Below are 230686 nucleotides of genomic sequence, written 5' to 3'. Positions count from 1 at the left end.
AATTTTTAGGCGTGACTGCTTCATCGCAATCTCTTGCGCACGACGGGTTTTCTCGGGTGTGCTCAGGCTGAATATGCCACCTATTTTCCCTTCGGCAATCTTTTGTTCCACTCCCGTGGATACGACCGAGCCCGTCACCGCCTCACCAGCAGTCACTAAGTTGAGTTGGCCAATCTTTTCCTGCAAGGTCATCTTAGACATCAATTCGTCTAAGAATCGGTTCATCTTGGCATCATTTTGCTGTGCTTGCGACAAAAAAGGCATAGCTAAAGCACAGATTATTAATCCAATTTTACTCTTGTTCATGTTGTACGTTTTTGCTTAACGGATTCTAGGAGAACTGAATCCTAGCTTTTTCAGTCCAGCTTTGATTTCAGGCGCTTCCATAAATAAATTCCACAATAAACCAGAGCGATAATTTTCGATCATCACCACGATTGGACCTTGGTCTATCGCGAGATAATGCTGCGGAAACCAATCTTCTGTCTCCGAATACGCATCGTAAAAACCATATTTGCCCCATACTTTAGTACCTAAAGAGTCCATTAGATAATGGGCGAATGAAATACTTTCTTCCGGTGTGTATGGCATAGACGAAAGCGCTGCTGTCGGACTGATCACACCGTGATCTTTATCCGGATGATGGGCATCATATCCTTTCAGCGAATAGCTAGCCGTCAATCCCCATCCTTTATCCGCGCCATAACCTTTGTAGCCTTTTGGATTTTCTTCCGCGTAGGCAATATTGATTTTGGCGTGGTTGCTCGTCACGTCCCAGTAATTGGCGTAGCGATCTTGCAAACCTTTTGGATCCAATCCCAAGTACGAGTAATGTGCCCAAAAAAGTGGGCCGATCTCACCCGAACGCGCATTGTGCTTGATGCTCAACGGAATATTTAGTTTTTCAGCGGAGGAACGAATCTCGCCCGAACGCGCCCAACCTTCATGATACACCGCCGTATCAATAGCGTGTGTAGGAGAGGAGGCTGCTAAAATGTAGGTAATCAAGCCTTCGTCGTAGCCACGCACAGGATGATTCATACCAAAGTCTACCGTCGGGCTCCAATGCCAAAAAATCACATTTTGTCCATTCGTGTAATGATTCCAGTTAATGCCTTTCCACAATTCATCGGCACTGCTGGCTACCGCTTGTTCTTCTTCCGTACCATTTTTCAAGTATTCGCGAATCGTGATTAGAGATTGTGCGAGGAAAGCCGTTTCGACGATATCACCGCCATTATCTTTCTCACTAAACGCTTGTACTTTCTTGGTGTCACCATGGTACCAATGTGCCCAAGCACCTTGGAAGCGCTCTATTTCCGACAGGTAATTCATCACATGGCCTAACCTTTTGACGCCTTCTTCACGGGTAATAAATCCTCTTTCTATACCAGTGATGATCGCCATCAGGCCAAAACCGCTGCCACCAATCGTGACTACATTTTGATCGTTTTTCGGATAAATTCCATCCAAATGGATGCGTTCACGCGCCATGCCAGAAGTAGGTTCCGCGCCCTCCCAGAAATACTGGAAGGTGTTGCGCTGAATCTCGGTGAGCAAAGAATCGTCTTTGCTGTGATGCTCTGTCTCTATCGTATCGGAATTTGCTTGACTACCATTGTTATTCTGGCAAGAGAATAATAGCGTTGCCGCAAATAACGAAAGGGTAGCTGTTGTCAGTTTCTTCATATATGTATGTTACGTCTTCATGCTTATCATTCGGCTGCTTTATTCTTGTGTAGCACCCTGTAGTTGTGGTAATAGATTTACTTGTTCTAACGGATATGGATAGAAGCGGTGGGTAGCTGGATTGTAACGACGACCGCCATAAGAAAGTTCTTCGGTTTGTCCGTGGCGAACTACATCATAGAAGCGCACACCCCATTCGGCTCCAAACTCGGCCATTTTCTCATCTAAAACGTTAGCCAATGTCACACCAGAAATAGCCGTCAAGTTTGCGCGACCGCGCACCACGTTTACGGCTTCATCAGCACTCATAGCGCTGTTTGCTGCACCGCTTACTAATGCTTCTGCATGCATCAATAAGATCTCTGCGTAGCGGATCACAATCATATTTTTGTTTTCGCCATAAGCGGTACGACCTTGTGTCAATTGCGTAGACGGTAAATAATGTTTACCGCTTAAGAATAGATAACGTGGGTGATTATTAAACACATCGCCTTCGCGCGTGGTATTGCTCACAAATTCTGGTAATTGGGCATAAGCAGGATCACTTTGCAAGGCTTCGATACCACGTGGCGTAAATAATACGGTCGTTTCTAAGCGATTGGTTTCGCCACGATCTAGCATGAACTTGATAAATTTCTGACTTGGCTCATAGAATCCCCAACCTTGACCAGCACCGACGCGTGCCGGTGTCCAGCTACCCGGGCCATAAAAATCCCAAGGAAAACGGTTGGATGTACCAGTCGCTGTTCCGAAATCTGAATATTGATACTCCAATAGGTTTTCATTATTCAGTTTACCCGGAATTTTGAACAATTGGTAAAAATCATCCGACAAGCTAAACATACCACTGCTGATAATCTGACCAGTGGCATCGGCTACTGCTTGGTAGTTGCCCGCTTCCAGATTTGCCATCGCTTTTACAGCCAAAGCGGTATGTCGTGTAACGCCACCGCGAATATCGGTACGCTGATTTGGACGTGAATCGGGAAGTGCGGGTGCGGCTTCATCCATCAGGTTAGAAATGTGTTCCATGACGCCATTGAAATTGGTCAGCTCTACGTTGAATAGATCCGAAGGCGCAGACGATGTTGGAATCAAAATCGAGCCCCACATCCGAGCCAGTTGCAACATTTCAAATCCCTGCAATACTTTCACTTCGGCGATGTACTGCTGTGCTGTTTCTGCGTTGGCACCTGCTTCTTGGTACTTCTGAATTTCTTCGATTGCCCCTTGAAAATGGATTAAATCGGTGTACAAGTTTAGCCAAGTCGAATTAAGTAACCACGCGTTTCTGTCGTAGCGAAAGCTGTCGATATTAGCCAATAAAGGCTGATCTCCTAATCCACCGACATCGATATCGTCACCACGAATACCGATAAGCGGTACTGTTTCCCACTGCATATTGTACAACTCATTGTACGCTCCGCGTACTAATAAAACCATATCCGCAGATTGGCTATAATCAGTGTCGCCAGCGATGATTTCGTTTTCTAATGGATCATCCAATAGTTTATCGCAAGACGTAGTAAATACTACTGCAAACAGCAGTAGCACACTATATGGTAATAATCTAATATTTTTCATTCTAATATTTTTATGGGCGATTATAATTTAATCATAACTCCGAAAGTGTATACAGCAGGAATCGGATATACTTCACGATCGATACCATTGGCCACTTCGGGATTGAATCCATTGTAGTTGAAGATAGTTAATGGGCGCTCTGCTGTGAATGTTAGGCGTGTTTCGGGCCATTTGCTTTCGCTGCCAAAGAACGTGTACGATACACGTACGTTCTGCAAGCGGAAATAAGAACCACTCTCGATGAAGTAGCTGCTCATGTTTTGATTCCAAGAACGACGTAAGCCAGAAGCCGATGGATATTCATTCGACGTACCTTCACCTCGCCACATATTCTCTGCCAGATTAGCGTCGATATTCGTATCGTTGGTGAAGATCATCTCACCGCGTTTACGGTTCAAGATGCTGAAACCCGATTGTCCTTGGAATAATGCCGAGAAATCTAACTTTTTATAGCTGAAACCAATATTACCACCCCAAGTGAAGGACGGCAAGTACGAGCCTAAGACCATACGATCTTGATCATCGATCACACCATCACCATTGACGTCACGGAAGATTAAATCACCCGGACGGATTCCGCTCGATTGAATAAATTCTTCCGAATAACCACTGGTGCGGATCTGTTCCTGATTTTGGAACACACCAACCACATCATAACCAAAGAAAGCTTGATAAGGTTGACCAACGATGGAACGCTGTCTAAACTCAGCCGAACCGGCATCTAAGAATGGAGCCGCACCCACGCTGCGTACAGTGTTATTCAGTGTTGCGATATTACCACCGATGCTGTACGAGAAATCTTCGTTGATATTATCTTGCCAATTGAGGTTCATCTCAAAACCGCGATTCCGGAATTCACCTTCACTGCGGCGTTCATTACCGCGGAATACTGGCGCAATGATTGGGATAGCTAGGTTGCGCGTATCTCTGATGAAATAATCAGCATTTAATGATAAACGGTTGTTCAAAAACTGTGCATCTACACCAAAGTTGGTCTCGACCGTGGTTTCCCAGCTTGTGATTAAGTCAAATAGGGGATACAATCTTCTTCCAACCACACGACCATCACCGATCGCGCCGTTGTTTTCTTGGAAAGTCGGACGACCGACAGCAGGAGCGATAGCATCGTTACCCAGTTGACCCCAAGATCCTCTGAACTTCAAGAAATCAATGCCAGGGACATTGAAAAACTCTTCCTGAGATACAATCCAGCCCGCACCGATCGTAGCAAAGTTACCCCAACGTTGTTGGAATTTATTGTTGCCATCTCTTCTCAATGTACCATATAACAGGTATTTGCCATCGTAGTTATACGCTACCCGACCGAAGAAAGAAAGGAATTTTAAGTTTGCATTGAGTGTATTATCATCCGCATCGCCAATTTGGTTTAAGTCAAAGTCGGTCGCGTTAGATAGGTACCAGAATTGTTCTGCCGCTCTAGTTGGCGCAGGACTAATCGCCGTACCACGCGCAAATAGCAATTCGCTGTACTCATTTCTGTAGGATTGACCTAATACGGCATTCAAATTATGTTTGCCAAATTGGTCATCATAGGTCAAGAAATTGTCCCATACCTGATCGTAGCTCGATGTATTTTGACGGCGTATGGCCGATGGATTAAATGTCACACCGTCATTGAACTCCTGATCTACCCGGCGCGTATTGTTGAATGCCAGACTGTAATTGTACTGCGTACGGAATTTCAATTTGTTTTCAATGATGTTGGCCTCTAAGTGGAAGTTACCCAACACCTTCGCAATATGGTTTCTAGTATCTACAAAATTCAAAGGGAAAAAAGGATTTTGTACACTTCTGTATCCCAAAGATTGTGCATTGGCTAGACCAAGTGGTGTAGCTGCTGTATTTTGTGGATCAAAAACCGGAAGTGTAGGCACCGAGAAGTAAGAACGGAACCAAGCGGTGTTTTCACCTTCGTACTGACGCGCTGTACTCACGTTGAAATTACCACCAACCGTCAACCAGTCGCGTACACGACTATCTACTTTGGTTCTAAAATTCAAACGCGTAAAATCGTTACGTTGCTCATTCAATAAACCATCTTGCTTGAAATAACTACCGCCGATAGAAAAGCGTGTTTTTTCGCTACCACCGCTAAAGGACAGATTGTGATTCTGAATCGGGGCAGGCGACATCACCTCATCGTACCAGTTGGTATTTACATTAGGTAGGTTAGGATTGTTAGGATTTGCACCAAAGCGCGTAATGGCATTCTGAATAAAGGTCATATCTGCTGTACCTCCAGTTTCGGTAATGTACTGCACGAATTGCTCTGTGTTGGCCATTTTCAAGACATTCTGCGGATTCTGAATACCGTAATAACCATCGTATACAATCTGTGTTTCTTGATTGTAAGCACCCGATTTTGTTTCGATCAATACCACACCATTACCTGCACGTACACCGTAAATAGCAGCGGCTGATGCATCTTTCAGTACGTTGATGGTTTCAATATCGTTGGGATTTAAGAAATCGATATTGTCAAAAAACATCCCATCCACCACATATAATGGCGCAGAATTACCTTCGGCCGAACCAATACCACGCAAGCGCACGGTTGGTGCTGCTCCAGGAGCACCGCTACTCACAATTTGTAATCCCGGTACGCGTCCTTGCAAAGCTTGCATGGGTTGTGCGGCTGGAGTTTTTACAATATCGTCGGCACGTACGGTCGCGACTGCTGTGGTTAGGTTACGTTGGCGTTGCGTACCGTAGCCAACCACGACAATTTCTTCCAAAGTTTGGTTGCCATCTTCTAGCAACACATTTAAGACAGTATCGCCCGCAGTGACGGTAACGGTTTTAGTTTCGTAGCCTAAAAATGAAAATGATAGGGCATCGCCCACGGCAGCTTCGATCGTAAAACGACCGGCATCATCCGTTTGCGAAATAGTTGATTTTCCAGAAATGCGAATGGTGGCACCAGGAATGCTCATTTGCGATTGGCTGTCTTTTACTGTTCCCCGTATGGTGGTTTGGCCATACACAATTAAGCTGCTGTATAAAAACAGCAAGGCGAGTAAGAGTGACTTCCTCATAGATAGTGTGTAATTAGAATAAGTGATTTAATTTATAATGGCTTTGATTTTAATGTCCCAATCATCATATGTAGCCGGGGACATAACAAAGATCAACATATAAGGTTTTTTTAGGGTATTTCCGACTAGCACATCATTACTACGCACGTGAGATAGTTGTGCGTTGGGTGATTTTAATATTTCAATATGCTGTTTATCAATCGATTGAATTTTATTATTGCGCGCTGTTTATCCGCTACAACGAGGGTTTTGTAGCTGGTTTTTGAGGTGGATGTGTGGTAATGATGTAGTGTGATAGTTAGATTTCCAACAAGAATTCCGTTAAATTCTTTTGGGTTTCTAGCTGAAGTTTCTTGCGTAAGCGGTATCTACGGATCTCCACACCACGCAGACTGATGTTGAGTAAAGAGGCTATTTCTTTGCTAGACATGTTGAGTCTGAGGTAGGCACATAGCTTCAAATCGTTGGGTACTAACTCGGGATAATCCGCTTTCAACTTCTTGAAAAAGTTGTTGTGCGACTCATTGAAACTCGATTCAAAAAGTTGCCACTCGCGCTCATCATTTTTCGCTTCGTCGATGAGTTTGTTTACTTTTTTGAGCTGATCTGAGCTAAGCACTTTGCCATCCGCATCTTTGATATTGCCGACTTCTTCATGTAAGGTTTTGAGCAAATCATTTTTGTATACTACGTTAGTAGCCATATTGGCCAATTCACGCTTTTTACTGATCAATTCCTGCTCCAGTTGCTGATTTTTGAGTTGCATACGCTGCTGTGCACTCAGTTCATTTTCGCGCTCCACTGCACGCTGCTTTTCCTGCTGTAGTTTCAGGTGGAGTTCGTTTTTTGCGCGATTGATTTTTTTCTTGTACCACTTCCGGATCAAGACTCCGGAAACGAGAAACAGCACTGCATAGCAGAAGATAGCCAACCAACTCCAATACCACGGTCTAGCAATCTCAAAGGTGAAGGAGTTGATATCGGAGATATTTCCAGTAGCATCCATGCTCCGCACTTCAAAGACATATTTTCCATGCGGAAGATTGGTAAAGTCCTTGTATGCATCCACACCCCACTCAGAAAAAGTCTCAGTAAATCCGAGTAAGCGATGTTGGTATTTCACTGCGCTGGCATCATACCACGGTACACTGTATGCAATACGGATATTGTTTTGCCGATACGAAATAGATTGATCTGTATTCAATGGGATAAGTTCGGCCGTACTATTCCAAAATCCTGTCAAGAGCGGAGCTCCAATGCGTACCTCGTCATTTTTAATATCGCGCATATATAGCGCAAAACCATCATTAAGTCCGATGAGATCCGTATTCTCGCTGATGCGGAGCAAATTCTCGTAACCACTCATCATTCGGCCAGATAATGGACGCCACGTGGTGGAGTCAATCTGTGCTGAACCATCGCTCTGGAAACTCAATTTCGCCAAATGCGAATCCTTAAAAAACCAGTAACTATTTTTCTGATCTGCTTGAATCCGATTCGTCGTAGCGAATGGCCCTAGAATTTTATTCAACTCATCATAACGCGCGAACTCATTCAATACATGATCAAAGCGAAAAAGGCCCGTATCGGTCGCAAATACATGCTGACGCCCCATATCGTAAATACCATAAATCTTGGTATTCGTTGGTATTCCCTTGGTTGTTGAGTTATGCGCCTTTATGCTCGTAAAATCAGCTGCAAACTGCACGAACTGCAAATTATCCTCATTGCCAACCCAATATCCTGTTTTGCTTTCCCGAACCATGTATTTGATGGGTTGCTTGATCGGTTGGTATTGCTGAATATGCTGAAATGGCTTTTGAGCACGGTTAAATAATGATAGTCCGGTGTAGTTACCCTCCAAGATCAAATCGCTGTCGGGAATGAGATTCAACACCAGGCTGCCAGTGTAATCGGATAATCGATTCAGACTATTTCCCTGTACCGCAAAAATGCCGGCATTATGTCCACAATACAAAATGCCGTCGATCTCGCGGAGGTACCAAACTTGTCCATTAGAATTTTGCACAAATTGAAATTGCAAAGGTTTCTCGGAAAATACGCCGTTCCAGACACTTTTGAAAAGACCTTGATTGGTGCCAAGATATAGTTCGCCCTGAAAAATAGCCGACGAATACACCGTGCCAAGCATACCTGTCTGATCTGTGTAGTAATAAAACGGTCTATGAAGATCCAAACGGTCAATCCCGTTATCCAATCCGATCCAGAGGTTTGATTGCCGATCCAACGTCAAACTCAAGACGGTATTATTTTGCAATCCACTGTTTTTATTGATTTGTTGTACGATCTCGCCACGAGAATTGATAATAATCAATCCATTCTTGATCGTACCAAAAGCATACAAATCTTGGCCTGCCTGTAGCCCGTTATTGATTTGATGTTGTTCAAATAAAGCTTGCGCATTGGTGCGCCAAGGGCGAATGCGTTCTTGCTGATCCATTAGATAAAGACCATCTCGCTCTGTCGCGATTAACGTTTGATTATCTGGAAAAGGCAGCATACTCAGTATGCGCTTTCCGCGCAAGATATCTTTGTCCCGAACGGGAATGAGTTTTCCTTGCCTGTAATGGTGCAAACCGGATGGAATCTGCTCAAAATATAATTCCTGACCAACCGAAAACGAAAATAAAAAAGGTTCTCCGCTGGCGCTAATGATCGATATTTTGTCGCCTTCTAATACGTAAGCTTTAGAAAAAGACTGAAATAGGATTCGCTTTCCATGCGCAATGATGCGCCAAATCTCGTCGTTTTTCAAGCCTGCTTCTGCCGGTACTTGCGCAGCCAAACTCGTATAGGATAATCTGCCAAATCCCTTATCGATCCAATAACCAAACTCTCCTTTACCACCGGTGTAAATGCGTCCGTCGGCCGTGGTGGTAATACTGCGCATCGGCATACCTTTGGTAGATCGATGCAAATGCCATTCTTGACCATCATACCGTAGTAGTCCTGCATTGTTGGCCGCATAGATCACCCCTTGCTTATCGACCGAAAGTCCCCAGTTTTGATTGTCCGCCTGATAATCCGCTTTGCTATAATGCGCCACATGCGGCTTCGCAATGCGAGGCAGTTCTTGCGCAGTCAGATATCCCGGAAAACAAATAGCACTTAAAATGGCTATTCGGTAGAAGAGGTTCAGCATCAGGTGCACGGTTTTGCGGCTATAAGTTATGATGTTTGCGATAACGCTCAAAGGTTTGCCAGTATTTGTCTTTGTAGATATCGTAGCTGTAGACCAATTCGCCCGTATATTCAGATAGAAGTTTGTAAATAATCTTGGAGCAGATTCTAAATTCCTTGCTTACAAAATAGATTTCGCGCACGCCATCGCCAGTCTGCTGACCAACATACAGGTAGGTCGATTCATCGTGCAAACTATCGGCCAAATCTTCTTCCAAACTATTTAGTGCGAGCATCGTGTAATCGTCTGGAATTCCGTCGGTGTTGGTGGTTTGGTATTCTAACGATACCCGAATGATGTACGGACGGGAAGGTTTATTTTCCCATTCTAATAATTGCGTATTCATATAAGCAACCAATGGATATCCACCTTTTATTTCTCCCTTATATACCGAAAAACTATTGTTATCCTCAACGGCATAATTACTCTCGTATTCTTCGACAAATTCTGTTTTGCGCCAAGTTATAAAACCCTGTAAGCTGGTGATAGGAATCAATTCTTGGTGGGCATTGTCTCTGCCAATCACGTTCACGCTATCAATTAAGGTAATGGATTGCAATTCGCCTAGATAATTATCTAGGAAGATGTAAATGCCGCTGGTAATGATCTCATCTGCACTTTCTACATACTCGTCATATACGATCGAGATATCAATCTCGTCGGGGTATATACGATGCTCGTTGGCGTAGAAATGCAAATTGTCTTTGGTGAACACAAAATCGCCTACCTGAATAGATGCATTTTCAATCGATGTAGGCGGCTTGAGCGCCGTAAAAATCCAGTTGGATAGGTCCGGTGCTTTAGCTACAAATTCTTCGGCAAAAATGATATTTTTAATATTTCCATCGGGTGTAAGTACGAGCTCGGCTTTGCTGCCGTACAGGCCAGTCAAGAAATAAATGCCCGGATGCAGATTGGATAGGCGTGGGGCTAATAGCTTGAAAAAACCATCTTCCACATTTCCAGCTTGCACCGCTTGAAAGAAACGCGCTTCATGCTTTACAAACCATTCCCAAAATTCGTTGACCGCTTCAGGACTTTTAACTACATCTTTTCGAACATCCTGCTTCATGACCAAATTTTAAGTAGCTTCATCCTAAGTAAGGTGCTACTAAGCTAAATTACTAAAATCAGCGCAATAATGAGCGTTACAACAGAGTTTTTATCCAGATAGCAATGAGCGACCACTGGTCTTCAATCTCCAATGATTTCGTATCTTTGCGCGAAGTTCAGAAAGTATAGTACACGACCGAATGGTAAACAAGAAGACAAATCCTAAAGCAAGGCAATCCAAATTTGACAGACCGATAGATCGCTATTTCTACGAAATGGATCAAGGATTGCAACGTTCTAAAGCAACCTATACAGTGGGTGTTTTCCTAGCTTTTTTTAGTGTTATGGGCTTGATCTGGATGATTCCTTTTCCGCAATTGGCATTTTTAGAACGCATGGAAGCACAGACTTTTCTAAATTGGGGATCTTTCTTTATTGCTGTGGTAATTTACATCTATTTGAAACTTGCTGCCACTTTATCGTATGCGATGCTATTCACCATCGGTGGAATGAGCTATCTCATCGTACAATTAGAATACGTGGAGCGAGATCATGGTTTGCCAGCATGGATGGTATTTGCGGCTTTGGCGCTGATTAGTATCGTTGTGCTTTTTCTACATTATACGAAAGAAGAGCCGAGCAAGAAACCCGTGTCGTTTGTTCTTCTGCTGACCGTTGGTCCAGTATGGCTTTGGTCAAAAGTATTCCTAAAACTAGGTTGGCGCTATTAAATCAGTGCTAATTCTCCTCGAAATAACTGCGTACACTTTCTTCGTCGCGCTGAATCTGAGCTTGTAATTCTTCCAAGCTTTCAAACCATTGATCGTGTCGGATAAAGTGCACAAAACGTACGCGAAGCGTTTTCTTGTATAAGTCATCTTTGAAATCCAATAGGTTTACCTCGATTTTGCGACTCATATCATCGATGGTTGGTCGCGTACCGATGTAGCACATGCCTTTAGCCACGCGCTCTGGTTGTGGCGAGATATATGGTCCAGATTCAATAGAAGGCACGCGCGGATAGATTTCCACTTCTACCGCATAGATTCCATAAGCCGGAATCAACTTATGACTTTCGTGTACATTGAGGTTTGCGGTTGGAAACCCGATTGTACGACCAATCTGATCTCCTTTCACGACAGTACCTGTCAATTCAAATGGGTAATCCAAATATTTATTGGCTGTCGCAATATCGCCCTTAATCAGTGATTCGCGAATGCGAGTAGACGAAACGCCTACATCATCGATATCTTGTTTTGGGATTTCGCTTACTTGAAAATCGAATATACCGCTGTATTTGTTGAGCTCTTGAATATTTCCGGCGCGGTCTTTTCCAAAATGATGATCGTATCCAATAATGATCGATTTGCAACCGATCTTATTCACCAGCACGTTGGAAATGTATTCTTCGGGTGTTTGTATAGAAAAATCTCTCGTAAATGGTGTGATAATCAGATGATCGATACCTGCCAATGCCAAGCGATGTGTTTTTTCTTCGATATCATTAATCAGCCGAAGGCTATCATCATCTGGATTGATGATGAGTCGAGGATGCGGAAAGAAAGTCAGCAAAACGGTTTCTCCGCCCGTAGTACGCGCAGTTTCAACTAGTTTACTCAAGATGCGTTGGTGTCCGACGTGTACACCATCAAACGTACCAATGGTAACTACAGCATTGGGCAATCGCTCTAATTCGTCTAGACTTCTATAGATTTTCACTGTGGAGCATTTTTAATTAACACGTTGCATCTGTCAACAGACGTGCTTTCATTATACTTGTTGTTGCGCTCTAATCGCTTCAATTAATTCTTGCAGATTCCAAGCATCTTCTACGCGGAAGTCGCCACTTTTCGTCCGACATAGTGCCGATAGGTGACTTCCATTTTGCAATCGCTGACCAAAGTCACTTGCGATAGAACGTATGTACGTGCCTTTGGTGCATTTAATTCTAAAATAAATCTTTGGCAGATCAATTTTTTCCACTTCAAAACTATGCACCGTAATTTGTCTTGGTTTCAATACCACCGTCTCGCCACGTCGGGCTTTTTCATACAAGCGTTCGCCATCAATCTTGATCGCCGAGTGCGCAGGTGGGTATTGATCCTGCTCGCCCACAAACGATGCAGCAGTGCGATAAATATCTTCTTCCGAGATAGTGCTGATGTCAAATATTTGGTCGATATCACTCTCTAAATCAAAAGTTGGTGTTGTAGCGCCTAAAGTAATTGTACCGGTATATTCTTTGTCTTCTGCCTGAAAACTATCGATCTGCTTGGTCATTTTGCCCGTACAGATAATCAGCAATCCGGTGGCCAAAGGATCAAGTGTGCCTGCGTGGCCCACCTTTATTTTTAACGGCTTCATGGTATTACGCAACTTACCGACTACATCAAAACTAGTCCATTCGTAAGGTTTATCCACCAACAAAAGTTGCCCTTCAGCGAAATGAAACTGCTTTTTTTCCTCCGTACTCAACTCCAACATATTCCTTATAAAATTTGAAGGCTATAACCACCAGCCATCAAGATGATGATAATCGTACCTATCGCAATTCGATACCAACCAAAGGCTTTGAAACCGTATTTGGTAAGGATACCGATAAAACTTTTAATAGCAATAATCGCCACAATAAAACCGACGACATTACCAATAATCAATAGATTAATTTCATCCGAGGTGAATACATGTCCATCTTTCAAAAACTTGTATAACTTCACGATCGAAGCGCCCAACATCATTGGCATCGCCAGGAAGAATGAAAATTCTGCAGCCGCTTTACGCGTCAGCTTCTGCGTCATACCACCCACAATAGTACTCGCCGATCTGGATGTTCCCGGAATCAACGCTAGACATTGATAACAACCAATGATAAAAGCTTGTTTGTAAGAAATCTCATCCGAATCATCGGTGGTCGGTTTATTAAACCATTTGTCTACAAATAGTAAGATAACACCACCAATTACCAACATCACAGCAACCATAAAAGGGCTTTCCAACAAATCGTCGATCAAATCACTGAGCAATAAGCCTAGAATAGAAGCTGGAATACCCGCTACGACTAACTTGAAATAGAAATCAAAGGATTTGAAAAAACGTTTCCAATACAGCACCAATACAGATAGGATCGTACCCAGCTGAATAATGATGGTGAAAAGTTTGACGAAAGGAGTTGGTTCAATGCCCATGAACGCGGTTGCGATAATCATGTGGCCAGTAGACGAAACGGGTAAAAATTCAGTAAGGCCTTCAATGATGGCCAAGATAATTACTTCTAAATAGGTCATTATCCTTCGTTGGATTTAGCGGATTTTGGTTTATATAAAATAGCGACAAAACCTAAGGCAAAGCCAAGTACTACTACGAATGGCGCTATCGTTATCTTTGTAAAACTATATAAGTCTTCGTTACCAATCATTAAGATAAATCCAATGGCCACGACCACAATGCTCAGGATGAACAATTGATAGTTTTCTTTCTTGAAAACGAAAGTAGCTTTGCTCGCAGTGCTAACCTTGCCGGTCGATTGCTTTTTTACTTGAGCCATATTTTAGATGTTTTTTGGTGTTACAAATTGTATTTAACGATACAGACTAGCTGATTTTGCTTTCAGATATTTCGTGACCGCAAAATAGGTGCTGGCACCAGATATAAGGATACCTAAGATCACCACTGCGACGAAGATAAAGATGAATTCTAGCCAATCGCGTAAGAAAACCAACTCAGGGACCTGTTGTTGTGCAAAATGCAAAGTCAATAGCAATAACAAGATGGCAATCAACGAACCGATCAGACCATGCACGATACCGTATAAGATGTACGGTTGGCGGATAAAGCCTTTGGTCGCGCCAATGAGCTGCATACTTTTAATCAGAAAGCGTTGTGAGTAGATTGCTAAGCGAATCGTATTATTTATTAACGCTACCGCAATGATTAACAGGATAACGGCAAATGCTAGCACGACAATACCGATCACCCGAATGTTTTGGTTGACCATGTCGATCAGGTTTTCCTGATACACGATTTCGTTGATACGGTTGTTGCGTGATACTTGCGCTATGAAAGCCTGAATGCTATCATTATTCGCGTAATCTTCATTCATGTATACATCGATAGACGGCAATAGGGGATTATGACCTAGGTATTCTACGAAGTCTTCGCCCAAATCCTCTTTCAAGTTTTTAGCTGCTAGCTCTTTGCTGATGTATTCGGTCCGCAATACATGCTTATTGCGATCCAAATCTTTTTGCAACGCTAGTACATCGCCTTCATTGACGTTGTCATTAACGATTACATTGAGTACAATATTCTCTTTAACGTATTTCGATAGGTTCTTAGCGTGAACTAGGATCAGTCCGAGCAAACCTGTCATCAATAGTACTAATGCAATACTGATAACAGTGGATACATATACCGATTTCGTCTTCTTTCTGGATGAGCCTTCTTCAATTATTGACATATGTTCTTGCAATCTTATATATACTCTGCGAAAGTAAACATTCTTGACGACTATAGAAATAGCCGTTAACATAAACTAACACTTTTCAAACGCCATTTTGGGTTTGTAGTCGCATTAATCTTAGGAAATCGTTATTTTCGCACTTGTTATAAGTTCATTGCATTTATTATATGGAGTACAATCATAAAGTCATTGAAAAGGGATGGCAAACTTTTTGGGCAGAAAACGGCACATTTCGCACGAGCGAATCTACCGATAAGCCAAAGTATTATGTGCTAGACATGTTTCCTTATCCATCAGGAGCAGGCTTGCATGTGGGCCATCCACTTGGATATATAGCCTCAGATATCTTTGCACGTTTCAAAAGATTGAAAGGTTTTAATGTGCTTCATCCGATGGGCTATGATTCTTTTGGTTTGCCAGCAGAACAATATGCCATCCAGACGGGGCAACATCCTGCGATTACGACGGAGGTTAATATTGATCGCTATCGCGAGCAACTGGATAACATCGGTTTCTCCTTTGATTGGTCTAGAGAGGTGCGTACTTCAGATCCTGCTTATTATAAATGGACACAATGGATCTTCATGCAGCTTTTCCACGCTTGGTACAACAAGGATGCAGATAAAGCAGAGTCAATCGATACATTAGTTGAACGATTTCAAAAAACAGGTAGTGAGGGTATTAATGCTGCTTGCGACGAGGATGTGAAGACATTCACGGCGCAAGAGTGGGCATCCTTTATGCCAGAAGAACAACTGCAAGAATTGCTCAAATATCGCTTAGCCTACCTTCGCGAAAGTACCGTAAACTGGTGCGCTGCCTTAGGTACTGTATTGGCTAATGATGAAGTCATCAATGGCTTTTCTGAGCGCGGTGGTTATCCAGTCGAACAGAAAAAAATGATGCAATGGTCTATGCGGATCACGGCTTACGCCGAACGATTGTTGACCGGATTGGATACCGTAGATTGGCCAGAACCATTAGTGGAAATGCAACGCAACTGGATCGGAAAATCCGTTGGCGCGACGGTGCGTTTTCCGCTGCCGCAATTAGATACACAAATTGAAGTTTTTACCACGCGGGTAGATACCGTTTACGGTGTTAGCTTTGTGGTTTTAGCACCTGAACATGATTTAGTAAACGCTTTAACTACCGAGGAACAACGTACTGCTGTAGAAGAATATATCGCGACCACTTCCAAGAAATCCGAATTGGATCGTATGTCGGATGTGAAAGCCGTATCGGGCGTTTTCACAGGCGCGTATGCCAAACATCCGTTGACAGGTCAGGATGTGCAAATTTGGATTGCCGATTACGTGCTTGCTGGATATGGTACAGGTGCTGTCATGGCCGTGCCATCGGGTGATCAGCGCGATTATTTGTTTGCCAGGCATTTTGATTTACCGATAATCCCGATTTCTGATTCGCAGGATATTAGCGAAGCAGCCGATCCGAATAAAGAAGGACGCTATATTAACTCCGAAATCATCAACGGTTTAACGTATGAGCAAGCCGTCCCTGCGGTGATTGATCAGTTGCAAGCATTAGGATTGGGTAAAGGGAAAATCAATTACCGCATGCGCGACGCGATATTTGGTCGTCAGCGCTATTGGGGCGAGCCAGTTCCGATTTATTTCAAAGATGGTTTGCCTTATTTGATCGATAAAGAGGAGTTGCCTTTACTATTGCCAGAAGTTGACAAATACTTGCCAACCGAAACGGGTGAACCACCTCTAGGTCGCGCGCAAGATTGGAAATATCAGGATACCAATATGTATGAGTTAAGTACGATGCCCGGTTGGGCAGGTTCTTCATGGTATTGGTTTCGTTATATGGATCCAAAGAATCCCACATCATTTGCTTCGAGAGAAGCGGTGGATTATTGGAAATCGGTCGATTTGTACATCGGTGGTTCTGAGCACGCTACGGGCCATTTACTATACTCTCGGTTCTGGAACAAATTTCTAAAAGACTGGGGTTGTCAAGGTGAGGAAGAGCCTTTCAAAAAACTGATTAATCAGGGAATGATTCAGGGGCGTTCTAATTTTGTGTACCGTGTATTAGATGGAGAAGGCAAAGGCACAAACCAGTTTGTTTCGTACGGATTGAAAGGGGATTACCAAACGATGACCTTGCACGTAGATGTGAACATCGTGTCTAATGATGTGTTGGATCTGGAAAAATTCAAAGCGTTCCGTCCGTATTTCGCTAATGCAGAATTTATTCTGGAGGATGGCAAATACCATTGCGGACACGAAGTGGAGAAAATGTCTAAGTCGAAGTTCAATGTGGTCAACCCAGATGATATCATCGAGCAGTATGGTGCAGATACATTGCGCTTGTACGAAATGTTCTTAGGGCCATTAGAGCAATCTAAACCTTGGAATACCAATGGTATAGAAGGTGTTTATAAGTTCCTTAAAAAGTTATGGCGTCTATTTCATGATGCGGAAGGCAACTTCCACATTTCTAACGACGAGCCAACGAAGGCAGAATACAAAGCGTTGCACAAGATTATTAAAAAGGTAGAAGATGATATCGAACGTTTCTCTTTCAATACTTCGGTATCTGCCTTTATGATTTGTGTGAATGAATTAACCGATCTGAAATGTAACAAAATTAAAATCTTGCAGGATTTGGTGATTGTGCTACAGCCATATGCACCGCATATCGCAGAAGAATTATGGTGCTTGATGGGACAGCAGAAAGGAACGATTTCTTATGCAACCTATCCGGTGTTCAATCCAGAATATCTAGTGGAGTCGGAATTCGCTTATCCGGTTTCCGTGAATGGGAAAACAAGATTGAACTTGCCATTAGCTTTGGATTTGGACGCTCAGGAAGTGGAAGAGATCGTGCTGGCGAATGAGGAAGTGAAACGCTATATTGATGGTAAAGCGATTCGTAAGATTATCTTTGTTAAAGGGAAGATAATCAATATCGTAGTATAGATTATTTTTATAGATAGAAGTGGCGCTGGAATAAATTTAGCGCCACTTTTTTTTGACCTTATGGAAGGGAATTACGAAAAAGTGATTTAGATTACTTCAGTTTCTGATCTCCGCTGTACAAAGACTTTTCTCGATAGTTTACCATTTTAGGAACTGGCATTTCATGATTGATCTGCAAGCGGCAATGTGGTTAAATCTCTGCAAAATAGTCTGGTTGGATAAGAGTATAATTAATAATCCCCGTGGCAGAGAGAAATTTCCCATTGAAAACCGCAAAATCAGTATCATATAGTACAATGTATGTCCTCAAATACTGAACAACTCATGTCATTTTAATAATACTATTGGCATATAAGCTTACGAGACCCCCAAAGAAAATATTCTTTTATTAACTTTATCGAAAAATATACAGTATGAAGCGAATTTTATCGATCGATGGCGGAGGGATTCGGGGCATAATTCCAGGAATGGTTTTATTATCTATGGAACAGCGGCTGCAAGAGAAGACGGGCAATGGTGAAGCACATCTCTCCGAATATTTCGATTTCTTTGCAGGCACTAGTACTGGCGGCATTCTCACCGCTATTATGTTATGTCCACATCCTGACGATGCAAGTAAACCACGTTTTTACGCAAAAGAAGCTTTAGACATATATCTAAAATACGGACCTTCCATATTTTCAACCACCCGCTGGCGTCGATTTCTTAGTAAATTTGGATTTTTAACGGAAATATATGACGCCAAAATATTAGAATCTGTTTTGGATAAGTACTTTGGCGATGTGAAACTAAGCGAACTTCTCAAGCCTGCTATTATGACTGCGTACAATATTGAATTACGTAAGAATCATATTTTCCGACAACAGAAAGCTATTTCCCACGGAGATACGCGTGATTTCTATATAAAAGACGTATGCCGAGCAACAGCCGCAGCGCCTACCTTTTTTTCAGTAGCCGAGATATTTTCCCTTGCCGGCACTCGGTTCCCTTTATTAGATGGCGGTGTGTTTGCCCACAATCCAGCATTAAGCGGCCTTTTGGAGATGCTCAAAACCTATGATACTTTTAAGATCGATGATGTGCATATCCTTTCACTGGGTACAGGCGCAGCCAAAAATGTATATAATTACGAGGATTTTAAGAAAAAATGGGCTATTTCTATTGGACCAGCTTTGGTAGATATCATGACCAGCAGCTCATCCGAGAGCAACGATTACTTTCTAAGACAGTTGTTTCGTTCTGTGCATAAATCCCAGCAATATACGCGGGTTGAGCCTGCCAATGTATCCTCCATATCACCATCTATGGACGATGCAAGTCCAGGGAATATTCAAAAATTGGTCTCCCTAGCCGACAATGTAATCAGCGATTACGATGAGATACTCAATAAGGTTTTAGATGATTTGATCATTGATCGTAAGCAGCATAAAGATAGCTCTATGTGGAATTTTCTCCGTAGAGATTAACCTGTTGCTATTCGTATTTTTTCATTTTGAATTCATCAAGTGTGTAAAAATCACACAAAGTACTTATATTAGCAATTGAGATACTCATTTGAGTAATACAGTGAATCAAGAAATTAAATAGAAATGTCTGTAGTGCAATCGGCTGAACGCGTAGTTCTTGGGATAGATATTGGAGGAACCAATACAAAATTTGGATTAGTAAATGACACGGGTGTCGTATTGGAGAGAGGATCAATCCGTACCAATATCTATAAAGAGGTAAATGATTTTATTGATGCGTTGCATTTGGCGGTAACACCTTTGCTAGTAAAGCACTTATCTGGGAAAACTTTGACTGGAATAGGTGTAGGAGTGCCAAATGGGAATTTTTATACGGGTACGGTAGAATATGCACCAAATCTTCCTTGGAAGGGTGTGATACCGTTTGGCGAATTGATCACCAACAAATTTGGAGTGCCTTGCAAAATCACTAACGACGCTAATGCTGCTGCACAAGGCGAGATGTTGTTCGGAGCTGCTCAGGGTATGAAAGATTTCATCATGATTACGCTTGGAACGGGTGTTGGAAGTGGAATTGTTGCGAATGGCAGTTTGATTTACGGGCATGATGGTTTTGCAGGCGAATTAGGCCACACGATTGTGAAGCCAGGCGGTCGTAAACATTGGAGTACCGGCTCGGAAGGTAGTTTAGAATCGTATGCTTCAGCTACAGGTATCGCCATTACTGCTAAAAAGATGCGTGCGGAATTTCCAGAATCCATGCTCAACAACTATCCAGAAGATGCCATTAACTCTAAGACCGTATTTGAATGCGCGTCCGAAGGAGATGCTATTGCCATCGAAGTCTTTCGCTACACCGGACAGAAATTGGGCGAAGCATTGGCCAACTTTGTGATGTTTTCTTCACCGGAAGCCATTCTTTTATTTGGCGGTGTAATCCGCGCGGGCGATTTCATTTTGAATCCAGCGAAACTACACATGGAGAGAAATTTATTACCCATCTTCCGCAATAAAGTTAAGATTATTTTCAGTGGTTTGGATGAGTCGGATGCAGCTATTCTAGGCGCCAGTGCACTTATACTAAGCTAAAATATTTTTCCTTTCTAAAATTTGTATTTCACAAGCAAACATATTTTTAGACTGCTTGTTGTATTACTAAACAAACTTAAGGAGGATATCATGAGTGAATTAACATGGAAAGGCCGTTGGAACGAGCTTAAAGGAAAAGTAAAACAACAATATGGTAAATTAACTGATGACGATTTGACTTACGCAGAAGGTAAGGAAGATGAGTTAATCGGTCGTTTACAAAAGGAAACCGGTAAAACCAAAGAAGAGGTGGAAACTTGGTTGAACAAACTATAGGCTTATCCTAGACCTATTAGGTTTAAGTAACAGTAAAAAGTGCGGATTATTTGTATAATCCGCACTTTTTTTGTGCAAAAAACCGTACAAATACAACTTCTCCCTACACAAACCTATGTCGCATAAATTTGTTATCTATTCTAGAAGGCTGATCTCGCAAAAAACAAAAAAAACCGATACAGCCTTTTGTACGTTCGTTACCTAGCAGCGACATGGTGATCATACAGAATGGAAAATAGATAATTTAGCAAGGGAGGTCACGATGCATTTAGCAGAAATCAAAGAACCAAAAAACGATATTTTATCGTGTATTGGCCATACGCCACTGGTCAGATTCAATAATCTATTTTTAGAAATGAATTCGGCAGTATACGGTAAATTAGAAATGATGAACCCTGGAGGGAGCATCAAAGATCGTACGGCGCACAATATCATTCGCCATGCGATGAATCTCGGAAAGATAAATGCCAATAGTGTAATCATAGAATCTACCTCTGGCAATATGGGAATTGGATTGGCTCGAATCTGTCATTTTTATGGGTTAAAACTATTCCTAGTAACCGATCCGCATATCAATCCATTAGCAGAGAAAATTTTGCGTACGTTCCAAGCAGAGATCGTAAAAGTAGATGCCGACGATGGCACGGGTGGTTATCTCAATTCCAGATTGAAAAAGGTAGCGGAATTATTGCAGGCTATACCAAATAGCTTCTGGCCCGATCAATACCATAATATGGACAATCCGGCCGCGCACGAGCAAACATTTAAAGAGATTGTAGAAGATCTAGGCACTGCACCTGATTATTTATTTATCCCGACCAGTACGTGCGGTACCTTGCGCGGATTTGCAGATGCGATCCAGCAATTGGGTGTGCATACACGTATTGTGGCAGTTGATGCGGAGGGAAGTTTGATTTTTAAAGATAAACCAAGTCCGCGTTTAATTCCTGGAATGGGCGCGAGTCGCAAATCGCATTTCCTATTGCAAGATCAGGTGCACGATGTGGTGCATGTGAGCGATGCGGATTGTGTGGCGGGTTGTCATCAACTTTTGGCTCAGGAAAGTATTTTGGCTGGCGGATCATCTGGTGCTGTAGTGAAAGCGATCGCTTGGTATCAACAAAAGTTCTTGCCGGGACAGCGAATTGTCGCTATCATTCCAGACAATGGTGAGCGCTATCTGGATACTATTTATTCAACGGAGTGGTTAGAAAAAAATGGTTTAAAAGCGGATTAAAGGATAGCGTATGATTTGGAAAAAAGAGCATTTGTATGCAGAAGCGAAGCAAGCACCAGACCTCATTAGCCACCTCATCACCACCGTCAACGAGCTCAATAGCAATGCGCATCCTAATGGAACAAAACACATTGGTATTGTCGGTGGTGGCCCGAAGGGAATGTATGCTTTAGAGCGCTTGTTACATAAGATACAACAAGTGCAGCAGGAAGATCCCATACAGATTGTATGGTTTAATGAAAGCCCACACTTTGGTAGTGGGAATAATTATTCCGTACATCAACCCGATAATTTGCTCATCAATTACTGCATTGGCAATATAGATGGTTGGCTTCGTGACGAGGTAAATACGGCCGTTAATGAACAGCTTTCTTTGACGGACTGGGTTGTTAAACATCAGAATACTGATGTGGAGGTAGCTCCCACGGATTTTGCATCGCGCGCATTAGTCGGTTATTATTTACAGGATATTTTGACGCAGCTTCATTTATCCTTACCAGTTCAGGTAACATTATCGCTTATTGTGGGCGCTGTACAAGATATTTCGTATACCAATCAATTCAAGATTTCCTTAGCAAATGCAGATGATACTCTGATGGTAGATTATCTCTTATTGGCCACAGGACATTGCTACGAAAATGTTCCGCCCTTCAAGCTCACAGCAGATCAGTCACCCTACGAATACATTGCAAGCGCGTATCCTGTTAATCGTTTAGACGTTTTACCAAAAGAACAGCCAGTAGCTGTCATGGGACTCGGACTTACCTTTATTGATATCTGTCTGCAATTGACAGAAGCTAGAGGTGGTATTTTTGATGATATTGGACGATACATTCCATCTGGAGAAGAACCTATCATCTATCCCTTTAGCCGAAGTAATTTACCCATTCAGCCACGCGGCCCAATATATGGTGATGCGCGGTATGCTGTTCGTGCACACACGAAGCAAGCACTACAAATCTTGGTAGATGAGCGAACCGACCGGAAAATCGACTTCCAACAAGAAGTACTACCCGTTATCAATGCGGAAATACAATTTGCATACTACAGCACACTGTTGCAATCTTCTCAAGAAGAAGCCGTGGAACAATACATCAATGGCCTATCGGCCGATGAAATTTTCTCGATTGAGCAATTGTTGTTTCCAGAAATAGCATCTTCTAGAAACCGGCATCAGGCTACGAAAAAATATCTGGATGAAAGCATCCAAAGGGCACAAGAAGGGGAGTTAAGCAATCCTTTTATGGCGGCGGCGGCGGTATGGCGCGAACTAACGCCGTTAATTGGTGATTTGTACAATTTCGGAGGTCTTACTCCCGAAAGTCAGGAATATCTGGACAAGCGATTGTGGAGTGCGTGCTGCCGTACGAGTTTTGGGCCGCCGATCGCCAATATGCAAAAGATCAGCGCACTGGCCGATGCGGGAATTATCCAGTTTAACATTCCATCGCAATCACAGATCAGCTACAATCCCGACAAACATAATTTTGAGATCGGCACCGAAGAAGAGCAGTACACCGTATCATATCTAATCGATGGTCGCATTGCGCGCAGCGAGCTGGTGCGCGAAAATTCTGCTTTATACAATCGTTTGGCTGAGCGTGGGTTGATCCAAATTTTCCAGAATGGTAGTTATCAGCCCGGTTGTATCGCTATCGAGCAGGATGGCAGAACAAAATCTACCCTCGATAATCAGCAGATTCCACTTTACTTCTATGGTACGCCGACAGAAGGCATATTATTTGACAATGATTCCCTTTCGAGGGTTCGAAACAATTTGGCTAGTCCTTGGGCAGACCGTATTCTACAATTAATCAATACACATGACACTTACACATACCACGAAAGATAAGAATTACTTACCGCTTACGCCGATTATGCATTCTTGGATGAAGGATTTGGTGACCAACTCATCGTTACTACATGAGTCTGTAGCGAAATTCAGTTCGCCACTTAACATACAATCTTTAGCACCTTTCGAAGAGAACATACGTGCTTTCAAATCGGTTTTTGACAAATACCAACTCCAACATCGCGTTTATTTTGCGCGCAAAGCAAACAAATGCGTTACCTATACCAAATACGCAGCAGAACTCGGAGAGGGCGTCGATACCGCTAGTTTTGAGGAGCTAGCGCAATGTCTGGAAGCGGGGATCAATCCCGCTCAACTTATATCGACCGCTGCTGTAAAAACGCGACGATTAATGGAATTGTCGGTAGATAATCATGTGACGATCATCATCGATAATCTGGATGAACTGGACTTATTAGAAGATGTTACTGCACGCACAGGGAAGCAAGGTAATATCAGTCTGCGTGTGGGCGGATTTACGATGGATGACCGTACATTGCACACGCGATTTGGTTTCTCCATTTCGGATGCGCAGAAGTTGATATTGGAGAATTTAGCGCATCACCCGATGCTTAACTACGTCGGTTTGCATTTTCATCTCAACGGCTATTCCATCCCAGAGCGTGTTGCCGCTATCGGGCAGTGTATTCACCTAATCGATGCGCTTAAAGAGCAGAACGTGAACACTTTACACTTGGATATTGGTGGCGGTTATCTCGTCAACTATCTGAAGGATCAATCAGAATGGGAAAATTTTCATAGCGAACTCAAACGCGCATTGTTAAACGAACGTCCAGAACTGACTTATCTGAATGACCCGTTAGGAATCGTGAAGATTGAAAATACACTACACGGAGAGGCAAAGGTTTATCCGTATTACAATGAAGTATACAAAGAGGGTTTTCTAGAGAGCGTATTGACCAGCTATGTTACCGGTTATGATGCACCAATTCACCAGTTGCTGCAAGATCGGCAGATTGAGGTTCGTATAGAACCGGGGCGATCACTTTTGGACCAGACTGGTATCACGGTAGCGCGCGTCGCATTTCGCAAGTATGATTCTGCCGGAAATTTGTTGGTTGGTTTGGAAATGAACCGGACGCAAATGAAAAGCTCCAGTGCCGATTTTCTTTTAGATCCTATTCATTTGCCACAGAACTCATCTGCTGCAACAGATTCGTCAAGTGAAGAGCAACCAGCGTTCGGTTATTTGGTTGGCGCGTATTGTCTGGAACAAGAGTTCATTCTACTTCGTAAAATCAAATTTAAAGAAATGCCAACCGTTGGCGATCTTGTGGTTTTTGTAAATACCGCAGGCTATATGATGCATTTCTTCGAATCTCAAGCCCATCAATTTGCACTCGCAGAGAATGTGTTTTATGGTGAGGATAAAGAATTTAGTGTAGATAGTTGATAGGGTTCAAACAGCAACTTCGTCATTACTAACAGGCACGACGAAGTAATATATTATGATTCTAAGCTACTTTCTTTCGATTAATTTTTCCAACCTATCAATCATTTCCGGCTGCTGATTTTTCATCAATCCACTAAACTTTGTGATTATGGGAGAGTCGAAATTACAAATCGATTATTATGAAAAAACTCGCGCTACTACTATTTCTGACTGGTATTAACTGGGGACTACTTGCACAAAGACAATTAGTAGATGTCGACTAGTAGATGTCGACATATTCGGAGATCTAACCTATCGCAGCAATGCGGGTGATTACCGAGCGACTTTAAAGAAAAACATCTTTGACGATCTGGTTTTTAGCGACAATAAGCGCAATGAGATCACCTTTGAGAAGAAATACTTACTGGAGCAATATCCGGGCATTTTGACAAATAATAACCAGAAGCGGACGATATTCCTAGACTTGATTCGCGAGAATCGTAGGAGTGAAGATTACAAAGCGAAATACAAGATTGATATACTCGACAGACTCATTATCGAAGATAATAGAGGTTACAAAGTAGAAGAGAAAAAAGATATTTTCGATTTCGTACAGCGAAACGAAACGATCAATGGCCAAAATATACGTGTTCGCAGGACTTTCGGTGATGCATACGAATATACTAGGGGATTAGATAGAGCTACACTACAAAACGGTATTGCCAACAAACGCATTTATGAAGATAGCTTTGGCAATAAACTTGAATTTACGGTAGAAACGTGGAAACGATTAGTAAACCGATACAAGACAGAGGAAGATGCGTTTATATTTTTGATAGATCAATATTTTGTTCATTAAATCTTTTTGGACTAGGCCATACTTGAATACACTGCTGTGATATTCTTGTTAAACCATTCTAGTATATTTGTGATACTACGCAAATAACAGATACACATGAAAAGATTAGAAGACAAAGTAGCGATCGTGACCGGGTCTTCACGCGGTATAGGTGCTGCAATCGCGCGACAATTGGCAACGGATGGTGCTAAATTAGTCGTTAATTACGCAGGGAGTCAGTCCGATGCTGAATCGGTTGTGGCTGATATCAAATCTGCTGGTGGCGAAGCGATTGCCGTACGTGCCGATGTGAGCAAAGCAGATCAAGTTACTGCTTTGTTTGATGCGGCCCTTGCGCGCTTCGGCAAAGTCGATATCCTAGTGAACAACGCAGGGATTATGATTACCAAGCTCTTAAAAGATACAACAGAAGAAGACTTTGATCAGCAATTTAACATTAACGTCAAGGGCACGTTTCTCACGATGCGAGAAGCTGCTACCAAGTTAGAAGATCATGGTACAATTATCAATTTCTCCACCTCGGTAAATCGAGGTATTATGCCGACATATAGCACATACGTAGCTACCAAATCTGCTGTAGAGCAGTTAACTCGGGTATTTGCAAAGGAAATTGGCAGTCGTGGTATCACCGTCAATTCGGTATCTCCAGGGCCAACTAATACTGAACTCTTTTTGAATGAAAAACCTCAGCAAGCTATTGATGGCGCAAAATCATTGTCGCCATTCAATCGTTTGGGTGAGCCAGAAGACATCGCCAGCGTAGTATCTTTCTTAGCTAGCGCAGAAGCGAAATGGATTAGTGCACAGAATATTGGTGTCAACGGAGCGATGAGCTAGTGGCCGGAGCGATCAGTTAAGCGAAATACAAAAGGCAGATTGTACCTTAAGCACAATCTGCCTTTTATAGTAAAAAAACCTTTTCCTATTACTGGATTAAACAGCGCCCTGATCCATCATCGCACCGGCAACTTTGATAAATCCGCCGATATTTGCTCCTTTGAGGTAGTTGGGAATGCTCGTTTTGCTATCCCCGTACTTAATACACGTTTCGTGGATATTCTGCATAATCTGTTTAAGTCGTTCATCGACCTCCTCGCGTGACCACGACTGACCGATCGCATTTTGCGACATTTCTAAACCCGATACTGCGACGCCACCAGCATTAGCTGCCTTCGCAGGGCCAAATAAAACCTCATTTTCCCTAAACAACTGAATCGCTTTGGCTGTAGATGGCATGTTGGCACCTTCTGCGACCAATATGCACCCAGATTTGATTAAGCGCTCGGCATCCTCGGCATCCAATTCGTTTTGCGTAGCACAAGGAAGTGCGATGTCGCAGGCGAATTGCCAAGGCTTCTCGTCCGCATGGAAGGTAGCTTTTGGATATTTCGATGTGTATTTTTCCAATTCGCGCCCAAGCGCGGCAATGTGGGCTAGTTTTTCCGAATCAAAGCCCTCTTTATCATGCAGCGTTCCCGAACTATTCGAAAGCGTAATTACTTTTGCGCCAAGTTCGATGGACTTTTCGGCAGCGTATTGCGCTACGTTTCCAGCTCCCGAGATACACACAACCAGTCTACTAATATCTTTTTTCTGATGGGAAAGCATTTCTTGCACAAAGTACAGCAATCCGTAACCGGTTGCTTCTGGACGAATATAGGAACCACCCCAAGCCGTATCTTTTCCCGTGAGTACACCCGTAAAATGATTGCGCAAACGCTTGTACTGGCCGAATAGAAAACCGATTTCTCTTCCACCAACGCCAATATCGCCGGCAGGTACATCCGTATCCGACCCGATATGACGATGCAGCTCCGTCATAAAACTTTGGCAAAACCGCATAATCTCATTATCGGATTTCCCCTTCGGATTAAAGTCCGAACCTCCTTTGCCACCGCCTAAAGGTAGTCCGGTAAGGCTGTTTTTAAAAACCTGTTCAAACGCCAGAAACTTCAATATACTGAGATTGACCGTCGGGGAGAAACGCAAACCGCCTTTAAAAGGACCGATTGCACTATTCATCTGTACACGATATCCACGGTTTACTTGTACTTCCTGATTGTCATCTAACCAAACCACACGGAAACTAACGACGCGTTCTGGTTCTGTAATACGTTCTACGATTTTTGCCTGCAGCCAATCTTGATGATTTTCTTGCATGTAAGGTATGACGTCTTCCATGACTTCATCCACTGCTTGTAAAAATTCTGGCTGGTGTTGATTTCGTTCCGCAATGCTATGGAGCATGCTTTCGTAAGTTTCTATCATCTATAACTTTATTTCTATTTTTGATTGGTACGGGAGTGTACATACAGCATCATAACGATATGCTATATGCAAATTAAGATTTATTCGATAAACAGCACAAAAATTGCGCGGATTAATTTCATTTTTTTTGGAAACGCTTCTCCGTGTATCCAGATTGATATATTTTGGATATATCTAACGAGTATGACATGGAAAAACATCCGTAAAAGGTACCATACACTCAGACTTTTTTAATAATTTGATAACATAACGAGCTGATGATCGCCCAGCGTTTTTAGATATTTTTGTCCCAAATTCTCCACCCACAGGGGATTTTGCACATCGGTATGAAAAGCGATTACCTAGAACAACAAGACGTACAGCAACTGGCTGCAGGCGATATTAGCGCCTTCAACCGCCTGTATGCACACTATCATAAGCAAGTGCACGCCAATATTTTGAAACTGGTACACTCGCCCGAGCGAGCTAGCGAGTTGCTTCAAGATGTATTTGTGTCGCTATGGCAAAATCGTTTCAAATTCGGATCTAGGGAATCTGTTGGCGGTTGGCTCTTTGTGGTGAGCTATAATAAATCCTTGAATAGCATTCGCCAGAAACTCAGAGAGACCGTAGAGTACGTAGCCGAGTATCCACATCTTTCAATCATGACCGATCGCTCCGAAGATGATGAGGAACTCAACCGGCAATTGGCGCTGATTGATGACGCTATTGAAATACTTCCTGCGCGCAAAAAAGAAGTATTTAAGCTGTGCCGCTACGAAGGTCGCTCCAAAGCAGATGTCGCAGCGAGGCTCGGCATCAGCCAACAATCGGTTTCCGATTACCTCAAACAATCCAACAAAGCCATCAAAATGCATGTCATGCAACACTATACTTCGTACGTGCCGGAAGTGGTTTTGCTGTCTTTTTTATTGCAATTCTAAACTTTCCATTTACAATTTGTTCATCATTACTTAACCTAAAAAGGCATCCCCAAACGGGCTACATCGGTGTATTTACTCATGATGAAACACCTGATTGGAAAACGTATTGCTGCTTTATGGAAAGGACTGTTGAGTCCAAAAGAAAAAGAAAATCTTTTGGCAGACCTGGAGATACACGAGAGTGATCTCAGAAGTGAGCTGGAGAAATCTTTTGCCGATAATAAGCAACCAGAGCAGACCAATCTGCTATCCGATCCGGAATACGCAGCTATATTGCGCCATGTACATGCTAAGATCGATGTTCAAAAGCAAAAACCGCGTCGCATCTTCCAACCTTGGGCAGCTGCAGCAGCTATTGTGTTATTGCTTGGTGTTGCGGGATTAACTTTCACCTACCAAACTCCCCAAGAACAAAGTGCTTCATTCGCACACGCGAATGCCCAACCAAACGATACCATTACCTTACGCAATAGCACAGCACAAGATAGCATCGCTCATTTAAAAGATGGTTCTATCGTAACGTTATCAGCCGGTGCGCAGCTCGCTTATTCACGTCAGTACGGTGAGTATGATCGCGTGCTGCATTTACAAGGTAAGGCCAAATTTGAAGTGGCTCATGATACGTCAAGACCTTTTGTGGTGTGGACGGATCAATACAGTACGACCGCACTGGGTACGATCTTTTTGATTGATGCAAACTTCAAGCAGCAGATCGATATTGCGCTCTTGTCCGGCAAAATCGTCGTGAAGAAGGCAGCTCCAGTTGGTCGCGCTATGGAAGATCAGTACCTAGCAGCAGGGGATAAGTTATCCATTGATCGCCAAAATGAAAGGTTCGTATTTATCCCAGCAAAACAGATCAAACCTATTGATGCTCCGCCAACAGTGTTACCAGAAAACATTCCTGTGGAGCCAACTTTGGAATTCGCGGATGCCCTATTACAATCAGTTTTTGAAACCATTGCCATACGGAAACAAATCCAAATTAGCACGACAGATCTAGATCTTGATGGATTGACATTTACCGGTGAGTTTTTAGAATCAGAATCTGCTGCTACCATGATTCGTGTGATCTGTCAGATGAATAATTTGCACTGCGAAGAATCACCAAATGGCTTAATCATTAGTCATAAAACGTCCTTAAATCAAACAGTTCCTACCGAAATAAAAAACCAAACAACAAATTAATAGATGAAAAAGAGAAGCATTTTTAGAAATGTTCGGCTAGCTATGAGTGGAGTTGCATTCTTCCTCGCGGCCAATGCTTGGGCACAATCTACCGGTCAATTGCGCGGTACGATTATGGACAATACCGGCACGTACATTCCAGGTGCCAATGTGCAATTGTTAGACGCAAACGGAAAATCCGTAGCTCAGGTATCTACCGATGCCAAAGGTATGTTCGTCTTGGAAGGCGTGAACGCTACGACGCCATACCGCATTCGCGTGAGCATGGTGGGCTATCAGTCTTATGAGATGGCCAACAAAGCACTGAATGCAGGCGAGAGCAGCTCCATGTTAATCCGGCTAGAGCAACAACAATCCGAATTGGATGAGATTGTTGTCGTGGGGTACGGCCAACAACGTCGTGGCGATTTGACAACAGCGGTAAGTTCGTTACCTGATGTCGCCGATCAAGTCAATCGGCCGCTCAGCAATATTGCGGATATGATGCAAGGTAATGTGGCCGGTCTTACGGTGATGGCGCCAAGTGGCGACCCAAGTGCCAATCCAAAAGTAATGGTGCGTGGTATGGGTACGCTAAATCCTGAAGAACCATTATATGTGGTAGATGGCATGCCGTACTACGGCGGGCCAATCAACCCAAACGATATTGAGAAAGTAGATATCTTGAAAGATGCGGCTGCCGCCGCTATTTATGGTGCGCAAGCATCTTCTGGTGTGATTGTGATTACTACCAAAAGTGGTAAATCTGGTGAGCCAAGACTCAATGTAGACCTTTACCGCGGTTGGCAAACGGCCACCAACTTGCCAAGTGCGCTAAACGCAGCACAATATGCTAACGCATATAATCAGGCGTACATCACCAGTGGCTTGAGTCCGCAAGCTGGCCACGACGCGCAGCAAAATCCATGGAGCCAGATTACGCGCACCAATTGGATGGACGAAGTTTTCCAGACGGGCGATATCTTGAATGCTAACGTCCAATTGTCTGGTGGCGGAGTGCAGTCGCGCTACAGTAGTTCTTTTGGATACCATGACCGAGAGGGATTACTCTTGAATACAGGTTACAAGCGTTTAACTTATCGTCTCAAGTCTGAGTTTGACCTGATGGATCGAGTAACTATTGGGCAAAATTTTTATGTCGATCACACCACAACACGTGGTACAAATACAACGAGTAGCTATAGTGGTGCTATCATTAATGCAATTTACATGAATCCCGCAGCACCCGTATACGACGAGTTGGGTAATTTTCATGGAACAGTTCCAAGCGATTTGTCCGGATTTTCTAGTATCTATGGCGATACGTACAATCCGGTAGCGCTTTTGTTGAGACCTACGGTCAATAACCCAACCTTGAACCTCAACGGAAATGCTTTTGCGAAAGTGGATATTATGGATGGATTGACATTCAAATCTAACTTTGCACTGAATCTACGCAAGTATTCGCTAAAACGATTTGATCCCAAAATACCAGAAATTGGTCGTGCCAATCTAAATAATTACCTCACACACGAAGAGTCTACAGAAAATCGCTGGATTTGGGATCAGCAGTTGAATTATACCAAAAGCTTTGGTAATCATAATTTAGATGTGGTAGCGGTATATTCAGCGCAGAAAACCCGTTATGAGCAGTATTATGTGCAAGGAATGGGCTTCGAGCGGGAAGATGATTGGTATCAATACATTGGTAACGCCGCATCGTTGCCAACATTGCCTACGAGCAGCGTTTGGGAAGATGCCTTGACTTCGGCCATCGGACGGGTAAACTATAACTACGCCAGCCGTTACTTCATTGGTGCTAGTATTCGTAAAGATCGCACGTCCCGTTTGCCAATGGCTAATCGTTCAGATGTATTTCCTTCGGTATCCGGTGCTTGGAAAATTTCTTCAGAGCCTTTCTTCAACAGTTCGATTATTAATGATTTAAAAGTGAGAGCATCTTGGGGACAAATCGGTAATATTCAATCCGTAGATCGCTATGCGTTCAATATTCCTTTGTCTACCGGAACCGCTACTCCGATTGGTGCAGACGGACAGTTAATTCGACATTTTGCGGTCAATAAGCAGTACAATCCCAATCTTTTATGGGAGATTTCTCAATCTTTCGATGTTGGTTTAGATATGACCTTGATGGACAAGATCACGATTGCGGCCGATTACTACGAGAAGAAAACCTTGGGTATGGTGTATACGAATGATGCAAATCCGCATGCTGGTTTCGCGCAGGGTCCCACATCTAATATCGGCGATGTATTGAACAGAGGTTTTGAAGGAACCGTACGTTACAACGATAGTTTTAAAGATTGGCGTTGGAGTATGCAAGCCAATATTGCCGTCAACAACAATAGGGTACTGCACTTAGATGGGTTTTTCAATGATTTTATCCAACACCCAGACAATGTGCGTAATGTCTTGCTTCCTTATCGTTCTACTCCTGGTCAGCGTCTGTACTCGTATTATTTAATTCCACAAGAAGGCATATTTAATTCGCAAGCCGAAGTAGATGCGCATGCGGTCAATGGTCAGCTTATTCAGCCGCAAGCACGCCCTGGAGATTTTCGTTTCGTGGATACCAATGGTGATGGTCGTATCAATGACGATGACCGCATATATATGGGCAGTGCTATTCCTAAATTTACTTACGGTTTCTCTTTCAACGTCGATTACAAGCGATTTGACCTGAACGTATTGACTTATGGTGTATCAGGATCGAAGATCTTCAATGGTTATAAATACACGGCGTACAATGCGGCATCAAACGGGTATAACTTGGATAGCCGCGTGCTTGGTGCTTGGACACCACAGAATACCAATACAGATATCCCAATTCTTTCCCGTCAGGATCCAAACAACAACTTCGGTACAGCGTCTGACTGGTATTTAGAAAACGGCGATTATTTCCGTATCAAAAATATCACGCTAGGATATACGGTAGCTCTTGGGAAATTGCAAACAAGAATTTACGTAGCTGCCGAAAATCCATTCACCTTTACTGCCTATTCGGGAATAGATCCAGAGGTGGGTAGTGTAGGACTCGACGTAGCGAATTATCCTTTAGCTAAAACGTATACGGTAGGACTAAATGTCAATTTTTAAACTGAAATATTTTAGAAGATGTCTTTAAAAATAAATAAATATATCGCGTTGGCCTTATTGGGTATAGGGATATTCGCGCAGTCATGTTCGACTGATTTTACCGATCTTACTCCTGAGGGTTCGATTACTGATGCCAATTATTGGAAGACCGAGGCCGACGCTGTCGCTGCTGCAAATGGTTTGTATGAGCACTTTAATGATGGAGATATGTTTGGTCGTGCGATGTTTTGGTTAGTCAATGCATCCGACGATGTAGTCACTGGCCGTACCGATGCGGGATCTGCTGCCGTGCGCAATTTTACGGCTAACGGTGGCGAGAGCCGAATTAATCCCGTCTATAAGCGTCTATATCAAATCGTACAGCGTGCTAATACCATCATTAGCAAAGTACCTGCCATGGAGATTCAAGAATCGACCAAGCAGCGCGTTTTAGGCGAGGCACATTTTATGCGTGCATATGCCTATTTCTATATAGCGCAGCATTACGGAGATCATCGTGCAGGTGTGCCTATTGTGACTGAAGCAAATATGTTGGAGACAAGCTTTGAGCGTCCACAAAGTGTTGTTGAAAACTGGAGTATGATTCAAGACGACTTATTAAAGGCAGCTGACCTGTTGCCATTAGTTACCGCTTATGGTTCCGCTGATTTGGGTCGTGCTAATAAAGATGCAGCCTATGCCTATTTGGCCAAAGCCAACTTACAATGGGCACGTTACGATGCGACGAAGTGGGCCGAGGTGGTGAAGTACTGCGATCTAGTCACTAATTCTGGCTCGGGCCGTAAACTCATCGATACGAATACGCCAACCGAAGATTTTGCGAGTGTATTTTATATTCGCAATAACTATTCTTCGGAATATATTTTTTCTATCGTATCCAATAAAGTTCGCGGATCTATCTTGCCAGCAGTCATGTTTGAAAACACGGGCTACGGATTGTATAATGGCTGGGGATACTTTCATCCTACTTTGGAATTGTATAATTCCTTCGAGGTGGGCGATGCACGCAAGAAAGCAACGATCTTAGAATTTAACGATACCTACACACTCTTCGGTGCAGAGCGTAAATATTACTCTTCTAACTCACAAACTGGTTTCCAATTTAATAAGTATATGGAGCCATTTCGCTATCCAATCTCGCAGCATTTGAATCCCGACGGGAACTATCCGACTTCGGACCTTAATGTACCTTTGGTGCGTTACGCGGATATTTTGCTTATGAAATCTGAGGCGCAACTGATGCAAAACCAAAATGGTGACGCGGGCATCAATCTGGTACGTGATCGGGCTGGTTTAGCGACAATCACAGGAGCAACAATGGCAGATTTGAAGCGCGAACGCCGCTCTGAGTTTGCTGGAGAATATACCGATAGACACTCCGATTTAGTGCGCTGGGGCGATGCACAAGCCGCGTATGCCAAGCCAGCAACAGGACGTCAGCATATCGACAAAAGTAATCCAGCGTCTAGTTTTACCGTTATTTCGGTTTGGCCTGCTCGCAGATTCGATCCTGCCATACACCACGTTTGGCCTATTCCGCCACAGGATTTAAGTAATGCAGGAATTGCGCAGAACGAAGGCTGGTAAACAAGATTATAATCAATAAATTTAGCTATGCAAACCCAGAGGTATTACGACGAACTGGGTTCGCATAGCTTTTGAACAATAATAGAGATGATGAGGAATTTTTTGTGGATTGCATTAACTTGGGTTTGTGTAGGTAGTCAGCAACAGCTTATGGCGCAAGAAGCGCCCGATATGCAGCAGCGATTCGAGCAATTGATGTTTGCGGATAAAGCCGCTGGACATTTAGCGGTTTACGGGCACAGTCATAATGATTACGAGCAGGCCATCCCATTTTTAACGGCGTACCATGCCGGGATGGAGTCCATCGAGGTAGATCTGTTTTTACGGAATGACAGCCTGTATGCAGCGCATGACAAAGAAGATATTCAGGTTGGTCGTACTTTAGAGCGATTGTACTTGCAGCCTTTGGCAGCATTATATCGTGCCAATAACAATCGCCCATTCGCCGATGCGAACAAAAATCTACAGCTCTTACTAGATTTCAAAGAAGATTACGAGCGATTGATGCCTGCGCTTATCTCGTTGTTTAAAAAGTATGATTTCCTATTTGATGATCAGCAGTCTGCGCATCCGGTACGTATCTTGATTAGCGGCAATATGCCACCAGCAAAGCTATTTCACCAGTTTCCATCTTGGGTATTGTTTGATGGCCGCCCGAATGTAGAATACACCGAAGAGCAGCGTAAGCATTTGGGGATGATTAGTCAAGATTTGAAGGCTTACAGCCAATGGAATGGCAAAGCTGTTCCTCCAAAAGCTGAAATGCAAAAGATCATGCAGGATAGTCAGCGCGCCAAAGAATGGGGAATTTCTTTTCGCTTGTGGGGCACGGCAGATAATGTGAATACGTGGCTAGTACTAGAGAAAATGGGCGTAAGTTGGCTCAATACCGATCATCCAGCGAAACTAAAAGTCTATCTGGATGAGTTGAATGCTTCCCGTTTTCAGCTCGCCAAGCCTTACGAGGTATATACACCAAACTACAAAACAGACGGAACCGACAAAGAAATTCGCAATGTGATTTTGCTTATTGGTGATGGTATGGGTTTGGGTCATCTGCAAACGGCAATGATTGCCAATCGCGGCGAATCTAATATGCGCAACATGCGGCATATCGGTTTTTCATCGACTACGTCGTATAGCCCAAGCAATACCGATTCTGGTGCCGGTGGAACGGCCATTGCCACGGGGTCAAAAACTTATAATGGATACCTGAGCGTAGATACAAATGTAACCGCCTTGCCCGCTATTCCAGATCGCATCAGAAGTTTGGGAATGCGTACCGGAATTATTTCCACAGGCGACGTTTCGGATGCTACACCAGCATCTTTTTATGCCAAGAATCCAAATCGAAATGCTTCGGAAGCCATTACGCGGTCGCTCTTGACGAATGCGACGGTAGATGTATTGATCGGCGGAACGCCAGCACCTTACCGTACGAAACAATCCTACGAGCAATTGAAAAACGAGTTGACCACGAATGGATTTAACTTGTTGAATAGTGTTTCAGCTTATGAGCAATCTACCGAAGAAAAGATCGTGACCTTTTTGCCAGATTCGCTTACTCGGCCAGTCAAAGAGGGCAGAGGTGCTGTGTTATCGCAATTGTTGAACCTCACGATCGCGAAGCTAGACAAACGCGATAAAGGTTTCTTCATCATGGCCGAAAGTGCGCAAATTGATTACGGCGGTCATGCGCGTGATTTGACTTTTGTAGCGACTGAAACATTGGATTTCGATCAAGCTGTAGGTGAGGCATTGCGCTTTGCGGATGCCGACGGCCATACCTTGGTTTTGGTCACTGCCGACCACGAAACCGGTGCGCTTAGTTTACTGGATGCGGATACCGCAACGGGTAGCATTCAAGGAAATTTCGCCTCAAACGATCATAGCAGCATGCTTGTGCCCGTGATGGCTTACGGTCCCGGCGCGCAGTCTTTTATTGGTTTTTATGAGAATACAGAGATATTTCATCGCTTAATAAAGCTGCTGGAGAAACCGTAATTGTATGTTATCTGTCTTGTATAAAGGGTTGCCCGTTTTTCAGAGGCGACCTTTTTTGTATTATGACAGTATCAATATAAATTATAGTAAAAAGGCGTACGCTAAAATGCGGCAATTCGGTTTTAAGATTGCTTCGTCGTACCTCCGCGCGATGACGTTTGTTCACTATTGATCCGGTCCACAATTAGCACCACAGACGCTAAAATTATTGTACTCATCATACGCAGCACCTAACTTTCCCATGATGGTAATAATACGGTCGATTCGAACCGCGCTTCCATTATCCATTGTTACAAAAAGGCCAGATCCTGTCTCACCCGTTAATTCCATTACTTGACCCACGGTTTCATCGATTATATTCTCCGCGTTAAAATAAAACACTTTGCCCACTGCTTTTTTTTTAATTAAATTTTCAATAATCTCTTGGTATTCCCAAGCGACGGGAAGGTACGAAAGGGTATAGGCTTGTTGCTGCTTCTCCATGTGTTGAATTGTGTCTATTGATTGCGTAGTGACCAGACAAAGTTCGGCTTTTTAAGTTTTCGGTGCGACTGCGTCCTTCTCATGTCAGCGTCATATTGTCTCTATAAAGTGTAAGAATACCAAAAATTATGTCGTAAATTTAAATCATGAGCAATGGGAAGAGAAATAATGGATTTGTGTTCAAGCAGTACGAGGCTCCCTTTCAGACCCCTTTCGACAAGCTTTTCGAAATCTTCAAAGAGCTCATCACACACACATCTGGAGATTTTGATGAAGCTGTGGATTGGCTGCGGCAGTTGGATAAAGAATTTAAACTGACTACACCGGACTATACCGTCGATGATTTTATAGAAGAGCTCAAGAACAAAGGTTACATTCAGGAGCGATCAGATATCGGTGGTAGTGGCGTCGGACTTACGTCCAAGATGGAGAAAGCGTTGCGGCAGAATGCATTGGAACAAATCTTTGGCAAGATGCGAAAAGGCGTTTCTGGAAATCATAAAACAAAATACAGCGGACAAAGCGATGAAAGCACGGGCGATCTGAGAAGTTACCAATACGGCGACAATCTGGATAAAATTTCGCTGACTGAAAGTCTGAAAAATGCACAGGTCAATCATGGCATTGGCGAGTTTAGTCTTTCGGAGAATGATTTAGTCGTAGAAGATACGCAGTTTAAGTCGCAGATGAGTACCGTGCTGATGATCGACATTAGCCATAGTATGATTTTGTACGGTGAAGACCGTATTACGCCAGCTAAGAAGGTAGCTATGGCCTTGTCCGAATTGATTCTGACGCGTTATCCAAAAGATTCCTTGGATGTCATCGTTTTTGGTAATGATGCGTGGCCGATTGCCATCAAGGATTTACCTTACCTACAAGTCGGTCCATATCACACGAATACCGTGGCTGGCGTGCAATTAGCTTTGGATATTTTGCGGCGGAAACGCCATGCCAACAAGCAGATCTTTATGATTACGGATGGCAAACCAAGCTGCTTAAATATGCCCGATGGTACGTATTATAAAAATCCAATGGGCTTGGATCCGCTGATTACCAATAAATGTTACAGCATCGCGGCACAAGCACGTAAGTTGGGTATTCCGATCACTACTTTTATGATTACTTCGGATCCTTATTTACAGGAATTTGTGGATGAATTCACGGCTTCCAATCACGGTAAAGCCTATTACACCGGTTTAGGAGATCTCGGGGAGATGATATTCTCCGATTACGAAGACAACCGCAAGAAACGTATCCGATAAAAACAGGGACTTGGTTTTCGTAGCTAAAATTTGCAGAAAAGCGAAACCATCAAGTCGAGTATAAACACAAGGATTAAGAGATTACAGATTTATGAACTATACAGAAATCACTACGTTTGGCGCGTTGAAAAACGCCAACTATACATCAAGACACATTAAGGAGGAGCTACGCCAAAATCTGATGGAGAAAATTCGCCAAGGCGAAACCGTTTTTGAAGGCGTGCATGGCTATGAAGATACCGTGATCCCCGAATTAGAACGTGCGATTCTTTCTAAACACAACATCAATTTGCTCGGCTTACGCGGACAGGCGAAAACACGTTTAGCCCGTCTGATGATTAATTTGTTGGACGAATATATCCCCGTAGTTGCCGGTTCGGAGATCAATGATGATCCTTTTGAGCCCATTTCTCGGTATGCGGTCGAACAATTGCAGCAGCATGGTGATGATACGCCGATTACTTGGCTGCATCGAAGCGAACGCTTCGCAGAGAAATTAGCGACACCCGATGTGACAGTGGCCGATCTGATTGGCGATGTGGATCCGATCAAAGCCGCGAATCTTAAGTTGAACTACGCCGACGATCGTGTGATTCACTTTGGGATGATTCCGCGCGCCAATCGCTGCATCTTTGTGATCAATGAACTGCCCGATCTGCAAGCGCGTATCCAAGTGGCCTTATTCAACATCTTGCAAGAGGGCGATATACAAATTCGCGGTTTCAAGCTGCGTTTGCCGCTCGATATCCAATTTATATTCACAGCCAATCCAGAAGATTACACCAATCGTGGAAGCATCGTGACGCCATTGAAAGATCGGATAGGATCTCAAATCCTGACGCATTATCCAACCTCGGTCGCGATTGCCAAACGTATCACTGAGCAGGAAGCCGGATTAGAAACGGCACAGAAAGAACAGATTTACGTGCCAGAATTGGCCCGCGATTTACTGGAGCAAATCAGCTTTGAAGCGCGTGAAAGTGATTTTATCGATGCGAAAAGTGGCGTCAGTACCCGAATGGGAATCACGGCATTTCAAAATTTATTGAGCGCTGCCGAGTTGCGCTTGCTCCGTAATGGTGATACGTCTACAGCGATACGTCTGAGCGATTTTATGGGAATCGTGCCGGCCATTACGGGTAAGGTAGAGTTAGTATATGAGGGAGAGCAAGAAGGAGCGGCAACGGTCGCCATTCAGCTGATCGAAAGCGCTGTGAAAACCTTGTTCAGCACGCTGTTTCCAAAAGTAGAAAAATTGGAGCGGGAAAATCAGCGGTATCCGTACGATGATATCGTGCGTTGGTTCTCTGAATCGGATGGCATCCATTTATCAGACGAGGCGAACGATGCGGATTATAGGGAACAATTGGATCAGGTAAAGCCATTGCAGCAGTTGCTGACGCAGTACCAACCCGATACGAAGCCCGAAGATATCTATTTTGTGAGTGAATTCTTGCTGTGGGGACTTACGCTCAATAGTAAATTGAGCAAGTACCGTTCTGGCAAAGGTTCACAGTTTGAGGACAATTTTCATGGATACCTTCGGGATAAGATTTAAACCAGTTGCGGTTTTTTGATGCGTTTGGAGGTTTTCGGTTTTTTCTTCCGTTTATACCACCAGACGTAGAAACCGGTGATCGGCAAGGTAGCGCAGATCAAGCTGGCTAAGAAATAAATGATTTTGGTGGTTAGCCCACCAACATAACCTGTATGCAAGCCAAAGTTGGCGCGTGAAACCCACTCGCCGCCTTTGGCTTCGCTCATGGGTTTTGCCGTGTTGGGCATCAGCTCCAATGTATATCGGTTGAAGCGTAAATCGCGCCAGCTACCATTAATCATATCCGTACAAGCATAGATCACTTCTTCGTCTTCCTCCGGCACGTGTACGATTACGGCATCTTTGTTGACGCTGGCAATCTCGGTGCGCACCTTGTAGAAGATCGAATCGGCAATAGCAAAAGCATCTAACGTATTTGCATCTGTTTCGGGTTTTACCACTTCTTCTGTGTTGCGTGGAGATCGCGGATAACCGCCTGCTAGATCTACCACCGTTTTGCGCAACCAAGGAAAGGACATCATCATGGCGGTAAATGCCATCACTAATGCTACGATTAGAGAATAAAACCCCAACACATTGTGCAAATCATAATTAATTCGTTTCCATTTGGTTTTCCAGTTAATGGTGAAGCTTTGCCTCACCATGCGTTTGTTCCAGCGCTTCGGCCACCAAAGGATAATTCCGGATAAGGTGATCAGGAAGAACAGCAGTGTTCCCCAGCCGGTTATTGGCCGACCAATTTCTGTTGGCATCCAAAGATGACGGTGCCCCTCGTCCATAAAATGGAAAAAGTCTTCATGATCTACCTCCGCGATGATCTGCGCATTGTATGGATTTACATACATCAGCGTATCTCCGTGGTTCACCGCAATTTTGATTGGCTTACCATGCCCATAATACCAGAAACTTTCTAGTTCTTTCTCCGGATGCTGGGCTTTAATTTTTTGATAGACCACGCTCGGTGGTAATAATTCCGTTTGTTCCGAGTTATCAGGCGAGGCACTGTAGAGCCAAGCATATTTAATCTCTTCTTCGAATACCAACGCACAGCCCGTGATGGACAAGATCACCACGACAATGCCTGATGCTAAGCCCAGCCAAAGGTGTAACCAAGCGTTGATCTTTAATAGATTTTTTTTCATGTTTACTATATCTCTTCAGGAATATCTGGTCAAAAAAATATCTTCCTGCCATTTGGTACGGCAAGAAGATATAGGTGTAGATATAGGGTGTTATTTTAGACGGTACAACATCGGAGTGTCTCCGTCGGCACCATCAATACGTGCACCACGAGTCAACTTATCCGAGTTAGAATCGTACTCCCAGATGTAGACGCCGTCCGCTTTAGGATCGTTCACCGCGATATACGCTTTACCATTATGGACCACGCCAGAGCGAGAGTTGCCTACTAATGGGAAATCTAGTTTTTTTACCACTTGTTGTGTGTTTACATCGATGATCAAGTATTCCCACATCGCAGCGTACCACCAGTCGTTGAATTCCTTGATGTTGGTTTGCGTATCATGCGCACTGATCAACATCGCTTTACCATTACCGATATAGGATACACCCAATTGGTTGTCGCCACCGCGCTGCGCGCTGATATTGAAGAAATAGTTGGGATCAATTTTGTCATCGCCATCTTTCACACGATACACGCCCGTAGGCAAGGCCGCTTTACCACCGCCTAATACCGGCATTGGAATCGTCAAGATGTAGGTGTAGCCATTGTCTTTGAAGTTGCTGAAGTACGAGTTACGTACGGTGCCAAGTGGTGCCGAGCGCGCATCTTCACCCGTTTGCTGGAAGTTGCTTAAAGTTGGGTAATCTACCGTACCGGTGTACGATTTATCATAATGTACTTGTGTTTCTTCGTTGTACAATCCGTATCCGATAAACAATTTATTTCCTTGAGGGATCACCGAGAATACACGTCTAGCATGTTTAGCCGGAATGCCTGTTTTATCAAATTCACCACTTTTGGTGACTTCCATTTTCTCCACATCCACTACGGCGTAGAAGTTGTTAGAGCGCGCACCAAACATCAACTCGGTATCGCTCAACCAAGCATGCCATCCCAAGTATAAAGAAGGCAACTGCGAGAAAGGAATTTCGCGGATGGTTTTCAAGACACCATTTTCGAAACGGTATTTTCCGAATTTATTGGCATCAGGATTGACGTGGTAGATATCACGTCCTTTTTGCATTAAATTTTCTTCCCAAGTCAAGATCTCAGATACATTGGTGCCTTTTCCTACTGGAGAAATCACGCCACTCATCAAATCCTCGATAGGCAGCATATAACGACCATTGTCGGTACCGACGATCACCGCAAATTCTGGATCGACGATTTCTTCTGGTGCAGGTGCATCATCTCTACAAGAAGTAGCCGTAAAACCAAGCGTAGCTAAGGCTAGTGCCACGCTCCAAGCCCATTTTTTCGTGTGTTCTAAATTGATCATATCAAATGTGTTAATTAGTAAATATTTAAGTTGTAACGGAATTTCATGGAAATAAACCGACCCGGTTTCTGTAGTTTGGAGTTGTCATACGCAATTTGATTGGTGAGGTTTCTGCCTTCTAAGGTGAAGTTGTACAAGCCCTGTTTGATCGAGTAGGTGATACCCGCATTCTGGATCAATTGTCTTGGGATGTAGTAATTGGTAGAACGATCGCCCAACTTAGACCACGTCGTGGAGTATTCGTTTACGTATTGCATGAACCAGTTGAACTCAATACGTGTTCCTTCCCCCAAAATATCATTCTTACCGATAATGAAATCGGTATTTCCATAGAGCCATGGCTTATCCGGTAAGCGGTTGCCATAGGTTACTTTGATGCGGTTGGTACCACGCACAAACTGCTCACGATCGACCGCACTTTCATAACTACCGTTGATCGTGAATTTCAATAAGTCGCCGTACGAATACGTCATTTCCATTTCGGCACCTTCTACCTTGATACCGCCATAATTGTAGTACTGACTAAAACTCTCGGAAGAGCCCGATACCACACCTGGAGGCGTGCGGTGGATATAGTTGCTCGCGTTGCGGTAGAATATCGCTGCAGTCGCGTAGATACGCTGATTATCTTGGATTTCACCGTTGTAGAATACGCCCAAATTATAATTGTCGCTGCTCTCTGGTACCAGGCCGACGTTGGGATATACATCCACACCATTACCAAATAGTTCGACCAAAGTCGGTAGGCGATAAGCATGCTCATACGAGGCTTTTATTCCTAAGCCATTGGAAAGAAAATAGCTGGATGCGGCACCATAACCCATATAACTTTTCGATTGGCGCGTATCGCTACCATCTTCATTTTCGATACGACCACCAAAGTTGTAGTACTTGGCAAATACCTGATTACGCCATTTTTTGTCGAAAAAATCGTGCATGTAATTCAAGCCTACGATATTTCTACTGACGCTGTTATTCTGACGAAAGCTATGGTTATACGGATCAATCTCGTTGTAACTCTTGCGGTGATTATTGGTAAATGAATGCGTCAGGTTTACCGTTTGTACAGGGTTTATTTCGTAGTTAAACGTGCTCTGCACTAAACTATTATAACCATTATAGTGCTGTATAGATTTAGTTAGGTTGATCTCGCCTGCATCTGGGAAATAGGTGTCTGGCCGCCCATCCCAACGGTATACGCGGTACGAGCTCGTATCGGTCACCACGTTTTTGTCGTTCGCAAAATTGGCGAAGATCGTGGCCGACAAGCCACGCGTAAATAAGTTCTCTTTGCGGTAGCGCAAGCTCGGTACAATACTTTGACTCTTTTCGAATACATGGCCATACACTTTTTGCTGTGTCGCGCCAGTCTGCACTTCGTTGTACACGGTGTTGTGAGTCAGTCCCAAGACAAATACATCTGCCCAACTTTTTCCTGATAATCCGGCTTCTACCTGTGTCATATTCGAGCGGTAGGCATCATGAAAGCGTTTTGCGGAAGCTATGGTATCAAACTGATTGGGATTGTCTCGGTTCACCACATTTAGGAATACACGTGCTTTCGGATTGGTGTACATGCGGTAGTCATTGTCTGAATAGTTGAAGAAAGAGTTGATATTAACGTGCAATCCCTTCTTCGGATCCGTAAAACTCCCACTCAATGCCGCACGATGTGTATTAAAGGAACCATAGCTGTAGCTCATATCAATCGATTTGCGGCGATCGCGTTTGGTAATGATATTTACCGCGCCACCCAGCGCGTCGGAGGTAAGATGCGCGGGAATGACGCCTTTGTACACCTCAATACGCTCCACGATGTTGACCGGAATATTATTAAAAGACATGCCGCTGCCATAGGCTTCGATCGGTACACCATCAATAAAGAATTTGATGTGATTTCCCGACATACCATTGATGGAGAACGAATAACTAGAACCTAGGCCGCCTTGTTCCCGGATTTTGACACCAGTACTGCGATTCAATATTTGGTTAATGTCGGTATTGCTGTTGGCATATTGCTTGGTTTCAATCACGTTGACATTATACCCTGATTGCATGATCTCTTGGGCTTTGCTTTTGCCCTGCACCTGCACCTGCTCGATGTTCTCATCCGATTCTTCTAGCGTAAAGTGGAGGTTGGCCATCGCATTTGCGCCAATGTGCATGGTTTTCCGCTGCGTTTTATAACCCATCAGATACGTTTCGATGGTATAATCGCCTGGTAAGAAGTTTTTTAAAGTAAATTTTCCGGAAGCATCGCTATGCGTCTGCTTTGATTCATGGTCCAGTACGCGGATGGTTACCCCCTCTAATCCCTGATTATTCCTTGTTTTTACCCATCCATTAACTGCATTTCCTTGTCCGTATGACGCACCCACTGCGACGAACAAAAGGAGACAGAGTCTCCATTTCAGACCAAACATATTTTTATTTAGATTAATGACACATAAGAATGTAGCTTATGTACCGCTTAACCGAAGGTCGGAAACCGAGAAAAAGGAGAAATTAGAATAATTTGTCTAGTCGAAGGAGGTAATCTATTGGAAATTGGGGAGTTAGCTGCTCAGAAATAGTGCCTGTTTCTAGATTGTATTTCCAGACGCTATGGCGATCCTTTTCATCGTCAATGGCGATGTACAGATCAGCGCCTACCTGAACGACGTTTTCTTTACGCGTGCCTTTATCTAAAGGCAAGTCCAATTGTTCCATTTTGCCAGAATGAAGATCTACGAGGTAATATTCAAATTGGTACACAAGATGGTGATTGGAGAAATCGGTGTATTTGTCGGATTGCTCGACCCGAACGATGGCTTTACCGTCTCCCACATACCAAAATCCATAAGCATGATTGCCCGTTTGTTGGGAGATATTGACCATGTACGTCGTATCTACGAGATCAACGCCCTTTTTCTTGCGGAATATTGCTGATGGAAGCTGAGTAGCATTTCCTGCCGCTATGCCTGGACCGCTCGTGAAGTAAAAGTCGCCATTTTCGGCGGTGCCACTATACGTTTGGATGGTATTGATCCCACCGGGATAGGTAGAGCGTGCATCTTTTTGCTCGGACAGCACCCGCAAGGTGGAGAAATCCAGCGTACGGTAGTACATGGTATCTAACGTGGTATATTCGGTATGGCCGAGCATTTTGCTATAAGCATACGCGACCCACAGCTTGTCGTTTTCGTAACGGATCAAACCTAAGCTTAGAATTGCAAAATCATTCACCGAAGGTGGTACTGGAATAGTGTGTTCGCGGATCAGCGAAAAGTTTTTGGTATCTATCTCGTAGAAGCGGCTCGTTTCTGTGTTGCCATGCGCAACATTGGCGATTAATAAGGTGTCTGAGTTGTTCTTCCAATGGTATTGCTCGATGTTATCGTTGACTAGCTTAATAGAGTCGATTGCCTGCAAGCCATTCAGGCTGATGTGGTACTGCACCAGATAATCATTTTGCGGGTTGATGGAATAAACGTAACCATTACGCTGGATGAATTCGCGGTTAAAACCAGTATGCGGCGGGCGCACAGCGGCTACCTGCTGCCAACTGCTATCGATCAGTATAAAATTATTGTCGCCGTTCTTACTGGTGAATAGCGAATAGGCGGGTTCAAATTGAAGGGCGACTTCGTTCTGTTGATCAGAATGCGTACAGGATACCCCTAAGCCGATCGCACAAATTGCTACTAGGAAAAATAGGATGGGAGATAGCCATGTAGGTAAACGCATAGATTAGGTAAGGTGAAATTGCTTTCGGATATGTTTTCTGAGGATAGGTGGTAGGTATTCCAACTCGGTCTTCGAGTAGACGACCAGTTCACTGGTGTCGGGATCGGTGGAGATAAAATACACTTCGCCTTGACGAAAGTCCAACGAGGTTTTATTCTGTTTGTTGTAGAGGATGATATCGCGTTTCGGACTGAATAATACATCGCCCGATACGGCCATATTGCCCGACTGAAAGTTGATACTGGCAGAACTGTTTTTGCTGAGCGTGAATTCGAAAGAATCTTCTTCCCAAAGTACGACGGCATGATCGGAATTGCTGGCGTTGAAAACCTGCGGTTCGCTGTCGGCGGATGGATACGTCCACCAACCGATTCCCAACAGAATCACTGTCGATGCCGCTAGCGATAGCCAGGTGATCAAGCTTGGCCGACGTTTCGGGAATGCAGAAGAAGGAGTAGAATCAGAGTACAGCTCAGGCTTCTTTTTGATCGCGTCACCGCCATTGATGTGCGCAGAGATATGTTGCCACAATTCCTGTTTAACCGCCTGATCTTTCGGATTGTCCGCATACCCCGTCATTTCCAGCACATTTTCATCCAGCTCCAAATCCGTGCTATCCAACCATTGGCGTACAGCAACTTGCTCCTGATCGGTACATTGATCAAGCTCATAGCGCGCTAGTAGTTCTTTGGTTATCTTCATCTTCTCTATACTACAAAGATAGTATATAATTGTGAGCTGTTGTTATCGCTTATTCTACCGGATACAGTCCTATTTTTAGGGTCGAAAGTGCTTTGCTGATGTGGTATTCTACCGCCCGTTCCGAGATCAGCAGCAATCGGGATATTTCCTTGTTTGTCAAACCTTCTTCACGACTCATTTTAAACACGTTTTTACACTGTTTTGGTAAAGACTCTACCAAGCTATTTACCTTGTTATTGAGCTCCTTTACCTGCACCTGCTGATCTTCATAGTCGATTTTCGTGGTGCTGAGAATGATATCGTGGTGGCGTTGCTTCGTCGATTTGTTGCGGATGTATTCCATGGTTTTTAGTTTCACAGAGCGTAGCAAATAACGTTCTACATCCTGAATATTAAGGCTGTCGCGACGCTCCCACAAAGATTTGAAAATCTCCTGTACGATCTCCTTCGCATCCTCCTCATCCGCAGTCATCTTTACGGCAAAGGCATACAGACGCTTCCAATACCGTTCGAACAGTTGTTCGAACGATTGGCGGGTAATCTGTAGTTCTTGCGTGTGTAGATGTTCTTCCAAAGCATCGCAAATATACATTTATTTAGATTTATTATAAATAGTATTTGCAGATTATTCTTTCGCCCCATTATGGGTTATTTTAACAGCGCGACTACGTTGTGAGTCGGTCTTCTCCGCCGATAGGACACCATCGCGACAAAGTTGATTGATATTCTGGTAGATGGCCGCATAGCTGTAGCATTTTTTGTTGGGATTGAGCCGTAAGTAGATGTCGTCTGCGCATAGCGCTTTACTTTGCTGCTGCAATACCTTCAAAATTGCCAACTGTGTCTTTGTATATCCCATAATGCTACCTAAAAGATCAATATCTACGTCGTTTATTCTTATTCACCAAAGCGATAGCTTAAGGACAGCATTACCTTCCTGTTGTCCGGAAATGCGGAGTGCCACACCACGAGGTCGCCATACGTGCTCGTGTACTGTGGGTTGCCGTTACGGATCAGTCCGGTTACAGCTAGTTTGAGCATGGCGCGATCATTCATCAGCTTTTTCTCTGCGGCCACGTCCACGCCATAGCGTTGATCGGTGCGCATCGCACCTGTGGTCACGCCGGAGTTGTAGTATGCTGCGATTTCGGCACGCAATCCCCATTTGATCTGTACCGTGTGCCTACTATTGGCCGACCAACTCGAGCCTTCCGAATCCAGAATCACGTCGTCAATCTCCCCGCGGTACGTATTATGAAAAGCATTCAGATAGTGGCTGCCCGTCCACCAAGAGCAGAAACGGTTGTTGTACATCGCACTGGCGCTGTAATTTTTGAAGTTCCCGATGTTGGCTGGTCGAGTGAGGTTTTCACCCGGATTGCTGCCCACGCGTGAGATCCAATTGATTACATCGTAACCATAGCTCATGCTCAACGTGGTAAATAGTACATTTTTAAAGCCATGACCAATTTCGCCAATATAGCTTCGCTCGGGTTTCAGCTCTGGATTTCCTTCGGAATAGGTGAAGGCATCTTGGTAAATCCGAAATGCATTGATGTCGTGATCTCCCGGACGCTCGATCCGGCTGCTGAAGGAGCCCCGGATCGTCTGGTGCTCGTTGAGGTTGTATAACAAGAAGCCATTGGGAAATAGATCAAAATAACGTTGCTGACTGATATCATTTAGCGTTACTTGATTAGCTTTGATAAACGTGTATTCCCCACGCAGTCCGGCTTGGTATTCAAATCGCTTGAATTTCCCAGAGTACATTGCGTAGGCCGCCTGGATGTGTTGCGTGTATTGAAATTGGTTGGACGTGTTGGCATCTCTTTGCCAGCTTGTACCGATCAGTGTATCATTTTGTACATCATTGTTGATGAAGAAATAGGTGGCTTTCCAGCCCAACTCCAGTTTCGCGCGATCATGAAACGGTTTGCTGTAATCCAATCGACCAGCGTAGGTCGTATTGCTGAGATCCTGTACGTTGGCGCGTGCCGATGTGCGTGTATTGTTGCTCGCAAGATCCTGAATGTCGGTGCGGAAGCTGTTGTTGTAGGTGTTGCCATGGGGTGCGTAGTCGAAGTTTATTTTCAGGAAATGATCTTCGCCTTCGTACTTGTTCACGTAGTTAATATTGAAGGTCAGGTTGTTGAAGGTTTCATCAAACTGGTTGGCGGTTGCGGCCGTTTGCGTGGTAGCGCCTACAGCCGAGCTGGTGATCATGTCGATCTGTGATAAGCTGATGAATCGGCCGCGCATCCAATGAAAGCTGGCATCGAGCACACCGCCGTCGTTAAATTCATAGCTGGCGCCCGTGCGCAGGCTGTGGAACTTGCCCGGATTGAGCTCTTGGGTTTCCTTTTGTTGTTGTATGGAGCGAAGCTCTCCGTCTTGGAAAAAGCGCCGTTCGATGCGCGTACTATCTTCCGACTGTTCGCGCCCGATAGATCCATTGGCGTATATATTCAGCCCATTCACCTTATAGTGAATGCCACCGCCCACTGTCCCTTGCGATCGCCTGCTTTGCGACCCGCGTACGAACACATCACCACCGAAGCCGCTGCGTTTATTTTTCTTGGTCACGATATTGATGATTCCGGCTGTGCCGGCCGCATCTTCTCGAGCGGAAGGATTGCTCATCAGTTCCAGCTTCGCAACATCCGCAGCTTGCATGCCGCGCAGCATGCTGGCAAGCTGCGCGCCAGTCAGATAAGTTTCTCGTCCATCGATCCGCACATTGGCACCCGCCCGTCCTTGAATGGAAAAGTTTCCTTTGCCATCCGATACAATGCCGGGAGTTTTCTCCAGCAATTCTAAGGCATTGTTGCCTTCACTCAAGACCGAACCTTCGACATCCACTACGAGCTTATCCACGTACTGCCGTATGCCCGGCTGGCGTCCGCTCACGGTTACGGCCGCGATTTCGGTCAGATCTTCGTGTAAATAAATGGCATCCATCTGCCGCTGTTCACCGATGCGTAACGCGAAGGCTTCGGAATGGTATTCGGCGAAGCCTAAGGCTTGAACTTGCAATACAAATGATCCTGCTGGTGTGGCATGCAATTGATACCATCCGGTGGCATCCGTTTTTTGTTGAGAAACCAACGTGCTGTCGGGCAAGCGCAGAAGGGCAACGGAAATCTCCGATAAGGATTGCAGATCGGCAGAAAGTACTTGGCCTTTGATGGTGGTTTGCCCGTATAGGTTCGCGCTAAAAGCAATAAATAGGAAAAGGAGTAAGCGTGTGTGTAAAGTCATGTTTGGTAGGGATATTATCCCCAATCCGCTTTGCAAAGATCGGGGATAATGTCTTGGTGGTATTGGTTTGAAAGATGTTTGTAAAGCAGATTTAGTGGCGCTTATCCTCTTTTATAGGTAATTTTCATGACGGTGTTGCCGTTTTCTACGGGCTCACCATTTCTTCCAGCTTCTTTATTCGTTACGTAGATCGTACCTGTTTTCTGATCTAGGCTGATGGTGTTAGGTAAGCCTTCGGTTGGGATACGCTCCAATACTTTGTAGGTGTTTGCATCGATCACCGCCACTTCTTGTTTCATACGATTGGCCGTATAAATCAGCTGATTGGCTTGGTCGTACGCGAGGCCAATAGGAGAGGTGTTGTATCCTAAATAGACCTTGTCGATAATTTCGCCCGAGTTACCATCGACCACGGTGATATTGTTGTCGTTGGATTGGCTCACGAAAATCCGGTTGTCTTTCCGATCGAGCGCCAGATTCATCGGGCAGTAGGACCAGGTGTTGAAGCTATTTTCCATCTCACCAGTGGTCGCGTTGAATACCAAGATGCTGCCTTTCATATCTTGCCCGTCGGTACCATAAATCTTGTTGCGCTCGCTGTCTACGCTGAGCCCAAGCAAATATGCGTTGGCATGATCCAGTGACTTTTCGTAGGTATTCGTGTTGCCATCGACTTGCCAGATCGAAGGATTTCCGTGATCCGACACATAGATTTTGTTGGTTTTCTCATCGACCGCCAGTTCGCGAATTTTGGATTTTTCCTTTCCGCTTGGTATAAGAGTGTGCTTTTTGGTCTGTATATCGATTGCGCTGATCGCGTTTTGTAGGGAATGACCGACGTAGAGCGTCTGGGTTTTATGGTTGAGTGTGATGCCGAACGGCAGGTTATTTCCGACAGAAATGGAGTCGGTGATTTGCAAATCGGTTCCGTTGAGCACGTAGATGAAGTTTTCTACCTCGCGGTTGAATCCTTTTTTCGGTCCTGCTACATATACTTTATCGTTGGTCGGGTTGTAGACCAGTTGATACACTTCGTTCGGTAATTTTTGCGTGTGGACAATCTCGTAATTCATATCGGGCATATCCTGCTCTTGGCCGAATGCCAAAACGCCTTGCAAAGCAAAAGCACATAGAAAAAGTGTTGTTCTCTTATTCATCATGGAGTTGTTTGTGTTGGTGACGGTAATTTTTACCGCCTTCTTATAAAGAGAGTTGCTCAAACGGAAGGTTACCGAAGGCTTATTTAGAAAAAGTCTTAAAAAAATCGTACCGTGTTATCTTAGTATGCAAAGATTACGGCAGTAGCTGTCTTATGACAAGAAATAATCATGAAGCAAGAAAATCCTAAATTTCTACGCTACATTTGTTATTATCAATTAGTATAAACTTAATCGCTATGAAAATCGTAAAATTCATCTTTAGCTTACTGTTCGGTCTGCTATTTATTAATGCGGGGCTTGATAAATTTCTACACTACATGCCCATGCCGGAGGTGACTCCGCAAGATTTGGAAATATTCCAAGCAATCGAAAAACTACACTGGATCATGCCATTAGTCGGATTGGTGGAAATAATAGGTGGGGCGCTATTCATCTTTCCTAGAACCCGAGCCATTGGAGCTATCGTGATACTTCCCGTGATGGTCGGCATTGTGGTGCACAACTACACATTCATGCCAAGCGGCTTAGCGATTGCTATTCCTCTTTTATTGATCAACATCTGGATGATCATTGATCACCGCGCTAAGTTTATGCAGCTTATTTCTAAAAACTAACGAAGTATTTTTTGAATCTGAAGCTGCCTGATCGAACATGTCGGGCAGCTTTTTCTGTTGGCGTGAAAAACGGTACCATTGCAAAGCTTTGATGCTCGGCCTATTGGCAGATCCTACTATCCTAATTACCTTCAGGATATACATGTTTTGTTCTAATTAAAAAACGTTAGGGCTATTTGATGTCATAGTCATCTTTACTAGAATATAAGATACAATGATATTACAAAAAAGTCAATTTATTTCCGGAAAACAATTTAAGTGATTTGGTATAGGGGTGGTTTTTAAATAACATTGTCTGAATTTATATTGTTTTTTGCCTAGTTAACATCAATTTTTTTCGTTATTTCAAGTCACTTTCACTTTTAAATCTCATCTATAGTATTCGGCTTATTCATCGACTTATACAACCCTGCCAAACCTTCAATAATTGTTTGTTGCTGCGCAATCTGTTTCTGTTGGTTTTCGATAATTTTTCCACCTTCCAGTACCAAAGAACGACACTTCGTAGTATCAAAAAAATGGCGATAGAAAGAGCAAGGAAAATTAGGAATGGGATAATTCCTCCCACATCTGTGGCTTGTAATAGTATAATATTCATAGTGATGTTTGGTTAATAACAACACGAATATAAGGCATTAGCAATAAATAAAAAATGCGGTTTCCCGTAAAAAGGATAAATGGATTGTTTTATTGACATCATACAAATCAACCTTTGAATGATGTGGTAAGAAAGATGACGCTATTTGCATTCACCAATGGTAAGGAAGTTTGCTAAGTCGTAAAACTCCGATCGCCATAGAATACCGTATAGAAAGACGTTCGATATCTTCTATTTATCTTTTCGAACGCATGGCTTTTACTTTTTTTAGATTGTCATCTGTAACGAACTTTTCATATTCAGGGGTTTCCAATCCATAGATGGCTACTTTTTCGCTACTGTCGAAATGCACCCCAAAGCCGTATGTTTTAGTTAAAGGTGATGCCCTTAAACAAGGTTGTCCTTTTGAGAAAAATCTTTCTCTTTCTTGTTGATATTCCGCTTTCGTCAGGTCATTTCTGTCTGCAAATAACTGAAATAGGATGTCGTCAGAAGTATATTTATATGGATTGTTGAACAGAAGCGCATACTCTAGTTCTGCAACGGTCTTATTTTTTTTCGTTGGGGGTATTGTTCCACAACGCGCTGTGGTATCTTCCGCCACTTCAATAAAGGTATCCTTATAATTCGTGCTATGACTTTTCATATACGCTGCTTTAAACTCATCTTCTCCAATCAACCAGATGGTTAGGTGCTCATTTCAACAATAAATTTAGTGAATTAAACTATTATTATACAGATTGATAACCGCACCAGACAAAATTTTACGATCATAGTTGCACCTAGATTTTTTCTAAGTATTTTTACGGTCTATCAATTATAAAGTAATGAATAAACGTTTACTAACTGTCGTGGTGCCGGCGGTGATTTGTATTGCCCTCTTGATGTTTGGGTCTTGTAAGAAAATAGAAGAAAAAATCATCGACTGCCTCGGCCAAACCTATTTAGTAGAATTTGAACATTCTCAGAATAGTGCTAACGGGAAAACCATCGATTTCAAAATACATTATTCGGGAGAGCTAAAGGTAGCATCGGTAATACTAGAATATGGAGATGGACAGTCTGAAACTATTTCGGGATTGACCACGTCTCATACTTATGCTAATCCAGGAAATTATCAGGTCAAAGCGAAGGTCACTTTACAGCAAGGCAAAGGCACTTGCCAGGTAGACCCTGTAAAACAGGTGATCGTACATGATTGATCCTGGAAACATAAATCTACCGCTCCGTCAAAACTTTTATTCTTAGGCTTCAGTGATCTTTTCAAACAACGATGAGCGATCGCTCAGATCATTGCCATACTACTTGCATAGCAACCTGTAGCAGACCTGCTTCGGCATAGTGCATGTAGTATTACGCTACATTTTTTAACGCCCCTATGATGTATAGGTAGCTTGTGTCTGTGGTTTCAGAATGGCCAGTAATTACCTATCAGTAAGTTAACAACTTCATCATCCTACTTTTTTGTTTAAAATCACTAGATTAGTTTCTGATTATTGAGAAAATAAATTTAAGTGAATTTGTGTCTCTATGAATCTTTATGGACCATCTATCATGTCAGAGAAAAATTAAAGATTAAAAATATAGTTGCATAACTAACTATTTGTTTGTTATTTTGCATCATGGATTTGGTTAATCAGGATATGGATACCATGTTGTCGTTTGAGGAGCAATATAACTTGCTGAATGGACGGTTGTTCGGATATGTTTCTCGCTTATTGAGTCAGAATTTTAAGCATGCCGGTATCAATCTCACCAAAGAGCAATGGACGGTATTAGCGGTGCTCTGGGAGAAGAATGGTGTCTCACAGCAAGTCATCGCCAATGAAACTGGGCGAGATAAGCCGAGTACGACCCGACTCTTAGACAACTTGCAGAAGTTAGGTTATATAGATCGTATTTCTCATAAGAGCGACAAAAGAATGAATATTATCACCCTCACTGATTTTGCGCAACAGGAGAAAGATAAAATAATGGCGGTGGTAGACAAGACGTTTAGCATCATGACCACAGGTCTTACCAAACAACAAATACAAGGGGTTAGGGAAGTTTTTAAAGCAATTTATAGCAATATAGAAAATCAAGAGAAATGAAAAAACAGGTGCTTGCAGGCCTACTGATCTGTAGTTTGAGTTTTCCGAGCGTATATGCACAAATTAGGATTTCGCCCTCACTCGAATCGGCTATTGCTTCGGCTATGAGCTATAGTAGCAATATGAAAAATCAATCTTTAGAGCACAGAAAGGCGGAGGATGAGCGTAAGGCTGTGATGAATAAATACCTGCCTACTCTCTCTGCCAATGCCACCTATGTCTACTTAAATAATGATTTGAAGCTGGATGTACCAACCACCACCTTACCTGTCAGCGGAGCAAATATTTTTGAAGGTTCCACTACCGTTAATAACAGTGCCAACGTATTTGCAGCGGGCTTGACCGCCAAACAAGTTCTTTTTAGCGGAGGACAGATCGCTAATGGTGCGAAAGCATTAGCGGCAAAAAATGAAGGAAACCTGCTGATAGACGAAATCAAAAAAGATGATCTGGTGAAAGATGTCATCAGTAGTTTCGATCAGCTCCGGCTTTTGGCGCAGGCGGAAGTATTGCTTCAAGAAAGTGAATTGCGCTTGCAAAAAGAAATAGAGCGCGTAGAAAAGGCCATTCAGAATGGCTTAGCGATACCATACGATCGGGATAAAATTAAATTGGCAAGTCTTAATCTGGATGCTCGAAAATCGGAAGTTCAAGGTAAAAAACAGTTGCTGTATATTAAATTAAACAATCTGACCGGATGGGAAAAACCGGAAATAGATAGCGTGAGGTATGAATTAAATCCTATTGAGGTGTCTACGGATCTGGATATACAAGAGCGTAATGAACTCAAAGCGATGAAGGCATTTTCAACGGCATTAGATTACAACCTGAAGAAAGAAAAAGGTAGTTTACTCCCAACGGTGGGTGCTTTTGCAAGCTATAGCTATGCCAGTCTTTTTAACGTCAACTCCTCGTTTGCCTTACCGATTATTGGAAGCCAGGCGCACTTGTCGCTAAACCAAGCAACGCTGTCTCCCAACTGGATGCTTGGCGGCGTATTGAAATGGGAGATTTTTGGTGGCTTTGAACGTAAGCATAGGATAGAGGCTGTAAAAATCGATCAACAGATTTTAGCAAACAAACAAGAGGATAGCCAACGGATGATGAATTTACAGTTGCAAAATAATTTGGTCAATTACCGCGTGCTACTGAATCAATTGAGTATTGCCGAACAGCAGGAAAAGATTGCAAAGGACAATCTCGCAACAGCACAGAAACAATACAAATTAGGTTTGATCAACGTGACGGAAAGAATTAGCGCAGAAACTGATGTGTACGAGATGTCGTTAAACAAAATTCAAATACTGATTAATCAGAGACAAGCGGCATTGGATGCCTACGGCGCCTCGAAACCCTTGCACCATTTTATTCAAGTACAATAACGATAGAAATAGAGATTATGAAAAAATATTTAGTGGTGGTAATAGCCAGTATCGTCCTAACCGCTTGTAACAACGAAAAAGGTACGAAAGACTTTATTCAAGGTAAAACGGAAAAAGAGCAAATAGCTGTGGTTGGAAAAATTGCCGGTCGCGTTCAAAGTATTCATTGTAGTCAAGGTGATTTTGTGCGCCGCGGAGATACACTCGCTATCTTGGATATACCGGAGGTCGCGGCAAAAAGAATGCAAGCCGCTGGCGCGGTAGCATCTGCAAATGCACAATATCAAATGAGTCGACACGGAGCCACGGCCAATCAATTGAAGCAGTTAAATGCAAAGAAGAACGCGCTAGAACAGCAATACGAATTTGCGCAGAAATCGCTTAGTAGAATGGAAGAAATGGTGAAAGACTCACTCATTGCGCAACAGCAGTATGACGAGGTATTTGCCAAGTATCAAGGTGCACAGGCACAACTTATCGCGGTAAATGCAGAGATTGCGGATGTGCAAAATGGCGTGCGTATCGAACAGCAGGAAATGGCACTTGGCCAGCAAGACCGAGCTGAAGGTGCATTGCAAGAGGTAGAGGTGGCGGAAAAAGAGCGTTACATTATTGCTCCGCAGGATATGACGATAGAATCCATTACATTGAAGGTCGGTGAGTTGGCTTTGCCAGGATATACCTTGTTTAATGGTACGTTAGACAACACCATTTACTTTCGCTTTACACTACCGGAGTCACAGTTAAAATACTATAGTAAAGGCATGGCCATCGACGTAACCATTCCTTATAAGGATCACTTAACAGTAGCAGGTGTGGTGAAAAATATCAAACAGATCGGTGCCTATGCCAATATTGCAACGGCTTATCCAGACTATGATTTACAAGATCCTTTGTATGAAATGACGATTAATCCAAAGGATCCTAGCGCGGCAAAAGATATTCTAAATAAAACAACCGTTACTATAAAAAATAAGTTGTGAGCACGTTTTTAAAATTATTGCAAAGAGAGTTCAAATTATTTTGGGGCAATAGTGTACTGCGCATTTTGTTTATCGGAGCTCCATTGATGTACGGAATACTTTTGGGCTATGTGTATGGCAAAGGAAAGGTTACCGATCTGCCTATTATCGTGGTGGATGAAGATCATAGTAGTCTGAGCCAAACAGCGATAGAAATGATGGGCGATAATGAAGTCATCAACATCATAGCGATCAAACCAGATCAAACAAATCTTACAGAGCTGAGCATAAAGGAGGAAGCAGCCTGTATCGTTATTTTCCCAAAGGATTTTGAAAAGGATGTATTGACAAAACATTACCCAGAGGTGATTACCATTGTAAATACATCTAATGTATTAACGGCCAACTATGCTTCTTCAGCACTGCAAGTCGTTCTTGGAACCTTAAAAGTCGGCACGCAGTTAGAGGCTTTACGCAAACAGGGCGTGCCTGAAAGCGTTCGAATGAGTCAATATGAACCTTTCAGAACCACTTTCATCAAAAAAAATAATCGGGCAACCAATTATATGTACTTTCTATGGCCTGGTATATTGGCTACGGTATTGCAGCAAGTGTTGCTGCTGGGCTTGGCTTTATCCTTTGCTTCAGAATTTGAGAACGGTACCTTCAGCGACTTGGTGTCAAAAACAAAAAATACGTTTCTACTGATCATGGTGAAAGTAATTCCCTATTTAATCATGAGCTTTGGCATTTGGCTTATTTACTGGTTATTTACGTTCTGGTTTAAGGTTCCTTTCACCGAAAACTTAGGTATGCTCACCCTGGTTGCAGGTGTATTCGTGCTATCAGTCTGTTTTATCGGGATTCTCTTCAGTATTCTGCTGCCGAACCAATTAAAAGCTACCGAAGTATTAATGGTTATTGCTACTCCAAGCTTCATTCTCTCTGGATTTACCTGGCCGCTCAGTCAGATGCCAACCGTGATTCAGTACATTGCCAGTGGTATTCCTTTGACACATTTTCTACCGGTATTTCGGATTTTGATCATAGAGGATGGTCCCGCGCATTTAACGTACCCCTACGTGATCAATATGGCGATTATTGCAGTAGTGACGTTTACGTTATCGTTTATCGCCTTGCACATGAAAATCAACAAAATTAAACGACTACAAACTCCTGATACGGAAAATCTCTAAACTAGATGAGTTTCTAGGTTAGGTTTGAAGATTTCTGGGCAGACTTTTAGTGCTAGCATTCGGATCGCTAGAAAAAAGATGCTTGAGCCGATCTGAATGAAAAACCAACTTGTTACTTATCCTTCGCTGAATAATCAGCCATAGCATAAGTAACAAGTTGAAAGGATCGATTTTATGGAAACAAGTGCCCGCTAGCTGCGACCTTTGCAGCATCGGGCTTGAAAATTTACTGTTCTTCTCCTCGGAGTTTGAATAGTGCACCTTCCATTTCTTTCGCGATCCGTAGCTGGCAGGCAAGGCGGCTGGTAGCACCTGCATCGGGAAGCGTATCCAGTAGGTCAAATTCCGAATCTGATAATGGTGCGAGATACTCAGCACCAGCCAAAACTGCTACATGACAAGTAGCGCATAACGCCATGCCACCACATGTGGCCAAAATAGGGTACTCATTGGCGCGTAGCGCTTCCATCAAACTTAATCCCATATCCAAAGGAATGGTTAGTTGCTGCCTTTCTCCTGTGCTATTTTCTACTGTAAAATTGACCATTGTGTTCGCCCGTTGTATAGGTTGTTAGAAGGCTTTAATGCCGTTGACCGTCGTGTAATTAAAAGGCACTTTCTTGTCGGGATATACATATTTGAAGGCACTCTGTGCCATCAAAGCAGCTTCGTGAAAACCGCACAGTATGAGTTTCAGCTTTCCTTCATAGGTGTTAATGTCTCCTATGGCAAAGATCCCAGCAACATTCGTAGAATAGTCGACCGTACTGACGGTAAGCGCTGATTTAGAGATATCTAATCCCCATGCTGCAATAACGCCCAGTTTAGGACTAAGACCGAATAAGGGAATAAGGTAATCGGCTTCGTGCACCGTTAAGGTCTGCATGTCATCTGCGATGAACACTTCCTGCAAATGCTCGTTGCCATGTACCTTGACCACATTGGACTTTAAGATAAGCTTGATCTTTCCTTCCTCTGCCAGTTTAAGCACCTTTTCGACACTATCTGGCGCACCCCTAAATGTTTCGCTTCTATGTACCAAAGTCACCGACTGGGCAATATCCGCGAGATAGACAGTCCAATCCAGTGCGCTATCCCCACCACCGGCGAGTATCAGTTTTTTATCACGAAACTTCTCGGGGTTTTTGACCATGTATTCAACGCCTTTGCCCTGCTCAAACGATTCCAGATTTTCTACTTTCGGTTTTCGAGGTTCGAAAGAACCGAGGCCACCCGCAATGACGATTACTTTTGCGGCGACTTGCGTTTGGCTATTGGTCGTCAACACAAAGCTGTCGTCTGCAGCAAGCTTCTCGATGGATTCTACCCGTTCGCCAAGCGTAAAAGTAGGTTTGAACGGATCGATCTGAACGAGCAAGTTATCGATCAAGTCCTGTGCTTTTACATTGGGGCAACCCGGAATATCGTAGATCGGCTTTTGCGGATATATTTCGGACAACTGCCCGCCAATTTGCGGTAAGGCATCTACTAGGTGACAACGCATTTTTAGAAGACCCGCTTCAAAAACAGCAAAAAGGCCAACTGGGCCTGCGCCGATGATACATATATCTGTTTCTATCATCGCACTAAATTTTGTGATGGAATGGTCGAAATGATCTTCGTTGTTGCGATATCGACAAGTAGATCCAGCTTACTTTTATAGAAGTGGGTGATCTCACCGGGACTGTCCTTTTCAAACAGTTCGTTCTTGGCAATGGGTACGCTGAAAGGTAACGGCCATGCCCTGAGCGATTTGGCGATTGAATCCATCGTGTTAATGCCCTGCATAGCCTGCGCGCCACCTGCCCAGCAGATCAGTCCCACTGTTTTATCCGTAAGATAGGGCTTGGTGTTTTTTGCCGTAATTTCTAGCCAGTCTAGGCAGTTTTTTATCACGCCTGGAATGCTTCCATGGTATAAAGGAGCAAGCCAAAAATGGAGATCGGCTTCTAGAAAAAGATGATTCATTAGTTCGACGCCTTTTGGCGTTTTGGCGAGCGTATTATCAAACAGGGGAATACCGCTGTCTGCCAGGTTGAAAATAGTGGTGTCTATTCCGGCCAGTTTCAATTTTTCTTCCAGGTAACCAGAAAGATGACCCGAGGTAGACGACGCTCGTCTTTCCAGAGCACCGTTAAATAGTATTGCTTTCATTTCTTGCGCGTGTTATTTGAATATGAGTTTGGGCATCCCGATCTCTCCGTACATCAAAGCCTTCACAATAGGCTTGAGAAGATTTGTGGCCAACATATATAATGCGGGCGGTATCTCGGGTCTTGCTCTTACTACAACCTTTTTATTCTCGAATTCAGACAGCTCAGCGGCTGCTATTCCGGATTTCCAGAGGTCCAGTTCGAGCGAGGGAATGTCCTTAAAATCAAAGTAGGCGGCATTGCCATGGAATTTTTCGGCGAGGACCATGTACACCCAGGAGGGAATGATCGCATCAGCTGAACAATGTACGGCTACTGCCTTGTCTTTAAAGGCTGTAAAGTCGATCGCCGTGACGGCAGTCCGAAATTCTTTTTCCTTAACCATCACTTCCATGTATAACAATTCTTTGAGGTCAAACCCAACGATCTCGGCCGTAGGCCTAAAGTCGATCAGGTCGAAGGCAATAATTCCGGATGCCTCCACTTTGTTTACGAATGTGCCTGTCGTCATCGCTTTACTTGCTTTTTGTCCTGCTGAAGGTAGTGGCAAGACATATCAATTAGTTGTTAATTTTTGAAAGTACCTCTGCGTAGTTTTTCTCTACGGCATCCCAATCGAGCACCGACCAGAATGCATCCAGATAGTCTGCTCTTTTGTTTTGGTATTTAAGGTAGTAAGCGTGTTCCCATATATCCACACCTAGAATTGGGTAACCTTGGTTTGCCAGATTGGTATCCATGAGCGGATTGTCTTGATTGGCGGTTGCTGATACGGCAAGCGTGCCATCTTGCTGCACGAGAAGCCATGCCCAGCCCGAACCGAATTGACCAAGGCCCGCATTTTTGATCTCTGCCTTCAGATTGTCCAAACTGCCAAATACCGTGTTGATTTCATCAGCAAGCTGGTGTGTAGGTGTGAGCTTGGCATTGGGAGAAAGGGTTTTCCAGAAAAGATCATGATTGTAGTGGCCACCTCCGTTATTCCTGATAGCAGGCGAGTAGGTGCTGATCTCACCAAGGATTTCTTCTAATGATTTTCCCTCGGCAGGCGAGCCTGCAATAGCCTTGTTCAAATTGTCTACATAAGCTTGGTGATGGCGACTGTGGTGAATAGCCATGGTCTCTTGGTCGAAGTGAGGTTCCAACGCTTCGTAAGCGTAAGGGAGAGTCGGTAATGTATAAGTCATGCTACTTGTTTTAATTATTAATACGTAGGCAAAGGTAGAGAAATAAACAATAAAACAAATAAAAGTTGTTTTATTGTTTCGTGACTTCGTGCCAACAGAATGGGTTTTGAAACCTGTAAACTTGTTCTAAAGCTATATTTCGCCTATTAAAATCGTATTTGTTTAGGAGGAGATAGTGCTTTTTCATACCTTTACAAAAAATAAAACCATTTTATTTTGTATAATGAAGAAATTATTGACAGATAGGATCCTCACATTTATCAAGCTAAACAACGAGATCACTGCTGCGCTGTTGGCCGATGAATTAGGAATTACCAAGGAGGGTGCGAGGCTCAATCTGTTGAAGCTGGCGGAAGAGGGATTGGTGGAAAATTTTGTGAAAAGCGAGCGTGTCGGCAGACCAGTCACGTATTATAAATTGGCGGATAAGGGATTGGCTACGTTGCCCGATTCGCATGCACAGGTCACCGTGGAGCTGTTGCGTTCGGTGAGGGAACTATTGGGTGAAAATGCACTTGACTTGCTGATCGGCGAGCGGGAAAAGATGACGCACGCCCGTTATGAGGAAATGTTAAAGAACGCTGTGAATCTCGAAGAGCGACTAGACATCCTGACTCGTATACGTACCGAGGAAGGTTATATGGCGGAATGGACAAAAGAGGATGGCCATTATTTCTTGATTGAAAACCATTGTCCGATCTGTGCTGCAGCAACCGAATGCCAAGGATTTTGCCGTGCCGAGCTGAAAAACTTTAAGTCCTTGCTCGGGAAGGAAAATAAGGTCGAAAGGATTTCGCATATCTTTGCCGAAGGCCAGCGCTGCACCTACCGGATTACAACTAATTTATCTTAAAAAGCTATTTTCATCTGGCAATAATCTCTCAATCAAACGAAGCCCTAAACTCCGAGGGCGATTGATTTGTGTTGCGCTTGAATAACTTGCTAAAAGACTGCGGGTGCTGAAAGCCCAGTTCAAAAGCTATTTCGCTGACGGTAAGTTCCGTTGTGCTTAGCCGTTCTTTAGCGTATTCGACCAATTTATGTTGGATATGTTGTTGCGTGTTTTGTTTGGTGTATAGACGAAGTACGCTACCTAAATAATTGGCAAAAATATGAAGCTCTTCTGTTACCGCAGTTACGTTCGGCAGTCCTTTATGCAATGCTTCTCCATTAGAAAAATACTGGAAAAGGTCGCGTTAAGAACTTGCTGAAATCGCTCTTTTAATCTGCGATAACAATTTGATAGGGAGGATTTTTGCCCGCATATGTGTGGACAACAAATCTCCTTTATTTTGCTTGCATGTCTTTGTTTAATAGTTCATCTGGAACACCAGACCATTTTTGGGCTAATCGCACGGCTTCTGCGGTATATATGGAGATAACACTACCGTGTCGCGGATGGAAGTTTTTCTCGAAATATTCGGCTGTTTCGGTGAAATTGACCAAATCTCGACTGCGCTGGAAGGCATATTTTCCAGTTGCATATAAATCGTACATCAGAAAATACTCCTCGGAATTATTTAGTTTGAAGATGCTAGAACCTTCTATTACAGTTTCGGTGTCGGCATATACATCCAGATATCGGGGATCTTCTTTCCATGGCCCTAGTAGGGATTGACTAGTTGCCCTCTTGATACCGTTCTCGAATTCTTTTCCATCACGATCTTTGGTATTGCCTTTATAAAAGAAATGATACACACCATCTTTAAGAATAATGTCTCCATCAATTCCACCAAAGGTGGGACTAAATAACAGCTTTGGCGTGTCTTCTAATCCGCTGAAATCTTCATTCGCGTAAGCATAATAAAAATCTAGTTTTTCATTTTCGTGCTTTCGTACTGTAAAATACACAAGATACTTTCCGACCGAAGGGTCGTAGATCGTTTGCGGAGCCCATACCCATTTTACCGATCCAAATTCATTCGGATATAGTTTTGCGAGATCCAATACCGAAGATTTCCAAGAGATCAGATCATCAGAATGCAGGAGTATGATGCCTGGATTGGTTTCCCAGCCATTTTTCATGGTATTCATATCCGTACAAGTTAGGTAAAACCCATCTTCCTGAGCACCTCGCAAGAGATGCGGGTCGCGAATTCCTCCGGTACTGGAGATATCGGCCGAATTTATAATGGGTTCATTATCATGCAAAGCATACCAATGCAAGGCATCGCTGCTTACTGCAAAGCGCAATTGTTCTTGAAGAGCAGGTGATCCTGCCCCTTCAAAGTAGGCAAACAGATAGCCATCATAAGCCGCCAATTGCGCTTGGGCGAATCCTTTGGCTGCTCCAAGCAGCAGAGTGAAGGTCAATAAAACGTGACTGTATAATCTCCTCATAACAAAGCCTTAATAAGTAAATGCAATTTAAGTGAAGGATAGCTAGCTATAAGTATGGGTGCTTATAACCAGCTATCCTAAAAGTGAATAAGAAGATAGCAAGATACATTATAGGAGATAGATGCATAGGGGGCAATTTAAGCGAATGGATTATTGATTTTGTCCCACATGTACAATGGATGGCTCATGCTATTTGATTCCCCACACGGCGAAGGGGAAGTGGTTTAAAGGCGTGAAATAATTATTCTGCCACTCGTTGGTTTTGACAGCTTGAGCTGCTAGCACATTTATCCATGGGGCATCTACTCGAAATGCTAGTTTGCACTGCTTATCAAGACTGGTAAATATTCCTGTTGTTAATAGGATATCTTGATTGAAAATGAAAATCCCACGGTATTCTTCCTCAAAGGTGGCTACAAAAACGTAATTAAAGTTGTCATGAGTGCCAAAAGGGATAATCTTGTTCGTACTAGTACATCTGTTGTATAGCGCCACAAACTGACCTAGCTTGTTAGGGATGATTTTTGCTACCCTAAACTGTACGGTCTTTCCATCTAATGTGAAAGACGTCCCTCCATATTCTGCATTTTCCGAAGTTCTTTGAAGATCGGTCAATTTCAGATTGAATGGATTTACGATCTCTGTAATGATATCTGTCAATTCAGCCGGGTATTCGAAAGATAGGATGTTCGTTGGTGTCCTGAAGATTCATTTTCTATACCGATAAGATAGCATTTTTTTAGTATCTCAAATTGTTAATTAGTCCCTCTAAAAAGGCTAAAGTGTCCCGTGTCGATCAGTCAATTTTTTTTGATATTAGCGTTCGCTAATCAACAACAATTATATGCTTTTACGCAGACTTTTATTTGTCGTCATTTTATTTGCTCAGCATACTTTTGCCAGTGAGAGAGAGTCGGATTTCAACACGGGTTGGAAATTCTACCGCGGCAGTATCATGCAAGCCGAAAAGGTGTCTTTTGATGATCATGCATGGCACACGCTAGATTTGCCACATGATTGGAGTATGGATCCTGCGCCTATGCAAAAGGAAGGGATCACCGTTGGTCCGTTCTCGAAATACAATGAAGGAGGTGCTGGTGGTGCAGATATTGGGCAGACATTAGGGGGCGAAGGGTGGTATCGCAAAGCCTTTACCACTATTGCTGCAGATGCCAATAAACAGTTTGCCTTGTACATAGAAGGCGTTTATAATCAATCGGAAGTTTATGTGAACGGCCAAAAGGTAAATTTCAATCCTTATGGATACATCTCTTTTAAAGTGGATATGACGCCATACCTTAAGCCCGCTGGCGAAACCAATATCGTAGCGATCCGAGTACTCAATGTTGGCGAGAATAGCCGATGGTATGCTGGATCTGGTATCTTTCGGCCAGTGCGATTGATCAAAACGGATAAGCTACATCTAGATACTTGGGATAGCTTTGTATACCTACAGCATCTCACGAAAAAAACCGCTACGCTCCACCTAAAAACCATAGTACATAATAAAAATACGCAAAGCAAAGATACCAAAGTGAACGTGCGAATTGTATCGCCAGAGCAGAAGGTTGTGTTGGAACGCAATCAGCAAGTAAGGGTAGCAGCTCAAGGAGAGTCTTTGCAAGAATTCAGTCTTGATGTTCCCAATGCAAAACTGTGGTCGTTAGAGTCGCCCGTACTATACCAAGCTCACATCACCCTATCTAGCGATGGGCAACAGGATCAGATCGTGGTGCCCTTCGGCATACGGACGATCACATTCGATGCGGAGAAAGGATTTCAATTAAACGGCAAATCGCTTAAACTAAAGGGGGCTTCCATACATCACGATAATGGCCTTCTGGGCGCTGTAGCTATTAAACGTGCTGAAGAACGTAAAGTAGAGCTCATGAAGGAAAATGGCTTCAATGCAATAAGGGCAGCGCATAATCCGCCGTCTGAGGCTTTTCTGGATGCCTGCGATCGGCTAGGCATGTTAGTGATAGATGAATCTTTCGATCAATGGCAAAAACCCAAAAGAGCTAATGACTATCACCAATATTTTGACGAATGGAGCGAGCACGACCTCAAGCATATCGTCAAAAGAGATCGTAATCATCCATCGATCATTATGTGGGGCATCGGCAACGAAATAGCGGATCGCCTCTCGGAAGAGGGGATGAAAATCGCTAGCCGATTGCGAAGCCATATTCATGAATTGGATACCACACGTGCGGTGACGGCTGGTGTGAATGATCATTGGGATAATCGAGATATGCCTTGGGATACGCATTCCGAACGAGCATTCCGTTCTTTGGATGTAGCCGGCTACAATTATAAATGGGATAAGTATTTGAGCGATCATGCACAATTCCCAAAACGCATTATGTATGGCAGCGAATCGGTACCGAAAGAGGCGCACCAAAACTGGAATTTGGTAGAGAGTAATTCTTTCATCATAGGAGATTTCGTGTGGACAGCAATAGATTATTTGGGAGAAGCAGGACTGGGACAATCTAATGAATTAGAAAAAGGAGAAGGTGGACACCAATTTATGCCTTGGCCGTGGTACAACGCTTGGTGTGGTGATATAGACCTAATTGGAGATAAGAAACCGCAGTCTTATTATCGCGATGTATTATGGAATGAGCGTGCTATTAGTATGGCTGTACAACCGCCCGTAGCAGCAGGAAAGACGGAGGTAGTCAATTTTTGGGGTTGGCCAAATGAATTGCCAAGTTGGAATTGGGAAGGTCGTGAATCGCAGATGATGACCGTGCGTGTGTATAGTCGCAAGCCAAGTGTACGACTGTATCGCAATGGAGCGTTGGTAGGAGAAAAAGAAACGGGTGCTGAAGACTATACGGCTACTTTTCACGTAGCCTACGAACCGGGAGAATTGAAAGCGGTAAACGTGGAAAAGGGACGTGAAGATAGTGCCGTGATATTTCGTACTACGGGTAAACCGGTGGCCATTCGATTGACAGCAGATCGTACAACACTGCTGCCGAGCAAGGAAGATTTATCGTACGTGAAGATAGAATTGGTAGATGCGGACGGAAATGTAGTGACGGATACAGATGAGCTTGTCGAAATCACCTGTGAAGGTGATGGTATGCTTCTAGCCGGAGGCAATGCATCACCGAGCGATATGCACAGTTTCCGCTCATCGACGCCCAAAACTTTTCGAGGTAGAGCGCTTGCTATTATACAACCAAATGGTACTAGGGCTGGAGATATTGTGGTGAAAGTAACCGCAGCCGATCTCGCCCCCGCACAACTAACGCTGATCCAGCAGGCTGTTACCAGATAAGTGTGTGATTGGGCTCTATATGAAAACCGATACAAATCAGTTGATTAGCATATAATTGCTAAGGGGAGACTGATATTGGTCTAATATTTGAAAAGTAGGTTGATATGTTAAGAAAATTACTAATTCTACTCACGATCAGCAGTGTGATGATCATGTGTTTTTCAGCGTGTACTACACACGGACCTCGTCATGGACGGGCACAATATGGTCATAGCAAACGAATGCATAAAGGTAAGCCGGGCAAACATCATGGCCCTAAAAAACATAAGAAGGGAAAGCCAAAACGCTCAGGAGTTTCGGAAAATCTTTTGCCACGGAGACGATAATCTGCCCATTCTATGATGGGAAAAAATGTTGCGACATGCTTCTATCGGCATCACGGCTCTACTGTACCATGCAACTGCCGATCATGGATGGCAGCCTAAGTAAATCGTGAATGACGATCTTATTATAAAAAAAGCTGCCGTGATTGGATTTTACGTCGTGTTTTACGACTACGTCTGGCAGAGACAATCCAGATAGACTATAGGAGATTTATCTTCAAAACCGCTAACGGAGTGCCCAACACTCTGATAGCGGTTTTTATTTGGCCATAAATTAATAAAAAACTGAATATCAATTCTTATATAGAGTTTTTTTTAGAATTGACTTTCCCATAGAAGTAGGTTGCTAAAAGTCGCAAAGGGCCTATTGGTAATGTACATACCTGTGGCGCTTTTCTTAGACCTGCGAGTTTAGCGATAGGAAGGCTGCCCTGATGTGCTTAGTATTAAAGTTTATAGTGGTCAGTTTGTACCTTATCAAAGGTAAATATTCCGACATATTACACCATCTTATTTGACCAATTCCACCCCTGCGAAAGCAATTTAGAAGTTGAATATTTGTTTAACTAATTGCTAACAGACCTAAATTTCTACTAAAAATGAAAGACTTTAAGATTCTTCTGTGTTGTCTTTTTTTATGTTGCGCAAATTCTTTGTTTGCGCAACAGCGCACCATACGGGGCACCGTGGTGAAAGAAGATAATACCCCCTTACAAGGCGTCAGCGTCAGCGCCGAAAAAACGACAGACGGCGCAACAACAGATAAAGACGGCCAATTTGATCTCCGTACAGATGGAACAACCTTAATTGTGTCCTTTATCGGTTACAAAACACAAAAAATTGCAATCGGTAGCCGCTCTTCCTTTAACATTACGATGGAAGATGACGATCAAACCATTGATGATGTGGTGGTCGTTGGTTATGGTACGCAGTCTCGTCGAAATTTGACCGGCGCCGTGAGTGATATTAATGCCAAAGAGATTGTACGTACTTCGTCGACTACTACGGCCGGCGCATTGGCCGGGAAGATTCAAGGTATTTCGGTACGTGCGCAAGATGGCCGACCTGGTCGTGGTGCGGATCTACAAATCCGTAATATGGGAAATCCACTTTTCGTAATCGATGGGATACCATATGGCGGCCAAACTGGAAACGATTGGGTAGGATCTTCCAATGTATCCGGACAAGATGCCTTCAATGCGTTGAACGTGGAGGATATTGAGAACATCACTATCCTGAAAGATGCATCGGCAGCGATCTACGGATTGCGTGCAGCCAACGGTGTAGTGCTCGTGACGACCAAAAAAGGAAGCAAAGGAGAATCCGTACGCGTTAATCTTAATGGCTACATGGGCTGGCAGAATTTAACGCGCTTCCCGACCTTGGCCAATGCGGCACAATATACCCGTGCACTGGTAGAAACGGCACAAAATGAAGGCGGAAATCCTTCCGCCGTGATGACGCCCGAAGAACTGGCGAAATGGCAAGCCGGCACCGAAGCGGGATATCAAGGCTATAATTATTATGATATGATCGTGCGCAAAAATATCCCGCAGAATTATATCAATGCCAATATCAATGGAAGTAGCGCAAACTCCAACTATTTCCTTTCGGTAGGTAACTTGAATCAGGATGCGATGATGGAAGACTTCTCCTACAAACGCACGAACTTACAAGCTAACTTAGAGACTACTATTCTAAAAGGGTTGACCGTGGGTACGCAAATCTCTGGTCGCCAAGAATACAGTCAGGATGTAGGTTTACCGGGTGGAGATGGCTACTTTTCTTCATTTCTTGCTTTGTTCAGAAACAGACCAACGGTAGGTCCTTATGCGAACGACAATCCCCTTTATCCGAATCATGTCAATGATTTCGCGTACAATCCGGCCATCTTTAGTCGGGATATCGCTGGATACAAAGACAATCGCTATAGAAATGCTAATGTGAACTTATTCGCACAGTACAAGACGGATTTTGGTCTGTCGGCCAAAGGAACAGTATCATATAACTATACCAATAACAAGTTCGATGGTTTCCAGTATTCGTACGATGTGTTTACTTATGATCGAGCCAACGATGCGTACAACCGTACCCATGGTACCGATTCGCGGTGGCGTTATCAGACCGAGCGTGAAGTGGTGGCACGATATGCGCAGTTTCAAATAGACTATGCGAAAGATTTTGGCGATCATCACTTATCAACCACCTTAGGGTATGAGCGCTCGGATTGGGATCGTAATTATCAAGCTGTTGGTTCTAATCCCACGAACAACTATATCCCACTGCAGCAGTTGGATCAGTTGAATAGTTTTGGCGATGGTTGGGATTACGAAGCACGGGCAGGTTATATCGGCAGGATCAATTATAATTATAAAGGAAAGTACTTATTAGAAGTGCTAGGTAGATACGACGGTTCATACCTGTATTATCAAGATAATCGTTGGGGAATTTTTCCGGGCATGTCCGCCGGATGGCGCGTGTCTGATGAGGCATTTTTCGAAAATCTGAAAGGAACAATCAATGATTTAAAATTCCGTTTCTCTGTAGGTCAAACTGGTTTGGAGCAAGGTGTATCCATGCACGGATATTTAGCAGGATACAACTGGAATCAGGGCAATGCTATCTTAGACGGTGCATACGTTCCAGGCTTGCAACCTCGTGGATTACCAATTCGCAACCTATCTTGGGTGAAGAATACCAATTATAATATCGGTATGGATTTGGCGATGTTCGACAACAAGCTAACCTTCACGGCGGATGCGTTTAAGATTATCCGTTCTGGAGCACCTGCACAACGTTATGATGTATTATTGCCTTCTGAAATCGGGTATGGATTGCCTAATGAAAACTTGAATAAAAATGGGTATTACGGTATCGAAGGTATGCTAACCTACAGCAGTAACGTAGGCGAGTTAGGATACGTGGTGAGTGGAAATGCGACCTATTCAAGATACCGGAGTATTGAAACCTACAAGCCGCGGTTTGGTAGTTCTTGGGAAGAGTATCGTAATTCGGCCGAGAATCGGTACGGTGGCGTCTGGTGGGGCTATCAGGTCGAAGGTCGATTCGAATCGGTAGAGCAAATCCGTAACCACGCGATTAATAACGATGGACAGAACAATCGGACACAACTACCGGGCGATTTTATCTACAAAGATGTGAATGGTGATGGCGTGATTAACAGTTTGGACGAACGTCCTATCGGTTATCAGACTGCCTGGGCGCCGATGTTGAGTTTTGGTGGTCGTATTGGCTTGAATTATAAGGGATTCGACTTGAATTTGGATTTCGCTGGTGGCGCACTACAATCTTGGAATCAGGATTACGAATTGCGTAACGCCTTGCATGGTGGCGGTAATTCGCCAGCATACTTAGTAGAAGATCGTTGGCATCGTGCTGATCCTTATGATCTGAATAGCGAGTGGATTCCGGGCTACTATCCTGCAGTACGTAACGGAAACTCGGGTCCAAATCATCGGAATAGTGATTTTTGGTTGACCAATGTAAGATACTTGCGTGTACGAAACATGGAGCTCGGCTATACTTTCGGACAAGACCTAGCATCCAAAATTGGTTCGAGCAAAATTCGACTGTATGTCAATGGCTCTAACTTATTTTCATTTGATAACGTAAAACGCTTTCAGATAGACCCAGAGATTTCGGCCGCAGCGGCGGTGGTATATCCACAGCAGAAAGTTATTATGGCAGGTTTCAACATCACATTTTAATTAAAGACATGAAGACTAAATTGATTATATTTCTAATAGCGGCAGCGCTATCGGCGAGTTCGTGTAAACATGATGAATGGTTTGATCGACCGTCGAAAAACCTCATTACTGATGAACAGCTCTGGAATGATCCCGTGCTGATCACGTCGCTGTTGGCGAATTATTACAATCGTCTGCCAACCATGCAAGGTGTATTTAATACCGGCGGTATGTCCGAAATAGACGACGCGATGTGGTCTGGTCACCGCGATCAAAACTGGCGCAATGATTTTCAATACGGTGACGATTACGGTCGGTACTGGGATTATGGATTGATCCGTGATATTAGTGTGGCACTAGAAGGCATCGAACAATTTGGTGGCGGGTTGACTGCCGCACAGAAAGAACTTTTTAATGCAGAGTTACGCTTTATCCGTGCATCGGTGTACTTTGAAATGGTGAAGCGCATGGGGGGCGTCCCTTTGGTAACCACGCAACTCATCTACGATTTCAGTGGAAATCCGGAACCTTTGCAAATGCCGCGTGCTAAAGAGCATGAGGTCTATGATTTTATCTACAGCGAGACCGAAGCGATTAAAGATCATTTGGCGACGAATGCAAACAGCAGAACACGAGCCAATACGGTTACGGCTTTAGCCCTGCAAAGTCGGTCTATGCTGTACGCGGCTTCCATTGCCAAATACAATAATTTGATGGGAGCGCCGATTAGTACGCCTGGAGGCGAAGTAGGCATTCCTGCAAGCATGGCCAGCGATTATTACCAAAAATCCTTAACGGCGTCGCGCGCTATTATGGCCAATTCATCATATAGCTTGTTTAATGCCAACCCGAATAAAGGGGAGAATTTCTACACCATGTTGAATGCTAAAAATAATGCGGAGGTAATCTTTGCGAAGGACTTTCAAACAGGGGTAAAGGTGCATGGTTTCACGTATGAGAATATTATAAAAGGTTCTACCGAAGACAATGAATCTTCGTCTGCCTTGAGCCCTTCGTTGAGCTTTGTAGAAAGCTTCGATTATCTGGATGGCTCTGCCGGTACGATTCGCGATCGCGACCAAAATGGAAACCATATCGTTTACGCTAATCCTGCGGATATCTTTGCCAATAAAGATGGACGACTTTACGGTACGGTGATCTATGCAGGTACTACGTTTAAAGGACGGAATACTAGTATACAAGCTGGTGTAGCGGTGTGGCAAGATGGAAACTACGATCTGCGCACTACGGCTCGTTTAGGTGATAATTATACGCCAGATGGCGGATTGTGGACCGGTTTTGATGGGCCTGCGGACAATCAACAGGACGTGAGTAATACGGGATTCTATTTACGTAAGATGGTGAGTGATGCTTCGGGAGCCAGTGCACGCGGTATTTCTGCTAGCAACTGGTGGCCTTGGTATCGCATGGGTGAAATCTATCTAAATGCCGCCGAAGCCGCATTTGAATTGGGCGAAACTGGGTCCGCAACTACTTATATCAATACACTACGGGAGCGTGCAGGCTTTCCAGCTAATAGCATCTCCAATTTAACGATGGATATGATCCGCAAGGAGCGCCGTACGGAATTGGCTTTTGAAGATCATCGGTACTTTGATTTGAAACGCTGGCGTATTGCTCACCAAGTATGGAATGGAGAAGAATCGGATCGGAACGCTGTCGTGTATGGACTTTATCCGTATCGCGTGGTGCGCCCTGGGCATCCTACTAATGGGCAATACATCTATCAACGTATTCGTCCGACACGTTTCCGTCGGGCGCGACTTTTCCGGATGGCCAATTATTATGCATCTATCGATCAAGGAGTGATTAACAACAATCCGAAGATTGTTCGAAATCCATTTAATTAATCATTATTACGATCAGAAAAGAGTTTATTATGAAATATTCAAGCATATATCTATCTATTTTAGCAATCACCTCTCTGTTATCGATAGGCTGCGAGTACGATAATTTTGAAGCACCCAAGTCTACCTTGTCGGGCAATATCGTCTTCGAGGGTAGTCCTGTTGGCGTGAGAACGGGCGGAACCAGATTACAGTTATGGGAAGATGGCCACGCGCTACGTACGCCTATGGATGTGTTTATTGCACACGACGGTCATTTTTCTGCGTCTCTATTTGACGGCACGTATAAGTTGGTGACCAATGGTGATGCACCTTGGCTACCGCAGAATAGGGATACGATTGAGGTCACGGTGCGCGGAAATACGGTTGTCGATATCCCCGTAACTCCGTATTTTGTGCTGGAGAATGAATCATTCTCGGCGACCGGCACGACGCTCAATGCACAGTTTTCCATTAAGCGCGTGGTTCCAAACGCCAATGTGAGTAGGGTAGCACTTTATGTTGGCCACTCTATGCTAACAGATCAAGGCAGGTTTGAGCATCGCGTAGAGATGGATGCCGCTAATTTTCAAGTGGGGCAACCCTTGAACATGAGTACTACCTTGCCCGCATCGCTGGCCAATCTAGATTATGTTTTTGTTCGCGTAGGCGTACTATCCAATTTATCTGGAGAATACTACTATACGGATGTACAACGAGTAAATTTACCTTAACTAATATATTTATGCCCATGAAACCTGTTTTTTGCAGTTTACTACTATCTCTAATTATTGCCTTTCCGGCATTGGCTCAAGAGTGGATCGTTCGTAGTCCGGATACGCGTTTGGCTGTTCATCTCCATCTAGAGGCTGGAAAGCTCAGCTATTCGGTGTTCTTAGATCAAGAAATGATGCTGGCTAAGTCGCCCTTGGGATTGACCGCCTCGACGCACTCTCTTTCAGAAAAGCTCAATTTCGTATTGAAGCACGAGCGTGCTATTGACGAGCAATACAGCGAATCCCGATTCAAAAAGAGTGATATCCGATATCAGGCCAATGAATTAGTGTGTCGGTGGGAGAACAGTGAAAAACAGGCTTTCGAAACGACTTTTCAAGTGAGCAATAATGATGTGGCTTTTCGCTATTTCATTCCGCAGCAGGGAGAGCAAGCGAATATCGTGGTGCAGCAGGAGCACAGCGGTTTTCATTTTCCAACAAATACCACGACGTTCTTGACACCACAATCTCCGCCGATGGTTGGTTGGAAAAAGACGAAACCTAGCTACGAAGAGGATTACACGGTAGATGCACCATTAGGTGCTGCATCGCAATACGGTGTCGGTTTTACCTTTCCAGCTTTGTTTAAAGTCGAAGATAAAGGTTGGGTGTTGGTCTCTGAAACAGGCGTAGATGGAAACTATTGCGGCAGCAAACTGAGCGAACCAACTTCTGGAGGTTTGTATTCTATCACATTTCCGGAACCAGGTGAGAACAATGGACTTGGTGCTGTCCAGCCAGCATTTGCTTTACCGGGCTTTACGCCTTGGCGCACGCTAACAGTTGGAAAAACCTTGCAGCCGATCCTCGAAACAACGATTACACAAGATGTGGTTGGCGCAAAATACAAAGCGTCGACGGACTATGCCTTTGGGCGGTCGACTTGGAGCTGGTTGGAGTGGCAAGATGAAAGTATCAACCTAGAAGACCAGAAGAAATTTGTAGACCTGTCGGCAGCGCTGGGCTATGAATATTCGCTGGTAGACAATTGGTGGGATACCAATATCGGGCGCGAGAAGATTGAAGAGTTGGCGACCTATGCGCATCAAAAAGACGTTAGCTTGTTGCTTTGGTATAATTCCAACGGGTATTGGAATGATGCGCCGCAAGGACCGAAAAACATCATGAATCAAGCGATTCAGCGCAAAAAGGAGATGGCTTGGATGAAAGAATTGGGTATCAAAGGGATCAAAGTAGATTTCTTTGGTGGCGACAAGCAGGAGACCATGCAACTATATGAAGCGATCCTGTCGGATGCGAATGAATATGGTTTGCTGGTGATCTTTCATGGCTGTACCATACCCCGAGGCTGGGAGCGTATGTATCCCAACTTTGTGTCGAGCGAAGCAGTGCTAGCTTCGGAAAACCTTATTTTCACGCAGCGCGCGAATGATATGGAAGCGTTCAATGCGACGTTGCATCCTTTCATTCGGAATAGTGTGGCAGCGATGGATTTTGGTCCGGTTTTGCTAAACAAAAGACATAATCGGACAAATTCTGCTGGACAAACGCGCGTTACGAGCGAAACATTTCAAATCGCTACGGCCGTTGTTTTTCAAAGTGCGGTACAAAACTTTGGTATCACGCCCAATAACTTAACGGATGCGAGCCAAGGCGCGATTGATTTTATGAAATCGGTGCCGACGACTTGGGATGAAACACTATTTTTAGATGGTTATCCCGGTAAGTATGTGGTAATAGCACGGCGTAAAGGTGACCAATGGTATATTGCTGGAATTAATGCAGAATCTACAGCTAAAACGGTAGAAGTCACTTTGCCGAAGTTGGCTAACGGCAAATTGGTCGAATATAAGGATGATGCTTCAGCACGCACGGTAGTTTCCAAAGCGGTGCAATCCCAAAAGCAAACCTACACGATGACGATCCCGACGAATGGCGGATCAATAGTGGTAGGGGATTAATCCTGCGTTTTAGCCTTCGGCCAATTGGCCGAAGGCTTTTGCTAAAAGGAGTTCAGCCCTTATACTTTCTTTGTTATGAAGAGGAAAGTATAAGGGCTGAACTATGTAATAGCGATATGCATTGTACTTGAGCCGAACAGTCTGCTGGTCAAATATGGTATGCTTAGCGCGATATATACGGTCTTAGAAATAAGCTGGTTGTAAGGAGTCTTGCAAGTTGGCTTGATGTTTTGGTTGCATAGCTAAGTATTTCTTCTTGTATTCCGAAGGCTTCATGCCAAATAGTTTTAAGAATTTAGCTCGGAAATACTTAATATCATTGAAACCAGCAGCAAAGGCTGCTTCACTCACATTGCATTCGGTCTCGATCAATAATTGGGCTACCTTTTTGAGCCGTACTAAACGTATAAATTCATTCGCCGACTTGCCGGAGATGGATTTAATTCGCCGATAAAAATTAGAATGGCTCATAGAAGTGGCCTCGGCTAGCATTTGCACATTGAATTTGGGATCATCTAAATGCTCTTCTACAATATGCGTGACTTTTTCAAGAAACTCATGCTGTTGTCCCGAATGTCTAGTATCTGCTTTCTGTAAAGGAATGCTTTCGTACAATCGATCAGCCGATTGATGCTGGTTCTGTAATAAACTATGGACGTGAGCAAGCAGTATGTCCTTATCAAATCGTTGTGCCAACAAATTATCCGCACCACCGTTTAGCCCATTCAATTCCATTTCTGATGATGAGCTAGCAATGAGCAGAATCACAGGTGTATTATTCCACATCATGTTTGATGTGATTTGAGTAGATAATTCCAATTCTGATGGCTCTCTTTTTATTGCATCACGGCGGGTAGCAAGTGGTTGGATATCGGTGAGCAGTTTCTCCGATTCAGGTTTGCCCGATAGGGCAAAGACCTGAAAATCCTTCTCCAAAATTCTCGCTACATAGTTACGGATGTCCACGTTATCGTCTACCATAAACACTTTCTTTAACAGGTTTTCATTGTCAGTAGTATCACAATTTGCGGCTGCTCTTTGACGATGCAAACCACATAGGTTTATTATTAATTGTCTTACTGACAATAAATGTATGTCAAATTTGTTGTTTTAGCAAGAAATTAATTTCTATTTTTTTGATTTATTTTTTAAAGTAAGGTTGTAAGTGTTTGATAATGAGTAAATAAAACGCTTTAGCAAACGCCGTGCTTCATAGCGTTGGATAGGATAATTTTGATAAAAATAGGAGTGAAATAGGATTAAATAGTCCTAAAACCGTCTGAGTTTGTAACAATACATCGTTTCAAACCTACTTGGTTTTGAACATCTTGTAGTAGGAATTTATCAGGCTATTGATGTGTAGGATGCTTATAAACCCTAGATGTTCTTGCTTAATAATGTTAGAATTACTAGGAAGTTTTTGATCATTCCTACCCGCAAAAATAAAATTTATAAGCCCACCACTCGGTTATAAATTTCATTTGTATGCTATATCTATCTAACGAAGAGAATGCGTAGATTTGTTTAGCTTCTTTTATTGACAGAAGTGTATTTATGCGAAAAAATTCCACTCAGGAGCAACAGCGTTTGGCCGCTCTTTATTCCTACCATATTCTAGATACTGCGATCGAGGATGACTATGAAGAACTGACTGAGCTGGCGGCCGCAATCTGCGGAACGCCCATTGCATTGATTAGTTTGGTAGACGAAGAACGACAGTGGTTCAAATCTCATCGAGGACTGGACGTTACCGAAACGCATAGATCACAGTCTTTCTGTGCGCATGCGATCCAAAATCCAACGGGGTTAATGCAAGTAGAGAATGCGCGTCTTGATCCTCGATTTCAAGATAATCCATTAGTGACGGGAGATCCGCAGATCTCATTTTATGCTGGAATGCCACTGGTCAACGATGAGGGGTTTGCGCTGGGTTCACTATGCGTGATTGATCGAAAACCGCGTAAGCTCAGTGAAGTACAAGAAAAAGCACTTAAAACCCTTTCTAAGCAAGTCGTAAATAAATTTGTACTTCGTAAAAAACTAAGGGATTTAGAAGCCATTCATAAAAAAAACATTGAAGTTAGCCAGAAAAGTAAGGAGAATGAACATCATCTCCGGCTGATCATCGAACAGTCGCCCGCAGCTATTGTGGTTTTTCGCGGCGCAGATCTGATCGTGGATGCTATAAATCCCGCCATGTTAGAAGTGCTTAATAAGCAACCAGACATACAAGGAAGGCCAATACTTGAAGCCCTACCCGAGTTAAAGGGCCAGCCCGCCTACAATTTACTAAAAGAGATATACCGTACTGGGCAAACCATATCTCGATATGATACACCTGTAAGCCTGCATCGCAATGGTAAATTAGAAATCGGTTATTTTAACTTCACTTATGCACCATTGATTGAGAATGGCGAAGTAAAGGGGATTATCGATATGGCGGTGGAGGTGACCGATCAGGTGAATGCGCGGTTAGCTATTGAGGAAAGTGCGCACCAAATGCGAGAGATGGTGATGAACGCGGCTACAGGAATGTGTATCATTAGGGGACAAGATTTGGTGATAGAAATTGCGAACGACCCCATGTTGAAGATATGGACGCGTACTTCCGAACAAGTCATTGGTCGTCGGCTTACTGATGTGTTTCCAGAAGTGGTCGATCAACCGTTTCCAGATCTATTGCGTAATGTTTTAGATACAGGAGAATCTCTGGCGATACCTGAATTAAAGGCATATATCGCAGAGATAGACGGTAAAATAAATCGAATATATATTGATTTCGCCTACAAACCTTTGCGTAATTCAGAAGGCAAGCCCGAAGCCATTATTGCCACGATTACAGATATTACAGATACGGTGAAGTCACGCAAATTGCTCGAACAAAGTCGAAGCCAGTTGCAAGAAGCAAATGTGGAGTTGGGTACGGTGAATGAAGAATATATCGCACTCAATGAAGAGCTTGTAGCAACTAATGAGCATCTTCGTCGCGCAGAAGAAAACCTAATAAAGCTTAATAAAAAACTAAAAGAAAAAGAGGAGAGTCTACGATTAAGTATAGAAGCTGCTCGCATGGGTACCTACAATCTCAATATCGACGCTGGAATCATCGAAGTGAACAACTATTGTAGAGAGCTTTTCGGTTTTCCAGATGATGTTAAAGTCACTCTTGATGATGGATTTGGAACACTGAAAGAAGACAAGCAGCGCATATGGGATGCGATGACTTATGCAATCAAAAATAGAACAGTGTTTGAAGAAGAGTATCGGATCTTGCGTAGAGCTGATAACGCTGTGCGCTGGTTGCGCGCCGTGGGAAGGGTATCTGATCAATCGATCGGTATGGAAAAACACTTTTACGGGACTATACTTGATATTACAGATCGCAAAGCAAGTGACCAACTAAAAGAAGATTTTATTGGTATCGTCAGTCATGAAATGCGTTCGCCGCTGACCGCACTGAAGGGGTATGTACAAATCTTGGAATGGAAGTCCAAAAAAGCCAATGATATCTTTACAGTAGACATTACGAAGAAAGCTATCCGCCAGATAAATCGAATGACCACCCTCATTACTGGTTTTCTGGATGTTGCTAGGGCTGGCGAAGGTAAGATCTACTTAAATAAAACGTACTTTGATCTTACTGATCTGCTTAAAATTACAGAGGAAGAGGCGTTAGCTACCATTTCCAGTCATAAGATTATCTTCCATGCCGTTGAGCGCACCATCGTGATGGCAGATCAAGATAAATTGGAGCAAGTACTGCTTAACCTCATCAATAACGCCGCAAAATACTCTCCTAATAATAGTAGAATATATGTTTCCTGTACCAGACGCGATGCTTGGATCAGAGTGAGCATAAAGGATGATGGTATGGGAATCACTTTGAAAGATCAAGCCCATATATTTGAGCGTTTTTATCGTGTAATAGGTGCAAAAACGGAAAATATTTCTGGTTTCGGTATTGGATTGTATATCTGTAAAGAGATCATAGATGGACATGCAGGACGTATCGGTGTAGAAAGTGTACACGGAAAGGGCAGTACATTTTGGTTTGAATTACCCATCGCACCACTTTCCGAAACCATTCATTAGTGTTTTTTGAGAGGTACAATGCATTGAAATTATGGATGATTGTAGCTTAAAATGTGCCATGTAAAGATAATCGATAGTTTATGCGTTGCAAATGGCATCATTTGTGCCGTAAACGCCAAAAACATCAGCATGAAAACAACTGAATTATACGCGAAGAAAGGGAAAACAGCTAATCTACTACTTAGTTCCGGTGCTATATGTCTCTTGCTTTTAGGAATTGCAATCTACAGTTCTGGATGGATTGACAATGAATTAAAAGTAAAGCCCTTAGTAATTTCCACCGCACTATTATTGATTGTGGGCGCATTATTGATTGGTAAATTGCGTAGCTTAAATGACAAATCACCTTTAATTAGCTTAACGGCAAATACCTTTCAAGGACGTACCGCACCGTTAACCAAAGCGTTTGGAGCAGGAGAGTGGATTGATGTAATTGATATGAATCTAGAAACATCAGGTGGAGATCGCTTGGTCGTCGTTACATTCGCGAATCAAGAAAAATACACCAGCAGACTTTCTAAAATGATGAAAAGCATTGCGGTTGACAAAGAGCGTAATGAAATCAACATCATGTATTCGGCTTCCGAAATAGAAGAATCTCCGGAACAATTATTTGAAATATTTCAATCCTTTTGGAAAGAGTCCGAAGGGAAGACGGTGCTGGCGTAATCTTACGCTGATATGAAATTACTGAATATGGAATACCGTAATTTTACGGTTTAAATTTATACACAAACACATCATACACTTATGCAAAATATAGAAAATAAAGTCGCTTATATTACTGGTGGTAGCAAAGGAATTGGTTTTGGAATTGCCAAAATATTAGTTGAAAATGGTGTCAAAGTAGCTATTTCCGGCCGTAAATTAGAAGACGTGGAGAAAGCAAAAGCCACGCTGGGTAATGACAATGTATTGGCTTTGCAATCTGATGTTACCAATTTTGACGATGAAGTAAAGGCAGTACAAGAGATTGTGGCCAAGTTCGGAAAGTTGGACGTGGTGATTGCCAATGCTGGTGTCGGCAAGTTTGCGCCTATTGATGAGTTATCATTAGAAGATTGGAATGCTATGATCGATACGAACCTGACAGGTGTATTCCATACATTGAAAGCAACAGTCGATCAGTTGAAGCAACACAAAGGATATTATATTTCCATCGCTTCTTTGGCTGGTACTAATTTTTTCGCCAATGCTGCCGGTTACAACGCGTCCAAATTTGGCGTAGTTGGTTTTACCCAAGCGGCTATGTTGGATTTGCGTAGCTACGATATTAAATGTACCACGATTATGCCAGGGTCGGTCACATCACACTTTGCCGATCACATACCAAGTGACGAAGATGCTTGGAAAATTCAACCATCAGATCTGGGCGAAATGGTCGTAAATCTATTGCAGATGAATCCAAATGTATTGCCAAGCAAAATAGAAGTACGACCTTCAAAAACGAAGTAATTGTTCTGCTAGGTTAGGCACGAAAATCACTTAATAGATTTAATATTTTCGCTTAAAAGGGTGAATATCAACTGATATTCACCCTTTTGCTGTATAAGATATTTCGCGCTAAACGATCTGAAAAAATCAGTTAATCAATTTAGAATAATTATAAATAATATATATCTTTGCTGCCACATCTATGAAAAATACGTGGTTAAACATCATAAAAGGCGATCGTGCGAGCTTCTTAAAGCTCTACGACACCTATTATACGCCTTTGTTTCACTACGGGATGACGATCCGCCGGGATCGGGAATTAGTTAAAGAAAGTCTTCATATTCTGTTTTGCGAATTGTGGGAGCGGCACGCGCGCTTGCCAGCAACAACGGTAGATCCCAAATTCTACCTTTTCACTTGGTTGAAGCGTATCATCATTCGCCAAGTAGAAATACCGCATAGTCAGATCGAAGATTTATTGCACGAACCAGCAGTGGATTCGATAGAAGCGCAACGCATCGCCATTGAGCAGGTGATTGATATGCATGAGCGATTACAACGCGCACTCGATAAGTTAACCAAAAAACAACGTCGATATATTGAATGGCGATTCTTCGAGGAGCGTACTTACGAAGAGATTGCAGCGCTGGATAACGCTTCGGTCAGAACGGTTTATAATGTTATTTATGAAGCATTAAAGCGCATGCGGGGCGACATAGCCATCCTTCAAGCTATTATTTTAATTTTTCTAAATAAAAATAGGTAAAAGTGGAGGACTTTGCCCACTACTCCATATAGTAACTCAAATACATGGTAGATCCTACAGTAGAAAAACTGATTTCAGATCACTCTTTTGTGAATTATTGCCTGTCGCAAAGTGCCGAAGAAAGCACTTATTGGAATCATTGGCTAGCGCAACACCCACAACACTCAGCGATGGTGGCGAAAGCGCGCCAAATGGTATTCTTATTAATAGACCGACCGACCGAACAGGACGTTCAGAGCGAAAGAACGCGCTTGATCAAACATATAACAGCACTTGAGGAGCAAGAAAAACCGCGCGTTCGCCGATTTTGGAAACCGTGGATGGCTGCAGCAGCGATATTGCTAATTGGCGGTATTACTTACCACGTTTGGAAGCAAACGCAAAATATAGCTGCATCACGCGCTACGAACATCGAATGGGTTAATCAACAGGTGCCTGAGAAAAAGGTTATGCACGTTGCCTTGTCAGATGGGACTGTGGTGAAATTGTTTCCGGGTTCGAATTTCTCATATCCAGCGGCGTTTCAAGATAGCCTGCGCGAAGTCAGATTAGATGGTGGCGGTTTTTTTGAGGTAAAACATGATGCAGGAAAGCCATTTGTTATTCATACCGAAGAATTATCCGTTCGCGTTCTGGGCACAACTTTTAATTTGCAGGCTTACGATGCGGACAACCAAACTAAGGTCGCTTTATTCGACGGCAAGGTGCTCATCGCACATCGTGGAAAAGAGCATACCTTATCGCCCGGACAAGCTTTCTTATGGGATAAAAAATCGCAAACAGGACAAGTACAGTCGTTTGATCTGGCCGAAGAGCGTCAGATTACGGATGGCATGTTGGTGTTTGAACATGCCAGATATGAGGAAGTTGCTCGTCAGATCACGCGCAAATATGGCATAAAATGGCAAGCAGACGCCGCTGTTAACATACAATTTTCGGGTAAGATTCATCAAGAATCCCTTCAAGATGTATTGAATCATTTGACCTATACCACCGATTATCGCTTCACCTTGCAGCAGGACACCGTACGTGTACAGCAGAATTAACATGAACCATTTTTACAAAATACTGTGCATACTGAGTCTGTGCACCAATCAGATCAGTGCACAACAACATATTGCTATCAAAGCAGATCAGATGCCCTTGCGGCAAGTGGTAAAACGCGTGGAAGCGCAAATTCCTTATACCTTTTTGTACGATGAACAACGCATCTCGCTCAATAAGCGGATTTCGCTGGACTTGACTGGCAATCTGAATACGGTGCTAAAAGCGATAGAAAGAGCTGCCATGGTAGAACTGCAAGTATCTGGCAAACATATTTTGATGAAACCTTCGCGTACGGGCCTATTGTCGGGGCGTGTGATTGATGAACAAGGAGCGCCGCTACAATCGGTTTCAGTTTATCTACCGGCGATGGATCAACGGTTCGTTACAGGAGAAAACGGAGAGTTTCGGTTTCATTATCCAGCGACCAAAACAAGAAATGAACTTTTAACTATCTCTCTTTTGGGCCGACAAGAACAGCGTTTGCAAGTCGATCTTTCACCCGGCGAACGACGTTTACCAGATATCACCTTGCCTATACTAAGTATGGGATTGGAAGAGGTATCGGTAGCACCGACGGCAGATTCGCGTTTAGAAAGTAATAGTTCGATCTACATCAATCGCGAAGTGATCCTACAATCTGGCGCACTGAGTTTGAATGATTTATTGAACCTTGTGCCGGGGAAGAAGATCGAGGCACCTTCTTTACAGCGCGTGCAGCAAGCCAATCTTCGTACCGCTAATTATGCGACCAATTCTGCCGCTTCGCGAGATGCCTTTGCGCTCAACAATTCTTTTGGTGTTGCGCTGATCATGGATGGTATTGCCATGTCCAACAATGCCAATATGCAAACCCGCAATGCCGGTATGACAGGAATGGAAAATGCCAATGTCTTTGGCAGTGCATCTGGACTGAAAGGGGGTACAAATTCTCCAGGTAATTATTCAGGAGATTATGCCTTCGGCGGATTGGATCTGCGACAAATTCCTACAGATAATATAGAAAGTATCGAAATCGTTGCTGGTATTGCTTCTGCTCGTTATGGTGATTTGACTGATGGTGCCATCATCATCAACCGCATGGCTGGAAGTTCGCCATTACATTTTCAAATGCAATTGCGTGATAATGCGACTGTGTACGGTCTAAACAAAGGTTTTCAGACTAAAAAATATGGAGCCTTCTCTTTTGGGGCAAATTTCACGCGTTCTTTTGAAGATAATCGCGATAAGCTAAAAGCCTATGATCGCTGGGGCGGTAATGTCATGTGGACGGTCGCTGGAGGCCGCGAACGTGCCTTTACCAATACGCTCACAGTAGATTATAATCGAAATCTGGATAATATCTTGCAAGATCCGGATGATCCTACTGGCACATTTGTGCGTTTTCGTACGTACAATTTTAGTGTGGCCAATCGATCCAATTACCGTATAGATCACGGGTTCATCAGCAATATTGGACTCAATATGCGGTACGGTCAGTCGTATCAAAACACGTACAAAGAGCAATTAATGAATGGCACGTTTGTCATCTATTCGGATGCGACGGAAGTGGGCGTTGCCAAAGGAGTTTACGGTCCGGGTACCTATACTTCCATATCCCATATTGAGGGCAAACCGATTGATTTTAGTGCGAGATTGGATCTGACAGGTCATTATTATACCGGCGATTTGTCGCATCAAGTACAGTTTGGTGCCAATTACAATTATTCGAAAAACAGTGGTGCAGGACAAATCGTCGATCCGTCGCGTCCAAATAGTCTAGCTTCTGCGGCGACGGCGAGTAACCGTTCTGCGAGATATTATGATTACACGCAGATCCGCGCTCAGCAACAAGTCGGTTTGTATGCAGAAGATGTATTCCAAGTCGATGTGGCCGACCGACCGCTGCACGTGCGTGCAGGCGCGCGGATGGATTTTTTTGAAAAATTTGTGACCGTATCGCCCCGCGCAAACCTGCGTTATGAGCTAAACTCAAAGTGGCGTATTGGCTTGGCCTATGGTTTCTCCAGCAAAGCACCAGCATTAGCACAATTATATCCCGGTCCTGTGTATTATGAGATTCCATTGTTCCAGTACACCGCAGTAACAGAAACAGGAGCAGTCGACGCGGCGAATAGCCTTTACCTATTGCACGTGGACAAATTCGTGCCAAATAATACCACTTTAAAACCGAGCAAATCGCAGCAATTGGAACTGTCTCTGATGTATGCTTCGAAAGGATATCGATTAGCGATCAATGTGTACGAAAAACGCAATAACAATGGTATTACTACCATGAGGGGGTTCGATCAGATCGAACTTGATCATTATGAGCGTAATCCAGATCCAACGGCAGAAATTCCTTACGTCATCAACGGCGTTGATGTCCGTCGGCTTACCCGTAGTGAATTTAGAAACGGTAACAAGTCATACAATCGTGGGGTAGAAGTCTTATTATCGACGCCTAAGTGGGAAACGATCCAAACCGTATTTAATGTACGTGGCGGATTCACCCATACGGAAGCTCGGTCATTGCAAAACTTACAAGATTTCACCAATCCGGGTACTGACGTCGGCTACGCTGTTACGGGTGTGTATCCAGCTCGACTTCGTGCGACCATGTCTAGTAATGCGGCTCTGACCACCAGTACACATATTCCTAAAGCCAAGTTGTTGGTCAACTTTACGGCAGAGTTCAATATTCTCAATAGCACCAAGACATTAGCCAGTGATGGTATCCCAGCGGGTTACTACACAGAAAATGGGGATTACATTGTTGTTAGCAATTTTGATCCTGAGAATGTGCAGTATCGCCACCTTTTGCAAACACAATAATTATTGAACAACCAGAATCAACCAGGATTATATAGTAACTTTCATCTAAACCTTTCGAAGGAAATCACCGAACGGTTGACGGTAGCCTTTAATGTATACAATGTATTCAATTACCGACCACAATACTTACGGTCCGATAATACGTTGATTATTCCCAACAGTAAACCTACCTATGGTGCGCAATTGCGACTGCGTCTATAGTCGCCTACCAAATCATTATTCTATTACACAAACAGTATTATTCCAAAACAAATGAAACAATCTATCCAACTCGTCTTGATCTGCTTTGCGCTATGGAGCACTGTAGCTTGTAAAAAAGATGTAGCACCCGAAAATCAATCGGTTAGTATCGAAGTCAATGCCGCATTTGGCGAAAGCGATTATTCTGATAAGCTAAAAAAAGATGGTATTACCATCAAAGTTTATGATATCTCTGGAAAAGAAGTTTTTAAAGGTGAAACAGATGCGCAAGGTCGTGTGAGTGTGACCAATCTAGCGCCGGGTCGCTACGGCATTCAAGGTGTGAAAACATATCCCGTAAATGATTTCAATGCAGCTTCTGGATTAAATGAAGAGTTTGATGTCATCTTTACTAGTGCTATCGAGACAGAAGATATCAACCTAAATTCTGAAAAATCATTCTCTGTGGAATTACGCAATGGAACTTACAACGCATTGGTGATTAAGCAGATTTATTATGCTGGTTCTGATGCCAACAAAGGAGCTAATTTCCGTGATCACTTTATTGAAGTATACAATAAATCCGAAGAGGTACAGTATGCCGATCAATTGTACATTGCTGAAGCACAAGGAGCCAACTCTGCTAGTACCACGTATGCGTATCAAGCGCGTAGCGGTCAGTACGATTGGTCACGTTCTTTCGGTATGCCTACGGATATTAACGCTAATGCAAATTATGTGTATGCACGCACTATCTTGCAATTGCCGGGTACAGGTCAGCAATATCCTATTCGCGCAGGCGAAAGCATTGTGATTGCTGCTACGGCAGTAAACCACAAACAGCCATATCAAGGTACAGATGGCGTGGGTATTTCTATTCAAAGTCCGGAGCTTACCGTCGATCTAAGTCAGGCAGATTTCGAAGCTTATTATACCCCATATGTAGATCGTGGTCGCCCGATCGCGTCGGATGTGGATAATCCGAATGTTCCAAATGTCATCGTGCACCGCAGAGCAGGAAATACGACTGATTTGATTTTAAGTTCCAATGGTCAACATAGTTTTATCATTTTCCGTGATCAAAATATGGGTGCGGTAACATCATGGAAGAGCTATGACATACCTTATGCAGATGGGCGCGAACGTACAGATGGCATTTACGTACAAATACCAGTAGCCAATATTATCGATGCAGTCGAAATCCAATCATCTTCGACAACCACGACGTATCCTAAAAAATTCACGGCGCAAAGTGATGCTGGCTGGGTAGCGGTAACAGGTGGCGCACGTTCTTCTAATTCGGTGATCCGTAAAACAAAAGAAACGATCAACGGCCGTCGCATATTGATGGATACCAATAATTCGACAGCAGATTTTGTCACTATTAAAGCCGATCCACGCGGATTTGCTAACTAATACCATGCACTATACCCATAAATATCTTCTAAGTGTTTGTTTTATTTTCCTGTGCTGGATTACGGTGGCACAAGAAAGTAATACGCTGGATACGATCCAGCGACAAGTCCGTTATTTTGCTATTGACAATCCGATGTGGTTGCACGAATCGGTCGAAAATCGATACACGCTCTTGCATGCGCAATATAGCGGCACACAGGGCGAATATCGATTGGCGCAAGATGCTGGCAAGTCACGTAGCACACAGGTGAATTCCGAAGGAAGCATTACGCTGAATGATGTGCGACTTTGGGGACGCTTTGCCTACAATCGCACACTCGAAGATAGTACGCGTTTTGGTCATCAGACAAGGCAAAATCCCTCTGCACCATTTTACTTTGCCTCTTACGGTAATAATCATTACGTGCGTACCAACTATACGATACAAGCACGAGGTCAACGCTATTTTGATAAATGGTCGGTCTTTGGTGGATTAGATTATCGCATTGGCGATCATTTCAGTAATAATGATCCTCGCGGAAGCATTGACGTGATACAGGTAGACGGACAACTCGGCGTCAGTAGTAAATTGGGCGCAGACCTTGAAATAGGTTTGGAGGCACAGTATGGTTACGGACAAGAGAGCTTTGAAGTCGCCTTCAAAAATGAAAATTATGTATTGAGTCCGGCCGTGACGCGCTATCTCAACTACGCGGTGATTGGCTACGGTTGGCAGACCAACGATTGGTTGTTAGCGCGTGGCATTCATTACCAGAACGATATGAAACGCTACGGTTCGCAGGCTTATCTTTCTTATAATACCGAAATAGGGAAGTTCTACGCAACAGCACATTACAAGCAGGAACAACAATTGTATCAGCAAGTGTTGCGTAATGAGTCGCGAAGCAATGTGCTGAATGAATATACCATAGATGATATCGGTGCCGATTTAATTTGGCAGCTGAAACGCGAGAAACGTGCTTATTTAGTACAGTTGAGTTCGACTATGCGAAGTGGAAAGGATAAAGTCGTATTTCAGGCAAACGGGATTAACAATTTCTTGTACCAATATGATACGCACAGTGCCAAGCTAGCGCACACCTATTATGCTCGAAAATGGCAATTTCATTTTGAAGGAAATGTCGATATGACGTCGGAAACGAGACAGGATGGCGGCAGTGGTACCTTGTTAGATTATTCGCGATTAGACGGTTCGCTATCCGCTATGGCCACTTACATCACTCCGAAGAACCAACAGGTACATCTCAGTTTGATGGGTTTAGCTGGCAAACCACTTAGCATGAATTGGTCGGTGCCCGAAATCAACGAAAACATGTTTCACCAATACGTGTACTTTCACGATGTGACATACTACCAAGCAAATACACAAGGAGCACGGATTGAAATGGGCTTTCGCCAGCCCTTGAAGCGTAAAGATTTTGTACGTGTCTTGGCTAGTTTGCAAGCGGTATCGGCGAGTAATATGCCTGATTTGGGCAGAGAGACTGCCACATTACCTAGGCTGAAACGAAATCATTTTGCCCTTAGCTTGGCTTATGGTTTTTAGATTTTAGATTTTAGATGTGATGTGGAGTTTGAATAGACGCTTTATAGTCATTTTGTTGTTGTTATCGCTGGCACCGGCAGCGGTGTTGCTTTCTAGTTTTTTCTCTGAACCAGAATATACTTTAGCACAATTACGCGAATTGTACAGTAGTGGAGACGCTACGAAATGGCCTTTGCCGCATATTGATGAAAGCGTGAAGCCTAATTTCGAAGATATTGGCGTTTTGGGCAAAGTAAGTTATCCAGCAGATAATCAATTTACAGAAAGCAGGTCTGAATTGGGAAAAATTTTGTTCTTTGATCGGCGATTATCTGCTTCCAAGCAGATTTCATGCGCTAGCTGCCACGATCCACAATTGGGATTTGGCGATGGCAAGAGTTTGGCACATGGTCACGATCGCCAAGTCGGCAAACGCAATGCCATGACTTTGTACAATGTAGGTCATTATACTTCTTGGATGTGGGATGGGCGAGCGGCATCTTTAGAAGAGCAGGTATTGATGCCGATTCAGGATCATGTGGAGATGAATATGAATGTAGATTCTATGCTACAACATATTGACGAAATTAAAGGTTATCGCGCTTATTTTGTAGCAGCATATGGTGACGAACAGGTTAGCATAACACGAATACAACAGGCATTAGCGACTTATCTGCGTACCATCAACAGTTATCCAACTAAATTTGATCGTTTTATTAGCGGCACAAAGGATGCGCTCAATGATCAGGAATTAATGGGTTTGCATCTCTTTCGTACCAAAGCCCGTTGTATCAATTGCCATAATACACCGCTGTTTTCAGACAATCAATTTCATAATGATGGGCAGGCATTATATGGTACACGGCAGGAAGATCTTGGTCATTATCATATGTCGGGCAAACAAGAAGATGTGGGCGCATTTCGCACACCTTCTTTACGGAATGTAACACTAACCGGTCCTTGGATGCATCACGGCAACTTCCCAACATTACGTGATGTGGTGGAATTGTATAATCTTGGCAACCCTGCACCCATACAGCGTCGGGTGGTGGTCGATGAAAAACTGCGCCCAATACCGTCACCCTTATTAAAAAAACTAGATCTTTCCCGCGAAGAAGTGGATGCGGTTGTCGCTTTTATGCAGGCATTAAGTGCATCAGTACAACGAAGAATTAACTCGCCAGAGTTGCCTGATTAAAGTCTAAAATTGTCAGTTAATGGTATAAATTTGATAGACGATAGGGCAATTGCTTGTTTCATGTCATATCTCAACTATCCATTGTCTTACTCTTTGAAAGTGCTTAAATTTAATAGAAAAATTAAAACATAGTATTATGTCAAGATTAGAGAATAAAGTAGCTATTGTGACGGGAGCTGGGTCAGGTATTGGCCAAGCTATCGCAGAACTTTTTGCTTCCAACGGTGCAAAAGTAGTTGTTTCAGATATCAGTGTAGAAAATGGTAAAGCTGCGGTTGATAAAATCAATGCAGCAGGTGGTGATGCGATCTTCGTACGCGCAGATTCATCTAGCGCGGAAGACAACAAAAACCTGGTGGAAACCACGGTTGAACATTACGGCAGATTGGATATTGCTTGCAACAATGCGGGTATTGGCGGACCTGCGCAGCCGACTGGTGAGTATGATATCGAAGCCTGGGATAAAGTCATTAACGTGAATCTGAATGGTGTATTCTACGGATGTCGTTATCAACTGGAGCAAATGGCCAAGAATGGAGGAGGCAATATTGTCAACATCGCGTCGATCCATGGTACGGTAGCTGCGCCATTGAGTAGCGCATACACCGCTACAAAACATGCGGTGGTTGGCCTAACGAAAAATATTGCGGCCGAATATGCGACAAAAAATATTCGCTGTAATGCTGTAGGTCCGGGCTATGTGTTGACGCCATTATTAGAAAATAATTTGACGCAAGAAATGCAAGATGGGATTGCCGCTAAAGCACCCATGAATCGATTGGGAACTCCTGATGAAATAGCAAAGCTGGTACTTTTCTTGAGTTCAGACGATGCTTCTTTCGTAACGGGCGCGTACTACATCGCAGATGGTGGTTACACCATCGTTTAAGTCATTTTTTAAATAACAAATAAAAGCCTATCCCGAAGGATAGGCTTTTGCTTTTACAGATATACATCTTTGTGAAGCCAAGGCACGTGTGGCTGTGGCAATCTAATTTATGAGCCTATCAACTTTCTAAACTCTATTATCTTACCAAGAAGTAGATCGCGCTGTCGCGCCCTCACGCAATCACAACAATAGCATCACTTCCAAATGGATTTTGCCTCAAAAACCTCTAGGTTAGTCACATCAATACTGTTCCCCCAGAAATGGAAACCCTCTGTATTCTCACGTTCTGGTTTGCGCTCCATCGAATAGGAGTACCGACCACCATCAATGAAAACCTCAATAGAAGTATTATCGATAAAGATATCGGCCGTTAGTTCCATGCTCGTCATATCTTCAGGCGAATAGAAAACACCATTGATTGTATTATGATTCATGTCATATCCGATGATGCGTTGTCCGAAAAGGTTAAACCCAGCATCGGTTGCATGCGACAGCTTAAACGTGGTCTTGATGCGCAGTTGCTTTGCATCATAGTATGCTTTTAGCTTTTCATTGGCCTGATCGGCTTTTAGATTAGACCATTTTTGTACCGAAGTAAATATTTTTTCGACTTCTTTCACTGGCTTACTGAATAGGCGAACGCCATTATTAGTCTTCTTCAACGTTAGCTCAGTGGGTAGTAGAAACATACCGTTGAAGGGCATGCCCGGATGCGTTACACGCCCCCAGCCAATTTGAATCCGGCGACCGTCGCTATCGGGAATATTGGAAAAGGTTTGTGCTGCATAGATCGTTCCCGTTCCTAATTGGTGCTTGCCGCTTTCTGGTGTAAATGTTTTACCGTCAAACGAACCAATCATATACGTATTGGATGCGCCGTACATCACCCATTTTCTATTGTCTTCATCACCATCAATCGGCAATTCGAACAATTCTGGACATTCCCAAAAACCCGTCGTATGACTTTCGTACGTCCAATCTTTCAAGTTCGATGAGGTATAAATCGATTGACCATCAAGCTCATTCAATACCATGACCCAATGATTACCTGGCGTAAACCAGATTATTTTTGGATCACGCGTGTCGCGGCTATTCCATTTCTCTTTGCTATCAATTACAGGATTGTTGGCATACTTGGTCCACGTACGACCATTGTCCAAGCTGTATGCCATACACTGCACTTGTCTTTCGCCAGTTTCTGCCGTATAGGAAGCTACCATAGCTGGATTTCCAGGTTTTCCGAAGCCAGATGTATTATCATAATCAATTACCGCTGAACCAGAAAACATCGTGCCCATATTATCAGGATGCAGCGCCACAGGTAGTTCTTCCCAATGTACCAGATCTCTGCTTACCGCATGTCCCCATGACATGTTTTCCCATTCGCGCTCGTAAGGATTATGCTGGTAGAAGAGATGGTATTCACCGGCATAGAATATTAAACCATTTGGATCATTGACCCAGCCACGTTTTGTGGTGAAGTGAAATTGAGGGCGGTTTACTTCCTGATAGATGGAATCTTGCCCTGCGATCTTATCGTCTTGATAAATCTTACTTAGTGCGCTTTCATCCCCATTATAACTCAATGTAATTGTTTTGCCTTTGTATGCGGATACATCCGAGAAAACCCAATATTCGGGATCTCCATTTGCTAAGCGAATATTGAATTGCCGATCCTCCTTGCCGTCGACTAACATGGTCATCACTTGTCGATCGACTTGCTGCGAAATGGGGAAGTTAATATAGCGTTTAGTGACTTTGATTTTTATGTCGGCTGCCTGCGCGGAAAAGACAAGACATACAAAGGTAATGATATTGGAGATTAACTTATTCATAAGGATAGATTTCGTCAGGGAAAGGTTTATGTACGTATCAACCAAAACTGCACATTTTGAGAATAGTTAACTATCATAATCGTCTCAATTTTGTTTGATATTCGATCAAACGACTATACATCGTTATGAAAAAAGCAACTCCAATAGGAGTTGCTTTTTTGTGAATTGGATTACCTGTTTCTAAATGCGCACAGGTGTATAAAAAACCGATTTATGGTTGACGTTTATAACGCTGTACATCGTACGTTTCTGGATTGTGCTACGTAGTTAATATCATTCGTTAGCTCGGAAATGTCTTGAGCGTCAATGGCAAACCTTAATCTCCAAAGGTTATTTCCTGACGCCGAACTTGTCCAATAATGACCCGCAGAACCTCTATTATCCATAGGATTTGCTGTTGGTGGGTTTCCCGTTGTTACATTAAATAAACCCTGAGATGGCCAAACCATGATTACATCAGATCGTCTTCTACTAGTGAGCACTTTCCCCGAGCCGTAATTTGTATTACCTGTTGCAAAATCACCTCTATTGCTTGCTGTTACCGCTGCTAGGAGTTGTTGGACTTCTGTTCTGGTCGGCACGCGCCATCCTGTCGGACAAGGGTCGGAACCTGTTCGGGCAGGAGCTGTTTCTGGATTCGCACTGCTATTCCACGAATTTCTAGGTACGGCTGTGGCGCTATTTGCATTGCTCCAGCTGCTATTTACCGCTGTTGCATTGTTGGTAGCTACAATAGTATTTCGACCAAATTGATAATAATTTCCGTGATACGCCTGTGTTATTGTGGCTGGATTGACCGGTAATGTGGTGGCTACTCCAACATTATGTTGCGCCCAAATTCTACCATTGATACGTACAGCAGGCCGATTCAGATGAGTTATATTTTCGTCTGTAGGTACGATATTCAATGTTAAATCATACCGAATTCCTGGCGTAATATTGAGATTTTGGAATGGGGTAAGATTTGTCAATTCGATGCCATTGATCGTTATATTTGGAATAGTGAAAATTCCAGTCGCATTGGCACTGCCATTTATCATCGTCGGTTGGCTTGTCACAACTTGTGTGCCTAGCGTCGCATAATTGACAACAGATGGTGTTGCTGTACCATTTCTAGTAAATGAACCATCCGATAAATTCACTAGGGAGTTTGGAAAATGTGGTCTGAAGTTCGATGTAAGTGCTGTAATAGTATACCCTGTAATACTGGCATCTACCGTCGTGGTAATTTGGCTAAAACGATGTTTAAGTAAGATATTTAGCTGGTTGACAGAGTTTCCAGTGACAGTTAGATTCTGGCGGAAATACATGTAGTCCTGCGTGCCACTTACACTGATTTGCGAGTTAGTCAATGTTCTATTTGTTGCTGGCGTCACCGTCGGAAGATTGTCCTGTGTGCTATTTATAGAATAGACAATGAATGAATAGGAACTACCACCATCCAATTGTAAAGCCGGCGTCGTATTTTCCTGTCCTCTAATATAACTTCTTTCGGTCACAAAATTGCCCGCAGCATTATACACTAATAGTCTGTATCTGATCCCAACTCCTACGTTGGAAGTATCGCTCACTGCACGAGCGGCATCTTTAACAGATTGTGTATTGTCCTGATTTAAAATTCTAGGTTTTAATTCCGACACCAATAGTAAACCGTTCGGTAGATCGATAGTCTCAGTTTGTATGTGGGCTTCAGGATCAAATCCTTGCCCGTTTTGCGTTGCGGCTCTATTGCTAATGGCTTCCTCGCCTTCAAAAACGACATCTGATACAGATACAGTAACTGTTCCCGGAGAGGTGTCTACATTGTCTTTCTGACATGAATATGAAAGGATTAATAGGATTAATATAATAGCGTAATATGTTTTCATAAGGTATATTTGATTTGGACTATGATATTTTATCTTTAAAAGAGATAATGGTTTCATGTAAACTTTTCAATTGGGAGATGTTTTCAACGGATAGTTTTCTAAACGCTCGCGACTTGTAGGTTGATACGGCCGATATACTAATTTGGAGTGACAGGGCAATATGACTGACTCGCTCGCCATTGATCAAACGGGTGGTTACTTTGTATTCATTCGATGATAATTGATCGAATGGATTAACTATCTGCACCATTTGCGGTTCAAGATTATCAGTATCTTGAAGTAATTTAGTTTCAAAAGGGTATTCACCGCAAAGTAAAAATGATTTTAGGCGCACCTCAAAATTACGCAAAGGTTCACTTACTGAAATATTTCCATCAATGAGATTGTATAAGCCGGAATAGAGAATTGCGTCGTTTTCAAATTCATTGATTATCCGTATTTTTGCTTGTTTTTGACGTTTTTTGATTCTTTTTATGATAGATGTTAAATTATGCTTTGCGAGTGATGAACTTAAGATAATACGCTCAAATTTTATGTACTTAACCAGAAGGGATAATCTCTCTTTGGTGTTCGCTTCATACTCCGTCATGCCATCGCAAATTTTCCTAGCTAACGCAATAGACCCAACTCTTCTGAAGAGATTGTTGTCAGCAAAAAGTGTATTCATAAGACCTGTGGTGTCTTTTACCAAGTTTGTTGTCCAACCACGTTTGTGCCTTCTTCCCATTCCTCACGTACAGCGTTGGAGCTATTGATAGGAGTCACAGTGGCCGAACCAGCCGCTATACTATACTCGATATTGACAAAGGCAGTGGAAACTACTGGTGGTGTATAAACCTTCTTCGCTACGGTAGATTTATGTCTTATTCTCATGGTAGAAGTTAAAGCGCTAAAATTATAGTACTCCCTTTTTGCTGGACAGCAATAGTTCAAACTTAAGTTTATTTACGACACTTTTTTATTATTTTGATAGAATACCTGATTTGGGGTAAAATGGTCCATAGACTGATGTCTTCTTTCCGTATTGTAAAATTCGACATACCGTTTCACACCTTGGAATAACTCCATGCCACCGTTAGGTGGGTTCAAATAAATGTATTCCTGCTTCAATGACCTCCAGAACCTTTCGATAAACACGTTGTCCAGCGCTCTTCCTTTTCCATCCATTGATATACTCACACGATTATCCTTGAGGACTTTGGTAAAGATCGGACTGGTAAATTGTGAACCCTGATCGGTATTGAATACTTCAGGAGTGCCGTGCTCTGCTATTGTTTCCAACAGCACATCCCTGCACCATTCCACCGTCATGGTATTAGAGATACTCCATCCCACAATCTTTCGACTATACACATCTATAATGGCGAACATATACATGAAGCCTCTAAACATAGGAATATAAGTGATGTCGGCCTGCCAAACTTGGCTTGGCCGCTCTATCTTTAAGCCTTTGAGTAAGTACGGGTATTTGTAATGTGTTGCATTTGCTTTACTTAGGTTCTTCTTTGGGTAAATGGTCCGAAGGCTCATTAGCCGATATAAACGCCGTACGCGCTTGGCATTTATACGATACCCTAGATCTTTGTTGAGATACGCAGTCATCCGTTCCACACCGTAAAATGGACAGTCCAGAAACTTGCGGTCAATTAGCTTCATGATGGACTGATTCAACAAGGATTCACCTTTAGGCTTGAAATAATAGAAGCTACGCTGAAGATTCAGCAGCTTACACTGCCCCACAATACTTAGCGGTTTATATCCTGGGGAAACAAGTCCGCGCCTTTCAATCATGCTCATTTCCCCAATACCTTTTTTAAGAAATCAACTTGGATCTGAAGTTCACCAATCTTGGAATAAAGTTCTTTCTCTTTAGACTCTTCTTTCTGTGTAGGTTTCTCTGAACCGAACACCGTGTCAGCTTTCTCCAGAAATTCCCGTTTCCAAGCGGTGATCTGTGTGGGATGAAGGCTGTATTTGGAAGCAAGTTCCTGCATGGTACTAACTTCTTTAAGGGCTTCTAAGACTACTTTGGTCTTGAAAACCGGACTGAATTTTCTACGCTCTTTTTTCATTTTCAACTGTTAAATTATCGAATTTAATCAGCTGTCCAATATTTGGGGAGTATTATAAATGTTAAGTATTCACAAATACACGGTATGTTCAGCAAAAAGCTTTCCAGAGGCAGGAAAATAATCTTAAACAATAAATTTGTAGCGTAATTACTACATTTTTGCAACGATTATGTGAGATAATTGAGGGTAATGTGTAATAGGAAAGGATTTTAAGTTGTGTTATTTCTTTAAATTATTCTGGCATTAGTGCTATTGAATAATTTCGAAGGTATTATTAGTGTTAAAATTGCAATGGTGGTTCAAATCTTTAAGAAATTGTAAGGTGGGATTGGGGAAATGCTCAAAATTACCTCAATCCCCGTGGGGAGTGTGGTTTAATGGTAACTCTAAGCCCTATGTCCATCCTGCAGCGCAAACAACCAACGTTCATAAGCTGCTATGCTTGGGTTCGATATTTTTGTATAAATACCCTCTACAACTAAAATTTGTTATTTACAGTGTCAATTTAGAGCTACAGTTTAAAATATAGGCGTTTGAAATATTGTTATAAACGTTATTTGCTTAGGTGATACGGCAGTTATTGCATTATATTTAAAGATAGATTAACCTTTGTCTTTACTCTAAAGCCATCTAATTATGACTAATAAATGCCTCTCATTGCACACTTGTACAGGTGGACCTATACAATTATCCGTAGATGAAATACTATAATACTCCCCAAATATTGGACAGCTGATTAAATTCGATAATTTAACAGTTGAAAATGAAAAAAGAGCGTAGAAAATTCAGTCCGGTTTTCAAGACCAAAGTAGTCTTAGAAGCCCTTAAAGAAGTTAGTACCATGCAGGAACGTGCTTCCAAATACAGCCTTCATCCCACACAGATCACCGCTTGGAAACGGGAATTTCTGGAGAAAGCTGACACGGTGTTCGGTTCAGAGAAACCTACACAGAAAGAAGAGTCTAAAGAGAAAGAACTTTATTCCAAGATTGGTGAACTTCAGATCCAAGTTGATTTCTTAAAAAAGGTATTGGGGAAATGAGCATGATTGAAAGGCGCGGACTTGTTTCCCCAGGATATAAACCGCTAAGTATTGTGGGGCAGTGTAAGCTGCTGAATCTTCAGCGTAGCTTCTATTATTTCAAGCCTAAAGGTGAATCCTTGTTGAATCAGTCCATCATGAAGCTAATTGACCGCAAGTTTCTGGACTGTCCATTTTACGGTGTGGAACGGATGACTGCGTATCTCAACAAAGATCTAGGGTATCGTATAAATGCCAAGCGCGTACGGCGTTTATATCGGCTAATGAGCCTTCGGACCATTTACCCAAAGAAGAACCTAAGTAAAGCAAATGCAACACATTACAAATACCCGTACTTACTCAAAGGCTTAAAGATAGAGCGGCCAAGCCAAGTTTGGCAGGCCGACATCACTTATATTCCTATGTTTAGAGGCTTCATGTATATGTTCGCCATTATAGATGTGTATAGTCGAAAGATTGTGGGGTGGAGTATCTCTAATACCATGACGGTGGAATGGTGCAGGGATGTGCTGTTGGAAACAATAGCAGAGCACGGCACTCCTGAAGTATTCAATACCGATCAGGGTTCACAATTTACCAGTCCGATCTTTACCAAAGTCCTCAAGGATAATCGTGTGAGTATATCAATGGATGGAAAAGGAAGAGCGCTGGACAACGTGTTTATCGAAAGGTTCTGGAGGTCATTGAAGCAGGAATACATTTATTTGAACCCACCTAACGGTGGCATGGAGTTATTCCAAGGTGTGAAACGGTATGTCGAATTTTACAATACGGAAAGAAGACATCAGTCTATGGACCATTTTACCCCAAATCAGGTATTCTATCAAAATAATAAAAAAGTGTCGTAAATAAACTTAAGTTTGAACTATTGCTGTCCAGCAAAAAGGGAGTACTATACCTATTTGAATATAGAAATCGGTTATTTGGCAAACACTTCTACTAATCTTGATGTGATTAACGAGAACCACCAGAACTAATCATTAGAGATGTGCATTTCCTAAATGATTGTAGTTTGCAAGAAATACATAGATATAAATATAATCCTAGTACTTCTCATATACCCCTTATAATTTACTCTGCACGTCCCGGTTTTAAGACGTGGGCACAAGAAAGTCTGGCAGATGAAATTGTTGAAAATCCATTTGAATTGATAGATATGGAGAATCTTATTTTAGATTTACTCCAAGGCGCTTCCAAACCAGCTTAATAAGATAACTACAGTTTAAATCTCTTTGTGTGTTAATAAATAACTGCTTACGTAAATATCACATTTAGGCAGAACATATCAACACTTCTTTTTTACATAGATTATCTGTTTCAAACACTTCCGGATTTACATTGTTTTGTTCTATAAGAATCCCATACTTGATAAATAACAAATGCCATGGACATCTGTAATGGTATTTTCGGTTGCAAACAAAAAAAATTCAATAAGATGGAGAACAAAAAAAATAATACATCAGATCCCACTCAAAAATATCCCAAACCTCCCGTACCTAAGCAAGATCAACCTGTTCCAGGTGTGGAAGATAAACTAGATCCTAAAGCAGATCATGGGGAGGATACTTATAAGGGCAGTGGTAAGTTAAAAGGAAAGAAAGCAATTATCACGGGCGGGGATTCAGGTATAGGACGAGCAGTCGCCATTGCGTTTGCACGAGAAGGTGCAGATGTTTTAATTAGTTATTTGGATGACTTAGAAGATGAGGATGCAAATTTGACAGCAGAGTATGTTAAAAAAGAGGGGAGGAAAGCTATCCTAATCAAGGGTGACATCAAAGAGGAGTCTCACTGCAGTTATATAGTAGAAACTGCAGTTAAGGAGTTTGGTAAATTAGATATTTTGGTAAATAACGCGGCATTTCAAATGGCAAGAGAAAGTATTCAAGATATATCATCTGAAGAATGGGATAAAACCTTTCGTACCAATATCACAGCAATGTTTTATTTGTGTAAGGCCGCTGAACCTCATTTGAAACCTGGTAGCAGTATTATAAATACGACCTCCGTAAATGCATATTCTCCTAACGAATTGTTATTACCTTATGCAGCTACAAAGGGTGCTATACAAAATTTTACAGCTAATTTGAGTCAAATTCTGCTGGAAGATGGGAAAGGCATACGGGTGAACGCAGTAGCACCAGGACCTATATGGACACCGCTCATCCCATCAACAATTCCTGCTCACGAAGAGTTTGGTGAAAATACACCAATGGGACGTGCGGGTCAACCAGCTGAAGTAGCTCCAGCCTATGTATTTCTTGCTTCAGATGATGCTAGTTATATCGCGGGCGCCACTATACCCGTCGCTGGTGGAAGAATAACTCTTTAAAAAATAATCTCATCGCAAAATAATCAAAACAAATCAAGTGAAAAGGTCGAGCTAGCTATGCACGAGAAAAAAAGTAAGTTGAAGAGAGGAAGTGGCTAAAAGGGGATAGGTGATAAGAAGGCAATCGCTATATGGACTTGCTAAAGCGAAAGTAAATGAGAAAGTGGCTGAAAAATGGAGTTATTTATAATTGCGCACTTGTAATTACAAGAAATTCAGAATAGAGCTTATGAATGCCTAGCATATATTTGTCTTTGAGCAGAGTAATTGCTGTATACTAAGGTAAAAATATAAAAAGTGCGCACTAAGAGTACTGTTATGGAATGGATCTTAGTTATCTAGATGTTTCATAGGTGTTTTAGTGGATTTGTAAAGTTACAAACGCTGCAAAGAAGTTGTCGAAAACTGAAGGTAGGAGAAGAAATTTTACTCAGTTGTTTTTAGCACGTTATATAAGTAATCAACCATAATCAAGGGCTGCACTTAGCTACTTAATAAACGCATTATCAACAAAGATGGAATTTATAATTATTGCGGCACTTATTCTATTAAATGGCATATTTTCTATGAGTGAAATTGTGTTAGTTTCATCGCGCAAATTCAAACTGGAATCCAGAGTAAGAAATGGCGATAAAAATGCTGCCAAGGCTCTAGATTTGGCTAACAATCCCAACAGATTTCTTTCGACGGTTAAAATTGGTATTACTCTTATTGGGATACTTACTGGTATTTTAAGTGGTCAATCGCTAACTGCCGATTTAACGTTGTTTTTTCAAAATATTGATCTGTTATCATCGTATGCAGATTCTCTTGCCCTCGTTACTGTCGTTGTTATCATTACTTATCTGACGATTGTTTTCGGATAGCTTATACCCAAAAGACGATGGCTTAGTTCACCAGAAAAAATATCCTCCATAGTGGCTGGTCCTATGGTGCTTCTTTCCAAGGTTACTAAACCTCTTATTTGGTTATTAACGAAAACGAATGACTTTATTTTGCGGCTACTTGGCATAAGGGGCCAGCAAGACGGAATCGTTACTGAAGGGGAAATTAAAGCTTTAATACAGCAAAGTACGGAAGGCGGTGAAATACAAAAAATAGAGCAGAAAATAGTATCACGCGTTTTTGCTTTAGGTGATCGAAGAGTGGGGCGAACTAATGACACATCGTAATGATCTTATATAGATTGATCTTAATGATGATTTCTTGGCAATAAAAGCCAAAGTAGATATTCAACCTCACTCGATGTATCCTGTTTGCGATAAGATTATTGACAATGTTGTAGGACTTATTTCATTTAAAGAACTATTTCGTAAAGGTATATCTGCATCAGATTATATACTTCAGAATTCTTTAGTCAAGCCTGTTTACATATCTGAAAATATGCCTGCATATAGGGTTTTAGAAGAATTTAAGGCAAATAAGGTTCATAGTGCAATCGTTGTTGATGAGTATGGTTCTTTAAAATGAATAATTACGATGGACGATGTAATGGATGAACTTATCGTCGATAGTGCCGATCTCATGGATGAGTATCAACTAATACAACGCAATTCTAATTGGAAAGTTCCCTTATTTTGAACTACTAAAATATTTTGGTCACTCTGGCAAGATAGACACTGCTCCATTTTCTATGGTTGCTGGCCTATTCATTTCAATTACTAACTATATCCTCACTACAGGAGAGAAAGCACTATGGCAAGATTTTTAACTAGAAGTCTTGGACATGGATGGTCATAGGATTGATAAAATTATGGTTACAAAAATATATCTTGTTTTACTATCGTAGAATATTTTATTGCCGCATATAACCTTTTGCAAAGAATTCTGAGAAAATTACATCATGACTCTGTATCTATTGAAAGACATTACTTCAAAAAACATAATAGGCATATAACACCTTTATTGGAACTGATATGTGCAGCCCTCCAATAAATAAACTACAATAGAGATATGAGATAGAAGCGCTTTTCAGCACTAAAAGACACCTGTAAAGTGTTTCAATAGCTCTATCTATATTTGTACATTAGATAGAGCTATTGCTGAGCTGTTTATATATCTTTGGGTTGAAATGACTAACTTGAAACATCTCTCAACCGGGCAATTTAGCGCAGACCTTATTTTAAAGGCACTTTATGATTCTTCAGAGCCTACGGCTATATACTCGGAAGAGAATATGATCATTCGATTTGCGAACAAAGGGATGTTGGAACTTTGGGGAAAAGATGCGTCAATAATAAGCATGCCCTTATTGGACGCAATTCCTGAACTTGTCGGGCAGTCATTTTTTTCTCTTTTGCAAAATGTTTGGTATTCAGGAGAATCGTATTCTGTTAAGGATGCTCCAGCCGAACTCATTAAGAACGGAGTTAGAAAAATCGATTATTACGATTATACATACAAAGCCCTTTTGAACCAGGACGGTAAGACTTGGTGTATTTTAAATACGGCCCGTGAGGTCACTTCAGAAAAAGAATATCAGGAAATGATTTCCGTGAAAGAAAAAAGGGAAGAGGCACTGAATGATGAAATGGCTTTGACGCTCAAAGATTTGTATAGCACAAATGAAAGTCTGAGAAAATCGATGAGTTTACTTTCGGAGAGCCGCGAGCATGTTAGAACGATTATTGAGCAGGCACCCGTTGGAATCGCAATGCTACGTGGTAAAGACCATGTTATTGAAATAGCAAATAAGGCAATTTTAAAAATCTGGGGTCGCAGTGAAAGTGAGGTTTTAAACAGACCTCATAGAATTGCTAGACCTGAACTCCAAGGACAGAAGGTATTCGATTGGCTGGATCAAGTTATTATTACAGGGGAACGAAAAACTAATAATGAGTTTACCGTTAAATTATTTAATAATGGCTCCCTTAGAGATGCAATCGTCAATTCTATTTACCAGCCTATATTTTCGACTAACGGTGAGGTAACTGGAGTTTTGATAATACTTGATGAAATTACTGACCAAGTAACTGCACGGCGAAAAAATGAAAAAGATCAGCATATGCTTACCATGGCTATTCAGGCTGGTGAGCTTGCAACGTTTTACTATGAACCTGCAACCAATCTTTTCTCGGGAAATTTATTGTTGCACACATGGTTTGGCTTAGAACCCTTAGATCATATTGATCTATCCATGGCCTTGGCAGTAATCTTAGAAGAAGATAGGGCTCGCGTGACCGAGGCAATTATGTCTTCGCTTAGCAAGGATTCCGATGCCCACTATGCTATTGAATATCGTATTCAATTACCTCATGAATCGACACCCAGAATGGTTCAGGCTCGTGGAAAGGTATTATACGATTTGAATGGACAAGTCGCCAGCTTAAATGGCACCCTGCGTGATATAACAGAGCAAAAGAAAGATGAACAACGGAAAGATGATTTTATCGGAATGGTAAGTCACGAACTTAAGACACCCCTTACTTCCCTGAGCGCATATCTCCAATTAATGCAAAGGGACATTGCACTTTCTGCGGATCTTTCTATGCAAACGAAACTAGAAAGGTCACTACGTCAGGTACAATATATGAATACTCTGATTAATGGTTTTCTGAATATCTCCAGATTAGATTCTGGAAAAATGCTTCTCGATAAATCATACTTTTCTTTAAGCACATTGTTTTCTGAACTCGAAGTGGAGGTCACCAATGTAATTCATAGCCATTTGTTTGTATTTACATATCAAGAAAGTATTGAACTATTAGCAGATCGTGAAAAAATATCGCAAGTTATCTACAATCTAATCGGAAATGCCGTGAAATATTCTCCTGCAGGATCAACTATACACGTTAGTTACGATAAAGTAGATTCAAGGATTATTGAGATCAAAGTTAGTGATGAGGGAATGGGTATTTCTGAGCAGGATCAACAAAACATTTTTGAACGCTATTATAGAGTGAAAAGTAACAAAATGGGATCTATTGCAGGATTTGGGATCGGATTATATCTATGCAAGGAGATTTTAGAATTGCATAACGGCTCAATATCAGTTGAGAGTAATGGCGAGAAGGGCTCTAGTTTTAAAATTATTTTACCGCTTTTAAAATCTTAGTTCAAAGTAATTGATCTATTTATTTGGCAGGGTGGGAGAGTTAAATCATTTTGAAATTCATTTATTTTACATCCTTTACTATTCCAGCGACTAAAGCTTTCCATTGAGGATATGATCCACCTAACTTTACTCCTAAGCCGATCAAGGTATTTCGAATATTATCTGCTAAACCCTCCCTTTCATCATTTATCAATTCGTTTCTACCGGTATATTGGGCGGAAACTTCTCTATCCTTCTGTTCCAACACGATGGTGGATGTAGCTATATTTTGGAAAAAATGCGCTATATCTTTATCAGACTGTGTGGGATCGGTGGTTGGCCTAAGCATGATGGAAACTTTTTGACTTTCTGATGTGGCTTCTTCGGTAATTCGCTCAATACGAACCCAATCATAGCCATCGCTGCTGGGCAAACCTGGCCCTAGAATATCAATTTTAACTAAATCGCCCTCTTCAGCTGTTCGATTCAGATGTGCGCCATTGCTGTATGCCAATTCGAATACGGAAGACGGTAATACGGCCACTTCATTCCAGTTGTTTATATCTAAAAGACGTTCTTTAGCTTCTAAGAAGAATTGGTTTGCCTCTTCTTCAGTTGTAAGTGTGGCCGATGACGAACAATCCACTCGTTTACCTTTTTTGTGTTCTGGTATCATAATCCTTCCTTTGGTTACGTGTGATTCTATACCCGTGTGGTATTACACTTCTCTAAGACAGTTAGGATCCCTGAATGTTTATTAAAGTCAAAATTCGGGTATAATGACGGAGTTTATCAGATTGGGAAATGCATTAATCCCTACTAATTTTGGGCGTAAACACCGTTCAGGGAATGATAAAATCAGCATCTGGTAATAAAAATAGAAACACTATCCAGTATATCATGTTGTTAGGGTAGTACCGATCATCTAATCCCTATGCACTATACTTATCGAAACGGATTTCTCTGGCTTTTCATTTATACTCTTTTGTCACTAATGCCTATGTTGCTTGCCTTGGTGGGTGAAATTCCCGTCGTGCGGCAATTTTGGATAGAACTTGGTGTAGCATTTGGCTTTATAGGTTTGGGCATGATGGCGATGCAATTTATTTTTACTGGACGTTTTCAAAAGATTGCTTCGGTGTATAGCGGAGATAATGTAATGCAATTTCATAAGCAGATTGGCATCATCTCTTTTCTTTTCGTACTTGCTCATCCAATTACGTTACTCCTGGCAGATTTTTCGTACATATCTTATTTTGATCCACGAGTCAACTTTATGCGCGCGATTTCGCTAAGTATAGTAACCATCTCTTTATTAGCGATCATAAGCAGCAGCTTGTGGCGACAAGCGATGAATCTCAGCTATGAGAATTGGCGTTTAATTCACGGTTTTCTGGCTTTGGCCATTGTTTTTATAGGCTTGGTTCATGCTATTCAGGTATCCCATTATATGGATCCATTATGGAAAAAAATTATTTTGGCTATGATTATCTGTGCTTGTATGTACTTAGTGGTGCATACACGGATCATTCGGCCGTATCAGAATCGTAAATATCCCTATAAAATAGGGCAAGTAATTGAAGAACGAAATGAATGCTATACCATAGTACTTGAAGCCGCTAATAAAAAAATGAACTATATACCAGGTCAGTATTGTTGGGTTACGATCAATGATACTCCATTTGATTTGCAGCAACATCCATTTTCGTTATGTTCGAGCGCATTGGATTCCAAGATCCAACTAACGGCAAAAGTTTTAGGTGATTTCACAGCTACTTGGCAGGATTTGAAGCTAGGTGATACGGCTTATCTGGAAGGACCTTTCGGCGCTTTTACACCATCTTGCTCGGCTAATCTGTTTTTTATAATGGGCGGTATTGGTATTACACCGGCGATGAGTATGCTGCGTACGCTTCATGATCAGAAGGACGAACGAGAAATTGTTTTGATTTATGCTAATAGTGATTGGGAAAATATTACATTTCGGGAAGAACTGGATCACTTAAGTGATGTATTGAACCTCCGCCTTATTCACGTACTAGAAGAGCCAGAGCAGGATTGGAAAGGTGAAGAAGGATTCGTGTCGCAGGAATTATTGTCTCGATATATCCCGAAAGAGCATAGTAATTATATGTTTTTTATCTGTGGCCCGACTCCATTGATGGACATTACAGAAATTTCCTTGCATAATTTGGGGATAAATTGGAAACAGATTTATTCAGAACGTTTTGAAATGGTATAATATGAAAGATCATCTGAAAATACTTTACAAAGCCATACATCGATTGGCTGATGTATTGGGGATTATACTGCTGCTAGCAGCTTTGTTGTTTGCTGTACGTTAAAAAGCAGTAATGCTATGTGAAACGGCGATTCTTAAACATATTTACAATTGCTCTCGTGGGGCTGATTAAGCCTGCTTCGCGTTACTGCGAATAGCTATTTAAGGTAAATCAATATTGAACGAAATGCCTCATTAATATAGCGAGTATATTGCAGCAGTGAACGAGGCTCCGCAAGCAATTAAAACTTAGAAGTTACTATCGTAAATTAGCACAGGGGATTACCGCTTTAAAATTGAGAAAGTAGTTGCTGAAGCTCCAGAAAAACCTGCGGCAGGAGAGTTTATAGATGTGGACACAGCACTTATGTCTTTTGCGGAAGGTAAACTATATTGGGTTTTGAACGACAAATTTGATCCTGATTCTATTAAAGGAAGGTAGCCTTACCTGTTTTGGTAGCCTTACCTGTTTGGAAATAGATAATTTGGTATTTGTCGAACTTAATTAATCTAAAAAATTTACGATACGAGGGGGTTTTTAGCTTTAAAAATTTGCGAAAATGATAGTTATTAATGATTTTAATAGGAAATTTTTGCTAGATAATAAATTCAATTATTTTGATATAATCGGAAAAGTTTGCATATTTATTCATTATAGTTTTAAAAATTTGCATAAACAAATCTGTTGAGTACATTTAATCCTAAAAGTTTGTCAAGAACATGGACAAAGATATTCCACTCCATCTACAGGAAATCATATTTTCTTCCAGCGATCCCCGTGTAAGTAGGGCAATCAGTTTACTCGGTAAAGAGGGTAAGCTAAAAAAGATCGCACCCAAGATATATACTTCCAATCTTCAGGAAGATTCCGATGCCATCATCTATCGGAACAGGTTCAAGATCATCGGGCATCTATATCCGGGCATTGTGCTCAGCCATCGATCGGCACTGGAATTCAAACCTACTGATACTGGAAATATGTTTTTTACTTATTCCTATGATAGGAAGGTCAAACTTCCCGGGCTTACGCTGAATTTGATGCAAGGTCGCGGGCATTTATCCCAAGACTTGCTGTTGTCTGATGGGCTCTATGTTTCTGGGCAGGAACGTGCCTTATTGGAAAATTTACAAGAATCCCGTAAGATTGGGGCTGAATCCAAAACATGGACAATTCCCCAGATAGAAGAAAAGCTTGATCAGATTGTACGTGTTAAAGGTGAGCAGGGTCTTAATGAATTCCGAGACAGGGCGAGAGAGATAGGTGACCAACTGGATATGAGTAAAGAATTCGCTAAGCTAAACCGCATTATTAGCGCAATGCTGTCGACCAAAACATCCAACATCCTGAAATCCTCGGTAGCTATTGCCCGCGCTTTTGGACATCCATATGATCCGGCACGTTTGGAACTCTTCGAAAAACTCTTTGTAGAATTGCAGCAACGTGAATTTGCAAGCATCCCCGATGCCAACCAAGCACCATTGGCATTCCGAAACTTTGCCTTCTACGAAGCTTATTTCTCTAACTTTATTGAGGGTACACGTTTTGAGGTGGAAGAAGCCTTGCAAATCATTGATACTGGAAAACCGCTACCCGCTAGGGACGAAGATTCCCACGACGTACTTGGAACTTACCAAATTGTCAGTAATCGGGAGGAAATGAAGGTCGTTCCCAAAAATGCTGATGAGCTCGTGCATATCTTGCGTTATCGGCATAAGATAATGCTCGCTGCTAGATCAACAAAAAATCCAGGTGAGTTCAAGGATCGTAACAACCGCGCAGGTGACACAGAATTTGTAGACCAGACACTTGTTGCAGGAACGTTGGTTCAGGGATTTGATTTCTATAGGGTACTGAGGCATCCTTTTGCAAAAGCGGCCTTCATGATGTTCATGATCAGCGAAATACACCCTTTTTTCGATGGAAACGGTAGATTGGCAAGGGTCATGATGAATGCGGAACTGATTAGTCAGGGACAGACCAAGATTATTATTCCGACAGTTTTTCGGGAGGATTACCTTGGTGAGCTCCGACAATTGACACGTAGACAGGAGCCTGACACCTTCATTAGAATGTTGCAGAAAGCGCAGCTGTTTAGCGCAACAATCAAAGGAGAAGACATGCACCGCATGCATCAGATACTTGAACTAAACAATGCCTTCAAAGAGGGTGATGAATATATCTTACGTATTCAGACCTAGGAAATCACTGGAAATCCAATCAAGATAATTTCGGCCAGTATATTTACCATTAAAATCAAAAATTACAACTTAGGAGTGGGGGGAGTCATTGAGAGATTTACTGGGTAGATAATCCAATTGTATGAGAATACTCAAAGAGAGTTACAAATAGGTTACAGCGTAGAATTTTAGAATGTTATAAATTATCAAAAAAATTAACTCTGTAGGTGAGAAGCAGAGATTTAATACGATATTGAAGAGAACCGCTCTAAAGACTTAAAATCTTTTGGTTTTTGGTTCGATCCCAAATGGGTGTGCAAATCTAAATAGTCATTTTTCTACATTTGAAATGACTTTCTTTTGTGTCTCATGGTATTATCTAAATTTATATAATTTTTAACTGCTACTATTTAGCACCTTAATAATTTCATTGTAGTACATCACGTTGTATTTAGAAGTTATCACCATAAATTCACTTAAATTATGATCCAATAATGCTTTTGAAAAGTCTACAGGCGAAGCCAAGCCCAATTCATATCGTTCAGACAAAGCGTCAAGCGAGGTTTTTAGACTTTTAAGTTGCTTTTTAGAAACATTATATTCTTGAATTGATCGATGGTATTCTTGCAAAGACTTTTGGAAAATCTTCTCTTGTTCCATCTTGACCTTTTCTATCTCATTTTTTTGTATCAAAATATTAATATCAGCCTTCTTTTTTGCACTACGGACTTGAAAACCATCAAAAATAGGAACCGATAGCGATAGCCCAAAATTGAGTGATCTATTTTGATTCACTTGATTAAGAAATGGCATAAAGTTTCCCGTTTGAAAATCAACTCTTTCAGAAGAATAATTGGTTCCGTATCCTCCTGAAAAAGATATTGTTGGCATGTGCCTGTTCTTGGCAATTTTTTGCTCTAATTCAGCTTTTGTCAGGTTAATGTTTGCTATCGCAATCAGTGGGTTTTGTGCTAGGGATTCATTTGAGTTTGACGTGTCTGTAATATAAAGATTTTCTATGCTGTTTTCTGGAATTTCAAGCTCAATACTATCTGTATAGGAAATGTTAAGCAGCTGTTTTAGGTCAATTAACGAGTTGATGTAATTGTTTTCACTAGTTAATGCATTAAGCTCATTTGTAGCTACTTGGCTTTCAGCTAATGATACATCTACTAGTGTTTTTACGCCATTTCAAATTGTTCTCTTCGTAATTGCAATTGTTCCTTAGAAAAATCGTATCCGCCCGTCGAAGTACATATTTCCTAAGTTCTTGATAAATCAGACCTTTGGTTTATGAGCAAAGAAGAGAAAAGAGTTCAGATGTTTGCTATGATAGCAGACTGGCAGCAGAGCGGCAGGAGCAAGAAACGATACTGCGAGGAAAAAGGGATCAATGAGGCTACGTTTTATTACTGGTTTTCGCGCATTAAAGAAGACGATACGTCCAGCGGGCGTTTTATATCGATCGATAAGGCCGTCAAAAACAGTACTATTGAGGTTGTCTATCCCAATGGGGTGCGGATCAAGGTAGATACCGATCTTGGTTTACTTTCCCAGTTGATCCGCCTTTATTGATATGTTTTCATTGGGTTCCTCGCATCGGTTCTATCTCTACGATGGCCATTGCGATATGCGCAAGAGTTTTGACGGACTTTGTGGATTGATCAGTTCGGTGATTCAACGGCAAGCCACCAGTGGTGAAGTATTCGTCTTCCTAAACCGTAGCCGTACGCACATGAAGTTATTGCATTGGGAAAAGGGTGGCTTTGTATTGTATTACAAACGTTTGGAAAGTGGAACTTTTCTTGCTCCGTCCACAAAAAACAACGAGTTGTCCTGAGTGATCTGGTACTGATGGTTGAAGGCATACAGGTCGTAAAGAGTATTCAAAAAAGACGTTTTTATTTACCTTAAAAGTGGCTTTCATATAGGATAAAAGTCGCTTTTTTCGTATATTCACCATATGGAAACAGCGCTGGAAAACCTCTCAAAAGAAGACCTTCTCAAGGTCATTTCCAGTCGTGATGTAAAGATAGAGCACCTCATTCAGGAACGCGATCACTTAAAATATCAGGTTGAAATGCTAAAGCGTATGCAGTTCGGACAGAAGCGTGAGCGCTTTGAAGGCAATCCTGACCAGACTATGCTCCCTTTCAATGCGGAGCCTGCTGAAGTAGAGCAGCAACAGGAAGAAATCAAAGAAAAAATCGAGTATGTCCGTAAACGTCCTAACCATAAAGGACGTGCTAAATTGCCTGCACACCTTGCTGTGGAAGAGATTGAAATCCATCCCGAAGGTGATCTGTCCCAAATGGTCTGTATCGGAAAAGAAATTACTGAAGAATTGGAATGCGAGCCTGCTAAGTTCTACATCAAACGTTACATCCGTTATAAGTATGCCGCCAGAGATGGATCTGCTGTATCCATCGCCGAACTTCCTGAACGGGTAATCGATAAAGGAATACCGGGGCCAGGCCTGCTGTCGATGATCCTGACCGCTAAATATATGGATCACCTTCCTCTATATCGACAGAAGCAGATCTTTGCCAGGGAAAACATACAGATAGCCTGCTCAACCATCGAAGGATGGACCAGACAAGCGCTAGAAAAACTGGAACCACTGTATGAACAACTCGTCTTCGATACCAAAGCTCAAGGGTATCTGCAGGTAGATGAGACCCCAATAAAAGTACTGGACAGCGATAAAAAAGGCGCTACCCACCAAGGTTATTATTGGGCATACCATGCTCCATTGGAGGGAACCGTATTATTTGATTATAGCCCTACCCGCGGTGGTATTGCTGCTGTACCGATGCTTGGAAACTTCAAAGGTTATCTCCAGACGGACGGCTATGCAGTGTATGAAAAATACGGTAAAAAGAAACAGGTGACACACCTTGCTTGCTGGGCACATGCGCGCCGTGAGTTTGAGAAAGCACTGGATAATGACAAGCAAAGAGCTGAAAAGGCATTATTGATGATCCAAAAACTTTACGCTGTTGAAAGTCGGGTCAAAGAAGGTGAGCTTGATGCCAAACAGATCAAAGAAATCCGTCTGGCCGAATCACTGCCTGTTATCAACGAACTGGGAAAATGGATCTTTGAAGAGATAAAAAATACACTTCCTAAAAGTCAGATTGGTAAAGCAATGGCCTATGCATACGCCAGATGGGATGCGCTATCAGCATACTTGTATGATGGAAATCTGCATATAGATAATAATCTTGTCGAGAACGCTATTCGCCCGGTTGCACTGGGACGAAAAAATTACCTCTTCGCAGGAAGCCATGAAGCAGCACAGCGTGCGGCAATGATCTACTCGTTCTTTGCTATCTGCAAAAAACATCAGGTCAATCCATTTCAGTGGTTAAAACATACGCTGGAAAATATCATGTCCATAAACCATAAAAACTTAAAGCTTCTTTATCCTCAGAACTTCAAAAATCAGCTAACTTGTAGTTCGTAGGGCGGATACAAATTAAAGATCATCTACCGGATGGCAAAAAAATTGCATGTATACAACTTCTATGAAAGAAAACATCCTAGATACACAAGAATTCGTAATCGTTAAAGGAGCCCGCACAAACAATCTCAAGAACATTGATGTCAAAATCCCCAGAAATGTACTGGTTGTATTTACGGGAGTATCCGGTTCCGGGAAATCGTCATTAGCATTCGGAACATTATACGCGGAAGCGCAAAGAAGGTACTTAGAATCCATCTCTCCGTATGCCAGAAGACTGATTAATCAAATGGCAGTTCCAGAGGTGGAGCAAATTGACGGCTTGCCTCCAGCGGTTGCGTTGCAGCAAAATCGTGGAGGTGGAAGCATTCGATCGTCTGTAGGTAGCCTATCAACATTATCGACGCTACTACGCTTATTGTACTCGCGATGTGGTGATTATCCGAAGAATCAACATATCATCTATGCGGATGGGTTCTCCGCAAATAATCCGGCTGGAGCCTGCACGTACTGTCAGGGTATCGGACGAGTATTTGATGTTACGGAGCAACTCATGGTTCCCGATGAATCACTTTCCATCAGAGAGAAAGCGATCGCTGCTTGGCCAAATGGTTGGAATGGTAAGAACCAGCGGGAGATACTGACGAGTCTAGGTTACGACGTAGATGTGCCATGGAAAGAATTGCCAGAAGAAACCCGTCATTGGATCTTGTTTACGGATGATCAGCCCGAAGCTCCCGTATATAAAGGAATGAATGTACACCAAGTAAAGGAGGCTATAGCGCAAAAGCTAAAACCGAACTACATAGGCAGATTTACCAGCGTAAAAAGACATCTCCTGCATACATTCAAAAATTCGCCTAGCGCAGCCATGAAAAAGAGGGCAGAAGAGTTTATGATGAATGCGGAATGTCAAGTTTGCAAGGGAAAAAAGCTTAAAAGTGAGTCGCTATCGGTAACATTTCATGGTCTTGATATCGTGGAAATGTCCCGATTGTCTATTAAAGATCTGCACGATATCTTTTTACGATATGCCGGGAATAAAAAATCCGCAGACTCACTAGTCACAAATGTGGAGAAGGAGCTGGTTATAACCAGAATTGCAGCGGATGTTTTATCTAGGTTGGATATCATTATAGACCTTGGCTTAGGTCATTTGACGCTCGATCGAACTACACCAACATTGTCGGCAGGCGAGCTTCAGCGTATACGATTAGCAACTCAGGTTAGATCCAACTTGTTTGGCGTTACCTATATATTGGATGAACCATCAGCGGGACTTCACCCATCTGATACACAAGCGCTATTACGAGCCTTAGATCGTTTAAAATCTGCTGGTAACTCGGTGTTTATAGTAGAGCACGAAATGGAAGTGATACGTCATGCCGATTGGATTGTTGATGTAGGACCTTTAGCTGGTGAAAATGGCGGAAATATCCTTTATAGTGGATTGCCAAAAGGTATACTAAATGTAGAAGCATCTATAACTAGAAAATATTTGGGTGCTGGACAACTATTAAAAAAAGAAATCCGAAAACCAGACGGATGGCTTAAGCTATCGAATATCAACAAAAATAATCTGGAAAATGTGGGCGCTAAATTTCCTTTAGGCGTATTCACCAGTGTAACGGGTGTCTCCGGATCTGGCAAGAGCTCTTTGGTAAGTAAAGCATTAGTAGATCTAGCCTCCACCTATTTGGGAACGCCTCCTATCCATAAAGAAATGGATCAAGAAGACTTCATAGTGCAGGCTGATTCGGTAGATGTTGTGTCGGGAAGTATAGCGGTTCCAGACGGCAAGCTAACCAGATTGATTGTGGTGGATCAGAAACCAATTGGGCGGACACCACGATCTAACTTGGCGACTTACACCGGTCTTTTTGATATTATTAGGTCATTATTTGCAAAAACGGCGGAGGCAAATCGTGCAGGTTTTAGTCCCGGAATATTTTCTTTCAACGTTGCGGGAGGCAGATGTGAAAACTGCAAAGGAGAGGGATCGGTGATGGTCGAAATGCTGTTTTTACCGAGCGTCTATTCACCATGTCCTGTATGTAGGGGATCACGATACAAACAGGAAGTTCTAGATATAAAATACAATAGAAAAAATATTGCAGAAATCTTATCGATGACGGTAGACGAAGCACATGATTTTTTTATAGATGTTGCCACACTATCGCGATCATTAGATACTATAAAACAAGTCGGGCTGCGGTATCTCCGATTAGGACAGTCTGCTACGGAGCTATCAGGTGGTGAAGCGCAAAGAGTGAAACTTTCTACAGAGCTCCTACGCGTGGGTAAAGGAAATACGCTATACATCTTAGACGAACCAACAACTGGCCTGCATCCGTCGGATGTGGAGCAGCTTTTGGTACAGCTAAATAGTCTTGTAGATGCAGGAAACACAGTTATTGCGGTTGAACATGATCTGGACGTATTGGCACAGAGCGACTGGATTATGGATATCGGCCCTGGAGCTGGTCCTGAGGGTGGAAAAATTGTTGCAGAAGGAGTACCCTTCGAGATTGCACAAAACAAGCAGAGTATAACAGGATATTACCTAAACAAAAGGTGCGGGAAAAAGTAAGGAAAGCTTCTGTTGTCAATTAATGAAAGCACACTTATGATCTATATCCGGTAAATCAGCTATCAATTTTTCTATAAAAACAGCGATATTTTTTAGATTTGGGTATTATGAATAAAAATCTCAAAAGGCTACTACTAGCTGTCGTTGCAATACCCTTTTTGGGGGCAAGCACGACTTTCGCCCAATCTCCTAAAGGACAACTCTTAACGACCAATTCGCCCTTATCACAGGCGTCTACCATGCCAGCAATTTTTCCAACGCCTGTATCCATGGAACTTGGAAAAGGCAACTTCACCTTGGGGAAATCGGTGGTGATTGTCTCTTCATCAACGGTTGATGCAGGAACGAGCGCATTAATCGCTCAAGTTCTAAAAGACGCTGGTGTACAAACTGTAAAGACAGCAAAGAAACTTCCTAGAAATCTAGATGCCACGTATATCGTGTTGGGTACCCAGCAGGATCCGCAGGTGCGTGATGCCCTTAAACAAATAACCAATACGGTGGATACTGCTGCGAGTGGATATACATTGGCAAGTAAACCAATTGATGCAGGAGCACTTATCGCATTGGTGGGCAAAGACACCGATGGACTATTCTATGCTGCACAGACGTTTCGCCAATTAGCTAATCGCGCTGTTTTTCCTGCGTTAGTAATCAACGACCATCCGGCATTGCCGATCCGAGGTACGATTGAAGGTTTTTATGGTAAACCATGGTCTATGGACGAACGGGAAAAACACATCAACTTTTTGGCTACGGTAAAAGCAAATACATTTATTTATAGTCCAAAAGACGATCCCTACGCACGAGATCGCTGGCGTGAGCCTTATCCTGCAGCAATCTTAAAAGAGCTCGAACAACTTGCAGCAATAGCTAAAAATAACCATGTCAACTTTGTGTACGCGATTTCTCCGGGGCCAACCGTTTGCTTTTCCGATTCAAACGACCTACAGGCATTGCTCAGCAAATTCAAAGTTCTTCGCGGGTTGGGCATTCGCAGTTTCTATGTTGCGCTAGACGATATCGAATATAAGCAGTGGAACTGCGAACTGGATTCGATTACTTTTGGACCTTCAGGCGCTGAGGCCGCTGCTCGTGCGCAGGCACATCTGCTAAACGCGGTGCAAGCTGATATTACAAAGGTTGATCCCACAGCACCTCCTTTGATTATGGTGCCAACTGAGTATTACGATGCAAAAGAAACGCCTTACAAAGCGGCGCTACGGGAGCATCTTAATCCTGCAATAGTTGTGCAATGGACTGGGACTGATGTGGTGCCGCCATCTATTTCAATTTCAGATGCCCGTAATGCAACGAAAGCATTTGGCCGAAAAACATTTTTGTGGGATAATTATCCAGTAAACGACTACGGCGAGTCGACCGGAAGATTATTGCTAGCACCTTATATGCAGCGTGAAGGGGGCTTGTCGCAAGAATTGTCGGGGATCGTGTCCAACCCAATGAACCAAGAAGTAGCGAGCCGTGTTGCTGTTACTGGGGTCGTGGCCTTTGCTTGGAATGATAAAGATTACGATGCCGATCGAACGTGGAAGTTTGCTGCACGAGAGCTTGCGGGATGGAATCCAGAGGTTAGTGACGCGTTGCTAACATTCTTTGATACACAGCGTCTTGCGCCAACTTTTGGCACTCATCCTTGGCAGCTACAGGCGCCTTACCTAAAATCAATTCTTGATGAGGTGGAGGACGCTATCGCGAATGGGGATGCGCACAGTCGGCAGCAAGCGATAACGCAGCTGGCACAGCACGCAGTTCGTTTTACCAACGCGCCAGACATCATTCGTGGTGGACATGTAGACAAAGGTTTTATTACCGAAGCTCAGCCATGGTTAGACGCTATGGTTTTGTGGGGGAAAGCGCTTTCATCCACTGCCGCTGGATTAGAGGCTGCCAACCAAGGCGATTCGACTGCAAACGGCCATTTTGACCAAGCAAAAAAGTATGCCGCCGAATCTACGGCTATCCAATCCATCCCTGGTGCAACCCGTTTTGAAGGGCCGGTGAAGGTGGCTGATGGTGTATTGGACCGCTTTATCATGAAAGCTCCTAGTTTAATTAAATTTTAATTTATATGCCATTACTTTCACCGTGCGAAAGTAATGGCATATTTTATTAGTCATTGTTTTTGTGAAACAATTTGGTGCTAGGCACTTCGCTGGTGCTGCTCAAATTTTTGGTAATGGATGCAGAGGATCTCATCGAACGATGCAAAAGCCTATTACTATTTTCGTCGCTGATCTGAGCCCAGGTGGGAGTAAAAATGAAAAAGCCACTTCTCGATAGAGAAATGGCTTTTTTTCGTTTCTTAGAATGCTTTAGGAATTTTCTTGAATACCTCTGATAAAGTAGTTTGCAGATGATGGTGAGTGGCAGTCTTTGGCTGTTACATTTCCTTTTTTCCGTATAAAAGCACGCGTTTGAATGCATAAATAGCAGGAAACTTTTTAAATGCTTTCCCAATACGTCTTTTAAATTCTGCTACAAAGATTTCTTGTTCGTCTTCCGACATCCTTTCTACGTAAGGAATTAATGCTGATCCGGAGATAAAATCAAAAAGCTTATTTGGATCATCAGAGACAATGGGATAAACTTTCTGGCTAATCTGAAGTTCTCCTAATCCACCATCAAACATTATTTGTGCATATTCATCAATACTCAGAACGGGTGATCGCCTTTTCCAGTTACTCAAAAAATCAGTGAAGGGTTTTTCTTGTACCAAATCCAGTAAAATTTTGTTCAAAAGATTTTCATTCTGTACGGGCATTTGCAGGGCAAACTGCCCCTTGGAATTGAGTTTTGAAATCAAAGCCGGGAATAGTACTTTGTGATTATCTGTCCATTGCAAAGCGGCATTGCTGAAGATCAAGTCCCATTTTGAATCATTTTCTACAAATGCTTCAATGGATGAATTTTGGAACTGTAATTTGCTGTGAGTAAGGTTTTTAGATTCGGAGAGCATCTCTTCGGACGTGTCGATCCCTAAAAAGGAAGCGGCATTAAATTTTGTAGACAGCATGGAAGTTTGTTCACCTGTACCACAGCCTATATCTACTGCATGCTTCAAACCATCCTCGGAAATCATTTCCATTAAATCAAAAAAAGGCTGGTGCCGAATGTTTTTAAACTGATTGTATATATTAGGATTCCAAGGCATACTCAATTATCTTAAAGTTAGTCTTTAATGGGCTTAACTATCTGCTAAGCCATATTATTTTCTGAAAATATCTAAAAAATGTGATTGATTTTTAAATGCAGTTTTCTGCATTTGGGAAATCAGCAAGACAAAAATAATGAAAAATTATACTTTTTTCCTACTATGTGGATTGACCATCAAGCAAAAGTGGGATCCTGTATTAATAGAAAATTATTCGTTAATGGATAAGTTTACCAATCGGCGTAAAGAAAAACAAAACTAATTCAAGTCTTTAGCACACTTAGTGACGTTTCGGTTCGGAGTAGAAAAAATGGTTAAATAAAACTAAAGCCATTCCTTAATATTTACGTTCAGACGATTTCGATATGTTTTTATTCATCATTTAATGGAACGCGTAGGTATTTGTGAGCTTCTAATGGCGCTATGGTGCATTCCGCAATAGGGAGTTTACAAGGTGAAATCCTTTACTTATGTATTCAATCGGCTTAGCGTTTCTCTGCTCATGCCTAAGTAGTTGGCGATCCGTTTTTTGGATAACTTTTGGAATAGCGTCGGATGCTGCTTGATGAAATTGGTATAGCGCTCTTTAGCGGAGTCAGACATAAGCGAGATAATCCTACTCTGTAGAGCCAGATAAGCGTAGTTACATTTTATTTTAAAGTTTTCAGGAAAAAGCCTTTTCGGTTGAATACAAGGCTCTTATGTGGGTTATCAAAGATAGTCAAGTAACGATTTGGTAACGGTGCTTATTGCTTTGCTTTTCAACACGTTTCCGTTAGCTCACAGCAAATATACAAAATTTATTATTCTCAAAACCATACAAAGGATTTTAATATCCGATTATTACACTTGGTAAAACAGGACAAGAAAAAAGGGCTTTTATTAAACCCTTTTTACGCTGTACAGATATAGCAAACCCTACCTACCGTCCTGCTCGTCCATTTTTTTGATAAGGCTTTCTTTAAGGCTGTCAAGGAATTTAGTTCTGTTCATTTTTCGGGATTTGAGTTCTAAAAACGTGTGATAGAAATCTCCCAAATCAACATTAAAAGTGCTTTCAAAGACTTTGACGATAGGTTTAATATCTGCATTGGCGTTATTGAATATGCCTTGTGAATGTAGTGCATAAATCAATTCGGTTAAAGCGGTCTTGCTACCTGTCCAATGCAGGGTTGTCGGTTTGTCGCTTGTGGCTGTTTTTGATAGTTGGTCTTCGAGGTAGTCCTGTATCAAATCATTGGCAATAATCTTTGCTACTTTGTAATCGTGGGAAGTGGAAAAACTGTGGTCGGTTTCAAAATAGAATGTGTCCAAACTCAATTGAACATTGTGCTTGCCACGAACAAAATAGGTGTGGTTCTTATACACAGCATTGTAATAAATGAGCTTTGCAACGATGGTAGGTTTCTGATGTTTGAAAAAACGGATTTCTTCGTCTTCATCGCTGAACCCTGTTTTTAGCACATATTCCTTTAATTCGGATAGGCATTCTACAATAAGAAGTATAACAGCTTCTATCCGTTGTATGGAGCAATCAGCTTCAACCTCCAATTCGTTGACTGTTGTTTTTAACCTATGTAATGTTTCGTTGTAAAATTTATTCATTCGATTATTTTGAAATGTTTAAGCGCACTATGAGTAGTGAATTGCCAACAGCGCTGTTCCCTCATCAAAAACATCTGTCATTTCAACGATGATGATGATGTTGGTGTTGATGGTGCTGAAAATTACCTATATAATGATGATAAATATGACGGACAACAGCAAAAATTAGGAATATCAATATGGCAGAGAGGAAAATCAGCATTGTCCAATTAAGTATTCGGTGATGCAATCTTTCTACCCTTTTTACAGGCTTTCTTGATTGAGAAATATGCCGATTGGGGATATATTTCTTTTTGCGTATTTTCTTTTTCCTTTTCAAAACTCATAAATTGAAGGGGTTTAAAATTTCATTCGCTGTATTCTTACCGCATTTAAAATTGCCAATAACGCTACGCCAACATCCGCAAAAACAGCTTCCCACATTGTCGCCAATCCACCTGCTCCAAGTACGAGTACAATAGCTTTGACACCGAAAGCCAAACCGATATTTTGCCAAACGATTTTCTTTGTCTGTTTACCGATGTTGATTGCCATAGGTATTTTACTTGGCTTATCGTCCTGTATGACCACATCTGCGGTTTCGATAGTGGCATCACTCCCTAATCCACCCATTGCGATACCTACGTCGCTCAATGCCACAACAGGAGCATCGTTTACACCATCGCCCACAAAAGCAACGCTTTCGCCTTTGGCTTTGATGTCTTTAACTCTGTTTACTTTGTCTTCGGGCAATAAATCTCCAAAGGCATTGTCTATCCCCAACTGCTCCGCTACATATTTCACAACGGTACTTTTATCTCCGCTAAGCATCGTTGCTTTAACATTGAGCTTATGCAATAGGGTTATGGTTTCTTGTGCATCTTCTTTGATACTGTCGGCAATCGTGATGTAACCAACAAATTTGCTGTCGTATGCAACGGCAATAGTTGTATAAACGATGCTGTTCGGGTCTAAGTCGTATGATATGCCGAACTTACCCATCAGTTTGAAATTCCCGACCAATAAATCCTTACCGTTTACCGTTGATTTCAAACCGTGTCCGGCGATTTCCTCCGTATTTTCCAATCGAATTTCATTATTCGGTCTCCCCACGTATTCGTGAATAGCGGTTGCTACGGGGTGTGTGCTATGGCTTTCCAAAATGTTGACTAATTCCAGAATTTCAGCTTTATCAAATTCGGGATTGAAGTTGATATCCTGAACCTTAAAAACGCCCTCTGTCATTGTACCTGTCTTATCCATCACTACGTTTTGAATATCGGAAAGAGCATCTAAAAAGTTACTTCCTTTGAACAGTATTCCATTTTTGCTCGCAGCACCAATACCACCGAAATAACCTAAGGGAATGGAAATAACCAACGCACAAGGGCAGGAAATAACCAGGAATACCAAAGCCCTGTACAGCCAATCTCTAAACTCATAATTTTCCACAAAGAAATAAGGCAGTAGGCAAATGGCTATGGCTAACAGCACTACAATAGGCGTATAGATTTTTGCAAATTTCCGGATAAATAATTCCGTTGGTGCTTTTTGTGCAGTGGCGTTTTGCACCAATTCTAAAATCTTGCTCAACTTACTGTCGGTGTATGCGGTCGTAACCTTTATCTGCGATACGGTGTTGAGGTTTATCATTCCTGCCAAAACGGTTCCGCCTTTGTTTTTTGTATCGGGTTTACTTTCGCCTGTTAAAGCCGATGTATTGAACGATGCTGTTTCGGACAACAGTTCTCCGTCCAATCCCAATTTTTCTCCCGGTTTAAGTTGTATGATTTCGCCAATGGCAACGGTTTCTGCCTTTACAATTTGCGGTTCATTGTTTTTTAATACGGTTACTTCATCGGGTCTTTGGTCAAGCAAAGATTTGATATTTGATTTTGCCCTCGAAACAGCCATTGTCTGAAAAACCTCGCCAACAGCATAGAACAACATTACCGCAACACCTTCGGGATATTCGCCAATGGCAAATGCTCCAATAGTGGCAATGCCCATCAAAAAGAACTCCGAGAAAATCTCGCCTTTGCGAATACTCTCAATGGCTTCTTTGAGTACAGGCAGTCCAACAGGCGCATAAGCCACCACGTACCAAATAATTCGTACCCAATCGGAAAACCACGTCTGCGGAAACCAATTATCCATTGCAATACCTACAAGCAACAGCGTAAGGGAAATAATGGCGGGAAGAAACATCTTGAAAACATTGTCAGTACCTCCCGAATGCGAATGGTCGTGTCCGTCATCATCGTTGTGGCTATGCCCGTCATTTGTATGATGCCCTTTTACCAATTCTTTAGCACCTGCTTTGGTGTAAATCTTTTCTTCTTGTGTGCAACAAAGCTGTTTGCCCTGTGCATCGTAAGTATGCTTGTGATTTTTATCTGTATTTATCATCGCTTTTAATTTTTAATTACTGTTGTTTCTACTCTTTCTCTATTGTCGTGATGCTTAATAGATAACGCAACTCCAACAATTCGATTAATGTTCCAATGACAGCTTACTCACTTTCAGCAGTTCGCTGTTTTTTCACTTTTTTTCGTCTATAACGGAGTTGTGATAATCCTGTTTCAAATGTTTTTGTATTAACAAGTTCAAGTTCTTGTTCGGGTCTGCCGTCTTTGAAAAGCCGTGTTCCCTTGCCAAGTAATACAGGAACGACCGAAATAACAAACTCATCAATTAAGTCATTTTTCAAAAGTTCGTTTATTATTTCTGCTCCACCGTCACAATAGATGTTTTTTCCATTTTCTGATTTCAGTTGTTGTACCAATTCAGTCAGGTTTCCTGTATAAAACGTTGTCTTGCCAACAGTTGGTCTTTCTGTCCTTGTAATAACATACACGTTCCTTTCGCCATTGTCATAGTGAGAAGCACCGATTTCATTAAGAACCCAATCATAAGTTCTTCTACCAAGAATTATAGTGTCAATCGTTGAGGTAAATTCTGCGTAACCGTAATCTTCGCCCTCCTTTTCTACTAATTTCAGAAAACTTAGGTCGTCATTTGGTTTGGCAATATATCCATCCAAACTTGTTGCTATGAAAATTGTCAATGTTCGCATATTTGAGAGTTCTGCATCACATTTATATTTTTGATTTTTATCAGTATTTATCATCGCTTTTAATTTTTAATGTTATCGGCTATCGTTCAATATCCCTGTTCTTGTTTTTAAGAATTTTAGAACTATATACATCAGCATTGTAATAACAAAACCTGCAATAAAGAATTTATTGTAATGGGTATGCTCGTTTATATACTCATCTGTAAAGTCAAAAACCGTGAAAATGAGGAATACAGCAAAAAGTCCGTTTTTCTCTTTCTTCAACACCTTTTTTATGCTAAATGAAATTTCGGGTTTATTAAATAAACGAATACTCGGTAAAAATGAAGGAACTTTATCTGCCCACAAACGATAGGTTTCGCCAAACTTTCTTTCCAAAAATTGTTCTTCAGCAAACATTATCCGTTCGTAGTATATCCAATAAAACAGGACAAATGATATTACAAACCAAGCATTTTGAGTAAACAAAGCAATCCCTAACCACATAAAAAAGTTGCCCAAATACAAAGGATGTCTAACTATACTATAAATACCTGTTGTGTTTAACGTTTCTGCTAATTGTCCTTGTGCGGTATTTCGCCCCGAAGTGTTTCTGGGTGTATAACCTACAGTATATATCCGAATTGCCAATCCAATAAGACTGACAACTAAACAACCGATTTCTACGTATGGGGTACAAACCTCCAAATTGCTTTTTGACAAACTTGTTTGTACAAAAACCGCCAAGCCAATAGCCAAGCTGACTATTGGTAAAAAACTTCTATATCTAAACAGCCAATTTCCCTGTTTTTCTAATTCTTTTTTTAATGTCATAATACTACTTATTAGGTGCTTGTATTTGCCTGTCCGTTCCGTATATTTTCTACGTCTTTATTCATTATATGTCTAACCATATTCTGAAAGACAAATCTTTTGAAAGCATTGAGCTTTTGCTGGTGTTTCTGATAAAAATCATCGGGCGTTACAAATACACCAAAATCCTGATTGATACCCTTGTCTTGAATAAACGTATTATTAAGGTTCCATTCAATCGGCGGGCTCTCAAAATTATCGGTGTAAACTCCGAAACCGCAAAAAGTGGTCTTGCAATCACTGTTCTGTTCCTGTAATTTCGTGAGGTACGGTTTATCCAAAATCACGCCCTCCAAAAAATACCATTGCTCGTTTACCCAAACTTCAACCCAGCTATGTAGGATATTCTTAGGCGATAGTCTGTACCAAATACCTGTAATAGCTCCTTTCTGCAATGCTTTATCAATTGTAAAACCGTGAATGCGGTTAGGTACATCTGTTGCTCTTAACAAAGCCATTAATAAAGTGGCCTTTGTGTTGCATTGTCCGTACCCGTCTTTCAGCACCTGCGATGCGGAAATATCATCAGAAACATTATAGCCAAACTTTATTTCGTCTCGTACAAAATTGTATATTGCCTTTACTTTGGAAACAATGTCCAAATTTCGCCAGCCCCTTTGCTCCAAAAGGACTTGTATAGAAATATTTGAGTAATCAAGGATTTTTGTCTCTTTAAGATAGTTACCCATAACATACTTATATTTATAGTAAAGTTACATAGGGAGAGCCTGCAATGCTATTGCAAACTCTCCATTAAACACTTCTCGCAAATTCCCTTGCCAAACAACTTTATCTCGTCAATCCGATATTCTTGGTGCGTGTCCTGTGGTATTATAAAATCCTCCTTACAGGTCGTCTGTTTGCAAATCTTACAGTAGAAGTGCAAGTGCCAATCTTTATGGGTTTGCTCGTCGCATTCGTCGTGGCACAAAATATATTTGGTAGTCGTGTTTTCCTGAATACTGTGTACGATGCCTTTTTCTTCAAATGTTTTCAAAGTCCTGTAAATCGTAACTCTGTCTGCTTTGTAAAAATGGCTCTCGATTTCAGATAAGGACATTGCTGTTTGCTGTTGCTCCAAGAAATCATAAACCAATATCCGCATACTTGTTGGATTGGTGTTCTTTGACAACAGCTTTTGTTCAATGTTCTTTTTCATTATCCAATATTTTTTAGTGAGCGTGGGCGTGTTCTCCCGAATCATCCATTTTTGCATTTACAAAAAATGCACTTTTTACCGCGATATGCGTTCCGTGAGGAATTTCACTTACAGGTGTAATTGCCGTATAGCCTAATAGAGAAGCACCTCTAATAACTTCTATTCTTACAAATCGAGTTCCCTTTTCAGAACCGTGGTCGTGAGCCTCCTCTTCTTTATGGTCGTGAACTTCTCCCTCTTTATGCTCGTGTGGTTCTTCTTCCTGCTCCTTGACCAAAAAGATGTAATACTTTCCGTCTGCATTGACAATAGCATCATTGGGTACAGCCGTACTTAATACATCATCCAAACTTACCATTCCGGTTATACTCATTCCGTCAATCAACCCTGTTTTATCTCCTGTAATTCTACTGTGAACAGCAATGGTTTTACCCTCTCCGCTAAACGATGAGCCGATACTATAAACTTCGGCAGAATAAGTCTTATTGGGATTGTTGGTTACGACAAAATCTATTTTCTGACCTATTTTGATTAAAGGAATGTCCTTTTCATAGACCTGTAAATCCAAGTGTAGGGCTGTGTTTTCTATTATTTCAGCAATAGGCGAAGACACATCTACATAACTTCCGATTTTGGCGAAAACATTGCTGACAGTACCGCTTATCGGACTTGTAACGACCAATGACGATTTAAGGCTCGCATTTGACAAGGAAGCCGGATTAATCCCCATCATTTGTATTTGTTGGTTCAAAGAAGACTTCCGTGTTCTCAATGTGTTCAGTTCAGTAGTGGCACTTTGCAAGTTTTTCTTTGCTCCGACATTTCCGTCGTTCAGCTCTCTTTGTCTTACAAGTTCCTGTTCTGCAAATTCTATCCGGCTATTGATGCTTAGGTATTCTTCCTGCAACTGTATGAATTGCGGATTGGAAATAGTAGCGATGACCTGACCTTTCCTTACGAAATCGCCTATCTCCACGTTGAGGGATTTGATAACACCGCCAAACAACGAGGTTGCATTCGCCTTGTTGCTGTTGGGAACTCTTAATGCTCCATTAGCTTTCAATGTTGCGGATAATTGCTTCTGTTCAATTGAACCGATTTCAATACCTACGGCTTTCATCTGCTCATCGGTCAGCACTGCAACATTTTCTTCTTCTTCGTGTTCGTCCGTTGTTGTTTCTGCTTCCGTTCCGTGATTATGCCCGTCGCCCTCTTTATGATTATTTGTACAGGCGTTGAAAGCAAAGAATGCTACGAGGACAAGAACGCTAAAAACTATATTATTTATGATACGTTTCATATTGTATTATTTACTGATTAATGAATGGATAAGCGTTACAGCCTCATTGATTTGCTGAATGCTATTTAAATAATTAAGCTGAATGTCTGCTGTTGTCTGCAAGGCAAATAGGTACTCCACATAAGAAATATCTCCGGTACTGTACCCCAGCTTTGCAGCATTGATAATCTCATCAGCATTGGGAAGTGCCTGCTCCTTGAAATAGGTAAACTGCGCTACATATTGTTCGTATTGTTTCAAGGCGTTTGCCAATTCCGTTTTAAGCTGTTGTTCCTGCCATTGCGCATTTAATTCCAATGATTGTTTCTTGTAATCAAGCGAGCGAATTTTTGCTTTGGTGGTTGTAAAAATGGGGATTGTAATACCTACATCAACAAAACTAAACCGCTGTCCTCTGCCATAAAATTGCTCTACACCATTTTTACTGTGCATTCCTATCAGCGATATGTTATTATAGCCGAACGTAAAATCAGGCAGGCTGTTTGCCCGTTCCAATTTCTTGTTCTGTTCGGCAATTTTCGCCTCTTGGTACAATAGCTGGATGCTCGGATGATTTGCAACAGCCGAACTGTCAATGAAAGAACTTAACAGCAATGGTGTATAATCCGGTTGAGGTTCTATTAAGAAATCTTCCTGTGTCTGCATCAGATTTTTAAGGCTTTGATAGGCGTTCTGCCTTAAAACCTCGTTCTGTTGATACAAAAGACTTATTTCCCCTTTCTTGGTAGTTGCAGTATTAACGTCTAATTTACCTATATCTCCCGTTTTATACCGGAGTTCCGCAACACGGATAAAGTCTACATAAATACTATCAAGATACTTTAAAACCGAAGCATTATGCTCCAAATATTCCAACTGATAATAATAGGTTCTTACCTGTTTTTTCAGTTCGTTTTCTGTCAGAGCCTTCGCCCACTGCTGACCTTTTACCTGCTCTTTGACAAGATTTTTCTTTGCCCCAAAGAGTGTCGGAAAGGGAATGGTCTGTGAAATTTGGAAACCGTCATTATATTCAAATCCCTCATTATTCCCGTATTGGAAGTTTACATCGGTCTTCGGTAGTTCATACGCCGTCTTGCTAAGGCTTTGGGCAGATTGAATATCCATATTTTTGGAACGTAGCTGAGGGTTGTTCTCCACAGCTACTTCAATAGCTCTATCTACACTCATCGGAGTTTGTGCCTTACCGTTTTGAGAAAAACCCAAGAACACAAACAGCAACAGCACGGGTGCTATGGCTTTCGTTTTACTATTTTTCGGAGGTTTTTGGTTTCTCATAAATACGAGGTACAGCAATGGCAGGACGAACAATGTCAGGACAGTTGCCGAAATCAGTCCACCGATAACCACGGTTGCCAACGGTTTTTGTACTTCTGCACCTGCACTTGTACTCAACGCCATTGGTAAAAAACCTAAACTTGCCACAGATGCCGTCATCAATACAGGTCTAAGCCTTGTTTTAGCTCCCTCGATAATTCTCGGAATAATCTCGTTCCAACCCTCTTTTTCCAGTCTATTGAACGTGGCAATCAGTACAATCCCATTCAGAACAGCAACACCAAACAGGGCGATAAATCCGACACCTGCTGATATGCTGAATGGCATATCCCGCAATAACAGGGCAAATACGCCTCCAATGGCACTCATCGGGATAGCTGTATATACCAAAACGGCTTCCTTAAACGAATGGAATGTGAAATACAACAGGATAAAAATCAAAAGCAATGCGATAGGTACAGCAATCAGCAATCTGTCGGTAGCTTTTTGGAGGTTCTCAAACTGACCACCATAAGTAAAATAATAACCTGTCGGTAGCTTAATCTGTTCAGCCAATTTATCCTGAATTTCATTGACAACGCTGGCTACATCCCGCCCCTGTACGTTGAAGCCGACATATATCCTGCGTTTACCGCCTTCACGGCTGATTTGTGCGGGCCCTAATTTGTAATCAATGTTTGCAACCTGTGAAAGCGGTATTTGGTCGCCGTTTGGTAGTGGGATAAACAGATTGCTCACATCCTCAATGGAACTGCGGTGGGCTTCATCAAGCCGTACCACCAAATCAAATCTTCGTTCGTTTTCATAAATCACACCTGCTGATTTACCTGCGAACGCAGTGCTGACAATATCGTTTATTTCCTGTACATTCAAGCCGTAATTGGCTATTCGGGTACGGTCATATTCGATATTGATTTGGGGAAGACCTGCTACCCGTTCTACCTGCGGAGCAGTCGCACCTTCTACTGTTTGAATAATAGCATTCGCTTTATTGGCATAAACCAACAAACTGTCGAGGTCTTCTCCGAATATCTTAACGGCTACATCCTGCCTGATACCTGTCATCAGTTCATTAAACCGCATCTGTATCGGCTGATTGGCTTCAAAGAATACACCGGGAATAACTTCAAGTTTCTCCATCATTTCATTGGAAAGCTCGTCATAGGATTTTTTTGTTTTCCATTCGTCCTGCGGTTTTAGGATAATCATCAGGTCAGTGGCTTCGGGAGGCATCGGGTCTGTCGGTACTTCGGCAGCACCAGTCTTGCCTACGACCATTCTCACTTCGTCAAATTCCTTGATTATCCTTGATGCCTGCATAGAGGTTTCCAGACTTTGGCTTAACGATGTTCCTTGTGGCAGGATACAGTGGAAAGCAAAATCGCCCTCGCCCAATTTTGGCAGGAACTCTCCGCCCATCCGTGAAAAAAAGAATATACTTATGGTAAACAGCCCAACGGCAACCGCAATAACCACATATTTCATCCGAATGGCTTTTTCTAACAATGGTTTATAAACCCCTTGAAGATAGTCCATCATTTTGTCTGAAAAATTCTTTTTGGTAATCGGCTTTTTAGACAAACACAAAGCACTCATCATCGGGATATAGGTAAAGGACAAAATCAATGCTCCCAAAATGGCAAAACTTACAGTCTGTGCCATTGGCGTAAACATTTTACCCTCTATACCCACCAAAGTAAGGATAGGGATATAGACAATGAGGATGATAACTTCGCCAAATGCGGCACTCGTACGAATTTTCCGTGCAGATTCATATACCTCTTCATCCATTTCTGCCTGCGTAAGTCTTTGTGTGGATTTCCGCAAGCCCAAATGATGCATTGTCGCTTCAACAACAATCAGGGAACCATCTATTACCAATCCGAAATCAATAGCCCCCATACTCATCAGGTTGGCACTTACACCAAACAGCCGCATCATTCCCAACGCAAAAAGCATAGATAGCGGTATGGCTGAGGCTACAATCAGTCCTGCTCTGAAATTCCCCAGGAATAGAATTAATACAAAAATAACAATCAGTGCGCCCTCAATGAGGTTCTTTTGAACCGTACTTATCGCTCTATCAACCAAATCCATTCTGTCTAAAAATGGTTCTATGACCACGTCTTCGGGTAGAGATTGTTGGATAACCGGTATTTTTTCTTTGATACTTTTTACAACTTCAGAGGTGTTTTCTCCCTTCAACATCATTACAATCCCACCCACAGCATCTACTTCGCCATTATAGGTCAATGCTCCGTACCGGGTTGCGTGACCAAATTGTACTTCTGCCACATCTTTGATAAATACCGGAACGCTACCTGTATTTTTAACGACGATATTTCCTACATCTTCCAATGAAGTAACCAGACCAATCCCGCGAATAAAGTAAGCATTGGGCTTCTTATCGATATATGCACCTCCGGTATTTTGGTTGTTGTTTTCGAGGGCGGTAAAAATATCGGAAATACTAACGTCCATTGCCTTGATGCGGTTTGGGTCGATAGAAACTTCGTACTGTTTAAGCAAACCACCGAAACTATTGACTTCTGCAATTCCCGGAGTACCGTAAAGTTGTCTGGCAACAATCCAGTCCTGCATTGTCCGCAAATCCATTGCGGAATATTTGTCTTCACTGCCTTCTTTGGGATGAAGAATATATTGGTACACTTCGCCAAGACCTGTACTGACAGGAGCAAGTTCAGGTGTTCCAATCCCGTCAGGTATCTGGTCTTGTGCTTCTTTCAGCTGTTGGCTTACTAACTGTCGTGCAAAATAAATATCGACATTATCTTGAAAGACAACGGTTACAACAGATAATCCAAATCTTGAAACACTTCTTATCTCTTCTACTTTTGGAAGATTAACGATACTTTGCTCTACGGGAAATGTTACTAATTGTTCTACTTCTTGTCCTGCCAATGTAGGCGACAGGGTAATAATCTGAACCTGATTGTTTGTAATGTCAGGTTGGGCATCAATGGGGATTTGCTTGGCACTCCATACCCCCCAAATGATGAGAAACAAGGTCATCAATCCTATAATGAACTTATTCTTTATAGAGAATTTTATAATACTATTTAACACTTCTATTGTGATTAATGATGAATAATTAATGATAAATTGCAATGATTATGAATACGAGAAATACGAAGTATGACCCAAAACATTCAGCTTGTTGCTGTACGCAAAAAGCTATAATCATTAAAACATTAAAAATTATGCATTAATCTTTGGCGGTTGCCAAATTCCCCCCAGATAGTGGGATATAAAGGTACATTTATAATAAACTTTAGGCTTAGAAAGGTCAAAAGTCTTCGCCTTAACTAAGCTGTATACATTCCATTGAAGCACTATACCTGAAACTATTCCACAACAACCGCATAAACAAAATGGACTGCACATATCAGTTGTTTCCTGATGGTCGTGGCTTCCTTGATGGGTTATTTCTGTAGAATGTTCCTGAATATTAAATACATTTTTTTCATACATATCAGCACAAGGCATTACAAATAATGCCATCATAAAAAGTGCCAGTATGGAAGAGAAGACTTTCATATTCTTTTGCAAAGTTAGTAAAAAAGTAATGCAATGGCATTGCATTGTTTATTGCAATCGTCTCTTTTTCTTCTTCATCCGTTTAGCAAATGTTTCTTCTTTATAATCCACGCCTTGTGCATCAGGTAAAAGGCTGAATAATCCTATATCGAAATTCTGAGAATGTTCCTGTGGGATAAACTCAAAAAGGTCTTTCGTTGGTTGGTTGTCTATTGTATTCGTTTTGGAAAGAGGGTTATCCTGTGTTTTCAGTTCGGGTTTGTTGCCGTTGTTCCACCAATCGTTAAAAACATTTGCAGACAGGTTTCTGTCTAACTGTGAACCATTCCATACACTACGGCTCTCGTGGTCAATGAAAGTTACTCCGTAAATCCGTCCGTTGTCGTTTCTGCGAACAATCGTATTAATACCGTGTTCGGTCAATTGTTTTCTAAATTCTATTTCGTTGCTTGTCGTGTGCATAGCCAATTCAACAGTATTCTTTAAAACTGACCTTACAGGATTGGTTTTCATTTTCTCTTTTGACTGTTCAAAATGCTTTTGTAGTTGTGCAACTCCTGCGTCTTTTCCGAAAAGCGATGCCTTAAACGGATTGCTTGCCTTGTTTCCGTTTTCGTCCACTGCCACATAGACCAATCCGTTTACCGGCTGACCGTTCCGCTCGCCTTTGACTTCTTCCGCTGTGATGTTGAACAGCGACAATAAAGCATTATAGCTTCCCATAGTCGGAAAGCTGTAATACTTCGGCAAATGCCGTACTACCGAAGCAATCTGACTTTTGATGTCGCCTTTGTGGTAATCCACAGGTTTGAAAACTTTGTTGGCTTGTTTCTGCTCCTGCTCGGTTGCTTTGTGCAGGTTGTATTTCGTTTCAAAATCCCGACAGATTGCCATTGAACGTGGGTGGTCGTAATCATCGGGGATTTTCTTACCGTCAATGCCTACACAGGTCGAAACGATATGGATATGCATTCGGTCAATGTCCGTATGTTTGAAAACAATATAAGGCTGATTTCCGTAGCCCATACGTTCCATATATTCCTGTGCCATTTCCGTAAACTGCTCATCGCTTACCTCGTCTTTCGGGTCTGGGTTCAATGAAATATGCCGTACCGTTTTTTCTGTTTTGATGTTTGCAGACAAATACGGCTCAAAACATTTATTGAAATACGCTACGGAATACCTGCCGTCCATTGTGTCGGGTATTTTGTTCAGCAACAAAACCGCTCCGTTTTCCCTGTCCACTTTCTGCTGATTGTACAAAATCGCTCCGTACATATTGCTTCCCTTTCCGATTTTTGCAATCATAATTTTACTCTTTATGTAGATATTGCTTTTCAAATCTGTCGGTAAGAATTAAAACCTTTAGCAACAGTTCTTTCATTTTTGCGGTCTGTTTTTCCAATTTATAGAGATATGCAGATGCTTTTTTCTCCGAAAAATTGGCGTTCAATAGCCTTACAATCTGATTGTAATTGGTTGCTATTCCTCGAAACTGACTGAAAAATTTGGTCAGTCCTGCGTGGTATTCTACCGCATTCATATCAATTTTTACGGTCTTTACGGTCTTTTGAAAGATGCAAGCCGTAATGAAATGTGCCTTTACACTTATCCCCGATTGGTCAAAGAGGGCAAGGAACTTGGCGTTTTCCTCTGCATTCAGGTTAATAGAATACCGATGTACGGCAGGGTCATTCTTCGGTTTTCTCCCTGTTTTCCTAATTTGTTTACTGTTCTTTTCTTCCATAATAAATCCATTTCTAATGTTAAACAAAACTGCGACTTCGGAGCGGTTTTCAGCTCCCTGCAAGGGCAAGTGCTTTTGAGTGCCGAAATTCATTTCGAGTACCTCAAAAGATAACTTGCTCTGAACAGGAGTTCAGAAAAATCCGTTTTGCAAACGGATTGGAGTTAGCCGAAAAAATCAACTGCCCCGATTACAAAGTTCGATAAGACTATTTGAAAAACAACGACTTACGATTACGCCAAATAAAGCCTTTGAACGCCAAATACTGCCACCCTTATGGGGGCAGGAATTGCTTTTATTTCCTTTGTAACTAATTAACTGGCTGATTGGTTATATCCTTAATTAAGTAAATGAATGGCAAAAAAATCGACAGCAAATCTGCGTGATTGAATGCGGACTAATTGCTATTTTTTGAGTTAATGAACTAGCCAGTTAAGTGTATGCAGGTACATAGGTAAATAGTTGGCTACATAGATACAACAGTATATAGAACTAACTATTCAGCTAACCAGATAGCTAATTGGATATAATATTAAAAATAAGAGATATGATACACGAAGAAAACAAAAATCATCAACCCGAAAAAGAGGATTTCTCTATTGAAAATTTCCTAACTGATGAAAAGAAACAACCTTTGATGAAACAACAAGGAATAACACATCGGGAAGACTTTGCAAAACCCGAAGTTGACGAGGAAGCTATTATGCGTGTAATGGCAGGAGAAGAACCCGAGGAAATAGCAACAGAAACGGAACATTCAAAGCCATTGGTCAACAATTCTAAAAAAGGCACTTCTAAAACCAAAAAACTGACCAAAGAGGATTACTGCGGACAGTTCTTTAAAATTCCGAACAGTACTGCAAGTAGGGGTAAATCAGTCTATGTACGGCAGGAACACCACGAAACATTTAACAGGCTTACCAACATTATAGGAATTGACAAACTGACGATTTATGCGTATCTGGACAACATTATCGAGTACCACTTTCAGGAGTTCGGAGAACTGATTAAGGAAATCTATAACGATAAGCACAAGCCATTGTTTTGATAACTGCCCATTGATAAGGATGCGTAATTCCCTCTCAAAAATTATTTTCAAAACAAAAAAACAGAAAAAAAAGAAAGCCATTTTAACAAGGCGGACAGGGGAAAAACCAAAAGGAAACGGAATAAGTCCCGAAGGGTGGCAGGGCAATCACACAACAACTCTGCGAAGCCACCTTTTGCCCTGCCATTATGCCGTAAGCTTTTGGTTGGGTGGTGCGGTGGCTGTCCGCTTTATCTTTGCGACCTTTTTATTCTTTTTTAATCCATTCCAATCAAAGAAAGGGTACAAAAAACACGTAAGGGGTAAGGATAGGATGTTTTTGGTATGCTTTCCTTTATCCGTAGAAAACTCTTTAAATCCGTGAGGGCTTTGCGAGGAAAAGTTAAAGTGTTTTAAGGATTACTTTCCATTCCTATTGTGCCAATATAAGCCAAATACTGCCACAAAAAGCCAAATGAAAATAATACATTCTCTTGTGTTCTATATTGGGAAAAATTTTGAACCTATGGCACAAAAAGTAAATACCAACAAAGAGCGTAAAGAAAACGAGCTATCCGAGAAAAAAAAGAATGCTCCTTTTATGCAGGTCGATAAGCATAGCGACCCGATTTCCAATTTTATTACCAACTTTAAACGTCAATTCAAAGATACAAAGGGTTTAGGTCTGGGCAGGTTGTTCGGTGGCAAGCGTGTTGAACAACAAAAACAGACTACCGAACCTGAAAGCGTAATAGGTGCAACAAAAACGGTTATGCGTTCGGATTTCAAAAACGATGGAAAAAGTCAGACTGTACAAACCAACAAAAAACCAGCTTTGAGAATGGACAATACAATCAAATCACAACAAACTCGTCCGAAAAATAATAAACCAAAATTGGGAATGTAATACCGTATTTGGCAACTGTACGCCAAACGCTACCTCTGACTGCAACATTGAGAAATCTTATATGAATTGCTTTTATTTTCGAGGTATAAATGACATGATATGGAAATAACGGTTTTGGACATTCAGATTTTAAAGGCATTGCATAGGGAAGTAAAGGAAGTTTCCAATTTGATAGCGGAAATGACTGCACCCTACAAAGCACTGCAACAGGCAACAAAATGGCTCGACCAACAGGAAGCCTGCCAACTGCTCAACATCAGTAAACGAACTTTGCAGACGTACAGGGCAAAAGGTATTCTTGGGGCAACGCAAATCAATCGGAAAACATATTTCAGATTATCCGAAGTGGAATTACTGCTGCAGGGAGAGCGACCATTAAAAAAGCAAAAGAAATGAAACAGATTGGAAATTCAAACGAAGATATGATTGCCTTGCTCGAAGCTGTAGTAGGCATCAAAAATGAACTGCTGTATATCAGGGAATATTTTCATCCACTCTTAAAAGGAGAAATCTACCTGTCAGGCGAACAGGTTTGCGAGATGTTACATATCAGCAAACGGACATTGCAACAGTACAGGGATGACGGACTGATACCTTTTATCAAGCTCGAACGAAAAATATTGTTTCGTGAAAGCGATATTATCAAGGTATTGGAAGACAACTATCAGCGTTAACTATAGTACTCCCTTTTTGCTGGACAGCAATAGTTCAAACTTAAGTTTATTTACGACACTTTTTTATTATTTTGATAGAATACCTGATTTGGGGTAAAATGGTCCATAGACTGATGTCTTCTTTCCGTATTGTAAAATTCGACATACCGTTTCACACCTTGGAATAACTCCATGCCACCGTTAGGTGGGTTCAAATAAATGTATTCCTGCTTCAATGACCTCCAGAACCTTTCGATAAACACGTTGTCCAGCGCTCTTCCTTTTCCATCCATTGATATACTCACACGATTATCCTTGAGGACTTTGGTAAAGATCGGACTGGTAAATTGTGAACCCTGATCGGTATTGAATACTTCAGGAGTGCCGTGCTCTGCTATTGTTTCCAACAGCACATCCCTGCACCATTCCACCGTCATGGTATTAGAGATACTCCACCCCACAATCTTTCGACTATACACATCTATAATGGCGAACATATACATGAAGCCTCTAAACATAGGAATATAAGTGATGTCGGCCTGCCAAACTTGGCTTGGCCGCTCTATCTTTAAGCCTTTGAGTAAGTACGGGTATTTGTAATGTGTTGCATTTGCTTTACTTAGGTTCTTCTTTGGGTAAATGGTCCGAAGGCTCATTAGCCGATATAAACGCCGTACGCGCTTGGCATTTATACGATACCCTAGATCTTTGTTGAGATACGCAGTCATCCGTTCCACACCGTAAAATGGACAGTCCAGAAACTTGCGGTCAATTAGCTTCATGATGGACTGATTCAACAAGGATTCACCTTTAGGCTTGAAATAATAGAAGCTACGCTGAAGATTCAGCAGCTTACACTGCCCCACAATACTTAGCGGTTTATATCCTGGGGAAACAAGTCCGCGCCTTTCAATCATGCTCATTTCCCCAATACCTTTTTTAAGAAATCAACTTGGATCTGAAGTTCACCAATCTTGGAATAAAGTTCTTTCTCTTTAGACTCTTCTTTCTGTGTAGGTTTCTCTGAACCGAACACCGTGTCAGCTTTCTCCAGAAATTCCCGTTTCCAAGCGGTGATCTGTGTGGGATGAAGGCTGTATTTGGAAGCACGTTCCTGCATGGTACTAACTTCTTTAAGGGCTTCTAAGACTACTTTGGTCTTGAAAACCGGACTGAATTTTCTACGCTCTTTTTTCATTTTCAACTGTTAAATTATCGAATTTAATCAGCTGTCCAATATTTGGGGAGTATTATACTTATAATGATACCCAAAGGTTCAGACTATCTGTGACATTTTTATTTGGTAATAATAAGATAAGTAAACCGAGAGTGGATACAGTGAATGACGGTAGAGAATCAAAAAAAGGCTCTCTAGATTTTAGACCCTAAAATAATCAAGCCAGTATACTAGCAAGTGTGGTACATATGAAGGGGCATGGTCTGGCGAGTAAGTTGAGCGGTTCCGAAATCTAAGCTAAAAGTAATAGATTTTTATCATTAGTACATAACCCATTATGCGAGACGAATATGAAGTGCCTAATCTTGCGTTGATTCATCAAAAATAAGCGGATATTCTTCACCAAGCAATTGCCGATAATGCTCGGTAAACCGAACATAGAAGCGGCTGGCTTGTGTTGTCAAATTAAGCTTTTGCAACGCTTTCAACCCTTTCTTTAGTCCCGTTTCATGAACCGGATCTAAGGCCACCAGCAAGTCGGCAGCTGCAAAGAGCAACGTCCAGTTTTGCTGCTGCTCTAAGACTAAAATGCTTTTTTGTAAGCTGGAAATGAGTTCATCCTCCAGCTTACCTTTGGTCTCGTCAAATAATGGATCGTCAGATCCTAGCAAGAAGGATCCACGTCGGATCAACAGATTGATATCCTCCACGATGAGATCTTGTTCTGTAACGAGTTGTGTGCGCAAAATGGTATAATCACAATAGCAAGGTGCGGTAATCGCGGTGCGATAATGCCCGTTTTCATACAGGATCTCTACGCCCTCCACGGTGCTTAGTGCCTTGCGCAAGTTGTTGATTGTCACACCGCGCGATGTCTTTACTTTATCTTTTGGTTTATCTGGCCAAATCAGATGACTCAGCAAATTAGAGCTAATGCCCGCATGATCGCTATGGATAAGAATTAAGCAGAAAACCTGGCGCAATCTCGTGCTAAATAGATGAGAAATATCATTGCCGCGCCGATCGAGCACCGTGAAATCTCCAAACAAGAAAATGCAATTCTTATCAGGATGTTCCCACTTCATCGGTTTTATCACAGATTCGGATGCCGTTCGTGGTGTTGTAGCTTGTTGAATGCTTGCTTCTGCGGGCTGCATTGCAGGTTTTGCGGCTTGCTTTCTGCGGTAAAATAAGATAGCGCTGGCAGTGATTAGTAAGGCCACGAAACCGATTCGCCAAATCCAGTAGCCATGGCGTGAACTGGGAAAAGCGTGCAGTTGCGCCTGGCTAATCGCCGGAAAATCCAATTCATAAACCGATAGTTTGGATCGAATATCATCATCCGATTCTTGCACAATGGCAATTAATTTTTGCAGATTTTTATCATGATAGAGCTTGGCGCGCGTGCTGATCTTATCCGAATAGATCGGAATAGAATCTCCCAATTGTTCATAGCAGCCATCTGTCAATGAAAAGCGGCGCAACTGGATCAACGAATGCGAAACATGCTCTGGGTAACCCAACAGATATAACCATTGGTCGTCGGGAATTACTAATCCGCGGGCGGGCACAAAGTGATGTTCCTTCCAGTCCAATTGCCACAATTTAGTAGTTTGGCCAGCAGCAAGATCCAATTCGTAGAGATCATAGAAATACTTCCGACCCACAATGTGCTGACCAGACTCATTGCCCATGCCACCAAACAAGTACATCTTTTTAGTGACTGCTCCATAACCCATTGACGTAAAATAGCGTGGTAATATGACGTCTTTTGAGATATTCTGCGGTGCAGTCCAGCCCGATTGAGCAAGGTCATAGCGCCTCATATCATTGTTGTACATCATATTGCCAAATCCGCCAAAAACAAACAGCGCACGTTGATCTGCTAGATACTGCGCTGCATGATGGTTCAATTCCCGCCCTAGGTATGCATCACTTTCTACACGCCAAGTATAATCATCCAAACTTAGGCTTGCGATCGTGGGGCCTTCGTACGGATGTTCGTAAAACGTCTCATACACGTACAGCCGATTTTCGGTAGAATCGATAAAGCTATTGCCGAGCTTGATCAGTACCTGACAAGGATTGGCAAATCGAATCGCTTCCGTAAAACCACCACGAAGATGATGAATATACAAAGAATCGCTGTTAAAGTAATAGGCCAACTGTCGTTTCATATCGTACTCGGATCCTGACTTTCGATCAGAATACAGCGCGCTGCTACGCTGCCAATGATAGGCGCGATTTAGTAACCAACTGACGTTAGAAACTTTGCCCACCGCGTTGCCCGACTCATCATGCAAGGTCGTGCCAGAAGTTTCTTTCATAGGAAATACGAGTTCTTGGTGATCATCTGCAATGATCAATGCACGCATCGAAAAGGATGGCACATCGATCAAATAATCACTTTTACCGAAAATCACCGTAGGTGAATAGCGCTTAAGTTGTGGCGCTCGAACGCTTTCTGTGGCGAGATTTCCTACCGCAAGTGAGATCATGCCCTTGCGCAAGTCGTACGCCAAGCGAATAGGTAGCCATCGATGCTTATTTAGCTGATCTATACCAATAGTCAATCGGATCAGACCGCTTTTCCCTTCCTCGTTAAACCGGAAAACCGCTTTATTATCTTCTTTATCAAAATACAGGTTATACGTCGGGTTTTGGCTCTTGTCTTTCAACCGAATCAAATATCCCGAAGTACCATCATCACGGATGTGTAGATCAAAATTAATCTTCAAAATTCCCTCGAAATCAGGATGATTTTGTTCAAATAACCGAATAGAAGAGCGCTGCTCAATCGGTTGATGATTGCCTGTCAACTCGATTCCCTGCGCCAAAATATCTGCCAAAAACACAAAATTGGAAAGGCACAAAAAAAGAAATACGCGTATAGGTAGAGTAGTTGCTGTCATCATCGAGTTTATGCCGGACTTTTGGGCCCGCATCATTGGTAGTGTTATTACATCAAATGTAAATAAAAATCTCAATAAACGTTTTAGCAAAGATCAGGTTAGGGAAACAATAAAGCTCGAAATTGTGATATTTCGAGCTTGTGTTTTTCAGTAGTTTGCCAGGGTTAATACATTCTTTGGGTATTAATAAGGCCATTTTAACCCATAAATTAACCCCTGTCGCGCTATATTGCTTTCGTTATGATCGGCTAACTCTAACCAAGATAGCTCTAACTAAAATTATAAACCAAATTCTCAACATCATGCAATTAAACCGTATTGCTCAAGTTGCTTTCCGTGTCGCGCTTATGGGTGTGGCGATGACTAGCAGTGGAATGTCGTCCTGCTCTCAAAATACCGTACAGCCCGTCGAAGTCGAAGAGACGGTAGATGACTCTACCATGGAGATGGCATTACGCAATCTGGAGCGTTCCATCGCGCTAGTAGACATTACCATCGAAAAACAATTTGATCCGCAAACTTTGGAGATGCGTCGATTCTATAATCCATTTACACAGGTAAAATCGGAGGAACGCGGATCTGTTTGGATGTACACAGCCGGTATTGAATCTGTTAATGCCATACTATCTGGTCTGAAGAAAGCAAAGGAAGCTGGCGAAACGGCCTTGTACGATCAACACTATCAGCGCTATGTACAACTCTTAGACAATCTATATGACAATGCTGATTACTATTTAGGCACTTTCGAACTGGTTTCTTACACGCAAACCAAAGAATGGTCGGTATACGCGGTGGATCGGGTGAGCCAAAAAGGGCAGGCCAATGTAACGGGCGTACTCAATGTGTATGATGATCAAATGTGGCTAATTCGCGAGCTGCTGGAATCGTACAAACTCACAGGCAACGAAGCGTATTTGCAAAAAGCGGAATATCTGACAGATTATGTGTTGGATGGTTGGGATACCACTATCGATGAGCAAGGCCGCGAAAATGGCGGAATTCCTTGGGGACCAGGTTATACCACCAAACATGCTTGTAGCAACGGGCCATTAATCACACCGTTGGTTTGGTTGCATGAACTGTACAAAGGCAAATCGCAGCAAATCGAAAAACGCTATATCGACCCCACGGACAAGCAAACACGGTTAACAAAATCTGTAAGCAAAGCAGACTATTATCTCGATTACGCAAAAGCAACCTACGCTTGGCAAAAGTCTCATTTACTTAACAATGATGGCGTGTACAGTGATATGATGGGCGGATGTGTTCCTAATTGCGATATTCAATACACGATGGTGAATGGTACGCGCTATCGCGCAAATACACCATTGAGAGATGCGGTTGGTGAGGCATTTACATACAACAGCGGTACCATGCTGTCGGGTGGTGCTGATTTGTATCGTGCTACTGGCGACGAAACCTATGCGCGCGATGTACGCGATCTTTCGCAGAAAAGTTTCACGCGTTTTGCTACGTTGGGCAAAGATGTACCACAGTACCACACATTTGGTACGGATGGATTCAAGAACTGGTTCAATGGTATTCTGCTCCGCGGATATCAAGAATCCACCGGACTAAACGAACAGAATAGCGCGTATCTAAATGCATTTCAGCGCAACTTAGATTACGGTTTTGAGCGATTTAATCACAATGGGTATTTGCCGACCAACTTATTGACCGGATGGGGCAGTGATCGGGATGGCCAAGGAGTCGAAGGCATGTTTATGTTTACCTATGCAGCACAATATGCATTATTAGGACAGCATCATCTCCATACGGCCGATTAACCATCGGCCAAAAAACCTAAAAACCTAAAAACCTATTTTAAATAAGTGATATAACCAATTACAAACCAGTTAACAATGAAGGTAATCTCAAGAAAAAGCACCACTAAGGTAGTGCTCGTTTTGATCCTGTTTGCTTTGCTGTTGCCACTCCTTTCACGAGCGCAAATCGCTGTGCGCGGTGTGGTTTCCAATGCGCAGGGACAACCATTAGCCAGTGTATCAGTCGTCGTGAAAGGTTCCACACCGCAGATCGCTACCAGCACAGATACACAAGGTCGTTATGCTATTAACGTACCTGCAGATGCCGTTTTGCAGTACAGTTTTATCGGTTTCAAAACGGCGGAATCTGAAGTGGGTAACCGCTCCACGATCAACATTAGCTTAGAAGCAGAAGATCAAAGTGTAGAAGAAGTTGTGGTGGTCGGTTACGGCACGCAGCGTAAGCAAACCTTAACGGGTGCAGTTTCCGGCGTAAAAGGGACAGAAATGCGCGCTACGCGAAACGAAAATCCACAAAACATGTTGACCGGCCGAATTGCCGGTGTGCGCGTTTGGCAACAAAGTGCTGAACCAGGCGCGTACCGGGCTAATTTTGATATTCGCGGTATGGGCGCTCCGTTAGTTATTATCGACGGAGTTCCAAGGTCCATTCAAGATTTTCAACGCCTCAATCCAAACGATATCGAAGATGTATCGGTGCTGAAGGATGCTTCGGCTTCCATTTACGGTGTTCGTTCGGCCAATGGTGTGATGTTGGTGACCACACGCAAAGGAAAAGAAGGTACAGTTTCCGTGGGTTACAATGGCTCGTATACCTTACAAAGACCGTCCAACATGCCATTTTTGGCCAGCGCAGCCGAAGCCATGACCTTGTACAATGAGCGATCGATGAATAACATTAATGGTGGCAACTGGGTGTATACCGAGAAGGATTTTGAGGATTTTCGAAACGGAACGCGCCGTTCTTCAGACTGGACATCGTTGATATTCTCTGAAGTTTCTCCGCAAACTGCGCATGATGTGAGCGTGTCGGGCGGATCCGAAAAAACCCAATATTACGTTGGTGCGGGCTACAACTTTCAGGAAGGATTTTTTCGCAGCGGCGATCTGAATTACCAAAAATTCAATTTGCGAACTAATCTTACCACCGAAATCACGAAAGGTCTAAAATTAGATCTCAATTTGGCGGGCATGTCGGACGTGCAAAACAATCCGTATCATAGTGCCGTCGATATTATTCGCAACTATTGGGGGCAAGGCATGTTATTTCCAGCGTTCGCTGATCCAGAAGGAACGCTGATTAACTACGAAGGAATCAGTTTGGAGCAAAATACCGTGCCAATGATCTATTCAGACATTGCAGGTTACCGAAAAAATAAAATGAAGACTTTTCAATCTTCCGCGGCGTTAAACTTCGATTTCGGCACCATATCAGAATCCTTGCAGGGGTTAACCGCCAGAGGGTTATTATCTTATGATTATTGTGGAGATAACAACAGCACGTTTCGTCGTGAATATTACCAATATGCTTTAGATCCCATTACAGGTACGTACAATCAGAAATTATTTGATTTGAGTAGTCCGAACCGCATGCGCAGAGAGTTTTTTGAGAAACAACAGATCTTAAGTCAGTTTACCTTAAACTTTGAACGCTCCTTTGGCAATGGCCATACGATAAATTCGCTATTGGGTTGGGAAACGCAAAAGAATGATGGCGACAACTTCTACGGTATGAAGAACCTAGCCTTTGGCTCCGATATCTTATTGACTGGTGTGGAAGATGGACAGATGACGGGGATGTCTGGCGGAATTAACGATTATTACAACGAAGCTAAGCAAGCCGCTTTTGGCCGGCTAAATTATAGTTTTCGTGATCGGTATATTCTGGAAGGACAATTCCGTTATGATGGCTCGTCTCGCTTTGCGAAAGAGAATCAATGGGGATTCTTCCCATCAGGATCTGCCGCTTGGCGTATTTCTGAAGAGCCATTCTTCAAATCTTTAGACGGATTGAAGTTCATAGATCAATTCAAAGTACGTGCGAGTTATGGTTTGCTGGGCGATGATTTGGCGGGAGATTGGGATTTTGGTTGGATCGCAGGATATAATTATCCGGCAACCAGTGGTAACGCCGAAAATGGCTATTATAATCAATATGCTCCGGGCTATCTCTTCGGCGATCAATTCGTCACAGGCGTAACTCGAAAAGCGATTGCCAATCGCATGCTAACTTGGTATCAAGCCAGAACCTTCAATATCGGTCTGGATATGGATATGTGGAATGGCAAATTCGGCTTCACCATAGATTACTTTGATCGTAGAAGAAGCGGCTTATTCCAACGGCGCAGTGGCGATTTTCCAACCATTATCGGGATGACCGCACCATTGGAAAATGTGAATAGCGATCAGCATTACGGAATCGACCTAGAGATTCGTCATCGTAATCAGATTGGTGATTTTGGCTACAGCCTAAAAGCCATTGCCACCATTACACGTAACAAATACCTATTTGGAGCACAAAATGGGCCGTACCGTAATTCATACGACAGGTGGCGCAATGATAACCTAAATCAGCGTTATCAAGGGCAGCAATTTGGTTTTGTGTCCGATGGCCGTTTTATGGATTGGAATGATATCCGTACCTATCCAATCTACACCGAACGCGATCAACTTCCTGGAGATTATAAGTACCTCGATTGGAACGGTGATGGTGAGATTAGTGGATTGGATGAGCATCCTTTCGCCTTCGACCAGACACCATGGATGAATTTTAGTATGAATGTCCAAGCAAACTACAAAAGCTTCGACTTATCGATGCTTTTCCAAGGCTCCGCCTTGGGATCGATGCAATATCAAGAACCGTTATACTCTATTTGGGGAAGCAATGGTGGCGGTACGCTGACGCAATTTCTGGACCGTTGGCATCCGCTAGATCCAACGGCAGATCCGTATGATCCGTCTATCGAATGGGTGCAAGGACATTATGGTTACACCGGAAGATACCCAAGGCCAAACTCGGAATTCAATCGGGTGAGTACGGCGTATTTGCGACTGAAAAGTTTGGAATTGGGCTATACATTGCCGGCTTTTGCGCGCTATCCAAATATGCGTCTTCGCGTTTTTGCCAACACGTACAACGTGTTTACCATCACCGCGGTCAAATTTGTGGATCCAGAGCATCCCGACAGCGATTTAGGACGCATGTACCCGTTGAACAAGACCTACACCATGGGCGTATCGTTAAATTTTTAATGTAAAGCAGACCAAGAACTAAAAAATATGAAACGAATTATTCCATTTATATTAATAGCAACACTGGCGGCATCCAGCCAATCCTGCGTAAAGCTGGACATTATCCCCAAAAATATTGTGACGGATAATGAATTGTTCAATACGCCGGCCAGTATGGATATTTATATGGCGCGGATGTATAGCCGTATGCCTTTCGAAGATTTTAAATACATGGGTCAGTGGGGATTCGAAAATAATGGTTGGCTAAATTCCATCGGCATCGATGGTACCGGCGAAGCGGTAAATCGAGATGGCATTACGACGGCATTCACCGGAGAGCGCAGTGCCTATTGGGGGCAAGCATTTGAGCTAATTCGCGATGCCAATCATCTGATTGAAACGCTGCCGCAATATCAGGCGAACTTTAGTGATGAATTGTATAATCACTACTTAGGCGAGGCTTATTATATCCGGGCGACCGTTTTCTATACGATGGCGAAGCGTTTTGGAGGGATTCCTTTGGTGACCAAAGTGATTCAATATCCCTCCAATGATGCCGATATCGAAGTAGCACGCGCTACCGAAGAGGAAACTTGGGATCAAGTATTGGCTGATTTTGACCAAGCGATTGCATTGTTGCAAGAGCGCAGCCCTAAAGAAGGCTATGCCAGCAAATACGTCGCCCTATCTTTTAAAGCACAAGCCATGTTATACGCCGGTAGTGTAGCAAAATATAATGAAACGGTGTCCGGTCGTTTAACAGGCGTCGGCCGCAAAACGCAAGTGCGTGTCATTGGATTCGAAGAATCACGTTGGCAAACCGCTTCGCGGCGTTATTTTGAGGAATCGTACAAAGCGGCTCGACAAGTGATGCAAGATGGCGGTTATGCACTGTATCGTCGCCGTTGGATAGCTGGTGATAAACAAGCGCAATATCAGAATATGGTCGATATGTTTTCTGATCTAAGTAGTCCGGAAAATATCTATGTCAAGCGCTATCTGTTTCCAACGCTCACACATGCATTTGATGCGTACAATATGCCCTTTTCTTTTCGTGCGCCATTATCTGCAGGTACTTGTCCGACGCTGGATTTTGTGGAGCTTTTTGAAGGATTTCCAAGATATCCTGATGGGAGGATTCGCGTGACCACCGGCACCAGCAATGCATCGGGCGATTATATCATGTACGATAGTCCGATGGAGTTTTTCCAAGATGCAGAACCCCGTTTGCGGGCGTACGTAATCTTTCCGTTTGACCAATTTCGGTCGCGGCAGATTGAAGTGCGCGCTGGCGTGTATACCGGAGAGACGCCTATAAAACCTTTCTTCTCCAATTATGCGTACAACACGGCTGACGAACGATATCAAAACTTATCCATCTTTAATGGATCATCCAAAACCTTGTACTTAAGTCCACGCGAGGGAAACGGACAACAAACGCTTCAATATCAAGGACAGACCATCACAGCCGCTGGGCAAGATGGACCTTTTTTCGATAATGGAGAAGCTACGCTAACAGGATTGTACGTGCGTAAATGGTTGCAAACAACCACCAACATTGAAACGGGTGAAGGAAAATCGGCGCAGCCATTTATCCTGATGCGCTACGCAGAAATCTTACTCACAGCAGCAGAAGCAGCTATTGAATTGGAGTTAGCTGGCGCACCATCGCCAGACGGTAGTAGTTTATTGCAAGTCGCGACAGAAAGCATTAATCAGATCCGAGAACGTGCTGGTGCTAGCTTGTTGATTGGTGCGCTAACAGCCGACAATATTAGCCGAGATATCGTACGTAAAGAACGTCGAAAAGAATTGGCTTTTGAACATAAATCAAAGTGGGACATTCGCCGCTGGCGCGTTAACCATTATGAAGCACGTGATGGATTTTGGGGAGAAACGCGTGACAAAAACTTGTATAGCAACAACGAAAACTATCGTTTTCGCGGATTGTATCCTTTCTTTTCTACGCAGGAGGACAAGTACTTCTTTGACACACGCTTTCAGTGGGTGTCCTCCAAAACATTTGGTTACCAGCCGATAGATTATTACTTCTCTATTCCGGGAGGCGAGGTAGCCAAAAGCCCTTTGATTGACCAACAACCTAACCGATAATCAGATGAGACAAAGAAATATAAAATATAGCATAGGACTGGTGTTAATCATCCTATTGATGAGCAATAGCGCTTGCAGTTTTTTTGAGTTGGATAATTACGATGCACCCGATGTCACGTTGAACGGCGAGGTGGTCGATGTACTAACCGGCAAGCCCGTATTGACCGATCAAGGATCGGAAGGCACACGTGTTCGCCTGACCGAGCTGAGCTGGGGCGACAATGTAGAGCACAATCCAGATTTCTATTGCATGCCCGACGGGAAATTTCAAAACACTAAACTGTTTAAAGGCAATTATCATATCACCGTCGATGGCCCGTTTATCCCTTTGCAACGTCGCGGAACAGATGGCGCCATCATCGCGGACGAAAGCATCGTGATGGATTTGGAGAATACGCATACTGTACGCATGGAAGTGCAGCCATTTTTGCAAGTAGAATGGGTAGGAGAGCCAACCGTTAGCAATGGTAAGATTACAGCTCAAGTGCGTGTAACGCGGGGTCTGAATCCAGCCGATTTTCGTGCCAAAGTAGAACCCATGGGTAATTACAACGATAACCTGTTGAATATGACAGATATTCAGTTTTTCGTGAGCTACTCCTCAAGTATTGGTTATCGTGCGCGCGATGAGCGTTGGTCTAGCCGTATCGATTATTCGGGCAATTCGTTCAATTCTTTATTTGGCGAAACCATTACGGTTACGTCGAATGGACAGATTCCGACCGGTCGGACGGTATTTATTCGCGCGGCAGCGCGGATAAATTATGACACGCCTGTAGGTAGTGGCGTACGGCGCTGGAATTACAATGAAGCTAAAGAAGTGTTGGTGAACTAAAAACCTATTACTAATGTATTATATATATCGAAAAATAGGCGCGAAATCCCGGTATCTGATTGGCGGAATTTGTCTCGCAGCGGTCAGTCCACTGTGTGCGCAGCAAAAACCAGATGCTGTAAAGACGACTTTCCAAACATCTAGCGAATGGCGACCAACAATTGATAACCGCGCTGATGCCGTGATGATCTATGGCGTGAAAGGAAATCCTTCGGATAAACGCAAGAAATGGCCATTTCCAGATCGTGTAAAATCGTGGAAGGATCGAGGTTATACCATTCACTTCATGACTGGAATCGCATGGGGAGAATACCAAGATTATTTCACCGGTGCTTGGGATGGCAAAATGCACTTGGACGAAGGGCAGGTTACGCAACAGCAAGATACATTGTGGCATGGACATATGGTGCCATACCTGGTGCCAACAGACAATTTTATCCAATACATGAATGAAGAACACATCAAGCCCGTAATTGACGCAGGCATTGATGCGATCTTTTTGGAGGAACCAGAATTTTGGGCGAGAGCTGGATACAGCGATGCATTTAAGCGAGAATGGAAGAAGTACTATGGTTTCGACTGGCGTCCGCAGCATGAATCGCCGGAGAACACCTATCTCTCTAATAAACTCAAATATTGGTTGTATTATAATGCATTGGATAAGGTATTTACGTTCGCCAAAGAATATGGAAAAACCAAAGGCATGGACGTGAAATGTTATGTGCCGACGCATTCGCTGGTGAATTATTCCCAATGGATGATTGTCTCGCCAGAAGCGAGTTTGGCTTCCTTGCCCGTGGTCGATGGATACATTGCGCAGGTGTGGACAGGCACGTCGCGCGAGCCTAATTTTTTTGAGGGCAAAGAACGCGAACGCGTTTTTGAAACCGCGTATCTGGAATACGGTTCAATGGAATCCATGACGGCGCCGACGGGGCGAAAAATGTTTTTCTTGACAGATCCTATCGAAGATCGCGCAAAAGATTGGGACGATTACAAGCGCAATTATCAGGCGACTTTCACGGCGCAATTGCTTTATCCGAATATCTCCGATTATGAGATCATGCCGTGGCCAGAGCGCATTTATGAAGGTTTGTATCGTGTTTCAGCAGACAGCGAAGAGAAGGCCAAAATTCCAAAACCGTATGCCACGCAAATGCAGGTGATGGTCAATTCACTAAATCATATGCCAAAAAGTGCTAACAAATTGTCGGGAAGCGCTGGTATATCCGTATTGATGGGCAATTCGCTTATGTTTCAGCGATTTCCAACGCATGCTGGATACGACGATCCGCAGCTAGCTAACTTCTATGGTTTGACCTTGCCTTTCGTAAAAAAGGGCGTTCCGATAAAGACGGTGCATATTGAAAATTTGGGTTATCCCGCTGCGCTGGCAGACACGAAGGTGCTACTCATGACGTATGCTAATATGAAACCGCTAGATGCGATTGCGCATCAACAAATCGCGGATTGGGTGCAGCAAGGTGGACAGCTTGTATACAGCGGACGTGATAACGATCCATTTCAAACGGTGCAAGAATGGTGGAATACCGATGGCAAAAATTATGCAGCTCCTTCCGATCATTTGATGGAAAAAATGGGCGTTGCCGCTGGCGCTAAGGAAGGCGTGTATAATTATGGAAAAGGTGCTGTGCATATCCTACGTTACGATCCGAAAGAATATGTGCTCGCTCTAGCAAAAAGTACGCCTTTAGTAAAAGCGGTGGAAACGCGCTATACTGCGGCTACCAAAAGTCAACTCCAGTATAAGAATCATTTTTATCTACAGCGTGGAATGTATGAGTTAGTTGCCGTGATGGACGAAAGTAATAGTACCGATTCTTATACGTTGGAAGGACAGTTGATTGATCTGTTTGATCCAAAGTTACCTGTGTATAAGCAGCGCACCATTGCACCTAGCGAACAAGGTTATTACCTCAATGTGGAGCTGGTGAAAGATAAAAATAGACCGCAGGTATTGGCTGGCGCCAGTCGTGTCAGCGATGAAAGAGTGACTAAAAATGCCTACAGCTATGTAGCCAAAAGTTCGGTCGAAACGACCAATATTTCCAGAGTACTATTACCAAAACAGCCTAAAAGCGTATTGGTGAATGGACAAGAAAATTTTGATGGTAAAAACTGGGATGCTGGCTCAAAAACATATTTGTTAGGCTTCGAAAATAACCCAGATGGGGTAGAAGTGAAGATTTTGTGGTGATCATCGTTTGATGTGGTTTAATTTGTGTTGTTCGACCGATCTCCGTGCAGGAGATCGGTTTTTTTGAGCCACAGTGGACATTGGCAAATGATTCTGATCATGTGAAATGCTTACTGCATCCCGAAAAGATCCTCATCCGTCACTTCCCTATTATTACCTTTGGCTTCATCATACGCGGGGCGACCAACGGCCAAAGATTTCAACATGTCTTTCCAAGCTAATTCTGCATCTCGTGTGGATGCGGTCAAATCATTTTGTGCATACATTGCCATCTCTTGCAGATGCACATATTTACTGCCAGATAGTGGGATAAATGCTTCCGACAACGTTATATCATTAGGATATGAAATCAAATAGTAATACGTAGACCCAAAATCTGACGTTCCCTTTTTCAATTTGGAGAGGTCAATATCGCTAACAATAGTTCCGAGTATGTACATAGGTTGTCGAGCAGCTTGGTATTCACCCCACAAGAAAACATCTTTTCGTGGGAAATACCCTACATGTTTCTGGAATAGACGGCGGATTTCGGATAGTTTGATATTGGCATTTCCGAAATAGGTATTCCCATAAAATAGCACGCGGAGTTGCAGACTATCATTGCGGTACTCATTCATGGCATCTTGCGAATAACTGTTTTTAGAAACGATTCTCTTATTTACAGCAGAGCAACCTACGAAAATCGCCAAGCAAAATATGATGTAACTCATCTTGAAAAAATAGGTAGTATAGTTCATCATGTGATAATCTAATTTTAGATGTTTATGTTAGTATTATCCCAATATAGGGAATTATATTGCATTAAACCATTTATTGTTGATAGGAACTATCTCACTGGATGCTCGTTACAATTGCGTCGAGGTCTAAAATTGTATGAAGGGCTGACATCATAAAATACTGGTTTTCCAGTATTGAGTCGTTACAAATGATGGTGTATATTTAAATCTTAATCTGAAACCTATGTATAAGATTGCATATATAATGATTGTTCTAGCTTGGATGCTAATTTCCTGCAGTAAAGAAGGAAGTGAAAATATGCCTGAAGATGATTTCGTGTCGCGTGTATCACAGGAAGCATATACAGGTTCGGCAAAATCCGTCATGCATTTGCATGGTTACGAAACATTCCCCTCAGTAGATGGAAAAGGGACTTTTAATGTGATTCCGACTTCGGGCGATAGCGTGACCTTAGCACTAACTTGCGATCTTTCTAGCGGAGATGGCTTTAGCTTTGGTATGCCCGGAATACAATCGGGCAACAGCTGGTCGGCAGCCTTTCAAAATGGTAGTTTCGCTATTGATGATAAAGGCGATGTATCTGGCACTATGCAAACAAACCAACAGGAAATCTCTTGGGATGGCCGGTTATTCAATGATAAAATTTTACTGGATGTCAAAATCAAATACCTGCAACCAGATCGCAATATCACCGCAGGCACAATTATCAATACCCATCTGGATTTGATTCGTGCAGATGCCCCAGCATCAGGAAATACTAACGGTTGCAAGGTTATTGTTTGGGAAACTCGTGCTGTATTAAACCTCTATAGCTATGGTTCTGATATTTTACGTGTTCCAGTTTGTCATGATTAATAGATACGAATATATTTTATCGCTATCACAAGATGAATTGTTATCTCATGATAATTCACCTTGTTTTCTGCACCTTATTTCTCATCTTTACGGTCTAGCATAGCTGTTTATTCCAAATACCTATCCAACGATGGCTTGATCCGTGCTAGTTCCCACTAGAACTTGTCGGATCTTATCTCCAAAACAAGCCATTGACATTCTTTAGAGACAATCCGTCTTGCTTTTCAGTGTCAATAATGTAGAAAATTTATTTTATTTAAATTATTAAAAACCCATGAAATCAACGTATTTCTATATCATAACAGGTGGGCCAGGTGTAGGTAAAACCGCACTCATCGAAGAGTTAAATAAACAAGGGTTTATTACTGTGGCAGAAGATGCGCGCCGAATTATTAAAGAGCAGATAGATTTAGGAGAAGATGGCCTACCATGGAAAGACAAGGAAAAATATGCGCAGATGATGTACGACGCATCGGTACAAAGCTATAAGAAAGCATTCGATGGTTTTGACACGCGATTGCATTTCTTCGACCGCGGAATAATCGATACAATTTGCTACATGCGTATGCAAAATATTGTGATACCAGAGAGAACGCTGCTAGAAATAGCAAAATATCAGTACGCTCGTTCGGTGTTCATTTTACCACCTTGGCCAGAAATCTACCACACAGATGAAGAACGTAAGCAGGATTGGGAAGAAGCCGTAGCCACCTTTCAACATATGAAAGACACTTATTTGGCTTTTGGTCATCAGGTTGTAGAGGTGCCAAATACATCAGTAAGCGAACGTACGACATTTATTTTAAATCATATCGCAAAGCATACTGATCAAAGTTAGTCCAAATATAGGACTTTGCCTGTGCAAAAGTACCGCTGTGAACTATCCTTCGTAAATCTCTATCGGCAAATCATCTGGATCACTAAAAAAAGTGAATTTCTTGCCCGTAAACTCATCGACACGGATAGGTTCAGTTTCTACGTTCTTACTGTTCAGATAAACGATAGATTCCGCTATGTCACTCACCTCAAACGCGATATGACGTAATCCGGTTGCTTCTGGTCTGCTTGGTCGTGCTGGAGGATTGGGAAAAGAGAAAAGCTCAATAAGGTATTGACCATTAATTGACAAATCCAATTTATAAGATTGTCGCTCAGCGCGGTAAACCTCTCGTACGATATCAAATCCTAGGATCTGTGTATAAAAATCCTTAGATTTTTCATAATCCGAAGCAATGATGGCAATATGATGTAATGCTTTTATTTTCATAATGTAGTGGTAGATATCAAGGTCTATTTACGCGCGATTATTATCAGTTTTTGCTCGACTGCTGTCCTCAAAAACAATATCCAAGACCTCACTTATATCTGAAATCGTATGGGTAGGCTTTATGTCCGAATCTATTTCCTGCTCCAAGCTATTGCCTTTGAGCCAAGCAGTTTGGCAACCGCAGCTATTTCCCGGCTCAATATCTTTGGATAGCGAATCGCCAATTACCAAGCATTCCTTTGCTTCCAACTTTATAGCTTCAATACCTAATTGATAAATCTGAGGATCAGGTTTACGTACGCCCACTATTGCCGATTCGATAACGGTATCGAAGAAATGATCGATTCTATAGTCTTCGAGTACAGTCTGTAAATTACCATAAAAGTTGGACACCATCACCATCGGGATTTTATTCGAGAGCAAGGATAAGACGATTTTGGCTTTTTCCACATGTTGCTTAGCAAAATCGTATCCACCTGTGGCAATTTGAGCGATCAGATCCTCCTCTAAGCTGTAGTTTAGTTCTTTCAAAAACTCAAATTGTGCCGCCACTTTGGCTAGGAGTACCTGTTCCATGTTGAAATCAGGTAGGATTATTTTTTCTAGTGCTGCTTTGCGTTCTGTATGTACATAAGCTTGATAAAATACATCTTGCGGCACCTTTGTGTCCAATCTTACGTAGAGATCCCATAAGATGGTTGACCAATGATCTCCTTTAGAATCCAAGGTGCCACCGAAATCGAAAAGCAGACCTTTAATATTATTTTTCATGTGATAGTTCTTTGAGATTTTCTTCCACATCACGTGGAGCGGTTTTATTTTTTACCAGTAAAGTAAGTAGCAATCCGATAACAATCCAAATTAACTCTCTGATACGGGTAGCCAAACCAATAAATACACCAGCGCTGGCCGAAAAGCCCACAACAGACATGGCCAATGCCATTCCTCCTTCGCGCGTGCCCAGTTGCATGGGGAAGAAGAATATCAAATTAGCAAATAGGGAAGAACCCGAACTCACGATAATAGCCTGAATATAATCCATCTCCAAACCCAGCGCTCGCGCAATCAGATAAATCTCGATGCATCCAATCACTCTTGCCAAAAGTTCCCAAAAAAGGGAGGAATAAAATCGGGTTTTTCGATGCAGATACAAATCATTGAGCTGCACATCGATCTCTTTAAAAAGTGTCTTATTCTTCTGCTGCATACGGGCTGCCGCTTTGCCCATTAAGGGCAATTTTGCTAAAGTACGAAATACACTGCTCAGGATGCCGTTTTTAGAAATTCGGGATACCCATATGAGTAATCCACCAGCTAACGCAATGATTATCGCACAGGTTGCGATAACGGTTGGACTGACGGGCAGATAGAAGATGATAATGCCGATAGATAATACCCAAAATAGGAGATGCGAAAGGATGTGCATCATACCATAGAGCAATACAGATGAGCTGGCTTTTGCTTGACCGAGCGAAGGCGTCAGTGACATGATGCGATACGGCTCACCACCAAGCGCTACAAAAGGCGTAATATAGTTGATCGCATAACCAGAAATCGTGAGCTGAAAGATCCGGCCAAAACCTATCTTAGCACCTTCGTTGTTCTTTTCTCGAATAATGTCGCGAAAGGCCAGCGCATTCAGAAAATAAATGACAAACCAGCTAAATAAAACCGGTACAAACCAAATCCCTGTTTGCTGCAAATTCGCCCAAATATTCTCGATCCCCAGTGCGTACACCATGTAGATCAAGCTACCGATGCCCAGTAGGATAAATATAACTTTATAAAGCGTTTTCGTGCTCATAAATGCTTTTGTGTTCGATCGCTGACCAAAAATGTTTGCTCACGCGCTCTTGTCTATACACCATGTACATGAGAATGGGCGTAAGCACCAAAATATCAAACACAAAATATAGCCAAACCTGATCGATAAAAATCCATAGGAATAGAAAGATTACGCGCGTGTTGAACTGCACGATATTCGTGTATTTCATCAGAGGTTGGTTTTGTGTTCTGAAATCTCTAATTAGGTTCAGCGGCAAACCGTTTTTATATCTTTTAATCACCGTCAGCAAGTGCTGCAACCAAGGCGAAAGGCGTTCCTGCATTCGTGTATAGCCGATGTATCCATTTAGCACAAACTTCGAAAAAGTGTGTTGTTTCCAATTCAAAGAATCAAATTCGGCTTGCAGATCGCGTACACTATCCAATTCACTGCCCTGCTCGCCTTTGATGAAAAACAAGTGTACGTTTCGGTAATAATCGGCCATCGCCGATTGGAAAACGTGTGCTACACCAGCCAAAACTCCCGGTACCCAGATCCAGGCAGACCAGCCTTGATCCATCAGCCGAAGGCATAACGCAATATGAATGGCGGCAAACCAAAAATCGCCGGCGAAGCCGTCGAGAATCCGTCCGAAGCGACTTTTCTGGTTGGTCAATCGCGCCAGTTGCCCATCCGCAGAATCCAAAGAATTGGCAAATACGAGCAGCAACATGCCGATGATATTGATCCAGAGATCTTGATAGTAAAAGAGTATACCAGCCGCAACGCCGATGAAAATACTGGTGATGGTGACGGCGTTGGGGCTAATGCCTGCACGTGCACATATTTTGGCGATGAACAGTCCAATTGGACGATAAAACCAGATATCAATGCGTTCTTCGGTATCGGAAGATTTGAGTGATTGCTCGAATTCGGACTCGATAGGTTGGTCGATGTTATGATTTTCCACTAAAGGCTGCCGATTTTTTTGTTCCATTCTGGGTAGTTAGTTTCTTAAATAAGAAATGGGCGATGACTTTTGCAGCCTCTTCTCTGCATGGCGCAAAACTTGGCCAGTCGTTTAGATCTATGATATGTATGCTACCATCTTTTCCGATAATAGCATCTCCACCGTATATCTCCACGCCTAAAACTTCGGCCGAACGTTCGGCCAATTGTTGAAGCAGTTCGGCATCATAATTATAGTGATTCGTATGGCCATTAATTTGTTCGTATTCCTCGTATTTATGATGTTTTACTTCGTAAGGATAAAAACTGTAAAAAAACGACGTGCCCCGCACGGCATAAAATTTAACGAGGTCACCGCGCAGATGACGAGATATGACCGCTTCTTTGATATTCCGCAAGGCATATTCTTCAATAATATTTTGCGCTTGCGCAATGGTGGCTGCAAATGTCACATCTTCTTTGTGGATTGCATGAAAATCCCCACGTTTGATCCACAAACCATCGTCAGCCAGTGATAATGCATCATTGGATAACGGCTGATGTGTTTGTTGTACGACACTTGCTGGGTAGGGAATACCATCAGCCAAAAGTTGATCCGTCATATTTTTTCGGAAGCAATTTCGGATGCTATACGGAGAATTAAAGATCGGCATTCCGCTATCTTCCAATTGCTGTAAGCGTAGTAATAAAGGTCTACTGCGCCCCATGCTGATAATACCATCGATATCAGAAATGCCCATTTGCATAAAAGATTCTTCATCGCATAATCTAACAGCAGCACCGAAGGACATCAATTCATCGCAAACTAGGCGCATTATTGCGGCATCATTGCCAATGTGGTTAGGAGAGAAGTTTTTCCTTCTATTTATTGCTAGTATATTCATCTTAATTTTTGCCACATTCGCCAATTTTCATCAGATAAGCCTCGGCTTGTTTTTGGTCGGATAGATGATCAACATCCACGATCTTGTTGAAGATATGACCTTCCACGACAAGTGATTTTTCTAAAAGACTTCGTTGATAATTTCGCATTCTACTTTGTCCGAGTTGAATCTGTTCATGTGCAACCTGCGCTGCACGCACGCGCAATCCGTAGATGCCACCAGATACCAATTCGCTGTTTTGCATTCGTTCGTCGGAGAAAAGTTCAATCTTATTGGACTGATCCATCGTAATATACAGTGGGCTTTCGTCGTCTATAAAAGAGGTAACTCCCATATACGCATCTACCGACTTTCTTTCTCTAAACTGCGTGATATAGATGGCAAACTCACGTTCCGAAAAAATGGTATCTGTCGTGGTTACCACACATTCTGTCCAAGATGGATTGGCTTTCAATAGTTCACCTAAGCTATGCAATGAACTTTCGGTGTCAAATACATAACTATGTATAGGAACTCCAAAATCATTGTTCGCCAGAAAATCCCGTAAGTCAACGGATGCGCTATTTACGATGACGTGTACACGAGCGGCGTCATTCTTGGTAAAGATCCTAATTAGTCGTTCGATCATAGCTATGCCACAGATCGGAAGGAGGGGTTTTGATAGTTTGATACCTTCATTTTTTAACCTCGATCCTTGACCGGCAGCTATAATGGCAAATTCCATTTGGCTTTTCTTTATTGGTTAAGTTTATAACTAAGGAAGACGAAACATATTTGTTCTAAATCCATCTGTTTCGCCTTCCTAATATGTATTTATGCAGTAGTCTTACTGAATGCTTTCTATCAATTCTTGATAGTAATCCAATCCCAAGTGCGTAATGAGATCTTCGCCCTTAATATGTCTCAAGGTATTCTGAAGCTTCATCAACTGCTTAAAGATATCATGCTCTGCTGGAAGATCTGGTGCAGTCTGTGGCGATTTTAAGTAAAATGACAACCATTCTTGTACGCCATACATTTCAGCACGCTGTGCCAAATCGATAAAAAGTGCCAAATCCAGCACAACGGGGGCTGCTAAGATCGAGTCGCGACACAGAAAGTTGATTTTGATCTGCATCTTATAGCCCATCCAGCCAAAAATATCAATATTGTCCCAAGATTCTTTGTTGTCACCGTGGGGCGGGTAGTAGTTGATACGGACTTTGTGGTAAAGATCGCCATAAAGCTCTGGATTTTTTTTCGCATCTAATATTTCTTCTAAAACCGATAATTTAGATACTTCTTTGGTCTTAAAGTTATCTGGATCGTCTAATACGAGGCCATCACGATTGCCTAAAATATTGGTAGAGAACCAACCTTCTACGCCCAATGCACGCGCTTGCAACCCAGGCGCTACGATGGTTTTCATGAGGGTTTGTCCGGTTTTAAAGTCTTTTCCTGCAATGGCAACATTATTTTCTAACGTTAGTTCTACGATAGCTGGGGCATCACAAGTTAAATTTGGAGCACCATTGACAAACGGAACACCTTCTTGAATAGCTGCATAACAATACAACATACTAGGTGGGATACGCTCGTCGTTGCTGTCTAACGCCTGTTCTAACTTCGGAAGTTCCGTAAAGATTTCTTCTGCATCGATGTATTTTTCCGTCGATCCACACCAAACGATCACTACGCGATCTAGATCATTTGTAGATTTGAATGTTCTGATGTCTTCACGAAGCGCTTCGATCAATTCGCGATGCGTAGTCTGGGTTTTTACATGATCTCCATCAAGGTTTTTGACGAAATCACGATTAAATACGGCTTTCATCGGAACGATTTTTTCCAAATCTTCTCTTACGGCATCCAGTTGGTGTGCTTCAAGAACCTTTGCTTTGCTTGCCGCTTCAAATACATTGTCGGCATAAAGATCCCAACCACCAAATACAATATCTTGCAAGCCTGCCAAGGGCACGAAATCTTTGATTAATGGATTACGATCTTCTGTTCTCTTCCCTAATCGGATACGACTCATTTGAGAAACTGATCCAATTGGTAAAGATAATCCTTTGTTTACCGAAGCGACTCCGGCAATTAATGTAGTCGCAACAGCGCCTAGTCCAGGTATCAAAATTCCCAGTTTGCCCGTTGCTTCTTTGATTTTATATTCCATTTTACAGTAGTGAATGAATGTTTACAATATGTTAATACGTTTGTAAAATTGGGTTAAAAGTTTGGTTTCGCATATGGTGAATTGTTGAATTAAAGTAAATATTTGACTATTCGGTACGTATGGTTAGTTTGACTGTTTGTTTTATTGTGTGTTTTTTTGCTGTATGTTTTGGTCTGAATGTTAATTAGTTATAGGTATTTTTGTTAATTGACCTTTATAGTCAGATGGTTAGTTTCTTGCTGTTGGTAATTTTTAAATATATAAAATTTATAGAGAGTTTACCTAAAGTTAACGCATCTTTTGTCGAGGAAGATTGATTTCATGTGCTTGCGGATAAGGCTTTCGATTGGTCATGCTCACATCTTCTTGTATTCTGCGTTGTGTATCGTATTGTTTTTTCTGATCATAGGCATAACGCGCATCAGGAATGAATGCCATTTTAGCCATTTTATGAATAGTGACGGTCGGGAAGTGGTAATCTACCTCGACGATGCCTAGTAATAGATAACATCCGCCACCTTTAAAAGGATATTCGGCCAGACTATCTGGGAAATGTGCTGTGTCAAAATAGTTTCCTTGCACATCTACCCAAGTGCCAAAATACATCGTTCCACGTTTGGTAGGCACGTGCTTTCGCGAGATCAGGTAAGCCAGCATCCTCACTTGCTTTTTGTGATGTTGTGTTAGTTCATTGACCATGACCGTACCTCGATAACGAATTTGCAATAGATCAAAGGGCGAGCAGGAGGTCGGGAATCCCAATAATTCGATTTCATCAAACGCATCTTCAAAGGCAGATCGCTCCAGCTTAGGCAGCGTGTATTCGCGCGCAGGTTCATACAACAAGACCGGCTGGTGAGTTTGTGACTTTGCAGATAGCAAGCGTGCATGTACTAACAACTCACTTTTGCTCTTTCCCGTAAAGCGAAGCGCGCCGATAAAGATCAGCGTCTGTATGCTTTCTATGCCCATTGGTACACGACGAAGCAAGTCTTCTAGCGAAATATATGCACCTTGCTTGCTTCGTTGAGCCACAATCTGATCGGCCAATTTGGATTCCAAACCTTGTAAGTGCATAAAACCTAAATAAACATCTCGGCCATATAGGTTGGTGATGATATCGCTGTGGTTTACGCAAGGGTTTTGTATCGTAGCGCCCGATATGCGCGCTTCATGAATATATACCTCCGTACGATAAAAACCACCTTGATTATTAATTACAGCCACCATAAACTCAATCGGATAGTATACTTTTAGATAAAGACTCTGGTAACTTTCTACCGCATAAGAAGCCGAATGCGCTTTACAAAACGAATAACCAGCAAACGACTCAATTTGTCGGTAAACTTCCTGACTGAGCTGTGGATCGTGCCCTTTTTCGGCGCAGGAATCAAAAAAATTATTGCGCACCTGTTGTAGTGCTTTTAATGAGCGGCCTTTTCCGCTCATTGCACGGCGCAGCACATCGCCATCTGCAGCCGATAAACCGCCAAAGTGCATGGCAATCTTGATCACATCTTCCTGATACACCATGATGCCATACGTTTCCCCCAAATGCACACGAAATATATCGTGCATGTATTCAAACTGATCAGGATAATTGTGTCGGAAAATATATTCCTTCATCATGCCCGACTGCGCTACGCCAGGTCGTATAATGGATGATGCTGCTACCAAGGTGCGATAATCGGCGCATTTCAGCCTCCGCAATAGTCCGCGCATCGCAGGCGATTCAATGTAAAAGCAACCGATCGTTTGTCCACGCGCGAGGTGATCGTTGCACTGTGCCTCTTCTTTCGAAATTTGCGTATTGCGAATGTCAATAGTAACCCCTCGATTTTGCGCAATAATTTTCACGGCATCGTTGATGCTGCCGATGCCGCGCTGACTGAGAATATCGAACTTCTCCAATCCAATACTCTCGGCCACATGCATATCAAATTGCACAATCGGAAAGCCTTTGGGGGGAAGTTCCAACGCTGAGTATTGCGTAATCGGTTCTTCCGAAATCAGTATGCCGCAGGCGTGCATACTCCGTTGATTAGGGTGTTTTTCCAACATATTGCCATAATGATGTATTTGCCGTACCACGGAGCTGGCATCATGCTGGTCCATCGATTGCGTAGCTAATGCATCCAACTCTTCTTTGGGCAAGCCAAATACTTTACCCAACTGTCGGAAGATAGAGCGATATTTAAACTCTATGTTGGTACCACAAAAAGCCACATGATCTTTGCCATAGCGATCAAAGATGTAGCGCAAAATGATATCGCGCTCCTGCCAACCCCAGTCGATATCAAAATCGGGTGGTACTTTACGATTCAGATTCAAGAAACGCTCGAAATACAGATCCAATTCTAACGGGCAGATATCTGTGATGCCCAAGCAATAAGCAATAATGCTATTGGCTCCGCTACCACGACCGATGTGCATAAAACCTTGGCTATTGCTGTATTGCACGATATCCCACGTAATCAAGAAATAACCGCTAAACTTGAGCTCATCAATAACTTGCAATTCCCGTTCGGCACGTTGCCGAGCCAGCGTGTGGTCAGCTCCATATCGTCGAAGCAGTCCCTCTTCGGTGAGCTCTGTGAGTAATAATCGGTCGCTTTCGCGGCTATCAGTAAAGTGCTTTTTGTTTTTAGGTGTTGTGTATTCAAAGTCAAAAGAACAGCTCGCTAACAACTGCGCTGTATTCGCTACGATCTGTGGATAATCTTGAAAAATGGAGAGCAAATCTTGTATTGGCCGAAAGTGTTCATCCGGGCGACAGCAGTCTTCTTTGCTGAGCTTGGAAAGCAATACATTGCGATCTATCGCTCGCAAAATGCCGTGCAGTTGATATGATTCCTCGTCACTGATGGTGATCGGAGCGCAGATCACCATTCTGGGAAGGTAGCGTTGCCATTGTACGCGGATCAATAGGCTAATTTCGTGTGGTTGCACACCGATGTACTCCTGCTCACCTAATACTGCAGGAGCTTGGCTCATGGGGTAAATGACCGCCGTGTCGGGCAGGGCAGGACATTTTGCTGGCAAGGCAGTTTCTTCCAAGTTATGCGTGGTACGCAATTGGCAGATGGCGCCGACGCCGCGACTATTTTTTGCAAGCAGAATGTAATAAAGCTCGTTGTTTTCTCGCATTTCCATGCCCACGACGGGTTTAATACCCTTTTCATGACATGTCTGCGTAAATTCATAAATGCCCGTTACCGTGTTGATATCCGTAAGCGCCAATGATGTTGTGCCACTGGCAGCCGCTTGCTTTACGAGATCCTCAATAGAAAGCGTTCCGTAACGAAGACTGTGATAAGATCGGCAATTGAGGTACATAAGCGTTCAATATTAATGTTCGGGGTTTTCTCGTTTGCTGAATTTTGGATTTTCCAATTTCTTAATTCCTCCGGCACGATTTACTTTATCGTATCCGAAGCGTGTTTTTATCTGATCCATCGCTTGGTAGAGCGCTACCATTTCCTGTGTGTCCTCAAATAGGTTGATTTGTAAGCTACCGTGCACCAAGTTGGTAAATCGCACGCCGATCAGTCGAATGCGCATACGTCGGTTATACAGCTTATCGAAAAGTTCCAAAGCACAGCACGATAAGGTATGATCGGCTGAGGTGTAGGCCACACGGCATTGCTTGGTTTCGGTATCGAAATTTGCATAGCGCAATTTGATCACCACGGTAGAGGTAAGCCATTGCTCTGTACGCAGTTGGTAAGCTAGCTTTTCGACCATGCCACCGATAATACCACGTAGCTTCCCTAAGTCGATGGTATCCGTGCTGAAAGTATTCTCTGTCGAGATGGATTTCCGTTCGGAATAAGGCTGCACCGGATTACTATCAATGCCATTGGCTTTTTTCCAAAGATCCAGTCCGTTTTTCCCAATCATTTGCTGCAGCACTTCGACCGGCATATCGGCCAAGGTGTGTATTTGGCGAATGCCAATGCGTGATAGCAATTGAAAAGTGCTATCGCCCACCATCGGAATCTTTCGTATGGATAGCGGATTGAGAAATGGCCGCACACTATTGGCTTCGATTTGCTTGCGACCGATTGGTTTGGCTTCGCCCGTACCAATCTTAGCCACGGTTTTGTTGACCGAAAGGGCAAAACTAATCGGTAGGCCTGTTTGCTTGGTGACGCGCTGTGCCAACTCTTCTGTCCAGCGATATGCCCCAAAAAAACGATCCATGCCTGTTATATCTAAGTAATGTTCGTCAATACTTGCTTTCTCTACCACCGGCGATTGCTCTTCGATGATTTCAGTGACGGTGTGCGAAAGTTGGGAATACATTTCCATATCTCCTTTAATGACTTTAGCCTCTGGACACAATCGTAAAGCCATTTTGATGGGCATAGCCGAACGCACGCCATAATAACGTGCTTCGTATGAACAAGATGCGACCACACCACGATCACCACCGCCAATGATGACTGGTGAATTGTGCAATTCGCTGTTTTTCAAACGCTCGCAGGATACAAAGAAGGTATCCAGATCCATATGTACAATGGTACGTTCCATCCGATTCGTTTTGTTAATTTTTACAAACCTAATGGATTTAGCTAAAAATATTAGTATTATTGTTGTTCCAAATTAGGACAATGTTGTATCTATCTGAAAACATACGCTATCTACGATCCAAAGCGGGCAAGTCACAGCGAGCGCTAGCCGAGCAGCTTGGGATTACGCGTGCGCGTTACTCGAAGTATGAATATGGTACCGCAGAGCCGCCTTTGGAAATTCTATTGAAAATATCGGATTATTATCACGTTACCATCAATGTGTTGATCGCTGTATCCATCCCTGCTCGTACTGCTGGGGAGCATCAAGCAGAATAAAAACGGAGTTTGTAAACGGATATTACTTTTAAAAATAATATCCTAAGTTGATGTTGAACCTTCCTTGTAATTTAGTATCTGGATTGCCTCGGCTAAAATCATCGACAAAGTTGCCTCCAAACCAAGAATGGTTGTATCCAGCGGCGTATTCTATGTAAGTGATTACTGGGCCTATATTAGCGCGTACTCCAGTGACATTCATATAAGAGTTTTCAAAAGACCGAAGTTGTTTTTGCATATAGCCAAAATCGTTATAAGCAGTAAGTTGCTTTAATATTCCTCGATTTATATCCATACGTCTGGACACACCAAGGGTATATAAATTGAAATTAGTAGCTACCTCATAGGCAGATCCGTATGCCGCCATTTCAATCACTTCGTTGGATTCGCCTTCAGCATTTCGGGGATTCATCACGGCGTGTACAAAGCTCGCTTTGAGATTCCAATTTCGGTAATCTGCTTCGTAGGCCAATGCGCCAGCATAATGATTACCTACTGCTTCGGTATCCATATTATATAGCCCACCATATTGCGCAGAGATACCGATTCGTTGTTTGACCGTGCCCAGCGTCTTATAAACAAGATTACCATTGACTTGATTGTTCTTTTTATTGCGCCCTACGACATCATAGGCAAAACGACTATATGAAAGTTCTACATCTCCACCTACATCCAACGTTTCTGCATTTTTGAAGAAAGCGATATCATAATCCCAATGTTCCTTTCGGCGCAGGTATCGAATACCCATATCATAATTATCTTCAAAACCTACATAATAACCGATGTTGAAAAACCAATTGTTAGAGGCATAAGGCTGGAGTCCAAAAGGAACAGAAGCCAATCCGACCTGAATCTGTTCACCTTCACGAAATTCATACCCCATCCAAGCATGTTTTAAAAACCCACCTCCAAAAGATGCCGAATATTGTCGATATTCCGCATCAAGCAACACGTTCTTATAAGCCGCTTTTACATTTAGGAGTAATACATCGTAAAGAATAGCACCACCTTGATCGCGCTGCTGCTGATCCCAGGAGTTATATAAGTAATTGAAACGTAACGCACCTCCAAGATGTACCTGCAGAGAATCTTGGGCGATCGAAGATTTGGATAATATAAAGAATAGCAGTGAAAGCACAGCGTATTTCACTATTGTTGAGTAGTGGTTTGGCATTAATTAAATTTAATAAAAAAATAAATAGAGATTGTATTATGATTTAAATTTAACTATAATTTTATTTTAAACTGTTATTTTACTAAAATTATTTATCAATTAAATACGTATACAAAATTTTGTTAGGCAGGTATAAATACCTAAAAGCCTACCATTGATAAACAAGAAATCGTGTATGCTGTTTTTTCTCTGAACAATAAAATAAGATTATGAACAGAAAGAACTATGTATTAGGAATATTAGCAGCAGGCGTATTGGCGCTAAGTGCTTGCAACAATCATCCACGTGAAGAAGCAGAACAACAACGTATGCCAGAGGATCGTACGCTAGATCCAAATGAGGCACCTTCTTCTACGACAGATACAGCACATCGTGATACGATGCCGACAGCAGATACGCTTAATACCAGAAATCCTGCTCAGCCGAACTTTTAGTGAACTGATAGGGTATCAGGCGATATTTATATCTTCCGATCACTTCAAAATAAGCGGAGCTGATCGGAAGATGTGGATCGTCTAAAATGTGCTTTAGAAAATGTATGAGTATCTTGATTAAGACCATATTTACGCGCATGCAATTTAAAATTGTCTTTGATGATCTGGGCAATATTTCCTGAACCTCGCATACGATTCCCAAACGTGCTATTATTCAATTGTCCATTGTGGCAAGATTCAATCTGATGTAAGATTTTGTCTGCCCGATCGGGATAAGTCTTTTCCAACCAATCTTTAAAAAGTACCGCAATCTCTCCATTTAATCGTACGATAGTATAACCTGCCCAACGGGCACCATGATCGCTTGCTGCCTGCAACACGGCTGGTATTTCATGATCCGTCAATCCAGGTATAATCGGTGCACACATAATACCTGTAGGAATTCCACGTGCACTTAGCGCTTCCAAAGTACGGAGCCGTTCGCGTGCCGTAGCGGTTCGGGGTTCTAGCTTTTGCCGCGTAGCTTCTGTCAATGAGTTGATCGACAGATAAACGGCGCAAAGTTGCTTCTTGGCCATTTCCTCCAAAATGTCCATATCGCGTTGTACCAAGCTATTTTTGGTAATAATGCCTACCGGCTGGCCATGATCCAATGCGATTTGCAGTATTTGACGAGTGAGTTGGTATTTGCGTTCGATTGGTTGGTAACAATCGGTATTTCCAGAGAGCGAAATAGTATCCGCTTGCCAAGATTTTTTACTGATAAATTCTTTAAATAATGCGGGCGCATTTTCCTTTACCAAAATCTTGCTTTCGAAATCTATACCGGCACTGTATCCCCAATATTGATGCGAATTGCGAGCATAACAATATATACAACCATGCTCACAACCCTGATAAGGATTGGCCGAGTAGGCCATACCTACATCGGGACTATCTACCTTATTGACTAGCGTTTTTGGATGTACCGTTGTTTGAAAAGTGCGCGTGGGTTCTTCTTCCCATTCGTCAATCCCTTCAACATGATGCTGCCCATACTCATTCGTAAAAAAACGATTTTGTGGATTGTATTGAGCACCTCTGCCTTTCGTATAGTGTTTCATGTCGCGCGCCTCTATGAAACAAATGTACTAATATTTTTAGTAAATTATTGTGTTAGCTCTTGTAGATATTGGTGGATCTTCCATTGCGAGCGATAAGATTCCTGTTCATCTTCTACATACTCATTGCTCAAGGTTTCATTCAGCAGTCTGGCTTTTACATTATCTTTCAGCTGTATATTGAGCATATCTTTCAACTGTTTTTTAATGTCTGGAGCGGTAATATGGATAGCTGCTTCGACGCGATGATCCAAATTGCGGGTCATCCAATCGGCAGAAGAGATGTAGATATCTTCTTTCCCGCCGTTGTAGAAGTACATGACGCGCGCATGTTCTAAGTATTCGTCTATAATACTGATTGCGCGAATAGGTTGTTTGAAACGTTTTTGATTGACCGCACAATAAATACCACGCACAATCAAGTCAATTTCTACACCAACTTCGGCAGCTTCATATAGTTTCTTGATCAAATCCTTGTCGCTTAAAGAATTTACTTTAATAATAATATGTCCTTTACGGCCAGCACGTACTTCAGCGATCTCCTTATCGATATAGATCACCAATCTATTGCGCATTGTGGTAGGGCATACCAACAAGTGTTTGCAGGCAGATAGCTGATGATCCAGATCTACTTTTGGTTTTTCCAAGGCATTAAACACCTTGTTGATATCGGCCATAATCCGGCGATCGCTTGTCATCACACAATAATCCCCATAGAGCGCCGCTGTTTTCTCATTGATATTTCCGGTGCTTACAAATCCATATTGAATAGTTTTATCGTTTGCACGCTTTTTAATCGCGCATAGCTTGGCATGTACCTTTTTGTTGGGGATGCCTAATAGAACTCGAATGCCTTCCATTTCGAATCGGTCTTTCCATTCCAAGTTATGCTCTTCGTCAAATCTGGCCCGAAGTTCCATCATGACAGTCACTTCTTTTCCATTACGGGATGCATTGATCAGCGCATTGGCAATCTTGGAGTTGGTAGCCATGCGGTAAATAGTGATGCGAATAGATTTCACATCGGGGTCCATAGCTGCTTCACGAAGCAGATCAATGACTGGATCGAAGGTGTGATAGGGGAATGACAGCAAAATATCTCTTTTCGTAATCACATCTGTGATTCGCTGTCTTTCCACAAATGCGGGATGATCAAAAGACGTACGTTCGGCGGGTTTCGTATACGCTTTAAAGACATCTGGAAAATCCATAAAGTGCTTGAAATTATGAATTTTTTGTCCGGGGATGATACTGTCTTTCTTACTTAAGTTGAGTTTTTTGATTAAAAACTCCACCAGATTCGTATCCATATTTTTGTCGAAGACAAACCGCGTAGGTTTTCCTTTACGCCGATTTTTGACAGCTTTCGTAATCTTTTCTACTAACGTAGTGTTGACGTCATTATCTAAGTCAAAATCGGCATCCTTACTAATTTTGAAAGCATGCGCATGAAATTCATCAAACCCAAAATAAGAAAAGATATGCGGTAAATTTACTTTGATTACATCTTCCAGCAAGACCACTACCTTGTCGTTCTTACGCTCGGAAGGCACGATCAGAAATCGACCAACCACGCGAGTTGGTAGCTCTATAATGGCAAACTTAGTCTCGTACAGCCATTGCGATTTCTTCATAGCAATGCCTAGGTACAAGCTCTTGTCACGTAGATAGGGCATAGGGCGCACATCATCCAGCAATAGCGGGATGATATTACTTTCTACCTTCTCGCTGTAATAGTTTTTGACAAAAGCGATTTGCTCATCGCTGAGCTCTTCCGCAGAAGTGATAAAAGTGTTTTGTTTGGCCATTTCTTTCCGGACATTTTTCCAGATCTGATCAAACTTTTTCTGCTGCCGTACGACGATATTATGTACTTCTTCCAAGATCACCGATGGATCGTCGAAGAAAGAGGCCATCGCTGTTTTGTCTTTGATCTCCGAAGCACGTTTCAATCCAGCCACCCGAACCCGAAAGAATTCATCCAAATTATTGGAAAATATTCCCAAAAACTTGATGCGCATCGATAGCGGCACACTTGGATCTGCTGCTTCTTGCAATACGCGACCATTAAAACTTAACCAACTGATATCTCTCGGATTGTACTTTTTAGACATGTAATGTAATCTATTATGCCAAAATTAGTCCTTGCATGTGTGCATAATATTAAGATAATGTTAATTCAACCTTTTGCCAGATTCAATCAATTCTCTAGCGATTGTCTGCGTCAATGACACAGATGTTGCGCATATTTTGTCGGATTTCTGCCTGATGAAAGGATGCTTCGAAGCATTACTGCCATAGCAGGATAGTTTTTTCTTACGCCACATGTTTACTAGGTTTATAACCAATATTTGATGAATTGGTTTCGTAAATACGCTCAATACTTATGCTAAATATAAGATATAATCAGTAAATCTTTGTCTGTCGTGTAAAATTTACATAGGCTTACCATGATATACTTTATTTAATGCAACAATTTGTGGGTAGTAGTGTCCGATAAACACTATATTTGGCTGTTGATATGGTTACTAAGATAATTCATCTTCTGTCGTTACTTAGTTTTCTCAATATGCTCACCTTCGATAAGAGTCGACATATGGAAATACTATTTGGGCAATCAGAAATTGTGACCGACACTCTAGTCGAGTTTATCTTAGAAGACATTATGCATATCGACGGTGATCCGATTTGCGATCCCGAAGATCCAGAGATTGTATACGAAGATTTTCGTGGCATCAGCCAAGCATTAAATTGCATACTCCCCGTATTCTTGTTTTTTGCAGGTTACTTATTTTCTGATGTTAGCAATTTTCGCTATCAAGATCATCCTGATTATGTATCTAAGATGCATTTCACGCCAGGATACTACACCTTTCTGTATAGGCTAAGGCCATTCTAAATTCTTTCCAGATTCTTATTTTATTATTGGCCCCGATGCACGTGGGCGATCCATGTACAATTTAGTTTTTTACAATAATTATTTATGAGGAATAGAATTTTTGCTTGGGTGATTGGTATGTCTACCATGTCTATGATGGCTGCCTGCTCGGCCTCAAGCAATGAAGCTGATACAGAGACGAAGAAAACAGGTAGATCCATCCCAGTGACCAATCTTATTGAGATGGATACCACAGTTTACAAACAGTATATAGCCGATATACAGGCTTTTAAAAATGTGGAAATGCGCTCGCGCTTAACCGGATTTTTGGAAAGTATTCATGTGGATGAAGGCGCTCAAGTGCGAAAAGGACAGGTGCTATTTCGCTTGAACTCGGACGAGTACAAATCCGAATTAGCCAAAGCAACCGCCTTGCGCAGCAGTGCACAAGCAGATGCTAAAAAAATTGAGCTGGAGATTGAACGAACTAGAAAGTTGGTCGACAAAAATATCGTCAGTGAAACCGAATACGAATTGCTAGAAGTACAATTGCGGGCCGCAAAAGCCAAGATCGCCGAATCGGACGCGATGGTACAACAAGCACAAACACAACTTTCTTTTGCACAAATCCGCGCGCCATTTGATGGCCGCATCAACCGTATTCTACTCAAAGAAGGTTCTTTGTTAAACGAGGGAAGCTTGTTAACCACCATATCGGATCTTAGTCAGGTCAATGTGTACTTTGATATTTCTGAAGCGGAATACCTCACCTTGGCCAAAGATTCCAACTTCAACCGGAATAGCTACCGTAAAGAAGTACAATTGCTACTTGCTAATGGTGATCGTTACCCCAGCAAAGGATTTGCCGAGATTGTAGAAAGTGAATTTGAGTCGCAAACAGGATCTATCTCACTGCGCGCCCGTTTCCCAAATGACAAACTACTGCTAAGCCATGGTGCTTCCGGTAAGATTGCGGTGCCACTAGCCACAGGAAACTTGCTATTTGTACATCAAAAATCGGTCGTAGAAATACAAGACAAGGTGTACGCCTATGTACTACAGAAAGACAACACCATTAAGATGACACCATTCGACGCAGGTCAGCGTGTCGGTCATTTTTATGTAGTCAATAAAGGATTACATAAAGATGATAAAGTGGTGTTTGAAGGGCTGCAAGGTTTGCGTGATGGCATGACCATCAATCCAAAACCAGCCAAGTTTGTAGAAGAAGACTAAGATCTAAGCATGTTTGAGAATTTCATAAGAAAACCAGTGCTATCGCTGGTTATATCCATATTTATAACACTTTTGGGCTTATTAGCCCTATTCACAATTCCGATTACACAATTTCCGGATATTGTACCGCCATCAGTGGTGGTAGCCGCAAACTATACAGGTGCCAATGCCGAAGTAAGTACCAATGCCGTCGCGATTCCGCTAGAGCGCGCGATCAATGGTGTGGCGGGCATGACGTATATGAACTCCGTCACCACCAATAATGGAACAACGCTAATTCAAGTGTTTTTTAAAGTTGGTGTTGATCCCGATATCGCGGCCGTCAACGTCCAGAATAGGGTGACGACCGTGTTAGACGAATTGCCCGAAGAAGTCATCAAGGCAGGTGTAACCACCGAGAAAGAAGTCAACAGTATGTTGATGTACCTCAATATATTCACCGACGACGAAACAGCTGATGAACGCTTTATCTACAACTTTACCGACATCAACATCCTAAAGGAGCTGAAACGTATTGAAGGCGTGGGCTTTGCTCAGATCATGGGTATGCGCGATTATGCGATGCGTATCTGGGTGAAACCTTCACGATTGACGGCCTACGCTATCTCTACGGATGAGGTAATTGAAGCGTTGCGAAGACAAAATATCGAAGCCGCCCCCGGACAAACGGGAATTAGTTCGGATAAGATGGTCAACATGCAACAGTATGTGTTGAAATATCCCGGTAAATTTTCGGAAATATCCGAATATGAAAACATTCCGATTCGTGCCAATTCAGATGGTACCATTATCCGAATCCGTGATGTAGCCAACGTAGAATTTGGCTCTTTGGATTACGAAATGATGTCCAAAACGGATGGCCGGCCTTCGGCTTCTATCATGTTGAAGCAGCTACCAGGATCCAATGCGCAAGATGTAATCCAACGTGTAAAGGATAAAATGGCCGAGCTGAAGGGATCTTCATTCCCATCGGGAATGACCTACACGATGGGTTACGATGTGTCGCGATTCTTAGATGCTTCCATATCCAGTGTATTGAAAACTTTGGTGGAAGCCTTTCTACTCGTATTTTTAGTCGTATTCATTTTCTTGCAAAATTTCCGAGCGACGTTGATTCCGATTCTAGCCGTGCCAGTTTGTTTGATCGGTGCGATCTTCTTTATGCAGATGATGGGATTCTCAATCAACTTACTCACTTTATTTGCCTTGGTGTTGGCCATTGGTATTGTGGTGGATAATGGTATTGTCGTCGTCGAAGCGGTGTATGCCAAGATGGAAGACGAGCACATGCAACCTTTTGAAGCCACGCTATCGGCCATGAAAGAAGTAGGGTCTGCCGTAATTGCTATCACCTTGGTCATGTCCGCCGTGTTTGTTCCCGTCGCATTTTTAGATGGTCCGGTGGGTATTTTCTATCGGCAGTTTTCGTTAACCTTAGCAGCAGCGATTGTGATTTCGGGTATCAATGCCTTGACATTGACGCCAGCACTATGTGCTATTATGCTGCGCTCGCCACACGATAAGAAAGAGACGAATACATGGTTAGACCGCTTCTTTAGAGGTTTCAACAAAGTTTACGATCGCATATCTGGCCGATACAAGCATTTATTAATCCGTACCAGCGGCCGACGTTTTCTCACGATCGGATTGTTGGTGATTTTTTTCATAACCACTTGGGGCAGTAGTGCCATTTTGCCATCTGGTTTTATTCCTACGGAAGATCAGGGAATGATTTACGTTTCGGTCACCACGCCAGCTGGTGCAACCGTCGATCGTACAGAGCGCGTGCTCGACGAGGTCGATGAGATTGCGCGTAGCTTGGAGATGGTCGAAACGGCATCTACATTAGCAGGTTATAGTATCGTCACGGAAGTTTCGGGTTCGTCTTATGGTATGGGGATGATTAACCTCAAATCGTGGGATGATCGAAAAGAATCAGTGGATAATGTAATCCGCATCTTGCAAGAAAAGACGGCGCATATTAGTGATGGGGTGATTGAGTTTTTTCCACCACCCACGGTACCTGGATTTGGTAATTCATCTGGTTTTGAGTTGCGCTTATTAGACAGGTCTGGTAATGATGATTTGCAAGGGACAGCAGAAGTATTGGATGCCTTTTTGGAAGAGCTGCAAGCAAACGAGGCTATTGAAACAGCTACTTCAACCTACAATGTGAATTTTCCGCAATACTTGTTGGAGATTGATTACGATTTGGCAGCCAAAATGGGTATTTCGGTAGAAAATGCTATGAATACGTTGCAAACGCTGATGGGAAGTTTTTATGCGACCAACTTTATCCGTTATGGACAGATGTACAAGGTGATGGTGCAATCCACCGCACAATCGCGTAGCCGTCCAGAAGATGTATTGCAAATGCACGTGAAGACCAAAGATAATAGCATGGTGCCGTATTCGGCATTTATCAAAATGAAACGTGTATACGGTCCGGAGCAGATTACGAGATACAATATGTTTAATTCGGCCATGGTCACTGGACAAGCCGCTGTTGGATTTAGTTCAGGTCAAGCCATCGAAGCGGTCGAAAAAGTGGCCGAATCATTGCCGCAAGGCTTTAGTATCGAATGGTCAGGGATGACCAGAGAGCAAAAAATATCGGGTAATCAGGCATTATATGTCTTTGCTTTGTGTTTGGTATTTGTGTATCTCTTATTATGTGCACAGTACGAGAGTTTCTTGTTGCCACTTCCAGTTATTCTTTGTTTGCCAGCTGGTATTTTTGGAGCGTTCTTATTCCTAAAATTATTCGGACTCGAGAATAATATCTACGCGCAGGTCGCACTCGTCATGTTGATTGGTTTGTTGGGGAAGAATGCGATTCTAATTGTAGAATATGCCATCTTGAAGCAAAAACAAGGAGCGAGTATTCTAGATGGAGCTATTGAAGGCGCAGTGGCGCGTTTGCGCCCGATCTTGATGACATCTTTTGCTTTCGTAGCCGGATTAATTCCGTTGATGTTGGCTTCTGGTGCTGGTGCTTTGGGTAACCGCAGTATTGGTACCGCTTCCGTAGGCGGTATGGTGATCGGTACGTTGCTCGGCGTTATAATTATCCCTGGTTTGATCGTTTTATTCTCCAAAAAAACCAAAGAAAAGCGTAGAGCTACGGGTACAAAAATAATTGGAATAGTGATTTTCTGTGGTCTGTTTATCTCTTCGTGTACCGTTCCTAAGAAAATGGCGAAGCCAGAAGAGATGGCCACACCGGCATCATTCACGGATACCGCTGCCGACTCCGCCGAAAATCTGGCGCGCTTACCTTGGCGCAGCGTTTTCAAGGATGAACTCCTGGTTTCGCTGATTGATACGGCACTCGTGCAGAATCGGGATCTACAGCAAGCGCTTCGCCGTATCGAATCCGCGCAAGCTTATTTCAAACAGCGTAAAGCAGCCTTGTTGCCACAATTGGAAGCGGCTGCAGAAGCGGGTCTGGTCAAATACGGACATTATACCGAAGAAGGAATTGGTAACTACGATTCCAATTTTTCGGAAAACTTGACCGCTAAGGAAAAGATTCCAGAGCCAGCTATTCCTGATTATTTTGTTGGTCTGCGTTCCTCTTGGGAATTGGATCTTTGGGGCAAACTGCGCAATCGTCGCGAGGCAGCCTTTCAGACCATCGTCGCGGAGAATGAAGCACGACGACTGTTGGAAACCGAATTGGTATCTAACATTGCGGAAACCTACTATGAGCTGATGGCGCTGGATCGTAAGGTCACTGTGTACGATGAGAATATCCAATTGCATGAAGATGTATTGGAATTGATGCAGATACAAAAAGAAGCCGGTAAAGCAACGGAGCTAGGCGTGCAGCAATTTAAAGCGCTTTTGTCGGGTACTAAAGCAAGTCGCGCATTGGTGAAACAAGAGATCGTGATGTGGGAGCATCACATCAATTCGCTGATCGGTCGTTTTTATCAACCTATTGCGCGAGCAACACAAGACAAATCGACTTGGCCACTATTTGACACGCTGCAAGTGGGTACACCAGATGAGTTGGTGAACAACCGTCCAGATATACGCTCCGCATACTTTAGCATGTTGTCTTCGGCGAATGAACAAGAAGCAGCTCGGTTGAGTTTCTTGCCATCGGTAGCAGTAAGCCCATATTTAGGTTTGCAAAGTTTTCATTTGGATCAGTTATTCAATGTAAACCGCTCGGTGACGTATGGCATTTTAGGTAGCATCACGATGCCCATCTTCAATCAACGTAACCTGCAAACGCAGTATGCCATGATGCAGGCCAATTATGGCGTGGCATTTTTGGAGTATGAAAAACGCGTATTGAATGCCTTCAACGAAGTATCTAACATCGTGCAGACACAAGAGGCAATCGAAGATCGTGCGGTGCATGTGATTGATAATGTAGAAGCCTTGAATGCATCGATCGATGCGGCAAACGAATTATTCTTCGCTGGCCGGGTAACGTACTTGGATATTTTTACGGCGCAAAAAGAAGCCGTAGATGCCCAGATAAATGCCGTAAGCGTGATGAAAGAACGAGCAATCAATCAAATATTGCTCTATAAAGCATTGGGAGGTGGGTGGCGATAACCTATTGACAAATACTACCTTATGTTGTCTTAAATTAGGTAATATCTAAGCTAGGCTGTCTCACATTTGTTGAGGCAGCCTTTTTTGTTAATAATGGTTTTCATATGGTGATAAACCGGAAAATCAATGGATTAAATCAAAATGCGAAGCGACGTAAAAGCACAAAAAAAGAGGTTGCCTTTTTGAGACAACCTCATCGATGTATAATCAAAATTACAGAAATCCTTATCTTAACGTCACATCCAAATAGACCGAATGGCGGCCATAACTTTCGTAGAAAGGTTTGAAGTCGATCCCATCAATCTGGAATTTCAATTGACTTGGATCACCTTGTATCGATTGGCTGATGTCTTGCGCGTTCAGCGTTACCGGGCGCCAATCTTTACGCGCTTCTGGCTCTTGTGCTGCCAATAAGATAGGGCCGTAAAACAAACTCGCGATATTCTGCTGATCCATCACCGGCTCTAGACGGAACTGAAATGGCAACTGCCATTCGATCACATCGCCTTCTTTCCAGTTGCGCGCCAATTTTAGATATGATCCAGCTTCCGCTTTCACATTTTCCAATTTCCCGTTGATTTTGACTTGCACGCCCTTGGTTGCCCAAGAGGGCACACGTAGGTTGATCGCAAACTTACCTTTACCATGTACCGTTAACTTGGTGTGGTCTGTTTTCGGGAATTCGGTGGTTTGCTCGATGCGTACATCACGTTCCGTCCAGTTTAAAGTAGAAGGAATGAATAGGTTGACATACAGTTCTTTGTTGTCATTGCTTTTGAAATAAATGGCGTGCTGCAATTTGGTGCTGCTTTCGATGGCCGTACCATTACAACAGGTGAAACCATTCATGTGCGGATTGCCAAATTGCTTCACAGAAGCCGGTCTGATTGGCACGTGATACGTGTTGGCCGGACTATCTTCGGCAACAGATGCCAAAATGTGATTGTACAGACCGCGCTCATAATAATCCATCAGCTCTGGCCGCTGCTCAAACATAAATAAGCTACTGGTCAGTTTCAACATATTGTAGGTCGCACAGGTTTCATTCTGTCCGCCCGCGGAGAATCCATTTTGGTATAGCGTAGATGGCTCACCGATGAAACATTCCGCATTCACCGGATTGCGTGCACCAGCCACGCCACCAATGCTGTACATGTAATCGTTCACGGCCTTGTACCAGAAGTTGTCGGCAATTTTAAAATAATCCAACTCATCCGATACGCCATACATTTCGATACTACCTACAATTTGAGGGATATGCTGATTGGCATGTAATCCTCTAAAGGTGTCCACATTTTTGGCCAATCCATGCGTACGTGCTGCATTGCCAAAGAACATATCGACATTATCAAACAGCTGCGCTGTTTTCCAATATTTGCTCTCGCCAGTCAATTGATACAAATGAGCCATGGTTTCGTTCATACCGCCAAATTCACCGGCGATGTACGTATTCCAAATGGCACGCAAGGTTTCAGGTGGCAGCGCGCTCAAGCGAGATTCTACCCAATCGGCCATGCCCGTTGCGACTTCCAAGGCTTTCTTATTTCCCGTCTGCGTGTAGATGTCTAGCAAACCAGCCAGGATTTTATGCAAGGTATAATAAGGCGCCCAAACTTGATTGAGCTGGCCACCGTATTTTGCACCTTGCTCTAGCATGATGAATTGATCTGGCGGATAGGCGCTGATATAACCTTCGCCCCAGTTCCAGTAATCGGTACGAATACCTTCCGTACTCAAATCCGAATTAAACTCGTTTTTGCCCGGACCAGTTGGTACAGCGCGTGGATCTGCCACTGAAGCACCGCCTGTCTTTTGTGGCTTTCCCGACAAGTGCGACAGCGTATACAGCGTTTCCACCATTTGGTCGATTTTCTGTTTAAAGTTTGCTTTAAGTGCAGGATCGTAGCCTGTGCTCGCATATGCTTGCGCAATCGCTGTTAGGTAATGGCCAGTTGCGTGACCACGCAACTTCGTATCTTGACTATCCCACACGCCCAAAGGTTTTGCGCCGGCTGGTTGCGCAACGCCAAAAGCATTGCGAAACATGTATAGGAAATCGTCGGGATTTGTTTCTGCTAAAGTCAAGACAAACTTGTCTCGGTTGGCTACAAACGGACTTTTTTCAGTCGCGGAGCCATTATTTAATGTAACTTCATGTAGATCAAATGCCGATAAACTGCGACGCGGCGCAGCGGATTTTTTTCCACCTTTTACCGTGACGAATGCTTTTGGTTGCAAATCAGTTCCCGGTACGCGACCAATAATAGTATAGGTTCCGGCAGATTCCACCGCCGAGTTGTCGGTAGGAGCAGGCCAGATAACGCGCACTTTTGGTCCTTGCATGCCATGGCGATACGTACCTTCCAAGAAACTGGGTAAACGTGGTGCATCGCCCACGGTAGTTTTCACGTCCACATCAGCTACTTTTTCCAAATACGCATTGTACAATTGCGCTTGCGTCATCGGAAAAGACTGTAAATTATCTTCTGCCTTCGCACCTTGATTGACCGTGCTGCTGGCACTTTGCCCGCCGTTTTTTGCATTTGTATAAATTGTTTGAATCTGTCCCGGAGTCAGCGCTACGCGATAAATGCGGAAATCTTTCACTAAAGATGCGATTGGATTGCCTTTGCCGCTGTTAGATTGGCCAAAGGTCAGTTTTCTGTTCGCCGCCTGATTACTTTGCGATAAAGTACTGAAATCTAAATTTACCGGTTTAGTTTCACCCGCTTTTGCGCCGTTTAAGTAAACGGATAGGGTTTTAGCAGATAGATCTACCGTACCAACAAGGTGTACCCACTCGTTGGTAGGCAAGGTTTTTAATACCACACTTTTGCTTTCTTTCTCACCCTGCACCGTCACTTCGAATGAAGGTTTATCGCCTGATCCTTTGATGCGTCCTGTCACGCGGTGTTTTGCGTCGAATGAGAAATCGAATAGGTAAGATTCCGGCTGCGCCGGAACAAAAATCCAAGTGGAAATACTGAGGGATTCGAGGTCATTTAAGGCCTCGTTTGGTAATTGCAGGTAGTTTTTGCCGGTTCCCGGCAGAGACAATACTTTGCCCCCTTTTTGATCTTTAAATTCAGGTGCTTTCTCGCCGAGATAGCGAGCATGTAAGTTATTTCTGGACCAATCTCTTAGATCACCGCGAAATAAATAGCGGGCAATCATGTCCGTTTCACCAATGCCGTCCAGAATCTGGTCGCCACTTTGGCCAAGAACGTGATGGGTTTGCAATAGCAAACCCATCACGATGTATCCAAGTAAATGGGGGAGTCGTTTTAGCATGTTCATCATATACTCTTTAATTTGTGGTAAATTAGAAAGATTAGTGATGAAATTTCTCCCTTATTTTGCTGTTTCCGTGTCGGATATTAACCATTCGCTTTTTGCAATGGCTTCGCCGAATAGTTTAACCGTTTTTGACGTTCATTATAATCCGAGATCGCCAGTTTGCTGCGGCTAATCACGACCGCCTGCTGGGCAATTAGTTTGCAAGAATTTTGTGTATATTTTTGCTAAGTGCTCGGAAGTACCTTCGCCTTCATTAATAGAATGACTGCGGTTGGGGTACGACATCATTTGAAATGGAATACCATGTTTCACCAATTCGTTGATATACACTTCCGCATTCTGATAATGCACATTGTCATCTCCCGTACCATGTATCAGCAGCAAATTGCCACGCACATCTTTGGCGTACGTGATGGCAGAACCACGGATGAAGTCCGATTCATTCTCTTGCGGCAATCCCATGTAGCGCTCTTGATAAATATTATCGTACAGCAATTGATTGGTGACTGGCGCTATAGAAATTCCCGTTTGGTAAATTTCTGGATATTGACCCAATAAGTGCAAGGTCGTGGCACCACCGCCGCTCCATCCCCATACAGCCACACGCGTTGGATCAATGAAATCCCATTTCAGGACTTCTTTGGCACCCATAGCTTGATCGCGAATATTCAAATAACCGATATTACGATAGATGGATTTACGCCATTCGCGTCCTTTTGGCGCTGGAGCGCCGCGGTTTTCCAGCGAAATGTAGACATAACCATCTTCGGCCATATCACCATCGTATAAACGATTCCGTCCGGCGGAGATATTGTCTACCACCGTTTGGGAAGCTGGTTCGCCGTATACGTAAAATACGACTGGATATTTTTTCTTCGGATCGAAGTTGTTGGGTTTCACCATCCAACCGTCCAATTCCACGCCATCAATCGTCGTTACTTGGAAAAAAGTCGCGGTATTGGCATTTGCTGGCGCATCGTAACTACGTTTTGCCGCTTGAATCTGTTTGTGCGAAGGCAGTGCTACCAGCGCCTCCGAGTACATATGTTTACTGCTGCTACTCGTGTAAAAGGCCAATTTCCCGTTCGGCGAAATGCGATACGTGTTTGTTCCCGCATTGGATTGCGGTGTCACCCGTTTGGCTTTGCCACCGCGGATCGCGATTTCGTACAAGTATTTTTGCGTCGCATTATCCGGCGAAGCCGAAAAGAAGATACGCTCGTGATCGATATGATCGATCTGGATGACATCAAAAGCATCTTGCGTAAGCAACTTTTCTGTTCCATTCAGATCTATGCTGTAAATCTGGCGAAATCCACCTTTTTCAGAAACCCAGATGAATGATTTTCCATTTTCCAACCAATCCCAACCGCTTGGGTCACCGCCGTTCCAACGGGATTTGATATCAATCCATGTGGCATCCGTTTCGCGATGAATGGTTTTTGCGGTACCGTCTGTTGCATTGGCCGTGATGATCGCGCTCTCGTTTTGCTTTCTATTTAAGCGTTGCAATATCACGCCCGATCCATCGGTCAGCCATTCCATGCGTGGAATATAATGTTGAGCCGGATCGCCGTCAACTTGTACCTTAACTTGCTTTTTGGCTTTCAGATCGTACATCCAAACGCTGCTCGCCGAAGGATTCAACCCTACTTTTGGATATTCTACCGGGATCGTAAAGGCATACAAACTATCCGTGTTATTAATCATTAGAAAATGACGCGTTTCTTTTGCATCCAATTTCCAATACGCGATGCGCTGTCCGTCCGGCGACCAACGAAATCCATCCTGCGTGCCAAATTCCTCTTCATATGCCCAATCAAATGTGCCGTTGATCATACGATCCGAACCATCCTCCGTTATTTTCACATATTGGCTGTTGGTCAGATCTTCTACATAGATATTGTTCCGAGAAACGTAGGCAACCTGATCGCCTTTCGGCGAAAACTTCGCAAACATCAGCGATGCTGCAGGCAATCCAGCACCTAATTTCGTTAGCTTGTTGGTGGAGCGATTGAAAATCCAATACTCACCGCGCGTATTATCGCGCCACACTTTTTGCGTATTCGCAAAAAGCAATAAATCTTGGCCATTCGGTGCTACCACAAAAGATTGTACGTTTAGTGGTGCTTGCTGACCAGCGGGAATCAATTGTTCGGCTGCAAGAAAAGTCGATGACTTTTTAGCATCTAACAAATGCACCAATTTGATACCTGCATCGGAGAATTCGTAGTACGCATTTCCATCTGCCGACCATTGTTCTTGTGCGTGTAAACGAGTACATTGAACTTGTAATGCCAATAGGGCACTCCATACAAGGAATAAGCGAAGAAGTTTATGCATAGCGTGCGCGGTAAGATTCCACATCATCAATGGTTTTGATTAATTCTGGTCCCAAAAGTTGATGACCTTCTGGGGTGATTAAGAAATTGTCTTCCAGGCGGATGCCGCCAAAGTTTCTGAATTTTTCTAACTCGGTATAATTCACAAAATCGCCGTGTCGATTGGTGGCTTTCCAATGATCAATTAGCTCTGGGATGATATAAATCCCTGGTTCTACCGTCAGCACAAAACCAGCTTCCAGCGGTTTGCCCAATCGCAAGGACTTCAAACCAAAGGTTTGTGTATCTTTTGGATCGTCTTCGGTATAGCCCACATATTGCTCACCCAGATCTTCCATATCGTGCACGTCCAAGCCCATTAAATGGCCCAAACCACATTGAAAGAACATCGTATGTGCATGATTTTGTACCGCTTCTTCGGTATCACCTTTCATTAGTCCGACGGCTTTTAGGCCTTCGACCAAGATCTTCGCCGCATGCAAGTGTACCGACTTGAAAGAAACACCCGGACGCAGTTGTGCTCTGGCACCTTGAAGGGCATCGAGCACGATTTGATATAGGTCGCGCTGGCGGCTATCAAATGTGGCAGATACAGGGAAAGTACGCGTTAAATCTCCAGCGTAGCCCATAGCGGTTTCTGCACCAGCATCGACCAATATCATATCGCCGTTTTTCAAAGGATTACTACGCACTTGATTGTGTAATATCTGTCCATGCACCGTAATGATAGGCGGATAAGCCAAAGCACAATCTTGATTACCAGCAAAAGCTTGGATGGCATTCACCAGTTCACTTTCTTTCATGCCTGCTTTGGCCAATTGCATGGTCAATAAGTGTATTTCTGTAGACACGGCTACCGCGCGTTCAATCTCCGTTACTTCCTGGGCTTCTTTGATCGATCGTTGCTGTGCTACCGCACGAATCAATGAGACCGAGGGCTGCAATTGGCTTGGCATCAGATTTAGCAATTCGCTCAACAGTAATTTATTGGACGATTGGTAAGGCGGTAGAAAATGAACCGTTCGATTTTGCGCGCTCGCTCGCCCAATATATTCCGCTAAACTGCTGATAGGTGCGGTTTCTGCTACGCCAACGCGTGCCGCGCGATCGCTCAGCGATTCCTGCGGACCAGTCCATACCAAATCGTCGATGGTCGCTTCGCGACCGAAGATGATTTCTTTGTTTTCATCCAAATCAATTAATCCCACCAAAGCAGGAACGGCTAATCCAAAATAGTAGAGGAAGGTGCTGTCCTGACGAAAAGGATAGGTATTGTGTTCAAAATTAATCGGATTTTCAATATTACCCGGAAAGAGCAGAATTCCTCCAGAAAGTTTGTTCTGGAGTGCCTGACGTCGGTTTTGATAAGTTGAAGTCGTAAACATAGTGTACAAATGTATTGATTTAGCTAAAATTTACCGACTTACTCGCTTCAATTTTAGCTGTTTCGTTCCCGCAGGAATGGTGTATCCGCCTTGCGTATCCTTTTTGATGCCAACTACTTCGTACGTATCTTGTTCTAGGCGTAAATGTGCAGCCGGATTGTTATTCGCTGATTCTGCGATCGTTAGCGTGATGTCACCATTTTTAGGTTGGTAATCTAGTTGTACTATCTCACCAAATTCTGCATGAATCATTAGTTGTTCAGGCGCTACAAAAATGCGATTTCGTCCAGCTGTGGTGATTTCGACCTGAACACCTTTTTTGTCTTCGGTTAAGTTACCGCTAAATGCCAACCAGCCAAATTCTGGATGTTGTACGATGTATGTGCCTGCATACGCTGCATAGCCATAAAATCCAGAACCATAATCGCCGGTGATACCATCATTGGCCAACGTAGAAGGATAGGAGTGGAATGCACCCGGAGCAAATCCTTCTTCCGTCACATTCGCTAGCGCGCCAATCATTCCTGCATGTCCAATACGCAACAAATGATAATCTTCTGGATTATTACGGTACGCATCTAATACTGGTATAGCATTTAAAGCCGATCCATAATGATGCAATTGGCGCTCGATGCGTGACAATTTGCCACCATACACGAAATCCCAGTAACGGCGCGCGCTACCATTGTATCCCCAATGTGGAACGGTCGGCATATACGCCAAGATTGCATTCAATGTTACAGTCGCTTTATCATCAAAATCAAAATAATCAGACCACATATATACCTCTTCTTGTCCGGTAGAATCCCACGGCATTTCACTGCCAAATGGATAATTCAAGGTACGCCAATGCTCAGCGCGTTCGCGCATCAAAGATTCCAACTTAGCTGCTTCTTGTGTTTTCCCTTCGCGTTGCAAATCTTGTAAGATAATCAAAAAGATACTGCCTTCCATTTGTCCGTATTGCGCATAGTGCGGTGCTTTTTCTACCATCGCAACCGAAGTTTGGAAAGCACGCTCTAAATAGGTGTCCCAGCTTTCTTCCGAAACTAAGTGCGGATAATGGCGTGCCAATCGGTAGAATACCCAATGGGCAGCCGCTACGTGCGGATAATTGTATGAGCGACCAATATTGTCGGCTTCTTTCTTCGGCCAAGCCGACCACAACGTATAGTTTATGCTATCACTATAGGTACCAGCAGACATGGAATCGGGCTCGTAGTAAAATAAACTTTTGACAACACCGTACTGATCCTTCCCCGATTTATGTTGAATGTTGCCGTACAACGTTTCGTTCATAAAGCGTTTCAGTTTGGCGATTTCACTGGCATTCGGTTGTACCACTTGTTTCATCATCGCTGCGAGCCAACTTCCGGCGCCAGCTTCATCGCTCAGTCCGGCGTACCAAGCACGCTGCTCTTCCGTGACCTGTCTTTGCTCTTCATTATCATACGTGATGATAGATGGCGAGCGATGGAAGGGATCATTCGGGTTTTCATACCATTGCTTTGTGGTGAGGAAATTTCCTAAATCATTGACCACATCGCGCTCCGATTTTATGACCTTATAATGTATGGTTTGTTGTTTACCGTCTGCATACGTCAAGGTCACGCGAGCGCGCCCCCAACGATTGCCTTTCACTTGGTAACCAGACCATTTTCTGCTAGCATTTTTATTTTTCGTAATCGTAAGCGCATTTTCAGGATACACCGCAATGTCTTTGATGGCAGATCCGTATTGTACAAACAGCTTGGCTGGATTATTCAAGGGCACCACGAAGCCAGGGGCGCCAATGGCTAATGGACGATCGTTTTTTGCCAAAGTTTGCTCAATCTCGCGAATGCTCGGCGCTAATGCAAAGCGCAAGGCAAATGTGGTTTTTTCATTGGGCTTTAATATAGTAGACGTCGGCGTATTCCACTGTTCCACACCTTTCCAGTCGGTCTCTGCATGCGCTTTACTATGGATCATCCATTCATGAAAACCTTCGAAGATAATACTGCGCGGCGTCGGATCGGTATTGAGTGGATTGTAGGCTTCGAATGGCGCATTTTCTTCTGGTAGTACCAATAAGCTGACACCTTTGCCATGCAAATGGTTGACTTGCATATAGCCAGCATCTAAACCAATATAAGGATCTATAAATACGTTGTGCGCGTGCGCCTGATCCAAGTTCTTTCCTTCTAGATTATTGTTGAAAGGCAACGGTATGCCCAAAGATCCAATTTCGATTGCCTGATTGGACGGATTATGTATATCAAATTGCAAGATCAGATCATCGCCTTTGCGTCTCCAAGTTCTGCTAACATGTAATGGTATATTCGGTAATGTCGGCGTTAAGTCTGCCGCTGCCAAGATATCATTGCCTGCTGGCAATGGGGTAATATCGTGCCGATCTGCTGCTGTGGAGTAGCTCGTCCATTCCGTGTCGGATGCTTTTTTGATTCGAAGATTGATGTCTCCAAGATGATAAAACAAGTTGCGATCTCTTTTATTCAGCAATTCTACAGGTGTGTAATCAAATGCGGCGTCGCCATTGGTTTGCTGTAGCGAAGAAATGGTCTGTGATGCATTGAGGATGCTACCTTTCAGTTTTGGTAGTGCGAATTTTTGGTCGCCTTGATCCACGTGAAGCGTGGCAGGTTGCTTGCGTACGGCCTCCCAGACGGGGTGTTCTTGTTGTGCCTGTAGTGTAAATACTGCCGTCTGCAATAAAACCAGTAAAGTCGTAGAATATATCTTTGTAAGCATAATAGTTGGGATTATTGGTCATTTGAGCCAACAAATATAAAGGCTACGAGCGCTATTTGTAAACCGGATTTTACCGCATGCTATTCGAAAATTAATCATTTTTTCATCGTGTGTTTTTTTTGTTAAATTTTGGGAAAATATTTGTGAAGGAATGATTTTTAAGTTTATCTTAGTGTTAATAACTAACACAACCCTTCTACTATGAAACCGATTCAATACAGCGTTCCAGTGCCTAAGGATAGGACTGTTTTTATCCAAGAAGACGTTTTGGACAAGTTTTATCCCTACATGCACCGCCACGAGGAGTACCAATTGATATGGATTGTGGAAGGGGATGGGCAACTGCTCGTCGACGATAATCTGCACGATTTCCACGAAGGCGATATCTTCTTATTAGGATCTAACCAAGCGCACGTTTTCAAAAGCCGTCCACTGGGCGAATGTGTACGATCGGTATCGGTATTTTTTAGTGACAAAGGTGCGCTGGCAAATATGTTGCACTTACCCGAGTTGAGTGTATTACTGGATTTTATCAGTAAAAATAAACGAGGATTTCAGGTACCGAAAGAGCAGCTTTCGAGAGTACGCCGCCGTTTTGATATCTTGAAAAAATCCGATCACATGGATCAGTTGATTAATTTCTGCTACTTGCTGCGTGCTTTGAATGCAGTTTCTACGGATCTTAAGCCACTATCGGGCATATCTATCGGCGAGTCAGAAGAAGCAGGATCCATCCGAATCCACACACTTTGCCGTTATATAGAGCATAATTTTCGGGAAAATATCAGTTTGGAAACTGTATCGGATAAGGCTAACCTTACACCGCAGGCATTCTGTCGTTTTTTCAAACGTAGTACTGGAAAAACCTTTGTATCTTATCTCAATGAGATAAGAGTAAGAGAAGCTTGTCGTTTATTGGGCTCTTCGCGCTACGATTCTATTGCGGGTATTGCGTACGATTGCGGATTTAACAGTATTACGAATTTTAACCGCGTATTTCGAAGTATTATAGGTCTTTCACCTAAAGAATACCTGCTGAGCTATCAGAATATTTTGCACCAATAAAATGCCGATGGTTAATATCAAGTAAGGAATGATTAAAAGGTGGTTAGTCGCCCGACGGATAAGTCGCTAGCTTTGATTCTAAATAAATTAGATACATAAAACTTAGTATAGACTGACTATGGCCGATTTAAATTGGAAGGGGATTTATCCCGCGGTGTTGACACCTTTTACCGAGAACGGTGATATTGATTACGATATGTTTGCCAAGAATACCCAAGCCCAGATAAAAGCGGGTGTGCATGGTATCATTGTAGCAGGTACGCTGGGTGATGCTGCGGCATTAGATACAGAGGAGAAATTTGCATTGTTGCAATATGCAAAAAAGATTGTAGGTGATCAAATTCCGGTTATCCTCAATATTGCCGAGAACACCACGCGTAATGCCGTTAATTTTGCGAAGAAAGCATACGAATTGGGCGCTGATGGCTTAATGCTTTTGCCACCGATGCGTTATAAAGCAGACGATCGTGAAGTGGTCGAATATTTTAAAGCGGTAGCAACAGCAACCGAACTGCCTGTTTTGATTTACAACAACCCCGTAGATTATAGTACGTTTGTCAGCTTGGAGATGTTTGCCGAATTGGCCGAATATCCAACTATTCAAGCCGTCAAAGAATCGACACGCGACTTAGCGAATATTACCCGTATGAAAAATCGCTTTGGCGACCGCTTCAGTGTTTTAGGTGGCGTGGATACAATTTCTCTAGAAACACTTTTCTTAGGAGCAGATGGATTGGTTGCTGGACTAGTGGATGCCTTTCCAAACGAAACGATGGCCATGTACAATTACGCGCAACAGGGCGAAATTGAAAAAGCAGTTGAAATATACCGTTGGTTTATGCCGTTATTAGAACTAGATATTCATCCGAAACTAATTCAATACATCAAATTGGCTGCTACCGCAGAAGGAATCAGTACGCCACATACGCGTGCACCAAGATTACCGTTAGTAGGTGAAGAAGCGGATCGTGTACAAAAAATTATTCAAGATAGCATTGCCAAACGTCCGGTGTTGGACGCTGTGCATGCATAACAAAAACAAATGGATCAAACGAAGGAGATATTAGATGCGTATGTGCAGAAAGCCGTCGATGCGTTTCAATTTTTAAAAGGAACGACGGTACAAGAGCGTGCGGCATTGATGCACGCGGTAGCCGATGCGATCGAATCGCTAGACGATCAGTTATTGAATCTGGCTCACGAAGAATCGGCTTTGCCGATGCCACGTTTGCAAGGCGAAAAAGCGCGTACGGTGGGGCAATGGCGTAGCTATGGCGACGCTGTAGCCAAAGGAACTTATCTAGATGCTCGCATTGATCGTGCAGATGCTGAAAAAGGTAAAAACGATATCCGCAAATACAGCATAGGACTTGGTCCTGTGCTGGTATTTGGAGCGAGCAATTTTCCGTTTGCATTTTCTACCGCTGGAGGCGATACCGCCAGCGCTATCGGCGCTGGCTGTCCGGTATTAGTGAAAGCACATCCTGGGCATCCGAAAACTTCCCAATTGATGGCAGACACCATTAGCGAAGCCGTGAAAAACTTTGGTTGGCCAGAAGGCGTTTTTGGACATGTTGCTGGTGAGTACGTTGCCGGTACAAAAACACTTTTGGGAGCTTACCTTACGGCGCATCCCGGCATTCAAGCTGTCGGCTTTACCGGCTCACAACAAGGTGGAAAAGCTTTGGTGGCTGTGGCTGCTGGCCGCGAAGTGCCTATTCCTGTATTTGCAGAGATGGGAAGTGTTAATCCGGTGTTTGCGCTACCACAATTACTCGAAACAAATGCGGCGGAGTTAGCACAGCAATACGTAGGTTCTTTGACTTTAGGTACCGGACAATTTTGTACCAATCCTGGAATCGTAGTTGCACTAGCTGGTGCGGCATTTGATCGCTTTAAAGAGACCGTGCAAGAAGCTATTGCGGCAGCAACGCCAACGCCAATGCTGCATAGCGGTATCGCCAAAAACTATTTAGAGAAAAAACAAGCTGCCACCGCACATCAAGATGTAAGCGTACTGGCGCAGTCAGCAACGGATGCCGACGATTCGCAAGGACAGCCGACCGTAGCTTGGACTTCTGGGAAAGCATTTTTAAGTGATGCGCAATTGTCTGAAGAAGTATTTGGACCATTTGCCTTGCTGGTAGAAGCGGAATCAACCGAGCAACTATTGGCCATTGCCAAAAGCTTGGAAGGACAACTTACAGCAACAATCGCCGCGACGGAACAAGATCTAGAAGCGAATGCCGCTTTAGTCAGCATATTGCAAGACAAGGTAGGGCGTTTGCTGTTCAATGGTATGCCAACCGGTGTGGAAGTCGTGTATGCGATGCAACACGGCGGACCATTCCCAGCGACTAGCGATCCGAGATTTACTTCTGTTGGTCCTGATGCAGTCAAAAGATTTGTGCGTCCAATTGCTTTTCAGAACTGGCCAGAAAATAGCTTGCCTGCCGAATTGAAATCTAGCAATCCTTTGCAATTAACACGCGTGGTGGATGGTGAATCTACCGCTGCCGCATTATAAGATATTGTCTACATTGTAGTATATGTAAATGAAAAAGACTTTTTTTTGCATTGACTCGCATACCTGCGGCTGTCCTGTGCGTCTAGTAACTGGTGGTGTACCGTTTCTGTCTGGTCATACGATCATGGAAAAACGATTACAGTTTATGGCGGAATACGATTGGATTCGTAAAGGACTCATGTTTGAGCCGCGCGGACATGATATGATGAGCGGAAGCTTGTTGTATCCACCGTCCGATCCTGCCAATGATGTAAGCGTGTTATATATCGAGACAAGCGGCTGTTTGCCAATGTGTGGTCACGGTACCATTGGTACCGTGACCATCGCAATTGAAGAAGGAATTATTCAACCCAAAATCCCAGGTAAATTGCGTTTGGAAACGCCAGCCGGCTTGATTCATATCGATTATACGCAAGAAGGCTCCAAAGTGAAGACGGTAAAACTGACCAATGTAAAATCCTTCCTCTATGCGGAAGGATTGACGGTGGATTGTCCAGACTTGGGCGAAATCGTCGCGGACGTGGCTTATGGTGGTAATTTCTACGCCATCATCGATCCGCAAAAGAACTTTAGAGATATCCGTGATTATAGTGCTAGCCAGCTCATTCATTATGGCAAGATCATCCGCACCTTAATTCGTGAAAAATACAATTTTGTACATCCAGAAGATCCACTCATTCATGGACTGACTCACATTCAGTGGACGGGAAAACCGTTCAAAGAAAATTCGCACGGACGAAACGCTGTGCTGGTAGGCGAGAATGCGTTGGATCGTTCGCCTTGTGGTACGGGTACTTCTGCGCGCTTAGCGCAATGGCACGCCAAAGGCAAGCTAAAAGCAGGTGATGTCTTTGTGCATGAAAGCTATATCGGTTCCCAATTTATTGGACGGATCGAGCAAGAAACGAGTATCGTAGACCGAGCCGCGATCATTCCTTCTATAGAAGGTTGGGCGCGCATTACGGGCTACAGCCAAATTATTATCGACGATGAGGATCCTTACTTTGAAGGATTTCAAGTCATGTAACTACCATTAATACCTAGAATAACGTGTCTATAACTACTACAGAAAAAAAGAATAAGGGGAAAGTGCTTGTTGTAGGTGCCGGAATTGCGGGCTTGTGCAGTGCTTATTACCTGCATAAAGGAGGTTGGGAAGTGCAAGTGCTGGATAAGGAAGATGGACAAAATAATTGCTCCATCGGTAATGCCGGTATGATTGTGCCCAGCCACTTTACGCCATTGGCCGCGCCCGGCATTGTCGCGCAAGGTCTTCGCTGGATGCTCGATAGCAAAAGTCCATTTTATGTAAGGCCATCGCTCAATCCAGAGTTGATTAATTGGGGATTGAAATTCCTTCGCCATGCCAACCAAAAGCATGTGGATGCCCACGCCGAAGCAATTCGCGATTTGAACTTGTACAGCAGCCAGCTGTACGATATACTGAAAGATGAGGTCGGGTTCGACTTTGAACTACGCCAAAACGGCATTATGATGCTGTACAAATCTAAAGCAGCAGAACATGAAGAACAAGAATTGGCCGAACGTGCACGCGCATTAGGTCTTGATGCGGTGCCGTATGACCAAGCTGGCATTCAAGCCTTGGAACCCAATTTGCGCCTCGATGCGGTGGGAGGGATTCTTTATAACTGTGATGGCATCCTTTCGCCATCTAAATTAATGCACGGCTTAACGGTGCTGCTGAAATCTGCAGGCGTCACGTTTAATTATCATACTGCGGTAGAAGGATTCGAAGTTTCGGGCAATAAAGTAAAATCTGTAAAAACATCCAAAGGTACGTTTGATGCCGATGAAGTCGTGATTACAGGTGGTGCCTCATTGCCTCATTTGGTTAGAAGCTTAAGCATCAAAACGCCTCTAATGCCGGGCAAAGGTTATTCCTTTATGGTAGAGCCACCTGAAAATACCGCGATGCAGCATGCGGCGCTGCTCGTAGAAGCCCGCGTAGCGGTGACACCGATGAACGGACAAATTCGTTTCAGCGGTACGATGGAATTAGGTGCTGCCAACGATCGGATTTATACCAATCGTGTAAAAGGCATTGTCGAAGCGATTCCAAATTATTTCCCTGATCTCAACGTATCGTATCCCGAGCAAGTCTGGTATGGATACCGTCCTTGTTCGCCAGATGGTTTGCCGTATCTCGGTCGCTCATCGCGCTATCAAAATCTTTCGATTGCAGGCGGCGCTGGTATGATGGGACTAAGCCTCGGGCCGGCCTTCGGGAAAACCATTGCTGATCTCTTGGATGGTACTAATCCGCAGACGAATATACAAGGATTTCGACCCGAGCGGTTTCAATAATATCCAAAAAACACCCACCTATTATGATCACTATTCGTTCTAAACTAATCATCGGTCTTTGCTCTTTAGCAACCGCGCTTGCCCAAGCTCAACATATGAATGAACATACTACGCCGCTAGAACCTTACGTGATTCGATATGGACACGATGAGCAGGCTATCAATTATTTTTACGGCCCCATGCCCAAAGGATGGGGTTTTCAACGCTCCGCACCTTCGCCTGAGCAGATGAATCGTTTGCTGGTATTGGATCGCTCTTATTTCAAAGAGCTGGAAGAAGTAGATTACAATAATCTACCAACGGGCGGACAAGTAGATTATCAATTGCTCAAGCGCAAAATAGCGCGCCATAGTGAAGATCTACAAGCGGATCTCGAAACCTACAAACGCTTAGAACATTATTTGCCTTTTGCTGCTGTAATCTATGATTTCGAGCAGAAAAGACGTCGCGGACACGAAGTAGATGCGAAGAAGCTGGCGACAGACTTGCAAAACACCGTCAAGCAAATAGAGCAACAGAGCGAACAGATCAAGAATGGTAAAGCCATTCCATCCGCAGATGTACAATTCCTGACAGAAATGATAGAAAGCGTGAAGCAGAGATTGGCTAGCGCTTTTGATTTTTATAATGGGTACGATGTCGAGTTCACTTGGTGGATGCCGACTACATTTGCCGATGTCAATACACAATTGGATCAGTATAAGGAAGCGCTGGCATCCAAAAGCGATTGGAAAGTGTATGACGATGGTAGCAACATTGGCGGTCAGCCAATCGGCAAGAAAATGCTCAACCAGAAACTCCAAGATGAAATGATTGCCTACACGGCCGATGAATTGTTGGCTATTGCCGATAAGGAATGGGCATGGTGTGTGGCAGAGTTACTGAAAGCATCCAGAGAAATGGGATTTGGTGACGATTGGCAAGCTGCACAGGAAAAAGTAAAGAATACCTACGTTCCGGTCGGAAAACAACCCGAACTCATCAATCAGTTATATGATAAGGCACAGGCTTTCATCAAAGAAAAGCAGCTCATGGATATTCCGCCGCTGGCGGACGAAACTTGGGGCATGATTATGATGACGCCGGAACGGCAATTGGTTAATCCATTTTTCACGGGCGGACGGGAGATCAGCATCTCGTATCCAACGAATACCATGACCTACGATCAAAAGATGATGAGCATGCGTGGTAACAATCCGTACTTCTCATTGGGGACAGTACAGCACGAATTGGTACCTGGGCATCATTTGCAGTATTTTATGAATCGCAGGTACAAACCTTATCGTGCACAGCATTTCAATACACCATTCTGGACCGAAGGCTGGACTTTGTATTGGGAATTATTGCTGTACAGAATGGGCTTTGCCAAAACACCGGAAGAACGGATCGGTATGCTTTTCTGGCGCATGCACCGTTGTGCCCGCATCACCTTTAGTATCAAATTCCATTTGGGGGAATGGACACCACAGCAATGCATCGATTATTTGGTCAATGAGGTAGGGCACGAACCGGCGAATGCGCATGGGGAAGTGAAGCGCTCTTTTGAAGGATCGTATGATCCGCTATATCAATTGGCGTATATGATCGGTGGTTTGCAATTGCTCAGCATTAGCGACGAACTCGTTGGAGGCGGGCAGATGTCGTACGCCGAGTTTCATGATCGCGTAATCAAAGAGAATTACTTGCCGATGGAGATGCTAAGAGCTATCTTAACGGATCAAAAAGTACCACTAAATTATAAACCCGTCTGGAAATTCTATTCAGCTAACTAACGACTAACGCACCTCATTATGAATAACGAATCTCCCGAATTTAAAAAATCCTTAGGTCTGCTCGATGCGACCATGTTGGTGGCCGGCAGTATGATCGGATCGGGTATATTTATCGTATCGTCCGATATTGCGCGACATACCGGATCAGCCGGTTGGCTGATGGTCGTGTGGTTGATCGCCGGATTTATGACTTTGACTGCCGCACTGAGTTACGGTGAGTTGAGCGCCATGTTTCCGCGCGCAGGTGGACAATATATTTATCTCAAAGAAGCCTACAGTCCGCTAGTAAGTTTTACCTTTGGTTGGACATTTTTTGCAGTCATCCATACCGCGACGATTGCTGCGGTGGGCGTCGCCTTTTCTAAATTTACGGCCTATTTATTTCCCATACTTGACGAAGACGTCATCCTCTGGTCGCTGGGCACGTACGAGATTTCCTATGCGCAAGTGCTCGCGATTGCCGTCATATTTTTGCTCACCTTTATCAATACATTGGGTGTGCAAAATGGAAAAACAGTACAAACCATCATTACCATCTTAAAATTGCTAAGCCTTATTTTGTTAGTAAGCTTTGGTTTTTGGGCATTTGACAGCGAAGTATGGCAGTCTAACTGGGCGAGTGAAAATACTTGGAAGTTACAAAACCTATCGAAAGATGGAGCGTATAGCGACTATACTATGATCGGAGCTTTGGGCGCGCTTTCTGCCGCGATGGTAGGGGCTTTGTTTAGTAGTGATTCTTGGCATACTTCTTCCGCAGTAGCGGGTGAAATTAAAAACCCGAAACGTAATATTGGACTTAGTTTAGCGCTTGGCACCATGATCGTTACGGTGGTGTACCTGCTTACTAACTTAATGTATACCGGCGTGTTGCCTTTGACCGAAATGGCGGCTGCACCAAAAGATCGCGTGGCGATGGTGGCAGCACAGGAAATCTTTGGTCCAGTTGGCATTACCATTTTGGCCGTTATGATTATGGTGAGCACCTTCGGTTGTAATAATGGATTGATCCTCGCCGGAGCGCGTATCTATTATTCCATGGCGCAAGATGGTTTGTTTTTTAAGAAAACCGGACAACTAAATAAGAATGCCGTACCAGCTTATGCCCTGTGGTTACAGGGATTCGTCGCTGCCGCATGGTGTCTTACCGGTCGTTATGGTGATCTGCTGGATATGATTACCTGCGTAGTGGTTATTTTCTACATGCTATGTATCATTGGCGTTTTTATCCTTCGGAAAAAACGACCTGATATAGAGCGACCATACCGGGCTTTCGGATATCCTGTTCTGCCGGCGATTTATATTGTGATGGGATTGTCGTTTATCGTCTTGCTCGTGATCTACAAACCACAATTCACGTGGCCGGGCATCGGTATCACGCTAGCAGGCATTCCCCTATATTATTTAATAAAAAAGAAGAATCAAGTACTATGAAAATAACACTCTTTGCCGTACTATCTACCTTTTACATCGCATCAGGCTTTGCGCAAGGTACTGCGGCAGACTATGCTCGATCGAAGGAGGTACGAGAAAATACTCGGAATAAGGTCTACCAAATTCCGCAACAAATCACCTGGTCGAAAGATGGAAATGCCTTGGCCTACCGTGTACGCTTGCGTGATGCCGGAAGTACCTATGTATTGGTCGACGCCGCTCGCAAAACCAAAGTGAATGTGGATGCAGCCGCATTAACGACAGCACTTTCCAAAGAACTCGACAAAGCAACTCGGCTAGAAGACATTTCGGAGCGTGATTTTGAAGTGCTAGATGCGCAGCGTATTAGCTTTTCGGCAGGTAAAAGTATTTGGCAATGGGATAATCAGCAAAAGCAATTGACCAAGCTTAAAGAGGTAGATACAGACCGCAATAACGGTTATTGGGGACGTCGTTGGGATGATACTAAAGGAGAACCGATTGTTTCTCCTGACGACAGCTACGTGGCCTTCATCAAAAATAACAATGTGTATGTACGCAAAAAAGAAGAAACCGGTAAAGATGCCGAGCGGCGGTTGACGTACGATGGCAGTCCGGGCGACTATTATTCTTCGCACTTATATTGGTCGGCCGATAGCCGCAAGTTGGCGGTTTATCGCGTACGAAAAGCAGAAGTACGTCAGCTCACGTTGTTGGAATCTTCGCCTTCCGATCAGTTGCAACCCAAGTTGCAAACCAGAGATTATGTGAAGCCGGGTGATGCGCTGCCGCAATATCTTCCGACTATTGTAGACGTAGAAACGGCCGATATCAAAGCCGCAGATCCCACCAAGATTGGCAATCAGTTTTCCATTACACCACCGGTGTGGAACAAAAGCAATACGGCAATCACTTTTGAGTACAACCAACGTGGTCATCAGCGCTATGAAATCTTAGAATTGTCTGCGACTACAGGAGCGACCAGAAGCGTGATTGCCGAAGTCAGCCCAACCTTTATCGATTACAGCGGTAAAAAATACCGTAAAGATCTGGAAGAGGCGGGCGAGATCATTTGGGCATCCGAGCGTGATGGTTGGAACCACCTATATTTATTTGATGCGCAAAGCGGCAAAATCAAAAACCAGATTACGCAAGGAGATTGGGTGGTACGTAGCGTGGAGTATGTAGACGAAAAAGCACGCGAAATCTATTTCCAAGCTAGCGGCATGAAGAGAGGAGAGGATCCTTACTTAGTGCATTATTATGTGATCGGCATGAATGGCAAAGGTTTGCGTGAGATTACACCAGAAGATGCACAGCATCAGGCCTATTTTAATGATTCACATAAGCTGTTCGTGGATGTGTATTCGCGCATTGATCAAGCGCCTATTACCGTGTTGCGCGATGCGAAAGACGGCAAGATGCTGATGGAATTGGAGCAATCGGATATCAGCGAATTGAAAGCAACAGGTTGGCAACAAACGGAAGTATTCCAAGCGAAAGGCCGCGATGGACAGACGGATATTTGGGGCGTCATTATTCGTCCATCCAACTTTGATCCACAGAAAAGATATCCGGTAATCGAATATATCTATGCTGGCCCACACAGTGCTTTCGTACCGAAATCTTTTTATGCAAATCCTTCGGGAATGCATGAGCTGGCTGAATTGGGCTTTATTGTGGTGCAGATTGATGGTATGGGTACGTCCAACCGTTCTAAAGCGTTTCACGATGTGGCTTGGAAAAACCTGAAAGATGCGGGCTTTCCAGATCGCATTGCTTGGATGCAAACCGCACAAAAGCAATATCCATATATGGATTTAGAGCGTGTCGGTATTTATGGCACTTCGGCTGGTGGACAATCATCGACCGCTGGCTTACTTTTCCATCCGGAATTCTACAAAGTGGGTGTTTCGTCTTGTGGATGTCACGACAATCGCATGGACAAGATTTGGTGGAACGAACAGTGGATGGGCTGGCCGGTCGGACCAGAATATATTGCTTGCTCGAATGTAGAAAACGCACATCGATTGGAAGGCAAATTACTACTGATCGTGGGTGAGTTAGATGATAACGTGGATCCAGCGTCTACGTACCAATTGGTCGATCAATTGATTAAACACGGCAAAGATCATGATTTCATCATGGTGCCGGGCATGGGTCATTCCTCAGGCGGTGATTTTGGCGAACGCAAACGACGTGATTACTTCGTGAAACATCTTTTACAGACGGATCCACCTGCTTGGAATCAAGGTTAACGACTCAGATCGGCCAGCTTTAACGATAGTTTAACCTATCCTAAAAGCTGGCCGTTTTTTTTGCTTAAATTGTCTTGCAATATCTATTTGTCATCATATCAAAGAAACATGAACACGCCCTTAGTTTTTCAATTTATTTCCGAACCTTCTGATGTTAATTATGGTGGCAAAGTACACGGTGGCAGCGTGATGAAGTGGATCGACCAAGCAGGTTATGCTTGTGCGAGCACGTGGAGTGGCAGGTACTGTGTGACGGTTTACGTCGGTGGCATTCGCTTTTATCAACCTATCAAAATTGGCCAGATCGTCAAAGTAGAAGCACATGTGATCTACACTGGATCAACAAGTATGCACATCGCAATTGATGTCTATGCGCGGGATCTAAAGAAGGAAACTTTTGAGAAAAAAACACATTGTATCATCGTATTCGTCGCTACGGACGATGACGGAAAATCTGTGTCCGTTCCCAAGTGGGTTCCTCATACCGAGGAGGAGAAAAAACAAGAAGAATATGCCAAGCGGCTGATGATACACCGTAAGCAGATCGAAGAGGAGATGAAGCCTTTTTTGTAGGATCAAAAGATCTATTGCAATTGTACCATGCAAGATAGCAGCTGCCGAAAAATAGTATGGCTACATTTTGCACAGATTGGTAAATTATGATACAAAATAGTATGACGTGTCTTAGAAAACGCATGACCTCATCAAAGCTTTAGATAGGGTATACATTCGGGTTAGATCGGCGTCTACTTAACCTTTTAACGGGTGTAAGTGTAATGAGAATGTACTAAGTATGTAGTACAGCATGCCTATCACGCCCCAATACAAAGCCAATGATGGAGACCTCTTATGCCAATGTCTCTGCTGATCTGGTCATGAGCATTCCCAGTAACATCTCCGCGAGCAGGGTACCTACTTTCGTCAATTAATCTCCGGAAGCGGTTCAAAAAATAAACCCGTAAATCCTGATGTGAGTTTTGTGAAATATGCCACATCCACTTATGAGTGTATTCATTTCAACCTACATCAGAAAAAGATGCAGGTACAATGCATCCATTACCAAGGGAAGCTACTATATGAAATTGTTATAGCGTAGTGATTCCGTAAGAATTAGTAGCAGCACCGCGTTTCTGTTCGATCCCTCACAGCGTAAAAAATCCCTCATCTTATCGATGAAGGATTTTTAAGCGGAGAGTGAGGGATTCGAACCCCCGGACCTGTGACAGTCAACAGTTTTCAAGACTGCCGCATTCGACCACTCTGCCAACTCTCCGCTGCAAAGGTAGAAAAATAGGGTTTAGCTCCAAAACATATTTTTTACATCGCTGAAAATGAATAAAATGTATTTTTTGACGGTTGAAAATAGGGCAGGAAGCGTGATTAAATGCCCCGTCATACCATAATTAGGTATTGAATACGCGTATTGTTTTGATGTAGTATTTGGTTGTGTAGACGTTCGAAAAGGCGTAATTTCGCATTCGTATGGCAGCACCGCGTAGAAGCAGAAAACAAGTTGTAGTAGCAACCAAAAAAGAACGTCTGCCGTATCTTCTCTGGAGCATTCTTATTCCCTTTGTTTTGATTTCGCTAATAGGTGTGTGGCATTACCGAGAAGGACTTATCTATTACATGAAGGCGGTATTTAGTAAAACAGATGTCGACCAGGCAACTAATAAGAAATATGATGCTCGAAATATCTTTCTGATGTCGCAACATCAAGACTATACGTTTGGGATAGACATTAGCCACTACCAAGGTCATATAATTTGGGATAGTATACGCACGATTAATGATAAGTTTCCGCTGGATTTTGTGTTCATTCGCGCAACCATGGGTGAGAAAGGTGAGGATCGCGAATTTAAAAATAACTGGCTTGGAGCGAGTGACCAATCCAAGATCAAAGGTGCATACCATTACTACCGCCCAAATGAGAATTCGCTGAAACAAGCTCGGAATTTTATTCGGCTGGTGAAGCTGCAGCCCGGCGACCTGCCTCCAGTTTTAGATATTGAAGAGTTGCCCCGTAATCAATCTATGTCAGACCTACAAAAGGGCTTGAAAAGATGGTTGACTGAAGTAGAACAGCATTATAAGATAAGGCCAATACTGTATTCTGGCGATAGTTATTACACCGACTTTTTGGAGAGGGAATTTTCAGACTATGTGCTTTGGATTGCTAACTATAATTTCTGGATAGAATCACCTAAAGAACATTGGGACTTCTGGCAATTTTCGGAGCGAGGCACCGTCCATGGTATTGCGTCTCCGGTTGATTTAAATATGTATAAAGGTCGTATTGAGCAGTTAGAACAACTTTGCCTGCCGTTCTAATTTTTTTGGTTATTTTTGGCGTAAATCGCAACTAATGTCACGGGAAAAACGGCTTATTTTACTATCTCTATTCACGGGTGTCGGGTTGATGCTGGTGAAGTTTATGGCCTATTTTATCACCGAATCAAACGCCATCTTTTCTGATGCAGCGGAGAGTATCGTAAATGTCGTTGCGTCTTCCTTCGCTTTCTATAGTATTTATTTATCTGCCCAGCCAAAAGATGAAAATCATCCTTATGGCCATGGTAAGGTGGAATTCTTTTCCATCTTCGTCGAGGGAGGATTGATTTTTATTGCTGGTTCTATCATTCTGGTCAAAGCTTTTTACGCTTTGATTGCACCAGCCCCGATCAGTAATATCATGGAAGGGTTGTGGCTTATTCTTTCTACGGCCGTGGTAAATTTTGGTGTAGGAGAATATCTAAAAAGGAGAGGCGTAGCGTTACGTTCTATGACAATTGAGGCTGATGGAAAGCATTTGCAAATTGACGCGATTAGCTCTATCGGTTTGATTGCGGGTCTATATCTGATGAAGGTCACGCAAATGGCATGGATAGATACCGCGCTTTCTGCAGGATTGGGAAGTTATATCTTGTGGAGTGGTTACAAGATGTTACGAAAATCCATTAGTGGGTTAATGGATGAATCCGATGTCACCGTTATGCAGGAGGTGGTTGACGTGCTGGGCAAAACACGTAAAGAAGATTGGATTGATGTACATAATATGCGTATCCAACGCTATGGTCGCGAACTGCATGTGGATTGTCATCTTACGATTCCAAAGTATTACACCTTGACTAAGGTGCATGATGTTATCTCTGATTTTGAGGATAATCTTAATAAAGGTCTGGATATGCCGACCGAACTTTTTATACATGCCGATCCTTGTATGCCACAATGTTGTCACTATTGTAATGTAAAGGATTGTCCCATTCGCGCCGAAGAATATAATAAGCATATTGATTGGACTTCGGTGAATCTACCAAAGAATATGAAGCACTTTAGGGAGTGTTAGGTAATCATTTTACCAAAAATTTTTCTTATTTTTGTACTCTCGTAATTATTGCGAATCGTACTATTTGGGGTCGACCGGAATTGACAGGGTAGCGATGGTTATGTAAGCATGCAGTGCATTGTTAGTCTAGCACTATAATCTGAACTTTCAACTTTACAACAGGCGAAGAAAACTACGCCTTAGCTGCTTAAGTTAGACTTAACATAGCTATTTGTCTCGTTAGACTCCGTTCTACCGTCTAACATCAGAGGCATCGAACTGTAGGACTGGTTCATGTGATGTTGCTAAGCATGAATAAGACTCAGCAATTAAGGAATAAGGTATAGGTAAGCGACTCACCTTCCAGATTCCCGACAATTAAAGAGAAGCTAAGCATGTAGAAAGCGTAGATCATACTATGTTTGGACGAGGGTTCGAATCCCTCCGGCTCCACAAAAAAAAGCTCAACTGCAAAGTTGGGCTTTTGTTTTTGGTGGAGAGGTGAGGACCCGATAGGAGGGTTCGAACAATTTCTTTGCGGGTTGAGTGCGGGGATTGTGTGGCGCAAACTATCCCTCCGACTCCACAAAATAAAAGCTCAACGAAAATTTAAACATGATTGTGGGGTTTAAGAACCGTAATTTTTAAGTAGAAATTCATGTTAACAAAATGTCTACATAAACTTTTGACTAGTCTTAAGTTGGGCTACTCGACTAATTATAGGTGGGGTGAATAAGCATCCTGCTCGAATCCATTTTATTAAGCTTATAAAACAACAAAAACCTCTATATCTTGTTGATATAGAGGTTTTTGTACCTAGGGCGGGAATCGAACCCGCACTCCCTTAACAGGAACAGGATTTTAAGTCCTGCGTGTCTACCAGTTTCACCACCTAGGCAAGTGTGGAGCGAAAGACGAGATTCGAACTCGCGACCCCGACCTTGGCAAGGTCGTGCTCTACCAACTGAGCTACTTTCGCTTTTGGTGCTGCAAATATATAGGAATATTGCGGCTACGCAAAGGAAAAAATAAAAAAGTACCGCTAATGCAGTACTTTGTTTGTTGTTTGTGTTGGGTAATAATGATTTAGAAAGAAAACCCGGTCGATAACTTGTAGAATGATTCTGAGTTTTCGGCGATATCACCCGTCTTCACGAAGTCTGCACCCGCTGACAACCGTACAAAGCTTGCAAATTTCGGAACATTGAACTGTACATACGGTCCAAGCCATTGATAGTAATCTAACTTACCGCCAATATCATCTTTCGTTCTACGTAAGTGCTCGAAGTGTGCGCCAAACGAGAAAGCAGGACTTACTTTATATCCAGCGTTTGCCCAATAGTGTAAATAAGCCAAGGTAGATCCACCGGCTGGAGCTTTATCTGTCAAAGGTGCGTAGTAGCCCGCATAGATTTCTGATTCGAATTTTGGAATATCAACATTGAAGAAAACATTGGGTACGATACCATCACCAGCGATACCACCAAGCTGTCCATCGGCTGCTCCTTTAGATAGTAGGTTACCGAACGTAAAGCCCAAGTTTGGGTTCAGGGTAATTCCTTCGCTTAGATAAAGGTTGACACCACCACCAAACTCCGTCCAGTTTCCCCAAGCTGCTCCCGTACCTGCGCCCCAGAAAATTCCGTAGGTTGATAGGCCAATTTTATCGTTTAGCTTATATTCTAACGTGAAATTGGGTGCAAATCCGAAAAATTGATCGCTGGTAAGTCCAAATGTAGCGGTTGTCTCATTGGTTTGTGCTTGAGTGGTAGTGAAATTTGAAAATGCGACAATAATCGCAATGATTTTAATGGTTTTTCTGATTAGATTCATATTTTTTATATTGAATTAATTGATTAATGATCAAATATATTTTAAAATTTCAATTTTTAATAATAAATTATGTATTATTTATAATTAATTTTTTGTTTTTATGAATTTTTAGCAAAAATATGTGATATAAATTGGGTTTTAGCGTAGTTATGTTTGTTGTTAATTGATTTATATATGTGTATAATGATTGTGTGGTGTGTGTTGTCGCTGTTTGTTTTGAATTTTAGATCTTATTTATAGTAAATGCTTTTCTTTTGGGATGGTTTTTAATCGAAAATGAATGATATATGTATTTATATATTATATCAATCTATTTTTCTTAGATTGTTCGAAAAAATGGTGAACTTCGTTTCTCAATTTAGGTCCTATGTATTTGGTTTCCGACATCGCTGGTATTATCGCTGCGCAGAAGACTTTTCTTGCTGATGCCGACCGCGCTATTACCGAATTGGTGTACGATAGTCGGCAGGTGTACCATGGAGAGAAATCGTTGTTTTTTGCAATACGTGCCGTTCGAGATGGTCATCGCTACATTGCGGCAGCGTATGAGCGTGGAGTTCGTAGTTTTGTTGTATCTAAAGCTGATCTGGATATTTCACTGTTTCCAGAAGCCAACTTTCTTTGGGTACAAGATGTTATCGCTTCCTTGCAGGCTTTGGCAACTTACCAGAGAAATCGATTTCATTATCCAGTTATTGGTATTACGGGGAGTAATGGCAAAACGATCGTGAAAGAGTGGCTATATCAGCTATTATCTCCCGAAAAGAATGTGTATCAAAGTCCCAAAAGCTACAATTCGCAGTTGGGTGTTTCTCTTTCTCTTTGGGAATTGAGCGATCAGTATGATATTGCGCTCATTGAAGCTGGAATCAGTTTGGAAGGGGAGATGCAGCGTTTGGCAGATATGATTCGGCCGAATATCGGTGTGCTTACCAATATCGGTGTAGCGCATGCGAATGGTTTTCCGAGCAAGCAAGCAAAATTAGAGCAGAAACTAAAGCTGTTTCAACAAAGTGAAGTGCTGGTTTATCCGGCTAAGTATGTGACGGAAGATCAAGTAACTGCCGTTGCCAAACCGCTTTCCTGGGGATTTGAATCTACCAATTATTGGCAGATCGCATCAATAGTAGTTTGCACTGCTTCTACAGAAGTGTTGGTCCAAGAGCAACATGAGCAGATATCACTAACGCTGCCTTTTGTAGATCAGGCATCTATTGAGAATTGCTTGACCTGCGTGTTTGTGATGCGCCATTTGGATTATGATTGGTCTACTATTGCGCTTCGTATCAGTACTCTAGAGGCTGTGGAGATGCGCTTGCAATTAAAGTCTGGCATTAATAATTGTTCGGTTATCGACGATTCGTATTCCAATGACTTGGGTGCACTGAAGATTGCATTAGACTTTCTAGAGCGTCAACATCAGCATCCCAAACGGACGCTGATACTGTCAGAAATCATGGGATTGCCAGAGGCGCCTAAATACATCGATAAGCTACGTGAACTGTTGTCTGCCTATTCCTTGAATCGACTTATCTGGGTGGGAACGACGGTGAACGCGCTGGAAAGTTTGGATTGTGAAGTGCTGACTTTTGCTGATACGGAAGATCTAGACAGGCATTGGCCAACTTTAGTCTTTTCGGATGAGACTATTTTGGTGAAAGGCGGTCGCACGTTTCACTTTGAAACCATTGTGAAGCGGCTCACCGCAAAATCGCATGGTACCGTTTTAGAGATTAGTCTCAACGCGATAGAGCATAACTTAAAACAATACCGCTCGCTATTGCCGGCCGATGTAAAACTGATGGCCATGGTAAAGGCCTTCTCCTATGGTAGCGGTAGTTTTGAAGTGGCCAATATGTTGCAATATAATGCAGTAGATTATCTCACGGTTGCTTTTGTGGATGAGGGTGTGGAATTACGGCAAGGTGGCATTTCATTACCCATTATGGTGCTCAGTCCGGATGAATCTACATTTGATCGGCTGATAAGCCATCATCTGGAGCCGGAGATTTATAGTTTTCGTATCTTAAAGTCTTTTTCGGATTATCTCTTGGAGAGAAAAATTGTAGATTATCCTATACATATTAAGCTGGATACCGGTATGCATCGATTGGGCTTTCTAAGTACAGAAATACCGGAACTTATAGCGGAGCTACGTACTGCCAAAACGGTGAAGGTAATCTCAATATTTTCTCATATGGTAGCTGCCGGCAGTCGGACACAAACGACTTTTACTGAGCAGCAGATCGCAGAATATGAAGTGGCTGTCGCCCGGCTGGAAAAGGAACTAGGGTATGGCGTGATTAAGCATATGTGCAATACATCGGGTATTGTGCGTTGGCCTTCAGCCTATTTTGATATGGTGCGATTGGGGATTGGTTTGTATGGTGTGGATTTGAATGCTAGCGGATTGGATATCTGGCCAACCAGTCAACTAAAGACCACCATTACGCAGATCAAATCATTGAAAAAAGGAGATACGGTCGGGTATGATCGACGTGGCGTGCTAGAAAATGATGGTCAGATTGCGACGGTAAAAATTGGTTATGCCGACGGTTACGATCGGCGTTTTGGTAATGGAATTGGGCATATGTTGATCCGTGGACAGGCAGTGCATACCGTTGGTAATATCTGTATGGATATGTGTATGCTCGATGTGACCGATTTGGATGTAGCAGAAGGGGATGAAGTACTCGTTTTCCCCGATATAAAAACCATGGCGCGTACGATTGGCGTGATCCCGTACGAATTATTAGTAAATATCTCAGCGCGTGTAAAACGTGTCTATTATTATCAATAACATATTATGTTTAAAAAATTTTTCCAACGTTTCTTGTATTACCTCATTAAAGGTACATTAGTGGTGATTCCATTGGCAGGAGCAGTGTTTTTGATTATTTGGCTGGTGGCTACGTTAGATAATGCTTTGAATCTAACGCACCTGATCGAAGATGAGCGCGGTGCGCCTCGGTATATTCCAGGAATGGGAATCGTGACGGTAATTGTGGTATTGGTGTTGGTGGGATTTGTGTTTACGACCTTGGTTACGGTGCCTATTCAGCAATGGATGGGTCGGATGGTGAATCGGATTCCGATTTTTAACACCTTGTATTCCTCCATAAAAGATTTTACAGAAGCCTTTGTAGGCGATGCCAAAAAGTTTAATGAGCCTGTATTGGTCGAAATCAACGAAACTGGACTGAAAAAGATTGGTTTCCTCACGCAGCGGAATCTCAAAGCCATTCATCTGGAAGGCGAGGTGCTGGTCTATTTTCCCTATTCGTATTCGTTTGCTGGACAGGTGGTGGTTGTGAAAGCGGAGCGCGTGTCTAAACTGCATATGTCGGCTACCGAAGCGATGAAATTGGTCGTGTCTGGTGGAGTGAGTAGTTTGGATTAATACCTTTTAAGGAGATTTAAAATGAGCAAATTCATAGATCGGTTTTTTGGGAGTAAAACAGAAGTAGATGTCGTTAGGATGGAGCTGCATGCTCGGTTGAGTTTTCAGCTGAGTCAGAGCGATACGTCGCTGCTTCTCGCCTACGCACAGGCTAACCGCTTAGGGGAATTAAACGATTTTCAGCAAGAAATGGGAAGCTGCTCGATGTATACGCCATGGTCTGTAGCGAAAGAAGTGCAAATGCTGCAGCTTTACGTGGAACATATGCAAGCTATCCAAACAGCGGAGTTTCATTTACAATTTAATGCGAAGGTGTCTGATCATCTAGCATCTATCGGACCGCTCATGTTATTCCCCTTAATCCAGAATGCCGTGAAAAATGGTTACGCTTCTATGGCTAAGTTTCCGATCAAAGTACGTGTCAGTGCATCCGAAGGTGGTATCTTATTGGAAGTAAGTAACCGAGTAAACCATTATGTCGAGAATCAGGGCGAAGATGAACTCATTACCTTTTACCGCGAACGCCTGCAATTATTCCACCCAGACAGACACGAGCTGTTCGTAAATAGTAATTCCCAAACGTTTAAAGCAACACTCTTCCTCAAATACGAATAATCTCTTTTTTATTCCTCGTGGTATACGATAATAGGTACTTTGGTGTGAAAGGTGAGGTTGTGCGTGGTACTATCCTTAAATAATCGGTCGAAGAAGTTTCGATTTCTTTTAATCACAGCGAGCATATCCACATTATTATCCAATATGTAGTTTGTGATGGTATGCTCTACGCTTTCCACTTTATCCAATAGTTTAAATTGTACAGTGTACCTTTTATGATCCTCGCACCATTGCTGCATGTGCCTACCAACAGCGGTCAGGTCAGATTGTGTAACCACATGGATACAAGTTGTTTCTGCACCAACTTCTCGCGCCATAATCAAGGCTTCGCGTAGCGCGATCTTATCTGATTCTTTAAATAATGTGGTAAATACCACCCGATTGATGCCGCAGAAACGGGCGTGCGGCGGCACGGCAATTACCGGTGTTTTTACGGAGTTGATGACGGAAACGGTATTTGATCCGATAATACGATCTAAAAATCCAGATTGACCATGCGTGCCCATCACGATGAGATGAAATTTTTGTTTTTTAGATAGTTCGCGTACCACAGAGGCGACCGGCCCTTCTTCGAAAAGAAACGAGATGCGATGCTCTGGAAAACCATAATCCATCGCCATTTGCATCAGATGCGGGGTGTTATTGAGAAACTTTTCGCGCTCCGTACTTTCTACATTGGCATACATTTCTCCCAGTATCTCCGGTTGCCCGGGGTGTACAGAAGCAAATACGGGCGACATATAGCTGTGCAATACTTTTAGATTAGCATCTACACTTTTGGCCAGATGGATAGCATATATAAAAGCATTATCTGCCAAATCTGAAAAATCAGTGGGGAATAATATGGTTCTCATATGAAGCGGTTTATAAATGTTATTTTAAATTTACATTATTTTTCTGTTTTAAACAGTGGTGTTGCAAAGACTTTATTATTTACCTATGATTGTAGCGCCAAACATGCTTTGATCGTTTTGCTTTACAGATGGAATATGCAGTTAACAGAATCTGTACAAGCGGATAGAAATAAATCGAAGAATAGGCGTAACTTGAAGATATTGATTTAGCTCGCTTGGAAATAATACGGAAATATGTCATGCGTAAGCATCCACCGACATTAAGAGTCGCGCTGGAGGGTTGTGTGGTGTCTGATTCGGAGCAGGGTAAAGCATTTATCTATAAGAAGTATTACGGTTATGTAAAGGCGGTAGTTTTGCGTTACGTGAAGGTGGATGTAGAGTCGGAAGAAATTATCAACGAAAGCTTTGTGAAGGTGTTTCGCAAGCTACATAGCTTCGAACAGCATGCCGATGATGAGGTGTTAGAAAAAACTTTTCGGTCTTGGATGGCACGTATTGCTGTCAATACAGCCATTGATATGCTTCGGGTGAAGAAGCAGATGCAATTCATTGACGACGAAGAAGGAACAGAGATCGGCAACCTTTCCGTTAGCATGACATCTAGTCTGGAAGCAAATGATATTTTAAAGCTATTAGATGGTCTACCTCCCATTCAGAAAGCGATCTTTAATTTGTATGAAATAGAGGGCTATTCGCATGAAGAGATTAGTAAGATGCTTGATGTGCCCGAAAGTACATCAAGAACTTATCTGACCAGAGCAAAACAAAAGTTGCGCATGTTGTACAGCAAATTTATGGATCAAGAAAATATAAAATCCTAGTTTCGGGTTGAACATGAAGGAAAAGAAAAACAGTCAGGAAAAGGACATTGTTGACCGTATAGTCGAACAGCTCAAGGCGTCTGCCGAGTTGCCTTATGAAGAGGGGGCTTGGGAACACTTTCGAAAAGATCACTTAGGGAAAACTACGCGTAAACGCGTACTAACGCTTTGGGTGCGTAGCGCTGCTGCTTGTGCGGCATTGGCGATGCTAGGTTTGTGGTATTTCAATTCTACTGAATCTGATCTGGAGCAACCTACTTTAAGTTCGCAGTCTACCGAGCAGTTTGCACCTTCAACTGTTGATAAGCTAGCAACTCCCGAAGTAGAGGAAACACCTACATTGTTCCCCAATTCTGTAGAGCCACAGCCGATGGAAAGTAATGAATCTGTATATAGTATAGCGGAAAACCATCGGATGTCTGTAGTCAATGTGGTAGAATCTTGGATGTTGCCGACGCAATCCGCTTTGGTTGCTCAATCTGTAGATATAAATAACGATATTAATCTGTCAAGAAGCAAATTATCTTTTTATCCAGATGCTGATGATTCGGAGGTTTTCGTAAAAGAAAATGGTGTGTTCCCTTCTGTTTTTGCTGACAGTAAAGGAGTGGTCAGCAGCGCTATGAAAGAAGTGGTAGGCGAGAGTAAACGTTTCCGCTTCAGCGATAAGTTCAATGTGGGTTTGGTAGTAGCGCCTTCGTCTACCGATCAGAAGGTTAATTTTGGTGGTGGAGTGATGTTATCCTATAATGTCACGAAGCAATTAAGCGTGCGTACCGGTGCATCATTTCAACAGTACGAAGTGGGATCGTTACGCGATCCTTCTCAAGTAGCCTCGATGGAAGTGGCTGCGGCACCAGAGCGTCCGTTGCAAACGGAAATGCCAGTTCTAGCCAATGGAATTATGGCGCGGATGCCGTTAATTCCTAATGTGAACTCCGTAACTGGCATGGTGCGAACGATTGATATTCCAGTAGAAGCCAAATATTCTTTCTATAAAGGTTTGTATGCCGGTGTAGGTGTTTCCTATGCAGCCGTGTTGGGACAGCAACGGTTTGCACACTATATCGAAAATGTAAACGCCAATCCGTATGTTGCAGGATTACCAAGTAATGAAAGTGAAATGCGAGCAGCGGTGCAGCCCGTAGTGCGCACGATGGAGTCGGCCAATTCCAATGTAAATTCGTCGGGTTTTGGTGGGTTCGTCAATATGTCGCTCGGTAAAGAGTTGAAAATTAGACGTGGACCATCTGTTTCCTTAGAGCCTTACGTGAAGTTGCCCGTCGGAAACTTCAGAAGAGCGGATATGAACTATACTAACGGAGGTCTCCGCATAATTACGAATTTCTAAGGAAAAGCAAAAATAGATAGCGCGTATCTACAATTGATCAATACGCACCCAACCCATGCCGGCCGCGATTGCACCTTGTACGCCAGGATCACCATCTTCTAAAACAAAACAGCGCTCTGGCGCAACATCAAGCTGCTTTGCAGCTAAAAGAAATGGCTCTGGTGAAGGTTTTCCATTTGGCGTATCACCCGCGCAAACAAGCACTTCGTACAATCCAGTAACACCAATTACCTCGAGTGTGATTTCCAATGTTTTTCTGGTGCCACCAGAAACTAATCCAATCTTCTTTTTACCAACTTCTTGAAGCATGTGCTGCAAGACATGTGCTACGGGCTTGGTTTGTTGTATGTATTCTGTTCGGAAGATGCTGGATTTACGTAAGGCAAATTCGTCGAAGTCAAACGTTTTGTCATAACGTTGGGCAATCAATTCGGCAACGGCTATCGTTGGCCAGCCAGCAGTTTCGTCAATAAGAGCGGTATCCAAATGGATACCATACTCCAATGCCGCCGCAGCGTAAGCCGCTTTATGTGCGGACATGTTGTCCGCTAATGTGCCGTCTACGTCGTACAATAATGCATCATACGAGTCCGACAGTTCCAAGAGCTTTTGTGTTTTGTCCGCTATAGTCATTAACCTTTTTTTGCTTTTTTACGTCTATCTTTTTCTGCGATAATTAAACCGAGCTCACGGCTGGTTTGTCCGCCTACAGAAGTGTTTTCCTGAGCACGGCGAAACAAATACGGCATAACGGATTTTACCGGCCCATAAGGCATGTATTTGGCCACGTTATAACCTGCTGCTGCTAAATTGAAAGACAAGTTGTCTGACATGCCTAGCAATTGCGCAAACCAAATATTGGGATGATTGTGTGCAATATCCCGCTTATGCATTTCTTCTGCTAGTAAGCGAGAACTATCTTCATTGTGCGTGCCGGCCATCAGACCCATTTTGTCAATATGGTCCAAACAGAATAAGATAGCATCATTATAGTCTGTATCGCTACCTGCTTTGTTGGGTTGTATCGGTGAAGGGTAGTTTTTGGACTTAGCACGATCGCGCTCCATCTCCATATATGCACCACGTACTAATTTTGCACCCAAATGAAAGTTGCGTACCGAGGCGTATGCCAAATCCGCTTTTAGCGAAGCCAACTTATCATGACGATAAAGCTGATACGTATTGTAAACGATCGGTTTTTCTTGGTTGAATTTTTCCATCATATCGCGTGCGATATCATCGATCGTGTCTTGTATCCACGAATGTTCTCCATCGATCAAAACCGGAATCCCAGCCTCATGACAGGCGGAGCAAATACGTTCACAACGTTCTAAGACGCGTGTAAATTCAATTTTTTCTAGATCAGTGAGCGACTGTTTGGCATCGCGCTTCGCGAATAAATCAAACCGGCCTAAACCTGTCGGTTTGAAAACGCAGAAAGAAATAAGCTTTTCTTGCTGCGCGAAGGCAACAGTGCGCACAATCTCTTCGCAGGTATGCTCGAAGCTGCTTTCGGATTCTTCACCCTCTACCGAATAATCTAAGATAGTGGTTACATTTCCTTCACTCAATTCGCGAATAGAACGGCTGCAATCTTCGATACTTTCGCCCCCGCAAAATTGTTTGTAAATCGTGTTTTTGATAATGCCCTGAATCGGTAAACCAATCTGCAAAGAGAAGTTGGTTATGGGGGTTCCTACCTTAATCAGAGCACTGCTCGATACCATTTTAAATAGCCAATAAGCTTTATTCAGATCAGAGTCACTTTTCGTTCTGAAAGCTGTCGCCGTGTCGTTAAAATCCAACTTAACAGGCGCTCCTAAGGTTTCCATCAATGTCGTGTTGTGTTTATTACTGCAAAACTAAGTAATTGTTGAATTAAAAGCTGAATATGCACGTAATTTATTTAATTTTGGCTATGCAAAAAATTGTATTAAACGGCGACTTTATTCATCTTATCCAGCTTCTCAAAGCTTTGAATTGGGTGGAGCATGGCGCTATGGCGCAGCATGTGGTCGAAGAGGGGATGGTACAGTACAATGGAACCGTAGATTACCGTAAAAGATTGAAGGTAAAACGTGGTGATCAGGTAGAATTCGAAGGACAGATCGTGGAGATCGTCTAAGCACTTTATAATTGATTTTTTTATGCAACAAATAGAAAGTTTGGGATATAAGGTATACTTCGAAGATGACCTAACGAGTTTGCAATCTTTTATCACCGATGGTGGATATTCCAATGTATTGATTTTGGTGGATATTAACACCAATGACCATTGCTTGCCAATTTTACAAGCCGCCATTCCAGATATCGTTGATTACGATATCATCGAAGTGGATCCTGGTGAGGAGAATAAGAATATCGATTACTGTATCGGCATTTGGAAAACCATGCTTGATTTTGGCGCTGATCGCAAAGCATTGATGATCAATCTGGGCGGTGGCGTGGTGACAGATATGGGCGGTTTTGCAGCTTCCACTTATAAGCGCGGTATTGATTTTATCCAAATTCCAACAACATTATTGGCGCAAGTAGATGCTTCCGTAGGTGGTAAAACAGGAATCGATCTGGATAATTTTAAAAATATCATTGGCACATTTACCCAACCAAAAGCTGTTTTTATCAGTGGTAAGTTTTTAGAATCACTGGATTCGAGACAACTTTTATCCGGCTTCGCCGAAATTATTAAACACGGTTTGATTCAAGATAAAGCGCTGTTTCAACGCTGCCAGCAAATCAATATCGATGATATCGACGAGCAAATCGTGTATGATTCGGTGACGATCAAAAATAAGATTGTAAAAGAAGATCCCACAGAAAATAATATTCGGAAAATTCTCAATTTCGGTCATACTATTGGTCATGCAGTAGAAGGCTATTCACTTGCGAACGATCAAAACCCATTATTACATGGTGAAGCTGTAGCGATCGGTATGCTGTGCGAAGCATATTTATCTACGCAATCGGGCACGCTATCTGTGGAAGAACTGAAAGAGATTGAACAATATCTGTTACGCACCTATCCATATTACAGCATTTCTCCATCTATCGATGAAGAATTATTCCGCTTAATGCGCAATGACAAAAAGAACGAAGCAAATCAGATTGGTTTTGCCTTGCTCAATGCGATTGGCGACTGCGCATACAATAAATACGTAGATGAAGTTGGGATAAAAGCAGCGCTCGATTATTATCGGGGTTTAGAGAGTTAATTCCTCAAAACAATTTAGGAATACATCGTGTTCTCTTAAGCAACTACACTAGAGAAACAGATGAATAAATTATTTAAGACATTGATTGCCGGCTGGGGCGCTCGTAAATTAGGTTTTGGTTGTTTTGGAACCATTATCGCTTTTATCGTGATCTATTATCTATTGGGCTATTTATAGGCGCCAATAGGTTTTCTATTTACATCGATTTTAAACTGTTGCAGACGAGAATAGAAGGCAGACCAACCCATTTTATCACTCAAAGCTATCTCATTGCTATAAATCGGACTAAGTTGCAGCAGCTTGACACCATCGCTTTTACCCAAGGTAAAAGTGGCTGATATGTCCAAGTTTTTGTGGGTATTGTGCACTTAGAAATGCTCCATCTTAGAATCTTCTTCGATGGGCTCTCCAAAACGAATACTTATTATTTCCCTGAATAGAACCTGCCTGGATCGATACCGTGCTATATGTACATGTCCGGAACTGATTAACCACAATCCTGTTGCGACAAAATCTTGATGATTTGTGACTCGCTAATCTTGCAATTTTCATTATCCCTCAGTGAAAAATATACATAAATAACTGTAGCTATTTTTAAGAGAAGATTACAATACTATCGTGTAGTTGCATATCTACAAATGTAAATTATATTCCTTTTGAGAAAGTGTTAGTTAGCGATAAACTGCACATATTTACCAATGTAAAATCTGAAGACATTCAAATTTTTAATACTTATGAAATTTTTTAACAAATGGAATCTATAAAACTGCTGAAAGTTTCTATAAATAAATTTGATGAAATGATTTTAAAGGCAATTCAATTATTACAGCAAATATCAGTTTTCATAAAAAAAGAAACATCATGAGAGTTTTACGAAAGAAAGTTTACCTAGCTCCTTTAATTTTATTGTCCTACATCGCGATAGAATCTGACTTCGCGGCCGGATCGGTGGTAGCTATCACGGTAGGAGATAGCGGAACTCCTACCGTGACGGATTGGCAAGAAAGAGAAACTGAACAGACTTGGAACTTTTAGATAGATATCATTTACTACAAGCAAAATGAAAAAGTTTTTATATTTAATCATTATCGTCAACATTACATGTTTTGTTAGTTGCTCTAAGAAAGTATTTGAAAATCCTGCAGGCAACATGATGTTGCGTGTTGATGTTCAGGGTGTATCGGAGGCTACAGACGTTAACGCCAATACTAATTCTCGTGGTGTTCGCGATTTGACAACATCCGCGATTAGCGCCACAAAAAATATTCCCAACAACAACAATGGCTTCACTGTAGATTTTTCGATAAGTCAAGATGCCATAACGTCGACCTCAGGATCAACATCTAAAGAAGGTTATGATTCTCGATTCTCGACGATAAATAGGGCGACCACACCGATGCAAACAGGATACACATACAGGCTTTTGTTATACAACAAGACTACTGGTCAACTGTGGCGTACAGTCCAAGGTGTATCGGGAACTCCTTTATCACTGGAGGGACAAACCGGCGAAAGCTATTTATGGTACGCCTACTCTTACAATAACAGCGATCAGTTGCCAGAACCTGCTAATACAAGTAATCCTACAATAGAAACCGCTATATCGAAGGATTTTCTATATGCATCTGGAGAGGTAAATATTCCTGCAAATTCTGAGGTAGATTATAATCTTGGTATAACTTTCCAGCATAGGGTGACTCAGGTGCGTGTTAAGATAGATGCTACTGTACTGGCTCGATTTGCAAGAATTGATAATCTTAATGCTTCTTTTGATAATAGTAACTACATAAAAAAAGGAGTTTTTGATATAAGAGGCAATCAGATGAACGGTATAGAGGCTGTGCCGACTGAAACTATTTTTAACGCTCCTTCGGCAACACATATTTGGGAAACAAGTTATTACACGGCTGATCCAGCCGCAGTAAGCAGTTATAAAATTGTTATTAATGACCTGCCCGTTAAATTTGAGGGCGTTAGTGAAGAGATTTCCGAAAGAAACCTAGCGACATATTTTGGTGCAGCCAATAAGCCTAACTTCACTTCTAATTTTACTTCGCCAGCTGCTGGTCAACGTCTTTCAAGTATTTTGAGCCTGAATTATCAAGTAGCGCCTTTGAGAATTTTGCATATTTCAAATAATACATCTTTTGGATATGCTCTTCAACAAGGCCCTTCTTGGGATTTTTTAAATTCGAAAGTGAATTTTGGAGATCTACCTGAAAGCGTCGTAAAAATGGGATCATGGGCCGTTGGGCAGGGAAGTTGGGCTGGAGGTAATCAGACAGACAATAAGTCGCAAAATTGGATACAATTTTCAGCAACTACTGCTTTTGACAACCAGCTAACAAGTCGATTGTCGGCAACAAATACAACGAATAGACCAGATATAGTTATTTTAGGGTATGATATGATCAGTGTTAGACCAGCAGTAGCGCAAGCGCTGAATGCTTATTTAAATGATAAAGGCGTGGTGATTATGATGCTGCAAGATGCCGCTAATGCCAATACCCAATCATTTTTTAATAATATGTTTGGTGTCTCCAATATTGGAACAAACAGTAACGGAACTGCTGGGGCGATGTATCCAATAGAAGGGACTAATCCAGATGATGAAATACTCAATGGGCCTTTTGGTGATGTTCGTGGACAGCACTGGGGCGAAGATGCAGCAACGACCTTGGGTCTTACAAACCTTCCATTATCTGAAATCACCGTGTATTCTTATGGTAATGCTGTTAATAGAGCAGCTTTAGCAGCTCGTGTAACGATGTTTAAACATAATACCAAACACTTCTTTTATGTCGGAGATGGTGGTTTTGTTTCATATAACGGTGGCAGTAGCAATACAATTTGTCCATTCAACTATGATCCAGTTGCGAAGCGACCTTTACCAAAATCCTACGGTAATGCGGGAAATGGTTATACAGCTGGCTCACTAGGTGCTTACAATAGTGTTGTGATAGCAAATGTAATGGCTTGGGCTGTCGAGAGGGCTGAACTCGATGGTGTTAGAACATGGAAATATGCTGGACCACCTACAGCCTAAAACTTTGCATATCTTGCTATTTTCTAAAAACAAATAAACGACAATCTTTACCTGAATACTATTTACAGTTATTGATTTGGCGAAACAGGAGAATTCTCATTTGAGTCTCCTGTTTTTTTTTGAACAATCGGGAAATGTTTAAATCAGTTTTTAACGGAATAGATTGTTGATACATTTTTATAGGTGTTATGTTTCTCTGAAGTAAATATTGCTATGTATTCGCATTAGGTAGCTGCTGTTAACACCAATTTTTTATGTAAAATATTAATATTAAAGAAATAATTGTCAATTCGACTATAAAAAGAAAGCGTTAAAAAGTCTGGAGATTTTTAAATTATTTGGGCAAATAATAAACTTAAAAGGAGCTCTGTCCAGTATGCTTTTTTTGCCATTACAATTATCTTGCATTGTCTAATTATCGATTAAAAAACCAATTAATGAGATTTTTATGAGAATGTAAGATCATCTAATGTTTAAATATATATCATAAAACAGGTGTTTTAAATTAAAATATAAGAATTAATCGTACAGTATGTGGAAATTTTGAATATTCCATATAAATATTATTTTAATATTTTCCCATACATGATGTCCTTATGATTACTCCTAATGATAGCGTAATGGTTGTTTTCGAGCTGTAGCCCGAACCTTACAAATTGAAATTATTTTAATAATGTAGGTTATAAATATCAATAAACTACAGATATTTGCCTCTATATAAAACTGCAATTTGTTTAAAATAATTTCAAATGATTAAAACAAGAAGTACAAATTATTTATTTGTAAACTTATTTTAATTAAAAATTATTATTTTTCAATTAAACGAATTTTTCGTTCTTCAAAAAGAAAAAACAATAAAAACATGGATTTAAATAATAACAATAGAAATATCATGAAAGGTGTTATTAGAAAGCACTATTTATCCCCATCAATTTCAATTACTCTAATCACCATGGAATCTGCATTCGCTGCAGGTTCAATAGTCAATATCAGGATTGAAGATAATAATACGCCATACGTTGTAGAGTGGGAAGAAAGGGAGTCGGAGCAAACTTGGAATTTTTAATATAGCACATAAAGGATTATATATTATGAAAGCGCTTATTTATTTACTCAGCATCATAAGCACAATTTATTTGACAGGTTGTTCGAAGGATTATTCAGTAGCTCAGGTAGGAAATATGATGTTACGAATAGATGTTGAGGGCGTGACAGAAAGTGTTGTTGTCGCTAACAATGCAAATTCTAGAGCCGCCACAAGTACTACATTTAGCAATATTTCGCGTACTTCTACCACTCATATGGGCAATGATGAAGGAGGGTTTTATGTAGATCATATTACAAGTCAAACTGCCGTTGGCTCCAATATTGAAAGCATGGCGACGGAATCAGGAATATTCACTAATTCCGATGGATCTTCTACGGTAAATCGTGCTGCTATTCCTATGCAAAATGGATACAGATACAGAATTTTATTATACAACAGAAATACGGGACAACTTTGGCGTACGGTCCAAGGTACAGTAGGCACACCTTTGTCAATGGAGGGGCAGACAGGTGAGACTTACCTGTGGTATGCTTATTCTTACAATGACAGCGAGGCTTTGCCTGAGCCCGCAAACATGAATAATCCATCTATTGAAACATCTATTAATAGGGATTTTTTGTATGCCAGTGGTGAGATAACTATTCCTACAAATACACAAGATGATTATAATCTGGCCGTTATTTTCGAGCATAAAGTCGCGCAAGTAAATATAAAGATTGATGCTACTGTACTCGCTAGATTTGCTACGATTAATAATCTTAACGCCGCATTCGACAGGAATGATTATTTGAAGAAAGGGGTGTTTAGTATACGTAGCAATCAAATGAACGCAGTTGAAGCAGTACCAACTGAAATTATTTTTAATGCTCCATCTTCAGATAATACTTGGGAAAGAGCGTATTACACGGTAGATCCGGCATCAATAAGTACGTATAATGTTGTGATAAATGATCTACCTGTAAGATTTGATGGTGTTCGTGAAGAAATCTCGCAGAGAAACTTAGCAACCTACTTTGGAGCAGCTAATAGACCCACTTTTACAACTGAATTTGAAAATGCAGCGATCGGCCAGCGCTTATCAAGCATCTTGAATCTTAATTATCGTGTCTCTCCTTTACGAATTTTACATATTTCGAGTGGAGCATCCTATGGTTATGCTTTAGAAAGAGGTCCAGCTTGGGATTTCTTAAATGCCTCAGAAAATTTTGGAGATCTTCCAGAAAGTATCGTCAAAATGGATTCTTGGTCACCAGGACTAGGCAGTTGGGCAGGCGGTAATCGTACGCAAAATGCCGCTGAAAATCGGATTTTGTACGCTGCTACAGCTGCTTTCGATAATCAATTGGCGGCTAGATTGGCAGCCACAAATAACACAAATAGACCCGATATCGTAATCATAGGATACAATATGATTGATATACGACCAGCAGTATCTCTGGCACTAAATAATTATCTAAACAACAATGGTGTTGTCATCATGATGTTGCAGGACGCAGCAAATAACAACACACGGTCATTTTTCAATACGATGTTTGGAGTGTCAAACATTGGTGCAATTAGTAATGGTACCGCTGGAGCGATGTATCCCATTGAAGGTAATGATCCAACTGATAAAATATTGAATGGCCCATTTGGGGATGTTCGTGGGCGGCATTGGGGTGAAGATGCAGGTACTACGCTCGGACTTACAAACATTCCATTGTCCCAAGTCACCGTCTATTCTAATGGCAATGCTATCAACAGGTCATCACTAGCAAATCGGGTCACGATGTTTAAACATAATACTAAAAATTTCTTCTTTATTGGAGATGGTGGATTCGTATCGTACGACGGTGGTCGAAGTTTCGTTATTTGTCCATTCAATTACGATACACGTGCGAAGCGACCTCTGCCTAAAGCATATGGTAATGCTGGCTCTGGCTATTCAGCAGGCTCAAGAAATCCCTATAATAGCGTAGTAATTGCTAATGTGATGGCTTGGGCTGTGGAGCGAGCCGAATTGCAAGGTGTCAGACAATGGAGATACGCCGCACCACCGAGACCATAAGTAACCAATAGTTTTTGATTAACATTGGTGAGCAAAGTGTTAAGAACTATATTAAATAAAAGTCGTCAATGTGAGAAGAGGGAATTCATTTCAGAATTCTCTCTTTTTCTGTTATACCTATTGTCCAGCACTTGATTTTCGACGAAATGATTTAGAACGATACAATGCGAAAAAATTGCTAACTTCATATATCCACAAACGTGCTATTTCGCTTTTAGTTTTACTCAGAAAATGATGTATCCTCAACAGTTCCTATTCGCATTTATTCCAGCTATTCTCCTTTTTTTTGGCCATGTTAATCAATCAAATGCACAGCATACAGGTCTACAGCCAGGTTTTGATCCAATTGAATGTGAGGAAATTTTAAAATTGAATAAAGCATTGCTCGACACCGCCTTGGATAATAGTTTTGATGATATGGTAACCGGATACACCATGCATTACCGCTCAAGAAGTGTTGGTCTTGACAATCGAGCAGATGTTTGGATCAGAAGCGATTCTACCGTGGTATTAATTATCCGAGGTACGACACGGAAACAGGAATCTATCTTGGCAGATTTTTACTGCGCCATGGTGCCAGCAAGTGGAAGCATGCAGATGCAAGAGGGCCGAGATTTTGACTATACGTTAGCGACGGATGATCGCGCTGCGGTACATGCTGGGTTTTTGATTGGTTTTGCTTATCTCGCCGATCATCTGGAGAATACATTGCAGCAGTTGTATGATGCCGGATATCGACAATATATTGTAGGTGGGCATTCACAGGGCGGTGCGCTGAGTTATTATTTTAGTGCTTGGCTGATGCAAAAGCGTGAATACGGTGAGATGAAAGATATTTTGGTGAAAACATACGCCAGTGCCGCACCGAAAATGGGAAACAGGTATTTTGCCTATGATTACGATAACGCAAATCGCTCGGAGTGGAGTTTCAGCATTGTCAATACGGCCGATGCCATACCAGAGATGCCATTGACTACGCAGCAGTTAGATATTGATATGAATGAGCCAAATCCGATCGTCGGCTTGTACACTAGTATGGACAATTTGCCATTCTTCAAAAGAATCTTCTTAAAGCGCTCATTCAATATTATGAAAAAGCGAGCGAAAAGATCCTCTGATTCTTATCAGAAATACTTGGGTAAATATACTGGTCGTTTTATTACCCGTTATTTGCCCGAATTAGAAATCCCCGAACCCGTCAAAACGACCTATTTCCAACGTCCGGGTGTCCCAATAATTCTATCCGCCAATAAAGCGTATTCCGATTTCTTTGCGGACAAAGCGCGCTATTTTCATCATGGAATTGATAGCTATCGTTTTTTACTTCGACAGTATTATGATGGTTTAGACGAGTACGCGCCTTTTGTGAAAAAGTAGACAATGATGTGTTAATCGCCTTCAGAATTACGGTATTCATCAAGAGTTAATATGCACTTAATCCGTATCTAATACTAATGTCTGACTTTTGCTGCTGATCATGCAAAAGCACGTAATGGTATCATGTGACTTCGATTTCGATCTTCTTTATAAAGAACACGCGGCAACATTACTCCATATCGCCATACGCAAGTTGGGCGATAAAGATCAAGCAATGGATGTAGTGCAAGATATATTTGTCGATCTATGGCAGCGTAAATCCATGATTACGATTACTTCCGAACCACGGCACTACTTGGTTTCAGCTCTGTACCACAAAATATTTCAGCATTTTCGGAAAGTCGGTGTCAAGGAGAAACACATCGCTCACTTTACGCTGCTGCAAAAGGTGGATCATGAACATTTGGAAGAAGAGGGCTTGAAGGAAAGCCGTGAATCAGTGATCCAACACATTGATCACTCCGTAACGCAGATGCCACCTCGCATGCGTACCATATTCCAACTGAAGTATTACCAATCCTATTCCAATCAAGAGATTGCTTCTTTACTCGGTATTTCCAATCAAACGGTCAAAAACCAACTATGTAGATCGCTCGATCAAGTCAGGAAAGAATTAGCCGAAAAGAAGGTACATGATACGGTTTTCTTATTGCCGATGCTCTCATACCTTCTGCTACGATAGTTGTTTTTAAATTAAGATAAAGTTGATCTTTTCTTAATACCATTTGAATGGTACGATCGGCCTGTTTGAGCTACTACCTAGTGTATGTCCAAACAATCGCCCGAATTACAACAGCTGATCCAGCGCTATCTGGAAGGAAAGTGTACTGCCGAAGAAAAAATCCAACTCCAACAATGGATAGCGTCTTTGAAAGTTTCCGGCCAATCGGCCACAGCAGAAGATCTACTGCAACTACGAAACCGCATAGATCGCATTACCCAACCAGACGAAGTACACTTTGAAAGAATACAGGGACCGTCCCGATATATTGCGGCCGCAGCAGTACTATTATGTGTTGCTGTAGCAAGTTTCTTTATCATTCAAAATCAACAAAGTGCTTCTACTCGTTCAATAGTTAAGGCTGTCGAAAGGACATTTTCGCAGGATGTAAATCGACTGCGTGTATACCACAATCATGGCAGTGATAACAGATCCGTCATGCTCTCCGATGGAACTAGCGTAACCTTGACACCGCAGAGTAGCATTCATTTCTTAGACAATTTTGAAGTCGATAATCGCCAAGTGACGCTGTGCGGAAAAGCACGTTTTGATGTGGCCAAAGATGCGTCGCGTCCATTTTCGGTCATCACGGGAGATATTCATACCACTGCTATCGGAACGGTTTTCTGGGTCACCCATGTACAACAGCAACAGCTTCCGATCGTACAGCTTTTGTCTGGAAAAGTAGCCATCACCAAAAAATCTAGCTTAGGCAATCGGAAATTGCTCGTCGCACTAAATCCGGGCGATAGTTGGGATAGTAAAGGATTGCACGTAGCGCCAAATATTTTACAAAAACCAAAAACCATCATCAAGAAAGCGCCTCCACAAGAGGTAGAAGTGGTGATGCTGGCCTTTCATCATACTCCACTGAAGGAAGTGTTTGACACGCTTGCTGCACATTTCCACAGCGAATTCACCTATACGGAGAGCAACTTGGAAGGCATGACTTTCTACGGAAATTATACTGATAAAGTCGTCTTAGATGATATCATCAAGCACATTATGTTGACCCACGAAATACAAATTACTTATCAAGAAGGTACCGCTACGTATGCCGTATCTCTTCAATCCAATTCCCAAACAAACGATCAAATTTAACAAACCAATGCGTACAAAAATCAATCCCAAGCCCTTTCTAAAACTCGGGCTCATCGGTGCATTTTTAAGTTTGCTTTTATCCACCGTACAAGCACAGCAACAGGGCGAACTCGTCGTTCTGGTTCAGAACAAAGAAAACAGGGCGATCTCGAATGCGACCGTGCGAATTCATAATGCCAATCTAAAATTGGAGCGACTGGGCTCGTCCGATACCGACGGTCGTGTGGTGTTTCAGAATCTCCCAGCAGACAGTAATTATTGCATTAGCGTTAGTTATGTCGGTATGTTGCCAAAAGATGAATGTACTGTCATTATTTCGAATGGTAAACGAAGTAGTGCCATCATGGTGCTTAAAGATCCTGCTCTCAATGAAATGGACCAAGTGGTCGTGACCGCGATCGGTATCAAGCAGCAAAAGCGAAAACTAGGATACGCCACCCAAGAAGTGAATACTGAAGTACTGCAAGAAGCCAAGACAATGAATATTGGTACCGCTTTAACCGGACAAGTAGCTGGTTTAATTGTGAACAATCCTACCGGAATTTTTCAAGCACCGACATTCAATTTACGTGGTCGCAGTCCGATGATCGTGGTAGATGGTATCCCCGTCGAATCCGAATTGTTTGACATCCCAGCACAGCACATTGAAAATATCAACGTCCTAAAAGGTACTGCCGCATCGGTGCTATACGGTTTCCGCGGTCGGGATGGCGCGATTATGATTACTACTAAAAACGCCAAGGTAGAAGGTTTGGAAGTCACGATTGGAACGACCAATATGATGTCGGCCGGATTTACGGTATTCCCAGAATCGCAAACTGAATTTGGTAGCGGATCCAACGGGCAATACGAATTTTGGGATGGCGCAGATGGCGGTATCTCGGATGGTGATATGGCTTGGGGTCCAAAGTTAAATACAGGATTATTGCTGCCGCAATGGAATAGCCCAATCCGTGATAGACAAACCGGCACGGTAATTCCTTGGTACGGCGATGTGAGTGGAACGATCTACGATGACAAATCACGCTACGAACGCGTGCCTACCGAATGGCGCTCGTACGATAATTTACGTGATTTCTTGGGAACGGGTATCGTGACCGAAAACAACTTTACCTTATCGCACAAATCCGAAAAACTAAGCTTATTTACCTCCGGAAAGTATGCATATCAAAAAGGTCAAGTACCAAATACGAGCTTGAATTCTGGTGGTATTAATATCAATTCCAACTACCGCTTTACACCGAAGTTGAATTTAGACATCAACTTCTCGTACAACAAAGTAAAATCGCCAAACTTTCCACGATATGGTTACGGACCCAAAAACCACATGTACACCATATTGCTTTGGATGGGCAATGATGTAAACGGACAAGATTTGGCCAATAATCTCTACATTCCCGGACAAGAAGGCTATCGCCAAGCGAACTACAATTATGCTTGGTACAACAATCCTTACTTTGCAGCCAATGAGCTAAATCAAGTTTTCGACCAAGATGTGGTACACGCACAATCCAGATTGAACTGGCAAGTTTCCTCCAAGTTCAACGTACAAGGACGTATTGCTGCTCGCCAAAAAACCACATTCGAAGATATGCAAAGTCCGAAATCATACATGAATTACGGTGATTCGCGAAATGGCGATTACAAGATGTGGAACAATGGGCAATTGAACTTCGATGCCGACGTATTGGCTACCTACAGCGATCAGTTTAGCGATAATTTTGGCCTGAATATTAATGCGGGTGCGTCAACATTCAAACGTACGTTATCCAATGCATATCAATCGACCGATGGATTGGTTGTGCCATTCATTTATAATCTGGGAAATACACAAGGACCGGTACGTGCTACAAATGCCAATCATACATCCATCACCAGAAGTGCGTATGCCTCGGTCAACTTCGATATCTTTCGTTCTACGTATTTAAACTTTTCTGGTCGGAATGATTGGTCGTCGACCCTATCGGCCGAAAATAACTCCTATTTCTATCCATCGGCTTCCTTCAGTACTATCGTATCAGATTATATTCCGATGCCACGCGCGATTGATTACGTGAAACTCTATTCTTCTTGGGCTTCGGTATCATCCGCCTTAGATCCTTATAGTATTCGCGCGGTATACAATAAAGCGCTAACGTATGGTTCTACGCCATCCGTTAGTTACCCAAGCGGCATCATCAATCCTAATATCTTGCCCGAGCAATCCAATACGTGGGAGATGGGTTTGGCTTTCGCCTTCCTCAAGAATCGTCTAAATATGGATGTGACTTATTACGATATGCGCGATCGCAATCAAATTATTCAACTAGAAAATTCTGATGCTTCTGGATTCGCTACGCGAATGGTAAACGGCAATGTGTATCGTACACAAGGTTTGGAAGTAATGTTGGGCGCACGTATTATCGAGAATGACAACTTTTCTTGGCGTACAGCGGTTAACTGGACACGCTCTGTTCGCAGACTGCAATCTATCTACGGCGGTCAAGCGCGCTTTGGCAACTTGTTTCAAGGAGATCGTGCTGATGCCTATTACGATCAAGTTTGGCAGAAAAATGCCGATGGTCAGCTGATCCTCAATCCCACTACGGGAATGCCGATTCGCGATCCGTTTCCACGGTATTTAGGCTATTTCAATCCGGATTGGCAATTTGGTTTCAGCAACACCTTTATGGTCAAAAATATTCGGGTACAAATGGATATTGATGGATCTATAGGTGGCGTGATGCGCTCTCAAACTATTGAAAAAATGTGGTGGGGCGGTAAACATCCATCGTCTACACAGTATAGACAAGAAGAGTATGATGCTGGGCAAAATGTATATGTTCCATCTGGTGTGGTCGTGACTGGAGGGCAAGTGACGTATGATGTACAGGGAAACATCACGCAAGATACACGTACCTATGCGCCATTTACCGATGCGGTAAGCTGGCAAACTTGGTCGCAGATCTATCCTTATCAGGCACGTGTTACGGAGAACGAAAGTAGCACATTTGCCAATGTCTACGACCGCTCATTTGTGAAACTTCGCCGACTTTCTGTAGGCTACGATTTAAATAAATGGTTGAAATCTAGCAAATTCAAAGCACTTGATGCGTCCGTATTTGGCACGAACCTATGGGTTTGGAAAAATATTCCATACATCGATCCAGATTTTGGTATTGGTAACGACGATAACCTGCAAGATCCATCTACCAGATACCTTGGTGTATCTCTTAATATAACTTTTTAATTTTTCGAATCATGAAAAAGCTTAGAAATACGATTACCATCTGCAGCTTGCTGCTTATAAGTACGCTGTCTTCCTGCGAAAAGTTGACCGAGGTCAATATCGATCCGAACAACGCTTCTTCCACACATCCACAAGCCTTGTTGACTAATGTGGAGTGGAATGCCTTCAACACGTGGCGTGGTACATCACCCTTATACACCCTCAAAATGATTCTCCAAACTGATGGCGAGAATGCGAATCAGATTTATAATTGGCAACGAGGCAGTTTCGATCAATATAACCATCTTCGCAATGTGACCAAAATGATGGAAGAGGCTTCTGCTATTGATGAGCCAACTTATTTGGCATTAGGCAATTTCTTCCGCGCCTATTATTTCTACAACCTCACACTGACTTTTGGCGATATTCCCTATAGCGAAGCGTTGCAAGGGGAATCTGCCGGGCTGTACCTACCCAAATACGATGAACAAAAAGCTGTTTTTGTCGGTATTCTTGAAGAGTTAGCTGAGGCTGATGAATTGCTAAAGGCAAATCCCGATCTCATCGCAGGTGATATTATCTATGGTGGGAATGCAACCAGCTGGCGCAAACTGATTAATAGTTTCCGCCTAAAAGTATTAATGACCCTGTCTCGCAAAACCGCGGATAGGAACTTAAATATTGTGCAGCAGTTTGCACAAATTGCAAGTAGCGGCATATTATTAGAATCCGACGCAGACGACGGTCAGCTCGTTTATCTAGATCAGCAAGACAATCGTTATCCAGAGTTTAACTCCAGCGGTTACGGATCGGGAATGTACATGGATTCTACTTTAATTCGGCGTTTGCAAGACCATCAGGATCCGCGTCTGTTTGCCATTGCTTCGCAAACCCGCTTAGGTCGTGAAGCCGGTGCCGCATTAAATGATTTTACCGCTTATGAAGGCGGCGACCCGATTGTACCTTATGCATTGGTCAACGACAAAGCTATTGCTGGAAGACTTTCAAAAGTGCATGATCGCTACACAATCGACCCTACATGCGAGCCAATGGTTTTAATGGGTTACGCCGAGCAACAGTTTATCTTAGCAGAAGCGATTGTACGCGGATGGATTCCCGGCGACGCGGTTACTCATTATAATGCTGGCGTACGTGCAGCCTTCAACTTCTACGCGAAGTATGCCAAAAACATGGGTCAGTACTTCAGTGCCGAGCGTGTAGATGCTTATTTGCAGTTGCCTCTTGTTAATTTAGCGAATGCGACTACAAACGAGCAGCGTATCGAACGGATCATGATGCAGAAATATTTGCGATCCTTTCACCAAGGTGGTTATTCGGCCTACTTCGATCATTTGCGCACGGGTTATCCAACGATGCGTAAAGCTGCCAATGTGCGCATCGCTTATCGATGGATGTATCCGCAGAAAGAGTACAATCAGAATACGGCTCAGGTGGATGCAGCGATCCAAAGACAATTTAACGGCAATGATGCCATTCAACAGGAAACGTGGTGGACAAAATAATGGTATATTACACAGAAAAACAGCATGGATAGTAGAAGAGCATTTTTAAAGAAAGCAGCGATGTTGGGTGGCGCAACAGCAGCTTATCAGTTCTTGCCGAGTTCCATCGCGCGCGCATTAGCCATAGAAGTCGAAGCGGGCACAACATATCTGGATGCCGAACATGTGGTATTCCTCATGCAAGAAAACCGATCATTCGATCATTGTTTCGGCACCTTGAAAGGCGTACGTGGATTCAATGACCCGCGCGCCATTCGTCATGCTGATGGATTACCTGTTTGGGTACAGAAAAATGAGCAAGGTGAAGCTTACGGCCCATTTCGATTAGATATTGAGCAAACGAAAGCCACTTGGATGGGCTCTCTACCACATAGTTGGAAAGATATGGTCGAGGCGCATAATCATGGCAAGCTAGATACTTGGCTGGAAGCAAAAAAAGCGGGCAACAAAGCGTACCAGCGTTTGCCTTTGACGATGGGCTATCACACGCGCCAAGATATTCCTTTTTACTACGCCTTTGCCGACGCATTTACGGTGTGCGATCAACATTTCTGTTCATCATTGACGGGCACAAGTGCCAATAGATCCTATTTCTGGTCTGGAACGGTACGAGAAGAACCGCATAATCCAGAGTCGGTGGCGCATGTGGATAATGGGCAAATCAATTATCGCGATGTGCAATGGACGACCTATCCCGAACGATTGGAAAAGGCAGGTATATCTTGGAACGTGTATCAAAATGAGTTAAGCTTACCCGTAGGATTTGAAGGGGAGGAGGAAGACTGGTTATCCAACTTTACCAATAACAATCTGGAGTTTCACGAGCAATATAAAGTACGGTTTCATCCAGCGCATCGGCGCTGGATGGAAAATATGCTAATATCTTCCAAAGCAGCGCTAGAAAAGTTGAGCGACCAGCAATCGGAGCAGTTTGCGAAATTGACACAGCAGGTCGAGCGGCTCACGCGCGACTTGGAGACTTATTCTGTAGCTAATTTTGAGCAGCTCGATTCGTTTAGCAAGAGCATTCATCGTAAAGCTTTTTCCACCAATATAGCCGATCCAGATTACCATCATTTAGCTTCGCTAAAATATCAAGATCAAGAAGGAGAGAAGGAAGTACAAGTGCCAAAAGGCGATATCTTCCATGAGTTTCGCAAGGATGTCGATTCAGATAGTTTACCAACCGTCTCTTGGTTAGTTGCACCTTGTCGATTTTCTGACCATCCCGGTTCGCCTTGGTTTGGCGCATGGTACGTGTCCGAAGCGTTGGATATTCTGACGAAGAATCCAGAGATCTGGAAAAAAACCATCTTCATTTTGACCTACGATGAGAATGACGGCTATTTTGATCATGTGCCACCATTTGTGCCAGCACATTCCGATCGACCATTTTCGGGAGTAAATCCCAATGGCATGGATACCCAATCGGAATATGTAACGGCAGCACAAGAGAAAGTGCGCACCGGAAAACCAGAAGCTAACTTAGATAGTCCGATTGGCTTAGGATTTCGCGTACCGATGGTTATCGCTTCACCTTGGAGCAAAGGTGGCTGGGTGAATTCTGAAGTGCTTGATCTCACCTCCAATATTCAGTTTTTAGAACATTTTATTCACCGAAAGTTTGGTAAAGAAGTGCGTGAAACTAATCTATCCGACTGGCGCAGGGCGGTTTGTGGAGATCTGACTTCGGCTTTTCGCCCGGCAGGATCGAAAGATAAATCGCCGCATGTGACTCCTGTAGATCGCGATGCAGAGGTGGCTCGTATCTATGCGGCAAGCATACAGCAATTGCCAGGAGATGTGGCTGCTTTCTCCGAGGCAGAATTAAAAAACATGCGGCAAGGCGGATTGTCTCAACGATTGCCGCAGCAAGAAAAAGGTACGAAATCAGCCAATGCATTGCCGTACGATGTGGATGTCAATCTATCGATGGATGTGGCGAAGCAAGAAATAGTGATAGAAATGCATTATCATGGTCAGTTGAGCAACACGCCAAAGCATAGAGCTGTTCCACATTATGCGCGCGCGCTAAGTCCATATCAAGATCCTACTAATCCAGCAGCGATTTGGAATTTTACCGTTCAGAATGGGACGTCTATTACGTACCGCTGGCCTTTGCGCAACTTTTCTAACGGACACTATCATCTGGATCTGCATGGTCCCAACGGATTTTACCGTTCCTTCGTGGGTTCGACGCAGCATATTCCATTCGCGGCAGCGCATATCAGTTTACAACATGGGGTAGAGGCGCTGGATGTTACATTTGCAGATGGGAGCGGAAATTGGAAAGTTTCCGATGTGTCCTACGATAATCAAACTCGTATTCAGAAAAAAGGATCAACGGGTTTTATGGTTGATTGTCAGAAAACGAATGGTTGGTATGATTTACTGGTAGAACATCGCGAAGATTCGAGTTTGCGCTATCGCTATGCGGGGCATGTGGATACTGGGCAACATAGTAAAACAGATCCATTAATGGGAAGTTGATCTGTCAATATTGATGCAATCGCTTTTTATTCAGGTTCGCAGCTTATTCGCGTACCACAGGAAAGCGCATAAAAAAACAAGCTTCTGATTATCGATCGGAAGCTTGTTTTGCCTTATATATATATATATGATTTTAAAATTGTTGCTCGTTGGTATCTCCCTCAGGGATATCAAGGATGGCTAGTAACAATAGGTACTCGCCTCTATCTAATCCTAGTGCTTGTGCGCGGTTCTCTTCGTTGTATACTTCTTTCATATCCTTTTTGATTATATGTTCGTTTCATAAGGATTTGCAAAGCCGATGCCAAATATCTGGCGGTTGGGTAGATTACGTAATGTGGCTCATCACTTCACGTAATCTGTATCAAGACCACGTAAATTCCGCAATTATGCGATGCGGTCTGCAATAGCATCCCACAATTTGGAGCGAACCTGCAAAGCTTGTAAGGCAATATCTTTCATTTCTTGCCATTTATGCTCATCATCTCCAGCGAGCTCCGAGATCATCTGCATGGCCAATGGTCCGTGCTCGTCGCCATCTAATTCAATATGTCGTTGGAAGTAATAGATAAACTTGGACATATCTACGGCTGGTGATTTCGCCTGCAGTTCTCTCAGTATCGAGGTAAACATATCTGGAATCAAGTCTTCGCGACCAAACGTGAATGCCGCCGCAATCTGATGCGGTTTTCCGCTTTGGATAACAGAAAAAGTGAAATTTAAAAAGTCTTTGATACGTGAATCTAGTTCAGATTCTGCTATTGCCTGTTGAATTTCGGAGGATGCCTTTGCACGAGACACAAAGTCTCCGATTCCTTTTATGTTGGCACCCATAGTTTGCATGGCATCCAAGTACATTTCAAAGTGACTCAATCTTCTACCATCGATATATAAATCGGATTCCTCGGCCAAGACGATTTCATTGATCAGGTATCTGGTATTAGGCATTGTGCTTGCAAACCATGGCACAGAAGTACAAGTAAGCTGAATCTGCAAAGCTTTTAGTAAAGACATGAAGTCCCAAACTGCATACACATGTCCTTCCGTAAATGCTTGCAAATCTTCCACAGTCGTAATTCTTGCATACAATGGATGGCATAATAAAAGTTCGCGCTCTTGGGCGATAGCTGCTTGTAGTTTTTCGATCCTAGACATAGAGGCAAAGATATTATAAAGTTTGTTTGCTATTCTACTATAAGCAGTGTGTTAAGTGTGTTTTAACACTAAGCTGATAAAAAAAAGAACCACGTAAGCGATCGCTTACGTGGTTCTTTTATAGTATTGATTAATGATTACATCGTTGGGAAAGCCAAGCCCATGATCGGCTTGCTAAAGTTGCTAGAAGCTTTTGTCGCTCTTCCAGTTTCCAAGTTGATGCTGTATAAGCTATGTCTGCCATCTACTTCTAACGATGCCATGATGTACTGACCATCAGAACTGATATCAAAACCGCCAGCAGCAGTAATATTCAATCCTAAATCACCAATTTCGTCCAATGTACCATCGTTCGGAGGTGTTTGTTTGTACAACTTGTTTGTCGTTACATCAATTACATATAAATCTGTTGTCGTTGCAGTTGCTGTATTGTTGGTATACGCAGCTGCCGTCACTTTGGCGTTAGGCACACCATTCAACGAACCATCTACAAAAGCAACAGCGCCTGTTACTGGGTGCAGTCGTAGATTTTGTCCGTTCGCAGTAACTAAGCGGATACGATCTACTGTAGGATTAAAATCAAAGCCAACCTCAGTAGCATCTATTCCTGGCGTGAAAGGAACCAAACCAACAGCAGTCGCTGCGCCAGTTTGTGTATTGATGGTGTAGATTCTATTGCTGCTACCTACCGCGTACAAATCTCCACCGACAGGGCGGAAATCGATACCTAAGATTTTTTCATTACTTTGAGTTCCAGTGATAGTCCATTCTTGAACTGAGTTACGCACATTTTGCGCATTGTAGCGAATTAGGTGATTGTCGCCGTCAATAGCGAAAAACTCAACATTGGGCCCCATGATGTCATTGTCGACAGTATCATCATCCGAACAAGAAGTAGTAGTTACGGCTAAAGCCAATAGGGCTGATGCCAGAGATAGGGTAGTTCTTTTTTTCATAGTAGTTTTTATTATAAATAGTATTTGTTTTCTTCTCAATAGATGTCATAACGACTAATTGCAGGAACAGGCTTTCTAAGTTTTTGTTTTGGAATAATCCAATATACCAAGATTATGCTACGACGAATTTCCTGCTTTGAGAAAGCTTTAGTATCCTATTATCTTTGGGTCTAACTTATAATATTTAGTAAAGAAGCTTAATAATCATTGTGTTACAACATGTTTTGCGGGGAGTAATTTGTGTTTGATATGTTACCGAATCAGGCTATGTGCCGATACGGCAATACCAGGCATCCAACTGTTGTATAAAGGTTTAATTTCACGTCAGAGCCTTTTTTTATACAATAATTTCAGGATATAGCGTTATAATGTTAACTTACAATTATCGGTTAACGAATATTTTGTGTCACTGCCTTTTTAGTTTGTGCGCGTGCCTGTTAAACAATTAATCTTAGTCACATGGATAGTACTACTTTCTGTAGGCCTTGCGAGTCAGGGCCAAGCTCAAGTGCGTGGTAAAGCTATCACGGGTACTGTCATAGATTCTTTAGGAATTGGATTAAAGGGCGTGAATGTATTCTTGCAGACAGATCAAGATACTTTGTATACTGTGACGAATGCACAAGGCGTATATCGTCTGCGTGGCGTGGCGGGCTCAGAGGTCAAACTGATCTACTCCATGTTAGGCAAAGAGCGTCAAACAGCCTTTGTCA

Annotated in this window: 178 protein-coding genes, 3 tRNA genes, 1 other RNA gene and 1 pseudogene (2 of these 183 only partly in view); 99 read left to right on the top strand and 84 right to left on the bottom strand. The window is 42.6% G+C overall.

Features of this window, described 5'->3' with window-relative positions:
• From bglX to AC3IRT_RS10570, 6 genes are all read right to left on the bottom strand, one after another.
• Nucleotides 1-306, bottom strand: partial view of a beta-glucosidase BglX gene (bglX, locus tag AC3IRT_RS10595; protein ID WP_489393222.1) — the beginning only. It extends 1980 nt beyond the left edge of the window; 306 of the gene's 2286 nt are visible here — the first part of the coding sequence; it begins with the start codon at nucleotides 304-306; the stop codon falls past the left edge of the window.
• A gap of 15 nt (nucleotides 307-321) precedes the next feature.
• A complete protein-coding gene (locus AC3IRT_RS10590; RefSeq protein ID WP_489393221.1) occupies nucleotides 322-1689 on the bottom strand; it encodes a glucoamylase family protein in 1368 nt (455 codons plus the stop codon).
• Nucleotides 1690-1728: 39 nt separating this feature from the next.
• Nucleotides 1729-3273: a RagB/SusD family nutrient uptake outer membrane protein gene (locus AC3IRT_RS10585; protein WP_489393220.1), complete on the bottom strand. Its 1545-nt coding sequence runs from the start codon at nucleotides 3271-3273 to the stop codon at nucleotides 1729-1731.
• 20 nt (nucleotides 3274-3293) lie between these two features.
• A complete protein-coding gene (locus AC3IRT_RS10580; protein WP_489393219.1) occupies nucleotides 3294-6329 on the bottom strand; it encodes a SusC/RagA family TonB-linked outer membrane protein in 3036 nt (1011 codons plus the stop codon).
• A gap of 298 nt (nucleotides 6330-6627) precedes the next feature.
• The gene (locus AC3IRT_RS10575; protein WP_489393218.1) at nucleotides 6628-9543 is read right to left on the bottom strand and encodes a ligand-binding sensor domain-containing protein; all 2916 of its coding nucleotides are present in this window, start codon (nucleotides 9541-9543) and stop codon (nucleotides 6628-6630) included.
• The gene (locus AC3IRT_RS10570) at nucleotides 9512-10603 is read right to left on the bottom strand and encodes a DUF695 domain-containing protein (RefSeq protein WP_489393217.1); all 1092 of its coding nucleotides are present in this window, start codon (nucleotides 10601-10603) and stop codon (nucleotides 9512-9514) included. The genes AC3IRT_RS10575 and AC3IRT_RS10570 overlap by 32 nt, the downstream gene beginning before the upstream one ends.
• A gap of 181 nt (nucleotides 10604-10784) precedes the next feature.
• On the opposite strand from AC3IRT_RS10570, the gene AC3IRT_RS10565 reads away from it, so the two are divergent.
• Nucleotides 10785-11315: a DUF962 domain-containing protein gene (locus tag AC3IRT_RS10565; RefSeq protein ID WP_489393216.1), complete on the top strand. Its 531-nt coding sequence runs from the start codon at nucleotides 10785-10787 to the stop codon at nucleotides 11313-11315.
• A gap of 7 nt (nucleotides 11316-11322) precedes the next feature.
• On the opposite strand, the gene AC3IRT_RS10560 is transcribed toward AC3IRT_RS10565, so the two are convergent.
• The 5 genes from AC3IRT_RS10560 to AC3IRT_RS10540 are packed head-to-tail and all read right to left on the bottom strand — an operon-like array spanning nucleotide 11323 to nucleotide 15040.
• Complete coding sequence (locus tag AC3IRT_RS10560; protein WP_489393215.1) at nucleotides 11323-12303, bottom strand: bifunctional riboflavin kinase/FAD synthetase; 981 nt, start codon at nucleotides 12301-12303, stop codon at nucleotides 11323-11325.
• Nucleotides 12304-12354: 51 nt separating this feature from the next.
• Nucleotides 12355-13068 carry a tRNA pseudouridine(55) synthase TruB gene (truB, locus tag AC3IRT_RS10555; RefSeq protein WP_489393214.1) on the bottom strand — a complete coding sequence of 238 codons (714 nt, stop codon included), beginning with the start codon at nucleotides 13066-13068 and terminating at the stop codon, nucleotides 12355-12357.
• 5 nt (nucleotides 13069-13073) lie between these two features.
• The gene (locus AC3IRT_RS10550) at nucleotides 13074-13868 is read right to left on the bottom strand and encodes an undecaprenyl-diphosphate phosphatase (protein ID WP_489393213.1); all 795 of its coding nucleotides are present in this window, start codon (nucleotides 13866-13868) and stop codon (nucleotides 13074-13076) included.
• On the bottom strand, nucleotides 13868-14128 hold the full coding sequence (locus AC3IRT_RS10545; RefSeq protein ID WP_489393212.1) for a DUF3098 domain-containing protein: 261 nt from the start codon (nucleotides 14126-14128) through the stop codon (nucleotides 13868-13870). The genes AC3IRT_RS10550 and AC3IRT_RS10545 overlap by 1 nt, the downstream gene beginning before the upstream one ends.
• 33 nt (nucleotides 14129-14161) lie before the next feature.
• Entirely contained in the window at nucleotides 14162-15040 is an 879-nt protein-coding gene (locus tag AC3IRT_RS10540) for a cell division protein FtsX (protein WP_489393211.1), read from the bottom strand.
• A gap of 170 nt (nucleotides 15041-15210) precedes the next feature.
• Here AC3IRT_RS10540 and leuS point away from each other — a divergent pair, with 170 nt between their 5' ends.
• The 9 genes from leuS to AC3IRT_RS10495 all read left to right on the top strand — a co-directional run bounded on the left by leuS (nucleotide 15211) and on the right by AC3IRT_RS10495 (nucleotide 27003).
• On the top strand, nucleotides 15211-17994 hold the full coding sequence (gene leuS / locus AC3IRT_RS10535; protein WP_489393210.1) for a leucine--tRNA ligase: 2784 nt from the start codon (nucleotides 15211-15213) through the stop codon (nucleotides 17992-17994).
• A gap of 413 nt (nucleotides 17995-18407) precedes the next feature.
• Nucleotides 18408-19460 (top strand): patatin-like phospholipase family protein, encoded by a 1053-nt coding sequence (locus AC3IRT_RS10530; RefSeq protein ID WP_489393209.1) that lies wholly within the window; start codon nucleotides 18408-18410, stop codon nucleotides 19458-19460.
• Nucleotides 19461-19583: 123 nt separating this feature from the next.
• Nucleotides 19584-20549, top strand: a complete 966-nt coding sequence (locus tag AC3IRT_RS10525; protein WP_489393208.1) for an ROK family protein — start codon at nucleotides 19584-19586, stop codon at nucleotides 20547-20549.
• Between the two features lie 90 nt (nucleotides 20550-20639).
• A complete protein-coding gene (locus AC3IRT_RS10520; RefSeq protein ID WP_066751133.1) occupies nucleotides 20640-20825 on the top strand; it encodes a CsbD family protein in 186 nt (61 codons plus the stop codon).
• A 262-nt stretch (nucleotides 20826-21087) separates the two neighbouring features.
• The gene (sbnA, locus tag AC3IRT_RS10515) at nucleotides 21088-22062 is read left to right on the top strand and encodes a 2,3-diaminopropionate biosynthesis protein SbnA (protein WP_489393207.1); all 975 of its coding nucleotides are present in this window, start codon (nucleotides 21088-21090) and stop codon (nucleotides 22060-22062) included.
• Nucleotides 22063-22072: 10 nt separating this feature from the next.
• Nucleotides 22073-23914, top strand: a complete 1842-nt coding sequence (locus AC3IRT_RS10510) for an FAD/NAD(P)-binding protein (protein ID WP_489393206.1) — start codon at nucleotides 22073-22075, stop codon at nucleotides 23912-23914.
• Nucleotides 23886-25328: an alanine racemase gene (locus AC3IRT_RS10505; RefSeq protein WP_489393205.1), complete on the top strand. Its 1443-nt coding sequence runs from the start codon at nucleotides 23886-23888 to the stop codon at nucleotides 25326-25328. The genes AC3IRT_RS10510 and AC3IRT_RS10505 overlap by 29 nt, the downstream gene beginning before the upstream one ends.
• Before the next feature lie 424 nt (nucleotides 25329-25752).
• A complete protein-coding gene (locus AC3IRT_RS10500) occupies nucleotides 25753-26166 on the top strand; it encodes a hypothetical protein (RefSeq protein WP_489393204.1) in 414 nt (137 codons plus the stop codon).
• Between the two features lie 96 nt (nucleotides 26167-26262).
• On the top strand, nucleotides 26263-27003 hold the full coding sequence (locus tag AC3IRT_RS10495; protein ID WP_489393203.1) for an SDR family oxidoreductase: 741 nt from the start codon (nucleotides 26263-26265) through the stop codon (nucleotides 27001-27003).
• Nucleotides 27004-27099: 96 nt separating this feature from the next.
• Here the strand turns inward: AC3IRT_RS10495 and gdhA are convergent, their stop codons facing one another.
• A complete protein-coding gene (gene gdhA / locus AC3IRT_RS10490; protein ID WP_489393202.1) occupies nucleotides 27100-28434 on the bottom strand; it encodes an NADP-specific glutamate dehydrogenase in 1335 nt (444 codons plus the stop codon).
• A 326-nt stretch (nucleotides 28435-28760) separates the two neighbouring features.
• On the opposite strand from gdhA, the gene AC3IRT_RS10485 reads away from it, so the two are divergent.
• The 5 genes from AC3IRT_RS10485 to AC3IRT_RS10465 all read left to right on the top strand — a co-directional run bounded on the left by AC3IRT_RS10485 (nucleotide 28761) and on the right by AC3IRT_RS10465 (nucleotide 37232).
• Nucleotides 28761-29357 (top strand): RNA polymerase sigma factor, encoded by a 597-nt coding sequence (locus AC3IRT_RS10485; protein WP_489393201.1) that lies wholly within the window; start codon nucleotides 28761-28763, stop codon nucleotides 29355-29357.
• A 78-nt stretch (nucleotides 29358-29435) separates the two neighbouring features.
• Entirely contained in the window at nucleotides 29436-30545 is a 1110-nt protein-coding gene (locus AC3IRT_RS10480) for a FecR family protein (protein ID WP_489393200.1), read from the top strand.
• A gap of 3 nt (nucleotides 30546-30548) precedes the next feature.
• On the top strand, nucleotides 30549-33641 hold the full coding sequence (locus AC3IRT_RS10475) for a SusC/RagA family TonB-linked outer membrane protein (protein ID WP_489393199.1): 3093 nt from the start codon (nucleotides 30549-30551) through the stop codon (nucleotides 33639-33641).
• Nucleotides 33642-33659: 18 nt separating this feature from the next.
• Nucleotides 33660-35228 (top strand): RagB/SusD family nutrient uptake outer membrane protein, encoded by a 1569-nt coding sequence (locus tag AC3IRT_RS10470; protein WP_489393198.1) that lies wholly within the window; start codon nucleotides 33660-33662, stop codon nucleotides 35226-35228.
• Between the two features lie 87 nt (nucleotides 35229-35315).
• The gene (locus AC3IRT_RS10465; protein ID WP_489393197.1) at nucleotides 35316-37232 is read left to right on the top strand and encodes an alkaline phosphatase; all 1917 of its coding nucleotides are present in this window, start codon (nucleotides 35316-35318) and stop codon (nucleotides 37230-37232) included.
• Between the two features lie 165 nt (nucleotides 37233-37397).
• On the opposite strand, the gene AC3IRT_RS10460 is transcribed toward AC3IRT_RS10465, so the two are convergent.
• Nucleotides 37398-37715, bottom strand: a complete 318-nt coding sequence (locus tag AC3IRT_RS10460) for a hypothetical protein (protein WP_489393196.1) — start codon at nucleotides 37713-37715, stop codon at nucleotides 37398-37400.
• 146 nt (nucleotides 37716-37861) lie between these two features.
• Here AC3IRT_RS10460 and AC3IRT_RS10455 point away from each other — a divergent pair, with 146 nt between their 5' ends.
• Together AC3IRT_RS10455 and AC3IRT_RS10450 are read left to right on the top strand one after the other, a co-directional pair.
• Complete coding sequence (locus AC3IRT_RS10455; protein ID WP_489393195.1) at nucleotides 37862-38980, top strand: vWA domain-containing protein; 1119 nt, start codon at nucleotides 37862-37864, stop codon at nucleotides 38978-38980.
• A 91-nt stretch (nucleotides 38981-39071) separates the two neighbouring features.
• On the top strand, nucleotides 39072-40538 hold the full coding sequence (locus AC3IRT_RS10450) for a MoxR family ATPase (protein ID WP_489393194.1): 1467 nt from the start codon (nucleotides 39072-39074) through the stop codon (nucleotides 40536-40538).
• Here AC3IRT_RS10450 and AC3IRT_RS10445 read toward each other — a convergent pair.
• The 9 genes from AC3IRT_RS10445 to AC3IRT_RS10405 form a co-directional block, all read right to left on the bottom strand.
• Nucleotides 40535-41680, bottom strand: coding sequence for a PepSY-associated TM helix domain-containing protein (locus tag AC3IRT_RS10445; protein ID WP_489393193.1), 1146 nt, complete (start codon nucleotides 41678-41680; stop codon nucleotides 40535-40537). The genes AC3IRT_RS10450 and AC3IRT_RS10445 overlap by 4 nt on opposite strands.
• A 90-nt stretch (nucleotides 41681-41770) precedes the next feature.
• Nucleotides 41771-43000 (bottom strand): DUF4374 domain-containing protein, encoded by a 1230-nt coding sequence (locus tag AC3IRT_RS10440; protein ID WP_489393192.1) that lies wholly within the window; start codon nucleotides 42998-43000, stop codon nucleotides 41771-41773.
• A gap of 14 nt (nucleotides 43001-43014) precedes the next feature.
• Complete coding sequence (locus AC3IRT_RS10435; protein ID WP_489393191.1) at nucleotides 43015-45423, bottom strand: TonB-dependent receptor; 2409 nt, start codon at nucleotides 45421-45423, stop codon at nucleotides 43015-43017.
• Nucleotides 45424-45505: 82 nt separating this feature from the next.
• On the bottom strand, nucleotides 45506-46726 hold the full coding sequence (locus AC3IRT_RS10430; RefSeq protein WP_489393190.1) for a DUF4374 domain-containing protein: 1221 nt from the start codon (nucleotides 46724-46726) through the stop codon (nucleotides 45506-45508).
• A gap of 3 nt (nucleotides 46727-46729) precedes the next feature.
• On the bottom strand, nucleotides 46730-47428 hold the full coding sequence (locus tag AC3IRT_RS10425; RefSeq protein WP_489393189.1) for a hypothetical protein: 699 nt from the start codon (nucleotides 47426-47428) through the stop codon (nucleotides 46730-46732).
• 49 nt (nucleotides 47429-47477) lie between these two features.
• Nucleotides 47478-48020 carry an RNA polymerase sigma-70 factor gene (locus AC3IRT_RS10420; protein WP_489393188.1) on the bottom strand — a complete coding sequence of 181 codons (543 nt, stop codon included), beginning with the start codon at nucleotides 48018-48020 and terminating at the stop codon, nucleotides 47478-47480.
• Between the two features lie 33 nt (nucleotides 48021-48053).
• The gene (locus tag AC3IRT_RS10415) at nucleotides 48054-48287 is read right to left on the bottom strand and encodes a transcriptional repressor (RefSeq protein WP_489393187.1); all 234 of its coding nucleotides are present in this window, start codon (nucleotides 48285-48287) and stop codon (nucleotides 48054-48056) included.
• Between the two features lie 38 nt (nucleotides 48288-48325).
• Complete coding sequence (locus AC3IRT_RS10410; RefSeq protein ID WP_489393186.1) at nucleotides 48326-50686, bottom strand: outer membrane beta-barrel protein; 2361 nt, start codon at nucleotides 50684-50686, stop codon at nucleotides 48326-48328.
• A gap of 101 nt (nucleotides 50687-50787) precedes the next feature.
• Entirely contained in the window at nucleotides 50788-51846 is a 1059-nt protein-coding gene (locus AC3IRT_RS10405) for a YncE family protein (protein ID WP_489393185.1), read from the bottom strand.
• Between the two features lie 236 nt (nucleotides 51847-52082).
• Between AC3IRT_RS10405 and AC3IRT_RS10400 the strand changes: the two genes are divergently transcribed.
• Nucleotides 52083-52460, top strand: coding sequence for a MauE/DoxX family redox-associated membrane protein (locus AC3IRT_RS10400; protein ID WP_489393184.1), 378 nt, complete (start codon nucleotides 52083-52085; stop codon nucleotides 52458-52460).
• An 833-nt stretch (nucleotides 52461-53293) separates the two neighbouring features.
• Here AC3IRT_RS10400 and AC3IRT_RS10395 read toward each other — a convergent pair.
• On the bottom strand, nucleotides 53294-53704 hold the full coding sequence (locus AC3IRT_RS10395; RefSeq protein ID WP_489393183.1) for a DUF6157 family protein: 411 nt from the start codon (nucleotides 53702-53704) through the stop codon (nucleotides 53294-53296).
• Nucleotides 53705-53885: 181 nt separating this feature from the next.
• Between AC3IRT_RS10395 and AC3IRT_RS10390 the strand changes: the two genes are divergently transcribed.
• From AC3IRT_RS10390 to AC3IRT_RS10370, 5 genes are all read left to right on the top strand, one after another.
• A complete protein-coding gene (locus AC3IRT_RS10390) occupies nucleotides 53886-54260 on the top strand; it encodes a PKD domain-containing protein (protein ID WP_489393182.1) in 375 nt (124 codons plus the stop codon).
• A gap of 420 nt (nucleotides 54261-54680) precedes the next feature.
• Complete coding sequence (locus AC3IRT_RS10385) at nucleotides 54681-55151, top strand: MarR family winged helix-turn-helix transcriptional regulator (protein ID WP_489393181.1); 471 nt, start codon at nucleotides 54681-54683, stop codon at nucleotides 55149-55151.
• Entirely contained in the window at nucleotides 55148-56533 is a 1386-nt protein-coding gene (locus AC3IRT_RS10380; RefSeq protein ID WP_489393180.1) for a TolC family protein, read from the top strand. The genes AC3IRT_RS10385 and AC3IRT_RS10380 overlap by 4 nt, the downstream gene beginning before the upstream one ends.
• Before the next feature lie 17 nt (nucleotides 56534-56550).
• The gene (locus tag AC3IRT_RS10375; RefSeq protein WP_489393179.1) at nucleotides 56551-57516 is read left to right on the top strand and encodes an HlyD family secretion protein; all 966 of its coding nucleotides are present in this window, start codon (nucleotides 56551-56553) and stop codon (nucleotides 57514-57516) included.
• A complete protein-coding gene (locus tag AC3IRT_RS10370) occupies nucleotides 57513-58691 on the top strand; it encodes an ABC transporter permease (protein ID WP_489393178.1) in 1179 nt (392 codons plus the stop codon). The genes AC3IRT_RS10375 and AC3IRT_RS10370 overlap by 4 nt, the downstream gene beginning before the upstream one ends.
• A 226-nt stretch (nucleotides 58692-58917) precedes the next feature.
• Here AC3IRT_RS10370 and AC3IRT_RS10365 read toward each other — a convergent pair whose 3' ends face one another.
• The 5 genes from AC3IRT_RS10365 to AC3IRT_RS10345 are packed head-to-tail and all read right to left on the bottom strand — an operon-like array spanning nucleotide 58918 to nucleotide 62031.
• Entirely contained in the window at nucleotides 58918-59238 is a 321-nt protein-coding gene (locus tag AC3IRT_RS10365; RefSeq protein ID WP_489393177.1) for a 2Fe-2S iron-sulfur cluster-binding protein, read from the bottom strand.
• A gap of 24 nt (nucleotides 59239-59262) precedes the next feature.
• Nucleotides 59263-60273, bottom strand: a complete 1011-nt coding sequence (locus AC3IRT_RS10360; protein ID WP_489393176.1) for an NAD(P)/FAD-dependent oxidoreductase — start codon at nucleotides 60271-60273, stop codon at nucleotides 59263-59265.
• A complete protein-coding gene (locus AC3IRT_RS10355) occupies nucleotides 60270-60845 on the bottom strand; it encodes an NADPH-dependent FMN reductase (protein ID WP_489393175.1) in 576 nt (191 codons plus the stop codon). The genes AC3IRT_RS10360 and AC3IRT_RS10355 overlap by 4 nt, the downstream gene beginning before the upstream one ends.
• A 12-nt stretch (nucleotides 60846-60857) precedes the next feature.
• Complete coding sequence (locus AC3IRT_RS10350) at nucleotides 60858-61355, bottom strand: DUF2480 family protein (protein ID WP_489393174.1); 498 nt, start codon at nucleotides 61353-61355, stop codon at nucleotides 60858-60860.
• Between the two features lie 49 nt (nucleotides 61356-61404).
• Nucleotides 61405-62031, bottom strand: coding sequence for a superoxide dismutase (locus AC3IRT_RS10345; protein ID WP_489393173.1), 627 nt, complete (start codon nucleotides 62029-62031; stop codon nucleotides 61405-61407).
• A gap of 223 nt (nucleotides 62032-62254) precedes the next feature.
• Between AC3IRT_RS10345 and AC3IRT_RS10340 the strand changes: the two genes are divergently transcribed.
• Nucleotides 62255-62884: a helix-turn-helix transcriptional regulator gene (locus AC3IRT_RS10340; RefSeq protein WP_489393172.1), complete on the top strand. Its 630-nt coding sequence runs from the start codon at nucleotides 62255-62257 to the stop codon at nucleotides 62882-62884.
• A gap of 28 nt (nucleotides 62885-62912) precedes the next feature.
• On the opposite strand, the gene AC3IRT_RS10335 is transcribed toward AC3IRT_RS10340, so the two are convergent.
• The 3 genes from AC3IRT_RS10335 to AC3IRT_RS10325 form a co-directional block, all read right to left on the bottom strand.
• A complete protein-coding gene (locus tag AC3IRT_RS10335) occupies nucleotides 62913-63191 on the bottom strand; it encodes a helix-turn-helix domain-containing protein (RefSeq protein ID WP_489393171.1) in 279 nt (92 codons plus the stop codon).
• A gap of 127 nt (nucleotides 63192-63318) precedes the next feature.
• Nucleotides 63319-64371, bottom strand: coding sequence for a glycoside hydrolase family 43 protein (locus AC3IRT_RS10330; RefSeq protein ID WP_489393170.1), 1053 nt, complete (start codon nucleotides 64369-64371; stop codon nucleotides 63319-63321).
• Nucleotides 64372-64560: 189 nt separating this feature from the next.
• Nucleotides 64561-65031 (bottom strand): MepB family protein, encoded by a 471-nt coding sequence (locus AC3IRT_RS10325; protein WP_489393169.1) that lies wholly within the window; start codon nucleotides 65029-65031, stop codon nucleotides 64561-64563.
• Nucleotides 65032-65215: 184 nt separating this feature from the next.
• Between AC3IRT_RS10325 and AC3IRT_RS10320 the strand changes: the two genes are divergently transcribed.
• The 5 genes from AC3IRT_RS10320 to AC3IRT_RS10300 all read left to right on the top strand — a co-directional run bounded on the left by AC3IRT_RS10320 (nucleotide 65216) and on the right by AC3IRT_RS10300 (nucleotide 76238).
• Nucleotides 65216-67663: a glycoside hydrolase family 2 TIM barrel-domain containing protein gene (locus AC3IRT_RS10320; RefSeq protein WP_489393168.1), complete on the top strand. Its 2448-nt coding sequence runs from the start codon at nucleotides 65216-65218 to the stop codon at nucleotides 67661-67663.
• Between the two features lie 976 nt (nucleotides 67664-68639).
• Nucleotides 68640-71714, top strand: a complete 3075-nt coding sequence (locus tag AC3IRT_RS10315; protein ID WP_489393167.1) for a SusC/RagA family TonB-linked outer membrane protein — start codon at nucleotides 68640-68642, stop codon at nucleotides 71712-71714.
• A gap of 8 nt (nucleotides 71715-71722) precedes the next feature.
• Nucleotides 71723-73564, top strand: coding sequence for a RagB/SusD family nutrient uptake outer membrane protein (locus tag AC3IRT_RS10310; RefSeq protein ID WP_489393166.1), 1842 nt, complete (start codon nucleotides 71723-71725; stop codon nucleotides 73562-73564).
• Between the two features lie 29 nt (nucleotides 73565-73593).
• A complete protein-coding gene (locus tag AC3IRT_RS10305; RefSeq protein ID WP_489393165.1) occupies nucleotides 73594-74274 on the top strand; it encodes a DUF3823 domain-containing protein in 681 nt (226 codons plus the stop codon).
• A 17-nt stretch (nucleotides 74275-74291) separates the two neighbouring features.
• On the top strand, nucleotides 74292-76238 hold the full coding sequence (locus AC3IRT_RS10300) for a glycoside hydrolase family 97 protein (RefSeq protein ID WP_489393164.1): 1947 nt from the start codon (nucleotides 74292-74294) through the stop codon (nucleotides 76236-76238).
• Nucleotides 76239-76421: 183 nt separating this feature from the next.
• On the opposite strand, the gene AC3IRT_RS10295 is transcribed toward AC3IRT_RS10300, so the two are convergent.
• Nucleotides 76422-77219 (bottom strand): helix-turn-helix domain-containing protein, encoded by a 798-nt coding sequence (locus AC3IRT_RS10295; RefSeq protein ID WP_489393163.1) that lies wholly within the window; start codon nucleotides 77217-77219, stop codon nucleotides 76422-76424.
• A gap of 573 nt (nucleotides 77220-77792) precedes the next feature.
• Between AC3IRT_RS10295 and AC3IRT_RS10290 the strand changes: the two genes are divergently transcribed.
• From AC3IRT_RS10290 to AC3IRT_RS10240, 11 genes are all read left to right on the top strand, one after another.
• Complete coding sequence (locus AC3IRT_RS10290) at nucleotides 77793-80330, top strand: ATP-binding protein (protein ID WP_489393162.1); 2538 nt, start codon at nucleotides 77793-77795, stop codon at nucleotides 80328-80330.
• 129 nt (nucleotides 80331-80459) lie between these two features.
• Nucleotides 80460-80999, top strand: a complete 540-nt coding sequence (locus AC3IRT_RS10285) for a hypothetical protein (protein ID WP_489393161.1) — start codon at nucleotides 80460-80462, stop codon at nucleotides 80997-80999.
• Nucleotides 81000-81080: 81 nt separating this feature from the next.
• Nucleotides 81081-81785 carry an SDR family oxidoreductase gene (locus AC3IRT_RS10280; RefSeq protein WP_489393160.1) on the top strand — a complete coding sequence of 235 codons (705 nt, stop codon included), beginning with the start codon at nucleotides 81081-81083 and terminating at the stop codon, nucleotides 81783-81785.
• A 181-nt stretch (nucleotides 81786-81966) separates the two neighbouring features.
• Nucleotides 81967-82530, top strand: coding sequence for an RNA polymerase sigma factor (locus AC3IRT_RS10275; protein WP_489393159.1), 564 nt, complete (start codon nucleotides 81967-81969; stop codon nucleotides 82528-82530).
• 44 nt (nucleotides 82531-82574) lie between these two features.
• Complete coding sequence (locus AC3IRT_RS10270; RefSeq protein ID WP_489393158.1) at nucleotides 82575-83576, top strand: FecR family protein; 1002 nt, start codon at nucleotides 82575-82577, stop codon at nucleotides 83574-83576.
• A 1-nt stretch (nucleotide 83577) separates the two neighbouring features.
• Nucleotides 83578-86388 (top strand): TonB-dependent receptor, encoded by a 2811-nt coding sequence (locus AC3IRT_RS10265; protein WP_489393157.1) that lies wholly within the window; start codon nucleotides 83578-83580, stop codon nucleotides 86386-86388.
• A gap of 3 nt (nucleotides 86389-86391) precedes the next feature.
• Nucleotides 86392-86589: a hypothetical protein gene (locus AC3IRT_RS10260; RefSeq protein WP_489393156.1), complete on the top strand. Its 198-nt coding sequence runs from the start codon at nucleotides 86392-86394 to the stop codon at nucleotides 86587-86589.
• Nucleotides 86590-86640: 51 nt separating this feature from the next.
• Entirely contained in the window at nucleotides 86641-87984 is a 1344-nt protein-coding gene (locus tag AC3IRT_RS10255) for a DUF4876 domain-containing protein (RefSeq protein ID WP_489393155.1), read from the top strand.
• Nucleotides 87985-87988: 4 nt separating this feature from the next.
• Nucleotides 87989-89530, top strand: a complete 1542-nt coding sequence (locus AC3IRT_RS10250) for a DUF6850 family outer membrane beta-barrel protein (RefSeq protein WP_489393154.1) — start codon at nucleotides 87989-87991, stop codon at nucleotides 89528-89530.
• 19 nt (nucleotides 89531-89549) lie between these two features.
• Nucleotides 89550-90707, top strand: a complete 1158-nt coding sequence (locus AC3IRT_RS10245; RefSeq protein ID WP_489393153.1) for a cytochrome-c peroxidase — start codon at nucleotides 89550-89552, stop codon at nucleotides 90705-90707.
• Nucleotides 90708-90843: 136 nt separating this feature from the next.
• Nucleotides 90844-91596: an SDR family NAD(P)-dependent oxidoreductase gene (locus tag AC3IRT_RS10240; RefSeq protein ID WP_489393152.1), complete on the top strand. Its 753-nt coding sequence runs from the start codon at nucleotides 90844-90846 to the stop codon at nucleotides 91594-91596.
• Between the two features lie 194 nt (nucleotides 91597-91790).
• On the opposite strand, the gene AC3IRT_RS10235 is transcribed toward AC3IRT_RS10240, so the two are convergent.
• From AC3IRT_RS10235 to AC3IRT_RS10210, 6 genes are all read right to left on the bottom strand, one after another.
• Nucleotides 91791-93431, bottom strand: a complete 1641-nt coding sequence (locus AC3IRT_RS10235; RefSeq protein ID WP_489393151.1) for a glycoside hydrolase family 32 protein — start codon at nucleotides 93429-93431, stop codon at nucleotides 91791-91793.
• Nucleotides 93432-93655: 224 nt separating this feature from the next.
• Nucleotides 93656-95299 (bottom strand): hypothetical protein, encoded by a 1644-nt coding sequence (locus AC3IRT_RS10230; RefSeq protein WP_489393150.1) that lies wholly within the window; start codon nucleotides 95297-95299, stop codon nucleotides 93656-93658.
• Nucleotides 95300-95318: 19 nt separating this feature from the next.
• A complete protein-coding gene (locus AC3IRT_RS10225; protein WP_489393149.1) occupies nucleotides 95319-95966 on the bottom strand; it encodes a helix-turn-helix transcriptional regulator in 648 nt (215 codons plus the stop codon).
• A gap of 17 nt (nucleotides 95967-95983) precedes the next feature.
• Nucleotides 95984-96172, bottom strand: coding sequence for a hypothetical protein (locus AC3IRT_RS10220; protein ID WP_489393148.1), 189 nt, complete (start codon nucleotides 96170-96172; stop codon nucleotides 95984-95986).
• A gap of 72 nt (nucleotides 96173-96244) precedes the next feature.
• Nucleotides 96245-97096: an IS3 family transposase gene (locus AC3IRT_RS10215; protein ID WP_489393126.1), complete on the bottom strand. Its 852-nt coding sequence runs from the start codon at nucleotides 97094-97096 to the stop codon at nucleotides 96245-96247.
• Nucleotides 97093-97371 (bottom strand): transposase, encoded by a 279-nt coding sequence (locus tag AC3IRT_RS10210; protein ID WP_489393147.1) that lies wholly within the window; start codon nucleotides 97369-97371, stop codon nucleotides 97093-97095. Before AC3IRT_RS10210 ends, AC3IRT_RS10215 begins: the two co-directional genes overlap by 4 nt.
• A 763-nt stretch (nucleotides 97372-98134) precedes the next feature.
• Here AC3IRT_RS10210 and AC3IRT_RS10205 point away from each other — a divergent pair.
• The 6 genes and pseudogenes from AC3IRT_RS10205 (at nucleotide 98135) to AC3IRT_RS10180 (ending at nucleotide 104799) form a co-directional block, all read left to right on the top strand.
• On the top strand, nucleotides 98135-98413 hold the full coding sequence (locus AC3IRT_RS10205; RefSeq protein ID WP_489393125.1) for a transposase: 279 nt from the start codon (nucleotides 98135-98137) through the stop codon (nucleotides 98411-98413).
• Nucleotides 98410-99261: an IS3 family transposase gene (locus tag AC3IRT_RS10200; protein WP_489393126.1), complete on the top strand. Its 852-nt coding sequence runs from the start codon at nucleotides 98410-98412 to the stop codon at nucleotides 99259-99261. Before AC3IRT_RS10205 ends, AC3IRT_RS10200 begins: the two co-directional genes overlap by 4 nt.
• Nucleotides 99262-99848: 587 nt before the next feature.
• Nucleotides 99849-100745, top strand: a complete 897-nt coding sequence (locus AC3IRT_RS10195; protein WP_489396125.1) for an SDR family oxidoreductase — start codon at nucleotides 99849-99851, stop codon at nucleotides 100743-100745.
• A gap of 515 nt (nucleotides 100746-101260) precedes the next feature.
• A pseudogene (locus tag AC3IRT_RS10190) lies at nucleotides 101261-101917 on the top strand (hemolysin family protein).
• A gap of 34 nt (nucleotides 101918-101951) precedes the next feature.
• A complete protein-coding gene (locus AC3IRT_RS10185; protein ID WP_489393146.1) occupies nucleotides 101952-102215 on the top strand; it encodes a CBS domain-containing protein in 264 nt (87 codons plus the stop codon).
• Nucleotides 102216-102816: 601 nt separating this feature from the next.
• Complete coding sequence (locus AC3IRT_RS10180; protein WP_489393145.1) at nucleotides 102817-104799, top strand: ATP-binding protein; 1983 nt, start codon at nucleotides 102817-102819, stop codon at nucleotides 104797-104799.
• A gap of 61 nt (nucleotides 104800-104860) precedes the next feature.
• Here the strand turns inward: AC3IRT_RS10180 and AC3IRT_RS10175 are convergent, their stop codons facing one another.
• Complete coding sequence (locus tag AC3IRT_RS10175) at nucleotides 104861-105454, bottom strand: hypothetical protein (RefSeq protein WP_489393144.1); 594 nt, start codon at nucleotides 105452-105454, stop codon at nucleotides 104861-104863.
• Between the two features lie 324 nt (nucleotides 105455-105778).
• Between AC3IRT_RS10175 and AC3IRT_RS10170 the strand changes: the two genes are divergently transcribed.
• Nucleotides 105779-107020, top strand: coding sequence for a ferredoxin reductase family protein (locus tag AC3IRT_RS10170; RefSeq protein ID WP_489393143.1), 1242 nt, complete (start codon nucleotides 105779-105781; stop codon nucleotides 107018-107020).
• 759 nt (nucleotides 107021-107779) lie between these two features.
• Nucleotides 107780-109258 carry a Fic family protein gene (locus tag AC3IRT_RS10165; protein WP_489393142.1) on the top strand — a complete coding sequence of 493 codons (1479 nt, stop codon included), beginning with the start codon at nucleotides 107780-107782 and terminating at the stop codon, nucleotides 109256-109258.
• A 375-nt stretch (nucleotides 109259-109633) separates the two neighbouring features.
• On the opposite strand, the gene AC3IRT_RS10160 is transcribed toward AC3IRT_RS10165, so the two are convergent.
• Nucleotides 109634-110242, bottom strand: a complete 609-nt coding sequence (locus AC3IRT_RS10160) for a TolC family protein (RefSeq protein ID WP_489396124.1) — start codon at nucleotides 110240-110242, stop codon at nucleotides 109634-109636.
• 288 nt (nucleotides 110243-110530) lie between these two features.
• On the opposite strand from AC3IRT_RS10160, the gene tnpA reads away from it, so the two are divergent.
• The 5 genes from tnpA to AC3IRT_RS10135 all read left to right on the top strand — a co-directional run bounded on the left by tnpA (nucleotide 110531) and on the right by AC3IRT_RS10135 (nucleotide 117374).
• Complete coding sequence (tnpA, locus tag AC3IRT_RS10155; RefSeq protein WP_489393001.1) at nucleotides 110531-110812, top strand: IS66 family insertion sequence element accessory protein TnpA; 282 nt, start codon at nucleotides 110531-110533, stop codon at nucleotides 110810-110812.
• 1 nt (nucleotide 110813) lies between these two features.
• A complete protein-coding gene (tnpB, locus tag AC3IRT_RS10150) occupies nucleotides 110814-111077 on the top strand; it encodes an IS66 family insertion sequence element accessory protein TnpB (protein WP_489393141.1) in 264 nt (87 codons plus the stop codon).
• Between the two features lie 123 nt (nucleotides 111078-111200).
• Entirely contained in the window at nucleotides 111201-112703 is a 1503-nt protein-coding gene (gene tnpC, locus AC3IRT_RS10145; RefSeq protein WP_489393140.1) for an IS66 family transposase, read from the top strand.
• Nucleotides 112704-112764: 61 nt separating this feature from the next.
• The gene (locus AC3IRT_RS10140) at nucleotides 112765-115290 is read left to right on the top strand and encodes an excinuclease ABC subunit UvrA (protein WP_489393139.1); all 2526 of its coding nucleotides are present in this window, start codon (nucleotides 112765-112767) and stop codon (nucleotides 115288-115290) included.
• 107 nt (nucleotides 115291-115397) lie between these two features.
• A complete protein-coding gene (locus AC3IRT_RS10135) occupies nucleotides 115398-117374 on the top strand; it encodes a glycoside hydrolase family 84 protein (protein ID WP_489393138.1) in 1977 nt (658 codons plus the stop codon).
• A 317-nt stretch (nucleotides 117375-117691) separates the two neighbouring features.
• Here AC3IRT_RS10135 and AC3IRT_RS10130 read toward each other — a convergent pair whose 3' ends face one another.
• From AC3IRT_RS10130 to mobA, 13 genes are all read right to left on the bottom strand, one after another.
• Nucleotides 117692-118396 carry a methyltransferase domain-containing protein gene (locus AC3IRT_RS10130; RefSeq protein ID WP_489393137.1) on the bottom strand — a complete coding sequence of 235 codons (705 nt, stop codon included), beginning with the start codon at nucleotides 118394-118396 and terminating at the stop codon, nucleotides 117692-117694.
• 534 nt (nucleotides 118397-118930) lie between these two features.
• Complete coding sequence (locus AC3IRT_RS10125) at nucleotides 118931-119065, bottom strand: hypothetical protein (RefSeq protein ID WP_489393136.1); 135 nt, start codon at nucleotides 119063-119065, stop codon at nucleotides 118931-118933.
• A 315-nt stretch (nucleotides 119066-119380) separates the two neighbouring features.
• Nucleotides 119381-120067, bottom strand: a complete 687-nt coding sequence (locus AC3IRT_RS10120; RefSeq protein ID WP_489393135.1) for an RteC domain-containing protein — start codon at nucleotides 120065-120067, stop codon at nucleotides 119381-119383.
• Between the two features lie 339 nt (nucleotides 120068-120406).
• On the bottom strand, nucleotides 120407-122455 hold the full coding sequence (locus AC3IRT_RS10115; RefSeq protein ID WP_489393134.1) for a heavy metal translocating P-type ATPase: 2049 nt from the start codon (nucleotides 122453-122455) through the stop codon (nucleotides 120407-120409).
• 103 nt (nucleotides 122456-122558) lie between these two features.
• Entirely contained in the window at nucleotides 122559-123176 is a 618-nt protein-coding gene (locus tag AC3IRT_RS10110; protein WP_489393133.1) for a dihydrofolate reductase family protein, read from the bottom strand.
• Nucleotides 123177-123194: 18 nt separating this feature from the next.
• A complete protein-coding gene (locus tag AC3IRT_RS10105; protein WP_489393132.1) occupies nucleotides 123195-123935 on the bottom strand; it encodes a methyltransferase family protein in 741 nt (246 codons plus the stop codon).
• Between the two features lie 11 nt (nucleotides 123936-123946).
• Nucleotides 123947-124663 carry a transglutaminase-like domain-containing protein gene (locus AC3IRT_RS10100; RefSeq protein ID WP_489393131.1) on the bottom strand — a complete coding sequence of 239 codons (717 nt, stop codon included), beginning with the start codon at nucleotides 124661-124663 and terminating at the stop codon, nucleotides 123947-123949.
• Between the two features lie 47 nt (nucleotides 124664-124710).
• Nucleotides 124711-125133: a Fur family transcriptional regulator gene (locus AC3IRT_RS10095; RefSeq protein WP_489393130.1), complete on the bottom strand. Its 423-nt coding sequence runs from the start codon at nucleotides 125131-125133 to the stop codon at nucleotides 124711-124713.
• A 13-nt stretch (nucleotides 125134-125146) separates the two neighbouring features.
• Complete coding sequence (locus AC3IRT_RS10090) at nucleotides 125147-126433, bottom strand: efflux RND transporter periplasmic adaptor subunit (RefSeq protein ID WP_489393129.1); 1287 nt, start codon at nucleotides 126431-126433, stop codon at nucleotides 125147-125149.
• A 6-nt stretch (nucleotides 126434-126439) separates the two neighbouring features.
• Entirely contained in the window at nucleotides 126440-130840 is a 4401-nt protein-coding gene (locus tag AC3IRT_RS10085; protein WP_489393128.1) for a CusA/CzcA family heavy metal efflux RND transporter, read from the bottom strand.
• A gap of 90 nt (nucleotides 130841-130930) precedes the next feature.
• A complete protein-coding gene (locus AC3IRT_RS10080) occupies nucleotides 130931-131269 on the bottom strand; it encodes a DUF6660 family protein (RefSeq protein ID WP_489393127.1) in 339 nt (112 codons plus the stop codon).
• 48 nt (nucleotides 131270-131317) lie between these two features.
• Nucleotides 131318-132577: a conjugal transfer protein MobB gene (gene mobB / locus AC3IRT_RS10075; protein WP_003010403.1), complete on the bottom strand. Its 1260-nt coding sequence runs from the start codon at nucleotides 132575-132577 to the stop codon at nucleotides 131318-131320.
• A 4-nt stretch (nucleotides 132578-132581) separates the two neighbouring features.
• Complete coding sequence (mobA, locus tag AC3IRT_RS10070; protein WP_013597184.1) at nucleotides 132582-133016, bottom strand: conjugal transfer protein MobA; 435 nt, start codon at nucleotides 133014-133016, stop codon at nucleotides 132582-132584.
• Nucleotides 133017-133563: 547 nt separating this feature from the next.
• Here mobA and AC3IRT_RS10065 point away from each other — a divergent pair.
• The 4 genes from AC3IRT_RS10065 (at nucleotide 133564) to AC3IRT_RS10050 (ending at nucleotide 135624) form a co-directional block, all read left to right on the top strand.
• Entirely contained in the window at nucleotides 133564-134064 is a 501-nt protein-coding gene (locus AC3IRT_RS10065) for a DUF3408 domain-containing protein (protein ID WP_032132267.1), read from the top strand.
• A gap of 505 nt (nucleotides 134065-134569) precedes the next feature.
• Nucleotides 134570-134950, top strand: coding sequence for a hypothetical protein (locus tag AC3IRT_RS10060; protein ID WP_232279802.1), 381 nt, complete (start codon nucleotides 134570-134572; stop codon nucleotides 134948-134950).
• Nucleotides 134951-135049: 99 nt separating this feature from the next.
• Nucleotides 135050-135346: a helix-turn-helix domain-containing protein gene (locus AC3IRT_RS10055; RefSeq protein WP_003010413.1), complete on the top strand. Its 297-nt coding sequence runs from the start codon at nucleotides 135050-135052 to the stop codon at nucleotides 135344-135346.
• Nucleotides 135343-135624, top strand: coding sequence for a helix-turn-helix domain-containing protein (locus AC3IRT_RS10050; RefSeq protein WP_003010415.1), 282 nt, complete (start codon nucleotides 135343-135345; stop codon nucleotides 135622-135624). The genes AC3IRT_RS10055 and AC3IRT_RS10050 overlap by 4 nt, the downstream gene beginning before the upstream one ends.
• Before the next feature lie 50 nt (nucleotides 135625-135674).
• On the opposite strand, the gene AC3IRT_RS10045 is transcribed toward AC3IRT_RS10050, so the two are convergent.
• The 3 genes from AC3IRT_RS10045 to AC3IRT_RS10035 form a co-directional block, all read right to left on the bottom strand.
• Nucleotides 135675-136526: an IS3 family transposase gene (locus tag AC3IRT_RS10045; protein ID WP_489393126.1), complete on the bottom strand. Its 852-nt coding sequence runs from the start codon at nucleotides 136524-136526 to the stop codon at nucleotides 135675-135677.
• The gene (locus AC3IRT_RS10040; protein ID WP_489393125.1) at nucleotides 136523-136801 is read right to left on the bottom strand and encodes a transposase; all 279 of its coding nucleotides are present in this window, start codon (nucleotides 136799-136801) and stop codon (nucleotides 136523-136525) included. Before AC3IRT_RS10040 ends, AC3IRT_RS10045 begins: the two co-directional genes overlap by 4 nt.
• Before the next feature lie 338 nt (nucleotides 136802-137139).
• The gene (locus tag AC3IRT_RS10035) at nucleotides 137140-139629 is read right to left on the bottom strand and encodes an AfsR/SARP family transcriptional regulator (protein ID WP_489393124.1); all 2490 of its coding nucleotides are present in this window, start codon (nucleotides 139627-139629) and stop codon (nucleotides 137140-137142) included.
• A gap of 365 nt (nucleotides 139630-139994) precedes the next feature.
• On the opposite strand from AC3IRT_RS10035, the gene AC3IRT_RS10030 reads away from it, so the two are divergent.
• The 5 genes from AC3IRT_RS10030 to AC3IRT_RS10010 all read left to right on the top strand — a co-directional run bounded on the left by AC3IRT_RS10030 (nucleotide 139995) and on the right by AC3IRT_RS10010 (nucleotide 149875).
• Nucleotides 139995-141479, top strand: coding sequence for a glycoside hydrolase family 76 protein (locus AC3IRT_RS10030; RefSeq protein ID WP_489393123.1), 1485 nt, complete (start codon nucleotides 139995-139997; stop codon nucleotides 141477-141479).
• Nucleotides 141480-141554: 75 nt separating this feature from the next.
• Complete coding sequence (locus tag AC3IRT_RS10025; RefSeq protein WP_489393122.1) at nucleotides 141555-144731, top strand: SusC/RagA family TonB-linked outer membrane protein; 3177 nt, start codon at nucleotides 141555-141557, stop codon at nucleotides 144729-144731.
• Nucleotides 144732-144758: 27 nt separating this feature from the next.
• Nucleotides 144759-146822 (top strand): RagB/SusD family nutrient uptake outer membrane protein, encoded by a 2064-nt coding sequence (locus AC3IRT_RS10020; protein WP_489393121.1) that lies wholly within the window; start codon nucleotides 144759-144761, stop codon nucleotides 146820-146822.
• Nucleotides 146823-146826: 4 nt separating this feature from the next.
• Nucleotides 146827-147657 carry a DUF3823 domain-containing protein gene (locus AC3IRT_RS10015; protein ID WP_489393120.1) on the top strand — a complete coding sequence of 277 codons (831 nt, stop codon included), beginning with the start codon at nucleotides 146827-146829 and terminating at the stop codon, nucleotides 147655-147657.
• Nucleotides 147658-147670: 13 nt separating this feature from the next.
• Complete coding sequence (locus tag AC3IRT_RS10010) at nucleotides 147671-149875, top strand: hypothetical protein (protein ID WP_489393119.1); 2205 nt, start codon at nucleotides 147671-147673, stop codon at nucleotides 149873-149875.
• A gap of 110 nt (nucleotides 149876-149985) precedes the next feature.
• On the opposite strand, the gene AC3IRT_RS10005 is transcribed toward AC3IRT_RS10010, so the two are convergent.
• On the bottom strand, nucleotides 149986-150615 hold the full coding sequence (locus AC3IRT_RS10005) for a hypothetical protein (RefSeq protein WP_489393118.1): 630 nt from the start codon (nucleotides 150613-150615) through the stop codon (nucleotides 149986-149988).
• Between the two features lie 220 nt (nucleotides 150616-150835).
• On the opposite strand from AC3IRT_RS10005, the gene AC3IRT_RS10000 reads away from it, so the two are divergent.
• Together AC3IRT_RS10000 and AC3IRT_RS09995 are read left to right on the top strand one after the other, a co-directional pair.
• Nucleotides 150836-151468: a hypothetical protein gene (locus AC3IRT_RS10000; RefSeq protein ID WP_489393117.1), complete on the top strand. Its 633-nt coding sequence runs from the start codon at nucleotides 150836-150838 to the stop codon at nucleotides 151466-151468.
• 274 nt (nucleotides 151469-151742) lie between these two features.
• Nucleotides 151743-152306 (top strand): AAA family ATPase, encoded by a 564-nt coding sequence (locus AC3IRT_RS09995; protein ID WP_489393116.1) that lies wholly within the window; start codon nucleotides 151743-151745, stop codon nucleotides 152304-152306.
• 42 nt (nucleotides 152307-152348) lie between these two features.
• Here the strand turns inward: AC3IRT_RS09995 and gloA2 are convergent, their stop codons facing one another.
• From gloA2 to dinB, 9 genes are all read right to left on the bottom strand, one after another.
• On the bottom strand, nucleotides 152349-152735 hold the full coding sequence (gene gloA2 / locus AC3IRT_RS09990; RefSeq protein WP_489393115.1) for an SMU1112c/YaeR family gloxylase I-like metalloprotein: 387 nt from the start codon (nucleotides 152733-152735) through the stop codon (nucleotides 152349-152351).
• 27 nt (nucleotides 152736-152762) lie between these two features.
• Nucleotides 152763-153506 carry an HAD family hydrolase gene (locus AC3IRT_RS09985; protein WP_489393114.1) on the bottom strand — a complete coding sequence of 248 codons (744 nt, stop codon included), beginning with the start codon at nucleotides 153504-153506 and terminating at the stop codon, nucleotides 152763-152765.
• Nucleotides 153496-154539 carry a lysylphosphatidylglycerol synthase transmembrane domain-containing protein gene (locus AC3IRT_RS09980; protein WP_489393113.1) on the bottom strand — a complete coding sequence of 348 codons (1044 nt, stop codon included), beginning with the start codon at nucleotides 154537-154539 and terminating at the stop codon, nucleotides 153496-153498. Before AC3IRT_RS09980 ends, AC3IRT_RS09985 begins: the two co-directional genes overlap by 11 nt.
• Nucleotides 154517-155497 carry a CDP-alcohol phosphatidyltransferase family protein gene (locus tag AC3IRT_RS09975; protein WP_489393112.1) on the bottom strand — a complete coding sequence of 327 codons (981 nt, stop codon included), beginning with the start codon at nucleotides 155495-155497 and terminating at the stop codon, nucleotides 154517-154519. The genes AC3IRT_RS09980 and AC3IRT_RS09975 overlap by 23 nt, the downstream gene beginning before the upstream one ends.
• On the bottom strand, nucleotides 155457-156353 hold the full coding sequence (locus AC3IRT_RS09970; protein ID WP_489393111.1) for an ATP-grasp domain-containing protein: 897 nt from the start codon (nucleotides 156351-156353) through the stop codon (nucleotides 155457-155459). Before AC3IRT_RS09970 ends, AC3IRT_RS09975 begins: the two co-directional genes overlap by 41 nt.
• A gap of 1 nt (nucleotide 156354) precedes the next feature.
• A complete protein-coding gene (locus AC3IRT_RS09965) occupies nucleotides 156355-157077 on the bottom strand; it encodes a nucleotidyltransferase family protein (RefSeq protein ID WP_489393110.1) in 723 nt (240 codons plus the stop codon).
• A gap of 102 nt (nucleotides 157078-157179) precedes the next feature.
• Nucleotides 157180-158508, bottom strand: coding sequence for an inositol-3-phosphate synthase (locus tag AC3IRT_RS09960; protein ID WP_489393109.1), 1329 nt, complete (start codon nucleotides 158506-158508; stop codon nucleotides 157180-157182).
• A 288-nt stretch (nucleotides 158509-158796) separates the two neighbouring features.
• Nucleotides 158797-161844 (bottom strand): DNA polymerase III subunit alpha, encoded by a 3048-nt coding sequence (locus AC3IRT_RS09955; protein WP_489393108.1) that lies wholly within the window; start codon nucleotides 161842-161844, stop codon nucleotides 158797-158799.
• A gap of 12 nt (nucleotides 161845-161856) precedes the next feature.
• Complete coding sequence (dinB, locus tag AC3IRT_RS09950; RefSeq protein WP_489393107.1) at nucleotides 161857-163041, bottom strand: DNA polymerase IV; 1185 nt, start codon at nucleotides 163039-163041, stop codon at nucleotides 161857-161859.
• Between the two features lie 80 nt (nucleotides 163042-163121).
• Between dinB and AC3IRT_RS09945 the strand changes: the two genes are divergently transcribed.
• Nucleotides 163122-163358 (top strand): helix-turn-helix domain-containing protein, encoded by a 237-nt coding sequence (locus tag AC3IRT_RS09945; protein ID WP_489393106.1) that lies wholly within the window; start codon nucleotides 163122-163124, stop codon nucleotides 163356-163358.
• Nucleotides 163359-163386: 28 nt separating this feature from the next.
• Here the strand turns inward: AC3IRT_RS09945 and AC3IRT_RS09940 are convergent, their stop codons facing one another.
• On the bottom strand, nucleotides 163387-164532 hold the full coding sequence (locus AC3IRT_RS09940; protein ID WP_489393105.1) for a hypothetical protein: 1146 nt from the start codon (nucleotides 164530-164532) through the stop codon (nucleotides 163387-163389).
• 209 nt (nucleotides 164533-164741) lie between these two features.
• Here AC3IRT_RS09940 and AC3IRT_RS09935 point away from each other — a divergent pair, with 209 nt between their 5' ends.
• Nucleotides 164742-164966: a hypothetical protein gene (locus tag AC3IRT_RS09935; protein ID WP_489393104.1), complete on the top strand. Its 225-nt coding sequence runs from the start codon at nucleotides 164742-164744 to the stop codon at nucleotides 164964-164966.
• A 44-nt stretch (nucleotides 164967-165010) separates the two neighbouring features.
• On the opposite strand, the gene AC3IRT_RS09930 is transcribed toward AC3IRT_RS09935, so the two are convergent.
• Both AC3IRT_RS09930 and ppk1 read right to left on the bottom strand, forming a co-directional pair.
• Nucleotides 165011-166069: a PA0069 family radical SAM protein gene (locus AC3IRT_RS09930; RefSeq protein ID WP_489393103.1), complete on the bottom strand. Its 1059-nt coding sequence runs from the start codon at nucleotides 166067-166069 to the stop codon at nucleotides 165011-165013.
• Nucleotides 166070-166113: 44 nt separating this feature from the next.
• Entirely contained in the window at nucleotides 166114-168180 is a 2067-nt protein-coding gene (gene ppk1 / locus AC3IRT_RS09925) for a polyphosphate kinase 1 (RefSeq protein WP_489393102.1), read from the bottom strand.
• Nucleotides 168181-168662: 482 nt separating this feature from the next.
• Here ppk1 and AC3IRT_RS09920 point away from each other — a divergent pair, with 482 nt between their 5' ends.
• From AC3IRT_RS09920 to AC3IRT_RS09910, 3 genes are all read left to right on the top strand, one after another.
• Nucleotides 168663-168965 (top strand): hypothetical protein, encoded by a 303-nt coding sequence (locus AC3IRT_RS09920; protein WP_489393101.1) that lies wholly within the window; start codon nucleotides 168663-168665, stop codon nucleotides 168963-168965.
• A gap of 84 nt (nucleotides 168966-169049) precedes the next feature.
• On the top strand, nucleotides 169050-170180 hold the full coding sequence (locus AC3IRT_RS09915) for an efflux RND transporter periplasmic adaptor subunit (RefSeq protein WP_489393100.1): 1131 nt from the start codon (nucleotides 169050-169052) through the stop codon (nucleotides 170178-170180).
• Nucleotides 170181-170189: 9 nt separating this feature from the next.
• Nucleotides 170190-174752: an efflux RND transporter permease subunit gene (locus tag AC3IRT_RS09910; protein ID WP_489393099.1), complete on the top strand. Its 4563-nt coding sequence runs from the start codon at nucleotides 170190-170192 to the stop codon at nucleotides 174750-174752.
• Between the two features lie 225 nt (nucleotides 174753-174977).
• Here the strand turns inward: AC3IRT_RS09910 and AC3IRT_RS09905 are convergent, their stop codons facing one another.
• From AC3IRT_RS09905 to AC3IRT_RS09890, 4 genes are all read right to left on the bottom strand, one after another.
• Nucleotides 174978-178043, bottom strand: a complete 3066-nt coding sequence (locus AC3IRT_RS09905) for a beta-L-arabinofuranosidase domain-containing protein (protein WP_489393098.1) — start codon at nucleotides 178041-178043, stop codon at nucleotides 174978-174980.
• A 174-nt stretch (nucleotides 178044-178217) separates the two neighbouring features.
• Nucleotides 178218-180392 carry a S9 family peptidase gene (locus AC3IRT_RS09900; RefSeq protein WP_489393097.1) on the bottom strand — a complete coding sequence of 725 codons (2175 nt, stop codon included), beginning with the start codon at nucleotides 180390-180392 and terminating at the stop codon, nucleotides 178218-178220.
• Nucleotides 180385-181776, bottom strand: a complete 1392-nt coding sequence (locus AC3IRT_RS09895) for an aminopeptidase P family protein (protein ID WP_489393096.1) — start codon at nucleotides 181774-181776, stop codon at nucleotides 180385-180387. Before AC3IRT_RS09895 ends, AC3IRT_RS09900 begins: the two co-directional genes overlap by 8 nt.
• A gap of 30 nt (nucleotides 181777-181806) precedes the next feature.
• A complete protein-coding gene (locus AC3IRT_RS09890; RefSeq protein WP_489393095.1) occupies nucleotides 181807-184527 on the bottom strand; it encodes a DUF5695 domain-containing protein in 2721 nt (906 codons plus the stop codon).
• Between the two features lie 201 nt (nucleotides 184528-184728).
• Between AC3IRT_RS09890 and AC3IRT_RS09885 the strand changes: the two genes are divergently transcribed.
• From AC3IRT_RS09885 to AC3IRT_RS09845, 9 genes are all read left to right on the top strand, one after another.
• Nucleotides 184729-185592: a helix-turn-helix domain-containing protein gene (locus AC3IRT_RS09885; protein ID WP_489393094.1), complete on the top strand. Its 864-nt coding sequence runs from the start codon at nucleotides 184729-184731 to the stop codon at nucleotides 185590-185592.
• A gap of 118 nt (nucleotides 185593-185710) precedes the next feature.
• On the top strand, nucleotides 185711-186625 hold the full coding sequence (locus tag AC3IRT_RS09880) for a dihydrodipicolinate synthase family protein (protein ID WP_489393093.1): 915 nt from the start codon (nucleotides 185711-185713) through the stop codon (nucleotides 186623-186625).
• Nucleotides 186626-186634: 9 nt separating this feature from the next.
• Nucleotides 186635-188119, top strand: coding sequence for an aldehyde dehydrogenase (NADP(+)) (locus AC3IRT_RS09875; RefSeq protein ID WP_489393092.1), 1485 nt, complete (start codon nucleotides 186635-186637; stop codon nucleotides 188117-188119).
• Nucleotides 188120-188147: 28 nt separating this feature from the next.
• Entirely contained in the window at nucleotides 188148-189146 is a 999-nt protein-coding gene (locus AC3IRT_RS09870; protein WP_489393091.1) for a 4-hydroxyproline epimerase, read from the top strand.
• A 23-nt stretch (nucleotides 189147-189169) separates the two neighbouring features.
• Complete coding sequence (locus tag AC3IRT_RS09865; RefSeq protein WP_489393090.1) at nucleotides 189170-190444, top strand: NAD(P)/FAD-dependent oxidoreductase; 1275 nt, start codon at nucleotides 189170-189172, stop codon at nucleotides 190442-190444.
• Between the two features lie 23 nt (nucleotides 190445-190467).
• Entirely contained in the window at nucleotides 190468-192216 is a 1749-nt protein-coding gene (locus tag AC3IRT_RS09860) for a DUF885 family protein (RefSeq protein ID WP_489393089.1), read from the top strand.
• Between the two features lie 18 nt (nucleotides 192217-192234).
• Nucleotides 192235-193650 (top strand): APC family permease, encoded by a 1416-nt coding sequence (locus AC3IRT_RS09855; protein ID WP_166336818.1) that lies wholly within the window; start codon nucleotides 192235-192237, stop codon nucleotides 193648-193650.
• On the top strand, nucleotides 193647-195887 hold the full coding sequence (locus tag AC3IRT_RS09850) for a S9 family peptidase (RefSeq protein ID WP_489393088.1): 2241 nt from the start codon (nucleotides 193647-193649) through the stop codon (nucleotides 195885-195887). The genes AC3IRT_RS09855 and AC3IRT_RS09850 overlap by 4 nt, the downstream gene beginning before the upstream one ends.
• 108 nt (nucleotides 195888-195995) lie before the next feature.
• On the top strand, nucleotides 195996-196460 hold the full coding sequence (locus AC3IRT_RS09845; protein ID WP_489393087.1) for an acyl-CoA thioesterase: 465 nt from the start codon (nucleotides 195996-195998) through the stop codon (nucleotides 196458-196460).
• Between the two features lie 615 nt (nucleotides 196461-197075).
• On the opposite strand, the gene AC3IRT_RS09840 is transcribed toward AC3IRT_RS09845, so the two are convergent.
• Nucleotides 197076-197160 (bottom strand) — tRNA-Ser (locus tag AC3IRT_RS09840).
• A 209-nt stretch (nucleotides 197161-197369) separates the two neighbouring features.
• Here AC3IRT_RS09840 and AC3IRT_RS09835 point away from each other — a divergent pair.
• The 3 genes from AC3IRT_RS09835 to ssrA all read left to right on the top strand — a co-directional run bounded on the left by AC3IRT_RS09835 (nucleotide 197370) and on the right by ssrA (nucleotide 199668).
• Nucleotides 197370-198218, top strand: a complete 849-nt coding sequence (locus tag AC3IRT_RS09835) for a GH25 family lysozyme (protein WP_489393086.1) — start codon at nucleotides 197370-197372, stop codon at nucleotides 198216-198218.
• 34 nt (nucleotides 198219-198252) lie between these two features.
• Nucleotides 198253-199233: a cation diffusion facilitator family transporter gene (locus AC3IRT_RS09830; RefSeq protein ID WP_489393085.1), complete on the top strand. Its 981-nt coding sequence runs from the start codon at nucleotides 198253-198255 to the stop codon at nucleotides 199231-199233.
• Between the two features lie 66 nt (nucleotides 199234-199299).
• Nucleotides 199300-199668: a transfer-messenger RNA gene (gene ssrA, locus AC3IRT_RS09825) on the top strand.
• A 357-nt stretch (nucleotides 199669-200025) separates the two neighbouring features.
• Here ssrA and AC3IRT_RS09820 read toward each other — a convergent pair.
• The 3 genes from AC3IRT_RS09820 to AC3IRT_RS09810 form a co-directional block, all read right to left on the bottom strand.
• Nucleotides 200026-200110: transfer RNA gene (locus tag AC3IRT_RS09820), tRNA-Leu, on the bottom strand.
• A gap of 5 nt (nucleotides 200111-200115) precedes the next feature.
• Nucleotides 200116-200191, bottom strand: a tRNA-Gly gene (locus tag AC3IRT_RS09815).
• 107 nt (nucleotides 200192-200298) lie between these two features.
• On the bottom strand, nucleotides 200299-201045 hold the full coding sequence (locus AC3IRT_RS09810; RefSeq protein ID WP_489393084.1) for a DUF6733 family protein: 747 nt from the start codon (nucleotides 201043-201045) through the stop codon (nucleotides 200299-200301).
• A gap of 367 nt (nucleotides 201046-201412) precedes the next feature.
• Between AC3IRT_RS09810 and AC3IRT_RS09805 the strand changes: the two genes are divergently transcribed.
• The 3 genes from AC3IRT_RS09805 to AC3IRT_RS09795 are packed head-to-tail and all read left to right on the top strand — an operon-like array spanning nucleotide 201413 to nucleotide 205060.
• Nucleotides 201413-203845 carry a bifunctional UDP-N-acetylmuramoyl-tripeptide:D-alanyl-D-alanine ligase/alanine racemase gene (locus AC3IRT_RS09805; protein WP_489393083.1) on the top strand — a complete coding sequence of 811 codons (2433 nt, stop codon included), beginning with the start codon at nucleotides 201413-201415 and terminating at the stop codon, nucleotides 203843-203845.
• Between the two features lie 6 nt (nucleotides 203846-203851).
• Nucleotides 203852-204445: a DUF502 domain-containing protein gene (locus AC3IRT_RS09800; protein ID WP_489393082.1), complete on the top strand. Its 594-nt coding sequence runs from the start codon at nucleotides 203852-203854 to the stop codon at nucleotides 204443-204445.
• Between the two features lie 21 nt (nucleotides 204446-204466).
• On the top strand, nucleotides 204467-205060 hold the full coding sequence (locus AC3IRT_RS09795) for a LytS family sensor histidine kinase (protein ID WP_489393081.1): 594 nt from the start codon (nucleotides 204467-204469) through the stop codon (nucleotides 205058-205060).
• 8 nt (nucleotides 205061-205068) lie between these two features.
• Here the strand turns inward: AC3IRT_RS09795 and AC3IRT_RS09790 are convergent, their stop codons facing one another.
• A complete protein-coding gene (locus AC3IRT_RS09790; RefSeq protein WP_489393080.1) occupies nucleotides 205069-205914 on the bottom strand; it encodes a universal stress protein in 846 nt (281 codons plus the stop codon).
• A gap of 239 nt (nucleotides 205915-206153) precedes the next feature.
• Between AC3IRT_RS09790 and AC3IRT_RS09785 the strand changes: the two genes are divergently transcribed.
• Both AC3IRT_RS09785 and AC3IRT_RS09780 read left to right on the top strand, forming a co-directional pair.
• Nucleotides 206154-206738 (top strand): RNA polymerase sigma factor, encoded by a 585-nt coding sequence (locus AC3IRT_RS09785; RefSeq protein ID WP_489393079.1) that lies wholly within the window; start codon nucleotides 206154-206156, stop codon nucleotides 206736-206738.
• Between the two features lie 13 nt (nucleotides 206739-206751).
• Nucleotides 206752-208089: a hypothetical protein gene (locus AC3IRT_RS09780; RefSeq protein ID WP_489393078.1), complete on the top strand. Its 1338-nt coding sequence runs from the start codon at nucleotides 206752-206754 to the stop codon at nucleotides 208087-208089.
• A gap of 27 nt (nucleotides 208090-208116) precedes the next feature.
• Here AC3IRT_RS09780 and AC3IRT_RS09775 read toward each other — a convergent pair whose 3' ends face one another.
• Both AC3IRT_RS09775 and AC3IRT_RS09770 read right to left on the bottom strand, forming a co-directional pair.
• On the bottom strand, nucleotides 208117-208722 hold the full coding sequence (locus AC3IRT_RS09775) for an HAD family hydrolase (protein WP_489393077.1): 606 nt from the start codon (nucleotides 208720-208722) through the stop codon (nucleotides 208117-208119).
• Nucleotides 208722-209921 (bottom strand): proline dehydrogenase family protein, encoded by a 1200-nt coding sequence (locus AC3IRT_RS09770; protein ID WP_489393076.1) that lies wholly within the window; start codon nucleotides 209919-209921, stop codon nucleotides 208722-208724. Before AC3IRT_RS09770 ends, AC3IRT_RS09775 begins: the two co-directional genes overlap by 1 nt.
• Before the next feature lie 86 nt (nucleotides 209922-210007).
• Between AC3IRT_RS09770 and AC3IRT_RS09765 the strand changes: the two genes are divergently transcribed.
• Both AC3IRT_RS09765 and aroB read left to right on the top strand, forming a co-directional pair.
• Nucleotides 210008-210214 carry an RNA-binding S4 domain-containing protein gene (locus AC3IRT_RS09765; RefSeq protein ID WP_489393075.1) on the top strand — a complete coding sequence of 69 codons (207 nt, stop codon included), beginning with the start codon at nucleotides 210008-210010 and terminating at the stop codon, nucleotides 210212-210214.
• Nucleotides 210215-210236: 22 nt separating this feature from the next.
• Nucleotides 210237-211301: a 3-dehydroquinate synthase gene (gene aroB / locus AC3IRT_RS09760; protein WP_489393074.1), complete on the top strand. Its 1065-nt coding sequence runs from the start codon at nucleotides 210237-210239 to the stop codon at nucleotides 211299-211301.
• A gap of 167 nt (nucleotides 211302-211468) precedes the next feature.
• Here aroB and AC3IRT_RS09755 read toward each other — a convergent pair whose 3' ends face one another.
• Entirely contained in the window at nucleotides 211469-211648 is a 180-nt protein-coding gene (locus AC3IRT_RS09755) for a hypothetical protein (RefSeq protein ID WP_489393073.1), read from the bottom strand.
• Between the two features lie 514 nt (nucleotides 211649-212162).
• On the opposite strand from AC3IRT_RS09755, the gene AC3IRT_RS09750 reads away from it, so the two are divergent.
• The 10 genes from AC3IRT_RS09750 (at nucleotide 212163) to AC3IRT_RS09705 (ending at nucleotide 227862) form a co-directional block, all read left to right on the top strand.
• Nucleotides 212163-212336 carry a hypothetical protein gene (locus tag AC3IRT_RS09750; protein WP_489393072.1) on the top strand — a complete coding sequence of 58 codons (174 nt, stop codon included), beginning with the start codon at nucleotides 212163-212165 and terminating at the stop codon, nucleotides 212334-212336.
• 25 nt (nucleotides 212337-212361) lie between these two features.
• Nucleotides 212362-214347, top strand: a complete 1986-nt coding sequence (locus tag AC3IRT_RS09745; protein WP_489393071.1) for a hypothetical protein — start codon at nucleotides 212362-212364, stop codon at nucleotides 214345-214347.
• Between the two features lie 862 nt (nucleotides 214348-215209).
• Nucleotides 215210-215413: a hypothetical protein gene (locus AC3IRT_RS09740; RefSeq protein WP_489393070.1), complete on the top strand. Its 204-nt coding sequence runs from the start codon at nucleotides 215210-215212 to the stop codon at nucleotides 215411-215413.
• Between the two features lie 25 nt (nucleotides 215414-215438).
• Nucleotides 215439-217442, top strand: a complete 2004-nt coding sequence (locus AC3IRT_RS09735) for a hypothetical protein (RefSeq protein ID WP_489393069.1) — start codon at nucleotides 215439-215441, stop codon at nucleotides 217440-217442.
• Between the two features lie 231 nt (nucleotides 217443-217673).
• A complete protein-coding gene (locus AC3IRT_RS09730) occupies nucleotides 217674-218819 on the top strand; it encodes a lipase family protein (RefSeq protein ID WP_489393068.1) in 1146 nt (381 codons plus the stop codon).
• 100 nt (nucleotides 218820-218919) lie between these two features.
• Nucleotides 218920-219501, top strand: coding sequence for an RNA polymerase sigma factor (locus tag AC3IRT_RS09725; protein WP_489393067.1), 582 nt, complete (start codon nucleotides 218920-218922; stop codon nucleotides 219499-219501).
• Nucleotides 219502-219585: 84 nt separating this feature from the next.
• Nucleotides 219586-220641 (top strand): FecR family protein, encoded by a 1056-nt coding sequence (locus AC3IRT_RS09720; RefSeq protein ID WP_489393066.1) that lies wholly within the window; start codon nucleotides 219586-219588, stop codon nucleotides 220639-220641.
• Between the two features lie 7 nt (nucleotides 220642-220648).
• A complete protein-coding gene (locus tag AC3IRT_RS09715) occupies nucleotides 220649-223870 on the top strand; it encodes a SusC/RagA family TonB-linked outer membrane protein (RefSeq protein WP_489393065.1) in 3222 nt (1073 codons plus the stop codon).
• A gap of 11 nt (nucleotides 223871-223881) precedes the next feature.
• Nucleotides 223882-225372, top strand: coding sequence for a SusD/RagB family nutrient-binding outer membrane lipoprotein (locus AC3IRT_RS09710; RefSeq protein WP_489393064.1), 1491 nt, complete (start codon nucleotides 223882-223884; stop codon nucleotides 225370-225372).
• Nucleotides 225373-225396: 24 nt separating this feature from the next.
• Nucleotides 225397-227862 (top strand): phosphocholine-specific phospholipase C, encoded by a 2466-nt coding sequence (locus AC3IRT_RS09705; RefSeq protein WP_489393063.1) that lies wholly within the window; start codon nucleotides 225397-225399, stop codon nucleotides 227860-227862.
• Between the two features lie 133 nt (nucleotides 227863-227995).
• On the opposite strand, the gene AC3IRT_RS09700 is transcribed toward AC3IRT_RS09705, so the two are convergent.
• From AC3IRT_RS09700 to AC3IRT_RS09690, 3 genes are all read right to left on the bottom strand, one after another.
• Nucleotides 227996-228118, bottom strand: a complete 123-nt coding sequence (locus AC3IRT_RS09700; RefSeq protein ID WP_489393062.1) for a hypothetical protein — start codon at nucleotides 228116-228118, stop codon at nucleotides 227996-227998.
• A gap of 131 nt (nucleotides 228119-228249) precedes the next feature.
• The gene (locus AC3IRT_RS09695) at nucleotides 228250-229017 is read right to left on the bottom strand and encodes a DUF3050 domain-containing protein (protein ID WP_489393061.1); all 768 of its coding nucleotides are present in this window, start codon (nucleotides 229015-229017) and stop codon (nucleotides 228250-228252) included.
• A 137-nt stretch (nucleotides 229018-229154) separates the two neighbouring features.
• Entirely contained in the window at nucleotides 229155-229973 is an 819-nt protein-coding gene (locus AC3IRT_RS09690) for a DUF4394 domain-containing protein (protein WP_489393060.1), read from the bottom strand.
• 430 nt (nucleotides 229974-230403) lie between these two features.
• Here AC3IRT_RS09690 and AC3IRT_RS09685 point away from each other — a divergent pair, with 430 nt between their 5' ends.
• Nucleotides 230404-230686: the start of an outer membrane beta-barrel protein gene (locus AC3IRT_RS09685; protein ID WP_489393059.1), read on the top strand. The gene runs 2456 nt beyond the window's last position; 283 of the gene's 2739 nt are visible here — the first part of the coding sequence; its start codon is at nucleotides 230404-230406; its stop codon lies off the right edge, out of view.

The sequence above is a fragment of the Sphingobacterium sp. KH_072 genome (assembly GCF_057837975.1).
Note: the sequence above shows the minus strand (reverse complement) of the source record. Positions and strands in the feature narration are given on the sequence as shown.

Coding starts and splice junctions, on each gene's coding strand:
- AC3IRT_RS10590 (WP_489393221.1), bottom strand. CDS start 1,689: ATGAAGAAACTGACAACAGCTACCCTTTCGTTATTTGCGGCAACGCTA.
- AC3IRT_RS10585 (WP_489393220.1), bottom strand. CDS start 3,273: ATGAAAAATATTAGATTATTACCATATAGTGTGCTACTGCTGTTTGCA.
- AC3IRT_RS10580 (WP_489393219.1), bottom strand. CDS start 6,329: ATGAGGAAGTCACTCTTACTCGCCTTGCTGTTTTTATACAGCAGCTTA.
- AC3IRT_RS10570 (WP_489393217.1), bottom strand. CDS start 10,603: ATGAAGCAGGATGTTCGAAAAGATGTAGTTAAAAGTCCTGAAGCGGTC.
- AC3IRT_RS10565 (WP_489393216.1), top strand. CDS start 10,785: ATGGTAAACAAGAAGACAAATCCTAAAGCAAGGCAATCCAAATTTGAC.
- truB (WP_489393214.1), bottom strand. CDS start 13,068: ATGTTGGAGTTGAGTACGGAGGAAAAAAAGCAGTTTCATTTCGCTGAA.
- AC3IRT_RS10550 (WP_489393213.1), bottom strand. CDS start 13,868: ATGACCTATTTAGAAGTAATTATCTTGGCCATCATTGAAGGCCTTACT.
- AC3IRT_RS10545 (WP_489393212.1), bottom strand. CDS start 14,128: ATGGCTCAAGTAAAAAAGCAATCGACCGGCAAGGTTAGCACTGCGAGC.
- AC3IRT_RS10540 (WP_489393211.1), bottom strand. CDS start 15,040: ATGTCAATAATTGAAGAAGGCTCATCCAGAAAGAAGACGAAATCGGTA.
- leuS (WP_489393210.1), top strand. CDS start 15,211: ATGGAGTACAATCATAAAGTCATTGAAAAGGGATGGCAAACTTTTTGG.
- AC3IRT_RS10530 (WP_489393209.1), top strand. CDS start 18,408: ATGAAGCGAATTTTATCGATCGATGGCGGAGGGATTCGGGGCATAATT.
- AC3IRT_RS10525 (WP_489393208.1), top strand. CDS start 19,584: ATGTCTGTAGTGCAATCGGCTGAACGCGTAGTTCTTGGGATAGATATT.
- AC3IRT_RS10520 (WP_066751133.1), top strand. CDS start 20,640: ATGAGTGAATTAACATGGAAAGGCCGTTGGAACGAGCTTAAAGGAAAA.
- sbnA (WP_489393207.1), top strand. CDS start 21,088: ATGCATTTAGCAGAAATCAAAGAACCAAAAAACGATATTTTATCGTGT.
- AC3IRT_RS10510 (WP_489393206.1), top strand. CDS start 22,073: ATGATTTGGAAAAAAGAGCATTTGTATGCAGAAGCGAAGCAAGCACCA.
- AC3IRT_RS10505 (WP_489393205.1), top strand. CDS start 23,886: ATGACACTTACACATACCACGAAAGATAAGAATTACTTACCGCTTACG.
- AC3IRT_RS10495 (WP_489393203.1), top strand. CDS start 26,263: ATGAAAAGATTAGAAGACAAAGTAGCGATCGTGACCGGGTCTTCACGC.
- gdhA (WP_489393202.1), bottom strand. CDS start 28,434: ATGATAGAAACTTACGAAAGCATGCTCCATAGCATTGCGGAACGAAAT.
- AC3IRT_RS10485 (WP_489393201.1), top strand. CDS start 28,761: ATGAAAAGCGATTACCTAGAACAACAAGACGTACAGCAACTGGCTGCA.
- AC3IRT_RS10480 (WP_489393200.1), top strand. CDS start 29,436: ATGATGAAACACCTGATTGGAAAACGTATTGCTGCTTTATGGAAAGGA.
- AC3IRT_RS10475 (WP_489393199.1), top strand. CDS start 30,549: ATGAAAAAGAGAAGCATTTTTAGAAATGTTCGGCTAGCTATGAGTGGA.
- AC3IRT_RS10470 (WP_489393198.1), top strand. CDS start 33,660: ATGTCTTTAAAAATAAATAAATATATCGCGTTGGCCTTATTGGGTATA.
- AC3IRT_RS10465 (WP_489393197.1), top strand. CDS start 35,316: ATGATGAGGAATTTTTTGTGGATTGCATTAACTTGGGTTTGTGTAGGT.
- AC3IRT_RS10460 (WP_489393196.1), bottom strand. CDS start 37,715: ATGGAGAAGCAGCAACAAGCCTATACCCTTTCGTACCTTCCCGTCGCT.
- AC3IRT_RS10455 (WP_489393195.1), top strand. CDS start 37,862: ATGAGCAATGGGAAGAGAAATAATGGATTTGTGTTCAAGCAGTACGAG.
- AC3IRT_RS10450 (WP_489393194.1), top strand. CDS start 39,072: ATGAACTATACAGAAATCACTACGTTTGGCGCGTTGAAAAACGCCAAC.
- AC3IRT_RS10445 (WP_489393193.1), bottom strand. CDS start 41,680: ATGAAAAAAAATCTATTAAAGATCAACGCTTGGTTACACCTTTGGCTG.
- AC3IRT_RS10440 (WP_489393192.1), bottom strand. CDS start 43,000: ATGATCAATTTAGAACACACGAAAAAATGGGCTTGGAGCGTGGCACTA.
- AC3IRT_RS10435 (WP_489393191.1), bottom strand. CDS start 45,423: ATGTTTGGTCTGAAATGGAGACTCTGTCTCCTTTTGTTCGTCGCAGTG.
- AC3IRT_RS10430 (WP_489393190.1), bottom strand. CDS start 46,726: ATGCGTTTACCTACATGGCTATCTCCCATCCTATTTTTCCTAGTAGCA.
- AC3IRT_RS10425 (WP_489393189.1), bottom strand. CDS start 47,428: ATGAAGATAACCAAAGAACTACTAGCGCGCTATGAGCTTGATCAATGT.
- AC3IRT_RS10420 (WP_489393188.1), bottom strand. CDS start 48,020: ATGTATATTTGCGATGCTTTGGAAGAACATCTACACACGCAAGAACTA.
- AC3IRT_RS10415 (WP_489393187.1), bottom strand. CDS start 48,287: ATGGGATATACAAAGACACAGTTGGCAATTTTGAAGGTATTGCAGCAG.
- AC3IRT_RS10410 (WP_489393186.1), bottom strand. CDS start 50,686: ATGACTTTACACACACGCTTACTCCTTTTCCTATTTATTGCTTTTAGC.
- AC3IRT_RS10405 (WP_489393185.1), bottom strand. CDS start 51,846: ATGATGAATAAGAGAACAACACTTTTTCTATGTGCTTTTGCTTTGCAA.
- AC3IRT_RS10400 (WP_489393184.1), top strand. CDS start 52,083: ATGAAAATCGTAAAATTCATCTTTAGCTTACTGTTCGGTCTGCTATTT.
- AC3IRT_RS10395 (WP_489393183.1), bottom strand. CDS start 53,704: ATGAAAAGTCATAGCACGAATTATAAGGATACCTTTATTGAAGTGGCG.
- AC3IRT_RS10390 (WP_489393182.1), top strand. CDS start 53,886: ATGAATAAACGTTTACTAACTGTCGTGGTGCCGGCGGTGATTTGTATT.
- AC3IRT_RS10385 (WP_489393181.1), top strand. CDS start 54,681: ATGGATTTGGTTAATCAGGATATGGATACCATGTTGTCGTTTGAGGAG.
- AC3IRT_RS10380 (WP_489393180.1), top strand. CDS start 55,148: ATGAAAAAACAGGTGCTTGCAGGCCTACTGATCTGTAGTTTGAGTTTT.
- AC3IRT_RS10375 (WP_489393179.1), top strand. CDS start 56,551: ATGAAAAAATATTTAGTGGTGGTAATAGCCAGTATCGTCCTAACCGCT.
- AC3IRT_RS10365 (WP_489393177.1), bottom strand. CDS start 59,238: ATGGTCAATTTTACAGTAGAAAATAGCACAGGAGAAAGGCAGCAACTA.
- AC3IRT_RS10360 (WP_489393176.1), bottom strand. CDS start 60,273: ATGATAGAAACAGATATATGTATCATCGGCGCAGGCCCAGTTGGCCTT.
- AC3IRT_RS10355 (WP_489393175.1), bottom strand. CDS start 60,845: ATGAAAGCAATACTATTTAACGGTGCTCTGGAAAGACGAGCGTCGTCT.
- AC3IRT_RS10350 (WP_489393174.1), bottom strand. CDS start 61,355: ATGACGACAGGCACATTCGTAAACAAAGTGGAGGCATCCGGAATTATT.
- AC3IRT_RS10345 (WP_489393173.1), bottom strand. CDS start 62,031: ATGACTTATACATTACCGACTCTCCCTTACGCTTACGAAGCGTTGGAA.
- AC3IRT_RS10340 (WP_489393172.1), top strand. CDS start 62,255: ATGAAGAAATTATTGACAGATAGGATCCTCACATTTATCAAGCTAAAC.
- AC3IRT_RS10330 (WP_489393170.1), bottom strand. CDS start 64,371: ATGAGGAGATTATACAGTCACGTTTTATTGACCTTCACTCTGCTGCTT.
- AC3IRT_RS10320 (WP_489393168.1), top strand. CDS start 65,216: ATGCTTTTACGCAGACTTTTATTTGTCGTCATTTTATTTGCTCAGCAT.
- AC3IRT_RS10310 (WP_489393166.1), top strand. CDS start 71,723: ATGAAGACTAAATTGATTATATTTCTAATAGCGGCAGCGCTATCGGCG.
- AC3IRT_RS10305 (WP_489393165.1), top strand. CDS start 73,594: ATGAAATATTCAAGCATATATCTATCTATTTTAGCAATCACCTCTCTG.
- AC3IRT_RS10300 (WP_489393164.1), top strand. CDS start 74,292: ATGAAACCTGTTTTTTGCAGTTTACTACTATCTCTAATTATTGCCTTT.
- AC3IRT_RS10295 (WP_489393163.1), bottom strand. CDS start 77,219: ATGGTAGACGATAACGTGGACATCCGTAACTATGTAGCGAGAATTTTG.
- AC3IRT_RS10290 (WP_489393162.1), top strand. CDS start 77,793: ATGCGAAAAAATTCCACTCAGGAGCAACAGCGTTTGGCCGCTCTTTAT.
- AC3IRT_RS10285 (WP_489393161.1), top strand. CDS start 80,460: ATGAAAACAACTGAATTATACGCGAAGAAAGGGAAAACAGCTAATCTA.
- AC3IRT_RS10280 (WP_489393160.1), top strand. CDS start 81,081: ATGCAAAATATAGAAAATAAAGTCGCTTATATTACTGGTGGTAGCAAA.
- AC3IRT_RS10275 (WP_489393159.1), top strand. CDS start 81,967: ATGAAAAATACGTGGTTAAACATCATAAAAGGCGATCGTGCGAGCTTC.
- AC3IRT_RS10270 (WP_489393158.1), top strand. CDS start 82,575: ATGGTAGATCCTACAGTAGAAAAACTGATTTCAGATCACTCTTTTGTG.
- AC3IRT_RS10265 (WP_489393157.1), top strand. CDS start 83,578: ATGAACCATTTTTACAAAATACTGTGCATACTGAGTCTGTGCACCAAT.
- AC3IRT_RS10255 (WP_489393155.1), top strand. CDS start 86,641: ATGAAACAATCTATCCAACTCGTCTTGATCTGCTTTGCGCTATGGAGC.
- AC3IRT_RS10250 (WP_489393154.1), top strand. CDS start 87,989: ATGCACTATACCCATAAATATCTTCTAAGTGTTTGTTTTATTTTCCTG.
- AC3IRT_RS10245 (WP_489393153.1), top strand. CDS start 89,550: ATGTGGAGTTTGAATAGACGCTTTATAGTCATTTTGTTGTTGTTATCG.
- AC3IRT_RS10240 (WP_489393152.1), top strand. CDS start 90,844: ATGTCAAGATTAGAGAATAAAGTAGCTATTGTGACGGGAGCTGGGTCA.
- AC3IRT_RS10235 (WP_489393151.1), bottom strand. CDS start 93,431: ATGAATAAGTTAATCTCCAATATCATTACCTTTGTATGTCTTGTCTTT.
- AC3IRT_RS10230 (WP_489393150.1), bottom strand. CDS start 95,299: ATGAAAACATATTACGCTATTATATTAATCCTATTAATCCTTTCATAT.
- AC3IRT_RS10225 (WP_489393149.1), bottom strand. CDS start 95,966: ATGAATACACTTTTTGCTGACAACAATCTCTTCAGAAGAGTTGGGTCT.
- AC3IRT_RS10220 (WP_489393148.1), bottom strand. CDS start 96,172: ATGAGAATAAGACATAAATCTACCGTAGCGAAGAAGGTTTATACACCA.
- AC3IRT_RS10215 (WP_489393126.1), bottom strand. CDS start 97,096: ATGAGCATGATTGAAAGGCGCGGACTTGTTTCCCCAGGATATAAACCG.
- AC3IRT_RS10210 (WP_489393147.1), bottom strand. CDS start 97,371: ATGAAAAAAGAGCGTAGAAAATTCAGTCCGGTTTTCAAGACCAAAGTA.
- AC3IRT_RS10205 (WP_489393125.1), top strand. CDS start 98,135: ATGAAAAAAGAGCGTAGAAAATTCAGTCCGGTTTTCAAGACCAAAGTA.
- AC3IRT_RS10200 (WP_489393126.1), top strand. CDS start 98,410: ATGAGCATGATTGAAAGGCGCGGACTTGTTTCCCCAGGATATAAACCG.
- AC3IRT_RS10195 (WP_489396125.1), top strand. CDS start 99,849: ATGGAGAACAAAAAAAATAATACATCAGATCCCACTCAAAAATATCCC.
- AC3IRT_RS10180 (WP_489393145.1), top strand. CDS start 102,817: ATGACTAACTTGAAACATCTCTCAACCGGGCAATTTAGCGCAGACCTT.
- AC3IRT_RS10175 (WP_489393144.1), bottom strand. CDS start 105,454: ATGATACCAGAACACAAAAAAGGTAAACGAGTGGATTGTTCGTCATCG.
- AC3IRT_RS10170 (WP_489393143.1), top strand. CDS start 105,779: ATGTTGCTTGCCTTGGTGGGTGAAATTCCCGTCGTGCGGCAATTTTGG.
- AC3IRT_RS10165 (WP_489393142.1), top strand. CDS start 107,780: ATGGACAAAGATATTCCACTCCATCTACAGGAAATCATATTTTCTTCC.
- tnpA (WP_489393001.1), top strand. CDS start 110,531: ATGAGCAAAGAAGAGAAAAGAGTTCAGATGTTTGCTATGATAGCAGAC.
- tnpB (WP_489393141.1), top strand. CDS start 110,814: ATGTTTTCATTGGGTTCCTCGCATCGGTTCTATCTCTACGATGGCCAT.
- tnpC (WP_489393140.1), top strand. CDS start 111,201: ATGGAAACAGCGCTGGAAAACCTCTCAAAAGAAGACCTTCTCAAGGTC.
- AC3IRT_RS10140 (WP_489393139.1), top strand. CDS start 112,765: ATGAAAGAAAACATCCTAGATACACAAGAATTCGTAATCGTTAAAGGA.
- AC3IRT_RS10135 (WP_489393138.1), top strand. CDS start 115,398: ATGAATAAAAATCTCAAAAGGCTACTACTAGCTGTCGTTGCAATACCC.
- AC3IRT_RS10130 (WP_489393137.1), bottom strand. CDS start 118,396: ATGGAAATGATTTCCGAGGATGGTTTGAAGCATGCAGTAGATATAGGC.
- AC3IRT_RS10125 (WP_489393136.1), bottom strand. CDS start 119,065: ATGTCTGACTCCGCTAAAGAGCGCTATACCAATTTCATCAAGCAGCAT.
- AC3IRT_RS10120 (WP_489393135.1), bottom strand. CDS start 120,067: ATGAATAAATTTTACAACGAAACATTACATAGGTTAAAAACAACAGTC.
- AC3IRT_RS10115 (WP_489393134.1), bottom strand. CDS start 122,455: ATGATAAATACAGATAAAAATCACAAGCATACTTACGATGCACAGGGC.
- AC3IRT_RS10110 (WP_489393133.1), bottom strand. CDS start 123,176: ATGATAAATACTGATAAAAATCAAAAATATAAATGTGATGCAGAACTC.
- AC3IRT_RS10105 (WP_489393132.1), bottom strand. CDS start 123,935: ATGACATTAAAAAAAGAATTAGAAAAACAGGGAAATTGGCTGTTTAGA.
- AC3IRT_RS10100 (WP_489393131.1), bottom strand. CDS start 124,663: ATGGGTAACTATCTTAAAGAGACAAAAATCCTTGATTACTCAAATATT.
- AC3IRT_RS10095 (WP_489393130.1), bottom strand. CDS start 125,133: ATGAAAAAGAACATTGAACAAAAGCTGTTGTCAAAGAACACCAATCCA.
- AC3IRT_RS10090 (WP_489393129.1), bottom strand. CDS start 126,433: ATGAAACGTATCATAAATAATATAGTTTTTAGCGTTCTTGTCCTCGTA.
- AC3IRT_RS10080 (WP_489393127.1), bottom strand. CDS start 131,269: ATGAAAGTCTTCTCTTCCATACTGGCACTTTTTATGATGGCATTATTT.
- mobB (WP_003010403.1), bottom strand. CDS start 132,577: ATGATTGCAAAAATCGGAAAGGGAAGCAATATGTACGGAGCGATTTTG.
- mobA (WP_013597184.1), bottom strand. CDS start 133,016: ATGGAAGAAAAGAACAGTAAACAAATTAGGAAAACAGGGAGAAAACCG.
- AC3IRT_RS10065 (WP_032132267.1), top strand. CDS start 133,564: ATGATACACGAAGAAAACAAAAATCATCAACCCGAAAAAGAGGATTTC.
- AC3IRT_RS10060 (WP_232279802.1), top strand. CDS start 134,570: ATGGCACAAAAAGTAAATACCAACAAAGAGCGTAAAGAAAACGAGCTA.
- AC3IRT_RS10055 (WP_003010413.1), top strand. CDS start 135,050: ATGGAAATAACGGTTTTGGACATTCAGATTTTAAAGGCATTGCATAGG.
- AC3IRT_RS10050 (WP_003010415.1), top strand. CDS start 135,343: ATGAAACAGATTGGAAATTCAAACGAAGATATGATTGCCTTGCTCGAA.
- AC3IRT_RS10045 (WP_489393126.1), bottom strand. CDS start 136,526: ATGAGCATGATTGAAAGGCGCGGACTTGTTTCCCCAGGATATAAACCG.
- AC3IRT_RS10040 (WP_489393125.1), bottom strand. CDS start 136,801: ATGAAAAAAGAGCGTAGAAAATTCAGTCCGGTTTTCAAGACCAAAGTA.
- AC3IRT_RS10030 (WP_489393123.1), top strand. CDS start 139,995: ATGCAATTAAACCGTATTGCTCAAGTTGCTTTCCGTGTCGCGCTTATG.
- AC3IRT_RS10025 (WP_489393122.1), top strand. CDS start 141,555: ATGAAGGTAATCTCAAGAAAAAGCACCACTAAGGTAGTGCTCGTTTTG.
- AC3IRT_RS10020 (WP_489393121.1), top strand. CDS start 144,759: ATGAAACGAATTATTCCATTTATATTAATAGCAACACTGGCGGCATCC.
- AC3IRT_RS10015 (WP_489393120.1), top strand. CDS start 146,827: ATGAGACAAAGAAATATAAAATATAGCATAGGACTGGTGTTAATCATC.
- AC3IRT_RS10010 (WP_489393119.1), top strand. CDS start 147,671: ATGTATTATATATATCGAAAAATAGGCGCGAAATCCCGGTATCTGATT.
- AC3IRT_RS10005 (WP_489393118.1), bottom strand. CDS start 150,615: ATGATGAACTATACTACCTATTTTTTCAAGATGAGTTACATCATATTT.
- AC3IRT_RS10000 (WP_489393117.1), top strand. CDS start 150,836: ATGTATAAGATTGCATATATAATGATTGTTCTAGCTTGGATGCTAATT.
- AC3IRT_RS09995 (WP_489393116.1), top strand. CDS start 151,743: ATGAAATCAACGTATTTCTATATCATAACAGGTGGGCCAGGTGTAGGT.
- gloA2 (WP_489393115.1), bottom strand. CDS start 152,735: ATGAAAATAAAAGCATTACATCATATTGCCATCATTGCTTCGGATTAT.
- AC3IRT_RS09985 (WP_489393114.1), bottom strand. CDS start 153,506: ATGAAAAATAATATTAAAGGTCTGCTTTTCGATTTCGGTGGCACCTTG.
- AC3IRT_RS09980 (WP_489393113.1), bottom strand. CDS start 154,539: ATGAGCACGAAAACGCTTTATAAAGTTATATTTATCCTACTGGGCATC.
- AC3IRT_RS09975 (WP_489393112.1), bottom strand. CDS start 155,497: ATGGAACAAAAAAATCGGCAGCCTTTAGTGGAAAATCATAACATCGAC.
- AC3IRT_RS09970 (WP_489393111.1), bottom strand. CDS start 156,353: ATGAATATACTAGCAATAAATAGAAGGAAAAACTTCTCTCCTAACCAC.
- AC3IRT_RS09965 (WP_489393110.1), bottom strand. CDS start 157,077: ATGGAATTTGCCATTATAGCTGCCGGTCAAGGATCGAGGTTAAAAAAT.
- AC3IRT_RS09960 (WP_489393109.1), bottom strand. CDS start 158,508: ATGGAATATAAAATCAAAGAAGCAACGGGCAAACTGGGAATTTTGATA.
- AC3IRT_RS09955 (WP_489393108.1), bottom strand. CDS start 161,844: ATGTACCTCAATTGCCGATCTTATCACAGTCTTCGTTACGGAACGCTT.
- dinB (WP_489393107.1), bottom strand. CDS start 163,041: ATGGAACGTACCATTGTACATATGGATCTGGATACCTTCTTTGTATCC.
- AC3IRT_RS09945 (WP_489393106.1), top strand. CDS start 163,122: ATGTTGTATCTATCTGAAAACATACGCTATCTACGATCCAAAGCGGGC.
- AC3IRT_RS09940 (WP_489393105.1), bottom strand. CDS start 164,532: ATGCCAAACCACTACTCAACAATAGTGAAATACGCTGTGCTTTCACTG.
- AC3IRT_RS09935 (WP_489393104.1), top strand. CDS start 164,742: ATGAACAGAAAGAACTATGTATTAGGAATATTAGCAGCAGGCGTATTG.
- AC3IRT_RS09930 (WP_489393103.1), bottom strand. CDS start 166,069: ATGAAACACTATACGAAAGGCAGAGGTGCTCAATACAATCCACAAAAT.
- ppk1 (WP_489393102.1), bottom strand. CDS start 168,180: ATGTCTAAAAAGTACAATCCGAGAGATATCAGTTGGTTAAGTTTTAAT.
- AC3IRT_RS09920 (WP_489393101.1), top strand. CDS start 168,663: ATGGAAATACTATTTGGGCAATCAGAAATTGTGACCGACACTCTAGTC.
- AC3IRT_RS09915 (WP_489393100.1), top strand. CDS start 169,050: ATGAGGAATAGAATTTTTGCTTGGGTGATTGGTATGTCTACCATGTCT.
- AC3IRT_RS09910 (WP_489393099.1), top strand. CDS start 170,190: ATGTTTGAGAATTTCATAAGAAAACCAGTGCTATCGCTGGTTATATCC.
- AC3IRT_RS09905 (WP_489393098.1), bottom strand. CDS start 178,043: ATGCTAAAACGACTCCCCCATTTACTTGGATACATCGTGATGGGTTTG.
- AC3IRT_RS09900 (WP_489393097.1), bottom strand. CDS start 180,392: ATGCATAAACTTCTTCGCTTATTCCTTGTATGGAGTGCCCTATTGGCA.
- AC3IRT_RS09895 (WP_489393096.1), bottom strand. CDS start 181,776: ATGTTTACGACTTCAACTTATCAAAACCGACGTCAGGCACTCCAGAAC.
- AC3IRT_RS09890 (WP_489393095.1), bottom strand. CDS start 184,527: ATGCTTACAAAGATATATTCTACGACTTTACTGGTTTTATTGCAGACG.
- AC3IRT_RS09885 (WP_489393094.1), top strand. CDS start 184,729: ATGAAACCGATTCAATACAGCGTTCCAGTGCCTAAGGATAGGACTGTT.
- AC3IRT_RS09880 (WP_489393093.1), top strand. CDS start 185,711: ATGGCCGATTTAAATTGGAAGGGGATTTATCCCGCGGTGTTGACACCT.
- AC3IRT_RS09875 (WP_489393092.1), top strand. CDS start 186,635: ATGGATCAAACGAAGGAGATATTAGATGCGTATGTGCAGAAAGCCGTC.
- AC3IRT_RS09870 (WP_489393091.1), top strand. CDS start 188,148: ATGAAAAAGACTTTTTTTTGCATTGACTCGCATACCTGCGGCTGTCCT.
- AC3IRT_RS09860 (WP_489393089.1), top strand. CDS start 190,468: ATGATCACTATTCGTTCTAAACTAATCATCGGTCTTTGCTCTTTAGCA.
- AC3IRT_RS09855 (WP_166336818.1), top strand. CDS start 192,235: ATGAATAACGAATCTCCCGAATTTAAAAAATCCTTAGGTCTGCTCGAT.
- AC3IRT_RS09850 (WP_489393088.1), top strand. CDS start 193,647: ATGAAAATAACACTCTTTGCCGTACTATCTACCTTTTACATCGCATCA.
- AC3IRT_RS09845 (WP_489393087.1), top strand. CDS start 195,996: ATGAACACGCCCTTAGTTTTTCAATTTATTTCCGAACCTTCTGATGTT.
- AC3IRT_RS09835 (WP_489393086.1), top strand. CDS start 197,370: ATGGCAGCACCGCGTAGAAGCAGAAAACAAGTTGTAGTAGCAACCAAA.
- AC3IRT_RS09830 (WP_489393085.1), top strand. CDS start 198,253: ATGTCACGGGAAAAACGGCTTATTTTACTATCTCTATTCACGGGTGTC.
- AC3IRT_RS09810 (WP_489393084.1), bottom strand. CDS start 201,045: ATGAATCTAATCAGAAAAACCATTAAAATCATTGCGATTATTGTCGCA.
- AC3IRT_RS09805 (WP_489393083.1), top strand. CDS start 201,413: ATGTATTTGGTTTCCGACATCGCTGGTATTATCGCTGCGCAGAAGACT.
- AC3IRT_RS09800 (WP_489393082.1), top strand. CDS start 203,852: ATGTTTAAAAAATTTTTCCAACGTTTCTTGTATTACCTCATTAAAGGT.
- AC3IRT_RS09795 (WP_489393081.1), top strand. CDS start 204,467: ATGAGCAAATTCATAGATCGGTTTTTTGGGAGTAAAACAGAAGTAGAT.
- AC3IRT_RS09790 (WP_489393080.1), bottom strand. CDS start 205,914: ATGAGAACCATATTATTCCCCACTGATTTTTCAGATTTGGCAGATAAT.
- AC3IRT_RS09785 (WP_489393079.1), top strand. CDS start 206,154: ATGCGTAAGCATCCACCGACATTAAGAGTCGCGCTGGAGGGTTGTGTG.
- AC3IRT_RS09780 (WP_489393078.1), top strand. CDS start 206,752: ATGAAGGAAAAGAAAAACAGTCAGGAAAAGGACATTGTTGACCGTATA.
- AC3IRT_RS09775 (WP_489393077.1), bottom strand. CDS start 208,722: ATGACTATAGCGGACAAAACACAAAAGCTCTTGGAACTGTCGGACTCG.
- AC3IRT_RS09770 (WP_489393076.1), bottom strand. CDS start 209,921: ATGGAAACCTTAGGAGCGCCTGTTAAGTTGGATTTTAACGACACGGCG.
- AC3IRT_RS09765 (WP_489393075.1), top strand. CDS start 210,008: ATGCAAAAAATTGTATTAAACGGCGACTTTATTCATCTTATCCAGCTT.
- aroB (WP_489393074.1), top strand. CDS start 210,237: ATGCAACAAATAGAAAGTTTGGGATATAAGGTATACTTCGAAGATGAC.
- AC3IRT_RS09750 (WP_489393072.1), top strand. CDS start 212,163: ATGAGAGTTTTACGAAAGAAAGTTTACCTAGCTCCTTTAATTTTATTG.
- AC3IRT_RS09745 (WP_489393071.1), top strand. CDS start 212,362: ATGAAAAAGTTTTTATATTTAATCATTATCGTCAACATTACATGTTTT.
- AC3IRT_RS09740 (WP_489393070.1), top strand. CDS start 215,210: ATGGATTTAAATAATAACAATAGAAATATCATGAAAGGTGTTATTAGA.
- AC3IRT_RS09735 (WP_489393069.1), top strand. CDS start 215,439: ATGAAAGCGCTTATTTATTTACTCAGCATCATAAGCACAATTTATTTG.
- AC3IRT_RS09730 (WP_489393068.1), top strand. CDS start 217,674: ATGATGTATCCTCAACAGTTCCTATTCGCATTTATTCCAGCTATTCTC.
- AC3IRT_RS09725 (WP_489393067.1), top strand. CDS start 218,920: ATGCAAAAGCACGTAATGGTATCATGTGACTTCGATTTCGATCTTCTT.
- AC3IRT_RS09720 (WP_489393066.1), top strand. CDS start 219,586: ATGTCCAAACAATCGCCCGAATTACAACAGCTGATCCAGCGCTATCTG.
- AC3IRT_RS09715 (WP_489393065.1), top strand. CDS start 220,649: ATGCGTACAAAAATCAATCCCAAGCCCTTTCTAAAACTCGGGCTCATC.
- AC3IRT_RS09710 (WP_489393064.1), top strand. CDS start 223,882: ATGAAAAAGCTTAGAAATACGATTACCATCTGCAGCTTGCTGCTTATA.
- AC3IRT_RS09705 (WP_489393063.1), top strand. CDS start 225,397: ATGGATAGTAGAAGAGCATTTTTAAAGAAAGCAGCGATGTTGGGTGGC.
- AC3IRT_RS09700 (WP_489393062.1), bottom strand. CDS start 228,118: ATGAAAGAAGTATACAACGAAGAGAACCGCGCACAAGCACTAGGATTA.
- AC3IRT_RS09695 (WP_489393061.1), bottom strand. CDS start 229,017: ATGTCTAGGATCGAAAAACTACAAGCAGCTATCGCCCAAGAGCGCGAA.
- AC3IRT_RS09690 (WP_489393060.1), bottom strand. CDS start 229,973: ATGAAAAAAAGAACTACCCTATCTCTGGCATCAGCCCTATTGGCTTTA.